The 230,686-nt window shown below is 49.7% G+C and carries 199 protein-coding genes, 1 tRNA gene, 3 pseudogenes and 1 riboswitch (2 of these 204 only partly in view); of the genes and pseudogenes, 90 read left to right on the top strand and 113 right to left on the bottom strand.

The window, feature by feature from the left end; all coding sequences use genetic code 11:
* On the top strand, positions 1–289 hold the 3' portion of the coding sequence (locus GmarT_RS20730; protein WP_002643997.1) for a DUF4259 domain-containing protein. 116 nt of this gene lie to the left of the window's left edge; only the last 289 of its 405 coding nucleotides appear in the window; the start codon falls outside the window, past its left edge; it ends in the stop codon at positions 287–289.
* A 28-nt stretch (positions 290–317) separates the two neighbouring features.
* Here GmarT_RS20730 and GmarT_RS20725 read toward each other — a convergent pair whose 3' ends face one another.
* Both GmarT_RS20725 and GmarT_RS20720 read right to left on the bottom strand, forming a co-directional pair.
* A complete protein-coding gene (locus GmarT_RS20725; protein WP_002643998.1) occupies positions 318–938 on the bottom strand; it encodes a hypothetical protein in 621 nt (206 codons plus the stop codon).
* Positions 939–996: 58 nt separating this feature from the next.
* Complete coding sequence (locus tag GmarT_RS20720) at positions 997–1,605, bottom strand: hypothetical protein (protein WP_002643999.1); 609 nt, start codon at positions 1,603–1,605, stop codon at positions 997–999.
* 225 nt (positions 1,606–1,830) lie between these two features.
* Here GmarT_RS20720 and GmarT_RS20715 point away from each other — a divergent pair, with 225 nt between their 5' ends.
* Together GmarT_RS20715 and GmarT_RS20710 are read left to right on the top strand one after the other, a co-directional pair.
* On the top strand, positions 1,831–4,215 hold the full coding sequence (locus GmarT_RS20715) for a DUF3604 domain-containing protein (RefSeq protein ID WP_157158897.1): 2,385 nt from the start codon (positions 1,831–1,833) through the stop codon (positions 4,213–4,215).
* 123 nt (positions 4,216–4,338) lie between these two features.
* Positions 4,339–5,451, top strand: a complete 1,113-nt coding sequence (locus GmarT_RS20710) for a hypothetical protein (protein WP_002644001.1) — start codon at positions 4,339–4,341, stop codon at positions 5,449–5,451.
* Between the two features lie 12 nt (positions 5,452–5,463).
* Here GmarT_RS20710 and GmarT_RS20705 read toward each other — a convergent pair whose 3' ends face one another.
* The 4 genes from GmarT_RS20705 to thrS all read right to left on the bottom strand — a co-directional run bounded on the left by GmarT_RS20705 (position 5,464) and on the right by thrS (position 10,519).
* Complete coding sequence (locus tag GmarT_RS20705) at positions 5,464–5,970, bottom strand: hypothetical protein (protein WP_002644002.1); 507 nt, start codon at positions 5,968–5,970, stop codon at positions 5,464–5,466.
* Between the two features lie 191 nt (positions 5,971–6,161).
* Entirely contained in the window at positions 6,162–6,704 is a 543-nt protein-coding gene (gene mug / locus GmarT_RS20700) for a G/U mismatch-specific DNA glycosylase (RefSeq protein WP_002644003.1), read from the bottom strand.
* Between the two features lie 26 nt (positions 6,705–6,730).
* The gene (locus GmarT_RS20695) at positions 6,731–8,098 is read right to left on the bottom strand and encodes an aspartate aminotransferase family protein (protein WP_002644004.1); all 1,368 of its coding nucleotides are present in this window, start codon (positions 8,096–8,098) and stop codon (positions 6,731–6,733) included.
* Positions 8,099–8,338: 240 nt separating this feature from the next.
* Entirely contained in the window at positions 8,339–10,519 is a 2,181-nt protein-coding gene (gene thrS, locus GmarT_RS20690) for a threonine--tRNA ligase (protein ID WP_002644005.1), read from the bottom strand.
* A 274-nt stretch (positions 10,520–10,793) separates the two neighbouring features.
* Here thrS and GmarT_RS20685 point away from each other — a divergent pair.
* Positions 10,794–10,867: transfer RNA gene (locus tag GmarT_RS20685), tRNA-Val, on the top strand.
* A 185-nt stretch (positions 10,868–11,052) separates the two neighbouring features.
* Here the strand turns inward: GmarT_RS20685 and GmarT_RS20680 are convergent.
* The 3 genes from GmarT_RS20680 to mscL all read right to left on the bottom strand — a co-directional run bounded on the left by GmarT_RS20680 (position 11,053) and on the right by mscL (position 13,161).
* Positions 11,053–11,544, bottom strand: coding sequence for a carboxypeptidase regulatory-like domain-containing protein (locus GmarT_RS20680; RefSeq protein WP_149303177.1), 492 nt, complete (start codon positions 11,542–11,544; stop codon positions 11,053–11,055).
* A 58-nt stretch (positions 11,545–11,602) separates the two neighbouring features.
* Entirely contained in the window at positions 11,603–12,568 is a 966-nt protein-coding gene (locus GmarT_RS20675) for a DUF1559 domain-containing protein (RefSeq protein ID WP_044236154.1), read from the bottom strand.
* A gap of 170 nt (positions 12,569–12,738) precedes the next feature.
* Positions 12,739–13,161: a large-conductance mechanosensitive channel protein MscL gene (gene mscL / locus GmarT_RS20670; RefSeq protein WP_044236260.1), complete on the bottom strand. Its 423-nt coding sequence runs from the start codon at positions 13,159–13,161 to the stop codon at positions 12,739–12,741.
* 345 nt (positions 13,162–13,506) lie between these two features.
* Between mscL and GmarT_RS20665 the strand changes: the two genes are divergently transcribed.
* The 4 genes from GmarT_RS20665 (at position 13,507) to GmarT_RS20650 (ending at position 21,361) form a co-directional block, all read left to right on the top strand.
* Entirely contained in the window at positions 13,507–15,006 is a 1,500-nt protein-coding gene (locus GmarT_RS20665; RefSeq protein ID WP_002644010.1) for a TolC family protein, read from the top strand.
* An 83-nt stretch (positions 15,007–15,089) separates the two neighbouring features.
* A complete protein-coding gene (locus GmarT_RS20660) occupies positions 15,090–15,530 on the top strand; it encodes a hypothetical protein (RefSeq protein ID WP_002644011.1) in 441 nt (146 codons plus the stop codon).
* A 256-nt stretch (positions 15,531–15,786) separates the two neighbouring features.
* The gene (locus GmarT_RS20655; RefSeq protein WP_002644012.1) at positions 15,787–17,880 is read left to right on the top strand and encodes a heavy metal-binding domain-containing protein; all 2,094 of its coding nucleotides are present in this window, start codon (positions 15,787–15,789) and stop codon (positions 17,878–17,880) included.
* 1 nt (position 17,881) lies between these two features.
* A complete protein-coding gene (locus tag GmarT_RS20650) occupies positions 17,882–21,361 on the top strand; it encodes an efflux RND transporter permease subunit (RefSeq protein WP_002644013.1) in 3,480 nt (1,159 codons plus the stop codon).
* Here the strand turns inward: GmarT_RS20650 and GmarT_RS20645 are convergent, their stop codons facing one another.
* The 3 genes from GmarT_RS20645 to GmarT_RS20635 all read right to left on the bottom strand — a co-directional run bounded on the left by GmarT_RS20645 (position 21,362) and on the right by GmarT_RS20635 (position 24,218).
* Entirely contained in the window at positions 21,362–22,468 is a 1,107-nt protein-coding gene (locus GmarT_RS20645; protein WP_002644014.1) for a pentapeptide repeat-containing protein, read from the bottom strand.
* A 130-nt stretch (positions 22,469–22,598) separates the two neighbouring features.
* Positions 22,599–23,675 carry a HEAT repeat domain-containing protein gene (locus tag GmarT_RS20640; protein WP_044236156.1) on the bottom strand — a complete coding sequence of 359 codons (1,077 nt, stop codon included), beginning with the start codon at positions 23,673–23,675 and terminating at the stop codon, positions 22,599–22,601.
* Positions 23,676–23,759: 84 nt separating this feature from the next.
* Entirely contained in the window at positions 23,760–24,218 is a 459-nt protein-coding gene (locus tag GmarT_RS20635) for a hypothetical protein (RefSeq protein ID WP_002644016.1), read from the bottom strand.
* Between the two features lie 253 nt (positions 24,219–24,471).
* Here GmarT_RS20635 and GmarT_RS20630 point away from each other — a divergent pair, with 253 nt between their 5' ends.
* The 5 genes from GmarT_RS20630 to GmarT_RS20610 all read left to right on the top strand — a co-directional run bounded on the left by GmarT_RS20630 (position 24,472) and on the right by GmarT_RS20610 (position 29,006).
* On the top strand, positions 24,472–24,960 hold the full coding sequence (locus GmarT_RS20630; RefSeq protein WP_002644017.1) for a MarR family winged helix-turn-helix transcriptional regulator: 489 nt from the start codon (positions 24,472–24,474) through the stop codon (positions 24,958–24,960).
* 65 nt (positions 24,961–25,025) lie between these two features.
* Positions 25,026–25,724: a pirin family protein gene (locus tag GmarT_RS20625; protein ID WP_002644018.1), complete on the top strand. Its 699-nt coding sequence runs from the start codon at positions 25,026–25,028 to the stop codon at positions 25,722–25,724.
* Positions 25,725–25,770: 46 nt separating this feature from the next.
* The gene (locus GmarT_RS20620; protein ID WP_002644019.1) at positions 25,771–26,217 is read left to right on the top strand and encodes a DoxX family protein; all 447 of its coding nucleotides are present in this window, start codon (positions 25,771–25,773) and stop codon (positions 26,215–26,217) included.
* Positions 26,218–26,289: 72 nt separating this feature from the next.
* Positions 26,290–26,868 (top strand): NADPH-dependent FMN reductase, encoded by a 579-nt coding sequence (locus GmarT_RS20615; protein ID WP_002644020.1) that lies wholly within the window; start codon positions 26,290–26,292, stop codon positions 26,866–26,868.
* 419 nt (positions 26,869–27,287) lie between these two features.
* Positions 27,288–29,006, top strand: a complete 1,719-nt coding sequence (locus tag GmarT_RS20610; RefSeq protein WP_002644021.1) for a putative bifunctional diguanylate cyclase/phosphodiesterase — start codon at positions 27,288–27,290, stop codon at positions 29,004–29,006.
* A 27-nt stretch (positions 29,007–29,033) separates the two neighbouring features.
* On the opposite strand, the gene GmarT_RS20605 is transcribed toward GmarT_RS20610, so the two are convergent.
* Positions 29,034–29,453: a dual specificity protein phosphatase family protein gene (locus GmarT_RS20605; protein ID WP_002644022.1), complete on the bottom strand. Its 420-nt coding sequence runs from the start codon at positions 29,451–29,453 to the stop codon at positions 29,034–29,036.
* A gap of 87 nt (positions 29,454–29,540) precedes the next feature.
* The gene (locus GmarT_RS20600; protein WP_002644023.1) at positions 29,541–29,765 is read right to left on the bottom strand and encodes a hypothetical protein; all 225 of its coding nucleotides are present in this window, start codon (positions 29,763–29,765) and stop codon (positions 29,541–29,543) included.
* Positions 29,766–29,928: 163 nt separating this feature from the next.
* On the opposite strand from GmarT_RS20600, the gene GmarT_RS20595 reads away from it, so the two are divergent.
* Positions 29,929–30,111 (top strand): CPXCG motif-containing cysteine-rich protein, encoded by a 183-nt coding sequence (locus tag GmarT_RS20595; RefSeq protein WP_002644024.1) that lies wholly within the window; start codon positions 29,929–29,931, stop codon positions 30,109–30,111.
* 22 nt (positions 30,112–30,133) lie between these two features.
* On the opposite strand, the gene GmarT_RS20590 is transcribed toward GmarT_RS20595, so the two are convergent.
* The 4 genes from GmarT_RS20590 to GmarT_RS20575 form a co-directional block, all read right to left on the bottom strand.
* Positions 30,134–30,349, bottom strand: coding sequence for a DUF1653 domain-containing protein (locus tag GmarT_RS20590; RefSeq protein WP_002644025.1), 216 nt, complete (start codon positions 30,347–30,349; stop codon positions 30,134–30,136).
* Positions 30,350–30,391: 42 nt separating this feature from the next.
* Positions 30,392–31,423, bottom strand: coding sequence for a class I fructose-bisphosphate aldolase (locus GmarT_RS20585; RefSeq protein ID WP_002644026.1), 1,032 nt, complete (start codon positions 31,421–31,423; stop codon positions 30,392–30,394).
* 147 nt (positions 31,424–31,570) lie between these two features.
* A complete protein-coding gene (locus GmarT_RS20580) occupies positions 31,571–32,245 on the bottom strand; it encodes a DUF2293 domain-containing protein (RefSeq protein ID WP_002644027.1) in 675 nt (224 codons plus the stop codon).
* Between the two features lie 124 nt (positions 32,246–32,369).
* Positions 32,370–33,833, bottom strand: coding sequence for a tetratricopeptide repeat protein (locus GmarT_RS20575; RefSeq protein WP_002644029.1), 1,464 nt, complete (start codon positions 33,831–33,833; stop codon positions 32,370–32,372).
* 232 nt (positions 33,834–34,065) lie between these two features.
* Here GmarT_RS20575 and GmarT_RS20570 point away from each other — a divergent pair, with 232 nt between their 5' ends.
* Positions 34,066–34,479 carry a DUF4345 family protein gene (locus GmarT_RS20570; protein WP_002644030.1) on the top strand — a complete coding sequence of 138 codons (414 nt, stop codon included), beginning with the start codon at positions 34,066–34,068 and terminating at the stop codon, positions 34,477–34,479.
* A 5-nt stretch (positions 34,480–34,484) separates the two neighbouring features.
* A complete protein-coding gene (locus tag GmarT_RS20565; RefSeq protein ID WP_002644031.1) occupies positions 34,485–36,002 on the top strand; it encodes an AAA family ATPase in 1,518 nt (505 codons plus the stop codon).
* 29 nt (positions 36,003–36,031) lie between these two features.
* Here the strand turns inward: GmarT_RS20565 and uvsE are convergent, their stop codons facing one another.
* The gene (gene uvsE / locus GmarT_RS20560; RefSeq protein ID WP_002644032.1) at positions 36,032–36,961 is read right to left on the bottom strand and encodes a UV DNA damage repair endonuclease UvsE; all 930 of its coding nucleotides are present in this window, start codon (positions 36,959–36,961) and stop codon (positions 36,032–36,034) included.
* Between the two features lie 4 nt (positions 36,962–36,965).
* Positions 36,966–37,367: a TspO/MBR family protein gene (locus GmarT_RS20555; RefSeq protein WP_002644033.1), complete on the bottom strand. Its 402-nt coding sequence runs from the start codon at positions 37,365–37,367 to the stop codon at positions 36,966–36,968.
* A 166-nt stretch (positions 37,368–37,533) separates the two neighbouring features.
* Between GmarT_RS20555 and GmarT_RS20550 the strand changes: the two genes are divergently transcribed.
* The 9 genes from GmarT_RS20550 to GmarT_RS20510 all read left to right on the top strand — a co-directional run bounded on the left by GmarT_RS20550 (position 37,534) and on the right by GmarT_RS20510 (position 42,354).
* A complete protein-coding gene (locus GmarT_RS20550) occupies positions 37,534–37,986 on the top strand; it encodes an ArsR/SmtB family transcription factor (RefSeq protein WP_002644034.1) in 453 nt (150 codons plus the stop codon).
* Positions 37,987–38,014: 28 nt separating this feature from the next.
* Entirely contained in the window at positions 38,015–38,383 is a 369-nt protein-coding gene (locus GmarT_RS20545) for a DUF488 domain-containing protein (RefSeq protein WP_002644035.1), read from the top strand.
* A 56-nt stretch (positions 38,384–38,439) separates the two neighbouring features.
* The gene (locus tag GmarT_RS20540; protein ID WP_002644036.1) at positions 38,440–38,760 is read left to right on the top strand and encodes an ArsR/SmtB family transcription factor; all 321 of its coding nucleotides are present in this window, start codon (positions 38,440–38,442) and stop codon (positions 38,758–38,760) included.
* A 77-nt stretch (positions 38,761–38,837) separates the two neighbouring features.
* Entirely contained in the window at positions 38,838–39,230 is a 393-nt protein-coding gene (locus GmarT_RS20535) for a hypothetical protein (RefSeq protein ID WP_002644037.1), read from the top strand.
* 86 nt (positions 39,231–39,316) lie between these two features.
* Positions 39,317–39,781: an arsenate reductase ArsC gene (locus GmarT_RS20530; RefSeq protein WP_002644038.1), complete on the top strand. Its 465-nt coding sequence runs from the start codon at positions 39,317–39,319 to the stop codon at positions 39,779–39,781.
* A gap of 49 nt (positions 39,782–39,830) precedes the next feature.
* Positions 39,831–41,033, top strand: a complete 1,203-nt coding sequence (arsB, locus tag GmarT_RS20525; RefSeq protein WP_002644039.1) for an ACR3 family arsenite efflux transporter — start codon at positions 39,831–39,833, stop codon at positions 41,031–41,033.
* Between the two features lie 7 nt (positions 41,034–41,040).
* The gene (locus GmarT_RS20520) at positions 41,041–41,301 is read left to right on the top strand and encodes a hypothetical protein (RefSeq protein ID WP_002644040.1); all 261 of its coding nucleotides are present in this window, start codon (positions 41,041–41,043) and stop codon (positions 41,299–41,301) included.
* Between the two features lie 118 nt (positions 41,302–41,419).
* Positions 41,420–41,830, top strand: a complete 411-nt coding sequence (locus GmarT_RS20515) for an arsenate reductase ArsC (protein ID WP_002644041.1) — start codon at positions 41,420–41,422, stop codon at positions 41,828–41,830.
* Between the two features lie 26 nt (positions 41,831–41,856).
* On the top strand, positions 41,857–42,354 hold the full coding sequence (locus GmarT_RS20510) for an ArsI/CadI family heavy metal resistance metalloenzyme (protein ID WP_002644042.1): 498 nt from the start codon (positions 41,857–41,859) through the stop codon (positions 42,352–42,354).
* On the opposite strand, the gene GmarT_RS20505 is transcribed toward GmarT_RS20510, so the two are convergent.
* From GmarT_RS20505 to GmarT_RS20460, 10 genes are all read right to left on the bottom strand, one after another.
* Positions 42,341–43,072 carry a LamG domain-containing protein gene (locus tag GmarT_RS20505; protein ID WP_002644043.1) on the bottom strand — a complete coding sequence of 244 codons (732 nt, stop codon included), beginning with the start codon at positions 43,070–43,072 and terminating at the stop codon, positions 42,341–42,343. The genes GmarT_RS20510 and GmarT_RS20505 overlap by 14 nt on opposite strands.
* A 253-nt stretch (positions 43,073–43,325) precedes the next feature.
* Positions 43,326–44,534 carry a hypothetical protein gene (locus GmarT_RS20500; RefSeq protein ID WP_002644045.1) on the bottom strand — a complete coding sequence of 403 codons (1,209 nt, stop codon included), beginning with the start codon at positions 44,532–44,534 and terminating at the stop codon, positions 43,326–43,328.
* Entirely contained in the window at positions 44,535–45,299 is a 765-nt protein-coding gene (locus GmarT_RS20495) for a nucleotidyltransferase domain-containing protein (RefSeq protein ID WP_002644046.1), read from the bottom strand.
* Positions 45,296–45,679, bottom strand: coding sequence for a hypothetical protein (locus tag GmarT_RS20490; RefSeq protein ID WP_002644047.1), 384 nt, complete (start codon positions 45,677–45,679; stop codon positions 45,296–45,298). Before GmarT_RS20490 ends, GmarT_RS20495 begins: the two co-directional genes overlap by 4 nt.
* Entirely contained in the window at positions 45,676–46,626 is a 951-nt protein-coding gene (locus GmarT_RS20485; RefSeq protein WP_002644048.1) for a nucleotidyltransferase domain-containing protein, read from the bottom strand. The genes GmarT_RS20490 and GmarT_RS20485 overlap by 4 nt, the downstream gene beginning before the upstream one ends.
* A 34-nt stretch (positions 46,627–46,660) precedes the next feature.
* Positions 46,661–47,773 (bottom strand): AAA family ATPase, encoded by a 1,113-nt coding sequence (locus tag GmarT_RS20480; protein ID WP_002644049.1) that lies wholly within the window; start codon positions 47,771–47,773, stop codon positions 46,661–46,663.
* A complete protein-coding gene (locus GmarT_RS20475) occupies positions 47,770–48,510 on the bottom strand; it encodes an RNA ligase family protein (protein ID WP_002644050.1) in 741 nt (246 codons plus the stop codon). Before GmarT_RS20475 ends, GmarT_RS20480 begins: the two co-directional genes overlap by 4 nt.
* Positions 48,511–48,711: 201 nt before the next feature.
* Positions 48,712–48,879: an SEC-C metal-binding domain-containing protein gene (locus tag GmarT_RS20470; protein WP_002644052.1), complete on the bottom strand. Its 168-nt coding sequence runs from the start codon at positions 48,877–48,879 to the stop codon at positions 48,712–48,714.
* 99 nt (positions 48,880–48,978) lie between these two features.
* Positions 48,979–49,770 carry a DUF6193 family natural product biosynthesis protein gene (locus tag GmarT_RS20465; protein ID WP_002644053.1) on the bottom strand — a complete coding sequence of 264 codons (792 nt, stop codon included), beginning with the start codon at positions 49,768–49,770 and terminating at the stop codon, positions 48,979–48,981.
* Between the two features lie 44 nt (positions 49,771–49,814).
* A complete protein-coding gene (locus GmarT_RS20460; protein WP_002644054.1) occupies positions 49,815–50,765 on the bottom strand; it encodes a DUF7638 domain-containing protein in 951 nt (316 codons plus the stop codon).
* Positions 50,766–51,062: 297 nt separating this feature from the next.
* Here GmarT_RS20460 and GmarT_RS20455 point away from each other — a divergent pair, with 297 nt between their 5' ends.
* The 4 genes from GmarT_RS20455 (at position 51,063) to GmarT_RS20440 (ending at position 56,796) form a co-directional block, all read left to right on the top strand.
* Positions 51,063–52,289 carry a PcfJ domain-containing protein gene (locus GmarT_RS20455; RefSeq protein WP_157158898.1) on the top strand — a complete coding sequence of 409 codons (1,227 nt, stop codon included), beginning with the start codon at positions 51,063–51,065 and terminating at the stop codon, positions 52,287–52,289.
* Between the two features lie 226 nt (positions 52,290–52,515).
* Entirely contained in the window at positions 52,516–53,424 is a 909-nt protein-coding gene (locus tag GmarT_RS20450; protein WP_002644056.1) for a hypothetical protein, read from the top strand.
* 27 nt (positions 53,425–53,451) lie between these two features.
* Positions 53,452–53,991, top strand: a complete 540-nt coding sequence (locus GmarT_RS20445; protein WP_002644057.1) for a PcfJ domain-containing protein — start codon at positions 53,452–53,454, stop codon at positions 53,989–53,991.
* 231 nt (positions 53,992–54,222) lie between these two features.
* On the top strand, positions 54,223–56,796 hold the full coding sequence (locus tag GmarT_RS20440) for an inverse autotransporter beta-barrel domain-containing protein (RefSeq protein WP_052301203.1): 2,574 nt from the start codon (positions 54,223–54,225) through the stop codon (positions 56,794–56,796).
* Positions 56,797–56,831: 35 nt separating this feature from the next.
* On the opposite strand, the gene GmarT_RS20435 is transcribed toward GmarT_RS20440, so the two are convergent.
* From GmarT_RS20435 to GmarT_RS20350, 18 genes are all read right to left on the bottom strand, one after another.
* Positions 56,832–57,452 carry a pyridoxamine 5'-phosphate oxidase family protein gene (locus GmarT_RS20435; RefSeq protein ID WP_002644060.1) on the bottom strand — a complete coding sequence of 207 codons (621 nt, stop codon included), beginning with the start codon at positions 57,450–57,452 and terminating at the stop codon, positions 56,832–56,834.
* Positions 57,453–57,523: 71 nt separating this feature from the next.
* Positions 57,524–58,489: an alpha/beta fold hydrolase gene (locus GmarT_RS20430; protein ID WP_002644061.1), complete on the bottom strand. Its 966-nt coding sequence runs from the start codon at positions 58,487–58,489 to the stop codon at positions 57,524–57,526.
* Positions 58,490–58,556: 67 nt separating this feature from the next.
* Entirely contained in the window at positions 58,557–59,123 is a 567-nt protein-coding gene (locus tag GmarT_RS20425; RefSeq protein WP_002644062.1) for a carboxymuconolactone decarboxylase family protein, read from the bottom strand.
* Positions 59,124–59,230: 107 nt separating this feature from the next.
* A complete protein-coding gene (locus GmarT_RS20420) occupies positions 59,231–59,806 on the bottom strand; it encodes a TetR/AcrR family transcriptional regulator (RefSeq protein ID WP_149303175.1) in 576 nt (191 codons plus the stop codon).
* Between the two features lie 42 nt (positions 59,807–59,848).
* Positions 59,849–60,196, bottom strand: coding sequence for a 50S ribosome-binding protein YggL (locus GmarT_RS20415; protein ID WP_002644064.1), 348 nt, complete (start codon positions 60,194–60,196; stop codon positions 59,849–59,851).
* 3 nt (positions 60,197–60,199) lie between these two features.
* Positions 60,200–60,823, bottom strand: coding sequence for a hypothetical protein (locus GmarT_RS20410; RefSeq protein WP_002644065.1), 624 nt, complete (start codon positions 60,821–60,823; stop codon positions 60,200–60,202).
* A 99-nt stretch (positions 60,824–60,922) separates the two neighbouring features.
* Positions 60,923–61,270, bottom strand: a complete 348-nt coding sequence (locus GmarT_RS20405) for a hypothetical protein (RefSeq protein ID WP_002644066.1) — start codon at positions 61,268–61,270, stop codon at positions 60,923–60,925.
* A 20-nt stretch (positions 61,271–61,290) separates the two neighbouring features.
* Positions 61,291–61,710, bottom strand: coding sequence for an SMI1/KNR4 family protein (locus tag GmarT_RS20400; protein WP_002644067.1), 420 nt, complete (start codon positions 61,708–61,710; stop codon positions 61,291–61,293).
* Positions 61,711–62,004: 294 nt separating this feature from the next.
* Positions 62,005–62,385, bottom strand: coding sequence for a hypothetical protein (locus GmarT_RS20395; protein WP_002644068.1), 381 nt, complete (start codon positions 62,383–62,385; stop codon positions 62,005–62,007).
* Positions 62,386–62,447: 62 nt separating this feature from the next.
* Positions 62,448–63,083, bottom strand: a complete 636-nt coding sequence (locus GmarT_RS20390) for an SET domain-containing protein (RefSeq protein ID WP_002644069.1) — start codon at positions 63,081–63,083, stop codon at positions 62,448–62,450.
* A gap of 231 nt (positions 63,084–63,314) precedes the next feature.
* Positions 63,315–63,716, bottom strand: a complete 402-nt coding sequence (locus tag GmarT_RS20385; protein WP_044236279.1) for a DUF805 domain-containing protein — start codon at positions 63,714–63,716, stop codon at positions 63,315–63,317.
* A gap of 124 nt (positions 63,717–63,840) precedes the next feature.
* On the bottom strand, positions 63,841–64,215 hold the full coding sequence (locus GmarT_RS20380) for a DUF805 domain-containing protein (protein ID WP_002644071.1): 375 nt from the start codon (positions 64,213–64,215) through the stop codon (positions 63,841–63,843).
* Between the two features lie 190 nt (positions 64,216–64,405).
* Entirely contained in the window at positions 64,406–65,125 is a 720-nt protein-coding gene (locus tag GmarT_RS20375) for a hypothetical protein (RefSeq protein ID WP_044236161.1), read from the bottom strand.
* An 80-nt stretch (positions 65,126–65,205) separates the two neighbouring features.
* Positions 65,206–65,889, bottom strand: coding sequence for a hypothetical protein (locus GmarT_RS20370; protein ID WP_002644072.1), 684 nt, complete (start codon positions 65,887–65,889; stop codon positions 65,206–65,208).
* Positions 65,890–66,083: 194 nt separating this feature from the next.
* Positions 66,084–66,437 (bottom strand): VOC family protein, encoded by a 354-nt coding sequence (locus GmarT_RS20365; protein WP_002644073.1) that lies wholly within the window; start codon positions 66,435–66,437, stop codon positions 66,084–66,086.
* A 38-nt stretch (positions 66,438–66,475) separates the two neighbouring features.
* Complete coding sequence (locus tag GmarT_RS20360; protein WP_002644074.1) at positions 66,476–66,919, bottom strand: GNAT family N-acetyltransferase; 444 nt, start codon at positions 66,917–66,919, stop codon at positions 66,476–66,478.
* A gap of 269 nt (positions 66,920–67,188) precedes the next feature.
* Complete coding sequence (locus tag GmarT_RS20355) at positions 67,189–67,959, bottom strand: hypothetical protein (RefSeq protein ID WP_002644075.1); 771 nt, start codon at positions 67,957–67,959, stop codon at positions 67,189–67,191.
* Between the two features lie 32 nt (positions 67,960–67,991).
* Positions 67,992–69,107: a DUF3500 domain-containing protein gene (locus tag GmarT_RS20350; protein ID WP_002644076.1), complete on the bottom strand. Its 1,116-nt coding sequence runs from the start codon at positions 69,105–69,107 to the stop codon at positions 67,992–67,994.
* Positions 69,108–69,616: 509 nt separating this feature from the next.
* Here GmarT_RS20350 and GmarT_RS20345 point away from each other — a divergent pair.
* From GmarT_RS20345 to GmarT_RS20300, 10 genes are all read left to right on the top strand, one after another.
* On the top strand, positions 69,617–70,030 hold the full coding sequence (locus tag GmarT_RS20345) for a hypothetical protein (RefSeq protein WP_149303173.1): 414 nt from the start codon (positions 69,617–69,619) through the stop codon (positions 70,028–70,030).
* A 121-nt stretch (positions 70,031–70,151) separates the two neighbouring features.
* The gene (locus GmarT_RS20340; protein WP_044236164.1) at positions 70,152–70,910 is read left to right on the top strand and encodes a dioxygenase family protein; all 759 of its coding nucleotides are present in this window, start codon (positions 70,152–70,154) and stop codon (positions 70,908–70,910) included.
* A 146-nt stretch (positions 70,911–71,056) separates the two neighbouring features.
* Positions 71,057–71,524: a DinB family protein gene (locus tag GmarT_RS20335; RefSeq protein WP_002644079.1), complete on the top strand. Its 468-nt coding sequence runs from the start codon at positions 71,057–71,059 to the stop codon at positions 71,522–71,524.
* An 84-nt stretch (positions 71,525–71,608) separates the two neighbouring features.
* The gene (locus tag GmarT_RS20330) at positions 71,609–71,815 is read left to right on the top strand and encodes a hypothetical protein (protein ID WP_002644080.1); all 207 of its coding nucleotides are present in this window, start codon (positions 71,609–71,611) and stop codon (positions 71,813–71,815) included.
* Positions 71,816–71,989: 174 nt separating this feature from the next.
* Complete coding sequence (locus GmarT_RS20325) at positions 71,990–72,874, top strand: SDR family NAD(P)-dependent oxidoreductase (protein ID WP_002644081.1); 885 nt, start codon at positions 71,990–71,992, stop codon at positions 72,872–72,874.
* A 323-nt stretch (positions 72,875–73,197) separates the two neighbouring features.
* Positions 73,198–73,908 (top strand): GntR family transcriptional regulator, encoded by a 711-nt coding sequence (locus tag GmarT_RS20320; protein ID WP_002644082.1) that lies wholly within the window; start codon positions 73,198–73,200, stop codon positions 73,906–73,908.
* A 129-nt stretch (positions 73,909–74,037) separates the two neighbouring features.
* A complete protein-coding gene (locus GmarT_RS20315) occupies positions 74,038–74,982 on the top strand; it encodes a DUF1559 domain-containing protein (RefSeq protein ID WP_002644083.1) in 945 nt (314 codons plus the stop codon).
* 90 nt (positions 74,983–75,072) lie between these two features.
* The gene (locus GmarT_RS20310) at positions 75,073–75,483 is read left to right on the top strand and encodes a hypothetical protein (protein ID WP_002644084.1); all 411 of its coding nucleotides are present in this window, start codon (positions 75,073–75,075) and stop codon (positions 75,481–75,483) included.
* Positions 75,483–78,206 (top strand): DUF1592 domain-containing protein, encoded by a 2,724-nt coding sequence (locus GmarT_RS20305; protein ID WP_002644085.1) that lies wholly within the window; start codon positions 75,483–75,485, stop codon positions 78,204–78,206. Before GmarT_RS20310 ends, GmarT_RS20305 begins: the two co-directional genes overlap by 1 nt.
* Positions 78,203–79,519 carry a DUF1552 domain-containing protein gene (locus GmarT_RS20300; protein WP_002644086.1) on the top strand — a complete coding sequence of 439 codons (1,317 nt, stop codon included), beginning with the start codon at positions 78,203–78,205 and terminating at the stop codon, positions 79,517–79,519. The genes GmarT_RS20305 and GmarT_RS20300 overlap by 4 nt, the downstream gene beginning before the upstream one ends.
* A 17-nt stretch (positions 79,520–79,536) precedes the next feature.
* Here GmarT_RS20300 and GmarT_RS20295 read toward each other — a convergent pair whose 3' ends face one another.
* From GmarT_RS20295 to GmarT_RS20255, 9 genes are all read right to left on the bottom strand, one after another.
* Positions 79,537–80,448, bottom strand: coding sequence for a transglutaminase family protein (locus GmarT_RS20295; protein ID WP_002644087.1), 912 nt, complete (start codon positions 80,446–80,448; stop codon positions 79,537–79,539).
* Entirely contained in the window at positions 80,445–82,985 is a 2,541-nt protein-coding gene (locus tag GmarT_RS20290) for a circularly permuted type 2 ATP-grasp protein (protein WP_187782312.1), read from the bottom strand. The genes GmarT_RS20295 and GmarT_RS20290 overlap by 4 nt, the downstream gene beginning before the upstream one ends.
* 145 nt (positions 82,986–83,130) lie before the next feature.
* A complete protein-coding gene (locus GmarT_RS20285; RefSeq protein WP_002644089.1) occupies positions 83,131–86,496 on the bottom strand; it encodes a transglutaminase family protein in 3,366 nt (1,121 codons plus the stop codon).
* A gap of 58 nt (positions 86,497–86,554) precedes the next feature.
* Entirely contained in the window at positions 86,555–87,559 is a 1,005-nt protein-coding gene (locus tag GmarT_RS20280) for an alpha-E domain-containing protein (protein WP_002644090.1), read from the bottom strand.
* Complete coding sequence (locus GmarT_RS20275; protein WP_002644091.1) at positions 87,559–89,043, bottom strand: circularly permuted type 2 ATP-grasp protein; 1,485 nt, start codon at positions 89,041–89,043, stop codon at positions 87,559–87,561. The genes GmarT_RS20280 and GmarT_RS20275 overlap by 1 nt, the downstream gene beginning before the upstream one ends.
* Before the next feature lie 406 nt (positions 89,044–89,449).
* The gene (locus GmarT_RS20270) at positions 89,450–89,905 is read right to left on the bottom strand and encodes a peptidase associated/transthyretin-like domain-containing protein (RefSeq protein ID WP_154900436.1); all 456 of its coding nucleotides are present in this window, start codon (positions 89,903–89,905) and stop codon (positions 89,450–89,452) included.
* A gap of 96 nt (positions 89,906–90,001) precedes the next feature.
* Complete coding sequence (locus tag GmarT_RS20265) at positions 90,002–91,003, bottom strand: DUF1559 domain-containing protein (protein WP_002644093.1); 1,002 nt, start codon at positions 91,001–91,003, stop codon at positions 90,002–90,004.
* A 394-nt stretch (positions 91,004–91,397) separates the two neighbouring features.
* The gene (locus tag GmarT_RS20260) at positions 91,398–93,875 is read right to left on the bottom strand and encodes a Lon protease family protein (protein ID WP_002644094.1); all 2,478 of its coding nucleotides are present in this window, start codon (positions 93,873–93,875) and stop codon (positions 91,398–91,400) included.
* A 26-nt stretch (positions 93,876–93,901) separates the two neighbouring features.
* Positions 93,902–94,321, bottom strand: a complete 420-nt coding sequence (locus GmarT_RS20255) for an Hsp20/alpha crystallin family protein (protein WP_002644095.1) — start codon at positions 94,319–94,321, stop codon at positions 93,902–93,904.
* Positions 94,322–94,610: 289 nt separating this feature from the next.
* On the opposite strand from GmarT_RS20255, the gene GmarT_RS20250 reads away from it, so the two are divergent.
* Positions 94,611–95,090 carry a hypothetical protein gene (locus GmarT_RS20250; RefSeq protein WP_002644096.1) on the top strand — a complete coding sequence of 160 codons (480 nt, stop codon included), beginning with the start codon at positions 94,611–94,613 and terminating at the stop codon, positions 95,088–95,090.
* Positions 95,091–95,212: 122 nt separating this feature from the next.
* On the opposite strand, the gene GmarT_RS20245 is transcribed toward GmarT_RS20250, so the two are convergent.
* Positions 95,213–95,728, bottom strand: a complete 516-nt coding sequence (locus GmarT_RS20245; RefSeq protein WP_002644097.1) for a pyridoxamine 5'-phosphate oxidase family protein — start codon at positions 95,726–95,728, stop codon at positions 95,213–95,215.
* A 149-nt stretch (positions 95,729–95,877) separates the two neighbouring features.
* A complete protein-coding gene (locus GmarT_RS20240; RefSeq protein WP_002644098.1) occupies positions 95,878–96,213 on the bottom strand; it encodes a rhodanese-like domain-containing protein in 336 nt (111 codons plus the stop codon).
* Positions 96,214–96,616: 403 nt separating this feature from the next.
* Between GmarT_RS20240 and GmarT_RS20235 the strand changes: the two genes are divergently transcribed.
* Positions 96,617–97,687, top strand: a complete 1,071-nt coding sequence (locus GmarT_RS20235) for a sodium:calcium antiporter (protein ID WP_044236292.1) — start codon at positions 96,617–96,619, stop codon at positions 97,685–97,687.
* Positions 97,688–97,749: 62 nt separating this feature from the next.
* On the opposite strand, the gene GmarT_RS20230 is transcribed toward GmarT_RS20235, so the two are convergent.
* Genes GmarT_RS20230 through GmarT_RS20210 form a run of 5 tightly spaced genes read right to left on the bottom strand, consistent with a single transcriptional unit; the run spans position 97,750 to position 101,483 of the window.
* On the bottom strand, positions 97,750–98,985 hold the full coding sequence (locus GmarT_RS20230) for a Glu/Leu/Phe/Val family dehydrogenase (RefSeq protein WP_002644100.1): 1,236 nt from the start codon (positions 98,983–98,985) through the stop codon (positions 97,750–97,752).
* Between the two features lie 38 nt (positions 98,986–99,023).
* Positions 99,024–99,374 carry an SPW repeat domain-containing protein gene (locus GmarT_RS20225; protein ID WP_002644101.1) on the bottom strand — a complete coding sequence of 117 codons (351 nt, stop codon included), beginning with the start codon at positions 99,372–99,374 and terminating at the stop codon, positions 99,024–99,026.
* Positions 99,374–100,039: a vitamin K epoxide reductase family protein gene (locus GmarT_RS20220; RefSeq protein WP_002644102.1), complete on the bottom strand. Its 666-nt coding sequence runs from the start codon at positions 100,037–100,039 to the stop codon at positions 99,374–99,376. Before GmarT_RS20220 ends, GmarT_RS20225 begins: the two co-directional genes overlap by 1 nt.
* Positions 100,036–101,139 carry an NAD-dependent epimerase/dehydratase family protein gene (locus tag GmarT_RS20215; protein WP_002644103.1) on the bottom strand — a complete coding sequence of 368 codons (1,104 nt, stop codon included), beginning with the start codon at positions 101,137–101,139 and terminating at the stop codon, positions 100,036–100,038. Before GmarT_RS20215 ends, GmarT_RS20220 begins: the two co-directional genes overlap by 4 nt.
* The gene (locus GmarT_RS20210; RefSeq protein ID WP_044236166.1) at positions 101,136–101,483 is read right to left on the bottom strand and encodes a hypothetical protein; all 348 of its coding nucleotides are present in this window, start codon (positions 101,481–101,483) and stop codon (positions 101,136–101,138) included. The genes GmarT_RS20215 and GmarT_RS20210 overlap by 4 nt, the downstream gene beginning before the upstream one ends.
* 74 nt (positions 101,484–101,557) lie before the next feature.
* On the opposite strand from GmarT_RS20210, the gene GmarT_RS20205 reads away from it, so the two are divergent.
* Positions 101,558–102,946 carry a sigma-54-dependent transcriptional regulator gene (locus GmarT_RS20205; protein WP_002644105.1) on the top strand — a complete coding sequence of 463 codons (1,389 nt, stop codon included), beginning with the start codon at positions 101,558–101,560 and terminating at the stop codon, positions 102,944–102,946.
* Positions 102,947–103,072: 126 nt separating this feature from the next.
* Entirely contained in the window at positions 103,073–103,261 is a 189-nt protein-coding gene (locus GmarT_RS20200) for a DUF6435 family protein (protein WP_002644106.1), read from the top strand.
* Positions 103,262–103,276: 15 nt separating this feature from the next.
* Here the strand turns inward: GmarT_RS20200 and GmarT_RS20195 are convergent, their stop codons facing one another.
* The 3 genes from GmarT_RS20195 to GmarT_RS20185 are packed head-to-tail and all read right to left on the bottom strand — an operon-like array spanning position 103,277 to position 106,589.
* A complete protein-coding gene (locus GmarT_RS20195) occupies positions 103,277–104,935 on the bottom strand; it encodes a hypothetical protein (protein ID WP_002644107.1) in 1,659 nt (552 codons plus the stop codon).
* 27 nt (positions 104,936–104,962) lie between these two features.
* Positions 104,963–105,826, bottom strand: a complete 864-nt coding sequence (locus GmarT_RS20190) for an alpha/beta hydrolase family protein (protein WP_002644108.1) — start codon at positions 105,824–105,826, stop codon at positions 104,963–104,965.
* Positions 105,827–105,860: 34 nt separating this feature from the next.
* Positions 105,861–106,589: an RraA family protein gene (locus tag GmarT_RS20185; RefSeq protein WP_002644109.1), complete on the bottom strand. Its 729-nt coding sequence runs from the start codon at positions 106,587–106,589 to the stop codon at positions 105,861–105,863.
* A gap of 112 nt (positions 106,590–106,701) precedes the next feature.
* Here GmarT_RS20185 and GmarT_RS20180 point away from each other — a divergent pair, with 112 nt between their 5' ends.
* Genes GmarT_RS20180 through GmarT_RS20165 form a run of 4 tightly spaced genes read left to right on the top strand, consistent with a single transcriptional unit; the run spans position 106,702 to position 111,496 of the window.
* Complete coding sequence (locus GmarT_RS20180; RefSeq protein ID WP_002644110.1) at positions 106,702–107,397, top strand: FadR/GntR family transcriptional regulator; 696 nt, start codon at positions 106,702–106,704, stop codon at positions 107,395–107,397.
* A 36-nt stretch (positions 107,398–107,433) separates the two neighbouring features.
* Entirely contained in the window at positions 107,434–108,282 is an 849-nt protein-coding gene (locus tag GmarT_RS20175) for an alpha/beta hydrolase family protein (protein WP_002644111.1), read from the top strand.
* A gap of 27 nt (positions 108,283–108,309) precedes the next feature.
* A complete protein-coding gene (locus GmarT_RS20170; protein WP_149303168.1) occupies positions 108,310–109,854 on the top strand; it encodes a right-handed parallel beta-helix repeat-containing protein in 1,545 nt (514 codons plus the stop codon).
* A 28-nt stretch (positions 109,855–109,882) separates the two neighbouring features.
* Positions 109,883–111,496, top strand: coding sequence for a glycoside hydrolase family protein (locus tag GmarT_RS20165; protein WP_149303166.1), 1,614 nt, complete (start codon positions 109,883–109,885; stop codon positions 111,494–111,496).
* 16 nt (positions 111,497–111,512) lie between these two features.
* On the opposite strand, the gene GmarT_RS20160 is transcribed toward GmarT_RS20165, so the two are convergent.
* Entirely contained in the window at positions 111,513–113,900 is a 2,388-nt protein-coding gene (locus GmarT_RS20160) for a dienelactone hydrolase family protein (protein WP_002644114.1), read from the bottom strand.
* A 270-nt stretch (positions 113,901–114,170) separates the two neighbouring features.
* Here GmarT_RS20160 and GmarT_RS20155 point away from each other — a divergent pair, with 270 nt between their 5' ends.
* Positions 114,171–115,589: a mechanosensitive ion channel family protein gene (locus GmarT_RS20155; RefSeq protein ID WP_002644116.1), complete on the top strand. Its 1,419-nt coding sequence runs from the start codon at positions 114,171–114,173 to the stop codon at positions 115,587–115,589.
* Between the two features lie 275 nt (positions 115,590–115,864).
* Complete coding sequence (locus GmarT_RS20150; RefSeq protein ID WP_044236297.1) at positions 115,865–117,301, top strand: DUF1501 domain-containing protein; 1,437 nt, start codon at positions 115,865–115,867, stop codon at positions 117,299–117,301.
* 21 nt (positions 117,302–117,322) lie between these two features.
* Here GmarT_RS20150 and GmarT_RS20145 read toward each other — a convergent pair whose 3' ends face one another.
* Positions 117,323–118,687 (bottom strand): OprO/OprP family phosphate-selective porin, encoded by a 1,365-nt coding sequence (locus GmarT_RS20145; protein ID WP_002644118.1) that lies wholly within the window; start codon positions 118,685–118,687, stop codon positions 117,323–117,325.
* Between the two features lie 19 nt (positions 118,688–118,706).
* Between GmarT_RS20145 and GmarT_RS20140 the strand changes: the two genes are divergently transcribed.
* Complete coding sequence (locus tag GmarT_RS20140; RefSeq protein ID WP_002644119.1) at positions 118,707–118,976, top strand: hypothetical protein; 270 nt, start codon at positions 118,707–118,709, stop codon at positions 118,974–118,976.
* A gap of 167 nt (positions 118,977–119,143) precedes the next feature.
* On the opposite strand, the gene GmarT_RS20135 is transcribed toward GmarT_RS20140, so the two are convergent.
* Entirely contained in the window at positions 119,144–120,373 is a 1,230-nt protein-coding gene (locus tag GmarT_RS20135) for a hypothetical protein (RefSeq protein WP_002644120.1), read from the bottom strand.
* Positions 120,374–120,723: 350 nt separating this feature from the next.
* Between GmarT_RS20135 and GmarT_RS20130 the strand changes: the two genes are divergently transcribed.
* The 3 genes from GmarT_RS20130 to GmarT_RS20120 all read left to right on the top strand — a co-directional run bounded on the left by GmarT_RS20130 (position 120,724) and on the right by GmarT_RS20120 (position 121,675).
* Positions 120,724–120,984 (top strand): hypothetical protein, encoded by a 261-nt coding sequence (locus GmarT_RS20130; protein WP_149303164.1) that lies wholly within the window; start codon positions 120,724–120,726, stop codon positions 120,982–120,984.
* Between the two features lie 55 nt (positions 120,985–121,039).
* The gene (locus GmarT_RS20125; protein ID WP_002644122.1) at positions 121,040–121,345 is read left to right on the top strand and encodes a hypothetical protein; all 306 of its coding nucleotides are present in this window, start codon (positions 121,040–121,042) and stop codon (positions 121,343–121,345) included.
* A gap of 84 nt (positions 121,346–121,429) precedes the next feature.
* Entirely contained in the window at positions 121,430–121,675 is a 246-nt protein-coding gene (locus GmarT_RS20120; RefSeq protein ID WP_002644123.1) for a LexA family protein, read from the top strand.
* A 12-nt stretch (positions 121,676–121,687) separates the two neighbouring features.
* On the opposite strand, the gene GmarT_RS20115 is transcribed toward GmarT_RS20120, so the two are convergent.
* Both GmarT_RS20115 and GmarT_RS20110 read right to left on the bottom strand, forming a co-directional pair.
* Positions 121,688–123,673: a carboxylesterase family protein gene (locus GmarT_RS20115; protein ID WP_149303162.1), complete on the bottom strand. Its 1,986-nt coding sequence runs from the start codon at positions 123,671–123,673 to the stop codon at positions 121,688–121,690.
* A 65-nt stretch (positions 123,674–123,738) separates the two neighbouring features.
* Entirely contained in the window at positions 123,739–125,079 is a 1,341-nt protein-coding gene (locus tag GmarT_RS20110; protein ID WP_002646675.1) for a hypothetical protein, read from the bottom strand.
* Positions 125,080–125,631: 552 nt separating this feature from the next.
* Between GmarT_RS20110 and GmarT_RS20105 the strand changes: the two genes are divergently transcribed.
* The 6 genes from GmarT_RS20105 to tkt all read left to right on the top strand — a co-directional run bounded on the left by GmarT_RS20105 (position 125,632) and on the right by tkt (position 138,028).
* Positions 125,632–130,422, top strand: coding sequence for a glycosyl hydrolase family 8 (locus GmarT_RS20105; protein WP_002646676.1), 4,791 nt, complete (start codon positions 125,632–125,634; stop codon positions 130,420–130,422).
* 939 nt (positions 130,423–131,361) lie between these two features.
* A complete protein-coding gene (locus GmarT_RS20100; protein WP_002646678.1) occupies positions 131,362–131,586 on the top strand; it encodes a hypothetical protein in 225 nt (74 codons plus the stop codon).
* A 158-nt stretch (positions 131,587–131,744) separates the two neighbouring features.
* Complete coding sequence (locus GmarT_RS20095; protein WP_002646679.1) at positions 131,745–132,350, top strand: histidine phosphatase family protein; 606 nt, start codon at positions 131,745–131,747, stop codon at positions 132,348–132,350.
* Between the two features lie 105 nt (positions 132,351–132,455).
* Positions 132,456–134,042, top strand: coding sequence for a 4-alpha-glucanotransferase (gene malQ, locus GmarT_RS20090; RefSeq protein ID WP_002646680.1), 1,587 nt, complete (start codon positions 132,456–132,458; stop codon positions 134,040–134,042).
* A 226-nt stretch (positions 134,043–134,268) separates the two neighbouring features.
* The gene (gene pgi, locus GmarT_RS20085; RefSeq protein ID WP_044238058.1) at positions 134,269–135,909 is read left to right on the top strand and encodes a glucose-6-phosphate isomerase; all 1,641 of its coding nucleotides are present in this window, start codon (positions 134,269–134,271) and stop codon (positions 135,907–135,909) included.
* A gap of 94 nt (positions 135,910–136,003) precedes the next feature.
* Positions 136,004–138,028, top strand: coding sequence for a transketolase (tkt, locus tag GmarT_RS20080; protein ID WP_002646683.1), 2,025 nt, complete (start codon positions 136,004–136,006; stop codon positions 138,026–138,028).
* Between the two features lie 217 nt (positions 138,029–138,245).
* Here the strand turns inward: tkt and GmarT_RS20075 are convergent, their stop codons facing one another.
* Together GmarT_RS20075 and GmarT_RS20070 are read right to left on the bottom strand one after the other, a co-directional pair.
* Positions 138,246–139,349, bottom strand: a complete 1,104-nt coding sequence (locus tag GmarT_RS20075) for a hypothetical protein (RefSeq protein ID WP_002646684.1) — start codon at positions 139,347–139,349, stop codon at positions 138,246–138,248.
* 287 nt (positions 139,350–139,636) lie between these two features.
* Complete coding sequence (locus GmarT_RS20070) at positions 139,637–141,373, bottom strand: hypothetical protein (protein ID WP_002646685.1); 1,737 nt, start codon at positions 141,371–141,373, stop codon at positions 139,637–139,639.
* Between the two features lie 267 nt (positions 141,374–141,640).
* Between GmarT_RS20070 and GmarT_RS20065 the strand changes: the two genes are divergently transcribed.
* The 4 genes from GmarT_RS20065 (at position 141,641) to GmarT_RS20050 (ending at position 144,961) form a co-directional block, all read left to right on the top strand.
* Positions 141,641–142,099 (top strand): hypothetical protein, encoded by a 459-nt coding sequence (locus GmarT_RS20065; protein WP_002646686.1) that lies wholly within the window; start codon positions 141,641–141,643, stop codon positions 142,097–142,099.
* 616 nt (positions 142,100–142,715) lie between these two features.
* On the top strand, positions 142,716–144,194 hold the full coding sequence (locus tag GmarT_RS20060; RefSeq protein WP_002646687.1) for a neutral/alkaline non-lysosomal ceramidase N-terminal domain-containing protein: 1,479 nt from the start codon (positions 142,716–142,718) through the stop codon (positions 144,192–144,194).
* Positions 144,195–144,341: 147 nt separating this feature from the next.
* Entirely contained in the window at positions 144,342–144,575 is a 234-nt protein-coding gene (locus GmarT_RS20055; protein WP_002646688.1) for a recombinase family protein, read from the top strand.
* 62 nt (positions 144,576–144,637) lie between these two features.
* A complete protein-coding gene (locus GmarT_RS20050) occupies positions 144,638–144,961 on the top strand; it encodes a hypothetical protein (protein WP_002646689.1) in 324 nt (107 codons plus the stop codon).
* A gap of 56 nt (positions 144,962–145,017) precedes the next feature.
* On the opposite strand, the gene GmarT_RS20045 is transcribed toward GmarT_RS20050, so the two are convergent.
* The 9 genes from GmarT_RS20045 to GmarT_RS20005 all read right to left on the bottom strand — a co-directional run bounded on the left by GmarT_RS20045 (position 145,018) and on the right by GmarT_RS20005 (position 155,413).
* Positions 145,018–145,434 (bottom strand): carboxypeptidase regulatory-like domain-containing protein, encoded by a 417-nt coding sequence (locus GmarT_RS20045; RefSeq protein ID WP_002646690.1) that lies wholly within the window; start codon positions 145,432–145,434, stop codon positions 145,018–145,020.
* A 3-nt stretch (positions 145,435–145,437) separates the two neighbouring features.
* On the bottom strand, positions 145,438–146,448 hold the full coding sequence (locus tag GmarT_RS20040; protein ID WP_002646691.1) for a DUF1559 domain-containing protein: 1,011 nt from the start codon (positions 146,446–146,448) through the stop codon (positions 145,438–145,440).
* 194 nt (positions 146,449–146,642) lie between these two features.
* Positions 146,643–147,968 (bottom strand): zinc metallochaperone GTPase ZigA, encoded by a 1,326-nt coding sequence (zigA, locus tag GmarT_RS20035; RefSeq protein ID WP_002646692.1) that lies wholly within the window; start codon positions 147,966–147,968, stop codon positions 146,643–146,645.
* 74 nt (positions 147,969–148,042) lie between these two features.
* The gene (locus tag GmarT_RS20030) at positions 148,043–149,581 is read right to left on the bottom strand and encodes a permease (RefSeq protein WP_002646693.1); all 1,539 of its coding nucleotides are present in this window, start codon (positions 149,579–149,581) and stop codon (positions 148,043–148,045) included.
* Positions 149,582–149,635: 54 nt separating this feature from the next.
* Complete coding sequence (locus GmarT_RS20025; protein WP_002646694.1) at positions 149,636–149,998, bottom strand: hypothetical protein; 363 nt, start codon at positions 149,996–149,998, stop codon at positions 149,636–149,638.
* A 162-nt stretch (positions 149,999–150,160) separates the two neighbouring features.
* Entirely contained in the window at positions 150,161–151,141 is a 981-nt protein-coding gene (locus tag GmarT_RS20020; RefSeq protein ID WP_044238024.1) for an AAA family ATPase, read from the bottom strand.
* Between the two features lie 35 nt (positions 151,142–151,176).
* Positions 151,177–153,516: a transglutaminase-like domain-containing protein gene (locus GmarT_RS20015; protein WP_002646696.1), complete on the bottom strand. Its 2,340-nt coding sequence runs from the start codon at positions 153,514–153,516 to the stop codon at positions 151,177–151,179.
* Complete coding sequence (locus tag GmarT_RS20010) at positions 153,506–154,792, bottom strand: DUF58 domain-containing protein (protein WP_002646697.1); 1,287 nt, start codon at positions 154,790–154,792, stop codon at positions 153,506–153,508. Before GmarT_RS20010 ends, GmarT_RS20015 begins: the two co-directional genes overlap by 11 nt.
* A gap of 267 nt (positions 154,793–155,059) precedes the next feature.
* Positions 155,060–155,413 (bottom strand): DUF1559 family PulG-like putative transporter, encoded by a 354-nt coding sequence (locus GmarT_RS20005; protein ID WP_230682462.1) that lies wholly within the window; start codon positions 155,411–155,413, stop codon positions 155,060–155,062.
* Positions 155,414–155,525: 112 nt separating this feature from the next.
* Between GmarT_RS20005 and GmarT_RS20000 the strand changes: the two genes are divergently transcribed.
* The gene (locus GmarT_RS20000; RefSeq protein ID WP_002646699.1) at positions 155,526–155,795 is read left to right on the top strand and encodes a hypothetical protein; all 270 of its coding nucleotides are present in this window, start codon (positions 155,526–155,528) and stop codon (positions 155,793–155,795) included.
* Here the strand turns inward: GmarT_RS20000 and GmarT_RS30435 are convergent.
* From GmarT_RS30435 to GmarT_RS30495, 3 genes and pseudogenes are all read right to left on the bottom strand, one after another.
* On the bottom strand, positions 155,782–156,147 hold the full coding sequence (locus GmarT_RS30435) for a thioredoxin family protein (protein ID WP_002646700.1): 366 nt from the start codon (positions 156,145–156,147) through the stop codon (positions 155,782–155,784). The two genes, GmarT_RS20000 and GmarT_RS30435, sit on opposite strands and share 14 nt — an antisense overlap.
* Before the next feature lie 685 nt (positions 156,148–156,832).
* Positions 156,833–157,108, bottom strand: a complete 276-nt coding sequence (locus GmarT_RS30430) for a transposase (RefSeq protein WP_369010755.1) — start codon at positions 157,106–157,108, stop codon at positions 156,833–156,835.
* Positions 157,109–157,313: 205 nt separating this feature from the next.
* A pseudogene (locus GmarT_RS30495) lies at positions 157,314–157,514 on the bottom strand (hypothetical protein); the annotation flags it as partial.
* A 155-nt stretch (positions 157,515–157,669) separates the two neighbouring features.
* A riboswitch (SAM riboswitch) is annotated at positions 157,670–157,771 on the top strand.
* 122 nt (positions 157,772–157,893) lie between these two features.
* Between GmarT_RS30495 and GmarT_RS19980 the strand changes: the two are divergent.
* The 3 genes from GmarT_RS19980 to GmarT_RS19970 all read left to right on the top strand — a co-directional run bounded on the left by GmarT_RS19980 (position 157,894) and on the right by GmarT_RS19970 (position 159,095).
* A complete protein-coding gene (locus GmarT_RS19980; protein WP_002646703.1) occupies positions 157,894–158,196 on the top strand; it encodes a hypothetical protein in 303 nt (100 codons plus the stop codon).
* Between the two features lie 123 nt (positions 158,197–158,319).
* A complete protein-coding gene (locus GmarT_RS19975) occupies positions 158,320–158,619 on the top strand; it encodes a hypothetical protein (RefSeq protein WP_149303158.1) in 300 nt (99 codons plus the stop codon).
* The gene (locus GmarT_RS19970) at positions 158,616–159,095 is read left to right on the top strand and encodes a hypothetical protein (RefSeq protein ID WP_002646704.1); all 480 of its coding nucleotides are present in this window, start codon (positions 158,616–158,618) and stop codon (positions 159,093–159,095) included. The genes GmarT_RS19975 and GmarT_RS19970 overlap by 4 nt, the downstream gene beginning before the upstream one ends.
* Before the next feature lie 69 nt (positions 159,096–159,164).
* On the opposite strand, the pseudogene GmarT_RS19965 reads toward GmarT_RS19970, so the two are convergent.
* Both GmarT_RS19965 and GmarT_RS19960 read right to left on the bottom strand, forming a co-directional pair.
* Positions 159,165–159,374, bottom strand: a pseudogene (locus tag GmarT_RS19965) (integrase core domain-containing protein); the annotation flags it as partial.
* A 228-nt stretch (positions 159,375–159,602) separates the two neighbouring features.
* Complete coding sequence (locus tag GmarT_RS19960; protein ID WP_157158950.1) at positions 159,603–160,058, bottom strand: class I SAM-dependent methyltransferase; 456 nt, start codon at positions 160,056–160,058, stop codon at positions 159,603–159,605.
* A 515-nt stretch (positions 160,059–160,573) separates the two neighbouring features.
* Here GmarT_RS19960 and GmarT_RS19955 point away from each other — a divergent pair.
* The 3 genes from GmarT_RS19955 to GmarT_RS19945 all read left to right on the top strand — a co-directional run bounded on the left by GmarT_RS19955 (position 160,574) and on the right by GmarT_RS19945 (position 163,455).
* Complete coding sequence (locus GmarT_RS19955; protein WP_081459504.1) at positions 160,574–161,497, top strand: recombinase family protein; 924 nt, start codon at positions 160,574–160,576, stop codon at positions 161,495–161,497.
* A 56-nt stretch (positions 161,498–161,553) separates the two neighbouring features.
* A complete protein-coding gene (locus GmarT_RS19950) occupies positions 161,554–162,294 on the top strand; it encodes a hypothetical protein (protein ID WP_002646709.1) in 741 nt (246 codons plus the stop codon).
* 639 nt (positions 162,295–162,933) lie between these two features.
* Positions 162,934–163,455, top strand: coding sequence for a hypothetical protein (locus GmarT_RS19945; protein ID WP_149303156.1), 522 nt, complete (start codon positions 162,934–162,936; stop codon positions 163,453–163,455).
* 1,036 nt (positions 163,456–164,491) lie between these two features.
* On the opposite strand, the gene GmarT_RS19940 is transcribed toward GmarT_RS19945, so the two are convergent.
* From GmarT_RS19940 to GmarT_RS19910, 7 genes are all read right to left on the bottom strand, one after another.
* On the bottom strand, positions 164,492–164,746 hold the full coding sequence (locus tag GmarT_RS19940) for a hypothetical protein (RefSeq protein ID WP_002646712.1): 255 nt from the start codon (positions 164,744–164,746) through the stop codon (positions 164,492–164,494).
* A 263-nt stretch (positions 164,747–165,009) separates the two neighbouring features.
* Positions 165,010–166,251, bottom strand: a complete 1,242-nt coding sequence (locus GmarT_RS19935; protein ID WP_157158951.1) for a VWA domain-containing protein — start codon at positions 166,249–166,251, stop codon at positions 165,010–165,012.
* Between the two features lie 287 nt (positions 166,252–166,538).
* Positions 166,539–168,935: an AAA family ATPase gene (locus tag GmarT_RS19930; RefSeq protein ID WP_002646714.1), complete on the bottom strand. Its 2,397-nt coding sequence runs from the start codon at positions 168,933–168,935 to the stop codon at positions 166,539–166,541.
* Positions 168,936–169,750: 815 nt separating this feature from the next.
* Positions 169,751–169,957, bottom strand: coding sequence for a hypothetical protein (locus GmarT_RS19925; protein ID WP_002646716.1), 207 nt, complete (start codon positions 169,955–169,957; stop codon positions 169,751–169,753).
* 16 nt (positions 169,958–169,973) lie between these two features.
* On the bottom strand, positions 169,974–170,741 hold the full coding sequence (locus GmarT_RS19920) for a GTPase family protein (protein ID WP_002646717.1): 768 nt from the start codon (positions 170,739–170,741) through the stop codon (positions 169,974–169,976).
* A 591-nt stretch (positions 170,742–171,332) separates the two neighbouring features.
* Positions 171,333–171,728 (bottom strand): hypothetical protein, encoded by a 396-nt coding sequence (locus GmarT_RS19915; RefSeq protein WP_149303154.1) that lies wholly within the window; start codon positions 171,726–171,728, stop codon positions 171,333–171,335.
* Between the two features lie 65 nt (positions 171,729–171,793).
* Positions 171,794–172,222, bottom strand: a complete 429-nt coding sequence (locus GmarT_RS19910; RefSeq protein ID WP_002646720.1) for a hypothetical protein — start codon at positions 172,220–172,222, stop codon at positions 171,794–171,796.
* Positions 172,223–173,439: 1,217 nt separating this feature from the next.
* Here GmarT_RS19910 and GmarT_RS19905 point away from each other — a divergent pair.
* From GmarT_RS19905 to GmarT_RS19845, 13 genes are all read left to right on the top strand, one after another.
* Positions 173,440–174,522: a hypothetical protein gene (locus GmarT_RS19905; RefSeq protein ID WP_002646723.1), complete on the top strand. Its 1,083-nt coding sequence runs from the start codon at positions 173,440–173,442 to the stop codon at positions 174,520–174,522.
* 162 nt (positions 174,523–174,684) lie between these two features.
* Positions 174,685–175,320: a hypothetical protein gene (locus tag GmarT_RS19900; protein WP_149303152.1), complete on the top strand. Its 636-nt coding sequence runs from the start codon at positions 174,685–174,687 to the stop codon at positions 175,318–175,320.
* A gap of 318 nt (positions 175,321–175,638) precedes the next feature.
* On the top strand, positions 175,639–178,062 hold the full coding sequence (locus GmarT_RS19895; RefSeq protein ID WP_002646725.1) for a zinc ribbon domain-containing protein: 2,424 nt from the start codon (positions 175,639–175,641) through the stop codon (positions 178,060–178,062).
* Positions 178,063–178,175: 113 nt separating this feature from the next.
* On the top strand, positions 178,176–179,993 hold the full coding sequence (locus tag GmarT_RS19890) for a hypothetical protein (RefSeq protein ID WP_002646726.1): 1,818 nt from the start codon (positions 178,176–178,178) through the stop codon (positions 179,991–179,993).
* Entirely contained in the window at positions 179,993–181,573 is a 1,581-nt protein-coding gene (locus tag GmarT_RS19885) for a coiled-coil domain-containing protein (protein WP_002646727.1), read from the top strand. The genes GmarT_RS19890 and GmarT_RS19885 overlap by 1 nt, the downstream gene beginning before the upstream one ends.
* 247 nt (positions 181,574–181,820) lie before the next feature.
* On the top strand, positions 181,821–182,615 hold the full coding sequence (grpE, locus tag GmarT_RS19880; RefSeq protein ID WP_002646728.1) for a nucleotide exchange factor GrpE: 795 nt from the start codon (positions 181,821–181,823) through the stop codon (positions 182,613–182,615).
* Positions 182,615–184,288 carry an Hsp70 family protein gene (locus GmarT_RS19875; protein WP_002646729.1) on the top strand — a complete coding sequence of 558 codons (1,674 nt, stop codon included), beginning with the start codon at positions 182,615–182,617 and terminating at the stop codon, positions 184,286–184,288. Before grpE ends, GmarT_RS19875 begins: the two co-directional genes overlap by 1 nt.
* Before the next feature lie 13 nt (positions 184,289–184,301).
* On the top strand, positions 184,302–186,449 hold the full coding sequence (locus GmarT_RS19870) for an Hsp70 family protein (RefSeq protein ID WP_002646730.1): 2,148 nt from the start codon (positions 184,302–184,304) through the stop codon (positions 186,447–186,449).
* 271 nt (positions 186,450–186,720) lie between these two features.
* Complete coding sequence (locus tag GmarT_RS19865; protein WP_149303150.1) at positions 186,721–189,732, top strand: FmdB family zinc ribbon protein; 3,012 nt, start codon at positions 186,721–186,723, stop codon at positions 189,730–189,732.
* 7 nt (positions 189,733–189,739) lie between these two features.
* Positions 189,740–190,924 (top strand): TRAFAC clade GTPase domain-containing protein, encoded by a 1,185-nt coding sequence (locus tag GmarT_RS19860; protein ID WP_002646733.1) that lies wholly within the window; start codon positions 189,740–189,742, stop codon positions 190,922–190,924.
* A gap of 16 nt (positions 190,925–190,940) precedes the next feature.
* Complete coding sequence (locus GmarT_RS19855) at positions 190,941–193,517, top strand: GAP1-N2 domain-containing protein (RefSeq protein ID WP_002646734.1); 2,577 nt, start codon at positions 190,941–190,943, stop codon at positions 193,515–193,517.
* A 3-nt stretch (positions 193,518–193,520) separates the two neighbouring features.
* Complete coding sequence (locus GmarT_RS19850) at positions 193,521–193,718, top strand: hypothetical protein (protein ID WP_002646735.1); 198 nt, start codon at positions 193,521–193,523, stop codon at positions 193,716–193,718.
* A 5-nt stretch (positions 193,719–193,723) separates the two neighbouring features.
* Positions 193,724–195,151, top strand: coding sequence for a TRAFAC clade GTPase domain-containing protein (locus tag GmarT_RS19845; RefSeq protein ID WP_002646736.1), 1,428 nt, complete (start codon positions 193,724–193,726; stop codon positions 195,149–195,151).
* Between the two features lie 613 nt (positions 195,152–195,764).
* On the opposite strand, the pseudogene GmarT_RS19840 reads toward GmarT_RS19845, so the two are convergent.
* Positions 195,765–196,860 (bottom strand): annotated as a pseudogene (locus GmarT_RS19840) (IS3 family transposase).
* A gap of 889 nt (positions 196,861–197,749) precedes the next feature.
* On the opposite strand from GmarT_RS19840, the gene GmarT_RS30425 reads away from it, so the two are divergent.
* From GmarT_RS30425 to GmarT_RS19820, 4 genes are all read left to right on the top strand, one after another.
* Entirely contained in the window at positions 197,750–198,037 is a 288-nt protein-coding gene (locus GmarT_RS30425) for a SprT-like domain-containing protein (protein WP_081459506.1), read from the top strand.
* A gap of 620 nt (positions 198,038–198,657) precedes the next feature.
* Positions 198,658–199,065: a GTPase gene (locus GmarT_RS19830; RefSeq protein ID WP_002646741.1), complete on the top strand. Its 408-nt coding sequence runs from the start codon at positions 198,658–198,660 to the stop codon at positions 199,063–199,065.
* A gap of 97 nt (positions 199,066–199,162) precedes the next feature.
* A complete protein-coding gene (locus tag GmarT_RS19825) occupies positions 199,163–199,621 on the top strand; it encodes a YbjN domain-containing protein (RefSeq protein WP_002646742.1) in 459 nt (152 codons plus the stop codon).
* Between the two features lie 930 nt (positions 199,622–200,551).
* Complete coding sequence (locus tag GmarT_RS19820; RefSeq protein ID WP_002646744.1) at positions 200,552–202,753, top strand: hypothetical protein; 2,202 nt, start codon at positions 200,552–200,554, stop codon at positions 202,751–202,753.
* 1,335 nt (positions 202,754–204,088) lie between these two features.
* Here GmarT_RS19820 and GmarT_RS19815 read toward each other — a convergent pair.
* The 13 genes from GmarT_RS19815 to GmarT_RS19755 all read right to left on the bottom strand — a co-directional run bounded on the left by GmarT_RS19815 (position 204,089) and on the right by GmarT_RS19755 (position 220,034).
* Complete coding sequence (locus tag GmarT_RS19815; protein WP_002646747.1) at positions 204,089–204,304, bottom strand: transposase; 216 nt, start codon at positions 204,302–204,304, stop codon at positions 204,089–204,091.
* A gap of 30 nt (positions 204,305–204,334) precedes the next feature.
* Complete coding sequence (locus tag GmarT_RS30420; protein WP_369010754.1) at positions 204,335–204,808, bottom strand: helix-turn-helix domain-containing protein; 474 nt, start codon at positions 204,806–204,808, stop codon at positions 204,335–204,337.
* Positions 204,809–205,657 carry an ISL3 family transposase gene (locus GmarT_RS19805; RefSeq protein WP_002646749.1) on the bottom strand — a complete coding sequence of 283 codons (849 nt, stop codon included), beginning with the start codon at positions 205,655–205,657 and terminating at the stop codon, positions 204,809–204,811.
* A gap of 482 nt (positions 205,658–206,139) precedes the next feature.
* A complete protein-coding gene (locus tag GmarT_RS19800) occupies positions 206,140–206,694 on the bottom strand; it encodes a hypothetical protein (RefSeq protein WP_002646751.1) in 555 nt (184 codons plus the stop codon).
* 352 nt (positions 206,695–207,046) lie between these two features.
* Positions 207,047–209,134 carry a vWA domain-containing protein gene (locus GmarT_RS19795; RefSeq protein WP_002646752.1) on the bottom strand — a complete coding sequence of 696 codons (2,088 nt, stop codon included), beginning with the start codon at positions 209,132–209,134 and terminating at the stop codon, positions 207,047–207,049.
* A 12-nt stretch (positions 209,135–209,146) separates the two neighbouring features.
* Complete coding sequence (locus tag GmarT_RS19790) at positions 209,147–210,565, bottom strand: AAA family ATPase (RefSeq protein WP_002646753.1); 1,419 nt, start codon at positions 210,563–210,565, stop codon at positions 209,147–209,149.
* A 507-nt stretch (positions 210,566–211,072) separates the two neighbouring features.
* On the bottom strand, positions 211,073–215,482 hold the full coding sequence (locus GmarT_RS19785; protein ID WP_002646754.1) for a CHAT domain-containing protein: 4,410 nt from the start codon (positions 215,480–215,482) through the stop codon (positions 211,073–211,075).
* A 78-nt stretch (positions 215,483–215,560) separates the two neighbouring features.
* A complete protein-coding gene (locus GmarT_RS19780) occupies positions 215,561–216,472 on the bottom strand; it encodes a hypothetical protein (RefSeq protein ID WP_002646755.1) in 912 nt (303 codons plus the stop codon).
* 25 nt (positions 216,473–216,497) lie between these two features.
* Positions 216,498–217,652, bottom strand: coding sequence for an RNA polymerase sigma factor (locus tag GmarT_RS19775; RefSeq protein ID WP_002646756.1), 1,155 nt, complete (start codon positions 217,650–217,652; stop codon positions 216,498–216,500).
* A 158-nt stretch (positions 217,653–217,810) separates the two neighbouring features.
* Complete coding sequence (locus GmarT_RS19770) at positions 217,811–218,773, bottom strand: ATP-binding protein (RefSeq protein ID WP_002646757.1); 963 nt, start codon at positions 218,771–218,773, stop codon at positions 217,811–217,813.
* Between the two features lie 54 nt (positions 218,774–218,827).
* Positions 218,828–219,136, bottom strand: coding sequence for a hypothetical protein (locus tag GmarT_RS19765; protein WP_002646758.1), 309 nt, complete (start codon positions 219,134–219,136; stop codon positions 218,828–218,830).
* Positions 219,137–219,206: 70 nt separating this feature from the next.
* On the bottom strand, positions 219,207–219,512 hold the full coding sequence (locus GmarT_RS19760) for a hypothetical protein (protein ID WP_002646759.1): 306 nt from the start codon (positions 219,510–219,512) through the stop codon (positions 219,207–219,209).
* A gap of 120 nt (positions 219,513–219,632) precedes the next feature.
* The gene (locus GmarT_RS19755; RefSeq protein ID WP_002646760.1) at positions 219,633–220,034 is read right to left on the bottom strand and encodes a hypothetical protein; all 402 of its coding nucleotides are present in this window, start codon (positions 220,032–220,034) and stop codon (positions 219,633–219,635) included.
* 537 nt (positions 220,035–220,571) lie between these two features.
* Here GmarT_RS19755 and GmarT_RS19750 point away from each other — a divergent pair.
* The 3 genes from GmarT_RS19750 (at position 220,572) to GmarT_RS19740 (ending at position 222,681) form a co-directional block, all read left to right on the top strand.
* Complete coding sequence (locus tag GmarT_RS19750; protein ID WP_002646762.1) at positions 220,572–220,751, top strand: hypothetical protein; 180 nt, start codon at positions 220,572–220,574, stop codon at positions 220,749–220,751.
* 724 nt (positions 220,752–221,475) lie between these two features.
* Positions 221,476–221,904, top strand: coding sequence for a hypothetical protein (locus GmarT_RS19745; RefSeq protein ID WP_002646763.1), 429 nt, complete (start codon positions 221,476–221,478; stop codon positions 221,902–221,904).
* A 117-nt stretch (positions 221,905–222,021) separates the two neighbouring features.
* Positions 222,022–222,681, top strand: coding sequence for a tetratricopeptide repeat protein (locus GmarT_RS19740; protein ID WP_187782311.1), 660 nt, complete (start codon positions 222,022–222,024; stop codon positions 222,679–222,681).
* A 623-nt stretch (positions 222,682–223,304) separates the two neighbouring features.
* Here GmarT_RS19740 and GmarT_RS19735 read toward each other — a convergent pair.
* The 4 genes from GmarT_RS19735 to GmarT_RS19720 form a co-directional block, all read right to left on the bottom strand.
* Positions 223,305–225,410: a DEAD/DEAH box helicase gene (locus GmarT_RS19735; RefSeq protein ID WP_044238083.1), complete on the bottom strand. Its 2,106-nt coding sequence runs from the start codon at positions 225,408–225,410 to the stop codon at positions 223,305–223,307.
* Between the two features lie 69 nt (positions 225,411–225,479).
* The gene (gene brxD, locus GmarT_RS19730; RefSeq protein ID WP_002646766.1) at positions 225,480–226,796 is read right to left on the bottom strand and encodes a BREX system ATP-binding protein BrxD; all 1,317 of its coding nucleotides are present in this window, start codon (positions 226,794–226,796) and stop codon (positions 225,480–225,482) included.
* A 6-nt stretch (positions 226,797–226,802) separates the two neighbouring features.
* Complete coding sequence (pglZ, locus tag GmarT_RS19725; RefSeq protein WP_002646767.1) at positions 226,803–229,508, bottom strand: BREX-2 system phosphatase PglZ; 2,706 nt, start codon at positions 229,506–229,508, stop codon at positions 226,803–226,805.
* A protein-coding gene (locus tag GmarT_RS19720; protein ID WP_002646768.1) for a DUF6079 family protein crosses the window boundary here: on the bottom strand, positions 229,505–230,686 show its final stretch. The gene runs 2,523 nt beyond the window's last position; the window shows 1,182 of its 3,705 coding nt (coding positions 2,524–3,705); its start codon lies beyond the right edge, outside the window — the gene reads right to left on this strand; it ends in the stop codon at positions 229,505–229,507. The genes pglZ and GmarT_RS19720 overlap by 4 nt, the downstream gene beginning before the upstream one ends.

Below are 230,686 nucleotides of genomic sequence, written 5' to 3'. Positions count from 1 at the left end.
AACCGATGACTACCTGGAGTATGATGATTGCTGTTCGATTCTGGGAGCCGCGGAAACCGTGTATTCGCTTTTGTATGAAGTCAGAGACAACCCGCCTCTCGAATATCAGGAATGGGTCCAGAACCATCGGGGTCTGGATGTAACCGACTTAAAGCCAGTCTGTGTACTAGCGTTGAATCGAGTGCTTTCGAAGAATTCGGAATTGAATGAACTCTGGTCAGAAAACAGTACAGACTACCCCGAATGGAAAGGTAATATTGAGGGCATGATTCATGCGTTTAATGCCTGAGCAGGCGATTTATCTATTTGAGTGACTATTAATAAATTTGAACTTGTGTTTCCGGTAATCCCTGTTGCAGTGTTGTCGCGGCATTCAGTGGAAAAAATCGGCTGCGGTTTATCGTCAGATAGGTCAGCTTCTTCATCTGCAACAGGTAAGGGATGGAGTGATCCGTGATCAAGCCATAATTAATTGCTATACCAGAGATAGAATTCATTTTAGATATGTGCCCGACTCCCTGGTCTCCGAGACTGGTTCCATTCAGAGAAAACTGTTCGAGTTCTGGCAGCTTTTGCAACTGGGACAGATCATTATCATCGAAGACCACCATTTCCAGAGTGATCTTTTTAAGCTGCTTCTGAGTACTCACCCACTCAAATAATGCTCTGTTGATTCGCGACGTCTGATAAAAGGGGGGACTGATCATAGTCCCGTCTCCCAGTATCCTTAAGGCTGTGCGATTCTCATGAAGTCCGATGGTTAAACCAGCTGACGGATACTCGAAAACGAGGTCTTTTTTAACAGCCGACGAATTCTGCTGTGGAGCGGGGAGCACGGTCTCCTGTGTATCCTTTCCCTGCTGTGCAGGGAAGTCAGCCTGCATGGCACTGGTTAAGAAAAAGATCAAAACGGCTGCTATAATGATGTTCGGTTTCATCTTATTATCTCACTGACAGGGGGCTGTTGCTTTCCGTTTGAAAAATCTTGAATACAAATTAAATAAATTTCTCAATTTTCGTATCGGGTAAAAGATCTTTGAGGATCTGATAGGACTTCCAGGGCAGGAAGCGATTTTCTTTCAGTGAGAGTGAGTCCAGACCTGTCATTTGTGAAAAAAGAAATACCGACTGGTCAGTAATGTTACCATTTTGAATCGACAGTCGTTTCAATGATTTGATTTTGAGGAGATGGGAAACAGTCTGGTCACCCGCATTGGTATTTTTAAGCGTGATTTCCTCCAGTTCCGACAATTGCTCCAGGAGTGCCATATCTGCGTCATTCAAATACACGATTTCAAAATGCAGTTTGCGTGGGTTCTGTTTCAAAATCCACTCAAATACCTCTCGGCTGGTACGCGATGTCTGAATGATGGATTGCCCCTGTTTGGTTTCCTTGCCGGTGATTCTCAGGATCTCCCCCGTTTTGTCAAAACCAGCGCGGAGGCTCGGGAATATCGGGTTCCCTGATTTCTGCTGTTTCGAATTTGAATGAGACTGTGAATTCTCACCAGATCGCTGTCCTGAATTAGAATTCCAAAGTATCGTACCGGCAGAGATCAGGATGCCGGAACAGAGTACTGTCGCTAGAATCAGTTTCTGTTTCATGGGTTCGTCTCCAGATAATAATAAAGAGAATGAAAGCATTAATTATATCACAGGTGATTTATCAACCATAATGAAATCTTGTTACAATCAACGGCAGCATCAGACGGGAACTACAGACTCAAAGGTCCGAACCACCCACGTTACCAGTAGAGAGCCCACATTGTGAACACTCAATCTGTATTATCGATGGTTGTATTTTTAAGCTTGATAAGCACTGCACGGGAATTGTCTACAGCAGAACCATCGTCTGTTGATCTCTCTAAACTGTCTGCCGATGCCGTTATCAATACGGAGAGCAGCACCTACGATTCACATCCCTCTGCGATCACTTTGTCCGATGGTACAACGTGCGTTGCCTGGACGGCTTTCAAAGAGAGTCGCGATCAGATCCTGCTGCGAGTCATCGCCGCCAATGGCACTCCCGGACCACTGCAGACGGTCAGTCAGGAAGGCAGTGTGCACGGGCATCCGACGGTGGTCTCTTTGAATGAAACAGATCTGTGGGTGATCTGGTCTGCCAAACGTCCCGAAGGCTGGAGAATATTAGGGCGTCTCTGTCGCTCCGGGGTCTGGCAGAAAACCGTTCCCATTTCCGGTAAGCAGTACCAGGCAATTCATCCCACAGCGATACGTGTTTCCGAGCATGTCATGACGGTCGCCTGGAGCGGCCTGCAGCAGTCCCGGTTTCGGATTCAGACCCGCTCGCTGCAGGGAATTCGCTGGCTGCCGCCCCGGACCGAATCGGATACGGAGGGAAATGCGTTTCGGCCCGCACTGGCGTTCAAACCGGATGGGAATCTCTGGTTGGTCTGGGATCAATATGAGCAGAATTATTATCGTGTAGTCGGCCGCAATCTGATTGGCGGACAAGGCCCGATTGAAGCGATCTCGCCGACTGACATGCATTGCCTGCAACCCACACTGTTATACACCGATCAGGGGCTCTACGCGGCATGGTTACAGAAGCAGGACGTGATTGGCGGGCCGGGAGTTGTCAGTCAATGGCATACGCTGCACGTCGCAAAACGGACTAAGGACGGCTGGCGCCAGATTCCTGGCGCAGCAGGAAACACAGTCGCCGCTGAACTGACGCAGGGGCTGGTGGCTCAAATCGAACCGCAGCCCGTCGCCACCAGTGGTTATCTGGGCCGACGCACAACACCAATGCTGCTTGCCGATGAATCAGGGGTTTGGCTGCTCTGGGAACGGAAGTCAGATCATCGTGGTTCAACAGCCCAACCGCGCGGAGATCTGGTCGGTCGTCAGATCCTGCAGGATCAGCTCCAGCCAACCGTAGTGCTCGCCCAGGGGAAGGTTGACTATCATCTGGCGCATCCTGCCCAGGTCTCCGAGGGGAAATTTATCACTCTGGCTTCCAACGTCTATCCGGGGGGACGACGCCTCTATCATCGTCTGCTTTGTGATGTGAATCAGCATACGCCTTTCGAACAGGCCGAATGGCGGGGCTGGCGACCAGCCGAACTTCCCGTTCAGGAAGAACTCACCGAGCGCCAGCAGATTCAGGTGGTCGAAAAGACCTATCAGCTGTATTGGGCGGACATGCATTGTCACAACAATCTCTCGTCCGACGCGGAAGGTGAACCGGATGAATTAAATTATTATGCCCGCGACCGGGGTGCCCTGGATGTGGTTGTCTTTACGAATAATGATTTTTATATCGTGCCATTAATCCAGTACGAATACGAGCTGGGTAACTTTTTCGCGAATGCGTTTACCAGACCGAAACAGTTTCTCTCGCTGCCCGGTTACGAGTGGACTTCCCGTATTCCCGGCGTGAAGACCGCGCCGTTATCCGACCCCGGGAACTGGACACACCCTTACAAAAACCGATCTTACCCCAATCATCGGAGTGTGATTTATCCGCCAGCCGGCGGTCCGGTCATTCGATTCATGGAGGTCGAAAATGATATTAACCGCCTGAATTACGAAGTCGAAAAAGCGGGAGGCGTTACACTGACTCAGCACCCGGCTTTCAAACCCTCGGGGCATCCGGTGGAAGTCGGAATGGAACTCACGTCCGGCTGGGGAAACTATATGCAACAGGTTCCCCAGCTGTTTCATGGGATCCTCAATCAAGGCGGCAAGCTGGCATTTGTTGCCTGTGGAGATTCGCATCGTCGCGCACCGGGACTCAGCGGCGCATTGACAGGTATCTATGCAGAAGAACTGACTGCGGAATCGATCCTGGAAGCATTAAGAAAACGACGCTGTTTTGCCACGAATGGTTCTCGTGTTTTCGTTGATACCCGGGCGAACGGCTCCCTGATGGGAGAAGCGATTACCACAGAAACAGGAGACGTGGAACTGACCCTGCAGGCCACCGGCACACGTCCAATTGTCAGAACGACCCTGATTCATAACGGTAAAGAGATCAAAACATTCGAAGGCAAAGGCACAAAAGAATTCAAGACCGCGCATCAGATCGAAAATCTTCCCGCAGGGCAGCACTGGTTCTACTGGCGGATCGTTCAGGATAAAGATGCACCCGCGTTTCCCGGGAATCTGATGGTCGCCCATGGCCATCTTGCCTGGTCTACTCCTCATTATGTGGCTGTTTCCGGCAGCGAGAGTCCGTCGAAATCAGATTGAATGAGAGGGGCGGGATACGTTTATCACCCAGATTGGTCTCATCAGGGCAGATCCGGTCTGTTATACTCAGTCACTGTGATAATTATTCAGTCCGTCCGATTTTCATCGACCAGAACAAAGAATATGAAACAACCAATCCCCTTTTTTTGTCTGCTGGTATTGCTCACACTTCTCTTCGCTGGATATGCGGATGTGTCAGCGCAACTCACTTTTCCGAAGCAGGAAAAATATGAAGGGGCGCCGATCAAAACGACAGTGACTGTCACCCTGTTGATGGAAGACAACAGCGCGGCTCTGTTTGCCCAGCAGTGGGGGCAGACTTTTCGTGATCTGGGAATCTCGATTCGGACACGTCGCTCTGTTTTAGATGATAAACCGGCGATTGAACAGGACCTCCGGGGCACCTTACGTGAAGTCCGCCTGACTGGTACGCTCAATCGAAACGGGGAGATCCAGTTTCCCGGTCATCGCTTTGCCCGCAGTGATCTGGGACGACTCAAAGAATGGCTCAATGAACTGAAAACATTCGGCGCGCAGGGCTCACCCGAAAGCAAACCACTGTGGGGTTTGTCAAATGCGCAATTCAAAACGGTTTTTGCTGCACTTTCGCAGGAATCTCCTGCCAACATACAGGAGCTCTCGCTGAAAGCGGGCATCGATAAACTCGATTTACCCGATTCACTGACGATACGCTTCGACATTGATGCACAGAAACGCCTGGCGGAGTCGGCTCCGGATCTCACCATCAAAGCCGATCTGGAGAAACTGTCCAAAGGGACGGCACTGGCGATTGCCCTCAAACAGTATGGCCTTGCATTCTATCCACTGCGGACGCCCACCGGTTCGCTGGAACTGCGGGTGACTCCCTGGGAAGCGACGGACTCTCCCTGGCCGATTGGCTGGGATCTGAAACTCTCGCGCCAGAAAACAGCGCCCCGTTATTTCGAACTGATTCCGGTGGAACTCAATAACGTTCCACTGCGAGATGTCTTAATGGCGGCTTCCAAAGCATCGGGCATTCCGATGATCGCCGATGAATACGCGATTGAGAAGAAAGAGGTTGACCTGGATCAGATCAAAGTCACTGTCTCCAAAAAACGGACTACCTGGGGGATTCTGATCCGCAACGCCATCGGCCGTGATGGACTTACCCGTAAACTGGTGATTGATGAACGCGGGCAACCATTTATCTGGATTACAGTCTATACGCCACGCGTCTCGCCTGTCACTCGCTAACTGGTTTGAATATTAGGGAACCGGCGGAGCAGGGGGAGGCGGAATGGTCTCGATTGTGAAACGGGCATTCTTTTTGATCGGGGCTTTCGTTGGCTGCGGTTTCTGAGGCAACATGGTTCCCTGTGGCGTATCGACACTCATGCTGCTGTTGGCGGCACCGAGCGGAATGGGTTGCATGTCCGTCGGATAGGATTCCGTTTCGGCGCTCACATTCATCACCGCATCATAGGGAGCCGTGGATGCCATATTTCCACCGACCAGATCAGGGCGGACGTATTTCACGTTGCGGCCCGGTGTGACGCCATACTGCCAGTGAAATAAAGCCACCTGATGGGCCTTATATGGTAAATGTTCCCGTTTCTCAAAGAAGATGGCAGGCGCTCGCAGCGTGTTGTAATCCATCCACATACTCGACAGGCTGTACTTCTTCCGATGTACGCAACCCTGCTGACTCAGCAGCGCCACGGTGAGCAGCAGCAGCATGATTCGAGACGAGTAAATGCGGGACTGACGAAACATGAATCAACCTGAACGAAAGTGATGTCGTACAAAGGCTTCAAAGAAAACAGACGCTTGCTGCGCAGTATCTCTCTGTGCCTGAAATTATCATCGTCGAGACAATTCAGCGGGATTCAATCAATTCCCGATGAAAGAAAGCTTCCGCGGGGAAAAAATAACTGTCGCGTAAAACAGGTAAGATAGGTTGAGTATTACCGCCACATCCTGGCAAAGATTTTCCCGAGTTCCGGGATCTGGTAATGGGCATTCAGACCACTGGGATTGGGGAGCACCCAGACGTCCGCTGTTCCGATCTGTTCTTTCTGCAGTCCCAGCTGGGCTTTATTTCTGCCAAACGCTTTGCGGTAGGAAGTGATTCCGAGAAAGACGACTTTCTGCGGTCGGAATTTGAGCACCTTTTCAGTCAGGATTTCTGCCCCTTCATCGAGTTCTGCTTTCGAAAGTTCGTCCGCCCGTTTCGAAGCGCGGCTGACGATGTTGGTTAACCCGCCCCCCCGCTTGAGCAGCTTATAATCTTCGAACGGAGAATAGAGACGCTCGGTAATCTTTCCACGATGCATGGCCGGCCAGAAGCGATTGCCGGGGCGGGCAAAGTGATGCCCTACCGCGGCAGAGTACAACCCAGGATTCGTTCCGACAAACAGTGCTTTCAAGCCCGGTTCAATCAGGTCGGGAAGCTGTTTATGAATGGCCTGTTCCAACTGCTCTGGCGTTGGTTTCCAGATTTCTTCCACGCGCTTCAGGCTCCCGCATCTGATTCTTACTCAATAAACCCGTCATTACGTAACGCGTCGATGGCACGTTCGAAGGCATTGACCGTAAAGTTGATTTCTTCATCGGAGTGTGCCGCAGTGGTCATGGCGCCCCAGCCAAACCAGTCGACACCGTTCAACAGCAGTGCACAGCGGAAGGCGTGTCCCAGCTGGGCATCATGCTTGCGGTCCAGACGGTCGAAGTCATTCTCATAAGGGACGAAAGAATCATCGGTCGGTCGCGGTCCGTCGTAACCGGGGAAGACTTTGATGATCGAGAATTGGCCGTAGACCACCCAGTTCACATTTTTGCGGGTCAGGACATCATTCATACCCATTCGCAGTTTCGCGGCACTTTCGTTTGCCTGACGACAGGGCTCTCCGTCGGCGATCTGCTTTAAGACGGCGATACCGGCTGCTGCGGAAAGTGGATTGGCATTATAAGTTCCCGGATGTTTCATCTTCTGGCCAAATGGATTATCAAAGGCAATCGCCTGCATCAGATCGGCACGACCCGCCAGACAGCCACCAGGCAGACCGCCGGCAACGATTTTTGCCAGTGAGGTCAGGTCGGGGACGATACCTCGCACTTCCTGCATCCCGCCGGGAGCAACACGGAATCCACTGATGACTTCGTCCATAATCATCAGCACACCTTTTTCTTCTGTCAGCTTTCTCAGCCCCTGCAGGAAGCCTTCTGCCAGTGGAACGACGCCCCAGCGACTTCCGGTAGCTTCGATAATCAGGCAGGCCGGGTCATGCTCGGCAATCGCACGTTCAACCAGATCCAGATCATTAGGACGCAGGATGATCAGTTCCTCGGAAACGCCATTGGTCACACCGGGCATGGCGTAGGTTTTATCGTCGTGTGGTGGTTCTGAAGCCTGGGTCAGCAGATCATGCCAGCCGTGAAAGTGACCGGCGAATTTGATGACTTTGGTTTTTCCGGTTGCTATGCGCGCGACGCGCAGTGCCATCATCGTTGCTTCGGTACCGCTGCTGGTGAACCGCAGCATTTCACAGGAGGGAACCAGTTGACGGACCAGTTCGCCCCATTCCAGTTCGAGTTCGTGACAGGCACCGAAGTGGGTGCCTTTCGCAACCTGTTCCTGAACCGCTTTGACCATCGCAGGATGACTGTGTCCCAGAATCAATGAACCGTGACCACTCCAGTAGTCTATGATGTCATTGCCGTCCACATCGTACTTATGTGCACCCAGAGCATGATCGACATAAATCGGAAACGGCTTCATATAACGGCCATCGTGCGTCACACCACTGGGGAACAGGGTGCACGCCTGCTGGTACATCTTTGCCGATGTGGGGAATTTCGCAAAAAAGTCGGCTTCAATCTGCTGTCCTACGGCCTGGCTCATGGCATGGAACTCACTTTAAAAGTAAGAAATGGTTCTGAATCAATTCAGAAATCGGAGTGCAAACAGAACGGTGAACCTGCAGGCAGGAACCAGTCCCGTGTGATCTATTTATATCGCAAACAGGGTCAAAGATCAAAGTGATCAGAGTTAGAATGCGAAGCAGGTGAGACAACTTTCACTGGACAAAACCAGAAACACAGACAACCCCGGATCAGACCCGGGGCTGCCCTGCATCGTGTGTTAGTACTCGTTGGCTTTCTCCGTCTGTCCTTCGACACCGGCAAACGTATTTTCTGCCACCTGTCGCACGAGCCTTTCGTCGGCTTCCTGCTTGAGTTTGGCAATCGCATCTGCGAGTGGCATTGGTCCCAGATCGCCGTCGATCCGGTCACGTACGGCAACCGCGGTCTGTTCGGCTTCTTTGGGGCCGACAATGAACATGTACGGAATCAGTTCCAACTGGGCATCACGAATCTTCGCGTTGACCTTTGAACTGCGGGTATCGATGGAAACCCGAAATCCGTTCTTGCGGAGTTGAGCCACCACTTCGTTCGCGTAATCCAGTGTTTTATCACTGACGGGCAGTACCCGAATCTGTTCCGGCGCGAGCCACAGTGGGAAGGCACCTGCGAAGTGTTCAATCAACATGCCTGTGAAGCGTTCCATCGAACCGAAGGGGGCACGATGGATCATCACGGGACGATGTGGCTGGTTGTCCGAGCCGGTGTATTCCAGTTTGAAGCGTTCCGGCAGGTTGTAATCCAGCTGGACGGTTCCCAGTTGCCATTCCCGGCCGATACAGTCAGAGACCATGAAGTCGGCTTTGGGACCGTAAAACGCGGCTTCCCCTTCGCATTCGCTGTAGGACATGCCCGAGGCTTCGAGCACTTTCCGCAGACTGTTTTCGGCATGCTGCCAGTTCTCTTCGCTGCCGACATACTTGTCGCTGCCAGGCTCGCGGAGGGAGAGCTGTACGCGGAAGTTATCGAGGCCAACTGAGGCCAGCACGAACTTGACCAGTTCCAGAGTCGCGCGGAATTCTTCTTCGACCTGCTCGGGAGTACAGAAAATATGTGCGTCATCCTGTGTCAGTCCTCGTACGCGTAACATACCGTTCAATTCACCGGTCTGTTCGTGGCGATACACGGTGCCGAACTCAGCCAGACGTACGGGCAGGTCCCGATAGCTGCGCGGCATCGATTTATACATCTCTGCATGGTGCGGGCAGTTCATCGGCTTCAGCAGATAGCGTTCGTGTTTGTGTTCCCAGGCTTTGAGGATTTTGAGCTTTTCTTCTCGACTGGCACCCGGAGGAAATTCAAAGTCGCAATTCATTACCCGGGATGACTTGAAGAAGAGTTCTTCGTCCTCTGCCGACAGGCTGTCTTCTTCCAGCTTTCGAACCCAGAAATCGACCAGCTGGCCGGCATCGTGGCCAAACAGGGGCGCAAACTGGGAATCCCGGTAGTAGGGGAAGTGACCGCTGGTTTCATAGAGTTCAACCCGTCCAATGTGAGGCGAGTAGACCGGCTGATAACCGAGGCGTGTCAGCTCGACTTTAATGAAGTCTTCCAGCACCGCGCGGATGGTCGCCCCTTTCGGCAGCCAGAGACAGAGCCCCTGACCGACTTCAGGATTGATCGAGAACAGTCCCAGTTTTTTCCCCAGCACGCGATGATCGCGGCGTTTGGCTTCTTCGACCTGTTCCAGGTACTGCTTCATATCTTTTTTGCTGAACCAGGCAGTACCATACAGACGCTGCAGCGGTTTATTCCCCGCGTCCCCTTTCCAGTACGAACCGGCGATCGACAGCAGCTTAAACGCTTTGACTTTGCCTGCGTTGGGAATATGGGGACCGCGACAGAGATCGACAAATTCTCCCTGGCGATAGAAGCTGAGCTTTCCGTGATCGGCGAGGCCGGTCTGGATGTGTTCGGCTTTGGAATGCTGATCCATTTCGTTGACGAAGGAGACGGCTTCGTCCCGGTCGAGAGAGAACCGTTCAAATGGCTCTTCTTCTTTGATGATCTTCTTCATCTCTTCTTCGATTTTGGGGAAGTCATCTTCGCTGATGGTATGTTCCAGGCCAAAATCGTAATAGAAGCCGTGAGGCAGAGTCGGGCCGAAGGCGAGTTGAATGCCCGGCCACAGACGCATGACGGCCCGTGCCATGATGTGAGCACAGGAGTGCCGCATCACGCCGAGTGCTTCGGCATCGCGTTCGGTCAGCAGGCGGAGCGAGATTTCCTCGGAATCAGTGATGTCTTTCAGCGGACGGAACGCATCACAAACGGTTCCATCCACTTCAGCAGCAACGACGGCATTGGCCAGGCGTTCGCCGATGGACTGGGCGACATCTAAAGCAGAACTGTCATCGGCATACTCTTTTACGGTTCCATCGGGTAATTTGATTTGAATCATTTGATATTCTGAACTTCGTCTAAAGTCGGAACCACCACAGTCGCCGTTACAAAGGGCTCACTGCTCAGGCAGTTCGAAGGAGGTACGGTCTTTATATTCGACAGTCGATGCCGACGTCAATGTTCGGTCTCATGTAATAAAATGCGGTGAAACCATTGAAATTGATATGATCGGCCACACAGGTCAAAAGACTGTGCCTTTCAGCAGTTTTTTTTACAGAAAGTGTTCTGGAACTTGACGATATCTTCATGGATGCTTACCCTGCTTAACCTCAGGACGATTAGCTCAGTTGGTTAGAGCGCCACGTTGACATCGTGGAGGTCACCGGTTCGAATCCAGTATCGTCCACTTGTTTTGGAATTAAAAAACGCCATAAGTTACTTTTTGAAAGTGGCTTATGGCGTTTTTGTTTACGCAGAACCGTGTCCATAATTGAGTATGGTCACAGACGTCTATTTTATCTTGCCTGGACGATTCTGAAAATAAAAATCCCCCCCTTGGCTTCAAACAAGGGGGGAGAATCATCAGGCAACTCATTTCACCATGTCGAACTCAAAGTGATTTGCTCCGCTTTTCACTTCTGCTGTCAGACCACTTGTTTCACCAGAGCGATATTTCTCTGGAATCTCTTTAAACTCTTTTGGTTTAGATTCTGCTGGCGACAAACCTGGGGGCTCCTCTACATAAGGAGGCGTTATCGTGATGGTATAAGTACCAATTTCGATTCCGTCTGGGATCGAAAATGTGCCTTCACTATCAAGTTTGGCTCCCGCAGCAATCCCTGTTTTGCCAGAGAAGAAATTGACGGTTCCATCCGTGACTGGTGTTTCTTGAAACGTGACCTTTCCCGAAATGTCGCCACGGGGAGTTTCACTGACCCCGGAGCCACAACCGGTCGTTGTAATCGCGCTTAATACGGTCATAAGTAAAATACAGTTCAAGGGAGTGTATCTAATCTGGCAGTATCGATGCACACATGAACTGAGTTCGGAAGTCAACAAAAAATTACGATCGCTGGATTTCATAATGAATTTAAACCTGGTTATTCAGATGGTAGTTTTGGATATCAAGTGCAGAAACGATTTAAAACTCGCCAATAACGAGTCCATCGTTTCTGGCGCCGAGTTTCTGCAGGGTTCCCAGGTCAATACTATTGCCGAGGAATCGAACTGCCCCATCACCGAGTAAAACATGAATTCCACCTGTATGAAATGAATTCAGAATCGTATTGTAATGCCAGCTGGATGCCGAACCGTTGGGAGGACTCGTTGTATCCAGGTTAAGAGCGTAGCGGATTGTTGAGACGGCTGCACCGAAATGAGAGCTTGAAGTGATCTGTGAGGGGCGTTGCGTTGTGTTGTAAAAACCACTCCAGCCACCATGATAGTTCGCCCGCAGGTCTCGGTTACCCACCATTCCCGACTGCTCACTGATATAAATTGTATTTGACGTACCATCGGTAACATCACGAATTTGAGTGTGCCCGTTAAAGAACAGAATCCCATTTTCACACGCGCTTCCCCGGCCACTGATGTCAGGAGAACACCCCGTTCCAGGATAAGACCCCATGATCCCCACATAATCGTGAGTCTGACCTAACTGGTCGTTGTAGTTAGAAGGATTATTATTGCTGGAAAGTGCACTTGAGGGACAATTATAAACGGGAATTGTCAAGCCTTCCAGAATGCCAAAATTGGTGCCGTAATACCCAACACTCCACCCACCTGAAAATCCATCCGCTGAAGTGGGATGTGTTTTAGTCAGCTGTGCATAAAGGGGGCCCTGATCGATATAAGGAAGTAAGCTGAATCGCCAGTTGCCTTTATAGTAGGGGTATTGTGCTCCGATTGGGAAGGTGCGATGTGTGTCATGGTAGTTGTGCATCGCAAGCCCCAGTTGTTTCATGTTATTTTTACAGGTGCTTCTGCGTGCTGCCTCTCGCGCCTGCTGAACTGCAGGAAGTAATAAAGCGATTAAAATGGCAATAATGGCAATCACAACCAATAGTTCAATTAGTGTGAATCCGTCTTTTTGACTCTTTCTTTTCATCTTCATCTCATTGTTATCTAAAGTTTAGAAAAAAAGGCGCGAGATGATTATAAAAGGTCAATTCAGGCAATGGCAATGTAAACTCTGCTAAAAATAACAAGACAGACCGTCTAATTAAATCTTTATGTACAAGAGGTTACACTTAGATGTACTAAGCTGGAAGAATGGCGTCATTTAACCTGTTCTACCAGTTCTGAAGTACACTGGGGGCAGCGGGTCGCTGTGAGATCGATGGTCGATTTGCAGAACGGGCAGGCTTTGGTTGTCTCCGGTTTGGGTTCTTCCTGGCGTTTCATTTTGTTCATCTGCCGAATCACCAGGAAGATCACAAACGCGACGATCACAAAATCGATGACGGAATTGATGAAGATACCGTAGTTGATGGTAACGGCTTCGGCGGTGTCGGTTTTCTCACGAAGAACAATGGAAAGCTGAGAGAAGTCGACTTTGCCCAGTAACATTCCGATAGGGGGCATCACGACATCTTTGACCAGCGAAGAGACGATTTTACTGAACGCCGCCCCAATGATAATTCCCACGGCCATGTCGACGACATTGCCCCGCACCGCGAACTCTTTGAATTCTTTGAGCATTCCCATTGATCACACGCGCTTTCTGTTCTGTGGTAAAGTGCCTGGTCAAACCGTCAAATTCTATCCAGTTTCCTCAAATTCAGTTTTCCCCATGTTCTGCATTTGATGGTTGTAGACGGAAACATCAGGTTCTTCAAGTTCTTTTTGACTGACCGCCTCGTTCCATATAACCCGTACGATCACTGTGAATATTCCGATAGGGCCTTTGAATCCGGTAATACTCGCACAGCCGGACCATCCATCGCGTCGATCATTTTCTCTGGACCGTGCCATTTTTTCAGACCACTGATGATTAGTTCCCGAAATTCGGGAATTCGATCTTATGGATTTCAGTAAGGTTTCAGGATGAAGGATCATCCCCTGTATTTCAGCCGCGGTTTCGGTCTAATTCTGTTGACTGTTTTCGTCGCAGGCTGTGCCTCGCATACCACAACTGTTCAAAAGTCGTCCACCGCGAACGCAGAGGCCGTTGCGCGTACGTCGATTGGATTTGACGAACCGGCTGAGGAGCTACATGAATCTCCGTCGGTGATCGTGCAGACTGGTGCTGAAGCAGTCGATGGTATATTTGCGGATGGAACCCAGTCAGAACTGGTCATTCAGCAGCCTCCCCTTTCGCAGTCTCTGGTGGAACTGGAGATGTTGGCCGTCGATCAGAATCCGCGACTGGTGAAACTCTATCGCGAATACAATGCCGCCTCTTCGCGCAGTCGTTATGTGAATAAACTGCCGGACCCCAAAGTGGGGACGAATGTATTTGGGGCGCCGATTCAGACTGCCTCCGGTTCACAACGTGCCGTCCTGAGTGCCAGCCAGGCGATTCCGTGGCTGGGGAAATTAGATGCGGAAGAGCAGCGGGCCTGCTTCGAAGCATTTGCGGTGCGTGCTGATTATCTGGCGGAACGCCTGCGGGTGCTTGCTGCGGTGCGTACGGGCTGGTATCGGCTGTATGTGATTGATCAGCAGATTGAAACGGCGAAGGCCAATCAGGAACTGCTGCAGTCGCTGATTGACGTGGCGAATGCTCAGATCGCAACCGGAACTGCTACCCAGGGTGATGTGCTGCTGGGAACACTGGAACTCAGTAAACTGGAAGAACGCCTGTTGACGTATCGAAAATTGCGGGTCGCAGTGCAGGCGGAAGTCAATCGTCTGGTGGCCCGCGATGCCGATCTGCCCATTGCGGTTCCCGCGGAACTGCAAGTTGCGTTGCCCGCTTTATCAGCGCGTGAGATTTATGAGACCACACTGCGATCACAGCCGGAAATCCAGGCAGCGCAATTGCGGACACAGGCATCGCGCTGGGGAATTGAAGTGGCTCATTTAAGTCGTCGTCCGGAACTGACCGTTTCTGCGAATTACTTTTTCACCGATAACAATCGACCCCCTTCCGCTCTATACCAGGTCGGACAGGATCCCTGGTCGCTTGGTGCGCAGGTCAGCATTCCGCTCTGGCGTGACAAATATGATGCCCTCGAAGACGAAGCGACCTGGAAGCATCTCGCTTCGACTGATAACGAAGCCGAACTCCGCGATCGTTATGATGCGCTGGTTACTGAATTACTGGCGGAAGCCCGCCGTGCAGATGAAACCGCAAAACTGTATAAGAACACGATCCTGCCGCAGGCGCGTCAGACGCTGCGAGCCGATCAGGAATCGTATTCGCGCGGTGCTGTGGAATTTGATCGGGTGATCCGAGACTACCGGAACCTGCTCACACTGGAACTCGGATATCATTCTGCTGTTGGTGAACTGGCTGTCTCGCTGGCACAGTTGAGCCGTGTGGCAGGACAGGACGTCAAACTTACACCTGTGACAGCACTTCCGGGATTACCACAAGAGTAGCCGAAGAGATCAGTCTGGACTTCCGATATCTCGCACGGTATATTTCCTGTAGGTCTGTTACTTTATTCTACAGGTATATTATCATGTTCAGGCAGTCTCGCGTTTTGATGATCTGGATGACAGCGTTCATGCTGTGTGCTCAGACTGTCTTTCCGGCAAGCCTGTCGACCTGTCGCTGTGGAATGAATGGTGAATCTGATCAGCCGGAACGTGTCTGCTGTCGATCACATGCTGCGAAACCCGTTCAGAAAGCCTGTTGCCATCTGACTCAGCGCCAGACTGAAAACAGGAACGATGAATTCCACACCGCCGGATGTTCCTGCAGCCAGGATGAGCAGCCCGCTTTACCAGATCGGTCCCAGTCTGCACAGGAATCACTGCTGCAGCACTTCGCTCTGCAGCCTTCTTTTTTATTGGGGATTTCTCCAGCTGCGCAAACGACACGTCTTCTTAGTGACACGACTGTCGCTGCTCATCACTCTCAAAAATACGCCCAGGTTCTGTACTGCGTCTCTTTGATCTAAACAGACATCAATCCCTGTGGTATTCCGACTGCGATCGCATTACGTCCGAGAGTCTCTTTTTCCTGATGAGATAGCCCCCGTATCGACTCTGTCTCGAATCAGGACTGACTTTATGGATTGATCCTTGATGATAGCGAATTCACTGCGAATTTATTGAATCAGATTTGAGTGGCCGGTCAGTTTTTTCCGGCACGGTCCAATGCTGGTAAAGTGTTACTGGCTGGCTACTCATTTCAAAAAAAACAGAGGGGGAACGATGAGTTCTTCTAAAAATGAATCAGCGCTCCAATCCAGCAATCCACCCCCACCGCCTGATGCCAGGTCGGGACGCTGGTGGTTGCGTAAATTATTACCCGCAGGATTGTTCCTGGCGGTGGGATTGCTGTTGATTGTGCTGACTGGTGTGGCCCAGCGTCTAGGCTGGATTCAGGCCGGCACATCGGCTGGTGTCACGTCATCTGATGAGGGCAAACAGGCGACTTATACCTGTCCCATGCATCCCCAGATTCGACAACCCACACCAGGACGGTGCCCCATCTGTGGTATGGCGCTGGTCCCTGCTGCAAAATCCGCAGGGAACGTGGATCAACTGGCAATCAATATTGAACCGACCCAGCGCAGACTGGCTAACATACAGACCGAGGAAGTGAAAGCAGAGCCGGTCAATTCGATCATCGAAACGATAGGCTCGATCGAAATCGACGAGAGCCGGCATGCAACGATCGCAGCTTATATTGATGGCAGAATAGAAAAACTGTTTGCTGATTACACCGGTGTCGAAGTTGAGAAAGGCGATCACCTTGCTGTAGTCTACAGTCCGGAACTTTATTCCGCACAGATCGAATTACTGGAAGCACGCAATGCATTAAAAAAGATGAACTCCGGATCACTGGCTGTTGTGCGTGAAGTGCAGGAAAAACTGGTGACGAATTCACGTCAGAAACTGGTCGAACTGGGAATGACAGACGAGCAGATCAATCAACTGCTGACCAGCGGCAAAGCCGAATCGAGGCTCACCATCTATGCTCCCATCGGCGGAACCGTCACGCAGAAACTGGCTGAAGAAGGAAAGTATATCAAAGCGGGTGAACCGATCTACCGGATTGCGAATCTGAGTACCGTGTGGCTGATGCTGGAGTTGTACCCGGAAAATGCATCCCGCATCCGCTTTGGACAGGTCGTCGAGGCCGAATTACAGTCACTGCCCGGCAAGACGCTGAAAGGACGGGTGGTCTTCATCGACCCCACGGTCAACAAGACGCGCCGCACGGTCGGTGTCCGTGTCGAGTTCAGTAATGAGCACGGTCAGTTGCGACCTGGTGATTATGCCAAAGCACAGATCACCGTTCCCATTGGTCCCCAGGGGAAAGTGTATGATTCTGAACTGGCGGGGAAATGGATCAGTCCCATGCATCCCCAGGTAATCCGGGACCAACCGGGTGACTGTCCGATTTGTGGTATGAAGCTGGTACCGACTTCTCGTTATGGTTATTCAGAACAACCGGTCATCCAGAATGCCGCCATTACCGTTCCACGTTCAGCCGTTCTTCTGGCCGGTGATCACAGTGTGGTCTATGTGGAAACAGAGCCCGGGCGTTTCGAACTCAGGAATGTAACGCTTGGCCCGATGTTGAGAGATCGAGCCGTGATTCTGGACGGAGTCAAACAGGGGGAACAGGTAGCGACAGCAGGCAACTTTCTGATCGATTCACAAATGCAACTCTCGGGAAAACCCAGTCTGATTGACCCGACAAAATATTCGCGAGACAAAAAGAAAAAGCCAGCTTATCGCAATGAGCCGTTGCAGTTTGAGTCCATCAGAATTGAAAAGCTCTCTGGCAAGCCGGGGCAGAGTCTGGAGAACCTGTATTCTGTTTATTTCGCGATTCAGAAACAGTTTGCCTCAGATCAAAAAATCTCAGAACAACAGGCGACAACACTGAACAGGCTGGCGTCAGAACTGGCTCAGGATTCCCAACTCGACCATACAATCAGGTCGGAGTTAAAGCAGGTGGCGGCGAACGCAGTGCATCTGCATCATCTCTCTCTGGAAGAAGCCCGAAAAAAGTTCAAGCCGATCAGCCATGCCATGGTAAAGCTGGCAACTCAAGTACGCGGTGATGCTGCGAAACAACCCTATTATCAGTTTTTCTGTCCGATGGTTTCGCAAGGGGAAGGGGACTGGCTGCAGCAGGATGACAAACTGCTCAATCCCTATTTTGGCAGCAAAATGCTGCATTGCGGGAAGCTGGTGAGTACCTTTGCACCGGTGGCATCAACCAGACGTAAAACCGATCAGAAATCAGGCAACACGAACAACAAAACCTTATCAAGGCCCAAAGGAGAATAATATGTTGCGTGCCTTGATCTCTTTCAGTATCCGGGAACCGCTGATCATGCTTTGCGCAACGGCGCTGCTGATCGGGTTCGGGTGGTTCAGTGTTCGCGAAGTTCCCATCGATGCCATCCCCAATATCGGCGAGAATCAGGTGATCATCTTCACTGCCTGGCCGGGACGTTCTCCCAAGGATGTGGAAGACCAGGTAACCTATCCTCTCTCGGTTTCGATGCTGGCCGTACCGGATGCAGAATCGGTCCGAGGAAAAAGTCTGTTCGGTTACAGTTTTGTGCAGGTGACCTTTAAAGACAGCACCGACTTTTACTGGGCCCGTTCCCGCGTTGCCGAGCAACTGGGGACAGCGGCTGCGTTGCTGCCGGAAGGCGTTGTTCCCACCCTCGGACCGGACGCTACGGGATTAGGTCAGGTGCTCTATTATGTGCTCGAGCCGCCCCCGGAGATGAATCTGGCTGAGATACGCAGCCTGCAGGATTTCGTCGTGAAATATGAACTGCAGGCAGTGCCCGGCGTGAGTGAAGTGGCCAGCGTCGGCGGTTACGTGAGGCAGTACCAGATTGAAATCGACCCGGATAAACTTCGCTTTCACGATATTCCCCTTGATCAGGTCACGGATGCGGTTCGAAAATCAAATATCGATGTCGGTGCTAAAACCGTTGAATCAGGTGGCATGGAATATATTATCCGTGGTCGTGGCTTTATCGGGGCTGATCAGGATACCAGTCAGGCCGTCAGTGATATTGAACAGACTGTGATACGCTCCCGCGAAGGGGTACCTATACGCATCCGTGATCTGGGAAGTGTGCAGCTTGGTCCGGAGTTTCGGCGTGGTGCCATTGATTTAAATGGTGCAGAAGCTGTCGGCGGCGTGGTGGTGATGCGGTTTGGCGAGAATCCTCGCAAAGTGATAGACCGGATCAAACTGAAAATGTCGCAGATTGAGCCCAGTCTCAAAGGAGTCAAATTTGATCTGATCTACGACCGCACGGGGCTGATCAATGAGACGATCGGTACATTGACCACGGCACTCACACAGGAAGTCATCATAACAGCAGTTGTGATCCTGCTGTTTCTGCTGCATCTGCGTGCGAGCCTGGTCGTCGCTATTACCTTACCGATCGCAGTTCTGATGGCATTCATCGCCATGAATGTCTTCGGCATTGATGCGAATATCATGTCACTTGCCGGTATAGCGATTGCCATCGGGACCATGGTCGATATGGGGATTGTCGTTTCAGAATCGATCTATGATCAGCTGGCGGAGTGGGAAGCCAAAGGGAAACCGGGAGGTAAAGCAGCTCGATTGTCAGTGATTAATACTGCCGCGGCAGAAGTGGCTCCCGCTGTGGTGACAGCGGTAATGACGACGGTGGTTAGTTTTTTTCCGGTCTTCATGCTCACTGGAAGGGATTATAAGCTCTTCGCTCCGCTGGCCTGGACGAAAACGTTCTCGATCACTGCTGCCCTGATCGTGGCAATCACGCTGGTTCCGCTGTTGAGCCGCCTGTTTCTGGCTTCACATCAAAGAACACACCGTCGAAGGACTCTGATTTCGGTCGTGTTTGCTCTGGTCTGTGGATTGCTGGTCTGGTCTGCAGGAGAGACTCTTGTCAGTCTCACGTCGATCAGTCTGATTGCCTTGACTGCTGGAGCAGTCATTGCCGGGGGAAGCTGCAGCTACTGGATATTGAGCGAACGATTGCGGCCCGTTGATGAAAATCCGATCGGGAAAATGATTCACTTTCTCTACGAACCAACACTGCGCTTCTTTATGCGGTATAAGTTGCTTTTCTTCTCGTTTCCCACTCTCGTTGTTTTACTGGGGATGGGAGCCTGGATCGGCATGCCTGCGGTTCTGAAGCCTTTTGAAAGCGTGGCTCGCTTCCTGGGCGTCGATGCCGATGAAGTGCCCGGCTGGGTAGAAGCCAAACATCTGTTTCCGGGACTGGAATCGAATGACTGGATTGCTCTGGATGAAGGAAGCTGGTTCTATATGCCGACACTGTATCCTGCTGCCAGCTTTACCCAGGCGATGGAAGTTCTGCAGACGCAGGATGCGCTGATTAAAGAGATTCCCGAAGTGGAAAATGTACTCGGGAAAATTGGTCGCATCGATTCAGCACTCGATCCGGCTCCGGCTGCGATGATTGAAACCTACGTAATGCTCAAGCCGGTGGAAGAGTGGCGGGAAGGAACCACTTCGAAAAAGATCTGGGAACAGATCAACGCGGTTGCCACGCTGCCAGGCGTCACGCCGGCGTCTCCGTTGCAGCCGATTGAAGGGCGGGTGATCATGTTGCAGAGCGGAATCAAAGCGCCAATGGCCATTCGTATTTTCGGCGACAGCCTGGATGGGCTTGCGCAAGCTTCGATTGCCGTGGCCGATCATCTGAAACAGATTCCACAGGTGAATGGGGCTACGGTGAACCCGGATATCGTACTGGGAAAACCTTATGTTGAATTTGATGTGAACCGCGAAAACGCAGCCCGGTACGGGATGTCGACTGCGATGGTCAATGAGATTATTGAAACAGCCCTGGGAGGTTCGAATGTCACCCGCACCGTCGAAGGACGCGAACGCTATCCGATTCGTGTGCGCTATGAGCGGAACCTGCGTGAGCAGATTGACGAGTTGAGTCGCCTGCCTGTCGTCACCCATTCAGACGAAATAATTCCTCTATCTCTGCTGGCGGAAATGAAAACGACCTGGGGGCCGGGTGCGATCAACAGTGAAGATGCCCGCCTGGTGGCACATGTCTCGTTTTCTGCTTCGGGGCAGGAAGGCGCGCTGGAGACGGTCGCTGCTGTTGAGCAGAGTCTGCGGGCAGCTCAGGAGGATGGTTCGCTGGATTTACCAGCCGGCTATGCATTGCAGGCAGTGGGTTCCTTCCAGAATCAGGTGGAAGCAAACAACCGCCTGATGTGGGTGGTCCCGCTGGTGATTTTGACGAACCTGTTTATTATCTACCTGCAGTTCCGTAATTTTCCGATCGCACTTGCGGTCTTCTCCGGGATCCCGGTCGCGTTTGCCGGGGGAATGATTCTGCTGGCGGTGAATGATATTCAGATTAATACTGCGGTCTGGGTGGGTTTCATTGCGCTGTTTGGAATTGCCGTCGATGATGGGGTGGTGATGGCGACCTATCTGGATCAGGTCTTCACGCGCAAACGATTAAAGAACGTGACTGATATTCGCAATGCCGTTGTGGAGGCGGGGCTCAAACGAATCCGCCCCTGTCTGATGACTACCTTCACGACGATCATTGCTCTGCTGCCGGTAATCTATTCGACCGGACGAGGGTCAGATGTCGCGAAAGCGATGGCCTGGCCTGTGATTGGCGGTATGACGGTTGCCTTACTGACACTGTTTGTTGTTCCGGTGATCTTTGCCGCGTACAAAGAATTTAAAATGAATCTAGGACTGGATGATCCCCACTGGGCGGGGACGGAAGATGATTTTCAGTCCGTCAGTTAGTCAGTCGGTATCCAGTTCCGGTTTTCTGGCTTGAACAGGTGGATCAATGCCTGTGATGACATAGACAGGATTGCCGTCTGCAGCCTGTTGTTCGACCACAGAATGCCATTCGATGCTGAACGCCCTGTATTCCGGATTGAGGCTGTTATAATCATGAATCCAGTTGATTGAATTGACCAGGGCGCCGTTCAGATAAGCTCCTTTGAAAAACGTCTGAACCAGATAAGTTCGATGCAGACGGGCTCCCGATAATCTTGCTCTCGAGAAAATGGCGCTCTGAAGATTGGCGGCTTCCAGGTTTGCATCGATCAGGTTGCTTCCCAGGAATCGAGTCTGAATCAGTCGGGCCTTTGAAAGATCGGCGCCCTGCAAATCCGTATCAGTGAAATCCGCTTTAAACAGGGATGCAGAACTGAAATTCGCCCCCTGCAATACCCCTTTGACGCCGTGCACTTGAAGATTTTTCTGACTCAGATCCAGTTCATTAAGAAATGCACCGCTCAAGTTGACCGTTCTACCTGCCGCCTGTTCGAGTTGCAGGAACTCCATCACCGTGACCTGTCGCAAGGGTGTCGTTGCTTTGGGAGGCTCGACATCCATGAGTCTGAGTAATACATCAGATTCGGGACGGCTTCCCCGCGGACTGTTCTGATAGAGGATGTTCAATAACGTGCTGCGATACAGTTCCTGATTCAGCTTCTTCACCGCAGGTGGGGTTTGAATATTGATATTTACTTTGGGTTGTATCTTTGATGGCGATAGGTTCTGCATGATATTTGATCGGAAAGGTGGCTTCTCTGATTTATCCGGTGAGATCTGGATCAGCAGAATACCAAATGCAATCCCCACTGCTACCCAGATGTGATCGCCCATCGCATCCAGATAACGGACGGCAAGGCGATGCAGCAACTGTGTGAACTGGTAGAATTCGTGCCTGAAAGGGAGAATCACCAGCCCGATAAAAGCGGCGACAAACAGCTCCAGTTCTGCGAAATCCTGCATCCTGTCCGTGACTCGCTCCAGCCAGTTGGTCGTATGATCAAGAATGGGAATTGCAATACTCAGCAGCAGCAGGCCAGAGATCAGGAGTTTAAATCGGGTCGTCATAAAAACGCAATGACAATAGGGGGGGAAACAGAATTACAGCTCGTATTTTGACAGGTGTGACCCGGGTTTGCAAATCGGGGTATCGGTTAAGCCAGTCTGCCTGACAGGACTGTGGAAAAACGTCTGTTGCTCACTCGACGTCATTAGGTTCTGACTGCTTGAGAATTTGAGACCAGTGCTCCTGCAGAGCGGGAATGTCGAGGTCCCCGTCCCACTGTTGATTCCAGACGATGCCGGTCTGCGTCTGATGATCGGGTCTCAGTCCGAGTAACATGCGATGATAGATGGGGCTCACTTTGAGATCTACCGGACTCTGTCCTTCAGCCAGCGCCTGCAGCGTGAGTCTGATCATGGCTGCAAACCCGCGGTTGGTGAAGGGTTGCTGTAACTGTTTCTGCAATTCATCGACGTGTTTTAAAACGGTCTCTATTGCAGAGAAGTCACCCGTTCGAACCAGCGCGCACAAGGGGATGAACTGCTGTTTTTTATCCGAGCGCTCCAGGAGCGTTTGCAGGACCGGTATGGCACGCGGCCCGGCACAATCGGCATATAGACAGCAGACGGCAGCTTCCCATTTCGTGTTTTCGTTGTCGCTGAGATCAATTTCTTCTGCAACAACCTGCTTCAAAACCGCCTCCGCCTGCGGGCTGCCAATCTCGGAAAGACAGTAGGCGATGCGCGTAGGCAGGAACGGGCTGATATAGTCTCTGTCGAGGGTTTTTTCGAGCGTCTCACTTAACGGATCGACGACCTCGGGGCCACGCTGGATCAGTCGCGACATCACACTGTGAACGGTTCCCGGATAGAAGGGGGAAACGCTTCCCATTGATCTGATCAGTCCCGGAGTGGAATTGGCCTGGGTCGTCGTGACAAAAATCAGAATAAACGAAACCGTCAGCGCCAACGCATTCACGCTGAACGGAATCAGATCCTTCCGGAGGGAATCATCCTTATTAATGAGTATCTGCTGAATTCGATACAACAGAAACATGATCCAGCAGAAGAGGACAGCCAGACCTGCCCCCAGGGGAATGATCAGCAGGAATCCCAGGACGAAGACAGGGACTCCGAAATACAGAAACCGTTTAGTACCAGTAGAGAGCGGCCGATTGAAAATCAGCGTAATCAGCAGCCAGATGAAAAAAACGCCGATCAGTGAGTTCAAAAACGGCGTATGGACATCAGTCACACTGTTCACGCAGTTCATACAGGCTTCTGCCGCATGCGCTGGCAGAACCAAAAAAAGAACGACAGAGAACAGGGCAACTTGTTTCATCAAATCGGTAACAGCCTAGCAGCTAAAGGATCGGAATGAGCTGTTAAGTCGGCGGTCTTTTTCCCATGCTTCCAGGGTAGAGTCTGAATGCGTCAGCAAATAAAATTCTCTCCGCCTGGCTTTGACGGGCGTAAACCGTTTCAGATCTGCGGAAGGAATCACCGTCTGAACGTATTGACTGCCATTCTTGAGGCGATGAACTATCTGGTATTTATCGTCCTGCTTCCAGATTTCAATCGTATTTACGATATCACTGGAAAGCGGAGAAAAGCGATGGAGTACTTCACCTGATTGCTGAGCTATCCGGGGGGACGCGTTTGCGTTGTGCTTTGTCAAAAATTCTGAAATCTGTGAACCGGGCAGGATACCAGTCTGTACCAGAAGGAAACAGCCTCCGATGCAGAGGACTAACAGGCAGATAGATAGAATTGGTTTCGAGAATCCTGTCTTTTTCAGATTGCGAATGGAAATCATGAGTATCACTCCATCAGGAATAAAAGTATGACATGGGAATATTCTTGATTCTAAATTCCACTCTGCTGACTCTCAAGATGAATCAGACTTCAAATCTCAAGTGCGACGTTTCCTGTTAAAGAGGATTTCAGGCATCCATCACTTGCAAGACGGCTGGTAAACACGATCCAAAATTATTTTTGCGGAAAAATTGTAGAAACTATATTGACGTGACGATAGTTTATGTGTAAAGTAATTACGTAAGGAACAAGACATGACACACAAACAACTGCAACAGGAAATCAAGAAGAAGCAGGCCTTCGAGTCCCCTGAGATCGAGGCGGTTCTGAATGTATTGCGTACCAGCGATCAGTATCAGAATCGTCTCGGCAAGTTGTTTCGTATATATGGTTTAACCTGTTCACAGTATAACGTTTTACGGATTTTGCGTGGGGAGGGGCGTCCCCTGCCGAGTCTGGAGATTGCCAGTCGGATGATTCAGGTTGTTCCCGCCATTACCGGGCTGATTGACCGGCTGGAAAAACTGGGGCTGGTCACCCGGAAACGGTGTTCTGCAGACCGCCGCGTTGTTTTTGTCGCATTGACAGAAAAAGCGGTGACGTTATTAAAAGAGATAGATGAGCCGGGACGGGAACTGCATCAACGGCTCATTGGTCACTTGACAAAGTCAGAACTGAAAGAGTTAAGCCGGTTGCTGGTCAAAGCCAGGAAGTCTGGTGCAGTAACGGAAATAGCAGGTTGAAAATTTTTTATCCAAATAGTTTACATGTAAGCTAAAGTTGTACTGTTCAGTAGAGGAGTCTCAAAATGATTCAGGTTCGTAAGTCGAAAGAACGGGGTCACGCTGATCATGGCTGGCTCAAAACGCACCATACCTTTTCCTTTTCTACCTATCAGGATCCGGAACACATGCGATTTCGCGCTCTGCGGGTGATGAATGAAGATGTGGTTCTGCCCGGTCAGGGATTCGGTACACATCCCCATAATGATATGGAAATCGTCACGTATGTTCTGGAAGGAGCACTCGAGCACAAAGATTCAATGGGTAACGGAGAAGTGCTGCACGCGGGCGAATTCCAGCGGATGTCGGCAGGAACGGGAATCACTCACAGTGAATTTAACCCGTCGGACAGTGAAGCGGTGCACCTGTATCAGATCTGGCTGTATCCGGAACAGAAGGGGATTGAACCCGGTTATGAACAGAAACGCTTTCCGGACAGTGAGCAGCAGAATCAGTTAAGGCTGGTTGCTTCACCGCAGGCCGAGCAGGGGGCGTTGAAGATTCACCAGGATGCACAGATATTTCTGTCGAAGCTGGATTCCGGACAGCAAGTGACTCATTCACTTTCGACGGGGCGGCATGCCTGGCTGCAGGTTCTGCGCGGCGCGGTCCGTCTGAATGATGTATCACTGGAAGTGAGTGACGGTGCTGCCGTCAGTGATGAGGAACAGTTATTTATTACCGCGACAGACAATGCCGAGATCATGCTGTTTGATCTGGCCTGAAAAAATAAGAATTCAAATCATCCATACAATTCAAGGAGAGAGAGTGATGTCACAACACCCGATTCAAGGTCTGGCGAGTCTGTTCGGTCGAATCATGCTGGCGACGATATTTTTCATGAGTGCCGTCGGAAATAAAATTCCCAACTTTGACAACATTGCCGGGTACATGGCTTCTGAGGGAGTTCCCCTGCCGAAGATCATGCTGGCGGGAGCGATTGTGTTTCTGATTGCAGGCAGTCTGTCACTGATTGCCGGTTTCAAGGCGCGCCTGGGGGCCGGGTTACTATTTGTCTTTCTGGTATTGGCCACGTATTATTTCCATGACTTCTGGACCATAGAAGACGCACAGGCAAAGCAGGGACAGATGATTCACTTTATGAAGAATCTGGCGTTGATGGGGAGCATGTTATTTGTGATGGCGAATGGAGCGGGTAAAATGAGCCTGGACAATGCACTGGCTTCAAAGTCTCAACCAGATCCCAGAACAGCGTAAGATCTCACTGTGACCAATGCCGGTTGGTTCAGCCTTAAATCAATCTCTCAAAGTCAGAAGGAGTCGATTCAGATGTCTCAATCGAAAATACTCGCATTTGCGGGCAGCACGCGCCGGAATTCTTATAACAGACAGGTCCTGCAGATCGCCGTTGCCGGAGCCCGTGCCGCGGGTGCCGATGTTACCGTCGTCGATCTTAAAGATTACCCCCTCCCCCTGATGAACGAAGATCTGGAACGGGAAGAAGGGACTCCTGAAGCGGCAACACAACTCAAACAGTTGTTCTTTGAAAACGACGGTTTGCTGATTGCTTCGCCGGAGTACAACAGCTCGATTACTCCCCTGTTGAAAAACACAATTGACTGGGTATCACGAAAGGCAGAAGGGGAATCGCCTCTGCAGGCGTATCGAGGCAAAGTTGCTGCTCTGGTGTCCGCTTCTCCGGGAGTACTGGGGGGCCTGCGGGGGCTGGTCCACGTGCGCTCAATTTTGAGCAACATTCAGGTCACAGTCTTACCAACCCAGGTCACGATATCCAATGCTGCCCAGGCATTCGATGACGAAGGCCAGCTCAAGGATACCTCGCTGCAGCAGAACGTCGAGAGTCTCGGTAAAACTCTGGCAGAAACAGTGAGTAAACTGACCAGCTGATCCGAAGTGATTTTGCTGTTGGTTCAGAATAAAGCCCGGAAGACTGCATCCAGAGTCTTCCGGGCTGTTTTTATTGAATCCTCGTTTATTTCAAGTTCACTGGTATGGCTCTGCTGCTGACCGGCTGCGTTACCTGATTGAGTCTTTGCCCCCTCAAAATCGCCTCTGCCAGGCCTTATAACCAGTACGATCCTGTTTAACCGTGTGACCGACAGGGTGATCTCTCTTCTCTTCGGTAAATATTCGTATTGCGTTTTTATTCTGTCCTAGACTTTTAACACGTCACGAGATGGAAAAATATTCACTTGTGACAGATCAGTGAAGCCGAAAGGAAGTAATTCAGAAGACTGAGAGCGAACGACAAGTCAACTGAATGGTGTAACCATTCCGCACGAGCAATTTAAGCCGGGACTACTAACGTGACTGACATTCATTCAGAATTAATCTATCTGCAGGCATTCCGTGATGCCGTTGATGAAGCTGGAATTGTGGCCATCAACGATACAAAAGGAAGAATCCTGGACGTCAATGATAACTTCTGTCAGATCTCAGGTTATACTCGCGAAGAGTTAATTGGTTCCGATCATCGTATTTTGCGTTCCGATCAGCATTCCAACGAATTTTTTAGAGAAATGTATCGCACCATCCGCCGTGGCAAAACATGGCGGGGTGAGATCTGTAACAAAGCCAAAAACGGTCGTTTGTACTGGGTGAATACCACGATCGTTCCCATGTTCAATGATCAGGGGAAAATCGATGGCTATCTGGCACTGCGGATTGATATCAGTGAGCAGAAGCGACTGATGCAGCGCCTGCAGCACCTGGCACACCATGACCCGCTGACGGGACTCCCGAATCGGGTTTCGATACTGGAGTCCATTCAAAAAGTCATTGACCGAAAATCTGGTAAACATTTTGCGTTACTGTTTATGGATTTTGATCGCTTCAAACTGATCAATGACAGTCTGGGACATGATGTCGGAGATAAACTGCTGGAGGCGATCGCAGACCGGTTGCGTAAAACGGTTCGGGCTTCCGATACCATTCAGGCCGCGCGACTGGGAGGCGATGAATTTGTCGTGCTCCTCGAAAATCTACACTCGCCTGATGATGCCATCCTCGTGGGAAATCGTCTGCTGGAGACTTTATCGCGGCCTTATATTCTCGGCGGATATACTATCTATTCCAGCGCGAGTATTGGTATTGTGACCAGCGAACATCGGTCTGAAACGGCCAGCGAAATGCTCAGTGATGCTGACCTTGCCATGTATGAAGCCAAGGCAGCTAAGCAGGACAGACCGATTGTTTTCGATCGGGTATTACGCGATAAAGCACAAAAGCGACTCTACATTGAGAACCAGCTGCGCGATGTCATTTCACGGGACGAATTGAAACTGTTCTATCAACCTATTATTGATCTGGAATCCGGTGAGTTACGAGGCGTCGAAGCTTTGATCCGCTGGTTCCACCCCGAATGTGGCATGATACCTCCTGATGAATTCATATCTGTCGCAGAAGAGATGGACATGATTATTCCCGTCGGTAATTTTGTAGTAGATGAAGCCTGTCGGCAACTGGCAGCCTGGCGTAAAACACTGGGGCCTCAGGCACCTGAGAATCTGCATGTGAATGTGTCTCGAAAACAACTGGAGCATCCGACACTGGTTTCTATCGTGGCAGAAGCGTTGGAAAAACACGAGATTCCGGCAAAGTGCCTGCATCTGGAAGTAACCGAAAGCATCATTATGCATGACCGCGAGGCATCCATTGAAACCTTGAATGACTTGAAGAAACTGGGGGTCAAACTGGATGTCGACGACTTTGGTACCGGTTACTCATCCTTATCGTGCCTGTGTGATTTTCCTATCGATGTATTGAAACTGGATCGGGAGTTTATCAAAAGATCCGATCGAGACCGCGAAGTCCTGCTGATTCACGCTCTGATCATCCTGGCTGAAAAGCTGGGTCTTGAGGTGATCGGGGAGGGCATCGAAAATATCGAACAGTTGCAGCTTCTGCAGGGGCTGGGATGCCGACTGGGGCAGGGCTACTTTTACTCGAAACCAATCTGTGGGGATGAGATTGAAGAGTCGATTCTTGCCAGCAAGTGGCACGCCACTCCCCTGATCAATGTCTGATCAGCGATGTATCATCGTGACGGTTGCTTATACTTCCTTCAGTAATTCCTGCAGTTCGTTCCACAATCCGGGTGCGACATCACTGGGATGATTTACTGCCAGCTGTTTGAACTCCGTTTCAAAATCCGTTCCACGAATCAACGACAGCGCAGCAGCCACGATGGCGGGGGAACGGCTCATTCCGGCACTGCAGGCAACCAGGGTTGGCACTTCTTCCTGAATCAGTCGGGCTACGGTTTCGACTGCCGTTGCTAATACGACAGGCTGGTTTTCCGCACCATCAATTAAAGGGAGTCGACAGTAAATGATTTCCCGTGTCAAACGCACTGGCGGTTCTTCCAGTGCCAGATCGATAACAGCCGCGATACCCAGGTGAAGCACATTTTTGACGTCATGTGAATCCCGGGTATTCCCGATCCATAGCAGGTTGGAGAGAATTTCTCGCATATCGGGCGTCCCGTCTGAATGAACAGCAAGCACGGGCAGAACATCGCTGCTGACTTCACTTTAACTGATGTGTCATGATCGAGAAGCTCAGCCGCCGGTGCGCCGCTGCGTGAATGTGCTTTTCTTACTGGTATTGGCAGGATTCTCTGTTTTGGGCACTGCTGACCGCATCAGTTGCGCACGCTGAGGAATCTTCTTTTGTGATTCCTCAGTTGATTTTTCCTGAGCAGCGCGTGTGGCTTTTTTGGCCAGTTTCTTCTTGGCGACCCGCTTTTCCCGTTCCTTCTTTTTCTGTATTTTATTCTTTGCCATCTGGCAATGCTCCGATAAAGAGATGTTTTTGAGTTAAGATAAACCGTTATTGATCGACAGCGGAGCCTGATTTGACTGATCAGGAGCAGAGGCCGACAAAAGGCGTCCTGTATTATACTCAACTCCGGTCAAATTTGGTAGAATACATTTTCAGGAGGAAATCATGCAGGAAGAAGCCAGTTATATCTGTGATGCCTGTGGCGAGGAAATCGTGATTCCCGTCGATCTGACAGCTGGCGCAGACCAGGAATATGTCGAAGACTGTCCGGTCTGCTGTCATCCCAATGTCATTCATCTTCAGGTGGAGCCCGATGGAGACGTCCGCATCTGGGCCGCCGGTGAGTGACGTAGCTTGAGTGATGAGTTATTTACTCTTCCGCCGGACCCAGGTAAGCAAAGCGGGGCACCAGTTCTCCGTTTACTTCTACAGATTCCAGAAACATGACTTTGGGACGCACCCAGAGTCCCCGTTCGCCGTACTCCGGGCGATAGACGACGAGTTCTTCATCCGTTTCGCTGTGCCGCGCCACGCCGATTACGGTATAACTGTTTCCTTTATAATGGCGATAGTGCCCCGTTTTCATAGTGTGTTTCCAGTTGAGTGTCTGTCTCGTTGTAATGGGAATTCAGGATGCGTCGACAGCATCGATTTGAGGGTCGTATTCCCCCCGGCGTGCTTCGCGGTTGCATTTGGCACGATGATTCAGTGCTTTCTGAGCTGCCTGAGTATTTTCCGCCTTACCTGCCCAGAGTTCCATTGCCGGTTGCTGAATGGCACGCGCAAACGAGAAGGCCAGTGCCCAGGGGACCTGCGATTTATATTTCACGTTCATGGCATTCAGGCGGGCGGAAGCCAGTTCGCTGGACTGGCCACCAGACAGAAAGGCTACTCCTGGAACGGCGGCAGGGACGCTGTGGCGAAAACATTCGATGGTAGCAGCTGCGACCTCTTCGACGGTTTCCTGGATCCGGCAATCGAGCCCCGGCACGATCATGTTCGGTTTGAGAATCATTCCTTCCAGCAGGACACGCTGTTGATACAACTGTTGAAAGACGGCTCGTAACGCTTCCTCGGTGACTGCAAAACAGCGGGACAGACCGTGGTCTCCATCCATCAGCACTTCCGGTTCGACGATTGGTACCAGTCCCGCTTCCTGACACAGGGCAGCATATCGGGCCAGCGCATGGGCATTGGCTGCATAGCAGCCCGGAGTCGGCAATCCGGGGCCGATGGTAATCACCGCCCGCCACTTGGCAAAACGGGCTCCCAGTTGTGCATATTCTGTCAGTCGATCCCGCAATCCGTCCAGGCCTTCGGTTACTTTTTCGCCGGGATGACCTGCCAGAGCTTTGGCACCCGCATCGACTTTAATGCCGGGGATGATCCCGCTGTTCATCAGCACGCTGACAAGGGGAGTGCCATCCGAAGTCTGTTGACGAATGGTTTCGTCATACAGAATCGCACCGCTGATTGATTCACTCAGTCCGGGAGTCGTCGCAATCAGTTCGCGGTAAGCGTAACGATACTCTTCGGTCTGTGGGATCCCCAGTTTTTCAAAGCGTTTGTGACAGGTGGGGGTGCTTTCATCCATTGCCAGCAGACCTTTGTCATCGGCTACCAGAGCATTTGCCGTATCAATTAACTGTTGCCTGTACATTGAAATATCTCCCCTGCGGGTCGTGGACGAAAAAGTCTTGTACTCTGTCTATGATATCGCGCAGAACACCAGTGCTGAAAGGATCGTGGAACGAATGCTTATTGAAAAAAACGATTAATAGAGTTTGGCTCTACCTTAAAACGAAACTCAAATATGCTCGGAAAGCGCCTGTTGAAGAGGACAGTCGGCAGGCGTGGTGGACTCACTGCGATAATGTTTCAGCAGTTCTTTGGAACGTTGTGCCAGCAAACGTCTGACTTCGCGACGTTTCCCTTTGACCCTTGGGATTTTCATCGAATCATAAGCCGTGGTCTGATGTCGCATCCAGGCGATGACAGCGGCTTCCGCCCGCTGTTCCACGGGGATGCGTTTCGTGCGTGCTACGGTGCCACTGCCGACCGGGGTGGCATGCGCAGTGATCGCCTGCGCGAGCTGATTTGCCAGATCTGCATGAGCCGGATGAAACGCCAGAAACTGGAGTACCGATTCATGAAAATCTTCTACATATTCGGCCTGTTGTTTTTCACGTCGCTCTGCAGCAGCAGCCTGCTTTTTTGCGTACGCGGGAGTGGCGCGTTCGGCTTCCAGTTCTTCGCGCAGCCGTTCAATCGACTCCGCCGGAGCCCAGATGCCCTGAGAAAATGTGCGTCGCCCTTTCTTCTCCTGCACGCTCCAGAAGTCACCGGCGGCCTTGACCCGCCGCGTTAAACCGGCATCCCCCGGAGGCAACAGAGACCAGCCGGCAGGGATCGTATGAATGGTGCCATCAGCGGCTTTGACGGTGTCAGGAGTGGGACCGGGAGAAAACGTGTTTGCACTCATGGCGCATGAGCATCCTTGCTGAAATAATACATATGAGAGAATTTGATCAGGGAACCGGCTTCATAGCATTTCTGGAGAGTGATCGCAACTGGTGGAACCAGTCGATGGGCCGGCTGGCGTTGAATCAAGGATCAAGATCGAGATATGGTTCACTACGTTCATAGTGTTCCAGTCGGGTCTGGCAATTGGCTTTCTCGTGTTTCGGTGCGAGTGCCAGTGATTCTTTTGCCAGTCGAACCGCCTCATCAAAACTTCCAGTAGCAGCATGAGCGGCAGCCAACGTTCCCAGGTCATTCCATTCTGGGGTTGTCATCAAATCGCAATTTCGTTTAGCCAGTTCCAGTGACCTACTGCCATCTCGAACTGATTCATCGGGGCAGGTCGCCAATAGCCAGGCCAACCCATTATAAGCATGTGCCGAATCCGGATGATTCTGAATGGCTGTTTCATAATCCTGTTTTGATTTGGTGTATTCGTGCAGTTTAATGTAGGCTGCCCCCCGGAAAGGCAGTAGTTCCGCAGACTGTTCTCCCAGTTTCCAGGCGTGGGTATAGTCCTTGATTGCCTGTTGATAATCTTCAAGGTAAAAATTCAGAAAACCCCGCTCCAGAAAATTGGATGAATTCAAGGGATTCTTATTAATCGCATCTCCATACGCGTTCATAGAGCGTGCTTTCTGGAACTCGGCTTTTGCCAGGGATATTTCACCTGAATTCAGATAGCAGTAACCGCGGCAGACCAGTATCTCGGCTGTTAATTCCGAAGTTTCTTCAAACTTTGAAAAGTCGTTCAACGCCTTTTGATATTGCCCGGCATCGAAATAGAGATTTCCCCGCTGTTGATAACTGGTGATGTCTTCGGGATTTTGTTTGATGGCTGTATCAAAGGGGTTGAGCTCCAGGGCACGTTTATAATCTGCATTTGCCTGTTGTTCTTTTCCGATTTTGGTAAAACAATAGCCACGCCAGGAGTGAAGTTCCCAGGAGTTTTTGATCCATTGGAGTGCCTGCGTGTAGTCCTGAATCGCTTCAGAATATTTCTGGAGAGAGAGAAAACAGTTTCCCCGTTCGCTGTAATAGGAAGACTTGTCAGGTGCCAGCTCAATCAACCTGCTGAAATCCGTCAGTGCCGTTTCAAACTTTCCCGTTCTGGAATATGCATAGGCACGATTCCTCAAGGCGTCTTGCAGGTCTGGCTTGAATTCCAGGCAGCGGGTCATTTCCTCGATGAATTTTTCATCTTCATCCATTATCCCATAGATGGCACCTCGGTTTAAGAAGGCATAGTGATTCTGAGGGGCCAGTTCAGTAATCGTATTGCAGTCATCCAGTGCCTGCTCGAGTAGATTCAACTGAATACAGGCACTCGAACGGTACAGGTAAGCTTCGACATTATCGGGTTGCTCTTCAATCAATTGACTATAAGAGGCGATGGCAGCTTCCAGTTTCCCCTGACGTAAAAACCGATTTCCTTTGGCACTTGGAGAAAAATGGGCTTTCAGCATCCCATACAGTTCTCTGGTCATTACATAGAGAAACATTCCACCAAATAAGAGGCCAATCGTAATAGCAATCAGTTTGTCTTCCATTGCTGGCCTGTCTTGATACTTGATATAAGGTATGAATCGCTGGGGACGTAATCGCTATTGCAGATCAATTTTTTGTCTGATGCCATTATATCAGAACATAAAACTCAGATCACTAATAGAGAGTGTGTCTGGTCAGATAGCCGCCATGAGGCTGGCGGATGTGGACTGTTCGCATCTGGTTGCGTATTCTCATAAGCTGTCAGGCCATTAAACACTGTTTCTGGAGATCTTGATGACTCGAATATTTCTGACTGTTGTAGGCCTGGTCTATCTGCTGCTGGCCCTGTGGTGCAGTGTGGATCCTGCTTCGACCTCGCGTTCAGTCGGTTTTACTCTGCAACCTGGTTCAGGGCAGTCTGAATTTCTGGTCCTTTATGGCGGTCTGGAACTTGCGCTGGGAATCATTTTTCTCTGGCCCCTCTGGCAGCCTGGTGTCACACGTTATTCACTGATCGTCTGCGTGATCGTGCATGGTTGCCTGGTGCTGTTTCGCAGCGGCGGATTTTTCCTGTTCGAGGGGATCGGTTCAACCACCTATTCACTGGCTGTGGGTGAATGGCTGATTTTTCTGATCAGCCTGGGATTTTTAATTAAGTCTTACCGGTTGGATATGCAGGTACAGTTTGAAAGAACTGAAAATGATTGAACTTAATGTTTGATATGTGTATACCTGAACTGGTCGCTCTCAGTCATACAGGACTGGCACTCACGGTGATTCAGATCTTCAGTAAAGGGGGAATGATGGCATATCTTGGCTGGTTACTACTCGGTTTGATTCTGGGGGTGGCGATTTCATTTCCTGTCTTGAAAGCATTCAGACGAAAAACATCTCATCAGGATTCTGTGGTTCCTCTGCTCAAATCACATTTTCATCCCTCACCGATCGGTGCGATCACGATTACTGAGCGTACCTTTCCCATGCGGGTGCGGGCAGATTTGCAGATCGCCATTGATCAGCTGTTTGGCGAGGGGATTACAGTCAGGCATTTTTGTGGCGTGCGTGGAGAATTCAGCCATCATGGGGTCAACCTCTCTGACTGTCTTATTGAAAACCGGCATTCAGCAACAGTGACAATTCCTCCTGAGTATGAAGAAGTCGATGTCGGAGTCGAACAACCGGTGCGTGTGCTTAAAATCGGGCTTTGGCTGCTGGAAAAAGAAGCGATTCGCTTTGCCGCTTTTCTGACACCAGCTGGTCATTATGGACAGGTAACTGGTGTTAAGCTTCAGGTAGGTACTCCGAATACAACCCAGGGGACCAAAATTGCGCAGGAGTATTTCAGCCATCTTGAGAAGGCCATTCAACAGGCCAGATCCTATCGGGGAAAAGTACTTTCCCTGGAACAACAGGAGCATTCCTATTCAGGCGAATCTAAGGGGATCACCGTGCATCAGTTGCGCGAAGTCACACGGGATCAGGTGATTCTGCCTGCAGCGACACTGGAACTTCTGGAACGGAATGTGATTCAGTTTGTCAAACAGCGAGAACGGCTCTCTCAATTCAAACAGTCGACGAAAAAAGGGATTCTGTTTTACGGTCCGCCTGGAACCGGGAAAACTCATACGATTCATTATCTGTCCAGGACACTCCCCGGGCATACCACACTATTGATCTCAGCCGAACAGGTCGGGATGCTGGATGAATACATGACACTGGCCCGACTGCTGCAGCCCAGTATTGTCGTGCTTGAAGATGTCGATCTGATTGCCCGCGACAGGAACCACATGGAGAGTCCCTGTGAAGAAGTTTTGCTCAACAAGCTGCTCAATGAAATGGATGGCTTAAAGCCGGAAGCGGAAATTCTATTCATTCTGACAACGAATCGGCCGGAAACCCTGGAAGCAGCGCTCGCCTCCCGTCCCGGTCGCGTCGACCAGGCGATTGAGTTTCCGCTCCCGGATACAGAAGGACGACGCAAACTGATCCATCTTTATTCAGAAGGTGTGACAGTGGGTGCTGAGGTGATCGACGATGTACTCAGGCGAACGGCAGGCGTTTCCGCGGCGTTCATTAAAGAACTAATGCGACGGGCAGTTCAATTTCATCTCGAACGCGAGGGGACGGGTGAGATTTCCAGCGCCGATGTGACGAATGCCCTGGATGAGATGCTGGTCAGCGGCGGTTCTTTGAATCTGAAACTATTAGGCGCAACCGGTGTCACAGTCTGAATGTGAATCAACACGGCAATCACGATCACTTAAGACGATTGTCGCTGCAGTGATTTTCTCAGTTTCAGCACGGCCTGTTCTTTCGCTTTGGCTTCCACTTCCACTGTCAGTTCAAGCGACTCCCAGCAGCGGGGAAAATCCTGGATATCGATGAAATCGTGATGTCGGTTTGGTCTGGGGCCCTGCCAGCCTTCCAGGGGACTGGAGATGTGAAACAGCGGTTCGCGATTCCAGGTCCGGAGAGCCTGTGCTGTCGCTTCTTCGATGGAGAGTTCATCGCTCAGGCAGCGGTGATGGTGGGCATCGTAAACCAGCGGGATCCCTGTTGCCTGGCACAAGGGGAGCAGGTCACTGGGGGTGTAAGTTTTATCGTCATTCTCGACCGTCAGGCGGCTGCGTACGCGACGGGACAGACGCTTCACATTTTTGGCGAAGCGTTTGAGAGCCGCTGTTTTCTCTCCGTATCCACCGCCGCCATGGATATTGACGACGTCGGCGTCGACCCATTCCGCCACTTCCGACTGATACTCCAACTCGGCGATTGATCGTTCGACGACTTCCTCGCGAGGCGAATTCAAAACGACAAACTGATCAGGATGAAAACAGGTGCGGATGTCATGCTCACGGGCATATTTGCCACACTGTTGAAACAGCTCGACAATCGCTGTTCCTTCTGGCAGGTCGCTCATTGCGTATCCGCATTCCGGATGCGTTTTCAAAGGCAGGATCTGACTGTTAATGCGAAAGCAGCCGATACCATGTGAGGCACAGAATTCGAGCGAGGACTGAAGTGCCAGTGCATTTTCCCTGCAGAGCCGCGCCAGCTTTTCCAGTGCCGCGGTACGTTCCATCTGACTGTTCGCTTTAACGGTGGTATTACGGAATTTGATCGGTTCTTCCAGGAACTGACAGCAGAGTCCCAGCCGAAGCTTTGTTGAGAATTTGGATGAATTCTTCAAGGTATCAGACTTTCCAGTTCATCCATGTGATACTGACCTGGAGCACGGCGGCGATTGAAACCCAGATGAAATACGGGATCTGAGCAAACACTACCCAGCGGGAATATCGCCAGACAGCGATGCTCATCCAGAGAATCGAGGTCCAGACCACGAGGATATCCAGAGTCGCCAGTGGTAAGTTTCTCAGTCCAAATAACAGTGGTGTGAAGCTGAGATTAGCCAGCAGATTAATGGCGAAGGGAATTGAAGTCGTTGACGGGAATTTTCGACGCGCGGTCTGCAGAAAGACATACCCGAATGAGATCAGAATAATCGGATACAGTATCTGCCAGATCAGGCTGATTGTAGACGGTTCCGGAGTCCAGTATGGTTTGGAGAGCGTGTTGTACCAGTCGAGCCAGGTCATTTCGGTTGATTTCTGTTCAAAAATATGAGATCGATTAAATTGATTATGGTGTAGAAATCAGAAAAAGTAAGCCCTCAATCTGGTGATTTTAGAGTGAAGCAAGCCCTGTGGTGTCAGTGCTCTGAAGGGTATCGGGAAAAAATGAGAATTGTGAATCAAAACGAAAATGAAAAAAATCTGGAGCTGTCCAGATGCGGTTTTTCTGCTACAATCTAACCCGAATTCCCCACAGATGCGGATTGCCTGGTCAATTCAGCTCGTCGATGGAACGGGGGAGATCTTTCATTTTGTGGGTGATATTACTATGTCTAAAGATCGGCTCCAGTCCGACCTGTGTGCAGAGAAATTAAAAGCGCTGGGAGAACCTATTCGCCTGCGTATCATTGATCTGCTGCGAGATGGTGAGCGGACCGTCAGTGTGATCGCCGATCAGTTGGAAGAAGAGGTCGTGAATATCTCGCATCATCTGGGAATTCTGTATCATGCGAGTCTGGTGACCAAACGCAAGGAAGGTCGCTTTGTCATCTATAATTTGCATCCCGACGTTTCCGCCGTCAGCAAATCAGGGAAACAGCATCTCGATTTTGGCTGCTGCCGCCTGGAAGTCCCTGATAAATAATCGCTTTCTGGGTACAACTGTTTATCTCATGCCAGCGAAAATTCAAATCAAACGCATTTATGAAGAGCCAGCCAAAAGTGATGGCTGTCGGATTCTCGTAGATCGTCTCTGGCCCCGTGGCGTAAAAAAAACAGAAGCTTGCGTCGATCTCTGGCCTAAAGAACTCGCCCCCTCGAACGAATTGCGAAAATGGTTCCACGCTCATCTGGATCAGTATGCTGATTTTGTCAAAAAGTATCAGAGCGAACTGAAACCCAAGTATAAGCAGGCGAAACAAATGCTGTTGGAAACAGATCAATCTCAGATTACCCTGTTGACCGCTGTGAAAGAACCGGATCAGAGCCATGTTCCGGTCCTGAAGCAGTTTCTGGAAGATCTGCTTTCCAAGGGAACATAAAAAGCAACCGGGCTATTGACAGCTTGGGATGAAATGCATAATATGGCGATATTGCCATGAAGGAAAAGACCCGAGAACAATATGAAGCGCGTGCCAAAATTGCGAAAGCGATGGCGCATCCCAGTCGGCTGCTGATGCTGGATCTGCTGCAGAAGCAGGAGATGTGCGTCAACGATATCTCGGAGAAAGTCGGTGCGGATCAATCTACAGTTTCCAAACATCTATCGATTCTCAAGGAAGTGGGTCTGGTTGGTTCTCGTAAAGAAGGGACGCTCAGTTACTACCGTGTAACCTGTGGCTGCCTGGATGGTTTCTTCTCCTGTATGGAAACAGTGCTCTTGTCCGATCTCGAAGGTCGTAAACTGTCAGTGAAATAATTTTTTTAATTCAAATATGGCGAAATTGCCATTATGGAATATATGAGGTGTGCCGATGAGAAAGGAAGCCCTGATAAATGCGTCGACTCAGCCTTTTGATATTTTCAGTCCTGATTTTGTGCCTGTTGATTTTTCTGATGACCACCGGAGTTCCTCAAAGCAGTTTCAGAAAGGCACTGAACCAGACTTATGAAATAGTGCTTGCACCAGAGGCAAACGCAACGATACCGGAAGTAACTCATACAGAATGGCGTAGAACAGCAGAATGGACCATACAGACAGATCAGACCTGGAAAGAATATCGGGCCTGGTTACTCAAGCAGATCGGTGGCACATATCGCATCCTTTCAGAAGCGAAACATCAGATTAAATTACGAAAAACTTTTCATTCGGAAATACATGATATCAAACTGAGTGCTGACGAAGCGGAAGGGAAGATTCATGTGATTTATTCCGTTTCTCTCTGGTGAGGCTGAGCAGATGCAGTTGGATGACTGGTTTTGTCTCGGTTTTATATTGAAGTCTAACAGGACCCTCTATTTAAAAAGGAACACCAATGGGTAAACCAATGGTTTTGTTTCTCTGTACTGGAAATTCTGCGCGAAGCCAGATGGCAGAAGCGTTTCTGAGACAGCATGCAGGAAATATTTATGATGCACATAGTGCCGGATTGAACCCTCAGGGAGTCCATCCTCTGACGATTCAGGTTATGCAAGAGGTCGGGATTGATATTTCAGAGCACCAGTCAAAATCTCTCACTCAGTATCTCGGAAAAGCAAGTCCCAAATGGGTGATATTTGTCTGTGAAAAGGCGGAGAGTTCCTGTCCTCATGTGTGGCCATTTTCACTTCAATCAGAATCCTGGAGATTTGAAGATCCGGTTGATTCGGTCGGTGACGATCTGGAGCGAATCATGAAATTCCGGTCTGTGAGAGATCAGATAGAAACACGGATACTGGACTGGATCAGTAAAAATAAAATCAGTTCGGAAACCGAAAATCAATTCGAGTTCAGGGAGTAATACGACGATGAGTAGTGCCAGTAATTGTCCGGTAAATGAGACAAAAAGTATGAGTCTCTTTGAACGATATCTGACCCTGTGGGTCGGACTGTGTATCGTGGGGGGGATTGTCTTAGGCAAGGTTGCGCCGGGGATTGCCCAGACCCTGGATGGGATGGCGATCTATGTGAATGATGCGCCCGTCGTTTCCATTCCGATCGCGGTCTGTCTGTTTTTCATGATGTACCCCATTATGGTGAAAATCGACTTTGCCGAAGTTCTCAAGGCCGGTAAGGCAATTCGTCCCGTCGGTCTGACGTTGTTTATCAACTGGGCCATCAAACCATTTACCATGTATGCCATTGCGAGCTTTTTCCTGGGAACCCTGTTTTTGACATTCATCGGACCGGAGGCGGTGGACTATGTCAAAATGCCATTCGGCGCAGATCTCGCTGTCGGTGCTGAATATGGATCCGGGAAAGTCGTGCTCATTGATGGTGTGAAAATGCTCGAAGTGCCTCTCTGGAGAAGTTACCTGGCGGGTTGTATTCTGCTGGGCATCGCTCCCTGTACCGCGATGGTACTGGTCTGGGGATTTCTGGCGAAAGGCAACGATGGACATACGCTGGTCATGGTGGCCATCAACTCATTAACCATGCTGGTACTGTATGGTCTGTTGGGAGGATATCTACTGGGTGTTGGGAAATTACCTGTTCCCTGGCAGGCATTATTGCTGTCCATCGGTGTCTATGTCGCTCTGCCTCTGGTAGCAGGATTCTTTTCGCGTAAATGGCTGATTGCCAGCAAGGGAGAAACATGGTTTCGAGAGAAATTTCTCCACGTATTAACACCGATCACGATTGCCGCTTTGTTAGTAACATTGATACTACTGTTCTCGTTCAAAGGGGAGACGATTCTCAACAATCCCATGACGATACTCTGGATTGCGATTCCTCTGTTGATCCAGACCGTGGTCATTTTTGCACTGGGCTACGTGCTTTCAAAAATGTTCAAACTGACTTATGAAAGTGCTGCTCCTACAGCATTGATTGGCGCTTCGAACCATTTTGAAGTCGCGATTGCGACAGCCACCATGTTATATGGACTCTCTTCAGGAGCAGCACTGGCAACGGTAGTGGGAGTATTAATCGAAGTTCCCTTAATGTTAATGCTGGTGAAATTTTGTGTCCGAACTCAAAACTGGTTTCCACACCAGGCGAACTCCGATCCAGACCCGTTAAAATCAGCGACGACTAATACTGTGAGTGAATGAAATGAATATGAATGAAGAGCACAAAGACTGTTATGGAAGCATGTTTCCCGACACTCTGCATTTGAACGATAACGTCGCTAACACAGGCCAGGTCTTTACTGTCCGAGTGGAAAAACCTGAAGGGGGAGTCCTTCCTGTCTGCACCAGTCGATCCATTGAAGTTGATATTGATCAATGGAAAAAGTGTCAGCTCTGTGCTGATTATGAAAGTTGTTATAAACTGAGCCTGGCTAAAATTGCTTTAGAATCTGCGATAGCCTGTCATTAGAACGCAACACATTTAACCATAGCGTCACCCGAGCTATTATCATGTTTCAATGAGACTTGAAGACGCTGCAGTAAAACTGGACACACTCTAAAATAATCTATGAAAGGATCTTAAAGTAATGAAACGTGTATTAGTATTATGTACGGGTAATTCCTGTCGTTCGCAGATGGCGGAGGAACTGTGGGAAAACCTGGGAGCGGGTGAATGGCAGGCTGAATCCGCTGGTTCCAATCCCTCCGGATATGTGCATCCACTGGCGATTGAAGCCATGAAGGAACTGGACATTGATTTGTCTGAGAACACGAGTAAACACCTCGAACAGTTTACCGATCAGCAATTTGATCTGGTGGTGACAGTCTGTGATAACGCGAAGGAATCGTGTCCCGTTTTTACCGGCGCCACTCAGACACTACACTGGCCTTTCGATGATCCTGCGGATGCAACGGGATCGGATGAAGAAAAAATGAAAATGTTCCGTCGTGTACGGGATGAAATTAAAACCAAAATCCAAAACTATCTGAATAACTGAATTCTTTACAGAAAGGGAGTTATCCAATGAATCAAAAATCAGCCGCCGAGTTTCCCGGCCAGTTTCGTGTGCATATTGCGTTGACCGTTTCAAATCTGGAACAGTCAAAACAGTTCTACAACATTTTGCTGGGGGTAACGCCCAGTAAAGAACGTCCGCGGTACGCCAAATACGAACCTCAGGATCCTTCCGTCAATCTAACCCTCAATGAAACAGAGGAGGCAGTTCAGTTAGAGGGTGGATCGGCCCATTTTGGGATCCAGGTCAAATCAGTAGAAGAAGTCCACGCTGCCATCGAACGGTTCAAAGCTGCGAATATCCAGACTGTTACGGAAGAAGCAACCACCTGCTGTTACGCCGTCCAGGACAAAGTCTGGGCCATCGACCCGGATGGGCACAAGTGGGAAGTCTTTGTGGTGCTCGAAGCCGATGCGAAAGATGAACTTTATGCACAGTCAGGTTGCTGTGGACCGGAAATGGTGACGTTGAAAGACTGTAACAGTTCACAGTCTAATCCTGCTTAAGGTCAACCCACCTGGCATTGTAGATGATACCGTTATTTTTGTTCGGAGAGGCATCAAACAGCATGTCTTTCTCGGGTTTGGCAAAGTCGAACAGTACGACCGTTTCTGCATCTGATTTGAAACGGTCTGCTGGTTCGAATTCTTTGTCATAGCGGGCGACTTTTGAAATGCGAAACATCCGCATGACGCCTTTACCGAACAGGGCTGCTGGTTTTGTCTGCGTGTCTTCCCACTTTTCCTGAGCCCCCAGAAAGAACAGTCGGCTTTCATCAAAGGGGCCAGGAGCGGGAGCAGTCGTTTGATGGATCAGTTTACCATTCAGGTACAAAGACTGTTGGAATTCATCATAAACCATCGCAATATGATCCCAGCCTTCAATCGAATTGGGATCAACGGGAATGGAATGATTCATCCCGTTGTCACTTTCCCAGCCAGTGGAGTGCCCTTTCGCACGAATGGAGATCCAGATGCTGTTTTCGGGGTCTCCCTGTTTTCCCTGGCAGCAGATCCGGCCCGACCAGTCTTTGACCCAGGCTTCAATTGTAAATTCAGGGTACTCTTCCAGTTCGATATGAGGGAAGGTGACGTAACTGTTTTTTCCATCGAACTCTAATCCCTGCGTTTTTTTATCAGTTGCAGCTTGCTCTGGTTCTGCAGCCATCAATGCCAAAGCGAGGCTCAACGAAAATACAGCCATTAAAAATGATTTAAATTTCATACAGAAAGTCCTGTTTTCAGATCAGAGGAAGGGAGATCAGAACATCTTAAAACAGAACTCCGGTGACACAAGAATTTGTCTGAAAAATTCACATTTATCGAAACCTGACAAAATAGTATGTTTAACGTTTTCAGGTTAGGCAAATATCAGGGAGCGTGTGTCTGCATAGGAGTCAAAGCGGCATTCTTCTGCCATCCAGGCAGGAATCGCAGACTGCTCGTGCAGCAGTTGTACCGCTTTATAGCGACAGATTTCACAGGGAGTGAACCGGTAGATGACCATCGCCAGCCGTGAGCGGTCTGCCGTCGGATTTTCTTTTAGCACTTCGATGCACACTGTGTTTTTCCCAGTCATCGTCGGGCAGTGTGAGTGCTGCCAGCAGTCTGTTTTCGTCACCAGCCTGGTAATTTCTGATAAACAGACTGAAGAGACAGACAGGCTGGTTTTCGTTCAACTGCCGGTTGGCAAACTCGCGGATTTCGGAATGGCTAAGATTAGCGAGTGCTACCCAGGCTCTGCGCTGCAATTCCGGATGGGGATACTGGCAGAGATCAATCAAGCGGGAGTCGAATTCGGGGAGTGTCCGGTTGGAAAAGACTTTGATCAGGTTGAGGAGAACGGCTGGCTCCTCGCTGGACTTGAGTGCCCCAAGGACCACATTTAACTCTATCAGGTCAGCCTGCATGCCCCAGCTGCGAAACCAGGAACAGTGTGTCTCTCCTCGTGCGGCCTCGAGAACCATTTCGACGGAAGTCCCTTCGGTTTGCTGGGCCTGTTGTTTTTTATGGTGACGCCGCTTCTGTTGTTTTCGCTCGGCCTTCTCCCGTAACTGCTGTTGCCAGCTCTTAAAAAATCGATTGAGATCCAGGTCAGACGTGGAACTCAGTAATTCGCGGATTCGTGTTTCCCCGATGAGTTCGCCTGCTTCTCTCAGAAATGACTCCTCGGGCCAGTCCCAGTCGAATTTATCGAGTTGTGCTCCCCTGGATTTTGCGGCACATAGAAAGCCGCGTTCTCCCTCCAGAGTCAGCAGTTCCGATTCCCCCAGAAAGTCATAGTCTGCGGCTGCGAGTGGTTTTTGAGTGACGATCTGATACAACAGATCTCGAAATGTGGTATCGCCGCTGGCAGCATAGTGTTGAGCCAGCTTGCATAACTGTCTGGCGTTTTCCGGATCAGACAGATCAGACAGATCAGACAGATCATGCAGAGCATGCAGTAGCGGGACGCGGATCGCGTTGCGAAAGCCGGCGGCGTTGATGATCTCCCACAGCCAGTCGCCCCGCAGGTCTTCGCACATGCGGTCATAACGCAGATCCTGCAGACACGCTTCCCGCAGTGCTGTCTCTGTGAGGCCCCCCTGTTCTGCCCAGAGCCGGGCCCGTCCCAGACCTTTCGCCAGCGCATCGCGCTGTTCGGCAGGTGTGGGGACGGGGGGCGGTGAAACGTCAGAATACTTCAATCAGGCTCCTTTCCGATGAACCAGACGGATTCGGACCAGCAGATCGTTCAACGCTGCACCCGAATTTGGCTGTTCGGGTAGACTGGTGGTTTCCAGCGCCTGTTCCAGTTCGCTTACGAGCCGCTGGTATTCGCGTCTATGGAACTCCATGTCGGCGGCATCCAGCGTGGAGCGTTCCGAACCTTCCAGCTTGCGTTCGATCAGTTCGGGGATGTAGGACAGCCGCGCTTCTTCGTTCAAGTGGATCAGGTTCGGTTCCACTTCACCCGTGCGCATCAGATGCAGTCCGGTGAGCAGTACCCGGTACACGTAGAGCAGGGGCTTGACCCGGGGCGGATCTTCCTTCTGAAACAGCTTCCACTGCGTTGCCGCGAAACCCAGATAATGATACGCGTGATACCTGGTCACACAGCCGGGCGCCAGCGCTTTCAGCTCTTCATACTCGGGAGTGGCCTGCAGGACCAGCGGCGAGAGCAGCTGTTCCAGCACGTAGCCATTCTTTTTAAGCATCAGTTGAAAGAACTTGCTCACATCGTGTGTGACCAGATCGATTTCCAGGCCGTCATCAACGCGCGAACGCTCCACAGTGACCTGGCCTACTTTCAGACCGATTACGGTCTCCAGCGGCAATATATGTACGCCGCGGAGGTCGTAATCGGAATCGGGAGAAGGAAAACCATAGATATGTGATCCACTAATAGTGGCGAACAGCAGAGGATAAGGATGTTCGTTGAGCTGTTTTTCAAGTCGGGGATCGAAGTTCATGATGATTCTTCTTGTGGAACAGGACGAAATTCATGGATGACGTCAATCGTTCCCATGATGTGCTGATTAAATTCTTGCAGGTCCTCTGACGGAATCCAGTATTCTTTCAGATCGCGACCACCTGCTTCCTGAGGCTCGTATCGGCTCAGATAGTCAAATTCGACGTCGAACTGCAGCACATAGCCTACATAGCCCGAATTGGGATCTTTTGTGTTCCAGTCCCGGGCGATCATGATCGCATACTCTTCCGTGAGCACAGGATAAAAAATCGGTTGCCAGTATAGCCGAGGGGGAAACTCTTTCCAGCCGGACGCCTGGATTAAATCGAGTTCCTGTTGCCCGACAGGTCGAAAGAGTGTGACAGTTTGTTTTCCATTCATGGCAGTTTTTCCTGTGTCGCCAGTCGACGTGCTTTGATGAGATAGTGATTCGCAGTTTCATAATCGGGGCGGGCCGGTAGACGGGTCTGTTCCAGCGCCTGCTCAAATTCCTTGTGCAGGCTCTTCCTCCATTTCTCGGTCTCTTCCCAGGGGACTTCACCTCGCTTGATCGCCAGCAACTGTTCCCGGTGTGGTCCCACATCGACGACGACATAGCCTTCGCGCAGGAGCGTGACCCCCGAGATCAACAACCGGATCAGGTGCATCACATGTTTCCATTTGACTTTGCCCTGGTTCTTGATATCGGTCTGCATCTTTTTGAACTGCGACATCACATAACCGTTGTAGGTCTGATAGACGACGCGCGTCAGAAAGATATCCCGCATATCCAGCAGTTCCTGGCCGAGTGGCGTAACGTGTTCGACCAGGGGAGTATAGAGGCACTCCAGGACATTCGGGTTCGCTTTCAAAGCCAGGACCAGAAACTTCTGCAGCTCCCAGTAGGTTTCCTGCGTTTCGTGACAGTCGAGCTGTTCAGGGACGCCGTACAGAGACCACTGCAGATCAGCGGGGGGCAGATAGATGCCTCGATAATCGGTATCGGACTGCTCATCCTCGAGACTGAAGGCCCGGGAGCCAATGATGCACTTGAAGATCACGCGGGAGAACAGGTCACTGCGATTCGCGTTGATCTCGCTGTTGCCGATCTCACCTTCTTTATATTGGGCCAGCAGCGTCAGCTCGTCCGCTTTGAGGGCGACTTCGACACCATCGGGAAATTTAACGCGATACGAGTGATCCAGGTCACGCGGCGCACGCACCACCACACCGACCGATCCCCGCGGATGCTGCGTACGACCGTTCGGCCCGATGATATCCCGGACTGTCACCACCTGTGTGCCATCAGAATAGATCAGGTTCGGCTGATAGTGGACGCGCTTGTTCATGGTTTCACTCTGTCTTTTTTTGATTGATCTTACATCAATTCCTGTTCAACGTCACAGTATGAGCCTCGGTCAGTGTGGGAGGTTCGACTTTTTCTACCAGTTTGTGTATGACTTTTTCCGGGACCGGCTGGGGACGTTGATGATTCTGTTTCAATATCGTTTCCAGCGGCGGTTCCAGGTAGATCAGTTCGATGCGGGCACCGTAGTCGGCAAAGAGCTGTAGCCAGCGTTTTCTGATCTGCCGGGTCAGGTTGGTGGCGTTGAAAGCGAAATCAGATTTTTCGCGCAACAGTTCGCGGCAGCGCTCCCGGGCCAATTGGACGACGGCTCCCTGGTTGTCCGTCGGTTCGACGTCCAGGTCGTCGCGAATGTCATCCAGCGAGACGGTTGGCAGATCCGTACGGTGCCGTGCGAGCCAGGTATCTTTACCCGAGCCCGGCAGGCCGGACAGCATAGTGACCGTGCAACTGAAGTCTTCATGAGGCACATAATGCACGTTCGGTTCGGGCGAGTGATAGAATAGGAATCGGGCCTGATCGTTGGCGAACGGGTAGGGTTGATCGAAGCAGTGCTGTTTCTCGGCGATCATTTTCCAGAACCGCAGATGTTCTTCAGGACGCGACATGCTGTCGGTCGTCCGTCCGCGGGTGTCGGCCAGGGCGAACAGGTAGAGCAGATGATGGTTGACCAGCCAGGAGAGGGAAATCACTTCCTGCTCCGGATTCGGTTTTTCCAGCAGAAACGCAGGACGACCATGATAACGGACCAGGCGGCAGATGGTTTCGCGGGTTTCCAGATCGCAGCCCAGTCCGCGCAGAACATTTCGCGCCAGGTATTCTCCCTTTACGGCATGTTTGGGCGAGCGCAGGCGGCCGGTTTCGGGATCGAGCTGCGTAGTCAGCGGTTTGGCGGCGTCGTGCAGGAGTGCCGTGAAGATCAGAATGGACTGTTCCCGGTTTGATAAGTCAGCCCACTCATCCAGTTGGGGTAACTGGCGACAGACGAGTCGGGTATGCGTCCAGACATCCCCTTCGGCGTGCCACTGGGCATCCTGCGCGCAGTCTGACATCGCCTGGCACCAGGGCTGCGTGGCGGCCCAGTGCAGGATCTCCTCCAGAGTCGATGTTGTCAGTGTCTGCCAGTTCATGACCAGATATCTGCCTGTTTCGAGAGCAGGTTGGGGACCATGGCCTGGTGCTGCCAGTGGCTGCTCTGTTTGATTTTTTCTACAAATTCGGGACGGACAAACTTGGACCTGCCGGTGACGGCTCCACCCGCTTCGGTGCGGAGATAAACGCCTTCCATCAGGTTGTCTGTGCTGCTGGTAAAAGGATTTTCAAAGACGCTGTCAAAGGCGGACTGGCCAATCAGCGTTTCCAGGTCTTTGCGTGCCAGCGGGCCGGTGTGAATCACGGGAACCGTTTCGATACCGGTGTCTGCGAGCAGTTCCAGTCGGCAGGCGAGGCTGAGAAAGACCTGTTGTACTTTATCGTAAATGTCAAATTCAAAGAAGTAGTGCGGCAGACTGCGATAGTGAATCGAGTGCCGGGCATAGACCCATTCGCCGAACAGGATGAACCGGTCTTTCAGCATCTGTTCCAGGACCGGCCGTTTGACCATGGCCCATTGCTTGAACAGATCGTACTGCGGGTGCATGCCTTCGTTAATCAGGTGCCCCCGACACTGCAGAACGAGTTCTCCCGTGGGAGAGAAATGGAGTCCGACGTTGGTGCCGTCAATCTTTTCCTCTACGATGAGAGATGGATCGGCAATGAACTGCAGTGAAGCCTGTTCGCTGAGCCGTTTGTCGTCTGCCGTCCCCGTAGAGCCGAACAGATGAGGTGTTCGCGGATATTTGACAAATTGATCATGGGAACTGCCCATCTGTCCGGACTCTCTTTAACAAAAGTGATGGGGATGTATCAGACACAGCCGTTTCAGCATGCGCAGACTCTCTGTGTCGACTCTCTGTGTCGATTCTGGCAGAAAACGGCTGACGTGAAAACTCAGTGACGGAAAACCGGCACACGGTGAGTCCTGCGCACGGTTGTTATTCTCTGAAAAAAGTGATTGCGGTTCACGCCGTCAAAAGCAGCCCCGCGTGAGGCAGCACTTTTTGAAGCGCTTGCCGGAGCCACAGGGGCATAAATCGTTGCGGCCCAGTTTTTCTTCGAGCAGCTTAACGCCATGCACGATGCGGACGCCCCGTTTGACCTGTGTTTCAGACGGGAAGCCTGTGCGGCGTTTGCTCATCGTTTCAAAATAGGGGCCGTTCGTCGAATTCGGAAAGGTTCATATCACACCTCCGCTGGGTCAGAGAACAGAATGGTTTGAGAAAGAGACACGGCAGCTTCAGTGAGGTTCGCTGAGATCATTGAAAAACGTCTCGGTGCATAACTGAGCCGGGCCGCAGTTGCGCGGCAGATACTGTACGACAATCTGTGCTGCTCTTTCCGCCGGACCTTCTCCCAGATAGCGTTCCCGCAAAAAAACTTCGTAGTATCCTGGTATGACTTCGTGATTTATGAAACTCTGTTTGGGTCTGACGTGCGGACAATCCCGGGTGAACGGATAATGTGTGCAGCGGCTGAAGCAGAAGAACCACATGCTGGTAAAGGGAAAGAGCTGACGCAACTCCGGAGTCACTTTTGCGACCTGATAAAAATCAAACAGGTCCAGGTGCCCGTCAGCCAGATGGTCGTGATATTTGTCCCATTGCGCATTGACAACTTTATGTGCAGCCAGGGGCGGAAAGACCTGCACCGATCCGATGACACGCGCAATTGCCAAATCTGCAGAATCAATTTGTTCCAACACCCAGAGCCGGAACAAATGAGCCACTTCTTCGAGATGAGTTGTCTTTACTTGCGCCTGGGGGATTTCGTATTCGCTGCAATGACAGGTAAATAAACGCCTGTCTGTAGCGCAGGTCAGATAGATCGAGCGTTCTGAATTTTGGAAAGTAACATTCCAATGGGAGTATTGGAACAAAACGCTCTGATCATCGGGGGCGACTGAGGGATTTTGAATGCTTTCCCGGTAAGTAACGACGCGCAGCTTTGTGTCTATCTCCCCCAGTTTCTGACACAGGAGCGAGGCCAGGCTGTCAGTTGTTGTCAGTTCGGGGTAATGCGGATCTGTCATTGTTGCGTTCTCTGGCCTCGATTATGAAGCAGGCAGACAATTTACTAAAAATCGTAATCGGAATCCTGGTCTCCATAGATAATTCTGCGAATCGGTCCATCTTTGGAATCCATATCACCGGCATACATCCGTTTGTGTTCGGGAATGGCTTCATAAGCCTGTTTTAAACGTTCTTTATTTTCGGGGGTTTGATTTTTCTGGTATTCCTGATGAACTAAGAGACAATGATGAATTGAACCAGGAACGCCGTTCAGTTTCAGTATTGAGTCCTCAATTTCTGACATAAAGTCTTCTGATGAGTAGACACAGGGATGGACTCCAGAGACTTCGAATCGACCCAAAGAATCGATTTCAATGGAAGTGTGATCGTCAACCGCATAGCAGAGTTCATTTGATTCCAACATCCTCTGGAGTTCATGGAGATCGACCAGTTTCTCCTCACCAAATATGGGATGAACGTCAATCAAACCATCCGCATAGATGCACAGAGGAACCAGATAAACCTGGCCCTTTTGTCTGATGAAGGCATATCTGGTTTCTCCCAAAGGGCATTTTTCGGATTGATGCTTTCTTTGCGGAGTCGTTCTGATCCAACCATATTTGGCGTATCTGACTCCCTCTTTTATCTCGACATCTTCACCTTCAAAATCAATCAGATCCTGTTGCCCCGGATTCAGGCTCTGTAAATCATTGACTAATCTCTGGTGTAGTGAATTGGAGTCGTGTGACCAGCTTCCAGAAATGACCTTTCCATGAATAAGGCTGTGTGCACTAAAGTTGGCGCCATCTGGAATTCTGGGCGAGATCCAGCCGCTTTGGAATTTACGATCCAGAAAGTCCAGGTCCAGTCCACCCCAGGCATCAAACAGACCATTGGCAAATGCTTTGAGTTCCGTGAAATAAAAATTGCCATTTCTAATCAGCCCGGGAATGGCGATTCCCCGCTTCTCCCAGTCGCGTCGGGCAGCAGGGCGAAGAAGAGCGGAAGTTGTCATGAATTGATTTCCTTAAAAAACGCCGAACTCAAGCTCTAGATTGGTGTCGAACTTGCTGAAAAACGTAGCTGGGATTATATCATCTGCTCCCCAGCAATGACACGAGAACCGGAGACTGGTTCTCCCGTGTGTTTGTCTGAATATTGAACGACGAGGTGTTATTCATGCGAATCCGTACTGGTTTGATCTGACGAATCTGAAGCGAGCATATCCACTGCACTTTGTGCTAACGATATGGCTTTGGGGCGATGTATGCGCATCGCAGGTCTGATTATTCCTTATTTTCAGTACGGTATCATGATATCTCAAAACCGAAAACATTACGCTGCCCGCAGGGTAGATGAACTGGTCACGCAATATGCCCGCTCCTCAGGGAAGGTGCGAAATCAGTACTGGCGTCTGATCGAAGTTATTTGCAGACGAACCAACCTGCTCTCCCCACGCTTTGCTATCCAAAAGGCAGTCTGTCCCATCGATCACGAACAGATTATTAAAGCCTGTTACAGGATAGCGATGTATCGTCGTAACTGGATCAAACATCCAGAAACATGGCAGGTGGCCACGCAGAATCCGTTCCTGCAGATGCAATCTCTGGTTAAACACCTGTTTGATCGTTACCCTGTTCCGGATTACCTGGCGAAAGCATGGTGGTCAACTGAGAGCGATTACCTTTGGGGGATCACTCTTTACAGGTTTCTGGCGCAAGGCAAAAGCATTCGTCAGTTTCATTATCTGAAGAATCTGCATTTGACAAAACGAATGGCGGGATTCTTTATGCACGCCCCGGTTGACCTGTCACCGCAGGCGGCGCTACGGTGGTCTCAGATTCTGGGCATGCAAGGGGACGAGCGACTGGCACGCGTTCTGATCCAGCGGTCTCGCTTAGATGAACTTGTGACTGATGAGCCTTTCTGGGAAACCGTCATTCGATTTCTGATCCAGAATCAACCGATTTCTGCGGATGAGATAGTGCAGATCGTCGAATTTATTTTTCAACAACGCTTTGAACCCGCTGAAAAAATCTGGGGAAAAGGAGCCGGTTCTTGTCCGGTACAACCTGATTTTTCTTTGAAAGGTCGTTCGCTGATGTCGCTTCGGAGGCATATGGTTCACTGGAGATCAGATCTGATTGAAAAAGGAATGATGCCGCCGCCGGAAGTCGACCCACTCGATTTCCCCTGGCGGAGGAGTGCGATTGGTGAATTCAGGTGCGAACTCGAAGGGCAGATCTGGAGTATTGAGGAAGTCCTCACGCCGCGACAATTACAGATTGAAAGCAAGATCATGAATCATTGTGTGGAGACATATCTGAATGAATGTGTCCGCCGGAAAACCACCATCTGGTCGATGAAAGTCAAAGCCGGTCAGCGACGGCGGCGTCAGCTGACGATTGAAGTCCTGCCTCAGAAGAAAGTGATATTCGAGGCGCGGGGAAAAAATAACTGTGAGCCCAATCCGACGGTCCGACAGGTTTTAAACCGCTGGGCGCTCCAGGAGTGTTTGACGTTCAGTAAATCGGTCTGAGGTCTTAGAAATCAATCAACTGCCGACTCCCAGGCAGATCATCATGACAATGATGATCTGTTCTGCAAACTGCCTGAACCCCGAATGCACATTGTGTGTCGTAGATCAAAATTCCAACCAGTTTCTAATCTCGAAAGGAGGAAAACGATGTTATACAGATCGGCTCTGAAACACAGACACAGGTTCAAACAAATAATTTCACATTATACAGAAACGACAGTCAGTCATGTCCTGCAGAAAAGGAACGTCCACAAAACAGTCAGCAGATCCTGAACTGCTCGCGCATCTTCAGAGTCTCAACCTGAAGACGATCGGGGAGTATCGCCAGTGGTGCGTGGAAAATGGATTTCGCACCGGTCTGCGTAAGTCGCGACGACAACGTTGCGAAGAAATGTTATATTTCCGTCGCAGGCTGGCAGTCAAATGTCTACAACAGCGAAAACAGGAACAGCGATCGATGTTCGAGAAACTGGACGCTGTTTGTTCTGCAAACATAAAAACGAAATCCATATCAGATCCATTGCTTCGAAATATTTCTGAACTGTATCAATACCGATCTCCGATCCTTAATCGATCGGAATTAATACGAGATTCTTTTATAAGGTTGACCTCTCAACTCTACTGCAGTAAATCAAAAATCATTGATGCTGTTCAGACTGGTATTCCGTGGGACTGTATCTCCACCGCACTGGTTTTCATTGCCGCTGAAGCGCGTTCCTGGATTCGCCCTGTTGAAAAGTGGCGTCCCCGTGGCAGTAATGTCGATCGACAGCTTGCTTCTCTCTTAAGACACCTGTTTGTCAAATACCGGATGCCACTGTTTTTTGATTCCGTCTGGCTGCTGGATTATTCACCGCATTGCGCGGTCTGGAGGGACTGGTATCTTGAGGTGGGGCAAGGACAGAATATACGTCACTGTGCGCTGCCGATCTCTTACACCAAAAAAATGGCTCATTATTTCATGCGGGCACCTCAGGACCTCTCCCTGTTACAGGCGATTCGCTGGGGGCAGATTCTGGGAATGGGAGGGGATGCAAGATTAGCTCGCATGATCCTCTCAACCAGACTAACCCCAGGCTTCTCGCGCGATGAATTCTGGTCTGCTGTAATTCAATGGCTGATCCTTCATCCGTAACTGGAACTGGACCAGCTCAGGCTGATCGTGGATTATCTGATCTTTCAGCGATATGGAGTATCGCCAGAAGAGTACGATGAAGACTCGTCTCCCATCAATGAATATTCTCTCAAAGGCCGGACGTTTCAGTCTCTGCTGCGCGATGTCAATGAGTGGCACCGTGATCAGGAAAACAAAAAACGGATTCCCGAATATGAATGGGAACCCAGCGGAATTCCCGAGTTTGATTTTCGAGATGAAGAGGACGGGGCTCAATCTGGAAAGCGATGGGTGATTCGAGAGTTGCTTAACAGTTATGAACTCGATACAGAAGGCAATCACATGAATCACTGTGTGGGGACCTATGCTTCCTCTTGTGTGGAAGGCAATTGTTCGATCTGGTCGATGCAGATTGAACTCGAGACGGGATTTAAAAAGGCGATTACGATCGAAGTCAGAAAAGAGCCACATCTGATCTGTGAGGTGCGTGGGAAAGCAAACCGCCTGCCGAATCCAAGAGAGCGGAACGTCTTGCGACGCTGGGCGGAGACAGCGGGGCTTAAGTTTTCGAGTTATTGTTCTTTCTGAGTTTCACGATTCTGAACCTGCTACAGGAGTTTTCATTTCTGCAAAAAATCAGCTCAATTGTGTCAATCGTTACAACCGGTTTATTTTATACAGGCAAATCAGGTTCTGAACAGAAAGTACAGTTTCCCCCGCATGGAATCCCTCCTTGGAACCGAAGAAATTGATGGAGACACCATTTTATCGTTACAAAACTGACTTTATGATCTCGGAAAAGTTCATATTGAGAGTCGAATGCACACCCGCTCATTGAGACGTTTGCTGATTCTGTTACTGCTGACAGGAATGGGATCGTTGTTCTCGTCATTTTCTTACGCCCAGGATCCGGTCCCCGAATATCAGCCGGAATGGTTTCAGGAAGAGGACTATCTGTACCGTGCCTACTTTGATTTCACCGGCCAGGCTGGTGGCGTGAATGATAACGGGCAGGGTCTGCTGTTTATTCCCCTGGCGCAGGATGAAGAAAGCCTGTTCTTCGCGGACCTGCGGGGGAATATCTTTGATGATTCCTCCGCCGAAGGAAACTTCGGTCTGGCCTATCGCCGCATGGTAAACGACCAGTGGATTGCCGGCATGTATGGCTTTTACGATGTCCGTCGCAGTCAGTACAGCAATATCTTTCGACAGGGTAGCTTTGGTTTCGAACTGCTCAGCATTGAGTGGGATTTTCGGGTGAATGGCTATGTTCCCTCTCAGAAACAGCAACGCGTGGACTCGTTGAATACCGCCTATCTGAGCGGTAATAATATCGTCATGCGGGCCGGTGAAGAACGTGCATACTGGGGAACCGATTTTGAAGTCGGGCGGCTCTTGAAATCGTTTCCGGAATCGAATCTGGATGCAGAACTGCGAGGTTACGTAGGCGGATATTACTTTGATAATTCCGCCCCCGGCTTCAAAGAGATGACAGGTCCACGGGCCCGGGTCGAGTACCGGATGTTTGATCTTCCCTGGCTGGGGAATGGTTCCCGTGTAGTGCTGGCCGGTCAGTATCAGTACGACGAAGTACGGGGCTCCCAGGGGACCGGCCTGTTGACCGTGCGAATTCCACTGCCGGGGAATGGTGACAGTCAGAAGCTGAGTCGCTTCCAGCGTCGGATGGTGAATCCGATTGTCCGTGATCTCGATATCGTCTTGAACCAGGTCCGGGGACCGGAAGAGTGTGCGAAGCTGCAACTGACAGGTCAGGATCTGAAAGACCTCACCTTTATCGATGCGGATACGGTGAATGCGGAAACTGTCTTTAATGCCGCGGGAACAGACAGTGTCGTGCTGTTTGACGGTTCCAAAGGAACGATCAATACCAGCACCGGTTTTGTCTTTAATGAGGGGCAACTCGCGTTGGCTGGTGGCAATAGTGTGAATGTGGTCGGATGTGATTCGGGCGCTGTCGCCAGCTTCAGCTATGGCGCGCAACCGACCGTGAATGGTTCGCTGACTTCAATTGATGTCTTCACGATGGCAGATCGTTCCAGCATCGTGGGCATGAATATCACGGGCGGGGAAAATGGAATCTATGGAAATAATCTGAGTGGCTTCACAATCAACCGCAATACTATCAGCGGTGCAGATGAAGATGGCGTGCACCTGGATGGTGATATCAATGGTACGATCACAGATAACTTATTCACCGGAAACGGCGTAACAGGATATAACGACGGGCTGGAGGTGCAGAACTTCACCGGTGGAACCATTTCAGGCAACGTCTCTAGAAATAATGGATATGGTTACTACATTGAAAACGAAATCAGCGGGGGGACGATCAGTAATAATATCGCTGAGAATAACTTATACGATGGTTTCTATATCACAAAAATGAGCGGTGGTTCGATCACGGGTAATACTTCGAAAAATAACGGAGACGATGGATTCTACTTCGACGATGTGATGACGGGGGGCGTTTTTTCAGATAACATCGCCAGTAATAATGACGAATTTGGTTTTAATTTTGACGGTGTCAATGGCGGAACAATCAGTGGTAACCAGGCGCTGGATAATGCCTATGCCGGCTTCGCATTCTATGATGATATCAATGGGGGAACGATCTCAGGAAATATCGCCAAACGAAACGACGATGGATTCTACTTTGATGATGACATCACTGGCGGAACGATTACCGGTAACATAGCCAGCAATAACCGGTATGACGGATTTTATTTCCGTGATGAAATCAGTGGTGGAACCTTTTCAAATAACTCCGCAGTTGGAAACGGGGATGAAGGATTTGATTTTGATGACTTCAGTGGGGGAACCATCAGCAATAATATCGCGACCGGAAATGGTGTGAACGGGATCGCCTTCTTTGGAGAGGTCAGCGGCGGGACGTTTAGTGGAAACACTGCCACTGGCAATCAGGATAACGGAATCAAATTTGGTGATACTGTTTCGGGCGGAACTATTTCGAATAACCTGGCCAGTGGTAACGTTGACGACGGCTTTGACTTTGAAGATATTACGGGTGGGTTCATTACCGGTAACACGGCGACCGGAAATCAGGATGTCGGCTTTGATTTTGACGATATCGTCAGTGGTGGTACGATCAGCAATAATATCGCTACTGGAAACCAAGGCTATGGCTTCGACTTTATTGCCCCGATCCAGGGGGGAACCATCAGTAACAATACCGCCAGCAGCGATTCGAAATCTGGTTATTTCGTGAACATCTTTGGTGGAGGTAACACCGCTTCCTTCACGAACAACTCGGCGATCGATAATGCGTTGAAGGGCTATGACGTCCGGACAGGGGCCCCGCAGAGCGGTGTGGGAACCAATACCGGTTCTGGAAACGCTTCTGACAACAACTACTGATACGAGTGAATTCGTCTGATTCCAGAGGTTATATTTTACGGGCCAGATTTCATTTTCAAATGAAGTCGGGCCTGTTCTTTTTTGAGTTGCTCGTTTTCTGCCTGCAACTGTTGAACGAGTTTCAGGACGTCCGCTTGCGGCAGACGGGGGTGGATATGCTGAGGACAGTTGATGTCCCAGGCGGTAACAGCAAACAGGATGGCACGCTCGACCCGAGCCGGATAAGTTGGTTCGTGTAATTGTACGAGCAGTTCCGGATCGTCTTCGACAATACGGGCGGTCCCCCAGATCTTCACGCGACGACGGTGGACGTAATCAATCAGAAACAGAAACGCCTGGGAATTTTCGGCGAGGTTACCCAGAGTGATGAACTGCTGGTTGCCGGCAAAGTCAGCAAAACCCAACGTCCTTTCATCGAGGACTTTCAGAAAGCCGGGGCTACCTCCGCGATATTGGATATAAGGTTGGCCGGACTGACTGGCAGTTCCCAGGTAAAACATGTCGAGTTCCGACAGAAAAACTTTTAGTTCTTCCGTCACTTTGGTCTGCCAGCCAGCCCCCTGTTCCATCCGGGCGTACTGCGTGCGTGAACCTTTTTGTGTCTGAACCGCTTTTACGGACTCTGTGAAGGCGATATCGCTGGGGAAAGCGGGCATTTGATTACTCTCGGATCAAAAGAAATTGAAGCCAGGCCCCGTGTCTGACTCAACGGAGCCTGACGGAACAGTCAGCGAGCAGTATCAGTATGTTGACTGAGGAACTTCCGCATCAGCTGGGCGATCGTCGTTCCCTCTTCTTCCAGGGCAAAATGTCCTGTATCGAGCAGATGGAACTCCAGCTTGTTGAGATCCCGTTTGTAGGGATACGCTCCGGCAGCCGGGAAGATCTGGTCGTTCTTGCCCCAGACGATCAGTGTGGGGGGCTGATACTTTCGCAGATACTCCTGCCACTGGGGATAGAGCGGGGGATTGCTGCCATAGCTGTAAAACAGTGCGAGCTGGATTTCCTGGTTGCCGGGTCTGTCGAGCAGGGGTTGCACGTGCCCCCATGTATCAGGGCTGATTGCTTTGACGTCGCGCACACCCGTTGTGTACTGCCATTTGGTTGCATCGAGTGTGAGCAGGGAACGCAGCTGATTTCCGTGTGTGGAAGTCCGCTCTTTCCAATAAACTTTGACAGGTTCCCAGAAAGGATTATCCAGCCCCTCCTCATAGGCGTTTCCATTCTGGATGATGAGTGTTTCGATTCGTTCAGGATGTTGGACTGCCAGGCGAAAGCCGATCGGGGCTCCATAATCCATCAGGTACAGAGAATACTTATTTAATTGTAATTGCCGGGTGAACTTTTCCATGATGCGTGCCAGATTGTCGAAGGTGTAATCAAATTTGTCGACAGGCGGGGCGCTGCTGTAACCAAAGCCCGGGTAGTCGGGGGCGATCACATGATATTTGTCTGATAACGCAGGAATCAGGTTACGAAACATATGCGAAGAGGTGGGAAATCCATGGAGCAATAGCAGTGTGGGGGCATCTGCAGGACCTGCTTCCCGGTAGAAAATATCGAGCCCCTCGATTTGAACGGTCTGATATTTGACCGGATAGGAGTCCGGTTCCGCCGCTCTCGCATGGAACAGGAAGCTGATACTGCTGACGGTAAGGATCAGGATAAAACGAATCTGGTTTCGTACGCTCATCGTAAAGTTCCTTAAGGGAAGAATGGAAAAGGGGGCAGTTCGACCTGGGAACTGCCCCTGTGTGAGATTACTGTGAATTCGCTGCTGCAAGACCCCCGGGCAGAGGTTCGACAGTTGGGAAATCGATTTCCGTCCGGGCGATGTTATTGAAGTAATTGGTAAAGATGTTGAGCGCAACATTAGCGGCGATCTCGGCGAGCTGCTCATCAGTGAACCCTGCGTCGCGGACGTCCTGCAGGTCCTGGTCGGAAATCTGTCCCCGTTGTTCCACGATGGTTCGGGAGAACTTCAACAGAGCAGCCGTTGCGGGATCAGAGTCGACACCAGCCCGGTTTTCCAGGATTTGAACCGGAGACAGACCGGCTCGCTTGCCGAGCGCGGAATGGGCCGAGACACAATACCCACAATGATTCGCTTCCCCGACGGTCAACGAGATCTGTTCGCGATGCTGAGCCGAAAGCGCTCCTGTACTCAGGGTACCACTGAATTTCAGATAAGCATCCAGTACGGCGGGGGAATGGGCCATGGTTCGCATCAGGTTGGGAGTCATTCCGAGTTTGGACTGGACTCCGTCCAATAATGCTTTGGCGGGATCGGTGGCTGTGGCGGGATCGACGGCGGTTAAACGTGGCATCTTTCTTCTCCTTGTGAACATTTTACTCAAAAACAGAAACGCGAAACAAAATATCTTGTAAACAGACAGGTCTGTATTGTATGTGGCAAAAAAAGGGAAATATGTATTTATTGTGTTTGTGAAATCAGGATCTCAGCTGCTTCTTCAGCGATCCCGGCAGCATCGGCATTGCCTTCACTGACGGCGGTGACGATGGCACCTTCGACCAGGACACTGATTGCCGGAGCAACGGATGCGGCCTGAGGTCCAGCAGTTTCGATGATGATTTCGGTGAGCTGCTCCTTAAAACGTTGTTTATGGTCTGAACAAAAATCTGTTGCGGTCGGGTTGGAGTCCGCCAGTTCCGCCAGAGCGTTGAGGAACGAACAGCCCCGGTAGTCAGCACACTCAAACCAGTCCTTTAATGCAGCAAAAAACGCTTTTAAAGGATTCAGTCCCTGCGACTGGTGTTCCAGCATGCGTTGTCTGAGATACAGGTCGAACTGTTCCTCCCGATATTTGAGGACTTCGACCACCAGATCATCTTTGGACTTAAAATGGTTATATAAGGTCATTTTTGCCACCCCGGCTTCGGCGATCACACGATCAATGCCGACGGCGCGGATGCCTTCCGAATAAAACAGCTTCTCAGCTGTCTCGACGATGCGTTTTCGGGCACTGGAGGGGCGTTGTGTTTTGCTCATGCTTTAAATATACAGACCTGTCTGTTGTTGTCAATCCTGAATTTAAAAATTATTTTCCTGGCCATCAGAATCCAGGAATGGACCATTCCAGCCATCAAAGAGAGGGCTAAACTGAAAGTGTAAGACATCAGGGCGATCTTTAAGCCAGTCGGTAATGCGTTCTAAACGTTTTTCGGGCTGCTTTGCTGCGGTTCCGAGTTGAATGATCCCCTCTATTGTCTCATTCATGCCCCCGCCACCGAACGAACAATGATTGCCTTCGATAGCCTGTTCGATCCAGTCGTCCAGAAACGTTTCATAGTCCGAACCGGGTACCAGGTTCACGGTGATGGCGACATCCCAGTCAATGAACTCACCCAGATGTTTCTTTTTGCGGAGACGTTTTCGCATGGATCAACTCTCCTCTGTTTCTTTCTGGCACCAGTCTGCGAAGGGGAAGAATTCCAACCGGTTATCTTTTCTGCGAATATCCCTCAAGATCGGCGTCTCGAACCAGTCGCTGGAGTCAGGAAGTCGTTGAGAAAAATCAAAAAAGATCCAGTCTGCTGCTGGTTCCGGGGCATAGCAGGCGACCCTGGTTTCACTGCTAAAATGCTCACAGGAAGGGGGGCCCAGGCGATCGTATATTTCCGTCTGGGTCCAGTCGCGCTCAAAAAAATCAGCAGAGAGCAGGGATTGCAGCGATTTCCATTCTGCCGGATGCAGAACTCGTTCTGGTTGAAAATATCCCAGTTTGTGCGCTACCTGCGCATAAACAGATGCTATTTCAGCGATGTAGTCTGGAATTTGAAACTGCTGATATTCGAATTGACCCAGCACTCCGCGGCTGCCTCGCAAATCGGTTTCCAGGAAAACGTTCCATTCGTGCTCCCGCTCGTCAATCCAGCAGAGATCCCGCAAAAGCAGGTAGAACCACAAAACGGCTCCGTGGGTATTTCCCCCAAACATGACCGGACGCTTCAACGCCTCAGGCAATGTTTCCAACTGGCGATTTCGGAACGCTTCCATGCTTTGCATTATGGTTGTTCCTTACTTTGATTGTTTCCATTATGGTGATTTGAGTTTGTACCAAGATAGTTTTTACGGTTATTGCCAGTCATGAGATCAAAGCGGGAATCAGTCGGTTTCTTCGGGGTTTATCGATTCTATCAGAACTTCAGTAGGATGAAAGAACCTGCGGTCGAGCATGATCAGGGGGGCGAACAGATAACCCAGTTCATTGCCGCGGCTGACGTATTCTCCTCGCGTGTTTTTGAAACGATACTGGAACCAGCAACCTTTTGGGTTCCAGGTGGAAATGTCCGATACCGCCAGCCCGATACTGTGATAGCGAACTTTACCTGACTGATTGAAGTAATAACCGCCCAGGCAGGACAGAACGAAATAGACGCCGACATAGAAAATGAGACAGATCAGAAAAGCCGAGAGAAAAGCTTTCAACAGTTTTCGATGTGCGGGTGACATATCGTACTACTTTCGATGAATTACTCCAGCAGTTCTAAGCCTTCCAGAAAGTCATCCAGGTTGTTTGCGAGTTTTTCGACGTCGCCACCCTCGTTGGGGTAGAAGCCCCAGACGGCAAAATTATCAGCCGGGTCGACACACAGCAGATCTTCGTTATCGTAGCCGATGGTCAGCCAGGTCCCGATCAGGGAGAAGGGGATTCGATTTCCCTCGTCGTCCATAGTGTGTGAATCGCCGGTGATATCCTGAATCAGTTTCACATAGAGATTGGCCTGATCGATATACGCGACCTCAAAGTCGTCGATCTCCAGCAGTTCCTGAAGCTCTTCACGGCTGGCAATTTCCCACTCCCGTTCTTCGAATTCGGCATAGGCTTCTGCTTCGAGACTGTCCAGCCAGAGCAGGTAGTTGTCCGGTAAATTCAGTTTCTCAGTAGTCATCGCAGAACTCCTTTTAGCATGTATCCAAGTTTACTATTGCGTCTCCAGCTGTTTTGGGGACGAGTATAATAGATTGGGGGACGCCATAATTAAATGCGATGCGCCCTCGTATGTTGAAATTGAGAGAGTATTCTGGATGTCTTCATTACAGGCAGCATACCCGCAAAAATCCTGCTGCAGAGATAAAGCCTGTCTGGTTTGATGGCCCGCTTTCTGCGAGAATCAGGATTATCGTAGCAGTCTGGAAAACCAGAGTTCAAGATGAAAATGAATAAAACGGCTGCGGAAGCAGGACTATCCTTTCCAGGCGTAAATCAGCAGCAGCACTACGGCACTTAGAGTTAATGCGGCCAGAATACAGCCCCAGGGGGTAGGCCTTCTGATTGCTCCCACGGCGGCTTCATAGCGCACCAGATCTGCCAGTTTCTCAGCGTCCAGTGGATGACCACACTCACAAGGCGTGATGATCTCGGAATATCTCAGGCCGGCACATTGGGGGCAGCGGCCACAACAGTCGCAGTACGGTAATTCGCAGTCCGGACAGGTTTTGACTTCGGTCTTGAAACGCCTGCTGCCACACACCGGGCAGCGGCCACATCCGGGGCAGGCAGCCCGTGTCGGATCGAAAACGGTTGATTCACAGCCCAGACAGCGGATGAAGGGGAGATCGCTCATGCCTCAAGTCTGGGGCATGAGCGGGAACGTGTCAATCATTCTCTGGTCGGGAGACGGGAAAACTAAACGGCGGTGTTCTTTTCCTTCTTAGGTTTCCGCTCATCGACTCTGTTTTCGTCGTTGTAATAGTTGTTCAAAATCGATTTCATCTCCTGGTGCCCTTTGGAGACGGCTACGATTTCATTCCACATCTCCTCGGTGAGCAGTTCCTGCAGTGGCTGGGGAAGGTGAGGAATGCGGTTGAAGACCTTGAGCAGTTTCTTGTCCCAGATTTTGTAGTATTTGATCAAATCGTTGGGATATACGATTTTGCGTCGCGTGCCTTCGTCGATGCCGCGAAAAGGGGTGGGGATATTCAGGTAGCCGTAATCGTCGGTCAGCTGTTCTCCGGGGTGAATGTCCCGGATGGCAATTTCAAAGTCGTAGGCTGTGGTCAGGCAGTTGGAGTTGAAGCTGTGGTTGACGTAGCGGCCGTTATCCCAGCAGAGGACCAGATTTCCCTGGTTGTTGCGAAAAGAGTAGGTGTCCAGAATGTTCTGGTAGATGTCTTCCATTGACTGGAATTCGAGAGAACTGAACTCGCGGTCCAGTTTATCCAGGACCCAGGTGATGGATCCGGCAGGGATGAATTCGGTGGCGACGACGCCGTAGCCGATTTCGTTGCTGATAAATTTCAGCTCGGTTTTGGGGTGTATCATATTGGTTCTCTAATACACAAAAGGAAGGAGTGTGGTCGCAGGTTGTGGCTTGTCGGAGCCCCTCGCCCACACGGTGTTTAATTCACATGGCACCTCATGTTGTTGGAAGATGTATTTGCAGGAGGATATATACCCTTGAATCGACCGTTTGCACAGGCCTGATTCATGAAAATTTTCATGAATCGCGAAAGGGAATTTTCCAGCCGGAAAAGGGTGGGGCGACAGTCTCTCTCAGACGGCAGGTTCGGCGGTCGCTTTGGGATCGGGGCCATACTGGTTAGGACCGGCGGTTCCTTCCAGAATCATCATGATAAACATGACGAGCGGGCCGATGCCGGGGATCAGAAAGACCAGCAGCCAGAGTGCGCTGCGGTCGGTATCGTGCAGGCGTCGGACCGTGACCGAGAGCTTGGGCATGAGCACAACCAGCATATAAAGCAGGCAGAGTGCCAGGCCCAGGCCGATGCCCCCCATGGCTTCATCAAGGTTCAAAACGCGCCCCAGCACGGCACCGATGACAAAGGACAGGACTGTGAAGATCATGTCGAACAGGGTAAACATCCAGTATTCCAGCCGACGGGCACGGCCATCGAGAGTGGCAAAATTCTTTAGTGCTTTCAGATACCAGTTCATACGAAATCCGATGCAGTCCACTGTAGCGAAATTGAGTAAAGAGGTGTCACAGGGGAGCGCGAGCTGCTGCAGTAGCTGAGGCACGCACTCTTCCTGGCTGACATAACTTGAGAACGGTCACCTTTTATTGCGGCTCTGGTGCCAGCTTGGGGTTTTCTCCATATGCGTTTGCGTTGGGATCGCTGTCCAGAATCATGAAGATAAACAGGATGATTGCCCCAACAACCGGAACCAGGCTGATCAGGATCCACCAGCCAGAGCGGTTCGTATCATGCAGTCGTCGTACCGTGACTGCCCAACCTGGAATAATGATAAACAAACCATACAGAGTAGAGAGCGATACAGAAATAATCCCGCCAGTTTTACCCACAAACCAACTCAGAATGCCGATAAGACATACCATGAAAAAGTTGACGATCACGAACATCCAGTATTCTTTTCTGCGAGCGCGACCGGAAAATTCAGCGTATTTCTTAATGACCGCCAGATACCAGTTCATGACAATACCTTTCGTTTCACTCTGGTGAGTTCAGGGAAGTGATTGAGTTGTGAGAGACCCCTGTTCCGCGACGACTTCCAGCAAGTCGCGCGTACTTGCTACTGAACAGTAGCTTATGAAATCACATCTTACTAAGTGAGAGGCAATTTTCAAAAGGAATTATCCGGAAACGAATTTTGGGATATAAGGATTATGTGGCCTGCGTGATGTCCCGGACGGGTCGGGCGATGGTTCTGACGGGGGGACGCCACCAGGTAACGAACCACCAGCCGAGCGCAAAAACGACGGCGCTGATCATGAGGGGGAAGTCACGACTGTAGGCGATCTGCAGGACTGCGAGTGTTTTTTCTCCGATACCGCCGGGTAAATCCGCAATCTTCACTCCAAACTTGAAAAAGTGAAAAATGGCCCGCAAAGTGAAAATCACGAAAGTGAGCAAGACGAACAGCAGCGGGGGAACGCCACACCGCCAGAAGGTAAAGGGGGCCTCCCTCTGCTCCCATTTCAAAAAGAGGCGCTGGATATGCAGGATCATTTCATCACGGACTTCGGGGCTGCTGAATCTGACTTTGAACCGTTTTGATTTCTCTTTCTGCTGGTCAAAGTAATACAGTTTGAGCTCCATTGGGCCATCCTGCCACTTACTTCTGGAAGTACTTTCGTACCACTCCAGTGCCTGAATATCCGCGAGTGGGGCTCGCTTCAGCGGATGTTCCATAGGAGAAAAGACTCTGAGGGTTTCTCCAGGATCTTCGCCGTCTGAAAGCAACTGAAGAATATCTTCATGCTTCGTGGCTTTGGTGGTTGCTGCCAGCAGTTCGGTTTCCGTGATCACAACGATTTTGAACCAGGGACCAATAATATAGTAGTCCATTTTTACGATTTCGGGAGTGATTAACTCTTCGGTCATTAAGATGTCATTTCAGGTTTTACAGAGCAGAGAGCATCAAAACAGGTTGACAACTGATAGAATCTGTCGGGTGATGTGAGTTAAGCACCCTGTTGAACAGGCCGGGCGATGGTTCTGACAGGGGGGGTTTTACAGCTGATGTACCACCAGATGAGTAATCCGCTGATGATGGCGCCGCCGATGGCAAGCAGACCAACCGGTCCAATCATATTGTAAAGTCGCGCCAGCAGGCGACCGCGACGGGAGACTTTGTCGACATCAACGGTCCCGGGATCGGCTAAGCCCGTGAATCCGGGAATACCAAACACGAGAAGTGAAATTCCGCTGAGGGTCAGTGGTGTCATGCCGATGTACCAGATGCTGGCAGGCGCATCCCTCTGCTCGCAGGGGCCGATGATTTGTTGTACCACATCGCGAATCGCATCCCGGTTCGGCATACTGCTCAATTTGGCTTCTGCCTTTTTGGATTTTCCATTGACGGTGTAATGCGCCTTCAGGGTGGCGGCATCGCTGTACCACTCGAGGGCATCGATATCGCGTAACGCAAAGATCTTGGGGCCCTGACCGAGGGGGGAATTATTTTTCAGAACGGTGACCGGATCCTCGCCTGCATCCAGGGCAGAGAGAATGGCCTGCTGTTTGCCTGTTTTCGTGGCGGCGATGATCATATCGGAGTCGGTCACTGCAGTGACCTTGTACCATTTATCGTCCACGAAGTGGTCAAGGGCCAGAAGTCGAGCGGAAGCGGGAGCGTTTTCGTTCATGTGTCAGTCGTACCTCGTAGCATGCAGAAGTCAGGTGAGAACTGCGCTGGCAGCAAGCACCCGTTTGAATGTGTTCAGTCTGGAAGAATTGATCCTACTGTCTGCGTGTTCATTTTCAAGCCCTTTCTGCCAGAACTCAAAAATTCACATTCGAGATGAGAAAGTGAGATCGTGCCACAACTTGAAACAGCCGCTTAGTGATCTGACCAGACTGCGAATTCGTTGCCGGAGGGTTCCAGAAACTGAAAGCGTCTGCCGCCGGGAAAGGAGAAAATGGGTTTGCAGATCTGGCCGCCGGCTGCTTCCACTTTGGAGAGCGTTTCTTCCAGTCGCTCACTATAGAATACAATCAACGCGGCGCCGCTCTCCGTGTTCGAAGAGAGTTCTGCCTTGAAGAATCCGCCGTCGAGTCCTTCGTTTGCGAAGGCGGTGTAGTCCGGACCGTAATCGGTGAACGACCAGCCGAAGACAGTCTCGAAGAATGCTTTGGTTGCCGCCAGGTCTCGGGCGGGGAATTCGACGTAATTGATTTTTTCGTGAGCAGGCATGAGTCCACTTCCAGGTTGAAGGTAAGCTGGATCTGATTTTAAGTCACTGCGGTATTAAATTGAAGTCTGAGTAATCGGTTTCCCGTCGGCTCATGTGTCGATTCTGACAGTGGCTGAAAACCATAGCGATCATAAAATTGACGTCCGATCGAATTGGCTTCGAAAACTTCGACCTGCAGATCGCCTCTCAGATCTCGTGCTTTATCCATCAATGCCTTGCCGGCTCCCGTGCCATGAAATTCCGGTTTCACAAAAATCGCACCAACTTCATTTCCCAGTAAGGCAATGAATCCAATCACCTGTATCTCATGTTCGATGACCCAGGTTTCTGCATTGGGCAGATAGAGGTTGGGAATGTTATGGCGTTCCTGTTCCAGGAAGTCTTCCTGTAGAAAAGGATGGGCCAGACGGGTGGCACTCTCCCAGGACGCCAGAACGTCATCGAGGTCTGCTGGCTGATATTCGCGAATGATTCGTTGCATGTGTTTTCCTGTGATTGGGCCAGGGAGAGGGGCTCTTTGTATTTCTGTGATTGAGGTTGATGTGTGTATGCGGACGGTCAGACTGTGTCCAGTTTTACTGTAGCGTCTCCAAGACTATTTGAACCGAGTATACTAGATCGACAGACGCTATGGTTAAATGTGATGAGCTTTAGAAGGTTGAACAGGTTCGCTCAGGAATGGGATTTTTAAAATTTCTCTGAGGTTTTTCATATCTCGGCCGATCTGTTTGACAGACAAATGAAGTCTCTTCAATCTGGCGAGGATGGAGGATTATCTGGATCGGTGGGTTGAACTGGACTCACGAACTCCCCCTCATCGAACGGCCAGGGGGCTTGCATTCCATTGCTTCTCCATTCCCACAATCGTGAAAAGATTTCATCTTGTACTTTCCTTTCAGATGAGCCTTCAGGTTCAAAGTGCGCCAGCTTCAGCAGTAGAGCTCGGGCCTGAGCTGGATCGGGACTTCTTTTATATAATTCTATATGTCTGTATTCACCCAGATACAGCCAACTGAACGGTCCCGAGGCAAGAGAGGGGAGTTGCTGCATCAGGACTACCTGGCCGAAGCAGTTTTTCTGTTGTGAGAAACCGCTGCGGACCCAAACATGTTGATGTACTGGTTCTACATTCGCCTGATACCAGTCACTGGATTCGGTTGGTCGTTCCCATGCTGAAATGAGCCAGCCGAAGACCGTGACTCGTTTTTCGGTATGGTTCATGCCACAGATCGCGCAACGAAAATAGGTTTCACCGATTACCGGAAAGTAAAACAGAAACAGGAGACCCAGTGTGATCAGAATGATGCTACGAATCCAGCGGCCGAACTGACGGGGTTGGGGGGCTGAAGTGTCAGCGGTCGCTCCAGGGATGTTTTCCCTGGAGTCCTGTAGTTGACCGGGATCTCGGGAGATATTGTCCATCCCTGTAAAGTAACTGTTGGAGCGGAACCAGTCTACAAAATATTTGCAGAAGCCTGTTTTCCCTCTGAAAAGAAAACAGGCCCGATGAAAGTTGCTCACCGGGCCTGTTGCTGGTCATCTTGCTTTCAGAATTATTTCTGATGCTGCTTAAAATGCTCTTTGAGCAGGTCGCGACCGAAATCGCCGTCGAATTCGCGGAAGACCGCGTGCACGTGATTGGCGTCGTTCTGGGTGTTGGCGAATTCAATCAGGAAAACCTTAGACTGAATGCGGTAGTAATGGAATTCACCCCGCTTCTGGCCGCCACTCCAGGCGAAGTAAAGGTGGTCGCCATCGCGGAGGTTGCCCAGGTAGCGGGTTCCCTTGAGCAATTCGGGGCGGAAACGACCCAGGTAGGCATTCACCAGACGCAGAAGCATTTTCTGCTGTTTGGGGTCGAGGTCGGCGTACTGAATGCCTTTATGCTGAATCAGACCTTTGTCGACGACGGGATCATCGGTGGTCAGGACTTCCTTGATCACACTTTTCGCCAGCAGTTTTTTATCGACGGCGGCTGTGTCGATTGTGGCGATAGCCAATTGATCGGGGTTAAAGGATTTGACGAGGTTCAGTGCCAACTGCTGTTCTTCCTTGAGGACTTCGACACCTTTCAGCGGCCCCTGCTTGACGGTTGCGGGGTTGGAACCGAAGAAGGATGGAGTGACTGAGAATTTTTTGCCGTCGACAATGGTCACATTCACAGACAGGTGATGTCCTTCAAACCGCCAGCCCCAGGTTCCTTTGGGATCTGGTTTGCCGAAGATTGAGACGTAGTAGAGTTCGGGGTTCCGGTAGTCTTTGCCTTCCAGTTCGAAGAGGACCTGCTCCAGCGCGCGGATGGAGTTCATCTCCAGGAAGCCTCGATGCGAGAGGGCCGTCGCTGGCAGTGTGACTGCGAAAATCTGCTGCTGGGGTGTCATCTGCGTCATGGGCAGGCCGGTCCGTTTATCGTCCTTGATGGCGAAGTCGGGAATGAAGTACCAGCTGTCCCGTTCTTTACTGTCCAGTTTGAAGGTGGCTGCTTTGCGCTGTTCCTCGGGAAGGGAGGCCAGAAAGCGTTTGGCGGCCGATGCCATTTCCCTGCTGGCCCGGTTGATTGCCGCCTGTTGTGCTTTGGTCGGTTCCGCGAATGTCAGATTACTGCTGCCCAGTGAGACAGTCAGGCAGGTCAGCAGTGCCAGGCTTGAGAAGGAGTGATAGGTTTTCAAGGTGCAGTTCCTTATTAGAAGATCAACTTTATGGTGGGTGAATCACGTTTTCTGTTCGAAACGAAAATTCCTCAATCTAAGGTTTGTGGGTTTATATTAACAGAGAGCGGGAAGCGGGTGTAGTTTGCGGGGAATCCGGAAAGCAGGAGATTTCCAAATGAATTGACCTGTCGAATTAGTGGTTTCTACCAGTCCACCCCAGGAGAAAGCAGCAGGTCAGACAGAATTCCGAGAGCAGCTTGGTCAAATTTTCAATTTTCGAGCAATAATATTTGCAAACCAGCGAAGGACATTCTGTACGCTGCAGTTTTCAATTCCAGCGAGTACAGTGACTTACTGCAGATTATTTAAAAAAAGTTAAAACGAGGAACAAAAACTGCAACCAATTACATCCTATAGCTGTCTGACAGATAAGTTCAGAGAAAGCGATTTGTCATCTCTTTCTGAGAAGTAACAATAGAATTTCATGCATGAGCTTTCGCGGGCACCGAAAGCGGGAGTTGGCTCAAGTGAAAGATCTACTCAGTACCGCCTCATCAATCATTATTATTCTGTTTTGTATTTCACTGTTTTTTTTGAGTGAGGGAAATCGATCAGATTCGGGAGGACCGGCACTGTTGAATAAGGACAGTGCAGAAATTCAGGCCGGGAAGCATCCCCGGGCCAAGACCACGCTGTTTTCCCGGGTCCAGTCTGTCAAACTGAAAAAAGGGGTGCTGATGTTTGTGAGCATCGGAGAAGACGGGCTCAGGGAACATTTTTTCCTGATTCGGGATAAGAACGTGGTGCTGGTCAAAAAAAATGCAGGCGATATGCCTGGGAATTCCATCAAATTCGACGATGACGGGCACAATACCCTGCTGGTGACGATCCCCAATACCTTCGATATCGATTTGATGGACGCCATGACGACGTCCTTTTGATTCTGCTGAATCAGTATTTAAAACCTGTATTTCTGCGAAACCATCTTCACTGGCCGTTGTTTAATGATAAAATGGTTTACTGGTAAACCTGTTTTCATTGACCACAGACAGGAATGATGTGATGAGCGGCTCAATATTAGAGATTAGACGACGGAACTTTCTAAAATGGTCGGCCTTCAGTATGGCGGCATTGACCACTCCCGGATTGATGGCGGAAGAACTGATTCGCACACCTGCGATGACCGAAGGCCCCTTTTATCCGGACAAAATGCCGCTGGATACCGATAACGATTTGCTGATTATCAACGATTCTCTCACCCCTGCTGTAGGTGAAATTACCTATCTGAGTGGTAAGGTTCTGGATGCGAAGGGACAGCCGCTGCGGAATGCCTTCGTGGAAATCTGGCAGGTGGATAATAAAGCCTCTTATCTTCACACGCGTGGTGAGAACAAAGATGGCCGTGATGGCAACTTTCAAGGGTATGGTCGCTTTATGACTGACTCGAAAGGGCAGTATTTTTTCCGGACCATCAAGCCGGTTCCCTATCGTGCGGGGCGTGGCTTTCGCACGCCTCACATCCATGTTGCCGTCAGTAAGAACGGAGAGCGGATTTTAACCACACAGCTGTTAATCAACGGTCATGAACTTAACGCAGAGGATGGTGTTTACCGACAGATTAAAAATCCGGAACAGCGCAAATCAATTCTGGTTGATTTCAAACCGCTGCCGGATTCGAAACTGGGTGAACTGGCAGCCAACTTCGATATCGTTCTGGGAAAAACCGCTGAAGAGAATCCCGATGGGACAATCAAAGGGGGTATCGGCAAATCCGAATTGACGAACGGCGGTCGCGGCCCCCGTCCTTCGCGCAACCGGTAAGCGAGTTTTTCTGGTCCCGTTCTGTGAACTATGATCGCCGCTTGAAGTTCCGGTGCTGATGCGGAATAATGAAAACATGGCTCCTGCCTGACTTAAAATAGTCAGGCAGGGTTTTCTACATTCCTCTCTCCTGGCTCGGAGCGATTATGAAAATCTCCACACGCATTGAAGAATATCTGGCAGGTCCGGAATCTCTGCGTCGCGCTATCGAAGGCATGTCTGCTGCCGAACTGGATGCCGCACCGATTCCCGGTAAATGGTCCACGCGACAGGTAATCTGTCACATTGCTGATTTTGAGCCGGTTTACGCCGATCGAATGAAATGGATCATTGCAGAAGATCAACCGCCGCTGCCTGGCGCCGATCACAATCTGTTTGCAGAACGTCTGGCATATGACCAGCGGGATATGGAAGAGGAACTGCAGTTAATTACGGTCGTGCGTCAGAACATGTCCAGAATTCTGAAAACCCTCAATGAAGAACATTTCCAGCGAACGGGACTGCATTCGCATGATGGCGAAGTGAGTGTCGCCAATTTATTGGAGCGAATCACTCACCACATTCCCCATCATATTCAGATGATCCAGGAAAAACGTGATGCTCTGCAGGTCTGATGATTCTCCTGTTTGATTTTGAGCCGGTTCTGTTATGATTTCAGGTGTGACTTTAAGGAACTGCATTTCGATGGATAGCGAGCTATGACGAATCTCGGACTGGAGTCCAGTGTGACAGAATGGGTGATCGAATACCCGGAAGTGCAATGCGTGCTGGATTCTCTGGGAATTGACCAGTCCTGCCAGGGCAAATCGCTTGAATATGTCTGTCGCCAGATGGATCTGGACCCCCATTTTGTGTTGAAACAACTGCACGAAGTGATTGAAGACGATTCGACTCTCAATGAGTAACAGGTCTCAGGTATTCTCAATATGCGGTTTCCGCAATATCGATTGAAATCCCTGTGAGTAGATGACTTACATCTTCTCTGTTTCGCACGGTTTGAATTGTCTTTACCCATCTTACAGGATGTCATACACTCCCTGCGCGGGCAGCCATCAGACCAGTCAGAGGAGTGAGACAAGATGCAGAATTTATTTGGTAAAAAAGGATTAGTCACCGGAGCTGCATCGGGAATCGGTCGTGAAATCGCGCTGCAACTGGCTGCGGAAGGAGTCAACCTCTTTCTTTGGGACATTGATGAAGCCGGTCTGAAGGATACAGCGGAAACAGCTTCGCTGGTAGGAGTGGAAGTCAACTGCCGTATCTGCGATCTGACGGATTCCGAACAGATTTCTACGGAGGTTCAATACCTGATTGATACCTGGGGAACTCTGGATCTGCTGGTCAATAATGCGGGCGTGGCCTTCTACGGGCCGACGCATACGATGTCAGTAGAGCAGTGGGACTGGTTGCTGGCGATTAATTTACATGCGCCCATTCAGATCACACGCGAACTTTTACCTCTATTGCTGAATCGCCCGGAAGCACACATTGTGAATGTTTCCAGTATTTGTGGCCTGGTCGCCGGGGCTCGATTCAGTGCCTATCAGGTCAGTAAATTTGCTCTGCAAGGGTTCAGCGAAGCCCTGCGGGCTGAATACAGTCGCCAGGGGCTGGGAGTTTCTTCCATCTGTCCGGGGCCTGTCACGACACGGTTATTCGCGTCTGCACCCTGTGGTCGTGAAGGGAAAAAGACACCGATCCCTCCCCGCTGGATCTGTACCACTCCCCAACAGGTCGCACAGAGAACTATTAAAGCCATTTATGCTGATCAGGGGTTATGCCTGGTGGGCTGGGTCTCTTATGCTTTGTATTACCTGAAACGGATTGCTCCCTGGTCGCTGGATCTGGCACACCGTTTCGGCCGTCGTAAACGGATGAAGAAAAAACACGCACCGCTGACTTTACAGGTTGAATCTGGGACCGAGAAAACACCGGCTCAAGAGATCCGTTCCAAGGCTGCTTGAAATCTCCTGACGTTTGACTCCCTGTCAGTCCCAGTCGAAGCGACCTCGCTATCGGCTTTTTATTTCATGGTCCCTGTTGCTGAGTTTGCTGCAGAGATCGTTTTCATGGGCTTTTGACTCCCATTTTCTGACTGGAAATGGTGTAGTCAGGGTTCCCTTGCCTTATTCGAGGTCCCCTGGTTCATTTAGTGATTGACAATACTTGTTTAAATATTATATATTATGCATAATGCATTATGCGTCAAAGTGTGAGTGTTTGTGAGGTGATTTAACGCAAATTGCCGATCAGGTGCCTCGCATCATGAATATTCCGGAGACTGTCTATGAACGCGACGACTTCCCTTTCCCGCCAATTGTTACCGGTCAGTTCACTCAGGCTGGATATTTTCAGTCAGATTCTGCTGTCGATATTTACGGGAGAATACCCGGCGGGAACCCGGCTTAAAGTACAGCATCTGGCGAAGCAATATGGTGTGAGCAGTACTCCGGTACGAGAGGCGATTGTCGAACTGACCGGGATCGGCGTGGTAGAGCTGTTTCCCAACCGGGGAGCGGTCGTCGCACCGTTCGGAATTCCGGAAATACGAGAGATGTATCACGTACGTCGTATTCTGGAAGTCGAGTCAGCCCGCTGTGCCTGTGAGTCCAGTAACCTGGAAGAGATCGAACAACTGCTAGCAGAGACACGGACGTTGCAGCAGGCGCCCCGTAATGATCAGTGGACGGTACTCTGTTCCGATATTGATAAAAGAACGCACACTGCAATCGTGAGTGCAGCCGGGATCAAACGTCTGAAGGCAGAACTGAATCGATATGATCGCCTGATGCATATGGTGCGGGTGTTGCTGAAAGATTCCGAATTATACCTCGATCAGATTCTGGAAGAACATCTGCAGGTTCTGAAAGCCTTACTCCGCCGCGACCAGGATGCCGCTGCCGCAGCCATGGCCCGGCATCTGCAGGCGACCTGTGAACGCGCCGTCGAAGGAATCTTTGTCCATGGGATTCCTGAGTCAGAAAACATTCATACTTAAAACTTGAGCAACCTGAATTTTATTTTCGTTTCAAATAGATCATCAATTTCGCTACAGGCAGTTCCTGTATTTTATTCTGTTCATAAGGAATTGCCCGGGTTCATATTCTTTTTTACAAGGGAGTCGCTCATGTTTCGTCGCACGCGAGGGTTTACATTAATTGAACTGCTGGTAGTGATCGCGATTATTGCCATTTTGATTGCCCTGTTACTCCCTGCGGTGCAGCAGGCACGAGAAGCAGCCCGGCGCAGCCAGTGCAAAAACAATCTCAAGCAACTGGGACTGGCGATGCATAATTATCATGAAACATTTCAAGTGTTTCCTTTCGGGATGATAAATCCCACCAATGGTGACTTGCCAGGATCCCCACGGCCGGCGACCGATAATACAGGCTGGTATCCCATGATTCTGCCGTATATCGAACAGGGGTCCCTGTACAACGTTTTTATGGAGGAGCAGAAGAATCCGGCACGAACAGGCGCCATTTACTGGAGCAAAAAAGATGCGGTGGTTCCCATGATGATGTGTCCCAGCGATCCTGCCGGTCCAAAGAATATCACTTATGGACAGACTGATCCTTCCAGTAATGGATCACAGGGGTTTCATGGAAATTATGCGGTCTGTTCGGGATCAACTCATTTCGGGGCTGCAGGAAGTTATACCCAGTTGAATGGTCTGTTTTATTCACGCTCACGAACCAGACTCCGCGACATCACAGATGGTGCGTCGATGACGTTAATGGCCAGTGAGTTGATTTTATCTGCTGATCAATCCAAACATGATGTACGTGGTCGACTGATGAACCCGCGGTGTATGGGAACTTTTTTCACAACATTGGAAACACCGAATCCGAATGTCGGTGATGTATTGATCGCCTGCTCTGATATCGCCCATGCGCCGTGTGGAGCGGACAGTACTGCGAACAGTCGTACTTTTGCGCGGAGCTATCATGTGGGTGGTGTGCACGGTTTACTGGCGGATGGAGCCGTCCGTTTTATCTCAGAAAATATCGATCGTGCTACTTTTCAGTCTTTAGGGACCCGCGCTGGTGGGGAAGTGATCGGAGAATTTTAATCTGGTGACGTTACAGTTCTGTTGTGGACAGCAGCAGTCACTCTGGAGCCCGTCTGGTTAAACTTTCCTCTCAATTCCCGGAGATGAGAAATGAAATTGATTTTTTGTTTTGTATTGTTAGCTCTATCAATAGAGGGATGTTTTCATGGAACTGATTCCAATGAGTCTGAAGTCAGTGGTTTCATTAAGTTAGATGGAAAGCCGCTGCCCGAGGGGACCATTACTTTTATTTCCGCAGATAACACGACTCATTCCGCGCAAGGGAAAATTCAGGATGGTGAGTATGTTGTCACTGTTCCGGTAGGGGAGAAGCGGGTTGAAATTCATGCTTCCCGCTGGACAGGAAAACCATATGAGAAGTACGATATTATGGAGACCGAACAGTATCTGCCTGCGATCTATAACGAACAAAGTCAGCTGACCACTGATGTCAAACCTGCAGAGGATGTACAGTTAAACTTCGAATTGGACTCAAGTGCTCAAAGTCCGGGAAGTGATTGATGGGTTCACGAGTCATTCTGAATAGAAGCCGGAGCGAGGGAATATCGATTTTACATCCATTCCACAAACATCCAGCAAACGATTGTCCTGCCGGAAGGCATGGTCAATTCGTTGTCTGTTTATCGCTACTGTGCCTGTTATTTATCTATTCATCCAAAGCTCTTGCGCAGGGTGTAGAAAGTTCCGCGTCAAACCCGGAACACACGATTCGACAATTACTGCAGAAAACCTGCTTCGACTGTCATAATGATGACCTGGCTGAAGGGCGGCTGAATCTAGAGCAGCTCAGCTGGAAACTGGATAATCAGCGGCTACGCCAGCGCTGGATTCAGGCATACGACCGGATCGCCGCGGGGGAAATGCCGCCCGATCAAAGCGATCTGACTCAGGCGGATCGTGAGATTCTTCTGAAAGCATTGTCTCAGTCACTGCAGACTGCCGATGCCGCTGAGATCGCGCTGCAGGGACGGGGCCCATTGCGTCGGCTGACGCGAGACGAATATGAGCAGAATCTGCGCGATGTGCTGTTGCTGCCGCATCTGGATATTCGCGATTTGTTACCTCAGGATCGTGAGCAGCACCATTGCAATAAAGTCTCCGAAGTGCTGGACATGTCCCGGATTCAGTTGGACGCGTATCTCGATGCGGCAGATCAGGCATTGCGTCAGGCAGTCGCTTCAGGAATACAGCCGCGGAAACAGGAACATCAACGTCTGCCTGCGACGCGGATGTTTCTGACCGCGGGAACCTTTGGTGGTCGTGAGGCGATGTTCTATGCGAAGGATTCCCAGATGGTGCCTTTGTCCGGCGGAGATCTGGCCCGGATGCGGAAAGAGAACAAACACGACCCCGAGATGGAGCTGGCAATATTCCGTTCTGCTTCGTGGCCGTATTACGGTTATCCGGATGTCTTCACAGCCAGGGAACCGGGAGCCTACCACGTTCGTTTTTCAGCACGCGCAGTCAGGCAGTTACGGGACTTCAGCCTTCGACCCGCCTGGAATTCGATTGCGATGAATTTTCGTGCGCGGAAACGTTCCGGTGCAGATGTCTCGGGGGACGTGCGCGCGACGGGCGAGACCTTCGATATCCAGCCACAAGGTGGAATCTATGAAACGACGATCCATCTCAAGCAGAATGAAACGTTCGAATACAGTCTGCTGGGACTGCCGGTTCCGCGGGCCATCAATCCTCCGAATGCGCCTTTATATTATGATTTTCCTCCGATGCCGGATGGCGGGCATCCCGGTGTTGCTTTTCAATGGCTGGAAATTACAGGTCCTCTGGACTCGGCAAGCTGGCCACCTGCTTCGCATCAGCGGTTGTTCGGAACCTTGCCGATTCGGGTTGCCGAAAAAGGGACGCTACTCGTTGAGGTGATATCGACTCAGCCGGAACAGGATGCCAAACAACTGCTGCGACGTTTCATTCGGCTGGTTGAGCGTGAGCCGACGTCTGACGCTGTAATTAAAATCTACGATCAATTAGTCACAGATGAACTTCAGGCAGGTACGCCGCTGGCAGAAGCATTGCTCACCAGTTATACCGCATTTCTGTGTTCGGGGCAGTTTCTGTATCTGCCGGAGCCGCGGGCTGACTCTCCCCGAAGGCAGTATGCGGTCGCTTCACGATTGTCGCATTTTCTGGGGAATACGCGACCCGATGCCGAGTTGAATCAGCTCGCTGAACAGGGACGTCTGCTGGATGGGCAGGTCCTGGATCAACAGACGCGTCGTTTACTGTCGGCTGATTCCGCGGAGAACTTCGTGGTCAATCTGACGGATCACTGGCTTTCACTGAAAGACATTCGCCGTGATGAACCGGACAGTCGCCTGTATCCGGAATATCGGTTTGACGATTATCTGATTGAATCCATGGCGGCTGAAACCCGAGCATTTGTCAAAGCGATGTTTGAGGATAATTTACCTGTCACAGTTCTGGTGGACGCCGACTTTGTCTTTGTGAATGATCGACTGGCCCGTCATTATGGGCTAGAGCCTGTGAGTGGTTCACGAGTGCGGAAAGTTGCTCTACCTGAGAACAGTTTATACGGTGGATTACTGACTCAGGCTGCGATTTTGAAAGTGACCGCCAACGGGACGACGACTTCTCCTGTGATTCGCGGTGCCTGGATCATGGAACGTATTATGGGTGATCCTCCGCCTCCCCCGCCGCCGACTGTTCCCGCTGTCGAACCGGACATCCGTGGCGCCACAACGATCCGCGAGCAACTGGCGCGGCATACAAAGGATCCGGCGTGTGCCGCCTGTCATGCCCGTTTTGACCCGGTGGGTTTTGCGTTGGAAGACTTTGATATCATGGGAGCATTTCGAACCCGCTATCGCAGTCTGGCCAAGGGGGAAAAAGTGACGGGCATTGATCGCGCCGGCCATGATTTTACTTATTATGTCGCCGGACCCACCGATTCTGAAGGTCGATTGCAAGACGGGCGCACGTTTAAAAATATTCGTGAGCTCAAACAACTGCTCGTCTCAGAACCGCGTCAACTGGCACGCAACCTGGTAGAGCAACTGATTGTGTATGCGACGGGGACGCCGGTCCGGTTTTCTGATCGACCTGTAGTGGAAGCGATTTTGAATGAATGCCGGTCCAACGGTTATCGAGCACGAGACCTGCTGGAAGCGGTGGTGCGCAGCCCGATATTTCTGGGAAGAGATCAACCTCAGAACACTTTGACAACCAGAGGTAAAAAACTTCCATGACTAAAAATCAACAATTCAAAACTTCAACATCCGTGTTAACCCGTCGGCACTTTCTGCGCGGCGCGGGAGTCACGCTGGCGTTGCCTGTGCTGGAGTGCAGGGCTCAAATAAAGCCCATTTCTGCTGGCAAAGACAGTGCGCCGCAGCGGATGCTGTTGATCTCCAATAATCTGGGTGTACTTCCTGGACCGTTCTTTCCGAAGACGTCGGGCGCGGATTATCAGCTCTCGCCTTATCTGAAAGAATTGAAAACGTATGCAAACGATTTCACCGTTTTCAGTGGTCTTTCCCATCCAGCGTGTGAAGGCGGCCATTCGACCGAAAACTGTTTTCTGACCGGAGCCCGGCATCCCACGAGCAGCGGGTTTCGCAATACGATTTCACTTGATCAATACGCGGCTGAACACCTGGGACGTCAGACACGGTTTGCTACGTTGAATCTGGGGGTTAATATCGATAAAGCGAACCGGAGTCTGTCGTGGACCCGGGATGGCGTGCTGTTGCCGGCAGAAGACAGTCCCGCGCACCTGTTTCGCAAGATGTTTATTCAGGGCAGCGATGCGAAGGTGAAACAGAGGCTGCAGGCACTGAAACGACGGGAGAGCATCCTCGATGCTGTCAGTGATTCCACGCAGCAGTACAGCAGGGCCCTGGGGCAGAATGATCGCAGGCGACTCGATCAATACTTTACTTCGATCCGGGAACTGGAACAGAGACTGGTGACCTCCGGGGAGTGGGAACAGAATCCGAAGCCGAAGGTAGACCAGCAACTCCCACAGGATATTGTGGATCGGGGTCTGCTGTTTGATAAATTCGAACAGATGCTGATGATGGCGGCGCTCGCGCTGCAGTCGGATTCGACACGGATTGTCACATTAATGGTGGATGCCTTCGCGACCCCTGTCTTTCAACTGCAGGAGGATGAAAAAAGCAGTACGGGTTATCATCCCCTCAGCCATCATGGCATGCGTCCGGATCATCTGGCCCAACTGGAAAAAGCAGATCGGCGGCAGATGAGTCTTCTGCTTCAGTTATTTGAGAGACTGACTGAAGTGCAAGCCGAATCAGGGCGTCTGCTGGACAGTACCATGGTTCTGTATGGCAGCAATATGGGGGATGCCAATACTCATGATAATACCAATCTGCCTGTTCTGCTGGCGGGAGGCGGTTTTCGGCATGGCCAGCATCTGGCGTTCAACCGAGAGCAGAATTCGCCTTTGTGCAATCTGTATGTCAGTATGTTACAGCAACTGGGGGTCGAGTCAGACCAGTTTGGTTCCAGTAGCGGGACATTGACTGGTTTGAAATCCTGAACGACTCCGATTGGGGTTCAGGCACCATTGGCTGCCGGCGGCGCTGGTTGGGGTTCTTCCGGTGCGACATCAACAGAGACCGTCATACGATGCTCGCCTCCTCCGACAATTGTTCCCTGGATGGGGCAGACATCGTAATAGTCTCTGCCCCAGGCAACTGTAATATGGTCGGCGGATGTCTGGACGTTGTTCGTGGGATCGACGTCAATCCAGCCTGCTTTATCTCCACAATACACAGACAGCCAGGCATGGGAGGCATCTGCGCCGACCAGCCGCGGTTTGCCCGGGGGTGGGTTGGTTCTCAGATAGCCGCTGACATAGCGGGCTGCCAGGTTCAAGGCACGCAGGCAGCCGATTTGAAAATGAGCAAAGTCCTGGCAGACCCCATGCCGTTGCTCAAACACTTCACTGATTTCCGTATTCACATTGGTAGCACGTGGATCGTATTTGAATTCTTTATTGATGCGGGCCGTCAAATCCAGAACTGCTTCCAGGATCGGACGATTTTCCGTAAAAGAGACTTTCGCGTAATCTGCTAATTCGGGAAACAGTTTTACTCCCGGCGATTCGAAGGTGTACTGATAAGCGTCGAGTACCCCTGCGGTGTGTTCCTCCTTCAGTTGCCGGACTACGTTTTCCCAGGCAGGAGTTTCTGCGGCTGCGACGGGCGGGGGCTCCATTACAGATACCTGGCTGGTCGCGGTGACACTCAGCCCCATGTGAGCCTGATCGATCGAGAAATAAGAGACATCGTTTCCAAAGTAGTCTTTACGATGTGTGATACTGAAAGGCTCCGGGTGGATCAACAATTGAAATTCTTTGCACATCTGAACGGGTAACGCGCGCGGTGCGAGGTGCACCAGGTTGTGGCAGACGGGAACCGCCTGGGAATATGCGTACTTCGTAGTGTGAGTGATTTTGTATTTCATTGTGGAATGATGTCTGAGAGTTGGTGAGAGGGAACAGCGTGTACCAGGTACCGGTGTGAAATTGCTTCAGACAGTTTCGGCAGCTGATAATCCCAGGTTTCAATCAGTTTTTCCAGTGGTTCGTAGTCTCCCAGGCAGTGTGTATCTGCTGTTTCCTGAATGTCCAGCATGCGAACGGAATGCAGCAGGGTCATCACGAGTCGCTGCTCGGAAGTGTATCCGGGTAACTCGCGATTGCGGGGCAGTCGTTCCACATGTTTGGCCAGTTGCATGAACTGGAATACCAGGGATCGTGGATTGGTTTCGTCTGTCAGTACCAGGTCGAGCACCGCCCCGAGTTGCAGGTTTGACAGGTAACGGGAACGGTAAGTCATCAGGCTGTCGGCAACTTCGAGCACGGTTTCAAAAATCGGGCTGGGAACTTCGGGCATCGGCACAAATGAATTTTTCACCAGGCTGATGATCTGCAGTGAACGCTCCACGCGCCGTCCCAGTTCGAGGAATCGAAACGCCTGGGTACGCGTCATGCTTTCCATCACAATTCCGCTGAAAGCGGCGAGTTCGGTAATCAGGTCGTCGGTGATGGTCAGCACATCAGACAGGTTGGTTGTTCCATAGCGGGGTGGCTGGAAACCTTTATCGATACGGCGGATGATGCGCCAGGTATCAAGTGAAATCCGGTCGCGTACAATGGAACCCAGACGAAACAGTTCATCCACGATTGCACGAAGGGAGGACGATTGTGTTTTATCGAAGACTGCCGTTGGCAGGACATGTTCGATGGGGGGCAGTTGGTTCCGCATTTTATCGATGGCGTAACCCGGTTCAATCTGTCCCTGATCCGCAAGGCAACGCAGGAGCACGGGAACTTCCAGATCACTGGTTGAACGCGTTTCCCCACTGAGTCGATTGACGGCACTGCGTAATAATCGTGCCAGTGCTTCGGCCCGTTCCAGCTGTCGTCCCAGCCAGAAAATATTATCTGCAGCGCGACTCGGTAATTCTGAACCACTCCGTTTGAGTGAGATGGTTCTTCCCTGTTCATTCAGCAGTGTGATATGTTCGACCGGCTGATCTGAAAGAATCCAGGCATCTTTACTGCCTTCCCCTTTACGAATCGAGACTTCGAGCGGATCCAGGTTGGGCGACGTGCGAGCGAGGGCACCCTGCATCACCATGTAAGATTCACCGCTGGAAACCGCATAGGCACGCAATGAGAGATGCGCGGGCTGGATTTGACCCCGCCAGACGGGAACACTGGAGCGGATGACTTTCTCCTGGGCAGCAAAGCCGGAGGGATTAGATTTGATCAGTTCTGTCAGTTTCTTCGGTGACATCTGATTGAGTGACTCAACCGAAGGATTGTCTTTACCGCGGATTCGAAACGCAGGATAAATGGTAAGTTTCTCCAGGTTTTTCAGGACATAGCCCAACTGTTCCTGGTCACCGCACCACCAGGAAGCGACGCCGGGCATCAGCAGTTCTGAACCCAATAACGCTTTACTCAGGCGAGGCATAAAAGCCATGAAGGCGACGGATTCAATCAGTCCACTGCCCAGTGCATTGGCGATGCCTACCTGGCCGGAGCGGGCAGACTGCGTGAGTCCGGAGATGCCGAGTCGGGAGTTCGAAGATTTCATTTCCAGCGGGTCGCAATCCCGGCTGTTCTGACGGCGAAAGATAACATCCACGGGAATCAGGCCGCCGAGCGTCTTCAGCATTACCTGGTTTTTGCGGACGGCAAGGTCTCCCCCTTCTACAAGTGTATAACCCAGATAACGCGCCAGGTAGGCGTCTTCAAAGTAATTGGGGCTGGTCGGGCCGTGACTGAGCAGGACGACTCGCGGGTTTTCCAGACTCTGTGGTGCCAATTTACGGAGTGTTTCCTGGGCTGCGATAAAAAACGGTGCCAGCCGCTCGACATTACATTGATGAAAGAGTTCAGGAAACATACGCGAAGTCAGAATGCGGTTTTCCAGTGCGAAGCCAATCCCGGAAGCAGCTTCCGTCCGGTCTGCTAACACCCACCATTCTCCGTTGGGAGAGCGGGCCAGATCAGCGGCGTAAAAGTGCAGAAAACAGTCGTTGCGCAGCTGTTCCCGATGATAAGAACGCAGAAATCCGGGGTGAGAATATACGAGTTCCGCAGGCAGTACTCCATTTTTTAACAGCGTCTGTTTTCCATACAGGTCTTTCAGAACCAGATTTAACAGTTGCGCCCGTTGACGCAGTGCCGTCGAGATTGTTTTCCATTCGGCAGAGGAAATCAGAAACGGGATCGCATCCAGTTCCCACGGGCGTGGCTGATCTTTGGGGGTCACAACACCGCTATAGGCGAAATCATTGGCCTGTACTGTGCGTTGTGCCTGTTGCCAGCGATGTTCAAATTCTTCCCGACCGATTTTCACAACGGTATCGAGAAAATTTTTCGCATGCTGACGAGGTTGTCCTGTGTCCAGCAGGAACTCATCGTACGCTCCCCCGGGAGGCGTGTAACCCTCAAAAATGTTGTTGACAGAGAGCGGCGGTGTGGACACGGTTGAAGGTAATCCTAATGTGATACGATGAATCATTAATGGGCGTGACTGCACCGAGATCGGATGTAGATGTCAGGCGGGCGGTAAATCCCCGGCAGCGCAGGAATCGGTTCCTCCCTAAACCCAATACTCAGTTGGAGTAATCTTACACAATGCCCCGGTTTCGGCGAAGGTCAAGTGTCAGCGGAAACATGGCATTTTTTTCATCTTCAGGTATAGAACTGGTTCCTCCTGTATGACCCATCTTGAAAAACCGTGCTGCGCGGCGGCTTTCCGCCTCGTAACCATTGACTGGAAACGTTCCCGGATTCAGCCCGCCAGGATGACCCACATGGTACGTACAGCCACCTATTGAACGATTTACCCAGGTGTCCACCAGATCAAATACCAGTGGTTCGTCGACGGGGATCGTCGGATGCAGGCAGCTGGGTGGCTGCCAGGCCCGGTATCTGACGCCGGCGACAAATTCTCCTTCCGTACCTGTGGCATGCAGAGGGATTTTACGACCGTTACACAGCAGAATGTGCCGTCCATTGGACATGCCCTGGACTTTCACCTGTAGACGCTGCACGGAAGAATCCACGAAACGGGCGGTTGCACCACCGGCAGGTTCTTCACCCAGAACATACCATGGCTCGATAGCCGTTCTCAGTTCTACATGAATCCCCCGGTATTGCATTTCGCCGATATGCGGGAAACGAAATTCATAGTGTGGCCCGAACCAGCTGGCGTCCAGGTCGAAACCTGCCTCATTTAATTCGGAAATAATATCTTCAAAATCCTGCTGAATGAAATGCGGGAGCAACCAGCGATCGTGAATGGACGTATTCCAGTCCACGAGATCGACTTTATAGGGTTTGTTCCAGAAATGAGCGACCAGAGCCCGCAACAGCAACTGCTGAGTCAGACTCATCTGCCAGTGCGGAGGCATTTCAAATCCCCGAAATTCCACGAGACCCAGGCGGCCGGTAGCAGAGTCAGGCGAATAGAGTTTGTCGATACAGAACTCGGCGCGGTGTGTATTTCCGGTCAGGTCAACCAGCAGGTGTCGAAATACCCGGTCGACCAGCCACGGAGGGCATTCGCCTTTTTCGGGAATCTGTTCGAATGCGATCTGAAGTTCATAGATCGCATCGCAGCGGCCTTCATCTACACGCGGCGCCTGACTGGTGGGTCCAATGAAGCGGCCTGAGAAGAAGTAGGACAACGAGGGATGGTTATGCCAGTAAGCGAGCAGGCTTTTCAGCAGGTCCGGGCGTCGTAAAAACGGGCTGTCGTGCGGCGTATGGGAGCCCATCACAAAGTGATTGCCTCCCCCGGTCCCATTGTGCGTGCCATCCAGGTCAAACTGTTCTGTTCCGAGTCGCGAGTGACGCGCGTCTTCATAGACTCCGGACGTAATGTCGACCAGCTCCTGCCAGCTTTTGGCGGGATGTACGTTGACTTCGATCACACCAGGGTCAGGAGTGGCTTTGATATGCTGCAGCCGGTAATCATTCGGAGGCAGATAACCTTCCACGATGACCGGGATTTCCAGTTCGGCAGCGGTCTGTTCAATTTCCGCCAGCAGTTCCAGATAGCTTTCCAGATGATCCACAGGGGGCATGAAAATATGCAGTACGCCATCGCGTGCTTCAAAGCACATCGCCGTGCGAATGACTGCTGGTTCCAGCGGTGGCGTTTCGGCTTCGGGTTCCTGTTCCAGGTCGATTGTGTCAAATCCACCCCCCGCGCCGACACGCTGCAGTACCTGGTGCTGTACGTTGCCGGTGACATGTTGCGCGGTCTGATGATAGGCCGACTGCTGACGCAGCTGATCGTATTCGGGGAGATCACTGGTGGCTTCAAACGGGACGACCGGTGTGGGGGCATACTCACCCGGCTGAGGTGCCGGTAGTGAATCCAGGGGCAGTCGCAGACCCATGGGGGAATCGCCGGGAATCAAAAACAGCTGTTCTGAGCGGACAGGCCAGGTGCCGCTCATCCAGCGTGGTTTGGCATTCCACCACTGATGCATCAGCGGCAGCATGCAGCCGACCGGGGCTCCGAGACCGCGTTCAAAGACGCGAGCCAGCCGAATACGCTCTTCTTCATCGACCAGATCGGAATTCAGCACATCGGCATTCACAGCCAGGCGACGTTCCTTCCACATATAGTACATCGCATCTTCATACGCGGTGGCAACATATTCGGGGTTGAGTCCCAGCCGTTTCGCCAGGGTCGTGGCAAACAGCTGCGCATGTTCAATATCGTGTTCATAATTTTCTTCGGGAGCAGCCAGCAGCATGGGGTCATTCCAGATGGGCTGTCCGTCGGTGCGCCACATGCAGGTCAGCGCCCAGCGTGGTAACGATTCGCCGGGATACCATTTCCCCTGTCCGTAATGAATCATTCCCTGCGGTGCAAATCGCTGTCGCAGCAGTTCAATCAGATTTCCTGCGAGCCCGCGTTTTGTAGGGCCGACAGCCGCTGTTTTCCATTCGTCGCCGTCCATATCATCGATGGAAACAAACGTTGGTTCGCCCCCCATGGTCAGGCGGACGTCTCCTGCTTCCAGGGCCTTGTCGACCTGCTGTCCGACACTGTCGATCCGCTCCCAGACTTCATCCGTATAAGGCTTGGTAATACGGGGATCTTCATGGACACGTGAGATCGACATTTCGTGGTGAAAGGTGACTTCACATTTTTCGACAGTACCTGAGATCGGCGCTGCATTCAGTGGCTCGGGAGTACACGCCAGGGGAATGTGTCCTTCGCCTGCAAATAAACCGGATGTCGGATCCAGTCCAATCCAGCCGGCACCGGGCAGAAAGACTTCGGTCCAGGCATGCAGATCGGTAAAATCTTCGGCAGCACCGGAAGGGCCGTCCAGCGATTCAATATCGGGTTTCAGCTGAATCAGATATCCGGAGACAAACCGGGCTGCCAGTCCCAGATGCCGGAATAACTGAACCAGCAGCCAGGCACTGTCACGGCAGGAACCGCTGCCCAGCTGTAAGGTTTCTTCGGGTGTCTGCACACCGTGTTCCATGCGAATGACATAGCGGATCATATTCTGAAGTCGCTGATTCATGCAAACCAGAAAATCGATGGTCTTGATTTCGGAACGGTCGATTGAAGCGAGCAGGGCGGCAAATTCCGGTCCTGGTTCAATCGTATCCAGGAATGGCTGAAGATCTTTTTTCAGGATCTGTTCATAAGTAAATGGATAGTTGCTTGCTTCTGGTTCCAGGAAGAAATCGAACGGATTGATCACCGTCATTTCGGCGACGAGATCGACTTCCACCTGCAGCATGTTGGTCTTTTCCGGGAACACGAGGCGCGCCAGATGGTTGCTGTGTGGATCCTGCAGCCAGTTGACAAAATGCTGGACGGGAGTGACACGCAGCGAATAACTGCGGATCGGAGTCCGGCAGTGTGGTGCAGGGCGAAGGCGAACCAGCTGTGGAGCCAGCTCGACGTAACGATCGTAGTGGTAGACCGACTTATGGTTCAATGCGACACGGATCATGATATTCAATCAATCGTAGAAGAAGGATAAAAGTGCAGGAATGTCTATCGTTGAGTGCTTAACTGGTTTGCGACTGGCTGTTTTCGTTAGCAGTTTGAGCCTGACTCTGACTCTCTGTCTGCTGCGCTATGAAGAAATCTTCATGAATCGCTTCGCCGACTGAGTTCAACTGATTCTGAAAGCCGTCAATATACTGGTGCAATCCCTGCTGAATAATATCCTCGACACTGGTGTAGTCCATCGTGGAACACAACAGGCCCATCCGCTGTTCTGCCAGATTCTGAAAGGTTCCGGCGTGACTTCCCGTGATAGATCGTAACGACTCCTGAGCCTTCCTCAGGCAGAAGTGCATGGCACGGGGAAAGTACGTATCAAGAATCAAAAAATTCGCTACACGTTCAGGTGTGATTTTTCCGTATTGTCTGCGGTACATGGCCAGTGCGCTGGCTGATCTTAACAGCGCAGACCAGCGAACCACATCCAGTGCGCTACCGACATCCCGGGCATCCGGCAGCAGTATGTAATATTGTACGTCGACAATTCGCGAAGTTTTGTCGCCCCGTTCAATCAGCCTTCCCACTCGTGAAAAATGCCAGGCTTCTCCATGTGACATGGTGGCTTCCGTCGCGCCGACCAGCATGTGGCTGGCCAGTCGCACGCGTTCGCAGAACTCCTGAGGCTGATCCAGTGTTACGGGACTTCCTGCGGCTGAACGTACCATAAAATAGAACTGATTAAGTTGTTCCCAGACGACCGTCGGAATGATTTCACGAATGGTTCTGGCATTTTCCCGTGCATAAGAGACACACGAGAGAATGGAATTGGGGTTTTTTTCATCGAATAACAGGAACTTCAGGACGTTATCCCGATTCGGCGCACCATAGCGTTCTTCGTAGGGGATCTGATCGCCGGTGGTATAAACCAGTGGCGCCCACTGGTCTCCGAGTGAATCGGATTCTCCCAGTGTCAGATTGTAATTCACGTCAATAAACCGCGCCACATTCTCAGCACGCTCGACATAACGACTTAACCAGTAAACGGAACTCGCAACGCGACTGAGCATCAAAACTTCTCCAGAACTGCTGTCGCAGGGTTTGTCTCAGAATGAGAGTGACCATTACGCAGGATCCATGTGTCTTTACTGCCCCCCCCTTGTGACGAGTTGACCACCATCGACCCTTTCCGCAGGGCAACACGCGTTAAACCGCCGGGCATGACATAGATATCTTTGCCACAGAGTACAAAAGGTCTGAGGTCAACGTGTCGAGGTTCCAGTTCATCGCCCACCAGGGTGGGGACCGTTGACAGTTTTAACATGGGTTGCGCAATCCACTCGCGCGGGTTGGACTTTATCGCGGCGGCAGTTTTGTCCCGTTCTTCCTGAGTCGCATGTGGTCCCATCAGGATTCCATAACCGCCGGATTCATTGGTTGGTTTCACAACCAGCTTATCGAGATTGGCCAGGACATGCTCACGTTGTTTGGCATCGGAGCATAAATAAGTGGGCACGTTGGGGAGAATGGCATCTTCCCCCAGGTAATATTTGATGATATCGGGAACATAAGCATACACGGCTTTGTCGTCTGCCACTCCCGTACCTGGGGCGTTGGCCAGAGTGACGCGGCCGGCCCGACAGACATCCATCAGGTGATCGACGCCTAACGCGGAGTCCGGACGGAAATTTTTGGGGTCCAGAAAGTCGTCATCGATGCGACGATAGATCACATCAACCCGCCGCAGTCCCTTAGTGGTTTTCATGAAAACATAGCCGTTTTCCACAACCAGGTCGGGACCTTGCACGAGTTCGACGCCCATCTGCTGAGCGAGGAAGGTATGTTCAAAGTAGGCTGAGTTGTAAATGCCCGGTGTGAGTACGACCGCGGTCGGATCATTCACACCCTCCGGTGCACAGTCTAGCAGGGTTTTGAGTAACTGTTCGTTATAGTCTTCGATGGGAGCGACCGACATACCCTGGAAGACCGGGGCAAAGGTGCGTTTCATCAGTTCCCGGTTTTCCAGGACATAGGAAACGCCCGAGGGGCACCGCAGGTTATCCTCAAGGACATAGATCTGACCGTCCTGATCACGAATCAGGTCGACTCCCGTAATGTGACACCAGACTCCCTGGGGAGGATGAAAGCCTTTGCATTGTGCCCGGAGTGTTTTCGAACTCTGAACCAGTTCTGCAGGAACGGCTCCATCTTTGATGATTTTGCAGTCGTTATAGATATCATCGATAAACAGATTCAAGGCGTGGATTCGCTGCTTCAACCCGCTTTCAATGGTCTTCCATTCATAGGCATCGATGATGCGGGGGAGCAGGTCGAAGGGCCAGACTTTTTCGGTACCGGCTTCGTGACCATAGACGTTGAACGTAATCCCCATATTCTGCAGTGAGATTTCAGCTGCTTTCTGACGCTGCTGCAGACTGCCTTCTGTGAGTGTCTGCAGTCGTTCCACAAACTTTTGCCCACTGGGCCGGGGTGTGCCATCCGGGGCAAACATCTCATCGAAAGTTTCACTGTACTGGTAGGGAGCTAACCTCATCAAACGATTCCTCAACGAGCCTTTTAAGACGGAATTGCTGTAAATCTGATGTATGAAATACAAATTAAGCAGATTGCGTGCCGTATTAAGCAAGTAATCGTTGATAACTTGAATCTATGATTAAATTACCATACAACACTTTTCTCTCGTGGAAGTATCGCGCACAAAGACAGCAGATATCTCAGGTGTTTGCCTGATAATTAAGCATGACCTTTCGTTAATACGGAAAGCTTAATTACGTTCAGCATTCTCTGGATCTGTGCAGCAACCGACGATTGAGATCGAGTGAATATCGCTTCGCTTCAGCATAACACAGCGGCGCGCAATTCGTATAGATCAAGTCTCAGGAATCAGGTTCATATCAGGTAAAGATATAGGCTTTCTCCGAATTCAGGGGTCGAACAGATTAGTCCGCCTGTTTGAGGTCAAAGGCGAACTCGTTGGCACCGGATTTGACCTCCAGCTTAAACGGACTGGTCTTTATCTGTCGTACCTTTGAAGGAATGTTTTCGTAGCTTTTCACTTCGGGCGGGGCCTGCCCGGGGATAACCGGTTCCTGAGGAGGCGGATTCACGGTCACGGTGTAAGATCCGAGAGCAACCTGTTCCAGGCTGGCGGTCCCCTCACTGTTTAATGCACCGCCACCCCCTTCACCAGTCTGTTCATTGACCAGGTCAACCTGGCCTTCTGTGACCGGCTCAGTTCCATTCGTGATCTGGATGGTCACCGAACCGCGGGGTTTTTCAGCTCCAGGTGTCCTGCTGCAGCCGGACAGTTCCAGCAGGAAGAGCAGCGCACAACCGCTGATGACCAGTGAGTGGCGGAGGGAGTGTGAGGCAGTTGGGAGGATCGTCGTTTTCATATCTTCAGGTCGAATAATTGTGAAAGTAAATTGAGAAAGCTGTTCCCCGGCAGATTGCACAGGGCAGGATCTGCCAGGGAAAACGGGAAGGCTGGTTTAATACTCGCCGACTACTTTTCCATCATCACGTACGCAGAGCTGTCTGAGAGTTTCCATATCGATGTTCTCGGAAAGAAATCGCACGGAACCGTCAGTCAGGACGGCATGGACTCCGCCTACATGATGAGAGTTGAGGATGGTATTTGCCGAATAGGCACTGGCGCCCTGGGTAGGTGCACCAGATTTCCAGTAAGCATTGGGGGGGTAACGGACCGTAGTAGTTCCCGCTGCATAGTAGTACCCACCTGAAGCCATTGGCAGAGTGGTGCCGGCGTTCCAGGTTGACAGGCTGGCGTTCGCCCAGCCGTGCCAGGCTCCCAGTGCGTTCGCGCTTTTTTGAGTTCCATTCACCAGACCGGACTGTTCTGCCAGGATGATGGTGTTGGAAGTTCCGTCAGTACAGTCACGAAAACGTCTGCTGACATAGGGAATCAACATGCCGGTGTTACAGTTGCTGGAACTGCTGGCCAGTACATCACCGGTACAGACATTGGTACGACCTGCCGGATCCGGAGTGGCGCCGGAAATTCCGACATAATCAATGATCATACTCTGCAGGCTGGCATCGGAATTACTGTCAGACAGACTGAAATCTGTGGTGTTTGTCATACCATTGGGATTCGAAGGGCATTTGTAGACGGGTAACCTGACCGAATACAGCACTGTGTTACCGGGAAATCCTGAATGTGCCCAGTAGCCATCGGCTCTCGTTAATTGCGCATATACATTGGCCTGATCGATGTAAGGCAGAATCGCGACCCGCCAGTTGGGATAGGATCCCGTTTGAGTGCCAATGGGTAATGAGGTGTAAATTTCATTGTAGTTGTGCATGGCCAGTCCCAACTGCTTCATATTGTTTTTGCAGGTGGAACGTCTGGCTGCTTCACGTGCCTGTTGCACGGCAGGCAACAGCAGCGCGATGAGAATGGCGATAATGGCAATGACCACCAGTAATTCAATGAGCGTAAAGCCGCGCTTTCGGGGTTTGTGATTCAACATGGTAGGATTCCTGTGAAGATAATAAAGGAGGGAATTTCAAACATGCTGTTTAGTTTATGCAATTAGGGTGCCATTGTTAACGATTATTAGGAAATAAAGTTAAAATATATAGTTATGGCAGATATCAGACGGAATGACAGGTCAAACTGATACGAGACTCTTCTGCAAACAAAGCACTCTCAAAGTTATAAGATTATCTATATAAAAGGCTTAAGGCATGACGGTAATTGCTTTGTTAAAAATAGGATGCAAATGATTCGATGGGAGAGCAGGACAGTTTTCACGAGTGAGGCTGCTCAGGAAATAATCAATCCCTGCATGGTTTACTGGAAGGGGACGCCTTGATCGAGTGAGTTTGTACTGAGAAAATTCCGATGCATTACAGCGGCAGCGGTTACTGACCTGGCAAAGGAGGGCGTGGATCTGAGGGGAGATCGAGTGGGGTGCCGGGAATCCAGAGCAGACGTCCTGTATCCGTCATTTTCTGTTCCAGCAGGAGTTCAGTGATTTCGGTAAGCCGATCCAGCACCTGCCTGTGAAAACTGTTTTTCTCAGAACCGTCTCCCGCGGGAATTCCGGTAAACAGTTCAATGGCCTGGTTAAGAGTTGAAACGGCCCAGACATGAAACGTTCCCTGCTGAATTGCCTGTACGACGTCGTCGCGCAGCACGAGGTTCTGAACATTGGCGTCAGGGATACAGACGCCTTGTGTGCCCGTTAAGCCATAAGCGTGACAGACATCGTAAAAGCCTTCTATTTTTTCATTCACACCACCGATGGCCTGAACTTCTCCAAATTGATTGATTGATCCTGTAACAGCAATATCCTGACGCAGCGGCACTTCGGCAAGGGCGCTGAGCAGGCAGAGCAATTCCGCGACGGAGGCGCTGTCACCATCAATGCCGCCATAGCTCTGTTCCATGGCGATGCTGGCAGAGAGCGTCAACGGCTGTTCGCCCGCGTATAAATTGCGTAACAGCCCCTCCAGAATCAGCATGGCTTTGTCGTAGGTGCTGCCACTCATGCGGCTTTCTCGTTCGATATTGATAATTCCCGCCGTGCCAACACCTACACTGGCAGTCAGTCGGGAAGGGCGTCCGAAGGTATAGTCACCCAGATCAGCAACTGCCAGCCCGTTAATCTGGCCGATCCGGGTTCCTTCCAGCTGGATCAGCAGTGTGCCGTCTGCGATCAGGCCTCGTATTTTTTCGGCGACCATGTCGGAACGAAAGATGCGTTCCTGTATGGCCTGGCGTACGTAATCTGGTTGGACCACTTTCTTTTTTTCTCTGCTGGCCCAGAAGCTGGCTTCGCGGGCGACGTCTCCGATATGACTGAAGATGGAGGTGACTTTATTCTGATGACTGGCCAGTCGTGATCCAACGCGAATCAGTTCTGCGACCGCGGCTGCATTGAAGGGCAGCAGCCCCTCTTGCTCCGACAACTGGCGTATCAGGCGCCCATAAATCAGCCCGGTCTCCTGATCCCGATCCTGCTCGTCATCGAAGTCTGCTTTCACGCGGAAGATTTCGCGAAAATCTTCATCATGCAGATACAACAGGTGATAGATCAAAGGTTCTCCGAACGCGACCAGACGGACTTTGAGAGGAATTGATTCCGGCTGCAGTGCCGAGAGGGTAAACATGGAAAACTGGTCCTGGACCTGAATTTCCAGTGACTGATTTTTGAGGGTCCGTTTCAGTTCTTTCCAGACGAACGGCTCGATCAACGCATCCATCAGGTTGAGAATCAGATAGCCCCCGTTGGCTTTCAGCAGGCTGCCCGCTTTAATGCGTGAAAAATTGGTTATGACCCGTCCGGCCCGATCGACAACCCGTTCAATCGTCCCAAACAGATTGCGATAGTTGGGTGCATCTTCCACAATGATCGGGGGTTCTTTTAAATGGCTGTTGTCGACCACGACATTCACGCGATAGTCCAGAAATCGCTGTTCGGGATCGATTCCACCTTCACCTGCGAGCATCGTTGCGGCCTGCGGGGGCATATCCGATAGATCACGGAACAGATTCAAATGATTGATCACATGGGTTTTGAAATGCGAGAGCCAGTCTTTGAGCCTGGGGATTGTGAACTTCTGCTGAATTTCATTGATCAGTGGTTCAACAATCTGGACGGCGAAACGGCGGGCGACTTCCCTGACATCACCGGAGAGCTGACGCTGAATTTCCCGCTGTTCCTGCAGGACGCGCCCTGCCATGCCTACGAGTTCGTCCTGGTGGCTTTCCAGTTCCTGCATTTCTTCCGGTGACAGTTGCTCGATTTCCTGTTGTGTCATCGGACGATTATCTTTAAGCGGAATAAACAGGATCTCGCCATTGGGCATCTGCTGCACGGTCAATTCATGCTGACCGGCCAGTTTCTGAAGTTTGTCGAACACTTCTTCGCCACGCTTGCGGTAGATCTGCCGCAGTTTCTCTTTTTCTTTCCCAAAGTCTTCTTCTTTGAACGCCTTCGGCAGAGATTCCTGCAATTGCTCGATCAGTGCTTCCATTTCCGAGCGGAACTGAATTCCCTGACCGGCGGGCAGACTGATGGCCAGCGGGCAATCGGGCTCTTCAAAATTATTGACATAGATCCAGTCATCCGGAATGGAATCATCCAGAATCCGTTCGCGGAGCGCATGAGTGATGAGTTCATTCCGACCGGTGCCGATCAGCCCGGAAAGATAGATATGATAATTCGGATGCCTGATACCAGTGCCCAGTTCCAGCGCTCTGACAACGCGAGGCTGTGCGACAATTTCTGTCAGTGGCTCCAGTTCCTGCGTGGATTTAAAACCGAACGATTTCGGATCCAGTTTTAAAGTTACTTCTTTAGAGGTCAGCTCACGGTATTCCGTCTGTTCGGTCATAAAGTTCTCATCAGTCAGTTCAACGGTTAAACAGGGGGGCTGAGTTTCTGTTTGGGGATTTGCAAACGCAGGATGCCGGCCTGATTTTCCCGTTTGACATGATAGGGGTCGACAGGCTGTTCGAGGGGGATACGGCGAAGAAAGCTTCCCTGCCGACGTTCGATGCAGATTCCCTGGGCCGATTTCTCCACGCAGCCGGATCGTCGCCAGCCGGAAATAGTCAGAGAATGCTCCTCCACTGTGACATGGATCTCATCCGGATCAACGCCAGGGACATCGGCTTCCACCAGGTAAAAATCGGGCGTTTCGAAAATATCAATTTCGGGTTGCCAGTTTCCGCTGGGGGGACATAACCCCCACTGACCATGAATGAGTTCATCAAATGCCTGATCAATCTGCTGTTCGAGATTTCGCAGGCGTATCGGTTTCCACGGTAATTGCGACATCGGGGCTCCTGCAGGAATATTTAATAAGAATAAAGGAAACGACGTCTTGTTCTTTCAGTTTACCCTGATTTCAGGAAGGCGTCCAGAAAAAGCCTGCTCTGCCGTCGGTCAGGTATCACAGAATTCGATATGCCGTTGAGAGATGAACGAGCAGGGCGGATGTTATTCAATCAGTTTCAGGTTGAATTGTCACATGTTCAAGCTCAGAACAGTCACTTACTGCATTTTGGGGTTGTGGCACATGACTTGCAGTTTAATGCAGTATCTCTATACAAAAGGAGGAAAACCAATGGCTTATCATAAAGTACAGGACATTCTGGAGCTTGTGGAGTCTTTTCACAAACAGATGCGCCAGGCTTTGGATCGCGTCTCGCAGGAAGCAGATTCCGACTCTGTAGAATGGTTATCACACCAGTTGCGGCAGCATGAATTACATTGGGAGGCGGCTCTATCCGGTTATGAGAAACGAGTCGCGGAAGGTGTGCTCGATACCTGGTTGCAATATTTTCCTGACGAGGAAGTTCGCAGACAGATTGATGCGATCGAGATTAAACGCGATATGACACTCGATGATCTGATCGATCTGAATGTTCGTTTTCGCCAGGCTTTGATTAACCTGTATGAAACACTGTCTCAGGCATCATCGGCACCGCGGGTGCATGAACTGTTTCAACAACTGCAGGAATATGAGCAGGCTGTGATTGCACAACAAAGCAAGAAGCAGCAGGATTCGGAACTGGTAGAAAACAGATCCCGTAAAAGAGCATGATGTTTTAGATGTCATCAATCACAAAACCCCGCTGGATTTCAAATCAATTGAAGCCAGCGGGGTTTTGCTTTGGATTCAGGAAAACGCGAGACTACAGCTTTTCTGCAGCCAGGCAGAGTCTGTTATAATGCAGCCTCGTCCCACTTCAGTTTATCATGTTTGAGTTCCTGCTCTGTTTCAAAAAAGAGTTCCTGGAAGAGGCCCCTGAGCTGGCTCTGGTTGGCATCCCAATACTCCGCTTCAGAGACATTGACGCAGATCAGTGCCAGGTTGGGATCTGCAAAGCCCTGGGGAAACCACTGCTCCAGCTCCTCTGTCCAGAGTAACTCAATTTTCTGACTGTCGCGCACCAGCTCTGCCTGACCGGTGATCGAGATATAACGATCTCGCTCCGCATCTGCATACGCCAGATTGACTGCGCTTTGCTTTACGATTTCGCTGACTTTCGGATCGTCTGCGTGCGTAAAGAACCAGAGCTGTCCTTCAAACTCATGTTTTGCCGTAATCATAGGGCGGCTCCTTAAGCCACCGTCCTCCGACCGGGTCGTCAGCATCGCAATATGGATATCACGAATCATCTCACGCAGCGCCTCGATCGATTTCTGCCGCTCTCCTGAATCACTTACTTTCTGGTCCATTCTGCTACCTTGCCTTTCTGGAGGTAAGAAACTGACCGGCTGAAGACGGAAATATTTCATCCGCCTGCAAAGGTCAGCTCAACCACTTGAATCATAAATTCTCTCCAGTCCCTGATTCATACTGAATTGAGATCAGTGATTGATTTAAGCTATACACCCGCGACAAGCTGCTCGCCCGCTTCACGCCATGACTCTGCTCCACCTTCATAGTCAAATACATGCGTGAATCCAGCTGCTTCCAGCTTCTGAGCAGCCTGCGTGGAGGAATTACAATGTTCATTCGCGCAATACACGACCACGGTCTGATCTTTACTGCCCGCTGCCTGTTCAACTTGCGAAACAAAATCGTCTTGTTCCTGGGGGATATTAATCGAATTCGGGATATGTTCTTTCTGAAACGATTCCTGTGGTAATGTGTTTACCAAAATGCCTTTTTCATTGCGTTGCATTTTTCCACGTAACTCGGTGGTTGTTATTTGATGCATGATTCATCTCCTTCTTGAAATAATTCCATTACAAATCGGGTACATGAATCAGAGATTGCAAAAGGCATTCCAACAGAGGGCATTCCAATGAGATTCAGGGGCGGGGAAAAAAGTTTGTGTCGTGTGATGCAATTCTAAACCTGATCTGTGCAGCCCACGGATCCTGGACTGGGTGGGGGTTTGTTTCGAAGGGCATTTGGAATCTGAGATGTTGAACGGAAACGCGATAGATATTCTCACACAGAGCATGACAGTTTGACGCTGAGGCAGGACATTCTGACTGACTTCAAGGCGGGCTACTTCTCTCCTAAAGTATATATAAAGCAGAGCAGGATGCTGTTGTTCTCATTTAAACTGAATCGAGGTTCTCTCACCATATTATAAAATGATTGCTGTCCACATCATGTCATTACTTGATCTCTCACAAAATTCGATCTGGCTGAATCTGTTACTCTTTACCCTGTTTGCGGCGGGTGTCTGGTACGCGGGGTCAAAATTGAGTCTCTACGTGGATCTGATTGCCGATCGAACCGGAATTGGTCAAGCGTTTGCAGGTGCACTGCTGCTGGGGGGAGCGACCAGTCTGCCGGAACTGGCAACGACCATTTCCGCCAGTGCATCCGGCGCAGCTGAGTTGGCGGGCAACAACCTGCTGGGGGGAGTCGCTTTGCAGATCGCGGTGCTCGCCGGTATGGATATCGTCTGTCTGCGAAACCGACCGTTGACTTTTTTTTCGCCTAAAGCAGCGTTGTTGCTGCAGGGGGTTTTTCTGATCCTGATGCTGAGCCTGGTCATCATGATTCTGATGACAGGAGAATTAATCACACTGGCAGGGGTCGGGCTGTGGTCGATGATGCTGGTTGTGATCTATGGCTTCGGGCTCTGGTCATTTCATCGGTATGAAGGGGATCCCCGCTGGAAACCAGCGGGGGAACTGGAAGAACCCCCGGAGTCCAATCGGGATCTCAAAGACGCACATCAGGCAGAATACCAGTCGGTATCGACGGGTGCCCTGGTTCTCTGGTTTTCTCTGTCAGCGTGTGGAGTTCTGTTTTCAGGCTATCTGGTGGCGCGAACCGGAGAAGTGTTGTCAGAGCAGACGGGGCTGGGACAGAGCCTGATTGGAGCCACACTGGTGGCATTAGCGACGAGTCTGCCTGAAGTGAGTACGACCTGGTCTGCCATTCGCTTTGGCGCCTACAGTATGGCGGTTGCAAATATTCTGGGAACGAATGTGCTGGAAGTGGTACTCTTCCTGCCAGCGGATATTGCCTATCGTGATGGTTCTCTTATCGATGCCATGGATCCCTCTGCCAGTTTCCTGGCTGCGCTCGGGATCGTACTGACCAGTATTTATCTCTGGGGGATTCTGGAACGCCGCGATCGCACGATTCTGGGAATGGGATATGATTCAGCCCTGGTGCTGTTGTTTTACTTTGGGGGAATGGGTTTGTATTACTCGTTATCACTCTGAGCGATTCGTTCAGACACTATCTCGCTATCTTGTAGCGACTCCATGTCCGTTTGAGCTGGTCATCAAAATCCGCGCAGTTCAATCGCTTCTTTAACGCGTCGCGTGCCGATCGTGTAGGCCGCTTCCCGTCTGCTGCTGCCCGTGGACTCCGCTGATTCAGTCAACTGTTTCCAGGCATTGTGCAACGTTGATTCCAGTTTGTTATTCACTTCGCTTTCTTTCCAACTGTAGCGCTGTCGATTCTGAACCCACTCCAGATAAGAGACGATCACTCCCCCCGCATTCGCCAGCAGATCCGGAATGACAGGGATGCCTCGTTCCTGCAGGGTGGCGTCGGCTTCAGCCGTGACGGGGAGATTGGCTGCTTCTACTATCAATCGAGTGCGAAGTTGATCGACATTGTCCTGATGGATGGTTGCTTCGACAGCAGCGGGAATCAGAATATCAACGTCCAGGGCGAGGAGTTCTTCGTTAGAAATTTCTTCGGCAGAGAAGTCGATCTGCTGTAGTGTAAGATCGTCGTCAGATTCATTTCTCGATTTGATGATACCGGGGATATCCAGTCCGTGACCCTGGTAGAAGCCACTTTGTCGATTACTGATGGCGACCACTTTTGCACCGAAGTCATGTAGAAATTTCGCAGCATGGCTGCCTACATTGCCAAAACCCTGAATGGCGATACGAGCGCCCTGCACTTCGATCCCCAGCTTTTCACAGGCCCAGCAGGTCACCAACGCGACTCCCCGTCCGGTTGCTGCCAGTCGACCGGGGGAGCCTCCCAACTGGATTGGTTTTCCGGTGACAATTCCTGGCTCGTAACCATGATCCTTAGAATGGGCTTCCATGATCCAGGCCATTTCCCGGGGACTGGTTCCCATATCAGGGGCAGGGATATCCCGATCTGGCCCCAGCATTTCATCTAATCGATCCACAAACCGTTTGGTAAGAACTTCCAGCTCAGAACTGTTCAACTCATGAGGGTTGCAATTGATTCCTCCTTTGGCACCGCCGAAGGGAATATCAACCAGCGCACACTTCCAGGTCATCACAGAAGCCAGATCTCGAAAGTGAGCCAGGTCGACATCCGGGTGAAATCGCAGTCCCCCCTTAAAAGGTCCGCGACTGTGATTATGCTGTACGCGAAAACCGGTGTAGAGTTTCAAGCCTCCTTCATGACAGACCAGGGGCAGTCCAAATTTGACCTCGCGATAAGGGGTGATCATCAGGTGCCGCATTTCATCACTGACTCCCAGGCGGTCCAGGGCCTGGTGTAGAAACGGGCTGATAGCTGATTCCATTTTAGTTTCGTCCTTCTTTTTCCTCGAATCGAATGAACTCAGTTGTGCGACTCGCGATACCATACTTGTGGCGGCTGGCTGGCATAATTAGGAATCAGTGCGAACATCAGCAGCAACAGCCCGGTCAGAATGTAGTTCTGCAGTGCCGGAATCACCTGTTCGGGACTGGCAAAACGCCCGTAACAGATCATCAAAATCGCCAGAAAAGCGGTTGCCAGATGGATGTGTCGCAAAGGCTGCCAGTAAGAAAGCAGCGCAAACGAAATGATCAACAATGCGCAGAGCCAGTCCATAAACCAGAGCATGGTTTGTGACTCAGCATGTCCGAAAACAAACGGACTGATCGCCAGCCAGCAACCCAGCATGATTTCCACAACGCGCGACCACATCAGGTGCTCCTTTTTGCTGTTTTCAAAGCAGCGGTTACCATTTCACTGGCGATCTCGTCGGCGATCTCAGAGGGCTTGCCCCACAAAACGGACCAGACCAGTCGTTTGTCGTGTGTTCTTTTCCAGACCCGATACAGCAGCTTGAGAGAAGCAAATACTTCATCATAGGCCATGACCACCAGGATCAGCGAAATCAACGCTGTCAGCAGACAGAGGAAGCACCATTGTCCTACGATGGTTCCCTGGCAGATGACCAGGATGGCGCTGACCACTCCCAGCGGAATCACATCAATCCCAAACAGGATGACCAGCCAGGGGCGATACTGCCAGCGACGCGTCGATCCGGCCAGGCCAAAGATGGCATCACCGAGGTAAGCTAACGCACCCAGTGCTGCATCGGGGATGCCGAACCAGCGATGCATTCTTAACGCCACATCGGATTCCAGAACAAGTCGTGTCTGTTCTCCAAAGACAGGATCCCAGGGGGCATCAATCAAATGCCATTGAAACAACGCCATGTGTGTCGCCATGACAAATGCAATGATGGCGAGAATACAAATCGGAATCCGTTGCGACCAGGCTGACGGGTTATAATCAAACGGGGCAACGGCGACATTCAGGTCTGCCTGCTCCGCCGGAAAACCTTTGAGCGTGAGCTGGCTCATTTCCGAGTCCCCGCTGAATCTTCCTGATTGAGTTCTTCCGGAACGGGTAAGCCGTTAATCTGGTACCAGCGTTCCGGATCTGACTTGAGTCGTTCGGTCATTTCCGGGAGGGAATTGCGTAACTGGTGTTTTGGCTCCCATTCCAGAAATTCACGGGCATGCTGGATGCAGACCGGATAGTTCTGATCCGCCAGATCAATCATCCACGGCTTAATGAACGGGGCATCTTCCTCATTCGAGATCTGATCCTTAACCCAGGCACCCGCTTTGGCGGCCATCTTCGGAATCCGAATCGCGGGCCACTGGTCCCCATGCAGATACAGTCCCAGTTTATCCTGCAGTTCTTCGTAACTCATCAGATCCTCTTCGCCGATGATGAACAGGCTATGCAGAGGCAGATTGATTCTCTTTTCCACGACTGCCTGGAAGCAGGCAACCAGATCATCCAGGTGCAGGAATGACTGTCCGCAGCTCAGATCACCCGGGAAGAAATAACTTTCCAGCTGTTTTTCATAGACACGGGCGATCTGTTGAGAGATGGGGATGGAGTGACAGTCTTCATCATACACGCCCGCCAGACGCAGAATGACGGTAGGAATTCCCTTTGCTTCTTTCTGGATGACTTCTTCCGCAGCCAGTTTGGACTTTGGATAGTCCCACTCGGCATTGAGGGGAGACGTCTCATTGATCGGCTGACCCTTTTCAGAAGAAGCCTGTACCAGCAGTGAACTGGAAAATACAAACTGCTGGACTGTAAAGTTCTGAAGTCCGTGGAGTAATCGCCTGGTCCCTTCCACTGTCAGATCCTCGTAGAGGGGGCTCGGTTCACCAGAAAAGTCATAGTAGGCAGCCAGGTGAATGACACTGGCAATGCGATCACCGTGTCTCTGTTTCAGATTTTCCAGTGCGCGGGAGACGGCGGCATCGTCTGTCAGATCGCAGGGAATCCAGTCCGCCTGATGTTGTTCAGCCGGTAGAGGTTCCAGGTCGAAAGCGACGACATCATATTCTTCAGAAAACGTATTAACCAGTCGAGAACCGATCAGACCTTCGGCACCAGTGATTAATAGCACAGGTTTTTTTTGTATTGATTGATTCATGTTTTGCTCTCTTTCAATTGAGGTGAATAAAGCAAGATCACAGGAAAGTTACGCAACTGGAATGCCAACCATGTATTTTTGATCTGAAAACCTGCTGCAGCTGCAGTGATCAGCAATGCCTTAGCATCACATGGGTCAGGTTTGATATGAACCCGCACAGGTAATGGAAAGTGATCCTCAGCAGAGGAGACGAGACGATGCTCCGCTGGCGTATTTATGATTTTTTGTGCAATGGGGTAACGCAGTGACAGAATATCCGACAGTTTGTCGTATGGGGTGATCTGTGAGCGTTCAGAGTGGTCGTAAAACTGCCACAGTAGATTCGTCGAAAGTGCTGAAATCATTAGCTTTTCGAAATGGCACATGCTTTGCAAAACGTTCAACCCACTATTATCAAACTTTCATGGGGGAGCGGAGCATGTTGAAACAACAGACAATTCTAATCATAGAAAATACAACACCAGGGCGAGCTGTTCTATCTGATTTTTTAACCCAGCATAATTTTCATTCCATTACAGTCAGTCAGGAACAACTGGCTGTTCACCAGATCGAACAGAGTGTGGACCTGGTTCTGATTGATCTCGATCAGGGCGATCAGGATGCTCTGCAACAGCTACGATACTGGAAAAATCATAAACCGGAAACACCCTGTATTCTGGTGTCGAGTTCGGACAATATCGATACCGCAGTCGCAGCGATGAAGCAGGGGGCGGCTGATTATCTTCGTAAGCCGGTAAATTCCCAGAAACTGATCCAATCCGTTATTACCTGTATGCGTTCCACCCGGAATGCTGCGCCTGCTGTGAGTGCCTCCCAGCACAGACCTTCGCAACGTGGTTTTGAAAACATAGTGGGCCAATCCGGGGCGATGCAGGAAATATTTGAGGATGCCCGACGTGTGGCGCAGACAGACAGCACCGTGTTAATAACAGGTGAATCAGGCACAGGAAAAGAACTGATTGCCGAGGCCATTCATCGTAACAGCCCGCGGGCAGCAGAACCGTTTGTGACCGTGAATATGGCCGCCGTTCCGGAACACCTGGTCGAGAGCGAATTGTTCGGTCATACGAAAGGTTCGTTTACCGGCGCGACTGAATCCCGTCGGGGACGTTTTGAAGCAGCCCATCATGGTACTCTGTTTATCGATGAGATCGGTGATTTTAAATTGGAATCGCAGGCCAAGCTGTTGCGGGTTCTGGAAAATCACACGATCACGCCGATCGGCAGTAACCAGGATCGACATGTCAACGTACGAGTGGTCGCTGCAACCAGCCACCATCTGGAAAAGCTGGTTGAAAAAGGACGATTCCGGGAAGACCTGTATTACCGTTTGAATGTGATCAACTTGAAGCTGCCTCCCCTGCGTGAGCGGAACGAAGATATTGCACTACTGGTAGACAGCTTTATGAACCAGATCTGTCAACAGATTCAGCGGGAAAGACCGGAGTTGTCTGCGGAACTGCATCAATACCTGGTAAATCATACCTGGCCGGGAAATGTGAGGCAGCTGCGCAACTGTCTGGAAAGCATGGTGGTTCTCTCAAAATCTGGCCGGTTGACACTGGATGATCTACCTGACATGTTGCGGAATGGAGAGGGAGTCCATGATGGAATCGTCATTCCTGAAGGCATCCGTCTGGAAGAACTGGAACGTACGGCGATTCAGCAGACTTTGAGCCGAAATCATGGCAACCGCACACATTCCGCAAAATCTCTTGGTATGTCTGTCAGAACCCTGCAGAGAAAGCTCAAAGCTTGGGGAATCCGGGAACAAGCCAACTCCTTCGCACGAAATGGCAGCTCTTGATCGAGTCACATTGAATGATTAGAAAGCGAGTCGAGAAATACTGCGGTTGTCAAAATTGCTGTATCATCTATAAATCAGAACAATGGCTCAGATTTCTTTACTCCCATTTCAATCGAAAGCCTGATTATGTTTGGCTGGTTGCGTCGTGATCCGCGGAAAAAACTGGAAACTCAATATGCGCAGAAGCTGGAACAGGCCCGGGATGCCCAGCGTAATGGAAACATTCAGGGCTATGCGCAACTGATGTCGGAAGCGGAAGGAATTCTGCAGCAAATCGACAGTTTACCTGCATCGACCTCGGAAGCAGGCAAATAAAACAGCAGGATCTGTTTAATTTTTTAAGGTCACTGCAAACACCTCGGCGTGATCCAGATGCAGTCGCAGCATATATTTGCCAGCAGGCAGATCCTTCAAGGTCTGCTTTTTCCAGCCAACGGGATGCGTCAGGGAATCACCGGTTAAAGGCTTTGCGTCTGTTTTCGAAAAGCCGGGAACCCGGAAGCCGGCGGCTGTTAACAGTTCCACCTGGATTTTGCCCTTCGTTGCGTCCGCATTTACGGTGATCTCCTGAATGTCTTTCAGGTCCAGTGGCTTGAGTGTGACCTGTCCTATATTTTTCAGCGGTTTTTTTAAGGTGGACTGAGCGCTCAGTTCCACGGGGCGAATTCCCGCAAAGCGGTCCAGAGGCAGCGTTGCCAGTCCCACACCACTCTGCTGGCTGGCATCGGTCAGTTTCGATCCTCCCCCAATCGCACCACTGGTATAGCCTCCAAAATAAAAGCGAATTGAATCCTGCAGGAATACAGGCGTGGCATTCGTGAAAATGCCTCCGCTCGAAAATGGCTGTTGTGGAATGAACGAGAGTTCGCGACAGGGACGGTCCCAGTGGATGCCGTCGCGGCTGATCATCAGTTCGATATGCATTAAATCCGCTTTCGCTCCGACTGCTTCGCCGCGGGCGCGCAGAATCTGATTCAGGCAGAAATAACAATCGTTATAAAAGAAAACCGGCGAGTTATGAAATTCCGTGTTGGCAGCATCTTCGTCATCGGGCGAACAGACAATTTCGGGGGCCGACCAGGAGAGAAAATCCTTGCTGCTGGAACGGGCCATCGCGTGTTTCCAGGCCAGTCCTCCATCCGGTCCGTTCAACCAGCATTTTCCGTAGACGGCGTACTCTTTCTGTTTCGGATCATAAAACACGTCGACCGCATCGGACATCGACAGCGGCAGCAGCCACTGTTTGCGCATGAAGTTTTTACGTTTGTCCCACTGTTCCTTATACGGATCTTCTTCAGTGAAGAGGGGTTGTAGTGTGCGTCCGCCATAGGCGGTCTGGTTGAGCGGATTGCGTGACGATTTTGTCCAGTGGATACCATCGGGAGAAAAGGCGGCATGCCATCCGGGCCATTCCTGCTGATTTTCATCGGGAGAGAAATCGTAATACAGCATCTTATACCGTCGAGCAGGATCTGTTTCACCCGGTTCGTACAGAACTGAATTGCAGTACCGGTCTCCATAGCCTCCCGATGCCAGCAGTATGATATTGGTTTCCGGAAAAGATCCCTCCCAGGGTTTGCGGTCGGTTTTGAAATCGTGCAGTTTCAACATCGGCTTGGTAAAGTGGATGCCATCTTCCGATTCGGCATAGCAGACCACGCAGCGATGCGTTTTGCGCGGGTCGCGTTCACCGGCATACGCCTGGTACCACAACTGGTAGAGACCCGTCTGGGGATTACGATAAATCGAAGACCAGGCGATGGCCAGTTCCCACGGCTGATCTTCCCGTACGACCGGATTTTCTGCATATGCATTCGCATGATGAAAAACGCGCCTGGTCCCCGCGCGATATAATACGTGATGATCATCTACGAGTAACAGTGTTTTCTCACTGGAACCCGGTTCGGCTGCGTGTGAGACGGAGACGGTAATCAGCGGACAGACGAGGAACAGGCTCAGTTGGAAACAAAGTCGTGCGATTTTCAACATCGAGGGGTGTCCTGTATTACAAGAGGATTATTGCATTGCCTTTTCGAAAAAGTCGGCAGCCTGGATCTGCACGCTGCGCATGACTTCATCCGAGTGCGCGAGGTCATCCAGTATGATCAGCTCACATTGAAACTGCTTTTCTGTTAAGCGTTCAGCCAGTTTCTGACTGTGGCGGGGCAGCACGGTGCGGTCTTTGAGTCCATGGATCAGCATCACGGGGATTTTCTGAAATGTATCGACATTCTGAATTGCTGAGCTCACGTGATATGCGTCGGGAACCTGTTGAGGCGAGCCACCATACGCGGCAGAAACTGGCTTGGCATAGCGGGGATTCTCTCTAATCCAGTCAGCGAAATCTGTCATCGGCATCACGGCGCAAACGGAACGGATCAGATCAGGGCGATGCAGGGTGTAAGCGAGAGACGAGCCGCCCCCCATACTGGTGCCCATAATGTGTACGCGGCGCTGAGAAATCTTCTGTGCGGTAAGGACCTGTGCGGTCACGCCATCCAGCGCCTGTTTCGCGGCTGCATTCATGAAGTGCAGTTTTCCCAGTTCGGGGACGACCACGTAAAATCCGCGGCGGGAGAGTTCTTTGCGCAATTTCTGATAAGGTTTGCGTGAATAATTATAGCTCTTGAGTGATCCCCCGGCACCGTGCAGATAGATTAACAGCGAAGTCGGTTGTGAGTCTGATTTCTTAACTGGGTGGTACAGCAGATAAGGAGTGATTTTGCCCGTTTGTGGATCTGAGTACTGATGCCGCGTGATCTTTTCAGTGAAAGTCTCATCCGTTTCAGCAGTGAAGAGTGCGGAAGAACAGAATCCGATCAGAATTGCTGTGGTTGTTGCAATTCGAAACCAAACGGGAATAACGAAATATGGATTCATGCTGAAACTCGTTCGAGAGATTTGGTTGTCGTATTCAGGACTGGATCATCGCTTTCAATTCCACTTTCAGTTCGTTGAGACGGGCGAGCATCTCCTGGATAGCCCGCTGATGACGGTCGAGATCTGCCGACCCTTCCCGCAGGGGATCAAGCACGATCGCTTCATGTTTGAGATACTGTTCGCAGGCATAAGGAACAGCCGCAGCGACTTCAGGTGGAATGATGACCACGCCATTACAGTCGCCGTGCAGTAAATCGCCGGGATGAATGGTGAGTCCACCCACTTCGACAGGGACGCCGGTCGCTTCGAAGTGGCAGTACCCGTGTCCGCTCATAATACCATTGCTGAAACAGGGGAATTCGAGGGCGCGGACATTATCAATATCTCGGGCGGCGCCGGAGGTGATCAGGCCGACCGCGCCAAAAGTTTTATAGGTCAGGCACATCCCGTCGCCGAACGTCGCGCCAGCCGGCTGATCGTCCAGATCCTGGAAGACCACCACCGCGGGACCAGGTAACTCTGCGAAGGAACTAATGAGTCGCGCCGGGATGCCGGGGTCGATCGAACTGTCCACTGGAGCAGACGAACGAAAGGTGGTCGTCGCCGCATAACCGACCATTGGCGGCAGTTCCGGGAAGCAGGCGGCGATTTCCCGATTCATATATCCCACAGCTCGAGATCGGATCTCGAACAGTTCAATTGCGTTGCAGACTGTCGGGGTATCATAACGTCGTAATTCTGCCAGATCGGGGAGGGCAAGCATGATTGTTCTCAAAAATTGATTTGACATTGAAATCAGAATAGATACTATTTAATCATAAAAAAGTCAGTTGTAAATCAAAAAAACAGTCTTTAGTAGAAAATAAATAGTATATATGTCTGCCGAAATCAATTACCAGATTACCCAGTCTGACGATCTGGCAGAACGGATTCGGGAGCGAATTCAGTCCGAACGACTCGCAGACGGGGCGTTTTTCATGACCGAATCCGATCTGGCAGAAGAGTATCAGGTTTCTCGAACTGTCGCCCGGGAAGCAGTCAGCCGACTGACGGCTATTGGCCTGCTGGAAGGTCGCAAACGCATCGGCCTGATTGTACGCCGTCCCGATCCACTGCGGCTGCTGCAACTGGGACTGCCTTCTCTGTTTGATTCGGAACAGGATGTTTCCGAGTTATCGATGCTGCGGTATGTAGTCGAAATGGGAGCCGTAGATCTGGCGATTCGTAATGGCAGTGATGAGCAATGCCAGCAGCTCTGTGAACTGGCAGGTGAACTGGCAGCCGCGATTCGCAGTGATCAGGCGGAACGGATTGCAGAACTGGACATTACCTTTCACTCGCTACTCTTGCAGATGACGTCATCCAAATTGATTGCCGGCATGCAGCGGGTGCTGGTCAATTTCTTTCAATCGGTCTATCAGGAATATCAGTCCGATGAAACCACGGGCGAACGAATGATCTGGGAACACCAGGAGCTGGCAGTCGCGATTCGGGATCGCGATTCCAACCGGGCCCGTACGATGATGCAGATGCAGTCGCGTAACTGGCTGAATCAGAACAAGACTACTTGAAAATAATCCTGCAGATTATGCCTGAGGAATAATTTTATGAAAACGTGCTCGAAGAGACTGTTACTGGCTCTGGGTTTCGTAATGCAGACGGCAACGCTGTCGGCAGCTGAACCCGCTGTCGAACTTCATAAAACGAAAGCAGGAACGGAATTCGCAACCTGGGGACCGTTGCCGGACCAGCCTAAGCCGACATTCTTCATCCTGGCGGGGACAATGGAGAGTACGCTGGGCAGTCCCTATTTTCGACAGTGTGGCAACCAGCTGGCGGATGCCGGTTACCTGCTGGTCTCGGTCGATATTCCCTGTCACGGCAAACAGCATCGACCTCCCGAGCCTACGGGGTTAAGTGGCTGGGCTTATCGTTGTGAGCAGGGGGATGACTTCGTTGCCGATAATAACCGTCGGCTCAGTCAGGTACTTGATGAACTGATTGCCGGCGGTCAGACCAATCCGGACTATGTCGGTGTGTGTGGAACATCGCGGGGCGGTTACCTGGCGTTGCAGTTTGCAGCCCACGATCCCCGGGTGAAAGGAGTTGCCGCGTTTGCACCGGTGACAGACCTGACCGTCTTAAACGAATTCAAATCGCGTTCCAAAAATGAAATGGTGCAGTCGTTGAGTATGATTCGAAATTCGGAAAAACTTGCGGGGCGGCCCGTCTGGATTGTCATTGGCGATCGTGATGTGCGCGTCGGAACAGACGAATGCGTTGATCTGGCCCGCAGTATTACCAAGGCCGGACTGGAGAAAGGGGGGCAGAGCCAGGTCGATTTGCATGTGATTGCAGAGCCAAAAGGGCACACGGTTCCTGCGGGCTCTACTGATCTGGCGGCGAACTGGTTTCTGAAACGAGTGGGTACGCCTGATAACCCGCCAGCGAAATAAATGAATCTTTTCACAAGAGCGTTTTTCATGCGAAGATACTTCCTAAATCTGAATGGAGCTGGCTCCCGTTACCTGTCAGCAGTCCTGGTTCTGCTGGTCAGTAGCACTGCCGCTGCCCGCGACATTCATGTCGACCCGGACAAGGGGAATGACGCAGCGAGTGAAGGACCGCTCAAAACAATTCGGCAGGCAATTCGCATTGCGGAACCTGGTGACACGATTCATCTGCTGCCTACAGTTTATCATGAGTACGCGGGCTTTTATGGCAAGCAGGGAACACCGGAGAAGCCGATCACCCTCGACGGACATGGTGCGACCCTGGAAGGTTCCGATCCGATCGATGTGACACTGTGGGCAGAAGTCAAGCCGGACCTGTATCGCTGTGAGAATCTGATGCCTGCATTGAGCGATGCAATTTTACAGCGCTGGTTTTTTCTCTGGAACGGTAAGATGGTACACATGGGCCGCACATCGAAAGGACCCAGCAAAGATTTCAAAAAGCCTGAAGATCTGCAGCCGGGGGAATGGACGTTTGTGAAACAGACAGCACCAGCCGGGCAGACAGAACCGGCAGAAAAGAGTTCTCAGGTCACCGGTGCCTTTTATTTAAAACTCTCGTCGGGAGCCCAGCTGAGTGAGCAGAATCTTCGTATCCCGGTACGATCCGCCGGCGTGCAGTTTGGTGGTTCGGGAAAGAATCACAACGCGCATCTGGTGATTCGCAATCTGACCTGCACTCATCCCTATAACGACGGATTTAATATTCACGGACATTGTGAAAATGTGCTGTTTGAAAATATCCGCGCGATTGAATGTGGTGATGACGGGATCAGTGCCCACGAAACAGCCGAATACCGCGTCGATGGTTTTGTGTCGATTGGGAACTCGACAGGGATCTGTGACACCGGAGCCAGCCGAACCAGTTACAACCGGGTCTTTATCCGCGACTGTCTGGGCTTCGATCTGTTTTTTCTGGATACGGGCCGCTATACGCTGACCAATTCGGTCATACTTTCTTCGGCGGTACGAACACTGACACTGGTGGGCCGCGATGATCCGGATCAACCCTGTTCGCTGACCATGAAGAATGTCTTCATCCGCCGGGTGGCCGGTAAAAACGAAGTGCGTGTCTCCCGCAACTCTAGATTGGACGCCAGCCATGTGACGCTGATGGGACTGAACTTTCAGGCAACCGGCGGTGAGGTGAGTCTGTTTGATTCGCTGATTGTCAGTGCGGCTGTTCAGCCTGCTTCACACGCGGCGTACGACTATCTGGCGGCAGAGAATAATACAGAAGAACCATTAAAGCCAGAACTGCTGATTTGGAAAGATGTCAAATGGACGGCTGACCGAAACTGCTATGAACTGCAGAGCCTGCGAGTTGATAAAACTTTTTTTACTCCCGCACAGTTTAATCAGTTTCAACGGCTGACCGGACAGGAACAGCAATCAAAGTGGATCAGCAGTGTCACTGCTGAGACCGGATTCGGTGCTGATCTGGCAAAACTGAAACAGTCTACCATCCCAGAAAATGAACTTGAAACTCAACGTGTACGAACTCTCCTTCCCTGATGAACCTGAATAAAACGAAAGAGAAACGATGCCTGCCTCACCATTCTCTACTTTAAAACGATGCATGACAGCCTGTCTGTCAATTGTATTACTCTTGGGAGTATCTGCCGGGCTGTCCGCCCAGACGGTTTCAGTGGACCGCGGTCCGGAAGTGGACGAAGCGGTCTTCTTCCCATTCGATGACCACGCGATTCCCTGGCGAAACAATCTGCAGCTGACACCAGTGACGGCGGAGAAACATCCGGCGAATCCCGTGCTGCGTCGTGGACCGGAAGGCGCCCCCGATCACGGACATGCGATTCTATACGGCAGTGTGATGTACATGGACGGGAAATTTCGCATGTGGTACCTGGGGATGTTCGAGACCGCGATCAAAAGTGGCCAGGCGCCCGGCTGGTGGCGGCCCATGTGTTATGCCGAGAGTGATGACGGGATTCACTGGACGAAACCGAAACTCAATCTGGTGGAATTCAATGGAAATAAACAGAACAATATCTGTCTGATCAAGTCAGAAGTCCCCGCGCTGGTCAAGGTGAATGATTTTCTCAGTGTGATGTATGATGCCAATGACCCTGACCCGAAGCGCCGTTTTAAATGTGTCTATATAGCACATCCCCCGTTTGCCGAGGTGCGTGGCGGGCGGAGTAAAATCGGGCCGAACGAAAGTCGCTGGGGGGCTTTCGTCGCCGCGACCAGTGCCGATGGCTTAACGTGGGATGTTGTTGGTGACCGTCCCATGAATGCCGGAGGCGAACGATTCGAAGTCTCCAGCCTGTATCAGTTCGGAAACTTTTATTATGCCAATGGTCAGCTGCTTTCGCCCTGGACCTGGCGGATGGACGGGTCTGATGTCGGTCGGGTGATGCTGGCTTACCGATCTTCCGATTTCGATCACTGGTCCCGCGCGAAAGCGCTTTCGTTCGCACGGCCGGGCCAGTTGACCGCGAAACCCATTCCCGGTCAGCAGACACACATGGGGGCAGGAATCTGGAATCGGGGGAATGTGCTGGTCGGTCTGTACGGCATGTGGCAGGATGCACCGAAGAAACCACCAAAAGGCGAACATTGGAACAAAGGAGTGACAATTGATCTGGGACTGGTCGTCAGCGATGATGGCATTCACTTCCGGGAGCCTGTACCCGATCATAGTGTCATTGACCGAGGTAAGCAGGGTGAGTGGGATGATATCGCGCTGCTGCAGGGGCATGCATTTGTGAATCGGGGTGATAAAACATTGATGTGGTATTCCCACTGGGATACCGGTGGAAAACTCAAGAGTATGGAGATCGGACTGGCAACACTCAGACGGGACGGTTTTGGTTATCTCTCACCCAGGGTCGAAGACAGCTTAGCACACTTCGTGACGGCTCCCTTTGAAATCAGGGGAGAACTCCAACTGTTTGTGAATGTGGAAGGGGTCTCAACAGAGAATCCCTTAAAAGTGGAGCTGGTCGATGAATTCGACAAACCTCTGCCCGGTTACTCCGGTAAAGATGCTGCCCGCATCACGCAACCGGGAACCCGTACGCCGATTATCTGGTCTGGAAACAATCCGTTACCGGCCGGCAAAAAACTGGCAGCACGGGTTACATTTCCCCATTCCACAGAGACAAAGTTTTATGCATTGTATGCAGGCAAGTAATGCTGTCCGTGAAGTCTCAGTCCGACTCTTTGGGGGCGGGCCAGTTGAGGTGCTTGTGTAAGAAGTCATACGAACCCTGTTCGTGAATGGCATGCGGGCCTTTGATGAATTCGAGTTCCTGACGATCGCCGATGCCCAGTTGAGCCTGGTAGAGAAATCGTACCTTGGCATATTCCTGTGCGACGCGGTCATCAGGTTCGACGCCATCAAAGTGTCCGCGTTCGACCATGAAGGGACGCGGGCAGATAAGGGCGGCCATCTCGGCGTAGTTGAAGGTACTGCCCAGGTTCCATTCGAAGATTTCGTATTCCCCTTTGTTGGCATAACTGTAACGCAGCGAGCGCTGGTCGGTGGCGGCGTTCTTCCAGACCCATTCACCGAAGTCAGCTGAGCAGATCGACAGGGCATAGTTCTTGACCAGCGGAGGAATTCGCATGGCTGATTTTCCGCCATAAGAAATTCCGTAGAAGCCGATTCGTTTTTCATCGACAAACGGCAGTGTCGAAAGCCAGTCGGTGATCTGCTGATGCTGGGGGACTGCGATGGAAAACAGGGTTCGGCCGATGGACTGGGATTTGAACTGCAGTGTGCGAAAGCGATCGAACAGCACATACGGGTTCTGAGGAGCGAAGGTGATGAAACCCCGTTCTGCCAGATGCGTGGCGAACGATTTATAAGCGCGGTATCCTTCTTCTCCGACCGTATGCTGGGGACGTCCTTCCAGTCCATGCTGGCAGACGACGACAGGCCGCTGTTCTGATCCATCCAACTTCATGTCTTTGGGTAAGGTCAGAATGCCATAGGCGGTGACGTCGGGGAAGACATCCATTTCGACTTCGTAGCTGATCGTCTTTGGACCGACCTGGAATTTTCGGCTGCGGGCATTATCGGGCAGCAGTTCCAGGTCAAAAGCACCGATCACGTCATCGCGAAAGATCTTCCGATAGGGTTCCACAGATTTTTCAAAGTTTTCCAGCGAATCGGTTTTAAGGTCCTTCATGAATTCGATGCGGCTTTCGTAGGCCAACTGCAGCAGACGCTGATTATGCCTGAGGATTTCTGCCAGCTGATCGTCGTGTCGTTTGTTTGCCTGTGCGCGTGATTTGAGTTCAAGTGGTTTGGAGACCGCTGCCAGTCTGGCATCAGCGTCCAGGCTCTGAATCAAAGCTGTCAGTGTTTCCTGAGAGACGGGGACCTGCGAATCCACGAGTGTCAGAGTGGGTGCCTGTGGTTTCAACGCAGCGGTGAATTCCCGGGCGCGGGCGACTTCGGTTTTGACTTCGTCTTTATCGGGGACCAGTAACCGTCCCGGCTTGCCTTTCAGGGGGGGATAACCATCCTGCTTGGCTTCGAGTTCGCCCCAGGCTGTTGTGCGAAAACCGTATTCGGGATATTTGCCCGATTCGATGATCAAAGTCCGCGGAGCGACGAGGCTGGCGATTTCCGCATCACCGAATACATTGAGCAGGCCGAAGACATTCCGGTCAGCAGGTTCTTCCCAGAGAAACTGTCGCGAACTGAAATAACCGCAGACAGCCGCGGCATCGATCCGCGGATCCAGGGCTGCCGCATATAATGCCAGCCGTCCCCCTTCACCCCAGCCGATGACTCCGACAGGGCGTTTCTCATCACCACTGGTCTGTTTGAGAATACTCACGCCCGCCATGACTTTCTGAGTTTCATAACCGGCCAGTGTGCGACCCAGTTCGAAAGAAGGCCGGTGCGCCCATTCGCGGTTGCTCATCTTCCATTGATTGGTTTCCCGATTGATCAGCGTGGGAATCAACACGCGAAAACCGGAACGTACCAGTTGCCGCGCATAGGCATCAGCCGGATTTTTCGCATAGACCAGGTCTTCAGGGATCTGCTCGGCTTCGGGGATCGCAACGATGTCGCCACGAATCTTTCCTTTGGGGACCAGCAGCAGGCCTGTACCCTGCATGTCATCCAGTGTCGGCCAACTGACTTCGTACAGAGTGAATTCGTCCGATGGCTGGTCGGAAGAATCGCCAATATAAGAGATGCGTCCGGTAATCAGCGGATCAGTCATGCCGAGCATCGCGGAAAGTTCCGACTGTTTGTCGGCGATCGATTTGGTATAGGCTTCCGGAGAAGAGAGATCCCGGTTCCACAGCTCAGGTCGTTCATTCGCTGCCTGCGCGATCTGTTTGAGCAGAAACTTATCGATGCCGGCAATCATTTTTTCGCTCAGATCGCCTGGAAAGATGAGTGGTTTTGTATGAGGCAGAGGTCGGGGATCGGGGGCTGGCTGCAATACGGCCCAGGGAGGTGTTTCTGTTTTTTCACCTGCAATTGACTGAGAGAGGAAAAGTGTCAACAGGCTGACTGCAAGCGAGGCGAAGGTGACAAGAGTGGTCAATCGAAGTATGCTTATGATTTTCATGGAGATTCCCTGGCTGGATTCAGTTCCGTGTCTCGTGAGGATCCGTATTGGTTGATGATACCCCTGTCACTGCTGCAGGGGCAATCAATTCATCTGTTTTTTTCTGATTTGTAAGATCAGGCAGAATGAAAATCTGCTGCTTATCATCAGATAGAAACGATCTGGTCTGGTATATGCTTTGTCTTACCTGGTCGCACTGTGGCATAATCTTTTGAGATTGAAGTGAAAACTCTTTTTTGTAATGCATGTTTCGGAAGCGGGAGTTAATGAATGATGACAGCAAGCAGGGTGCTGGTTTTTCTACTGGTTACTGGAGTCTGTTCTCTCGTCTGTGTTGCGCAAGAAAAAACGCCTGAAGAGCCTGTCAATCCACCGCCGGCGGAGTCGCTGCCAGCTCCGAAAGCGGTCAATGTGACGCCCGAAGTCGCTGACTCTGAAATCTCAACCCGGTTGACTCGGATTCTCAAAGCCACCGAGTGGTTTGAAGACCCGCTTGTCGAAGTCGATGAGGGAGTCGCCTTTCTAACTGGTTCCACCAATGATGAGAAATACCGCCAATGGGCCGGCGATCTTTCCCGGAATACACAGGATGTGGTCGCTGTCGTCAACCGGATTGAAATCAGGCAGCCGGACCTGTTTGATTTGAGTGCCTCGTATAGTACGGTCAAATCCATCATGCGTAAGACGGTACAGTCCATTCCCATCATCCTGGCGGCGCTGCTGGTGCTGTTGTTTACGTTTCTTGCGATGTATATTTCAGGCCATGTTGCCGATTACACGATTCTCAGCCGGTTTCAAAATAAACTGCTGCGTGGCGTGGTTCGCAAAGGGTTGTTACTGCTGGTCTTTCTGCTGGGAATTTACCTGGTGCTGCAGATTGCCGGTCTGACGCGGCTGGCAGCAACGGTACTGGGGGGAACGGGTTTATTCGGCCTGATTGTCGGGATCGCGTTTCGGGATATTGCGGAGAATTTCCTTGCCAGCATTCTGATCAGCATGCAGAACCCGTTTCGCTATGGTGACCTGATTGAAGTGGAAGGGATTCAGGGGTATGTACAACGTGTGAATACGCGTGGAACCCTGCTGATGTCGCTGGACGGCAATCATATTCAGATCCCGAACTCAATTATCTATAAAAGTAAGATTCTGAATTTTACCTCGAACCCCAAAGTGCGGCTCGATTTTATGGTGGGGGTGGGCTACGACGTTCCCATTAACGAAGCGCAATCGATCGCTAAAGAAATATTGGAATCGCATCCGGCTGTTCTGGACGATCCCGAACCGACGGTGCTGGTCGAGGGACTGGGGTCTTCGACTGTCAATCTGCGTCTGTATTACTGGATCGACGGTCACAAATTCAGTGTCTTGAAAGTCAATTCCTCGATGATGCGACTGGTGAAGACGAAGTTTGAAGAGCGGGGATTCTCCATGCCGGACGACGCACGAGAAGTGATCTTTCCCCAGGGAGTGCCTGTGACAATGGTGTCCGCAGAGGAAGCAGCAGCCGCAAAACAGGCTCCCTCTCAGCAACCGGTTCAACAACCATCCCGCTCACCGGTTGAGATTCAAGATGAGGAGACCGTGACCGATGCGGAAGGCAGCCTGGCAAGTGAATATAATGAGCTGGAGCGACAAAGCCAGCAGTCACGCGATCCTGAAGAAGATTCGACGGATCTACTATCTACATGAGCAGATACTGAGAGGCTCGACTGTGTCCAGTTTTATTGTCGTGTCTCCAGGACCATTTGGGTTGAATATAATAGACCGACTGACGCTATGGTTAAATGCGATGCGCTCTGGTGGAAGGTATGTGATTTGTTTCCGGTCAAGCACAGAAAATAATTGATCTTCTGTTCAGAATTCACTAGACTGAGACCGTACCAATTGCATCCTTCGCAGACAGCGGCTCAAGAAAACTGTCGGGGGTGTCTTCGATTGTCACTGACTCCGGTGGAGCTGAATTTATGCTGACAGTGAATGGATATGCGAAACAGGTTTGTTCTGGTCTGACGCGACGCGAAGCGTTGCAGGCTGGCGGTGCGGGATTGTTCGGATTGAGTCTGCCGGGCGTGCTCGCCGCCGAAGAAGTTGCCGGTGCATTTCAGAACGGGCGGGCGAAGTCGGTAATATTCCTGTTTCTGTTTGGTGGCCCCAGTCAGTTGGAATCATTCGATATGAAGCCGGAAGCCTCCAGTGGCATTCGCGGCCCTTTTCATCCCATCGACAGTCGCACACCGGGTCTGCACATCAGCGAGTATCTGCCTCAAACGGCGAACATATCCGACAAGCTCTGCGTGATCCGCACGATGACGCATCCACATAATGATCATAATGCCTGCCATTATATTCAGACGGGTCACAAGTGGACGCGTTCTGCCGCCGATGGGGGTGATGTCAATGCCCGGGGGACGGACTGGCCGGCGATGGGAAGTGTGGTGGAATACCTGTCCCGCCAGAGTCCTGATGCCCACCAGCGAGCGCTGCCCGATTATGTCTATCTGCCCAATCGACTGGGAGTGCTGCAGGGGCTGGAACGAACCGGGCAGCATGCGGGCTGGCTGGGTTCGGCTTATATCGCGTTCGCCACGGATATTCGCAAACGCAATGCCGCAGACAATCCGTACTTCCGCGACTGCACGGATGCGGAACTGGATTTCCGGATTCGCGGTCTGGCGACGAAAGAAGAGATGACCCTGGATCGACTGAACCGTCGCAGCAGTCTGCTGCAGCAGTTTGACCAGGCTAATCGGGATTTTCACGAAGACCATCAATATAAAAACTATGATCGCATCCAGCAGCGGGCGTTGTCACTGGTGACTTCAGAAAAGATGCGGTCCGCGTTTGATATTCAGCAGGAATCAGCAAAACTGCGTGACCGCTACGGGCGGCATCTGTTTGGTCAGTCGACTTTGATGGGGCGGCGGATGATTGAAGCGGGAGCCCGTTTTGTGACCGTCTGCTGGGATGCCCCCGATGGTTACAGCTGGGACTCGCATCGCAGTGCGCATCATCTGCAGCATCACCTGCTGCCCGGATTTGACCAGGCGTATTCCGCGCTGCTGACCGATCTGGAAGAGCGGGGTCTGCTCGATGAAACGCTGGTGGTTGCCGTGGGCGAAATGGGGCGAACTCCCCAAGGGACTGCGGCGTGGGGTCGCGGGCACTGGTCGCATTGTTTTCCCTGTCTGCTGGCGGGCGCGGGAGTGAAGGGGGGAATTGTGTATGGAACTTCCGATGCAGAGGCCGCGTATCCTGTAGACAACCCGGTCACCCCGGAAGACCTGGCGAAGACAATCTACTGGTCGCTGGGCATCGACCCCGAACTGTTTCTGCCCGACCGCGAAGACAGACCGATTCCCATTATCGAAAGCGGCACACCGCTCAAACAGTTGTTTGGGTAAGCTCGCAGCGGGGCCGTTTCCTTAATAGATGTACTGCAGACGTCCGCCGATGACATCAATGGGAAGATCGTCAGTGGTCGCGTTATTAATGAAGCCGTGAACGTAATCAAATTTGACGCTGAGCTGATCACTCAGGTACCAGTTGAGTACCAGTTCGGCGGAGTTCATGCGTCCGCCCGTCACATTTTTATCGTTCAGATTGAGGAAGGTGCCCCGCGCGGCCAGTTCCCAGGCACCCCAGCCGCCGTCAAAAAAGCTGTGCAGCGGTTTGACGGAATCAAAGACGCCTGCCTTGCGATTGTAGGGTTTGGATTCGCCCGTAAAGAACCAGCCGGCCTGGGCGTATCCGCCGTAAAAGACCAGCGGGGGGCCGCCCATCTGATTGACCAGGGCATAGGTGAGTTCGGCCTGATAATTGAAACGGCCATGCGACCCGGCCAGTTCGAAGTTAAACAGGTTGACGCTTTCTGCGGGGACATTACCCGTGTCAACGAGTTGCGGGGGACCTGACGAATTGATGCCCGGTTCCTGGTTGGTGAAGAAGCTCAACTTGGAATCGTAGCGAACCATCTTATCAAACGGCTGCAGGACGCTGTAATTCAAACCGGTGTGCAGCAGATCGCGGCCGTCGTCTTCGTACCAGTGCAGATACGTGGTGCGAGCAGCGAAGCCCTGGCCGTCGGCGTTGTGATTCAGATCGAAGCCTCCCTTGCCGACGAGGAAGCCGGCGAGTGACCAGGTACCCCGTTCTTCTTCCAGCGTGCCATCTGCCCAGATGCCGACCTGCCGAAACGGGGAGAAGGTAAAAAAGGGAGCCCGTTCGGCAAAGGTGAAGTTTTTGGAACTGGTGAGTGCTTCCATCTGGAAAGGGACTTTCGTGGTCCCGACGATCAGGCGATCGGCGTAGGGACGATCACGGAAATCCAGGTAGACATCGCGAGCCGCGGGAGGGGATGTGGCGAATTCGACATCCATTTTATAGCCGACGTCCGTTGCGAGATCTCCTGTCAGCGCGAGCCGCGCACGACGGACGGCGGTGCGGTTATTAATATCCCCGAACGCTGCCATGGACGCCGGTGACTGTTCGAAAGCCGCGGAGTCGATCTGGATGAAGCCACTCAGTTCGCCGGTCGGGTAATCGCCGTGCTCATCCAGGCCGGTTACACAGGGAATGAGTTCTTCGTCACAGGCAGGGAAGGGACTGACGAACGTTGTATCGGTTGGCAGCGAATCGGTGAGAGGCGGCGGCAGTGCGTCTGCGCCTGGTTCCTGCGCCAACAGAGGATTGATATAGAGCGCGAGACAACATCCCAGCAGCGACAACCAGCGTCGGAATCGAGCGGGGTGCCGGAACACATTTCGCGATTGATCCTGCTGTCGTTCCATCGGGCGGGATTTCGAATCTGTGGCCGTGAATGTTAATATTATTGAAACCGAACTGCTGCTGAGGACCTTCCCTGAATCCGGTCTGTCGCGCGCAGGCGCAGACCGTGTCCGCAGCAGCAGGGCTGCTTATTTTATCGGTTACGGGAATTGGAGCACTGCAGCGACAGGAAACGCAGGCCGAAGTACTTTGCTGAAAAGCGGTCAAAGTGAGAAGGTTGCGTTAAAGACCGCGGAAGCTGTGCGGGTTATTCCGGTTGTACGTGATGATGTCCACGTTCAAACAGAATAAATTTCAATTCAAATGATACATAAATAGAGAGGTAAGTGATTGATGTGAAAATGCGAAGTGAAGTCTGATGATTCTTGACTTGGGATCGGTTACCGGGAATTTTTGATTTGTTTAGACGTACTCGGATAAGCTTATTCACTCTTTAAATAATTTATTGACGACGTAGTCTATCCAATTTCAAAAGCGATATTAACATCATCACTATTTTCAGCAGAACTTTTGAAAGCAGTAATTCCACCGTCTGCGGAAATCTTTATCGCTATACCGAGTCTTGCTAATGAAATCGCGGAAGCTCTCCTAGCCCCACCTCTACTACCAGAGGGAACTTTAACAATTGCCCCAACTGCAAGTACATTACCATCGTGATCAATTATTGTTGCACCATCAATTGCCGCGAGTTCTTGCCTTAAACGCCGATCTATCTCGTGGAAAGGTGAATTCACGATTGTATCTATACAATGCGATTTAGGCCCAATTCTTAATTTTAGTAAGTCGTCATTGTGTACTATTTTATTTAGTTGGTGCTTACAACTACTCTTTACGATTGAAATGCAACCACCGGTGCGACTAAATCCTACATCTAAGCAAGTCTCGTAAACTGACATACGTAATTCAGGACTACCAATTCTACCCATTAATTTAGTAATTGAGTCATGAGTATAATGAACCCATTTGCCACTTCTCTTAGCGAATTCTAGATGTCCATTTCGGAAGACTAGAATCTCTCCTCTTCGATTTAAACAAAAGAGCGACTTAGGACCAATTGACCATTGCGCTAATGCAAGCATTCTGTAAGGTGCTATGGAGTTTATTTCTGAGTATGTAACCGCTTCAAATGATGAAATATGTAGATCTGAGTCTACTACTAAAATTGTATCTACGCTAGACGTTAAAACAGCGCTGAAATCCACAGACCAAATTTCATCAAGTGTTGGGCCTCTGCTATCAGTAATACTAGGATCGAAACCAATAGAAGCACTAATATTCTGACCTTCGTAAGTTTGTGATGCCCAGTTCTCAAGTTGTTGGATAATTTTTACACATGTGCCAACCGGTGAATCAGTATGGCCACTGACGTAGTTTGCAATAGATAGAGGGATTAAGCCTTCTAGAAGTTGATTAAAGAAAGTTCTGTTTTGTAGATCAAATATTCCATTTATTACTCCCATAAAGTGAGACATGAAAACTACGTCTGTATGAGAAAATGGCTGACTACGTTGAATTAGCAAACGATAATCAGCGGTTCTACCAGGCCATAGAATGATTTTATTTGGGGTTTTAAACGAAGCGAGATCGACTCTACGGTTTAGCTCAATTGAGTCTGGAAGTAATTCGGTTCCCGGGAACATTGGAAGCAAGTATTTAGATACAATATATCGCAGTCTAGTTTCATCCATTTACAAGTATCCATTTGATAAAAGTAGCTCAGAAATAAAGATAAATATTCTGATTTAAATAATAAAAACAGATTAGGATTTCGATTTTACAGTGGTTTTTCTACTAAGAAAAATTCTAAAAATAATTGAGACGATTTGGCATAGTTTAATATTAAGTTTTAAGATTCTAGTGATGGATCAAAATTGTCTTTATGTCTATAACTAAGGGTTTTAACTATACTAGAACACAATAAGTTTGGCTTGTATATGTTTAGTGAGCCGAAAATAAATGCCAAATTGAAGTAATATCTGATTGTTTTTTGTATCTGAAAATGCTGGTAAAAGCTGTTCCAAAATGAAGATTAATTAGTTTGCCTTCTAAACCGAACCTGAAGTACCCCATGCTGGTTTATGGTTTTTCAGGTGGCTTCATCGGGGTGGTGGTGGGGTATGTTTTAGCATACACCGTCCCGGCGGTGACTAATGTGCTTACCTCTCTGTTGATCGCAGTGGGGGTGAATCCCCGTTGTGAAGCGCTGCTGGGACTGGCTGTTCTGGGCAGTCTCTTCTTTGCGATTGGTTTTATTTCCGGGACAGTGGTCTCTTGCTTCCAATCCGATAAACCGGTTTGAGAGAGACACTGTTGCGGCTGCCTTCGTCTCTAAGCCACGTTAATGGGAGACCAGGATGGGAATTGACTTACTTGATCTGGTATTTCGGGTTGAAAAACGGTTTGAGATTAAAATTCCCCGGGATAAGGTGCATCGGCTTCTGCATGAGGGGAATACTGCTGATCCGCCGGACAATCTCTGGACGGATATTTGCGTGGGTGATTTTGTCGGATTAATCGAAACTCTGGTCGCGGAACAGTACCCTGAGGCTGCGGTGGATGTCTTTGCCGGCGTCAGGTTGGATATTATGGACTGTCTGCAGGTTGAGGAGCAGGAAGTGACGCCGGACGCCTGGCTGGGACGTGATCTGGGGATGGAGTAGCATTCTGATTCGGTGATGTTATATAATCACGGCGATGGTCGGAGACGATCTGTATTTCAGGTACCATTATTCAGAGACCCTGCGATGAAAAAATTAACCGAGCGACAGAAGCATATTGTCAGTTTTATCCGTGTGTTTACCGCGAAGACGGGTTGTGCGCCGACGGTGCGGGAGATTGGTCAGTCGTTTGGGATTAAATCGACCAATGGGGTCTCGGATCATCTCAAGGCGATTGAAGCCAAAGGCCGACTGAAACGGAATCAGTTTATGCCCCGGGGGCTGGAAGTCGTGGAGAATCTGCGGATCCGGTTCTGCGGCGAAGTGCAATAGTCCTGATAGCGTTCAGGGAAAGATCTGCTGTAGCAGTTCAGCGGAGGTAATTCCGGGGGCTGTCTGCGGATTGATGAGATTCTGTTTGCGCTGACCCAGTTTGATATACAGGTCCATTGGTATGTGGAGTCGGTATTGCTGTTCGTCGATCAGCGTGCCGGGGGTGATTTCAGGAAAGCTCTGCAGCTCCTGTTTTGTGCCCCAGCGATTCCAGATCTCTTTTAATTCTGCACCAGTCACACTGCCTGTCATGGTCTCAAAGAGACGATGTCGGGTGAGGAAGTCTGCTTTGGTATAGAATTCGGGTTGATAGCGTTCGAGGTGATTGAAGTCGGTCCCCCACATGCCTCGATCGGCGGGCCCCCACCAGAGTGCAAAGTCAGCCTGGGATTTTTCCTGCATGAGCTGCAGACAGGTGGTCGCGAGGTTGGCCCGGTCGCTATAACGGGCCGGTATCGGCTGGTCTGCATCCGGGAAGCGGATCCAGTTCCAGTCTTTTCCGTATTGCAATTGTCGTGAAATGAGATGCTGTGGATTTTGCGTGAGCAGGTCTGCCTGACTGATGCGATCAAACCCATTGGAGCCAGCCAGGAATGACGCTGGACTCGCGATAACCTGAGTGAGCCCGGCTGCGTCAGTGAAGGGGGCGAGCAGGTAGACCAGACGCTGTGGATGCTCTGGGTGGGGGGCAAGCAGACTGAGTATCTGATTTTCCAGGGGCAATGGCGTACGTTCCCCGGCCAGCAGATAACCCTCTTGAATTTGAATGGGAAGTTTCGGCAGGATCGTCTGGCTGATACTATTTTCCGCGGGAGTACCGACCAGAATTAAATTAGCGTTCGTCTGCTGAGTTTGCGTCAGCTCTCTGTCAGCAATTACGGGAAACAGGTTGGGGATCCGCTCATTAGTGGGGCCACCATAGGATGCGAGCGTTTGTGCCAGGGTTTTCAACAGCTGCGTGCGATCACCGCGAGTGCCGTACACAATGAGTAACGGCTCGCCCTGATACAGGTTGGCAGCAGCACCCGCTTCGTAAGCTCGGGTTGCTGGTTTCGGCAGAGGGTTTCCCTTGATCCAATGGCCTGACTGAAACCTGTAATGCATGTCTGCTGGCAGCCGGGTCTGATCAATCTGGACTGTCTTTACATTGGGAAATGCAGCCAGGTCTAAGGAAAAAACAGCTATGTTATGAGGATGGACGACGACGGTCCGGTCATTGATGGTAGCTGCTACCGATGCCCGCTGGTGTGGATCGATGAACTCCTGAATGGTGAACCAGTAGGAACGCCCCAGTGATATGCTTTCGCATTCGTGGGTGAGAGACAGCGGGGTCGGATTGCGTTTTTGTTTGAAGAGCCAGTCCAGCAGAGGCGCACGTGGTCCTGGTATGGAATGGCCGGCGTCCGGGTATTCTTTGAGAAACATGGGACTGCCCAGGGCTTGCATTCTGTCTGCCTGCACCCGCGCGTTGCAGATGGAAGAGGTCCAGTCTTTGTCACCATGGTGAAAGGCGACCGGCAGATTTTTGAAATTGACAAGCGGGTAGTTGTTGCCGACGCCTCCTAAGGCCAGGACTGCCGCGAATTGATCGGGAAAGCAGGAGGCCAGATGCATGGCGCCACTTCCACCCGCGGAAAATCCAGTGAGATAAATTCGGTCCGGATCGATCGGGTATTTCTGTATCATACAGTCGATGACCTGCATGACGTCGTAAGTAGAAAGTGAACGGTAGCCCCAGAGGCGTCCGCGTGATGGTAATGTGTAAAAAAACGGATACTGGGTGCTCGGTACTGCGTTGAGGCCGACTTTGAGGTCAATCAGTAATGGGTAGCTCTTTCTGCCTGCGATCTGCGGAGGTGTGCGGACGGAGAACGAAACGAGAGCGCCTTCTGCCTGACTGTGACAGGTCTCTTTGAAGTTTGAGTTCCAGCGGACTTCAGTATCGGCAGCATGTACCAGGGTAACGGAAGAGAACAGAATGCACAGGAATATTTTCAAGGGGAGTTCTCCTGATAAATCAGAATGTGAACTACTGTCAGTGGTCGTTCACATTCTGTTGTGCCTTAATCCTGTATGAGAATATCACGCCGTTTCTTGAGCCTGCCATATTTGTTTTCACCGACCAGCCAGACCTGCATCTTGCCTGTGCTTTGAATTAAATTGGCGGGGATCACTACTGTTCCCTGCTGCCGATCTTCATCGGTAACGAATACGTGATGGTGGTCATAACTGTCTTTATCACTTACCAGAAGTGCCATGATGACTTTCATGTTTTCAGAGTTGAGCTTCAGTTCCCACGGTTCACTTATTGAGGCTGTTTTTGCGGAGATGCTGAAATCAAGGTCACAGACAGAGAATTCGCAGGCTTGACTCTGCGAACCGTCATTCATGATGCAGTGTGCCGTGTAATCGCCGCAGGTGGAAAATGAGAGTTCGATGACGCCTTTCCCAGGCTGATCGATTTCTTTGACGACTTTGTCCCCCCGTTTGACGACCAGGGATTTTACACCTTGGGCGTCTTTGTCCATGATGCTGATTTTTACTTTCTGGTCTTTGAAATAGGGGACCCAGTCACCACGATCGAGTAGTAATACCCGATTGATGATCGGGGTTTTGGCGTCTTCCTCATAGTTGGGGAACAGGAATGACTCTGCTTTGTTCGGGCCGCGCCAGGCGTCCAGATCGGTGATGCGAAACAGTTTTCTGCCTCGCGCTTTGAGATGACTGTTAAAGGTCGAGACGGAGCGGTTGCTGGATTTGGTGGTGAGGGGGCGGCTTTCTTCCACACGGACATGCGTTATTTTCCCCTCCGCGTTCCGGGTAATGCCCGTGACGATTTCCACATGGGAGCCGGGCTGAGGCGGTGTGTAAATGATATCTCCTACCTGTGCTGCCTGTGCTGTCTGGGGCTCGACCAGGCTGACGCCTTCGCGATAGGGTGGGTTGTGCAGGCGGCTGACATACCAGACGCCACACTGTAAGGCATAACTGGTGTAAGAAGAGCAGACTTTACCATAGTAGCACTCTGCATTGGCAACCTTACCATACAGGTTTTCTGTGTATAACACGCTGTGTGGATTTTCGACGGCTGCCAGAAAGGTCTTCAGATAAATATCAAATCCGATATAACGGCCGATATATTTTACACTCGAATAAGGGACGCCCGTGTACTCTTTACCGGGTTCGAAAGTTCCTTTCCTGCGGGGCATTCCCTCGGCAACCGGAGTCCATTTTACCTGTGACATAATCCGCGCATACTCCACTCCTTTTTTCTGCCAGTCTTCCAGTTGAGCTGGTTCTATCTTTTCATCTTTTGGTTCTGCAGCGGTGCAAGTGTTCTGCAGGCAGATCAGACTGACGAGTGAGAAGAGCAGATTCAGGGAGAATCGTGAAGGTAAGTTCATCGAATAAGCCTTTCCGGGTAATATCAATAGGTGATCTGGATTTCCACAGATAAGTAAACATAAACGTAAACGAATTCACATGTGAATTCAATGCGCAGTTTATTTTCTGGACTTCACTGCTGATCGGGTCGTATTGATTATGAGTGATTCGTACGTTCCTCTGATATGCTGACTTGATGAGTGTTCAAGAAATTTCAAATCAGCTCTGGACAGGGGGCGGGTGACTGTGGTTACAATCAAACTGTTCCGGACCGGGATTGGTTTCCGGTTTACTTCCTATCTTTAAATTTCGGAAATTGCTGTTTGATCTGGGCCAAAACAGCTTCCGCGCCAGGACATCCTGGGCGTGTGAGAGCCTGTGGTGGCCTGCCTGTGTTGCGGTCTCTTCTCGCGCCTTTCGATAAACAGTGTTACGGGGAGATCAACGCGTCTCAGCATTTCTACCTTCCGAGACTCGTATCTATTCCTTCATATTCAGGCTGATTCTCAGTTTGAAACGTCGCACTGTTCTGGCAGAGACTGAAAGGGCTCTGCGTTCGCAGAGTTGATGCGATGAAACGACTTTACGCAACACTTCTTGAATGGTTCATTCAACAGCACGGCACTCCCAGGCGATCACGTGCTCAGGCAGCAAGACAGATCGAGGCACTGGAGGTGCGGACGATGCTCGCCGCCCATCCACTGGCGGATGCACCCGATGTACAGTTTGAGGTGGATCAGGACTGGGGCTCCGGTCGGACAGCCAACCTGATTCTGAATAACGATGAAGCGACGGCGTTTACAGACTGGCAGCTGGAGTTTGACTTTAATGGCGAGATTCAGTCACTGTGGAACGCTGAAGTAGAGAACCTGGGGGGAGGCCGTTATCGCATTACGCCTCCCAGCTGGGATGCGACTTTGGATGCAGGTGAGTCGCTGGCGATTGGACTGGTGGCCGTCGGCGCTTACAGCGAGCCCAGCGGATTTTCATTTAACGGGAGTGGTAGTCCCGTTGACCCCGATCCCGATCCGGATCCAGACCCGGATCCCGATCCTGTGGTCAATGCGCCGAATCAGCCGAGCGTCAGTGTGCTGGCAGACCAGGCAGCGGGCGGTTTTCGTGTGACTCTTAATTTGTGGGCAGGGTCAGCAGCGAATCACTGGAAGTTATACGAGAACGGCACTGTCATCCATGAAGCAGATCTGACAGGGACCGCGACCCCGCAAACGGACAGCCTGTTGATTACGAACCGGGACTATGGTGTGCTGCGATACCAGGTTGAAGTCAGTAATGCGAGCGGGACGACCTTGAGCGACGAAGTTGTGTATGTGGCTGGCGGTGCCAGTCAGATCAGTATTGATGGAGTCGATAGTGCCAGTCAGGCATTGCAGGTCACCATTGATCAGGAAACGGTTTACGAATACACGCTGGCCTCCTCGAGTGAGTCGAGTCAGTTCAGCGTAGCAGTCAGTAATTCGCGGGCAGTCACCGCTGAGATTGTGAATGGGAATACATTACGCATTACCGGTCTCGAAGCAGGACGGTCGTCTGTACGGATCACCGATGCCGAGAGCGGCGAAGACCGTTTTATCGGGTTTCGTGTACGTACAGCAGAGGGCGCACTGCCGGGGCTTCCGGATTATCTGACCATCGGTTCGGTGAGTGAAGACACGACCGGTGATCTGGCATTCTGGCAGGATTTTGATGACAGCAATTCCTTGACCGGCAAATATGTTGACTCGCGGTATATCTATCTCAACGGAGGCCCCATTTCCGGCTGGCAGAGCTGGGACCCGGACCGCGTGAGCAGCTATGTGCGCGAAAGTATGAAACTGGGAATGATCCCGCAGTTCGTGTACTACAATATTCCTGATGGTGGCGAAAGCTATACGACCAACCTGGAGCACATCCAGAGTCAGTCGTACATGGAAAGCTATTTTCAAGACCTGAAATTCGCGCTGGATACCATTCGCACCGAAGCAGGGGATGAGCTGGTGCAGATGATTCTGGAACCGGACTTCATCGGTTACCTGATGCAGAATGCCGGCACATCGGCGAACGCAATCTCGGCTGTGACGAGTGCCGCTTACAGCAGCGGTGTTTTGCAGGAAGGCGTTGATCCCCAGTTTGACAATACGGTGACGGGACTGATTGAAGCGATCAATTATACCATCAGTCATTTTGCACCGAATGTGGAGTTTGGCTGGCAGTTTAATCTGTGGGCTTCGCCGGGCATCGAAACTCCGATTCCGGGCACGGGAATTGTGCATTTGACGGATACAATGGGAGTCGCAGCCGGTCAGGCGGCGATTGCACGCGAAGCAGAACTGATTGCCGAGTATTACATGGACGCCGGCATTCTCAGTTATGGGGCGGGGTTCATCTCCCTCGATAAGTATGGACTGGATGCAGGGGCGCAAAACGGGGCAGCCAGTAATCCGGAAGCGAGTACCTGGTTCTGGAACAGCGATCACTGGCAGAATTATCTGTTGATCGTCCAGACCCTCACGGAAACGACCGAGCGAGAAATGGTGCTCTGGCAGTTGCCCGTTGGTCACATCAATGACAGTCAGGCGGTGAATCCGTATGACGAGAATGGTGAGTTTGATCCCCTGACGAATACGACGCGGCAGTATGAAGATTCCGCAGCCTCTTTCTTTCTGGGAGATACGTTTACCGCCAGTGGAAATCGACTGGAGTATTTCTCGACCAATGATCTGGGGGATGCGAAGCTGACCGTTTCCGGCAACACGATCACCTGGGGTTCCCATATGGAAGAAGCACGTGCCGCCGGTATCAGGCAGATTCTGTTTGGCGCCGGTGTTGGCATCAGCACCGATGCAATTGGCAGTGAGCCGACGGACGATTACTGGTGGATTACCAAGGTGCAGGAGTATTATCAGAACCCGGTTCCTCTGGAAGGGAGTATTGTGGACCCGCCCGTGGAAGTGATTCCTGAAGTTCGCATCAGCGGTGCAACTGTCGCGGAAGGTGTCAGCGGTACCGTATCGGCTACCTTGACGATTACCCTGTCTGAGGCTGCGACGCAAACGGTTGTCGTTAACTATCAGACGTCCAATGGGACGGCGACAGCGGGTGAGGATTATGAAGCTTCCAGCGGTCAGGTGACCTTTGCAGTGGGAGAAACCTCAAAGACGATTTCAGTACGCGTCTTTGGCGACAGCCAGGTGGAACCGGACGAGCAGTTTTATGTCACGCTCAGCAGCCCGGTTGGCGCGACGCTGGATGCGAGTTTGTCTTCTGCGACCACAGTTATTGCCAATGACGATGAAGAAGTGGTTTCTGAAAATGAATTGAATGTGACGACGCCTTATGAGACGGCGGTAACAATTTCCGCGGGAAGCTCGGGAGGCGATCCAGATTATGGCAGCCATGCGCAATCGTATGAAGAGGGGACGTTATTCCCCAGCCAGTACGGTCAGACGCAGTTGGATCAGATAGTGAGCAACTACTATGACAGCTGGAAGGCGGACTGGTTGCGTGCAGATCCGGGAGGAAATGGTTACCGGGTGATCATGGATGCGTCAGGGCGAACCACATCAGAAGCCCAGGGATACGGCATGCTGGTCCTGGCGCATATGGATGGATACGATCCTCAAGCCCGGGCGATCTTCGATGGTCTGTTCCAGTATTCGCGGGCCAATCCCAGTGAAGGGAATCCTGATCTGATGGACTGGGCGCAACCGGATGCGTACGGAAACAGTAGCGCCTTCGATGGGGACGCCGATATTGCCTATGCGCTGCTCGTTGCAGATGCTCAATGGGGAAGTGACGGTGCAGTCAACTATCTGCAGGAAGCGATTACGATTATTGATGCGATGTACGCTTCGACCATTGGACCAGACAGTCATCTGCCGATGCTGGGAGACTGGGTGAATCCTTATGGTGGTGGGCGGAATCAGTGGTCTGTACGTACCAGCGATTTCATGTATGGTCACTTCCGCGCCTTTGAAGCCGCAACCGGTACAGGGGCCTGGGATGAAGTGATCGCCGCAACGCAGGCTGTGATGACCAAACTGCAACAGCAGTCGGGGACGGGACTGGTGCCGGACTTTGTGATTGTTGATCCTGTGACCGGGAATGTGTCACCTGCGCCTTCAGGCTTTCTGGAAGTCAACGACCAGCATTACTGGTATAACGCGGGGCGTGTGCCCTGGAGGATTGGTGCCGACGCGGTTTTGAGTGGAGACACGGTCTCGCTGGCGCAGGCGCAGATGCTGTCGGAATTCTTTCAGCAATCGTCAGGCGGAGATCCGGCATTGATTCGAGGTGGCTATGCTTTGGATGGAACTCCGCTCAACAGCTGGAGCGATCCATTTTTCCGAGCGGCGGTCGGAGTGTCGGCAATGACCGGTTCCGATGCGGCTGACCAGGCATGGATGAATTCGGTCTTCGACAGTGTGGCGACGACGCACTCGAATTACTATGCAGACTCGGTTTCGATGTTGAGTATGCTGGTGATGTCGGGCAACTATATCAGTCCTGCATCTGCTCTCGGAGAAGGGGGGACGCTGCAGTCGGTTTCGCAACCCGTGCATGGGGTGGTGGTCAACAATCAGGATGGAACGCTGACTTACACACCAGACGCCGGTTTCTCGGGGACGGACAGCTTCGTGTTCACGACAGTATCTGATACGGGGAGTGTGACCAGTACCACGGTGCATGTCGACGTGGAAGCATTCGTGGTGATTGTCCCGGAAATATCCATCAATGATGTGAATGTGACGGAAGGTGACAGTGGGAGTCAACAGGCAGTGTTTACTGTTTCACTGGATCAACCGACGACTGAACCGGTGACAGTTCAGTTTCATACAGTTGATGGAACGGCGGTCGCTGGTGCGGATTATCAGTCGGTGAATGGCCAGCTGATCTTTCAGCCAGGAGAGCTGACGAAAACGATCATGGTGCCGATCCTGGGTGATGTCGAGACGGAAACGAACGAAGGCTTCCAGATCGTATTAACTCAACCCGTGGGTGGTACGCTGGCGACCGCGGTTGGCACGGGAAGTATTCAGGATAACGATGCCCCGCCTGCCTCAGGTGCTGTGAACTTTGATGTAGTGAATGCCTGGAACAGTGGATTTCAGGGAGCGGTGGAAATCCGGAATGAGAGTGATCAACCCATGGAAGGCTGGCTGCTGCAGTTCACCTTTGATGGCGAGATTACGGATATCTGGAACGCCGAGATCGTTTCGCACGTCGGGAACACCTACGTGATTCGTGGTGCCTCCTGGAACGACGACATTTCCGCTGGTGGCACGGTCTCGTTTGGTTTTATCGGGACGTCAACGGGGCTGACAGAGCCGCTGTCTGACTTCCTGCTGAATGGGAGTCCGGTCTGAACCTGAGCGAACGTAGATAGTCTGAATTTGAGAATGGGGCACTGTTAAGCAGTGCCCTGTTTTCATATCTCGGGTTGGGTGACTTTTCAGTAGGATGGACTTCTACTTTTGGTGGTGTGAATGAGTGCAATATGCACTGTTGGGCAAGCCAACATTGCCGCCCGAGGTGGTCTTTTTCTTAACTGTATGAGGAGTATTCCGCGTACTGTCGGGCGAGCCGACAGTGGCACCCGACAAACTTAATGTGGCATTCGAGTTTGCTACAGAAGCACTCGGCAAGTATTTAGACCGGACACATAGGTAACACACATTCGGACACAGGGGTAACACTGTCGGATTTGGATTATCGATAAAGGCATGCAGGGAGCAAGAGGAGATGAAAAAATTATTGTGGCGATACAGGTTGATACCGGGGCGATCGATTGCGAAGCCGAGACGGTGCCGGGCTGAAGCTCGTCGATGGTGTGGCGACCCGCAGGGTTACATCATGAACGGGTGTGGTTTCAGGCAGTGCAAATCTGGAAAAAACAGGCTCAATTGCAGTGAAGAGGATGAACAACTGGCGTGTGTTTCGGTGCACTGTAAACTGACCACGCGCGCGACTCACTTAGACGCTTATTCTGGCTCAGGTATTGAGCGAATCAAGGGGAATTTATTCAGTGAGAGTATCTCCTGACTGATAGCGATGAGAAGTGGAAATTCAGACAGGAATCACTGGCGTTTGTGTGAACTATTAAAACGGTTACTGACATACAACCATAAAATGTAGCTGATGTGTGAGAAATGGCTTTGATGAATCTACTGGCAGCAGGATTGGGAAGCGAATACTTTCAGGATCACCAGCGATTTTGACTCAATTAACCTTTGAGAACAGCAAGCTGCGGGATAATGTTACCTGTCACAGAGAATCTGAACATATCAACGAGAAACAGGGACCCTATGAATCAATCAAAGCACAAAAAACAGCGGCACAGTGACTCGCACGGGAACGATCATTCTCAAGGCCATCCCTCCTACATAAAACGTGCGCACCGTGACTGGCGTACTTATGTTGCCGTGATTCTGATGCTGTCAGGTATGGTGGTGTATGTGATGACCATGGATTTGTCAGAGCAGCCCGCGGATACACCCTCACTGCCGGCACCAGTTGAAGCTGGAGAATAGCGGAAAGTCTACAGACTTTCAAAAACTCTCGGGAGACCTGTTTGCGAACCTGTTTGATTGAGTCGCAGTCAGAACAGACGACGGCACAGTCGAATTCAAATGGTTTGTCCTGCTGAACTCAGATTGATTATAGAAGTGAAGGGGACGGTGATCCGATTATGAGCGACGAAATTCAACCGCTGCCTCTGATTTACCTTGCTCGACATGGTGAAACAGACTGGAGTATATCACGCCAGCATACCGGCTTGACAGATCTGCCGTTGACCGAACGCGGCGCGCGTAACGCCCGCCGACTTGGAGCACGACTTAAATCTGAGACCTTTGCCCGTGTCATTACCAGTCCGTTACAACGCGCTTCCTCTACTTGTGAATTAGCGGGCTTTGGAAAGGAGGCAGGCGTAGATGATGATCTCGTGGAATGGAACTACGGAGATTACGAAGGAATGACCACGAAAGAAATTGATCTGCAACGGCCCGACTGGGAGCTATTTCGCGACGGTTGCCCGGGTGGCGAGTCGGTTGCAGAAGTGTCTGCCAGGGCTGATCGAGTCATTGATCGAATTCGTGCCTTTGATAGTAATGTCGTGCTTTTTTCCCACGGTCATTTTCTGCTCATGTTCGCTGCCCGCTGGTTGGGCCAGGATGCAGCACTGGGGCGCCATTTTTTTCTGAACACATCCGCGTTAAGTATCCTGGGATATCACCATGGCCGGCACGACCCTGTGATTCGGCTCTGGAACGATTGTCGTCACGTAGATATTTGAGGACGCATTCAGCGATGAGAATACTTCCTTTGGCCGTTCATCAAAAAACTTTTACCAACGTTTCCTGAGTCTGACACGAATTCCGGACACGAGATAAGGAAAAACATGAGCGAACATAGTTTCCAGACGAAATTACCGCCGTTTCCGCCAGGGTACCGGGCTTCCGGCGTGCTGCTGCATGTCACGTCGTTGCCTTCGCCTTACGGTATTGGTGATCTGGGACCGCAGGCGCGAAACTGGATTGACTGTCTTCAGGAAGCAGGCCAGACCTGGTGGCAGATTTTGCCTCTGGGACCAACAGGCTACGGAAGTTCGCCTTATCAACCACTGTCATCGTTCGCCGGCAACTGGCTCCTGGTCAGTCCGGACGATTTAATCGCAGACGGACTGCTGGAGAAAAGTGATACTGCCGGATACACCTTTTCAGAAACGGTCGTTGATTACGACACCATCAACGCGTTCAAACATACGTTACTCGAAACTGCCTGGATTCGCTTTAACAAGGGAGACGGCCATGTTCTGAAGGCCGACTTTGAACAGTTTTGTCTGGCAGAGCAGCATTGGCTGGATGACTATGCTTTATTTCAGGCGCTGCAGGAAATGCACCTGGGCGCGAGTTACCTCAAATGGCCAGCCGAACTGGTTCGACGCGACCCGGCTGCCCTGGAACAGGCGCGGCGTGGACTGTCAAAAGAAATCGATCAGATTCGGCTGGCACAGTTTCTGTTTTTTCGGCAGGCAAGTAATCTGAAGAATTATGCTCACAGCAGGGGTGTGCGTCTGATCGGGGATCTGCCGTTTTTTGTTTCACCTGATTCAAGCGACGTCTGGGCTCATCCGGAACTGTTTCTGCTCGACGAACATTTACGGCCGCGATTTGTTGCCGGTGTCCCTCCCGATTATTTCAGTGAGCAGGGCCAACTCTGGGGCAATCCCGTCTATGACTGGGATGTGTTGCGTCAGTCGGGTTACAGATGGTGCATCGATCGTGTGCGTGCAATACGGACTCATGTCGACCTGATTCGACTGGATCATTTTCGGGGCTTCGCTGCAGCCTGGCATGTAGAGGCTGGGGCTGCCACAGCCTTGTCAGGTGAATGGATACCCGGTCCTGGTCGTGAGTTTTTCAGCTCGGTTCAACAGGATCTGGGCGACCTGCCATTCATTGCAGAGGATCTGGGAATCATTACGCCGGATGTGAGTACACTTCGCGATCAGTTTCAATTGCCGGGAACGCGTGTCCTGCAGTTCGCGTTCGACGGCGCAGCTGATAGCCCCTATCTTCCGCACAACTATGATTCAAACACCGTCGTTTATACCGGCACACATGACAATAACACCACGCTCGGCTGGTACGACACATTGACCGACGATCAACGGCAGATTGTATGTCATTATTTGCAGCGCCCCGAGCTTAATAGCAGCGAAGCCACAGCGGCATTGTTGGAGCTGGCATGGTCTTCCCAAGCGGCGCTGGCAATGGCGCCTCTGCAGGATTTGCTCAATCTGGGAGAGGATGCCCGAATGAACGTCCCTGGCAGCTCCGAAGGAAATTGGCGCTGGCGCTGCACAAACGAGATGCTGTCTCCAGCCTTATTTCAATCGTTGCGGGAATTGACGGCAAACTCCCAGCGATTACCTGCTTTTCATCCAACGCTTGATTCCCTGCCGGATTCTGAGGTAATATCTTGAGAACACTTCTGGAACTCCATGATCTGGAACATATTCTCTGTCTTGGCTATGATTACGCGCGATCTGTGTATCAGTGGCAGATTTCAACGCGAGATTAACGAAATCCAGGTAACAGAGCAGACCTTGAACCCGAAAAATAAGATCTGGCAGCTTGAGCAGAACACTCTTGCGAATGCCGATTTATAAACAAGATAACATAAAAACGAGAAATAAAGGGAATGTCATTATGACGACCGAAGGCCAGCTAATCTCAGAGAGCGCAGCCTGGAAAAGCCTTGAAGCTCATTATGAGAAGGTCAAAGGCCTGCATCTCAAGACACTGTTTGCCGACGATCCGACTCGCGGTGAGCGTTTAACGCTCGATACATTGGGGCTTTATCTCGATTACTCGAAAAATCGAATCACAGATGAGACTATCAAACTCCTCCTGGATCTGGCAGAGGAAACGGGGTTGCGCGAACGGATTGACGCCATGTTTCGGGGAGACAAAATCAATCTCACTGAAAACCGGTCGGTTCTGCATGTGGCTTTGCGGGCGCCGAAAGGGGCAAGTATCCTCGTTGATGGTGAAAACGTGGTTCCCCAGGTTCACGCCGTACTGGACAAGCTGGTTGATTTCTCAAATCGGGTTCGGAGCGGTGCATGGCTGGGGCACACCGGTCAGCGGATCCGTAATATCGTCAATATCGGCATCGGCGGCTCTGATCTCGGGCCGGTGATGGCGTACGAAGCACTTCGCTTCTACAGCGAACGCGATCTCACGTTCCGCTTTGTTTCGAATGTCGATGGTACCGATCTGGCGGAAGCAACTCACGAGCTTGATCCCGCGGAAACACTATTCATCATTTCTTCAAAAACTTTTACCACAGCGGAGACGATGACCAACGCTCACAGCGCGCGAGACTGGTTGCTCGCAGGGCTTGGCGGTGATGCTAAAGCTGTGGCTAAACATTTTGTTGCCGTTTCCACAAATGCTGAGAAAGTGTCTGAGTTCGGTATCGACACCGGAAACATGTTCGAGTTCTGGGACTGGGTCGGCGGACGCTATTCCATGGACTCGGCAATTGGCCTGTCGACGATGCTGGCGATTGGCTCCGAGAATTTCCTGGCGATGCTGGACGGCTTCCATCAGATGGACGAGCACTTCCGCACGGCACCGTTCGTGGAAAACCTGCCGGCGATCTTAGGACTGCTGACCATCTGGAATACCAACTTTTTGAAAACACAGACCGTTGCCATTCTACCCTACGAACAGTATCTGAAACGATTCCCGGCCTATCTGCAGCAATTGACGATGGAGAGCAGCGGCAAACATGTCACACTCAACGGGGCTCACGTGGATTATGATACCGGGCCGATTTACTGGGGTGAACCGGGTACCAACGGCCAGCATTCATTCTACCAGTTGATTCATCAGGGGACCCGCCTCATTCCCTGCGATTTCATCGCGTTCGGCCAGCCACTGAACCCACTCGGGCGACATCACGATATGCTGCTGGCGAATGTCTTCGCTCAAGCTGAGGCGCTGGCCTTTGGTAAGACAGCTGAAGAGGTCAAAGCAGAAGGTACGCCGGACTGGCTTGTGCCTCATCGGGTATTTGAAGGCAATCGCCCGTCAAACACGCTCCTCATTAAACAACTCACGCCGGAAACACTCGGCAAGCTGATCGCACTCTATGAACATTCGGTATTCACCCAGGGCGCTCTCTGGAATATCGACTCGTTCGACCAATGGGGTGTTGAACTCGGAAAAGCGCTGGCTCAGCGTATCACACCAGAACTTGAAAGTCAGACAGAACCAGAACTCACTCATGATTCCTCTACGAATTGCCTCATTCGTCGTTACAGGAAGCTTAAGAAGAACTGAGAGCTTTCTGAATTTGATCAGTCACTGCGCCTGCAATGATTGTGAGAACTGAATATAATTAACCGAAAAACGAACTTTTTAAAGGCAATTACATATGACCCCTTCCGTTACTTCTTCAGTGTCTCTGGACGAGCTTTGTGTTAATACGTTACGTCTGCTGTCAGTCGATATGGTACAGAAAGCAGGATCCGGGCATCCAGGTCTTCCGCTGGGATCTGCCGCCATGGCTTATGCTTTGTGGGACCGTTTTCTCCGTGTCAACCCGGCCGATCCGAACTGGCCCGACCGCGACCGTTTCGTCCTTTCAGCCGGCCACGGTTGTGCTCTGCTCTACTCGCTGCTGCATGTCACGGGATACGACCTGTCTTTGGATGAACTGAAACAGTTTCGACAGTGGGAGAGCAAAACTCCGGGGCATCCAGAGTTTGGTATGACACCCGGCGTGGAGGCGACGACCGGTCCACTGGGGCAGGGATTTGCCAGTGCGGTCGGGATGGCGATTGCAGAGACTCATCTGGCGGCGCGGTTCAACCAGCCCGATCACACCGTTGTAGATCATTTCACATATGTGCTTGCCAGTGACGGCGATTTGATGGAAGGCATTGCTTCCGAGGCAGGTTCCCTGGCAGGGCACCTCGGGCTGGGCAAACTGGTTGTCCTGTATGCCGACAATCATATTACGATTGAAGGAAATACGGATATTGCCTTCACAGAAGATCGCTGTGGCCGCTTCGCTTCCTTCGGCTGGCACGTCCAGCATGTGGCAGACGGAAATGATCTTGAAGCTGTGACAGCAGCGATACAGGCAGCTCGGGAACAGACAGACCAGCCTTCGCTGATTGCCGTCAGAACACACATCGGCTATGGCAGCCCACACAAGCAGGACAGCGCGTCGGCTCACGGTGAACCACTGGGAGTGGATGAAGTTTTATTGACCAAGGAACGCCTCGGCTGGCCCGCGGAACCCGCTTTTCATATTCCCCCGGAAGCCCTGGATCATTTCCGACAGACAGTCACCCGGGGAAAAGAGTGGCAGAACGCATGGGAAGAAAAACTTGAGGCGTATGGAAAAGCGCATCCCGATCTGGCTGCAGAGTTCAAACGGATCATGAGTGGAACACTGCCAGCAGACTGGGACGCGTCTCTGCCGACTTTTACCGCGGAGAGCGGCGCGCTGGCGACCCGTGCCGCGTCGGGAAAATGTATTAACGCAATTGCACCGCGTTTGCCTGAGTTAATGGGTGGCTCTGCAGACCTCGCCCCCAGCACGCAGACGTTTATGGAAGGTGCTGGTACCTTTCAATCGCATGAGCGGGCCGGACGCAACATGCATTTCGGTATCCGCGAGCATTCCATGGGTGCCATTCTTAACGGCATGGCATATCACCAGGGACTGATTCCCTACGGGGCCACTTTTCTGGTTTTCAGTGATTATATGCGTCCGCCAATGCGCCTGGCGGCGATTAACGACCTGCCGGTCGTTTACGTTTTCACTCACGACAGTATCGGCATGGGTGAGGATGGCCCAACGCATCAGCCGATCGAACAACTTCTCTGTCTGCGTTCCGTTCCTAATCTGTTTGTCGTCCGGCCTGCTGACGCGAATGAAACTGTTGCCGCCTGGCGCGTCGCGGTGGAACGTCAGAATGGACCAGTGGCGTTGATCTTGACCAGACAGAAACTTCCGATCCTCGACCTGGAACACTATCCAGGTCTCATGTCCGGGGTCTCGCAGGGGGGGTATGTGTTGTCGGAAGCAGACGGAGACGGCGTACCCGATCTGATTCTTGTGGGAACCGGGTCTGAAGTCCATCTGGCACTGGAATCGCAGAAGCAACTGGCGGCTGAAGGAGTGCGGGCGCGGGTTGTCAGTCTGCCTTGCTGGGAACTGTTTGCGACTCAGTCAAAAGAGTATCGGGAACAGGTTGTCATGCCGGGTGTGCCTCTGCTTGCCATTGAAGCGGGTTCCACATTGGGCTGGGAGACTTATTTCGGTTCGCAGACCGCTACGGTTGGCATCACCGGCTTCGGGGCATCCGCACCGGGAGAGACCGTGATGCGGGAATACGGCTTCACTGTAGAAAACGTCTGTAAGCGGGCTCAGGCCCTGCTACAGTAATCGTAGGAAGAGTGATTAAAATCATTCACATCTGGAAAATATATCTTCTGAGCGGTAACAGAACCTGGATACGGGCTCTGTTACCGCTGACCGCTGTGAATGAAGGGACTCTCCACAGCAAGAAAGCAGAACGATTGGGAGCATAGAAAAGGATCGAAAGCAGTTATTTTCAAAGAACCTGCAGGCTTTTCAAATGTGGCAACGTGAATACAATGGCTTACGAATCAACGTTCGGAACGGAGCCAGCGACGAAGTACCTGCGAACCCAAAGCAGGTATGCCACGAACACGACAAAGCTCACGCCGAACATCAAGGGCATATTCATGCGATCGATGATTCCAGTTTGCTTCATGACTCGCAATTGTTCCTCGGGAAAATTCAGTTCTCGATAGTACTCCATTAAGCCAATGCGTGAAAAAGTGATAATGCTTGACACCCCGAAAGTGATATAAAAAATAAGTGTTGTCCACCAGGCCGCAATCTTCAATCTATATGTTGTCCAGGCCAGATAAGCGAGAAGGAGCGTCATCGTCAGAACCAGCAGGCCGCATGGTACACCTTTCAATAGAATTCCAAAGAACGGAAAAACGAAACCATAGCTCATCGAAAAGATCATTGAAATGGCCCCGAATCCCAGCATCAGGCTCATCGCCAGCACTGGCAGCGGACACTGATCGGTCCAGCGGACATGGGGATCCTGAAAGTCGCACGTCGCTTTCACATGCTTACTTCGATAGAACACGATAAAGATGCCGGGCAGGAAAAAGTAGATGAAGCCCATCGTGCCCAACATCACCACCTGGATGATCATGACCATCTGTGGTGGGATCTGCTGACCCTGGGCTGCAAAGTCGAAAGGGATCAGCCTCAATAGAACCAGCATGAGCAAGGCCGTGCTGCCGACTGCCAGCCACATCCAGGCCAGTACCAGAGTCAACGCTCTCGCCCAGCGTCGGGCAAAAATTGAGCCAACTCCCAGGCAGACTAACAGCACTGCCAACAGAGCGTACATTCCCATAGTTGGAATGAGCGTCTGCACGTTCATCGGGGGACCGGCGGCAGGGCCGACAAATCGAGGCAGCAACATCAAAGGAATCAGTATGGCGCAGAAGAAGCCCATGATGATTTGCAGTATCCCGTAAACGATCAGCCCCGTTTTTCGATCCTTGAACTGTGGTTGACCAGCCGATTGATAACCGACGGTGGAGGAGTCGGCCGCAGTAGTTGACGGCAATGATTGTGCGGGACGTTCGATACCGATGTTCTCGGGATTTGCTGATTCGTCCGCCTGTAAACGGTCATTTGTTTCGTTGTTATTCATGGCTTACCCAGTCGTCAGTACCTTATTCCAAGATCCTGTTCAGATGCAGGCAAATCAGTCCTGCCACACGAGGTTACAAAAGAACAGCGCCAGTTTAGAGCGTATCATATTCTCCGGAACTTTTCAGATATTTCGTGAAAACGGAACCTTAAAATGCATTTCACAATTGTTCGAAGAAGTCCCGTGACTTCGCGGATTCGAGCCTGATTCATAATTTTCTGGACGAGAATCAACGAGATACACAGACTTTGTTTGCATGATTGCCCGTCATTGCTGCAAAAGAATGATTATTCATTTGAAATGGGGAACTGCTTAAACAGGACGCACCAGTTCCAGAGAGGATAAGGTTCCCCTGCACGTGTGCCATAACCCTGGTCGGCAAATTGATAAATAGCTTTTTCGGGATCAGAATCTCGCAGATTTCCAAACGAGAAACCTCGAACTGCTGTGAGTATCTGGCCGGTATCAAAATCTTTTTGCTTACGACGCTCCCGATTCTCAAAGCGGAGTATGGTTTTTCCCTCACTTTCGGTCACGTGACGAATGGGGGCCTGGGCGTAAGCATCGCCGGCCTGCATGTTGGATACGAAAAAGGCACCTTCCGCCATTAGTGGTTTGAGTTGAGGATCGAATTTTTGATTGAGGATCAGTTCGGTTGTCGACTGACCCTCGATGACAGGTCCGGTTCTGATCTCGGTAATTTCTCCGACTTGCCCTGCGTAAGGCAGTCCATAGCTGAGTGTAAAATGTGTGTCTGTTTTGAGCGGAGAGACCAGTTGAATTCGCAGGCGTGAAGGCGATTCCAGTTCAATTGCCTTGATCGCTGAGACAGCACGGGCAGTGCTGTGGACCTGAAATCCATAGAGGGAGTGGTAACCTTCGCCTCTGACCAACTGTTCTCGCGGAAGAAATGTTTCATCCAAAACCAGCGGTGGTCGTGGCACATGAAACTCGACCAGCACACTGGCACGATCCGGCGCAACCCAGGCTTTCAAGGGACGTAACGGCTGCCATGATTCTCCCAGCTTGAGAACACGATTGATTACCTTGGCCACCTGTTCGCCAAACCAGCGTTCGCCATCGGCTGACATATGGATCGGGTCTCCATATCTGCCTGCATAGCGACTGTTCAAGGCACTTGCCACCATATAATGCGGGCCAACCATCGTAATGTGCGGATCCCTGTCCGCAGCCAGCAGTTGTGCCTCACCGGCGGGGCTCAATGTCTGATAGGTAAACAGCGGGATCTCATCGGTTTGCCCGGTAATGTTCTGCAAGTCGTGCGACCATTGTTTCCGGTATTCAATCAGCCGATCCCGATACCAGTGCAATCCTGCGGGACGAGGGATTTCTTTACCCCAGCGACTGGGCTTGATCCCGCCTGTCGGCCCGGCATTGCCTTCCCCCTGCATCCAGATTAATGCCGCGATTCCAAAAGAATCACCCCTGGCTGCCGCTTGTGCTGTGGCACGGCGGGCATCATCCAGACTCGTTTGATAATAGCCGCCGCCGTGCTGCCTGGATTGCGGCGTACGAGGATCAGTCGATTGATCAACGCTGGAAAGTTCATCAATCATCCGTCCCCCCTGACCAGCATAAGTCACTAAAAAATGAGGTGTTTTTTTCTGCCTCGCTTTCAGGTCCTGCTGAGATTCGATGATACTGGACTTCAAATGATCGGCCAGACCGTTGGCGATGGTCTCACCCAATCCGCCGTTGACAGTGGCGGTGAGCGGTACCAGGGAGAACTGTTCTGCAGGTCGTTCGTGTGGCTTGTCACAATACCTGCCATAAGACCAGGTGCGCACGCCACGCTGGAACATATAGTTTCCCCAGTCACCACCGGAGTGCGTGACAATGGGCAGCGACTCGGCACCTTCACATAACGATTGCCCCATTAACCAGAGGCCAACAATATCATGCTGGGTCAGAGGCTGATCCGAAGCGGACTGCGGTCGCTCTGCGGAAAAACAGTTGGTGTCCGACAACACCATAATGGCGACGAAAAGTAAAAGTGGCTTCATTCTGATGAGAATCCTGATTCTGCTGTGTGATGCGAAAAACAAATCCACCGCAGACATAGTCTACCAGAAAAAAGCATTCGCAACAGCAGCGAGGCACACAAGTGCTTCACATCCATTGTTATGCCGGTCTTACACGAATTCATTTTGTGGAAGCAAGCCCTGGTGAATTCCAGTTGACAGCATATAAAATACTGGTAGATTGAAATTGAATCGAATTCATTATATCAACAGGTTTCCGTTTGAGATTGCACGAACGGTGGTTCACACATGCGTTCCAAGAGTCTGCTTCTAATATGGATTCTCGTAAGTGGATGCGGCTCCCATATTATTCACGGCAGTAGCACTGAGTACAAACCCAAGGGCATCCTCTATTTCTTGAGCTATGTCGATCCGAACGATCGCGTCGGTTTCGCATTTGTTTTCCCGGATGCGATTGACCAATTTGCAACCTTTGATGGCTCTGGTTTTGACAGCGTTTCGTCTGGCGAGGCTCTGTGGCGGGTAGATAGGACCGTTCATTTCACTGGTGCAGGAGCAACCAGTCCGATTTCAATCGATTTTGATTATGACGCGAAACGCAACGCTTTGAGTTTTCGCGGCCAATCCTATCCCGTTTCCACTAACCAGATCGCAATCATTCGGTTTGACGCCACTCTGAAGTACAAGGTTGACGTTGTAAAAATGAATGACAGCATTATTGCCGAGGTCACGTCCGAAATGCAGTGAACCGAACTTACTTCGGTCAATGATGCGCTAATAATTCGCGCTAGCGGTTTGTGAGAAATGAGCCACCGGTTCTGAGTATCTGTTCCCGTTGTGACATTTTTGAATGTCGTTCCCCTGGGAAGCTGATTCTTATACGAAACCTTTACCCCCCCGTCATGAGCGAATGTAACCAGGATTCGGATTTTTCCGTGGCGATATTCAATCAAGTCTTTCAAATAGAGTAGTTCAGGCGCCGGGCAGGATGAATCAATCTCCTGAGTCGGTACACATTCACGTTTATGAGCTATCAGTTGTCTGGCGTAATCAGGCCAGTCTTCACCCCCATAGATGTTCTTCATCTATTTACTTAAGAGAACAAAGACAGGTGATTCGCTATGCAGCGATGGTCTCAGCGGTGATATTCGGTCGGCCTGAAAGACGGCTCAGATATCGAAAATCCCACACAAATTAGACTCGGGGAGGTGTTGTGATTATATTATAATCACCGGGAAGGTGGCGAGGCTGGATCGGTTCCAGGTTCTCTCCCAGGGGGAATTTCCGGTGAAGCGATGACAATGAATGTTTTATCCGGTTCGGCCCTCGCATATTCTCAACCATGATGAAAAGAGCAACAGCCATGCGAATCCAACGTCACCTCATCTTCACAAGCCTGTGTCTCGCATTTGTTTTACCTGGATTTGCCAACGCCGCGATGTCGGACGAGCCGACGTTTCAGGCCGGCGCCGCGATGAGCAATATCACACCGCCGATCGGTTCGAATCAAACGGGTCGCTCCAGCAAGAGGCAGGCGACGCACGTGCACGACGAACTACATGCCCGCTGCCTGGTGCTTGACGACGGTCAGTCCAAATTGGCGCTGGTTGTCTGCGACCTGCGGCACATTTCGGCCGAAGTTGTGGTCAACGCCAAACAGATCATCCAGCAGTCGACCGGCATTCCGCCGGAATGTGTGCTCGTCTCAGCGACTCACACGCACACTTCGAGTGGCGCCAAGCTGGAAGACCGTGAGGGGCAACCGTATTACGACTACCGCGCGTTTCTAACCCGGCGGATCGCCGATGGCGTGCAGCGCGCCGTCAATCAACTCCAACCCGCGCGAATTGGCTGGGGAGTCGCTGAGGAACCGACGCAGGTGTTTAATCGTCGGTGGTTCCTGATGCCCAGTCGCGGCACAATCTACGGTGCCCACGACAATATCGAACAGGTCGACACGAATCCCGGATACAGCGGTCTACTGAGGCCTGCCGGTCCTGTCGACCCGCAGATCACGTTCCTTGCGGTACAGTCAACCGCGGGCAAGCCCATTGCGCTGCTGGCTTCCTACGGGTTGCACTACGTCGGCGGCGTGCCGGCGAATACGATTTCAGCCGACTATTTTGCGATCTTTGCCGACCGCGTGGGAGAGCTGCTGGGTGCCGACCGACATCAGGATCCGCCGTTCGTGGGCATCATGGCCAACGGCACCAGCGGCGATGTAAACAACCTTGCGCGCTATTCTGAGGAGGAGTTGAAGAAGCGCGGCCCGCAGCCAAAAAAGCGGTATCAGCCTTTCGAGAAAGCCAGGGAGGTGGCACACCTGTGCGCGGAGAAAGTGATGCAGGAGCATAAGACGCTGAAGTGGCACGATCATGTGAAACTTTCATCGGTACAACGCACGCTGACATTTGAGCGGCGTTATCCAACCGAAGAGGAGGTGACATGGGCGGAAGCGGTTAAGGCCAAGAAGATTAAGCCGATGAGTACCAGTCGATACAGTACTTACCGTACCGTACTCGCCTATGCCTCGCCTGAGATGCCGCCAACCATCGACGTGGTCGTGCAGACGCACCGCATCGGCGATCTGGCCGTGGCCGCGATGCCGTTCGAGGTGTTTGCGGAGATCGGTCTGGAACTCAAGCAGCGCAGCTCGATCCAGCCGCTGATGAATATCTCCATCGCCAATGGATCGCATGGCTATCTGCCAACACCCGGGCAGCACCGGCTCGGCGGCTACGAAACCTGGATCGGCGTCAACAAGGTGCAACTTGATGCCTCGGAGAAGATGGTTGACGCCCTGGTAGAAATGCTCAGCGGTCTGAATGCAAAAGGACAGTGAGCCGCGGGGGATCGCAACTTCGGCGCGATATCGCAATCGTCCTTTATGCCTGTCACTTTTCTATTCTCATCCTGACCACACTAAACCCAAATGGAAACAGAGCAAAGCCAACGACCTTGACAAGAACTCAAGGTGCATCCTGTGAGTATGTCACAAAATATCATGGGAGCATTAGTGCTGCTATTATGGTTTCAACAGGGAATCGAGAAACGTAAACGGGACCTGATTATCTGCGAAGATTCCAGTCGGCTCTTTAGAAGTATCTCCCCGTGTATGAACCTGGTGGGAACCGCTGTCGATAACGAAATTCGGATCATCTGTATTAATGATCAAGTTGATGCCGCAAATGATGATTGGCAACATCGCCTGGAAGATGCATAGAAACACGATGGGCAGGACAATTATCTCACCCGCTATCGCATTAAGCGGACACAGGATGGGCGATGGGGCCGCTTCGCCCGGGATACGAGCGGTATCTGAGTAACCCGGAAGATCAAAAAGATCCCAAGTATGATCGGATTGATCAAAAACGAGTAGAAATAATTCTGGATCCTCTAACTGACTACGCAGAGCGATTACTACTGACCCCTGAGAATATTGAACAACTTAGGACCCCGTTAAACAGACGTCGCACTGAAATCAAGCGGCAACAGAACAACCTGTTGAAGTTGGTGATGGATAATGATGACCCTCCTGAGTTTGTGGCCGAAAAGGCAAGGGAAATTCAGTCTCGACTGGATGATCTGTTCTTCGATGCCGTGGCTTAAAAATATTCTGAGCGCTGCCCAGGTCAGAATTTCGTAAAGGTTCCGCTGAATTGCATTCAGTTGGTTGCAGGGGGTTCTGAGAGAGACAGGATCACTTCATTTTGGGGAATTGCTTGAACTTCAATAGAGAGCGGTGAAGAGTCGTAATCCCCATATAAGGGAGGGACAGCGCGTCCATGATCCCTGGTATGCTTCGTGATTCCATCTGCGATAATAATTTGCACTACGATTGCACGATGTATTCCTGCGGCGGCACCGTCATTCGTAGTATACGTGCCGAGTACGAACGTTCCGTCTTCTTGAATCGTTCCGGTCGCGGATGTCCCGTGTTCTTTCGATTCTAATTCGATGGTGCCAGTCCGAACCGGCTCCCCGTCAGCAAATTGAACACGGCCTGAAACCGGGTAGGTCGGTATCTTATCCGAACCACAACCATAGCTGCAAATCAACAACGTGAGTATGACCCAGCGCATTGCTCAAAATTCTCCAACCGTTTCGCCATCATGACGATTGGCAAGATGACCCAGGAGACGCGTGTTGATGGATGTCGAAATAACGCGCACGCTGCCGTCTACCATGGTGAATTGCACATAGCCCGAGTGTGAACTTCCAAAGGAATACGATCCTGCCCGAGAGTCATTTTGATGATGCCCCAGCGGTACGCCCGGCCCCGCGATGCGAGAAAAGTTCGTTAAATGCCGACCTAAGTAGGCGGGACCATTGAATGGTGTCTTATTTTTCCACGTTCCCAAGACATGATTTTCGCCGATCAGTAAAGTGTTGCTTGCCCCATCAGTCACATCTGCGATGCGAACTTTATCCAGCCAGTTTCGCTCGATGCCAGACTCGTCTCCCATCGGTCGACTGGAAATAATCACTCCTGTCCCGTTGCCGCCCCAATAAAAATCGGTGGGTTGACTGATCGCTCCCGGCGAGAGATCTCCATGGTTGGCGGCATAGTCCGCCACTGCTCCACCAGGAACAGTTTGAGTGCCTGCCGGGCAACCGCAGGGGGCGGTGATCGTTATGGTTTCCTCATCGACCACAGCGGTATCGACAGAGTGTCGCTCTGGGCAGAGGAAAACTGGCAATGCCTGCTGACGAGTCGACTTGGGATTCAAACCGTAGGCAATATATTCGTCCCACTGAGCGTGCAAAGAGGACTGTTCCATAAAGGGGAGGAGTCTCACAAGCCAGGTTGGTTCGTCCAAACCAACCAGCATGCCGCCATTATCAATTGCAGTGCGTGGAACATTCAGTATTAACCTGGCGGGAGGATATGCACCGTGGGTATCGTGAAAGGAATGAGTCGCCAGTCCCAGTTGCTTAAGATTATTCGCACACTGAGTTTTTCTGGCAGCAGCTCGGGCTTGCTGAACCGCTGGCAGCAATAGAGCAATCAGCAAACCGATGATGGCGATTGTAACGAGCAATTCAATAATGGTAAAACCGCTTCGAATGAGCCGCTGTTGATTTTGAACATGCATGATTTTATCTCGAACTGAAAATGCAACTGAACCATATATAAGTAAAACTCAAGAACAAGATCTCCTATATCGTTCAGCCCGGAATCGTTCCAGCCCTGGATTGCCTTAGATTTTAACTGCTGTGGACCCTATGTCTAGCGCGTATTGATATTCACCGCTTACCAGTCTACCGACTATCACGGCATCATATTTATTCATGTCAGTCGTGCCTGTCTCTCAGTATGTTGGGGAATAATCTGGTCGAGAGAACCAGATTCCGAGTCAGTATCTGATACTAATTCCGAAGAGCTATCATCGATATTATCATTAACTTTAAAAGGATCGAAGTAAGCTGACCAGACCTCTGGGCCCTGGAGCCATTCCAGATCCTGAAGCAAACAGTGATCCAATACGGTTCTAATCTGCTTCTCATCCATTTCGGTGCCGATAAAAACGAGTTCCTGACGTCGATCCCCGTAGGGGCCTTCGAATTTAGATCGGATCTCGCGTTCCTGCTCAGCATCGACGTTCCAGTCTTCTGGTGCCACGGTGGACCACCAGTAACCCGACGGGTCAAACCGCATTGAAGTACCGGCGTGTGACCAGAGGTTGGCAATGTTATTTTGTGATGCAACCCAGGCGAAACCTTTACTGCGGAGGACGTTGTTCATCCACGAATCGTCTTCGTCAAGTGCATACCAGAGTCGTTCCGGATGAAAGGGACGCCGGGCCTGGTAAGTGAAACTCCGAATGTTATATTCATCTACCTCAGAATGAAATTCGCCTCGTGGCGTCTCAAGCCAACCAGCATGGGCAGAAGCGGAATTCAGGTCAAACAGCCCCGTTCCCAGAACCTGATTTAAATCAACTTTCCCGAAGGCCGAGTGCAGAACATGCACTTTGGGATTCAGGTGGCGAACGATATCCTCAAGCTGTTTCAACTCCTGAGTGCTGACCAGATCGGCTTTGTTGATCAGAATTACATTCGCAAATTCAATCTGGTCAATCAGCAGGTCCACAATGTTGCGGCAATCTTCATTGCTCAGGCCAATTTCACGATCGACCAGATCGTCACTGGACTTGTAATCACGTAGAAAATTAGCGGCGTCAATGACCGTAACCAGTGTATCAAGCTGCGCATAATCCGAGAGACTGTTACCAGTTTCGTCTTCAAAGGTGAACGTTTCGGCAACAGGCATCGGTTCGGAGATGCCCGTTGATTCGATCAACAGATAATCAAATCGGAGTTCCCGCGCCAGTCGGCTGACTTCTACCATCAGATCTTCTCGGAGCGTGCAGCAGATGCATCCGTTTGACATCTCTACCAGTTTTTCTTCTGTGCGGCTGAGAGTCTGATTACCGTCTTTTACCAGCGCTGCATCAATATTGATTTCGCTCATGTCATTGACAATGACGGCGACTTTAAGACCTGCCCGGTTGGATAAAATATGGTTGAGTAAAGTTGTCTTGCCTGCTCCCAGGAAACCAGACAGAACGGTGACAGGAAGCCTTTGAGGAACACTTTCAGAACTCTGAATCATGGTAACTCCATTTGGGTATTCTAAAATATTATTTGATCGTGTTTTTAATTGTCGAATTACATCACTGTTCGAATTCAGTTTAAATCTCTCAGGTAAGCATCGACCATCCGCCGATGCGTATGGTGAATGTCGGAGACCAACTGCCTGACTTCCTCGTGTTCTTCATCTTCGATTTCGTGAGCCAGCAGTTCCAGTTTTTCCCGTAGAAGCTGAGCCTTCCAATGATGATATTCACTGAGTTTCAGTTTTCTCAAATAGACGCCCACCTCCAGCTTGCGTGTCCAGTCATCGTAGATTTCGATCCAGTATTTTGAATGCGATTTATTTCCAGAGAGTGCTCCGGACAGAGCTTCCGTTTTGGCGATTGTCATCTCTTCACAGATGACTTCCGGCGACGGGTAATAGGAAAAGCAGCCAACACCACTGGCGACGATCAGACCAACAAGAACCAAAAATCCCAGAACCGGTCCTGGAAGCACAATGTCATATTTGCCGGTACGAACCGGTTCTGCTTTTTTCAGCCAGTTTTCGATACGCGAGTTTCGGTCAAAGAATCTGAGAATAAAGCCTGCCAGGATTACGCAGCCCAGAATGCCCGCTGAATAGATTTCATAAGGATCAACGACATGCCCCAGTTTCTCTTTTGCGGTTTTATAGAAGTTGGTCGTTCCCGCACTGAAAGGTTGGCAATAAATATCGAAAGCATGCGTATGGTCCGCGGGCTCGATATGCGACGGGAACAGCGGTTTTTCTACTCCATATGCCAGTCCGACGATGACCAGTAACAGGAGAGAAAACCAGACGATCGTTTTTTTCCAGTTGTAATTTCGGACGATCCAGGCAACCAGTCCCAAATTCACTCCGGCGCCGAGCACCAGCAGTATGAACGCGGCACCCACCGAGTTGGCATGCTGAAACATCGAACCCAGCTGGGACATCGCCAGCATAGGAGTCGCATAAACAGGAATTGCAACCCCGGTCATCAGTAGCGGGGCATACGGGTTGTCGTAATTGACCGAACGCTGCAAACTGCTCTGCGGTAATGCTACGCCCAGGAGTGCGACACCCGCCAGTCCGATCATAATATAGATTAAACTGGTCCCCGATGCTTCTTTAACCGCGCTGACCCCGACCGAGAGCATACGTTTCATTCCGTAAGGAATCACCTGATCGTCAGTGGGATACTCTGGTTTTTCGGGAAAAAGCCTGTCCCAGATGGTCCCCACCAGAGTCACGATCAACAGTGAGAAAAGTGCAAAAGCCAGGATCGTGACCGGTTCAGAAAGGGTCAGTCCGTAAAGTAAGGAGAGCGGGTTGAACAGGGGAGCGGACATTGCAAAGGCGATAATGGTACCTCCCGCCAGTCCTGCTTTTTTCAATTGACGGGCAACAGGAATCACACCCAGTGAGCAGACCGGAAGCAGCATGCCAATGACCCAGGCCCGGAACAGTGCAGCCCTGGTCCCTTCACCAAACAGACGCCTTGTTTCTGCTGCGCCAAAGAAACGCTGAAAGATGGCTGCAATAAACAGTCCGGCGAGAATAAAGGGCGCGGCTTCCAGCAGACACTGTATAAAGCGAAGTGTGAATCCCCAGAGAATGTATTCAATCATGACAGAGTCCCGAAACAGGAATAATAGGGCAATTGAAGGTATGTTTTATAAATTTCAGCCGTTGACTTTATTCATTTCAGAGAGTGCGGAAAATTGTTTTAATTTCACGACCAGCAGAAAGTAGTGCCCGACCAGCGATGAGTCGACATCTGCGAAGTCTATCTGCTGATAAACAGTCATCAGCTCTGTGGAAGACTGCTTGACTTCATCCCAGTCCCGGTGTTTCAACTCACTGTCTGCGGCCAATTCGGGGATCCAGTCGATGATTTCTCCCAGCTCCTGCTGCTTTTCCTGACTGCCTTCCTCTTGTTTATGATTCAGCAACCACCGCATCCGGGTATCCAGTTCTCTGACTGTTGCAGTATATGACTTTGGTTTGTGCCCCGGTATATGATGTTCAAGGTGCTGATCTTCCATGGAAGACTCCGCGGTCTGTGTGCATCCTGTCTGAAATGAAAACAAGAGACCGCATATGCACAAAGCTGTAATGCTCATAAATCGCGTTTTTAAAAAATGTTGAGCTTGCATGTGATAACCATTCAAAACAGGAAAAAGAATGAACCAGTCATGAGAAAAAACTCAGTGAGAAGAAGGTAATGCATAATCAGGCAGTTTTACGGATGTGAGGATCTCATCAATCAGAACCCGGTTTTCTGACTGGTCGATACCCAGTCGGACGCTGAGTACAGGCAACGCGGTTTCCAGAAGGTCGTCTGGTATCACATAGCTCCTCTGGTTTAAAAATGCATGCGCCTGGGCTACTCTCTGCCAGGTCAGTAACCCACGAGGACTTAAGCCGAGCGCAAGATGGGGGTGTTTCCGAGTCGCATTTCCGATCTGCACCAGATAACGTTGAACGGATTCTGCCACCGGTATCGCTGAGATCTTCTGCTGCATTTCCAGCAATTCTTTCTCATTGAAGACCGGTTCCCGTTCCGTTACCGCATCAGAGTCCTGGTCGATGGCCGCGGCCAGCATGCGTATCTCATCAATTTCTTCCGGATATCCGATCGTCAACTTCATCGCAAACCGGTCGAGCTGCGCTTCGGGCAGGGCATATGTTCCGTGCTGATCAATGGGATTCTGGGTGGCGATCACAAAGTAATCCTGCGACAACTGATAACGGACCGCATCCACGGTGACCTGTCTTTCCGCCATCGCTTCCAGCATGGCACTCTGCGTCCGGGGAGTTGCCCTGTTAATTTCATCGGCCAGCATGATGTCAGAAAAGACCGGCCCTTCGCGAAATTCGAATTCATGTGTCTTCTGATTGAAAATATTGAAGCCGGTAATGTCACTGGGAAGCAGGTCGGGCGTGCATTGTACTCGGGCAAACCGGCCTCCAATCAGCGTGGCGAGCGTTTTGGCCAGCATGGTCTTACCGAGGCCCGGGTGGTCCTCCAACAGCAGGTGACCCCGGGAAAGCAGGCAGATTATGACATTGTCTATGACTTCGGATTTCCCTTTCAGAACCTGGTTCAGACAGTCACTTAACTGTTCAATTCGGGAATATTCCTGCTGCAAATCCATTTTGGTATCGTTTTCTAATAGTGTTGACATGGGACCCTGCTTTTATAAATGAATGTATGCGTCTATCAGGGAGATCGTTTTATCCAGCGGGCATCGTTGATGATCCGATTGCAGCAATTGCTGATCTGTTCCGTTCGGGGAGTATGCGTTTTATCAGCGGAACAGGGAGCAAACGCAGCCCAGTTCACGTATTGGGCCAGTTCAGACAGACAGGCTGTATTAATGGCTAAATTGTCTGACTGCAGTTTCAGCCACTGGCTCAGAGACATTGTGACAGGTCTTTTCTGACCCTGACTGCGTACTCTCAATTCAAGCAGCCAGAGTGTTCTGAAAATCAACCGCCGGGTATCGCGAGGACGGTAGAGCTTAAGCCAGCCTGTGACCAGAAAATCGATAACCTGATACCGGAGAATAAAGATACTGATAATGCTTCCGAGCGTGAGTAAACTCAACATCAGGTGTTTACCAAGCCAGTTGGTGACAGCCAGAAACGCTTCAATCGTTTTTTCATATAACGACAGGGGAGGTCCAAGAACGGCATACCCGACTGTGGGCTCGATCGTGCACCAGTCGCTTGCGCTCGGTCCAACTTTTACTTCGACCCAGAAGTGTACATCATCTGCAAGGACGGGAGTGTGGTCTGATTTGATATCATAGTGATCCGGACTGGCGTAAAATCCACTCACCAGCCTGGTGGAATATCCCAGTGATCGGAGCATCAAGGCAGCGGACGAAGCAATCAGGTAGTCCGGACCTGCTTTGTGTTCGAACAGGAAACGATCCAGGGGGAGCGCCTGTTTTCCGTCGTAGGTAATCGAGCGATCGTGCTGGAAATGCTGGCGGTGGTATTGTTCAATCCGTTTGATCTTTTCCCAGTCATTTTCTATTCCAGATACCAGGTCTTCAGCCAGTCTTTTTATTTTTTCCACTACGGGTAATTCCGGCAGGGCAAAGAAGTGTTTTTGCTGATGTGATGTCGACGCGTATTTGACAGCGAGAAAATCAATCAATTTATGATCAGGAAAATGGCTGATCAGGTGCATGGGGACCAGCCTGGGTAACTCCTTGCGGTCGAGTTTGACAATGCTCTCCTGATGCCAGTCGAACAGATCAATCCTGTCGACCAGATCGATATGAATTTCTCTCAAATGCAAGGGGGCGGGGAGCTGGTTCGATTTCAGATGATTGTTGGTGATGACATGCAGTTCATTTCTGCACTCCTGCGACAGGGTATGTGCCTTGCTCTCGACGACAATATAAGGCTTCTCAAAACGTTCTTTGAGTGAGAAAGGTTTCTTGTAGTCACCTTTTAATGGTTCACTGAACCAGTTCACTCCGTCGAAGATATCGTACGTCTCCATGCGGAGGTGCAGGGGAGTTCTACCCGAAACGTGAAGCAGTGCGTCGGAAGAAATACCTTCCGCCGATTGCTCTTCAGCTGTTTTTTGTTGTCTTGCCGTTGAAAAGTGACGGTTGATGTTCTCCGCATCGGGCAGTTCTTTTTCTTCGATCTTCTGATCCTGCATTTTAAGGCCGATGGCACGATCGATGTTTTTCGAGATCTCACCTTCATCTTCGTAGGTATCAGACATGATGTCATACAGGCTGGGATCGTCTGATGACATGAAGGGGGCATTTTCAATGGGAGCAAAGCTGCGAATATCGTACTTGCCGGCTACCAGTAACTCGCCATCCCCGAGTCCGTCCCTGGCGTAGAGATCGCCTCGACTGTCACCGCCGGAACTGGGCATGATTCCCTTAAGGGCATGGACAACCGGATTCCCGCTGGAAAAGGAGATGATCAGAAACAGCACTAAGGCCAGCGAGGAAAGCAGCAGATATTTACCCAGATTCTGTTTCTTGACAGCCGGAAGCAGGGCAATTCGGAGTGTGTTCCAGTAAGAGTAAAACAGCCAGAAAAATCCCAGTATCAGTTCCAGCCCCGCGAGCACGATCATGTCCGGACCTGTATACGTTGTTGCGGCACAGATAATCAGGAAGATGGATCCCCAGGCGGCAAACTGCTGATATTTCTTCCAGCAACCGGCGGCAGCCATCACCAGAAAGGTATTCTTGACAGCGAACATCAGGATCAGTTCAAACGGTCTACCATTTCCGAAGAATGTTCGCTGGATTGGCTCCCAGACCAGACTCCCCAGTATCACAGCCAGTAAAATGAGATTCACGAATGCTTCCGTACCATTCCGTGTTTTGAGGGAAGCAAAATAACGTACGCCCAGGAACGCGACCGTTGTTTCGATCAGAAAATTGACAGCGATCCAGGTACGCGAATATCTGCCATCGGCGTCTGATATCGAAAGCGCCAATGCCCCCGTCAATACCATCGCGATCGTGACAAAATGCAGAACACGACTTTCGTTGATCGTTTTCGGTTCAGCTCGCATAACACGCTTTCTTCCAACTGTCAGCGAATGTTTTATCCCGGCTTTCATCCGGGTGGTTCAACCTCATCCAGGGCGCGCATTGACAGACAGAATCGTGGTCGCTTTCCTGTAATGGTGGATCTTGAACCACAATAGAACGAGAACGATGGGTTAGAGATCCGATTTGCATCTGTTTAAGGTAACCACTGGAATTGGTCACGATGAACTCTGGCAGAGCAGACTTGACAGGCTTGACCTCAGCAGAAGGCAGACCATTTGCCGGGATACAGGCCAGTTCATCCAGTAGTTTATACTGATCTCTCTGGTTCCCTTCACAACGAAACAGCTGGTTCTCGACGAGGCACTCGACGCAGGCATGCTGTTTTAATAGTGAATCACAAATACTGGCAGTGATGCGAATCACCGCTTCCAGAGATTCACTGTTACCGTTTTGATAGTGCGACTGATTGAGGTCGGGAATAACTCGGAGCGCACACACTGCCGCTGCCTGACGTTCCGTGACAATCATCTGCCCCTGCCTGGCAGATTGCGACCAGTGGACTCGTCTCAGAGAATCTCCCAGACGAAATGTTCTGGTGCCGATCACATCGCCATAATCGCCGGCACGATGTGAAGCAAACCGATCTTCGCTGGAACTGACTTCTCTTAATTCAGGCATGAAAGCCAGTTTGGAAATCTCGGGCCAGACAATCAGCACCGAATCCATCGAAAGCGAGATCTGCTTTTTATACAGGCCGAACGGAAACGCTGTCTCAAGAAATGCAGTACTGGTGGAATAGACGCCCCGTTTGCGGGGGATAAAGTTCCAGGTATACTCACTGGTTTTCCAGCCTGGAATACAATCGATGGCGACTTCGCACAAGTGATCGGAATGTTCAGAGAAAGGATGGCGCAGATACACGCCCCAGGCAGGCCAGGGCCAGTTGTTTTTCACAATCAGCCTGGCTCCCACTGGTTCGCCACATTGTGTGCGAACTTTATTGAATGAAAGTTCTGCTGCAAGGCCTTTCACACTGACCCAGGGCCACAGAACCCCGACTGCGATGATCATCGCCAGAGCTGTTGCAATATAAAGAATCGCGGAATTGACCAGTAGGCCGCAAACGAGTGCTGTCAGAATACTGAGAGACAGACACCAGAAGGGATTTTTCATCCAGTAGACCCACTCGTTGATCTGGGGACAGAAGTCATGATGCAGCATCTGATTGAGCGAGTTGAGAACCGAATGATTGCTTTTAAGCTGCTCTTTCGTCTTCAATTCTTCGAAGTCCGGCATGTAGTACCTCAAGCCCAAGAATGGTGGTATTCGGATTGAATCTCCTTGACGCCCAATTATTTCCACTCAATTAAAACAAATCAACATGTAAATGCAAATAAGTTGCAATAAAGATGCAATTACGAATAAGGTCTGGCCGGATGGTCACCTTGTGTGATGGTATGAATGGAAACAGGAATGAGTTGTTTTATATAAATGACAGAGGCGTGAAGAGCCGATTTGAGACCAATCTACTGATCGAGATTTTCATAGGGGTTTCCTTGCCCTTCAGATAGTTGAAAAGCTCCTTCTGTATATCCACATACCGGCACATCCCCCTTCGTAACCGGTTGCGTCTCGGGAAACCAGGTCATCAGCCGTAGCAGAAAATCGACCTCTGCCACTAACACGTTTCATCTGACGATCAGGTGCTAGTAGAGTCGCTGTATCAGGCCCTCTGTTTCCAAACAGGGGTTCTGCCATAAAGATGGTATTTGTGGTTCCGTCTGTAATGTCACCCAGTTGTGAGGATAATCCCCACCAGAACAGACCGTCGTTTTCAGGCATCCAGTATTCGGTATTGAGTCCGGAGTCACTGTTGACCAGGTAGTTAGAACCAGCCCATACTGGACTGATTTTCAAAAACTGATCTAGTTGTTAAGAAGGTTCTTAGCGTCCTTTTGAAGAGGAGAACTTTTGATGAACAAGCGAAGAAAATGACACAACACCGAGCAAATCGTCCGCAAACTGTGTGATGCGAAATGTCGGTAAAGACCAGGCTTCCATGCTACAGACCCTGGAGGTCAGTGAATCCACTTCTCAGCGCTGGCGGAATCAGTACGGCGGCATGAAATCGGAAGAAGCCAAGCGTCTCAAACAACTGGTCGCCGATCTGTCGTATTTGAAGTGGGGAGTCTGGGATTGCATCACGCACGCGTATGTTGACACAGTAATTTCGTTCGCTAACAACTTACTGATGCGTCAAATTCACTACTCAATCGATGATCAAATCAGAACGATGTAGAATCTTCCTCCGATCGATTCTCCGAGGGCGATTGTGAATTGTCAGTCAACTGCTGTGAAACTTTGCTGCTCAATAGCCCCCCCGAAGACGGGTAATTCTGCGCCCACAGTGGTTGACCATTGGAAAAGAGCACATAGCTGGGGCAGACGGTCGCGCCAAGCGAGGCTGCAAGAGTCTGATTGGAATGATAATCCATGCGAACTATCTCCACGCGACCCCGGAGATCATCACGTAACTGCTGCACCTGTGGTCGCATATCATTACAGCGAAAACATCCGGTCATGACGCTGAACTCGACAAGAACAGGTTCTTCTGAGCTCTGCACAAGTTCGTAGAACTCGCTCGCATTCACTACTGGAACCGGCTTTAAATTCACTGCGGATGATTTCGTGGTAGCGTTGCTCCCGTTACAGCCTGATAGCAAAGTCAATCCGCAAACAATCAAAGTGAATATGTATGAATAAGCGCTCACGGAAGTGACTTCTCGGCTCAAGATGGAACATTGAAAAACTGTTATAGATACCTGTATTTCAATCTGAGTGGCGAATAGGGAAGGGACGGTCCCAAAACCGAGAAGGGTATTGAATGAGACTTCCCTATGCCAATCCTTGATCTCATGTTTGCTTGATTATAGAAACGAGATGACTTGAGACAAGTCCTCAATATCATACGATGGGAGGCGATGCCAAATAAGTAGTGATTCTTGAAATGGACAAAGGATCGCTTCGAAAACTATCTGTGCCCGAAGCTGTTTTGCGCGGCGTACTTTCGGGTGAAGTATTGGTATCACAGGCCAACATTGAAGATCTCTCACAACTTATCGACCAGTCGATTATTTTGAGTATGGAAAATCGATTTGATTATTCCAGCATATCGAATTCAGGGGCCGGTTAAGGGGCAAGGTCAGAAGGCCATCTGGCTCCAATCTAAAACTGTTTTGATTTCTAAAATACTGGATCTCTGAAGCGAGAATACTTCCCACTTCCGGACGGATGTAGAGCCTGTTTCCGTTTTATGGTCACAGCTGTAACTTGTATCTAAAAAAACGCTTGTAGAAACGCGTGTTTTAGGAATTTTATGCTCAGACTGAAAATCTCCGTTTCTTCTAAGGCTCTCAATAATCGTTCTAATGCTTGATCGAATAGACCTGACTCCGACCATTCCTTCAAACGATCATGACAGGATGATTTCGGCGGATACTTCTCTGGTAAATCTTTCCAGCGGGCTCCTGTCCGCAGCACCCACATAATGTCATTGAAACAGGCTCTGGGTTTTGCTTTGGGGCCTCCCCCTGGGGTGCCGGTGGTACCCAGGGAATTAAATCCTCAAATAAACTCCAATGTTTATCGGTTAATTCTACAGTTGGGTCCGTCCTGGATCCCGTGTCGACGAGCCGGCTTAGCTCTGTACGCGATCGTGTGGGCATGATAAAGCCTCCTTTCAGAGAACAGAATCATGCAAATCTCAGACCAGACTGTTCACACTTTTCTTAGTTTTCGGATACCCTCCAGCTCGAAGGTCACCGACTGAGTGGTTGTTGTCTTTGGCCTCGGTGACGGCCAGGGAGATGTTGGGCCGGTAGTAGAGAATATAATCGGCTCGTTTGGGTTTTCCCCGTTTAACGGTTTTCCCTTTGACGATGATCTGTCCGTCAGTAAACGAAACCTCTTCGCGCACCTGGGGCTGAACAGTTAGGAATGCTGGCAGGCAACTGAATATTTCCTGCTGGTATTTCCTGCGGATAGAGGATTCGCCGAGGCAGTCGATGCGATGTAACAATACCTGACCAGCTAAAATGATTTAAGGTCTTGATCTTCGATTCATCCCGTCCTACGATTACGACGTGAGTGGAATTGAGACAGTTGATTCCATTTTGAGCATCACGAGCGGTGTTGAGGGAACAGGCCCTTTGAAACGCCCGGCAACCTGGTTCAGCCACCAAGGTGCCACTGCCTTCCGAAAGGAAACGATGCGGCCTGCAGAGGCAAAGAATGGCTCAGAGATTCCAGCGGGGATTCTCCTGAACGCTTTTGTCTGCCCGCCAGTGTTGTCCGTGATGGTTTGACTTCAATCAGACTTTAATGAGGAGACACAGGTAATGTTACTGAGCGGAACACAATATCTACACGCGAAACCAGGGGAGAGAGATGAGCTGAACTGTCCCGTCTGTGAAACAAAATGCGATGTCAAACGAAACTGTTTTGGACCGACCTGCTTTGCCGAATCCGTCGGCGGCCTGGGGCATCTGCACGATCGATTTACCTGTCCCCACCGGGACGAAGACTGGCATCATTACGCCAGTCAGCTGATAGCTCAAAAACACGATTGTGCCAGCCGACGCGTGCGGGAGCTGATTGACCTGGATCTGCAGGAGACACTGGAGAGACGCGTGGTTTTGTAGATGGGAAAGAATCTCTGAGCCAACATCTGAAGTTAAGAGATGATTAAGCACTTCTGGACATACTGAACTCCTCTCAGAGAGTATACACTCTCAGGCAGGCGCCCATTATTCCTGGGGAACTTCATGTTACCAGATGCTGAAGGTGCGGACGCCAATGCGATTACAAAAGGTAAATGCACTTGTTTTGCAAAAAGTTTCTTCGACAATAAATCTAAATGCCAGCAAGCGTCTACACTTATGTGGGAAGCTTCAAGAGTTTCAGGAAATTACGTAGAAACAGATGAAGTAGACGCTTACAATGATGAGCTAGATCGAGTGGCAGGTGAGTTTTCTAGAATTGCTTGTTGTATGGAATGTTGTAATGACCTACCTGCAGAGCTAGGTGCTCCATCAACAAATTCGCCTACTGGATGCTGTCCATGAAAAATAACAAATTTATAATATTTGGATTTTTGGGTTTCGCGGTGGTTTTATTAGGAATTCAACTAAGTAGTCACCCTTTGATAGAGTCGAGGATGTATACATGTGGGGAATGTCGTTTGCATCGTGACTCTCGTCGTATCTTCTCTGTAGTCATATCTAACTCTACGATAGAAACTAAATGTAGCAGTTGGTATAAGAGCCAATATGGAAATGACCATAAACACGTATGGATACTCGCTCCTTTAATACAGTACAAGAATATCAATGGAGATGGAAAGGCATCTATTACCTTATCGAAGGGTGAATCTCTATGGGCACTCTCTAGTGATGAGCAGTTACAGTATCTGAAAAATTCGATCGGTCAAGATCGATCAATCCGATTAGAAATAATCAAAAAGTTATACAAAGCAACTCTTCAAGATGACAAAGAGGCTGCAACGTCTACTTTAATTGAAATTAAGCAAACGTTAAAATGAATTTCCCCTGTAACCAAATCCCAAGTATTGACCTTGCACCAGTTGGAATGTTAGAGACCCAAGGTAAATTCATCCCTGGCGATCCAGGGATGAATTTTTCCCGAACTCTACTGGGGTCTGATTTCCCAGGGAGCTGTGTGGGGGGGCGAAATAGTCCAGCCGCCACCGATCGATTTGTTCCTCGGCATCTGCCAAACTTATAAACCAATGCTGGTTTAAACATTCCTGGCGAACTCGTCCGTTGAACGATTCAATATACGCATTATCTTTAGGCTTTCCCAACAGGTTTTAAACAAGCTTGTTCCTAATTTCCATAAAAAGCATGCTGAAGAGTTAATATGCCTGCCCTAGCATAACCCATTGATCATGGTAGCCCTCGGACATTCCTCCAATTGTGAATTTGAGCTCCAACCAGTCACCTATCATATTGATAATTTCAGCCTCTGTGAAAACCGTTCGTTGGGCGTCTGTGCAGACTTCATTTGGTGGTGAGCGAAACCAGCTGATCTATAAATGGCCTCCTGGTTTTATTATCCTCTGAATTTCAGTGAGATAATGCTGTGCCACTTCAAGCGTTTCCAGATGCGTAAACAGCGACGCGCAAATGACGAGATCAGCGGTATGATCATCGATCGGAAACTGAAATGTTCGGGGTTCGATCTTACCATCCGGATTATACATGTCATTTTTAAGATCCGCATACAGCCAGCGATATTGTGGGTACACTTGAGTGCAAGTTTCAATGGATTCTTGATTTACATCAAAACCGATATAATGAATCGTTGGATCCAGTGACATCGCAGCCGCATACCGTTCTCCACACCCCAGATCAACAACAGTATCTCCTGAATTAAGAGCACCGTACTTCTCCCAGAGTCCCAGCGCCCATTCTGTTGCCCTCAGCTTTGCGGACATGTTCCGCTTGGCATACACAACCTTTAGTTCATCAGGATCTATCTTCATTTTTGCTCCATCAAAAAACAGTTTCCTGAACATTCTCAGACATATTGTTATTGGCTGTCGAAACTGTCATCCGGATCAACGATTAATTGATCATGTCGATTCAGCATTGCTATCGCAGGCTGATTCACATCACTAGCCACGGAGATCCATTTTAACAGCAGGCTGGTCTGTCAGAACCTGGTTTAATCAAAAAGCTGCAATAAGAATTCTCTTCCCCTGTCGTCATTAAGAGATTTTGCAATTGGGGAGCAGCTCCTTTAATTTTGCGATTCCAGCGGGAGTGATTGATGTATTATACAAATTCAAGGTTTCGAGATTCTTCATCGACGCCAGCTTGGGGATGTCCTTGTCGGTATGTGTTGTTTAAAATTCATTTTAAAACTCTTGGTAGGCTTTTCAGGAGCAATGTTATTACTGGCAATATTGCTCAAGGGGGCCACAAATCAGGAGTTTCTTGACAGGGCCAAAAACGGGACAAGTGGGGGGACACAAAAAAACGATGGCTCGCAAACCCCTTGTTTTCAGGTGGTTGCGAGCCATCGTTCATTGGATGCGGAGAGAGGGGGAAACTCGGATCCCTGTTTTTATCTTACTCTAGCATAGTAGCGATTAAGCGTCAAACCCCTATTTTTGTTGCGGGAGCAGTCTTATGGTTGCTTCTGGTTAGTGCTGGTTGTTTTCTGTTATTTGGCAATCGTTTCAGCACACTTTCAGCACAAATTGATTTTAGCCATGTTCCTGCCCCAGCCACCAGCGAATCAGCTGTTGTGTATGCCCGAAAACGACGGCGCGGTAAAAAGAAACAGGAATCCCAGGATGTTCCGGAAGTAGCCGCTGATTATTCTCGCTTCAGTTCCAATAATCAGCGAGATGAAAGTATTGATCAGCAGCAACAAAAGTGCCGAGAACATGCCTCCCGGTTAGGGCATACTATTCTACCTGCTTACGAATTTGAAGATAGGGCCGTCTCGGGTACGAAGCTAGAAAGAGAGGGCTTGAATGAAATGCTGGAGGCAGCAAAGCAGGGCAGGTTCAATGTACTTTATTTGTATAGCCTGAGCCGACTGGCTCGAGAATCCGTGATTACATTACCGATCCTCAAGAAGCTCGTCTATGTCTACGGTGTTCGTTGTATCTGTGTGACTGAAGGTATAGACACTGATACAACTGGCTGGGAAGTTATCGCTGCGATTTTTGCCCTGATCCATGAACAGTTCATCAAAGATTTAAGTGCAGCTGTTATCCGGGGGCAGGAGGGGGCCCTGCTCAGTGGTTATTCTGTGGGAGACTGGTGTTTCGGTTACGGCTCTGAGCCAGTACCGGGATCGGAACAGAATCGCGCAGGCCGTAACAGTAAGCCGCGAAAAATCTATGTGATCAATACGAAAACCGGGTCCCCACGACGATCAGAGAGAAAGAACGGGAGTTATACCAGGTAACTCAAAAGATCGAGCGTCTGGTCGATCAGGTCGAACAGGGGGATCCCCCAGAGGATTTGCAGCGACGTCTCAAATCCAGGAAGGAAGAACAGAAAGAAATCCAGTATGAGCTGAAACAGCTCCGGCTGGAGCGGAACCAGGACCTGGGAACCCCCTCCGAAGCATGGCTGAGGGAACGACTTAAGCAGTTGTTTGATGTTCTGCAGGAATCATCGCCTGCCGCTAATAAGGCCTTGAGTGCCCTTGTCGGTGGGGAAATCATTCTGGAAGAGAACGAGATTCCTCTGAGAAAACGGAATTATTTTCGTGGCAAATTCCGACTCAACGTCAGAGGGGTTTATAACTTTCTTACTGGCACCTCAGCTTTGGTTGAGGGGACTGTGCAAGGTGCGGAAGTCATGATTGACTTCATCCAGCCGGATAAAGCAGATCAGCAGCGCGAGATCGCCAAACGGATGTACGACGCTGAAGAACCAGAATTCAAAATTGCTGAAGCATTAGGAGTCAGCCGGAGTAGGGTTACGAAGCTTATAGATGAAGTCTTTGAACTACGGGGCGAGAAAAAGCCGGATGGACGATCCCGCCGGTCGCGACTTGCTGTGAAACACAAAGAACCGCCTCCCTATCAGGCGATCGCGGAGGAGGTCATGAAACTGTTCCGAGAAAAGAAGGAGTATGGTGAGATCGCTGCAGCTCTGAATATCGACCGGAATACGGTGACCAGCTCAGTCAAATACTGGCATGAGCAACGTGGGTTGCCTGTACCCGACGGGCGTACTCGCAGGAAGTCTCTTTGACAGGCCCTGTTACTTTCCCTTGACAACTCTGTATGCCGACCACCTTTGCGGGGGGGCGGCCATGTCATTTTTTTAGATATCAGGGCATCTGACCGGCTTCATATATGACTACAGAAACAATCTAACTCAAACACCTTGATGATATGGTTGTTTGATTTATTCCAGGCAGCGATTCGTAACCGCGACCACAGGTTCGACAAAGTGGGTTGGCCACTGACCACGCACTCTCTCTTTTTCTAAAATCAAAAAAAACAAAGAATTCGCTCAATTCTCTGCAAGAATCCACCGCAAAGATCCTTATTCATCTGTCCTTAGACTTATTTTCCCGTTAAAACTCTTATCAGATCTTAATCGATTTAATTCCCGGACATGGATGGATGCCGAATTTACGAACCAGGGGCTTTTTCTGAGCACTTGACTGCTGCTATCAGCAGGGGGCAATCTCGAACGGTGACCAAATGAGTGTGAATCTGACTGACTTTTAAGTCCAGGAAATTTCTAAAAGATCGGAATACAACTTCATGTGGCATGTGTCGTTGATTGAATGGGTTGTTAGCCATCAGAAAACACCAAGCATCTTGAACACTCCCGATTCGAACCACTGAGTATCATAGTCCCGAAAATATGGAGAAGTATATCGTGTATAAGATATTGACGATTATGATTTTGGTCATGATGTCTGAAACAGTTGCTCTTTCAGAGGAATATCCTCACAGTTTTTTTCATGAATCAAAGCTGAGAAATAATACAATCGAGACATATTACATCTTTATTTGGCCAAATCGTAAAGCGACCGAGGGTACTATTTTCAAGGCGACTCGGATTAATGGTAAGGAATGGATGCTGGTAGGAGGAGGCTTGAATGCCAGTAGCCTTGATCAGGGTATTGATCAATTTACGATTGAGTGGAATAACGGCGAGAAAAAAGTCGGAAGATACCAATTTGGTAAATACAAAGTTCTATCTCATTCCTCAGATGAATTCGCAGTAGGCACAACACAGAAATGGGAACATCAATCTATCCCCTTGGATCTAAACTTAAAAATGAAAATCTGGATGTCGATTCATGAAGCCAAACCACTGCCCAAAACGAAGTCCAGAAAACGAAAAAGTTTCCAGATTTTGCGTTTGCAAGATCCAAGCGTGAAAAAAAACTTGTAGTCTCGCAGAAATTAAGACTGATATCATTCGTCACATAAAAACTCTACTCATAACGACTCTTGTGTGTTCTGACTTAGTAAGTCATGAAATCAATGAGGCCAACAAAAGTTAATCTCATTCACATTAACTGAAGGAACTCCACAGTTTTCAAACTTTTGATTGGCAGGTTAACTCACTTTCGTCTTCGATATTCAAGGTGAACTACGTCAACTCTATAACTTTGTTGCTGATATGTTATTCCTCAGAAATCGTGGCGCAGGAATTAGGTCCACACTGCCTGCCTCAACATTTTGGGGCGCCAATTACCTAGAGAAATAGGAGTCTTTTTTTACGATTGTAGAACATTTGGAGTTTCACAGAATGAAGTTGAAGTCAGCATAAATTACGCAGTTCAACTTTAAGAAGCCGGAGAAATAGAATTGCCCAACATCTAAGTTTCAAGCAGGTTGAAAGTAAAAAAGCCCCTCCAGAGTTTTCTGCAAAGCATCAAACCCCAGAGGGGTGGGCAGGCACCCTTCGCCCATACTCACTCAATATCAATAGGCCTAGAGCTATTAATGAAATGTTCCCGGATTGAATCACATCACTGTCTGAACCTTCAACACGAAAAGTGTCTGTCGGAATTTCATACTTGTAGTTATCACCACATCAATGAAAACAGCCATGAGTAATTCAGAATTTACTATTATCCGCAGCATCCAAATGTCAAAGTTCTCCTGGTGAATTTGATTTCCGAGTGATGATTCACCCGTGTCACTAAAAGAACGTTTCAACGTTAGAAGAATTTAGTTGTTCATGGTGAGTTTTTCAAAAAATCATCGAGATAGAGAACCATGCCCGAAGTGTGCACGTTTAGGCGATATCGCAGTTCGGATTCAAATCTCCCCATTTTTCAAGACGACGGGGGGATTGACAGTAATGGTTCAAATGATAGAGGTGCTCTTTGGAGAACCAAACCGAATGTCAAATAATGCAATTGGCCAAAAAGTTACCTTGCAGTTTAACGACCATTACACAGGTTGGTTTTCCAATTTTATCAATCAATGCTTGGCGAACCAAAAGCCTCGTTTGACATGCGGTTGATGTCGCTTTGCAACTGGAGTTTTTCCATTTCCATCTCATACCATAACTCCGCAGCTTGCTGATCACGGTTCGCCCGACCTGCGTCGTAAGTACTTGATTTCTGGGAGCTACCCGAACCACATCCGGGAGTGGCCAGGCATGATATGATGGACAGAAAAATCAGTAGAAGATTTCGGCGAATAAGCAATTTTTTCGTGTGATTCATCATGTTTCAATATTTCCTCATATGAGCTAGGTTTTCTTACAAGCAGATGGCAACCGCCTTCATCAAAGGAAGAACACCTCAGCCGTCTAAAAATTTATTTTTTGAGGAAGATTTTCATGAAAAACAGAGAATAACGAAGTGTTGAATTTCGCAGTAAAGCGATACCCGACGGTACATAGGTGCGGTATCGCGATAGGACATTCAGTTTCTTTTGATATATAACTATAACCTTGGAATTCATTCTACTTTATGACATGGATTACACTTTACCAACCATTAACAGAAATCAATGGTTGACAAAGCGAATTCATTGGTCCTGAAGAATAGTTTCCGACGAGCAGGCCAGAAACACGTAGCCCCAGTCTTTTTTTCGCATCATCCAGTGCCGGCTTGAGAGCATCCACTTGAGACTTTGAAAAAGCGCCATCGCTGACCAGCAATATGTCAGCACGTTCCCATTCGGCTGTTCGCAATCGAGCAAGTGCCTTCTCGAAAGGGGTGGAAATATCAGTTCCCCCATCGAAATTCATTGTCAGAAATTCAAGCAGCGATTGCAGGCCATCGGGTGATAAAGATAACTCGTGCTCCACATACTGACCGGAACCGCTGAAGGAAAACAGTAGACAAGGCCGCTGTTCTGCATGAGCAATTCGACAAGCTTCTAAAGTCAACGCTTTGGCAACAGCTTCGGGCCGACCACTCATCGAACCAGAAGTATCAACACAAACGATGATCGGTCCGCGAATCCGTTTTTTCGACTGCGGCTGCTGTTCTTCGACTTCAGTAGAAACACGGTCGACATAGGTTCCGCGCACGCGGTAGGTCAGTAGCCCCCGCTCGGCCAACTTGGCATGCCAGAGCCGTTTCAAACCCGGGCGACGGCGGAGCATCGCTTCGCTGGGAATCATTCGCATGAAGTCGGCTGATCGCTCGATTCCCTGTGCCTGATGCCGGGCCAGCGGATGTTCGACTTCTCGTTGTTCTTCAGTAGTTCGTCTGAGTGAATTGAACGCATCGGCGTACGTGGGATCGTCGTCCATTTCTTCGCTGGCCTGCAATCTGCCCAGTTCTTCGATCATTTGGCGAATTTGTGGAATCCGGTCGATCAAATCCCGGTATTTTTTAAGATCTCCCCAGCCACGATACTTGAAGATCCCTGCTGAGAGGTCCCACCCTGGGCTGAGCAGCCGATCCAGCGGACCAAACATATCTTTTAGCTGTCGCCATATAGAAACCCTTTCTTCCCAAATCTCTTTAATTGGTGATAGAGAGATGTTAACTGATTCATCCTTGACTGATTCACATAAATTCTCGATCACGAAGACATTTATCGCTCGAAATAAATGTAGCCATACTATCAATTCCAATCTAGTAGTTGGAACATACTCGACGGCATTATTTTGCTCTACAAACGACTGCCAAAACTCTTCCCAGAACTGAACATGATACGAATCTATGAGTTCGTTTCTTTTGCTTGTGCACTTCTCCGAAAGGTTGAGAATGTCCAACAATAGCTGCTCGACGAGCTCTTCAGACCCACAGCATAGCTCTAAAATACTATTTCGACTAACCCACTCAGCTAATCGACATTGTATTATTTCAGATGGCCAATCTAACTCGATTGGCCAAGTCCCAGACATGGTATCTCGCCAAATCCTCTGCAAAGAGCATATCCTGTCTTCAAACCTGCCATGTGTATTTGTAACAGCACGACGATACACTGTTAGCGGCAGTCCCAAGCAGTGTTCAACGGTAGGCTTGTCAGGTGAGAACTGGAGCCCCTGATGTGCTTTTGTCACCGTTCAACCTCACAATTAGGTAATGCAGCCTGCAGTGAGTCAACGTCCTCATTTGCGATATTCGGCATATTATTGAGGTTGAGCTTACGAAGACTTGTCAGGTGCACAAGTGGTGAAATATTCTGAGCTGGCGTTCCCGCAAGATCCAACTGTTCCAACAATAACAATCCCTGCAATGGAGCAAGATTATCGACCAACGTATCCGTCAGTACTATTGATTTCATTGAACATAGTTGGGACAAAGGCGAAAGGTCTTTGACTTTTGTATGTGAAAGGATGAGTTCTCGAAGATGCTGAAGTCCGTCGATACCGTCTATGCAATCAAGTTCCTTAGCTTCAGACACGTATAGTCTTTTCAATTCTCGCATGTTGCGAAGTGGTTGCAATGACGGGAGATCAACTTTATTTAATCGAAGTGATTCTAACTGCGTCAGATGGCTGAGCGGCAACCAGCCTTGAACAGGTACTCTTGACAGATTTATTTCTCGGAGCCATGTCATCTTGTGAAATGGGCTAATGTCTGAGAGAGTCGATACCCCTTCCAACGAGAGAATACTTAACGTTCGAATTTGAGCGAGTGGCGAGATGTCCGTGACACGCGTTTCGGTCAACGAAAGTTCTGCAAGTTGAGGCAACTCCGAGACTGCGACCAAGTTGTCAACTGGCGTGTAATCGCAATTCAGATACCTAAGTGACTTGAGTTTGCTAATCGTGCTCAAGTCTTGTACCTGGCTCTTGGAAACGTCTAATCTTTCAATTGAATTGCAAACACGAAGTGCTGATAAATCAGAAACGCTGGATTTCGGCGAATATGTACCACCAAGTGACAGGTCGACTAAGTACTGCGACCGACCGTAGTCGCGCATCAACCGCACTAGATTTACTTCAGTTGCAGGTGGCTTGAATCTGAATCTGTATCGAAGATTCTGAGACATAGGGATCTCCCCGTCCTCTGATGAGGAAATAGTCTGCCATTCACCATTTTGTCCATCTTGGCTCGACCATTCTCCAGGAAGTGAGAGATCAACAGTGTGCACGGTTTCTAGTGACTCCAATTCGCATTGGGTATCTATGGATTTGAGAATTGGTTCCAAGGCTTTTACCACTTCGCTGATGCGATGTACCAATTCAGAACACGAGTCCAAGGCGAAAGCCAAGCTCTTTGCGGCGGCTTGCATTATATCATGTTCCAACCATTGAGTTGTACAATTTTCCAAATTGGAACTTTCACACTGCAGTTTCTTATAGTAATTTTCTATTCGAGAAAGGCACTCGCTGGCATGAGTCAGCAGTTCGTTTGTTTGTCGGTCATTAAACGTGCCATCCAGGACCTGCTCTACTTTCATTTGCCAAGCTTCAACACTAATTTCAAAGAGGCGTATATCCCCGGTTGCATAAGAATTCCAAAGTCGTTCCTGAATCCACGTAGTCAGGGCGTTCCTAATATCGAGAGAAATTCCTACGGAGGTTTTTCGGTCTTCTTCGTCGTCTGTAGTGTCAGTAGTTGCCATGTGATCTTGGCGTGGAGACCAGACACAATGTGGCACGAGCAGGACATCCAGCGGTGATACCTGCTCGCGACCGCTGGTGTGAGCGGCGACTTGGAGCAAGCAGCGGATCTTCAACCAGCGACGATCGGAGACATCCAATTGCAGTTCGCCCATTCGTTGTCGTAACAGAACGAGTAATTCATCAACTTGTTCTGGGACAATGACTTTTTCAGAAGAATCTTGAATCTGCTGTAATTCTTCCGCTGTAAAAGGCAAGCCGTTTTTAACTTGCGGTTCTTTATTGCTGGCAGACTTAAGGAGCGCGTGGAAGTTTTCGACCGGCCCCACTTCACAGCGAATTAAAAACCGATCGTACAGGGCATCCAGTTCCCCTGGAGCCGGGACTTCATTGCTGGCACCGATCAGGCATTTCAGTGGAACAGGCAACGGTTGTGGAGCATCGCCGACACTGTTGCCATTCTCATTCAGCGGCGGAACATTGTGAAACACCCGCTCGTTGAGGATCGCGAGTAAGGCATTCAGGATGCTCGGATTGCTCTTGAAAATTTCGTCCAGGAATCCAACATCTGCATCTGCCAGATAGCCTTCTGTCAGACGTCGATAACGACCGCTGTCAAGGTCCTCCAGTGAATACGGTCCGAACAGGTCTTCGGGGACCGAGAACTGGGTGAGGAGACGTTCAAAGAACTTCGCGTCGCGAAATGCCAGCCGCAACCGCCGCGCAAGCAAACTCTTTGCCGTCCCCGGTGGACCGATCAGCAACACATGTTCCCCCGCCAATGCCGCTAAAAGCATTAGCTTGATGTGTTGCTCTCGCTCAATAAGACCTTGAGAAAGGGTTGTGATCAGGTCCTGGACACGATTACTAAGTTCACGATTCAATTTTAAACCTCATATTTGGGTTTCAGGTTATGGTCAAGAGCCACATCAGTATATATTATTAATGGTCGGTGACAAAACGTCACAGATTTAATAGAACTGAATTATGATTCCCCAGAAATTCGTTTAAGTCTGGACTAATTTCTCGAACTAATTGAGCCTGGGCACGTATTTTTCCCTCACTGTCTTTACAGCGTTTATTTCGTTGGTTCAAAACTACATAAGAAATTTTGTAGAGATCACCATGTCTTTCTCGGACGACTGCGACTTTCACAGGTTCGTCTACAGTAAGCATATTCCGCTTCATCCATTGCTCGATGTCTGAAAGGGACAGTGAGTCAATTACTGTGGGGCTGATGGGGACGTCTTCAGTTTTGACCGAGATGCCGCCCGTCAGGACATTCAAGGTCGATCCGACTGATCGTACAGTACCGGTAAGGAAACCGGCTGTACGTTTCAAAAAGCTCATAATGGATCCTCACTTTCAATTCATTTCTATGGACCTTAAAGCAATCTATACAATAAAGCTGATTCCCAGCGATTATCAATTATTCAACTAGCTTGCTTACTACTTACTTAATCTGCCGGCAGCAAACTTCCTGAATTCTTGCTGACAATTTTGATTCATCTATACGTATGCCTGTGTGACCTGTTGAACTGTGGTTGGGATTGAACTTCTCAACTAACTTTCAAACCTGCTACAGATTTCAGCATAGTATACATTGCTCGTACTTTGTCGCTGTGGAGTGGATAATTCGTAGAATTTATCGAACCGCCCAGATATCAGCTTTGCGATTCGTCAAGTATTATGTTTGGACTCACGACCAGCCAATCATTTTTTTAAATGCCTGCCATGTCGATATGGTCATATTCATGACCATTCTCGCCAAGACGTGCATTCCGATCGCCCGGAGGAACATGGCAAGGCCGCTCTGAGACCGCTGAGTTGCCAGCATTTCACTTTGAACTTCCGCCCGAATAGCGGCTCGCAACTCGTCGAGTTCTAAATCTGAATAATCTGACATTGGGGAATCTCCTTGGTTATTGAGGGTTTGATTGAAGAATTTCGCTACCAAGTTGCTTCAACGCAGCAGCCGGAATAAAATCCTGAAAAGAAAAACCTTTCAGGCCATCGAAGAGGAAGGCACGTTCTTTCGGACACGCCATAATCAGTGCGGTAAAGAGGGATTGTAGTCCGTAACCATGCTGAGCTGAAAATGGAATAAAACTGACCTCACGGTCAAGAACCGCTGAGAATCGGGCGCTTCGGTCTTCGCAGATTTCCGCTATGTGAGCCAACTGTTCTTTACCAGGCTGATTCAATCGATCATTCCAATTACCTGGCACTACAAGATCGATTTGAGATAAACCAAAAACCATACGATTGGAGTGTTCTTTCAAGGCCATCAGGTGCTGTTGTTCGAGGGCCACCGCTCGATTTCGAGCGGCTGACACATGTAGAATGACATCCGCTTCTGGCAGATGCTGACGATAATGATCCAGGTACTTTGATTCCAGGGTAATGTCCTCACCATTACCCGGGCAATCGATTACTCGAAGGTTTACCTGCGTACCGGATGCAACACCACCGTTCATTTGCAGTCCGATGTCAGTTGAAATGAATTCCTTCGTGCAGGCGCGAACATGACTCACCGGTAGCGACGTTTTGAAGAGCCGATTGATAACCGAGCTTTTACCAGCACCGGATACCCCAGTCATCGCGAATGTCGGGGGCTTGCGTCGAGTTTCTTGCAGGATGGCATGCTTCACAGCAGCCATCTCCTTCAGAGTCATTTTTTTATGTGGCATAATTCCTCCTTCGTCAATTTTGTGGAATGAGCAGTCTGTTCATTCATCTTCGTTTCTTTGAATCAGTATTAATATGCTCCCTACAGCCAACGCTGCTATAGGGTCGATGAGTCCCAGGAAGTAGGTACCAATCAAAACGGGGGTCAGTCCTGACATGTCTCGCCCAAAAAGACCACAGAGCACAGCAAGAGCGAGTATGGGCCAGCCGGTTTGCGATGAAACGATCATTGTCCCGATCCACGTTGGTGCCTTGGTGACAGGTGGATTACCTGTCCAATGATTTACACTATCCACTCCCCAACCACACAGAACGTTGATCGCAGCACAAACAATGACTGCCCAGATTACGTTGCCAAATGCAATCAGAGCTGGGTTAAGGTTGTCTGAGTCTGATGAAGGGGGAGACATGGTAATTCCCTCTGGTTCGCTACAAGGCCAATAACACCGTGTCAGGCTTACATGATTCGCAATATCAGTTAATAAACGAACCAGCCGACTCTAAATTGAACCGGCTGGAACATTTTCTTTGTAAAATCTCATAAAAATGGTGACCAAAAATTTTGACCAGGCCGTAGCACACTTGGCTGTCAGCTAGATTTCCGTCCAGATTCGGGCAATCTCCAACTGTGACATGACCTCCAGGTATTCAGCGTTGGACTGGAAAGTGGCAAGTCTCCGCCTGAAAATCTGGGCAATCTCTTCCCGAATCTCTGGAATTGGTTCGGAGCCCAGGGAAACAGCCTTAGCTTCAATTCGCTGGATAGCTAAGACCTCTTCAGCCATCCGGTCGAGCCATCCTGCATTGACGATCAGCTGGTCGTACGTGGCAGAAGAACTGAAATGAGACTCTGCATTCTCGAACCGCGCCAGCGCCTGCGCAAGATCGCGTTCCAGCTTTGAGAAATCGTTACCGGATGCGCCGCAGCCTGAAAGAAACAGTGATAGAATGGAAGCCATAGTAAGGTGAAACGCTAGGGTTTTTCTCATGGGAATATCCTTGTCAAAATAATAGTTAAAAAAACGGGTGACCTGTTCAGCCGGCCCCCTACCGCTTACCACCAGAACTTTTTAAGAAGCTGCTGCTCCCACTTTTGAAGGCAAAAAGAGATTGCGGCATCTCTGCTTTCGAATGTGGAGATGGTTTCCAGCGGTTCACAGCAATACGGAACAACTCGCAGCCCCTCGATTTCCGCACTGCGCACCAATCGGGTTAGTCGGCCGTCTTCGTGGGCAAGCCAGGGGTGCTGATCGAGATCAATTAACAGGAACTGCAGGGAGCCCTTATCAGTTGCATCCAGTATCTGATCCACCCCAATGCGATCGGACGCTTTGGCGACAATCAAATCAGCCGCGGGGAATTCGCCATAGTAGACCGAATACCAGCAACCTGGATCAGAAGGGGGGATCTTTGATGATAAATCGATCCGCTGCAGTCGAGCCTTAGCATTGGATTCCAGTTCATATTCTTTCAGTGTAGTCATGTTTCCTCCTCAGAATTTCCTGCTTCCTGTTGCGAATGCAACTCATCCTTGATGAGACGGGAAAGAGTGCATTTCTATAGAAATGAAACGATGCAATCTCCAAAGCTTTTAGCAATCTGCTTCGAAAAACTGTCATAAACAGGAAAAAGTACCAATGTGTTTCGTTCTGACCTCTAAAGTCATGCTCCAGGCTTCGTTGTTAAAACGGTTCTCAACCCTGCTTTTTCTCTTGGAAATATCTGAAATTTCAAGATTTAGCTGGAACTTTGAATTTCAGGAACTGGTTCCGATTGGAGCGAGAGGACTACACAAGACTGTGAACGGTGAATCTGACAGCGCAAGCGCTTGCGCATGCTCCACTGTGGGATAAGAATTCAGTCTTTCAGTAGTGCTGAGTAATGGCGGCCGCGGAGCACACAGACTGTTGTAACGAACAAGTTTTGATGTCCTCGATTTCTTTGAAGAAATTCCGATAAAAATGACATCAACCACTAAAGAAACAGTGTTCACAAGCGTTTTATCTTGGTGTTGCTTAAGGAGTGGATTGTACTCCGTTTTTTGAGGCGCGAGATACTTCTGACTGGTACTGAGTTGGAGAGAAGGTAATATACAGACATCTTGGAAAAGCAATGATTGCAGGTAAAAGATCTGTTTCCGATTTTAAACCAACCCCAATGGATGCCTTTCGAGAAATTGAGACTATTACACATTCTTAGCTCTTCGCAAGGAAGATCTCATTTGAGTTCCGTCGCTATTTAAGTGTTGTCCCAATAGAGTACTCCTCTGTACGAGAAGGTCTCTGGTTGGGCCAAGTGTTTCTTCTGAGTGTTTATGACTCAATGATGGTTAGGCAGAATATCACATCGATCTCTTTCTTCCACTTTCTGTCTGTGAGAGACAGAGTGAAAGGCAATTCAAAAGAATATGGAATAAGTATGATACAGATAGACTTAAGAAGTTTAGGCACTCAAAAATGCTTCGTGAAGCCGTTTATTTACTTGATGCGGGCTCTGAGTATACTGACAGATCCGAAGTAGATATCGGCCAGTCCATCAGTATAAACTCGAGTGACGAGTATTCTATAAAACAAAAGACGGGGATAAATGGCGGACGGTTATGAATTGGTCCGGATACTTGTTTATGGTGAAATGAAATAGGCATACTTGTCTCGTCCCTCACCTCAATCGGAAATTAGTTGAACTGAGGCATATCCTACTATGTTCAGAATTCTTTTGTTGCTTTTTCAGCCGAGGCGTCTTGTTGGCTTACTGCTGTTGTTCTTTGCGGCATGGTGGCTTTTCAATGGATTATCCATCATCACACGAGACCGAAATACGACCGCCGATACAATCTGCGATAGCTATATGAAACAACATTCAAAGCTCACGGACTTCATTCAAAATCAGCGGAATCAGTTCGGCGAATTTAATACTGCTGTGGCTATCGAGTCTTTACAAGGCAGAACACTCAATCCCGAAACTCGGCGTCGCAACATCGAAGTGCGAACTCGTCTGACTTCGCTATATAGCAAAGCCCCTGTGGCTGACGAATCTATTCTTTGGTCGCACGGCATGGCTTTGGACGCAATGGGAGAACTTCCTGAAGCGACCGAGGACTATTTATCCCAGCTCGAAAAGGCTGGTAAGCACAGTGAATACTGGAGCCTCGTACGTAATGATCCCGTTGCGCTTACGAGCATACTACTCCGAGACGATGAAGTGCTTAGAGATGACTATCGAGTGAATCGGGAGTGGTATATGACAATGATGGAAGTAAAGCAAGATGCAAATTCTCCAGTAAATGGAATCATCCTTGATGATCTCCTTCGAGTGTCGTCTGACGGCAAGCATTATTTAATGCAGATGGTTCCCGAACCCAACAAAACTCCGATTGAAGCGTGTATCTATTATGAAACCTTTCGCCAATTTGGCGAAGTGATCGCGATGACCGCCGTGGAAGGTCTAACACCCAAAGAAACGGCAGAGATTATTATCCTAAATCGCGATGCGTTATTTACTAGTGAAAGAGAAATCAACGGTCATAAAATTGCCAATCCCTCGTTAATTGCTTGGCGTTTGATAGAACTCAATCGCAATCGTCCTGACGTTTGGAAAGCCGCCCAGCGAGATGGCTTCGTTTTACAATTTGATCGGCTGACACCGAGGCTCTCTCAGTCTGTACTAGAAAAGTATCCTGACCTAGGTGCCGCATCTCTCATCGCCACTCAGTATTCAGAGCTGGCGACCCAAGCCGCATCAATCGTCAATGAGTACGGGAAATTGGGCAAGGTCACTTTCTGATCATATTTCGATTTACTGGTTTAGAGTTGGGGGGCAAGGTGAAGTTCCCCAGAAATTGTGGGCGATCTTAAAAGAGTATAAACTATTTCTGGAAAACTTCACTTTAGTCTCTGAAAGACCAAACAAGTCACGACAATAAATTTGAAGAGAGTGAGAATACTCATGAGAGATCGAAAAGAAATTGCAGACATGCTAGTAAAACGTAGAGCGTTTTTATTCCGCGAGGATATCTTCGGAGAGTATGGTCTGTTTTTGAATAACGATCTTCCTTTGTTTTCTGAAGCGAAGGTATCAGTGAATTATCGTCTCAATGTATTTGGCGCCCCAGATATTTGTCCAATCACTAAAGCGAGGATTAAATGTTTTAAACCGTTTGACTTTGTGGTTGATATTCTTGCTTCAGATGAAGTTCAACGCCCAAGCCTGGTCCGTCAAAATCTTGCCTATCTGCACGTGGCAATGTCAGAAAAGTTAGAAGATGCAGCGAGAAAGGAAACCAACCCCCGTAGTACCCGAAAACAGCGTGAAGTGGAAGATTACTACAAGCTGATTGTAAAGCGGATGGGGATGTCGCCAGTTAAAGACGTTATCCGAGATACCTTCCGACTCGAGCCGCTTGACTCACTTACTTTTCGCATCTTGACAGGTACTCGCCTCAGTAAACCCCAAAACCAAGAGGGTCTTGATACTCTCTTGTATTCCTATGTGTTTGAGTATATTCGAACTTGGCACGAGAGAAAAAATATTATGTGGCCTGAGTTATGCAGTTACATTCGCTCATTTCTCGAATCAAAGTGAGCAACATTACTAACTTCAAAAAGAATGAAATATACATTTGGAACTAAATGGCCTAGACCAAAATTCTCAAACGTGCGGCGGCACTTCGATTACTGAGCGCAGGTGTTTGCCGTAGGAGCTATTGGAATCAGAATGTTGCCTCTGGCATGGGGTTTGAATTACTCGTGTTCACAGCCTCAGGTCTGGCAAACTTGAATTGACCAAGAAAAACAGCGGGCAAAGCAGAGATCCATAAAAAATATGCTTGAAGCAGCACGTGTGGTCTTATGTATAATTCTAAAAAACATATTGGAAATTATTGGCGGTTGAATTAATCCCATGTGCGAACGCGAAAATTACTACAAGGTTTTAAAACTTGATCCTGCAGTCGACGATTGGGAGACTATTCGAAAGCGGATTGAAGAACTGACCTCCAAATATAATCGTGTAAAGACTGACTCTCCTAAAAGAACTCAGCGAGAGGCTGACGCTTTCAAAATCATACTTGAAGGCGATCTTAGTAATGTGATGATGAAAGAGACCACACGTCGTCAGGAAGCCTCAGCCCGTCGAGAGCAGATCCGCGAGGCTCAATCAAAACTGACTCCTTACCTGAAAGCACTTAAGACGCGGGGGAACCACTACACTAAAAATAACATCGAGAAGATTGCCAGAGATCTACAGGATCTCGACGAAGACTATATTGAAGATCAGCTTCAGTCTTTTGGGTTGACACTCGGACCACCTGAACTGACTCAGCCTCCCGTTCCTGAAATTCCTGCCTTGAGTCATGCCGAAGCTGAGAGCATCAATTCTGATCTGGCTGGTCTCCCTGGTATCAAGTCGCTGTATCAATTTCTGGGTAAAGGTTACACCTCCCGATCAAGTCTTCAAGAGCTTCAACGTGGCTATGAAAGACACAAAGCAGAACTGCAAAAGCGGGTCAGAGGTTCTGCCTCTCATAAAGTTCGGAACGCGATCCTGGGGCATGTACAGAAGCAGCTGTTAAATGAAGATAACCGGAAGAGGTATGACAACTATCTGGACAATCAGGCTTTCCAAGAGCTGGACACCATCATTGAGCTTGTGGGGGGAGAAGAAAAACTGATCACGGAAACTCGGATAACTGATATTTTGACTTCTGTGACGATCAGTGGTGCTACTCAGCAGGCAGTTCGAGAATACATCATCAATTGGGTTAACAAAAAAAAAGGATGGAACCTATTTCTGGATCAAAAACAGAAAACCGGTCAATTATTAATGTGTGGTTTCTGTGAAGTCCTGGCGGCGGATCCAGATCAAAAGATATGCCGTTCCTGTGGAGAGCCATTGCGGATTGACTGTCCCAATCCGACGTGTCAGGCGTCGCCACCAACACAAGATGCTGCCTGCTCGCAGTGCGGATGCACGATCGGTGATGCGCCACTGGTAGAGCGTTATCTGAGAAGTGCGCGAGGATATCTGGATAAAAGGGAATTTCAGAAAGCCAGAATCGAAGCAGGTAAAGTACTGCAGATATGGCCTGACTACACTGAGGCCCGATCCCTGGTTTCCGAAATCATTGAATATCAGCAGCAAGAGCGAATCGACAGGCACAACGAAATTGAGATTCGAAAAAAAGAACAGGAAATTCTCACAGAACAAATCGCGCAAAAAGAACGCGAAACGCAGGCGGTGCGTGAATCTAACAGGAGAAAGTTGTCACTAATTCGCAGTGTCCATAACGCACTCGAAACTGATCTTTCCCAGTCAGCCTCTTTGATTCAACAGCTTGAACTTGAGTTTCCGGGTGACAACGAAGTCAAAAAGCTGGCAGCAGAAGCGGAAACAATCAAAGAGAAGAACCGACTTGTTGCTGAAATTCAGGCCTTATGTAACTCTCGCCTTTTTTTTCAGGCCAGGACAAAACTGAATTTGCTCGATTTTGACGAGATCCCTGAAATCAGAAAAAAAATTGAGCGTGCCTGCCTGAAGTCTCAGGTTCACGTTCGCAAAGCGAACAAGCTTCTACAGGAAGACAGCAAGTCTGCAGCTGAGGATGAATTTCATGCCGTACTTGCCGAGTGTGCTGATAACCAGCAGGCAAAATTAGGACTTGTGAAATGTAACATTCCTGCTCTCCCAGATACAGAAGTGTTTGTCCTCAATGAAATCAGCCCTGCTGATCAAAAACGAAAGGATCTGGAAAATCGGCTCGTCAGAGTTGCTATCGGCTTCATCTCAATGATCTGTCTACTCCTGCTGATCTTTTTCTGGTACTCCTGGGGTGACTTTTATGAGCTCCAGGCGATTAATCAACTGATCATCAAGGGGGATCCAGAGACAGCACAGATGAAGCTGGATCATTTTGTCGGAACAAATACGGAGCGGCGCAATCAGACGATGAATTATCTGGTCAGTTCAGGAACGCGTTATGTGAGTCACGGCAAGTATCAACTGAAGTCTTATCCAAACCAGCTGCCGCAGGTACAAAAAAGCTTTTTGATAGCCACAGATTTTTATGAACTTGCGGGAAGGTATGGATATTTCCATGCCAGTAAAGCACGCGCTGATTGCACTTATCTTCAGGCTGGCGTCTTAAAACGGGCCGGTAAACTCGAAGCAGCAGCCGGATTGTACAAAGCAGCTGCAGGACTTTATGAAAAGGCAGCTGGCGAATACAGCAAGAACTCAGAGCCAGCAGAGGCACGCAATTGTGAATATAATAAAAATATGTGCCAGGATTTATATGAAAAAAGTGTACGAATAGAACCTCCAGGGTAGAAATAGGTACTCTTCACGATAGAATAATTGTGTAAATGTGAATAGTTTAAGTCTGCGGATTTATGCATTGTTGGGGTTATGATCCCTGATGATCTACACATAAGGACACAGTTATGCCAATTGTCATGATTGTAATTGGGCTGTCATTTTTTATTTTCCAGTTCTATGTCTGGTACCGTGCGCGCACTGAATTACAGGAAATACGGACATTTTGGCCTGATCTGGCCAACGAAAAAGTCAGAGAAGGTCTGGGACGAGAGCAATTATTAAGATGTCTGGACCATCTGATTCTGAACAGTCTCTGGCGACTCCTGTTGAAAAGGCTGGGAGTCATGGCTCCCCTGTTCGGAGTCTTTCTGACTGCGCTGGGATTCCTGGGAAGTGATTTTAATACCGCTGAACCTTCTGAAAATCTTTCTGTTTCGCTGGCGTTTGGCAACATTTTAAGCAAGCTGCTTCCGCTGTATGTCGGTGTTTTGATTGGCGTTTCACTGGCCATTCTCAACCAGTTCCTGCTGCAGCTTGTTGACTACTGGGGAAGAAAACTCCGGGATGAATGCGAGACTCAAATTGTGGTTAGTTCGACGAAGCCGATCAACGAAGCGATCGCGGGCTTCAGCGAAGTGATCAATACAATGATCGATGCTGCCCGCGCGTCTGTTGGGGAGTTTGTTACAGAGTCAGAAACACGCATTAATCAGTATCGCGGAGCCATCGATCAGGGGGGAGACTTCATTGCCTCTATTGCCAGAGACTATGCGGAAAACAGTCGCAACATGAATGCTGCCGCTACCAAATTTCGGGTAGATCTTAAATCCTGTGGAGAAGAACTGGCTGCGGGGGTGCGTGACCTGAAGACGGAGGTGATGTCAATCAGTAAACAGGTCACTTCGACTGGTAAACTTTTTGATCAGTGTGGGGGCTCATTTGATACAGCAACCACGTCGATTTCTACATCTGTAGAACGCTTCAATAGAACTTCTCAATTGCTTTCATCGCAGGTCGATCTCTTCTCCAAATCTGCCAGGAATTTTTCGGACTCTTCCAGTGAAGCAATGAAACAGGCAAGACTGGTTGGTGTTCAACTTCAGAAGACACTGCAACCAACGCTCGAAAACGTCAAAGTTCAACTCAACTCCACAGCTACAGAATGCTCGAAGAGTTCAGGCGCGCTGGCAACGGCCAGTAGCGAACTGAATACTGCTTCGAGCCGTGTCTCCCAGGGAGCGGGCAAGTTACACAATTCGAGCAATCAGGCTTCAGACACGATGCGAGAGATGGCCCAGAATGTAGCGGCACTCACCAATAGTGTGGCTTCGCTTACATCTACTTTGCGGGATCAGGAACAACTGCTTACATCAACACCAGAGCATATTACTTCCCTGTTTCAGTCTTTAGAGTCGACAATCTTGAAGTTTATGGAGCATAGTTCTGCCGTCTGGACCAGCGAATTGCAGGATAATTTCCAGCCCGCTATTCGAGAGACTGGCAAGCAGATTACGCGTGCTGCGGACCAGTATCGTGACAGCAGCGGAGAACTGGTTAATGCTTATGGAACATTAAATGATGGGGTTCAGGCATTTAAATTTGGTTCCAAAGATTTCCTGACGACATCTGAGAGGCTTGCTGCCAATTTCGAGGAATTAAACAAATCGATTGAAGTTCTTGCCACGATTATTCTCAATCAGGATTCAACAATGAAGTCACTGCCTGATGAACTGGCAGGAATACTTCAGTCGGCGGAATTTCATCAGTCAGATGTGCCGCCGGTTAATGGACAGAAATCAAATCGAAAACGATCTTCTTCAAGGCAGAAAAATGCGGGGGCGGAACCCCTGGATGAAGGTCCGGACAATCAAGAGTCTCCGGGAAACGGTCAGAAAGGTAAGCTCTTCGGTCGTGTCTTCTCACTTTGGGGGAGAAAATCCTGATGCAGATGCTGGATATGATGTCTGAAGAAAAAGATTCCATCGGCTGGATTTCAATGGCTGATGTTTTATTGATCACCACGATCCTCCTAGTCGGAGGTGCCTATGGCGTCGCACATTATGCAGGAGGCCAGGATCGCATTATCGATGAATTGCAGAGACGTGTCAGCTTAATCGATTCAGCTGAGGAAAAAATCGCAGACCTGATAAGACAGATTAATATTCTCAAAAACGAAAATCTTATACTGATTCGGGACAAGGATACTTTGGACTCCCAGATCAAGGACCTCGATAAAGAGCTTGCCAGCAAGAAAAATACGTTAGAGACACTGCAATCACTACTTGCTGAAACAAAACAAGTACTGCAGACAAAAGAATCAATGGTGAGGCATCTCGTTTCGAGAATTGAAAGTCTGTATCAGAAACTTACTACAGCCCAGAATGAGTTAATTGTTTTAATCGTAAAAATTGATGCGATTAAGGAACAGCTTGAGAAATCAGAAAAGGAACTTACTGCGAGCAGATTGGAAATCACTTTGCTGAAAAAGAAAGTGGCTTCATTAAAAGAAGCAGATGATCGGATTATCAAACTGAAACAAAAATTGGATGCCGTTCAAAAAGAACTGGTTATAACCAGAAAACAAAACACAATGCTAGAGTCTGAGTTGCAAGAAAAACATAAAGAGCTTGACAAAATGAGCTCGAAAAACGCCTTGCTGAATGAAGAAATTCTGAATTTGCAGCTTTCAAATAAGTCACTCATTGCCCAGTGCGCAGCTATTTTAGAGGCAGAGCAGGTTTCGGAAGAGCTCTGGCAAAAGAAATTTGCTGAACTTCTCAAATTACTGGAAGACACGAACAAAGCGTACTCAGAATCACAGGACACCGTCAAAGAATATGAAGATGAAATTGCAACTTATCAGGAATGGTTTCAACAGCAGAACGACCGAATCATGAAACCCGTTGAAACAGCTCGTGTAGTGATCAGGGTTCGTGCCGAAGATCTTCCGAAGTCTGTCGACCTTGATATCTATGTGCAAGATCCAGAAGACGCTCTCTGCTTTTGGAAACAGCCGCGTGTGCTTACCGAATTTGCTGAAAGAGCCACATTAATTCCGAGTGAAGCATTGCGTTTTGAGAGTGTGAAGAAAAACAGGCCGCCATCTTCAAATATTGAAGAGGAAACGTATTACGCATCGATTCCACTCACTGGTAAACCATACCTGGTTTTCTGCATGTTCCGCGAGAAGTCTAAAAAGACAAAATATCATCCGATTCTACAAAAAATCACTTGGGATATTTCCATAAAAAATGCTGACAGTGAAGCTAAAATCCTGAAAGGGGAACGCATACTGAATTGCAGCACGGGAGGGGTTGAGGTCGATAAGACCGGCGATACAACGACCGAGCTATATCCAGGCCTCGAGCCTCTGACGGGATTTACGGTAAGTGATGCTGATAAACCAGAGGTTACGCTGCTGGACGAGGACGAACTACCGGGATTTTTACGAGGATGGAAAGAGCTGACCGGGGAAGGTACGAGGTATCAAAAACAGTCAGACCAGAATTCGAAGTCCCAATAAACATGGTCAAAAGTAAATATCTGTCAAGAAAACCTTGTTTTGATCAGTAGTTTATCTTTGCTATTATTATGGCTTTGAAAAAGATTTTGTTCAATTTGAAATCCAATTAGTTTTTTTGTAGCGACTTTTTTTATATCAACTTGGGGTGAAGAGGGGCGGAGCCCCGTTGATGATTGAAACAACCGAGACGCGCTAAATATTCCATGGAGCAGGTTTAAGTGCGTCCCCATCTAAGAGGGGGGAACTGATGCCTGATTCAATTCATAACAATGAATTAGCTGATAGGGTGGAAGTAAAAAAAGATGCGACTGATTCGCAGAGAGACTCATCTGATCCAGCCAAACCGTCAGTGGATACCAATCCTGATGCTGAAAGCCAGGGGGAACTGCTCGAATCGATGGGTTCCGATTCGCTGTCACCAGAGCATGATATTGATGAGACTTTGAAAAAAGTGCCCCCCTCTGGTGTTGAGAATGAGGGATCTTCAGCTCTTGCAAGTGAGATTCAGAACCTGAGTGAACTGGTTCAGTCTAGTGAGCAGCGAGTTTTGACTGCATTTGAGAAGAAGCTGGCTTACGACAAATTTAAAGAGGAACAGATTAGTCGGCTTCATGATGAAATGCAGGAATATAAACGAGGTTTGGCAGATTCTCTGATGATGCCCCTGATTAAGCAGTTGATTCGTTATCTCGACCAGATTCCCAGGCATGTTGAAGCCTTGCAGAAAAAGTCTGCTGATGAACTTGGTCCTGATCGTCTCACAAAAGAACTGAATGGAGTTCGTGACGATCTCGAAATGATTCTTGAAAATGTAGGCGTCACGGTGTTTACAGCTGATTGTTCAAAGATAGATCGCAAACTCCAGTTAGCCCGCCTCACCGTAAATACGGATAATCAGGAACAACATGGTGCAGTGATTGAAAGTTTGCTGCCGGGCTATCAGTTTAACGGCAAAATCGTGGAACAGGAACGAGTAAAGGTAAGCGTTTATCGCGAGGTCCCTAAAGATACTACTTCTGAAACGGCAGAGAGGAATTCCTGATGAATGAAAATACGATTTTCGGAATCGATCTGGGCACGACATATTCGTGTATCTCTTATATTGATGAACATGGGCAACCTGTGGTTGTACAAAACAACGAGGGGGATCTGACAACCCCTTCTGTCGTCTTTTTTGAAGACATGGAAAATGTTGTGGTGGGCAAAGCAGCGAAGGACGCGATCCGAACCGACGCCGATCGCGTTGTTTCCAAAGTGAAGAGAGAAATGGGGAATTCCGATTGGCGATTCGATCTCGATGGAAAAGAATACCGCCCCGAAGAGGTTTCGGCTCTGATTCTTAAGAAGATAGTCGACGATGCAACACTGACAACCGGTAAAACGATTTCCGAAGTTGTGATTACCTGCCCCGCCTATTTTGGTTCGCGTCAGAAGGAAGCGACTAAAAAAGCAGGAGAAATCGCCGGACTGAATGTGCGTTATGTAATTCCGGAGCCTACCGCTGCTGCAATTGCTTATGGTGAAGAACAGGAAAACGATGATACCGTTCTGGTCTACGACCTGGGCGGAGGCACATTCGACATTACCCTTGTTGATGTAAAGAAAGGCGCACTGACTGTATTATCAACCGACGGTGATGCCGAACTCGGTGGTTTCAACTGGGATACAGAGCTGGCACAATTTCTGGCACAGAAAGTAGCCGAAGAGACGGGAGAATCAGTAGACGACATCCTGGGTGATGGTGAGTTCTATGCCGATTTACTGCTGATGGCTGAAGAAGCCAAGCGAACTCTGAGTACCCGGGAAACAGCCAAGCAGGTATTGTTGTATGGAGGAGAACGGATTAAAACGGAAGTGACGCGAGATGAATTCAATGATTTGACGCGCCATCTTCTCGATCGAACAATTGAGATCACAAAAACGGTTTTTGAACGCGCTGAGTCTAACACCAGCCTCCCGGTTCCCAAACGAATTCTCCTGGTTGGCGGTTCGACTTATATGCCCCAGGTGAAACAGCGCATTGAGCAGGAATTTCCAGGGCTCGACATTCGACAGCAGGACCCGAATCAAATTGTGGCAAAAGGAGCCGCAATCTTTGGTTTGAAAATGGTTCTGGAAGACAAGGCCATCGAGATATTCAATGAAGGCAGTTCGGAATCACCTACTTCTACTCTGGTAGAAATGGACGAAGACGCCAAAAATGAAGCGCTGGCAGAGGCGGGCAAAATAATAGGTCTGGCACCAACTGCGGCTGTTGATCTGGGAAGTAAACTCATCACCAACGTGACTTCTCGCAGCTTTGGCCTTCGCGCTTACAATGAACTGAATCAGGTCATTGTTTCAAACATGATCCATGTAGACGATCAACTTCCACGTACTGTTCAAAGAGAATTTTACACGATGGAAGAAGGGCAGTCCTCTGTGGAAATTGCGTTGCTGGAGAACGAAATTCGAACGAGCGAAAATGATACCGATGTTGATGAAACCAGTTGTATCGCACTGGAGCAGGCGATTCTTGATCTGGGAGGCCCTTTTCCTAAAGGATCTCCGATTGGTGTAACCTTCAAACTCTCCCCGGATGGAATTCTGCAGGTGATTGCTGAGCATCTTGATACGGGGCGAAGTATACCAATTGAACGTAAAGTGGAAGGTCTGATGTCTGACGATGAAGTGTCGGAAGCAAAGTCGAAAATGACTGGACTGGCTGTCAGTTAACCGGGGGACAGAAATGACTCAAACTATTGGTATCGATCTCGGAACAACAAACTCTGTCGTTGCAACAGTAGGCTGTTCGGAACGGGTTGAGGTTCTTCCAAATGAGCATGGCAAAAGTATCACTCCCTCCGTGGTGCTCTTCGAGAATGGCAGCGTGGTTGTCGGTGATGAAGCCAAGGAATCGCAAAAAATTGGTGATCCCAACGTCGCCTCTTTTTTCAAACGATTGATGGGTGATCGCGAATATCGTTTCGAAACTGCGCAGAAGGAATACAGTGCTATCGAACTGTCCGCATGTGTGCTCAGGTCTTTAAAAGCAGACGCTGAACGGGAATTAGGTCATTCGGTCAGCGACGCTGTAATTACGATACCCGCATACTTTTATGATGCAGAACGTAAAGCGACTATTGAGGCTGGTCGTCAGGCAGGCCTCAATATTCTACAACTGATCAATGAACCAACGGCTGCTGCGATTGCCTATGGGGTCACTGCTCAACCGAAGTCTACGAGCAATGTATTAGTTTACGATCTGGGAGGGGGCACATTTGATGTGACTTTACTCAGAATCACTGAAGATGAGACAAGAGTCCTGACGAGTGAAGGCGATGCAGAACTGGGAGGAAAAGACTGGGATTCTCGAATTGTCGATTTTCTTGCTGCTGAATTTCAGAACGAATATGGATCAAATCCATTAGACGATGTCGTGGCAATCGGTGATCTCTGGGTCGCGGCCGAGGATGCAAAGCGTACACTCACAGATCGCAAATCAGCCACGCTATTTATTGCTCATGATGGAGAAAAAGGGCGCTACGAATTAAGGCGTGAACAGTTCAGCGATTTGTGTCAGGACCTTGTTGAACGCACGCTTGATACCGTTCGCTCCGTTCTGGAAAGCCAGCAAATGCAGCCGACTGATATCAATGAAGTCCTGCTGGTTGGCGGTTCTACAAGAATGCCAATGATTCAGGAAGCCCTCACCAGTTATTTCGGACACCCTCCTTCGCGTGGAGTCAATCCAGACGAGGCTGTGGCTATCGGAGCTGCTATTTGTGCTCATGGACATGCTCAGGCAAAGGGACCTGTTGGACTGGCTGCTATGAAGTCGGGAGAAAAAACCGGCAAGGGGCTGATGCTGGGGAAAACACGAGTCACGGACGTCACTCCGCATAGCCTGGGAATGATCGCCATCAATGAAGATAATTCTGCGTACATTAACTCGATTATTCTTTCTAAGGATCAGCCGGTTCCGAGACGGGAATCCCGACCCTTCCAGCATCGTACGCAGCCGCATGATGATAATCTGCTCGAAGTCTTTATGACTCAGGGTGAACACGACGGCCCATCTCAAGTGACCTATCTGGGACGATACGTGATTCCACATGTACCGCATGATCCCGGCAATTCTGTCGTGATTGAGATTGACTATGCCTATGATCTCAGCGGATCGGTTCAGGTTACCGCGAGACTGGCATCAGATCATACGGAGCTGACAGTTAATGTGGAATCGCTGCCCGAGGATATTCCGGCTCGTTTCATGGAGCCCCCACCGAAACCGGTGATCCCCCACGTAACGGTTTATCTTGCCTTCGATTTGTCGGGCTCGATGTCGGGGGAACCGCTTGCTGAATCCCAGAAGGCTGCTCTTGCTTTTTTAGAGCAAGTTGACCTGACTCACTGTTCAATGGGGGTTATTGCCGTCGCCGATTCAACTCAGACCGTACTCGATGCCTGTCAGAACGCATCAAAGATCGAAAAAGCCGTCAAAAGTTTGAGTATTGGAATGGTCGGATGCGGGAATTCCGCTCAACCATTTGATACCGCAATGAAGAAGCTCAAAAAAGTTGAAGGGCCGCGTTTTGTGATCACACTGGCGGACGGTGTCTGGGCCGACCAGCCCCATGCTGTCAACCGTGCAAAATCGCTGCACTCTGCTGAAATCGACGTGATTGCGATTGGATTCGGAGACGCCGACAAAAATTTTCTCCGCGATATTGCATCCTGTGATGAAGGTAGCTTTTTCACATCCCTGAGCGGATTGAGCGCCACTTTTTCGTCAATTGCTCAAGTCATTACCAAGACTCAAGGGAATCCAGTCAGTTCAACCAAATCAGACGTTGACAGAAAATCAGGATTCTGGGGCTTACTTGCAGGGAAAAAATGAGTGAGATGGACAAGGCGCATCGTCCAAATTACTACAGAGTTCTTGGGCTGGATCCCTCTGTTAAGAGTTGGTCCGAAATTGAGGCGCGTATCAATGAATTGATTCATTATTACTGCCTCTGATCCTGGGGAACATGAGATGGGTAGACTTCTCTGAATCAACGGAGGAATCACTTCAGCAATTGATCTGGGCAATTACAGGACAACATCCGGAGTACTCAACGAATCAGTCGTAGTTTTCATCTCGTATTTATGTAAATTGAGTTTTTGCAATGAAACATCGTTCTAACTACTACAGGCTTTTAAATCTTGCCCCTTCAGTTCAGAACTGGTCAGCGATAGAGACGCGGATTAATGAGTTGATCCGTACTTATAATCGAGTTCGCACCGATGCTCCCAAGTCGATTCAACGCGAGGCGGAAGCATTCAAGATCCTGCTGGATCAGCCAGACGATGGTATCAGAGTTGTGATGAAAGACGAGAAACTTCGCGCCGCTGAATCCAGGGCGCGCCTGAAAGAGCTGAAAGCAGAAGAGAAGCAGCTCGATACTTTTCTGCGCATGATCAAATCAAAAGGGGCTTACTCCAAAAAAGATTTGAAACACATCGCCGGTGAACTGAGCGGCTTTGACGAAGTCGAAATAGAATCACGCATTCGAAAGCTGGGGCTTACCGAAGAAAAGCCGGGGACTGCCAAGCCAAAACGCAAAAGCCCTCCGATGATTCCGGAAGCGGAAGGCAAGAGTATTGAGGCGGATCAGAAGGGACTGCAGTTGTCGTCTCTGTACGATTTTCTGGGTCCCGGGCTGAATCCGCGCTCAAGTCTAACAGCAATCAATGCGGCTTATGAATCTCAAAAGAATGGGGTGGCCAAGCTGGTACGTGGGACTCCCGAGCATAAAGTCCGCAGCGCTTTACTGGGGCACGTTCAGAAACATCTGCTGAGTGAGAGTACTCGGGAGAAGTATCACAACTATCTGGCAAATCGTGAGCTTAGGGCCGTCGATACATTTATCAAGGTCCGTGGTGGCGCCTCCAAAATTATTACACAGGAAGCTCTGGATGAAATTCTACGTGAAGCAAAAATTCCGAATGTGACTGTCCAGCAAATACGCGATTATATCGAAGTCTGGATTGAACGGACCAGTGGCTGGTATCTCGTTGTCACATCAGATGTGCCGGCCCAGCGATTATTGACTTGTGGTCAATGCGGAACACTGGCTGCCGAAGAAGGCCAATCGCATTGTCGAGATTGCGGAAAACCGCTTGAAATTGTGTGTCCCATGAGCGGTTGCAAGCAGTTAGTGCCAACGCAAGACTCCTGTTGCCCGAAATGTGGCTGCAGCACTGGTGACCTTCCACACATTGAACGTCTGATTGCTTCTGCACGAACTTTCTTTCGAGATCGGAGATATCGGAAAGCAGGTCACCTTGTTGATGACATCCTTCAGCTCTGGCCCGGCTATGAAGTGGCGAAGGAACTGCTGGTTCAAATCGAATCCAAGATTTCTAATCATAAGCTGAAAAACCGTGAAGTTCTCGAATTAATTCGTGTTAGCAAGATGCAGGCTGCCCAACAGCTCGTGAATGAACTCGCTGAGGATGGATATGAAGTAAATACGGCCAGCCGCCGGCAGATTGACCAGGGGATAACAGCTGCGCGGAAGGCCTGTGACCAGGCGCGCCGTCTGATTGTTGCGAAAAGGGTGGACGATGCCCTGGAGAAATACATTGAAGCGCTGGCACATTGTGCCGATTACTCAGCTGCCAGTGACGCAATGAAGAAATATCCCCCTTCCTCCCCGCACGACCTACGGGTCAATGTGACTGAGACCCATGTACGACTGACATGGAGATCAAAGTCGAGTCGCCTTAAGACACAGTATATTGTGTGCCGAAAGCAAGGCGGTGTTCCTACAGATGTGGATGATGGAATCAGGCTCGCGACTGTTAAAACAGAGCAGTATGACGATACGAATGCCGAGGACGGAATCGTATGGTACTACGCCATCTTTTCAGCCTGGGGAGAGACAACTTCAATGAAGGCTGCGACGTCCGATGCAGTATTGCGGACTGGAAAGGTTTTTAATCTGAAAGCGACAGCCATTGATGGAAACGCTCATCTCTCATGGGAAAACCCGGTCGGTTCTACGATGGCAGAAGTCAGAATTCTACCAGAAGTGCAGAAAGTACGGCATATTCGAGGAACAGAAGCTGTTTTCAAAGATCTCCAAAATGGACAGGAATACGAAGTGGCAGTCTCGGCCTTGTATTCTGACCCTCTCAGACCTGGCAAACTAATTTGCTCGCCGAGTGAGATCGTCCGAGTCTTATCGACTTCTCGTCCCGATCCGGTCAAAGATCTGACTGCTGAGCTCCGCGGTCGAAATGTGCATTTGAAATGGACACCTGCCAAAATGGGAGAAGTACAAATCAGGGCGGCAGATCGCCCACCCCAGGATGGCTGGGAGGGGACCATCGTCGATCAAAGCCAGGTTCAGTCGATAGGGCGGCTCATCCCCCGGTGTAGTAAAAACAGTGCAGAAGTGGAGTTGCCACCTTCGGGGCAGATGTTTCTGGTCCCCGTAACGATCAATGGCTCCAATGCCGCCATAGGGACATGGTGCCAGGTGGCTCAATTACCTGAAGTCATCGATTTCCGTACGAGACCACTTTCGGATGGAATTCTGGAATTGACGTGGGTCTGGCCTCGTGGAATCAAGACGGTGGGTATTTTTCTCCAGCCTGTAGGAAGTCACAAGACTGTCCGTCAACGTAAGACGACTCCTGTGGTCGAAGTATCAGCAGAAGAATTTCGGGCTAATGGTAATGTCTGGCAAGTCGTCTGCAGTCAGGCACATGCATATGAAATTACCATTGCTGTCAAAGCACCGCGTTGTGACTTTTATTCCAGGGGCGTTAGCTGTACTGAAACGATGGGTAATGAAGCGCGGGTGCGATACCAAGTTTACTCCAGACGATTTAAGTTGTTTAAAAAGAGTCTTCATGGAATTGAATTGCAATCCGAAGATGGCAATTGTACTTCGCTTGATGACGTTGTTGTAGTTGGCTTACCAGACAGATTGCCAACTCGAATTGATGAAGGACAGGTTGTGTGTATGGCAAAGAGGATTCAATTCTCTGGTGGGAGAGCAGAATTACCCATTGAGCTGGAAGAGTTGACGACGTCGCTTTACCTCAAGGTCTTTCTGAAGAATCCTCAAAATCATCCTTGTTTAAAACTTCTTCCGGCCTCGAAAGAACGACTTCTTTACAAGGGGTAATACTTCCATGAAAAACTGGGTGAAAAACCATATTGTGAATCTGGTCTGTCCATATTGTTTCGACCAGTTCAAGCTGAAAAAAGCCCCTTATCGTTGTGGGAATCTGGCATGCTCCGGCCGCACACCAGATCCGGATCTGACCGCTCATTGGCCTCAAATGGCGATAGGGGCACAAGGAAAAGTGCTTGATCCCCACAGCGCCAAGCGTGGCCAGGTGATCTGTGATCAATGCGCAAGAGTGACCGGGGATCGAATCTGTCCCACCTGCCATATGACACTCCCTGCAACATTCGGGCAGTGCGAAAACGCCATTATCTCTGTCATTGGTGCTAAAAACTCAGGTAAAAGTCATTACATTGCAACCCTCGTGGAAGAATTACGCAATCGTGTTGGACCAGCACTCAATTTCACACTCTCTCCACAGGATGACTTGACTATTGAGCGATTTGCCCGCGATTTTCGAGATCCTCTCTATCGGGAAGGGCGAGCGCTGGACACAACAAGATCCGGCCGCACTGACACGAGTGTCCAGATGCCGATGGTTTTTAACCTGCAGATAGGAGGAAAGAATCTGTTCGGACAGCGTAACATCAAGCGCACAGTCACTCTCGTTTTCTTTGATGCGGCTGGTGAAGATCTCCGTTCTGAGGCGACTATGGAGACGGTCAACCGATATATCTATCGTTCCAGTGGAATCATTTTACTACTGGATCCCAGGCAGTTTCCTCAAGTGCTCTGTCAGCTTCCAGATCCTCCCGATCCAGGGGAAGAATCGATCGAGACCCGGGATATTCTTTCTCGGGTTGCGAACGTCGTACGAAAGGGAAAAAATCTGAGCCCTACGCAGATGATTAAGACTCCGATCGCTGCCGCCTTCTCAAAGTTCGATGAGATCGAACCCCTCATTGATCCGACACTTAATGTGCTTTCTTCCCGTTCGATGAAACGTCAATATGATTCAGCAGAAGCCGCTGCTATCAATGACGAAATTGAATCTTTGCTGGCGATGTGGAAACAATCCGGCCTGGTCAATGACATCAAAAGCTGGTTTTCCAAGGTAACATTCTGCGGAATCAGCTCACTAGGCTGTAAAAAGAATCAGGATGGCACAGTCCCCCGGCTTGCACCCAGACGCGTTGAAGATCCATTTCTCTGGCTGATGCATGGTATTGGGTGCTTCAGAGACTCTTAAACAAAGAAGGATTCAGATGCCAATTGAACAGATGATATACACGTCATGTCCCCATGGGCTGGGGGCGGGAGCGGGTTTTCAGACTCAGGCAAAGAGTTCCGGGCTGTCTGAATCCGAGCAATATGAACTCGAGCGAATTGATGCCTACCATTATCCACGCAGTCTGCCTACGAACCCGACACCCGCTGATATCAGGAAATATTGTCCGCCAAATCTGCAATCTGCTGAGTTGACTGGAGGATTCCTGCGTGTTACGAGGTCCGTTTATCTTGGTGTAGATTATTCTGGAAGGCATGGGAATTATCTGGCTCATTCCCTGCTGCTCCCCCCCGGTAGCCGATATTGGGCGATCGACCTCGCAAATTGGAAAGGGTGGCGCGAAATTACTTCGAGCACTCCACCGCAGCTTGAGCCATTACGTGCGTCAGATCTGATGACGGATCGGTTCGAGTTTAAAGATCTGTCAGAATTCGTTCGTAAAGATAAAACTCGCGATTCTCAGCTTCGCATGTTGCTTCACGCCTTGTTGATCTCTCGAGGCACTCATCGACCAGTGCTCATTCGAAATGTAGCTGATGAACTTCCGGTCTGGGTAGCATGTATTTTAAAGTGCATTCCTTGCAGCGTCGAAAAGCCGTTCTCATTTGCAACGTTCGTAAATACCTTAAGTGCAGGCCTGGACCTTCAGTGTACTACCCCTGAGAGTGATTTACGATACACGGATGACGACTGCAATTTTACTGCATACGTATTTGATTATGTGGCTGACCGGTTCAGTGAGGTGGATGTACCAGAGGATTCCTATGCAAATTTCGTAGTGGAATTGCTTTGTAACGACACAGAGAGTTTGAAGGATTTCTATCATTTTGCTCACAGGTTTTCTATTTCAGCGACAGCAGAAAACATGTTGCAACTTATAAATTGCTATCGACTATGTAATGGTGAGCAGCTTCCAGCCAATTTCAATGTCAGTAAAACACTGAGTTTCGCAAATAACAGACTTAAACAAGACGATGGTGCTGAGACACTCATACGATTGATCAACGCAGCAGCTGCTGCACTGAATCAGAATGCAACATCTCAAGATCGACTGGACGTTGCGAAAGAGTTAGAAGCCATTGCCGATCAGAGTAAGAGTGAGGAAGTCAATAGAATCGTATGGGATCATTGTAAAGGGATCTTCTATACAGAATTGTCGGATGGAGGTGACTTTGGACTGCTCCATGACATTTTATTAGAGATCGCGACGAAACAGGGGTTATCAGGAGAGTCACTTAGAAGTGAGATTCTCGATGGAGAGAGTCTATCTGCACTGATAAACCGCATTTCGAATGATTCTGAGGTCTTTGATCGCCTGATGATGCTGATTCAGGAAACTTCGCCATACGACGAAGCAGGAATCTATCTCAAAGATCCGCTTATGAATCAATGCCTCACCCTGGGAGTCGAGCTTGAGGGCGCCCCAACATTCCTCGTGTTATTTCTTTCACGGGTTGGCCGGGATCTATCACCTGCAAAATTCGCGGAACTTTGTGCTCAGCTGACACGCCAGTTTGACTCAATTGAGCATACTCGTGCTATGGGAGAAGCGGTATTCAGTTTGCTGAATTCAAAAACTTCTGCTTTTCGAAAAAAATATCGACAGAGCCTCGCTAAAAATAACGATTGCAGTTTACTCCTTGAAGAAGCTCGCATTCGTATCGTTACAATGACAAATGATATTGAAGCCTTGCGGGCCTATTGCCAGGAACTTGATGGGAATCTCTTTCGCCAGACGCTATCACCGTTCAGAGAAATACTACGGGAAGGGTGGGGAAATTCCAGTGGAGCCAGCCGGTGTATCCTGACTGAGTGGCTCTATGGTCACTCTTCCATTCTTTGCGAAATGGACAAGAACATTCAGAGAGAAGTCGCCTCATCGCTGATTGAAAGTATCTCGTTGGATCCTAACGACAGACAATCCAAACAGCAGATCAAGGTTCTGGAAAGCTTAACGAAGTCTCTGAAAATGGATTTCATTCCAGACAGACTCGTGATCCGCGAAATAATAATGAAGCTGAACCGAAGAAAAATCTCAACGATCAAACAGTTTGAAGAAAAGTGGATGGAGCAGTCGGCGGTGATCGATCTTGAGACGGGACGCGAAATTGTCTCGCTCTCGATGGCAAGGCTGCTGGAATTGTGCCGAACGGAATCTGAACATTATTGGGTGATCGGCTGGTGCAGTTCAACCGCCGGGGAAGAATATGCTTTATATGAATATCAACATTATATCACGGGAAAATCTTCCCGCTATCTTTCGCCGGAAGCCGGTTCAGCGCTAGTCTTAGCGGCTCTCAAAGCAGATAACGAGCAGGGACATGTGCGGCGGATTGCCAAAGTTGCTTTTTATGAGCTTGATGACTGGCTGTACTACTTGAACAAAAGGACTTTCGGCGAACTCTTGCGTCGGGTAGGGGATGGTGCTGGAGGCCTGCCGATTCAACTTCGAACACAATGGGAGAACAAGTACCAGCAATTGGCATTACAACGAAATTCGATGGTAGTTTCGATCAAACGGTTATTTCAAAAAGTAATCTCTGAAAGGGTGTAGGCCATGGCTAGTGATGGAGAGGAAGCATTTGCTATCGTTTTAGGAGGCATCCTGCTGGTTGCTGCAGCGATTATCGTTGCAGCATTGGCTTTGGCTGGAGCGCTGGTGATTGTTTCCGTCGGAGGCATCTTTGGGGGAGGGCACGCACTAAAAAATTATTATGAAGCCCTGCGAGAAAAACTGAAATTTGAACGGGCTTGAATTAAATGCTAAAAAAAGATGAACCTTCAATTCAACATTATTGGTTTGGAAAAGCCTATCGGGATATGTGGGAGGCGATCAGAGACTCTCAGAATCGAAATCTAGATACGGCCCGGGATTACTGGCGAAAAGCAAAGAGTGGAACAGGCAATGCAGCCGAAGTGGCCATTCCTTATCTGTTTTATGGTACGTCTGCGGGAGCAGTTGTTGTTTTTGGTACTCTGGTCTGGTTGATTCTCGTTCCGATCCACATCGTTATTGTAGGAAGCATCGCATTATGTATCGCCGTCACTTTTCTGACACTGGATTTTATTGAACGCGGTTACCTCCTGTTTAAAGGCTGGACTACTGTGTGCCCGCACTGTGGTGAAAAGGTTGCGCTTCCGGCGTTTCAGTGCGCCAATCCAGCTTGTGGTAAATGGCACTATCATCTTCGACCGTCATCGTTTGGTATTTTCAAGCATCAATGTAAATGTGGCCAAAAACTGCCATCCACATTTCTTTCTGATCGACAAAAACTGAAAGCACGTTGTCCCCATGAACTCTGCGAAAAAATATTAGATGCTGAAGTTGCCTTGTGCAGCTCTACCAGCGTCATTTCGATTATTGGCCCTCCTGGAGCCGGAAAAACTGGATTCATGATCGCTGCTATGGAAATCCTGCTTAACAAAATTGCCCCCAAAAACTTTTTGACAGGAAGATTTACCGACCTGGATTCGGAGCACTTTTTTGTAGACGAGATGAAATATATTACGTCGACCGGAAGTACCAGAAAGACCGCCAATCATAAGCCTCCAGCGTTCAATGCCTTGTTTGAATCCAGCAAACGCAACATCAGCCATCAGGTCTATTTGTTCGATGCAGCTGGTGAAATATTTCTTTCTAGCGATAAACTTTCAAATCATCATCAGTTTAAGAATATTACAGGCGGTATCATTATTATAGACCCATTCAGCCTGCCGGCGCTACATCGAAAGTATGACGCCGTACTGAAAAAAGATGGTATCGCAGCTTCGATTTCGAAAGATGATGTGATTGACGTAATCGATCGGTTTGTCATAGGTCTGCAGCGACATTTTGGTTTGAAACATAACCAAAAAATCTCTCAACCCTATGCAGTCATCTTGACCAAGGGAGATTTATTTAATCTACGAAAAATATTCTACTCAGGTTCCGTCGGGTCAGGTATGACACAGCAGGAAGAGCGAAAACGTGTAGATCAAGAAGTACGTCAAAAACTGAATGAATGGGGAGCGGCAGCACTAGTGAATACGATTGACACTCGGTTTTCCAATACAATGTTTTTTTGTGTCGCCCCAATCAATTTACGGAAGAAAAGTATGGGCTATGATGCCGAGCTGTCGTGCGTGGGAATCATGGACCCCCTGATGTGGATTCTGGAAAGCTCGAAGGCACCCATTGTAGAGCGGTAGCACGCTGATTTTATAAAACGGAATTTCAGCAGCCGGTTATCAATAAGACGACTATTAACAGTCCCCCCCCGATTAAAGCCAGTTTCAAGATCATCTCCAGCAATCCACTTCCTCCTCCACCAGGAGTTCGATTGGTACCGGTAAAAACACGCGTCCAAAAGCCTGACCAGAATCCTACCGCAAATCCCTGACTCTTGAGGATCGAATAGAGAAATAGCCCTATGATGAATAGCACGAACATTAGAATGTGACGAAATTCGGTCAAGCCTTAATCCACCAATTAGAGCGACTATTGATACCATCGAAGCAAACTGATTTGCAAAGGTTATAATGTCTGAAACAAGCAACTGATAGCAGAAACTCTCTAGGAAATAAATCTTGACTATCAGGTGTATGATAAACTTATTATAGTGAACTAAATTATACACGAAAAGGGTTGTGCGTTTGAATATGTTCAGATTTAGTGGGGCGGCTCCAAGGCCATTTGCACCGTGTATATCAGACTGAGACTTGACTTAGCCCCCTTGACCGCGTCCACCTGAAATGTGGTAACATTTCAATTTGACCTTGCCCCCGACCTTGTTCCAGTTGGAATGCGAGTGAACAAGGGTTTTCAGACCAGGCATGCCTGGTCTGAAAACTTCGCAAACTCCTGAGGTATCCTGTTGCCCAATGCACTGTGGGGACGACGCTCGTTGTAATCCTTCCGTCAGGAATCCAGTTTTTCCTGGGCGTCTTCCAGTGACAGGAACCAGTGCTGGTTCAGACATTCCTGTCGCAGTCGACCGTTGAAGGATTCAATAAACGCATTGTCGGTCGGTTTTCCCAGTCGACTGAAATCCAGAGTCACGTTGTTGAAGTAAGCCCACCAGTCCAGACTCTTTGAAATGAACTCGGGGCCGTTATCCACACGGATTGACTGGGGACAGCCTCGAGCCGCTTTGACGCGATCCAGAGCTGCCACCACATCATCTCCAGTCAGCCGTGTTCCCACCTGAATGACCAGACTCTCACGACTAAAGTTATCGACTAACGTCAACAGCCGGAACCGCTGCCCGTTAAACAACTGATCGGCCATAAAGTCCATGCTCCACGTTTCATTGGACTGTTGGGCCGGAGAACACTCACGGCGAACGGCACAGCTTTTGTTCCGGCGAGGCGTTTTGAGCCACATCTGCAGGCCTTCTTCACAATAGAGGAGATACACCAGCTTGTGATTCACACACCAGCCTTCCCGCAGTAACAGGATATGCAGCCGCCGATAACCATAGCGCACACGAATGGTGGCCAGTTCGCGCAGTCGCATCCGCAGCTCGGCCCGTTCATCAAGAACACTCTGGTAACGGTGACTGGCTCGCGTAAAGCCAAGCACCTGGCAGGCACGCCGCTCACTGACTTCATAGGAAACCTAAAGTTCCTGCACCAGAGTACGACGACGAGCGGGCCTTACAGCTATTTGAGAACGTCCTGGAGAATGCTCTTGTCCAGGCTCAGGTCAGCCACCAGTTGTTTGAGCTTCCGGTTTTCCTCTTCCAACTGCTTCAGTCTGCGGACTTCAGCTACGCCCAGACCGGCGTATTTCTTCTTACAGGGTAAAAGGTCTCTTCGGTGATCCCTATCTTCCTGACGATCTCCGCCACCGCAGTACCAGACTCATGCTGCCGCAAAGCAAAGGCAATCTGCTCTTCCGAATACCGTTTCCGTTTCATGCTGTCTGATCCTCCTACGAAAAATACAAGATAACAAAATTTCTCGCATTCCGCATGGATCAGGAATCGGGGGAAGGTCACAAATTCATGCGCCATAAAGAATTCTAATTACATTCCCGTCAGTTCCAGAACTCTATGTGTATCTTGCTGCGATTCATGTCTTGCTTGCTTCAAGTGTATTAGATCATCGAACACCTACGACAAGCTGATCGTCAATGATGGCTGGCTTCATCGTATGGCAGAAGAGGTGGTCGCCATCGAGCGAATCGCGGTAAAAGCGGTCTCGATAGGATCGGTTTCGATTCCGGAGATCCGAGAAGAGGTTGCCCGGCGCTTCCGCCGTCGGTATGTGGCCCTGATGTCGGATGCGAAGCACCTGAACGTGATGTCGTAGTTGGAAATTGCCCACATCTGGATAGAGATCTGACCGCCAGCCCGAGTTCCACAGAATACTGGTCGAGTCAGACCACTCCTTGACAGGATTTCGTCTTTCTACCCGAATCGTGACATTGACCGGCTTAAATTCTGGTTTGATTGCACGTTCTTGTTAAGTAATCCGCGATAAGCAGATCAGAATTTTGTGACGGAAAGACGAGCGTCACAGGTGATTCGGCAGTTCTTGAGCAGTCCAGACATGCCAATCGACGAGCGATGAGGCAGACGGCAAATCAGTGTTCCGTACGGAACAACAGAAGTCAGATCAGTGGAGACGAAACCCAGCATACAGACTTACAACGCTCTTCAATCAGCCTACGATCACTTAAATTTCGATTTGTGGGCCGAAGGGCTGCCACAGTGCATCATCCTGTTGCATCGCAAGTGAGGAGCACTCGGATATTTCCATGCCCGTCAGTTCCTCTACAAATACGGCGACGAGAGACTCGACGAAATTGCTCTGAATCCCGAATGGCTGATTAGCAACGAGCGAGACGCAATTTCCACATTAGTTCATGAAATGGCTCACATCTGGCAGCAACATTTCGGTAAGCAATCACGCAAGGGCTACCACAACAAAGAATGGGCTGACGAGATGGAACGAATTGGTCTTAGTCCAAGACACGACGGGACCTTGATGGGAAAACGTACGGGCCAGCGAATGCCCCACTGCATAATTGAAGATGGATTATTCGCTCAAGCGTTTGCCGATTGGCCGGAGGCAGGGCAATCTCGGTCTTAGTCCCATCTGCGGGGCGTGTTTTGACGATGGCCGAGGGATTGTTCGGATGCAGTGCAGTTGAGTAGCCCGTCAATCTTAAAGGCTGAGTAAAGGTGAGACGTTCCACATCGCCGGTCTTTCGGAACTGCCGTCATCATATATCGCAACATATTTCGTTTGAATATGAGTTCCAAGCAATGGTGAGATGAATCGAGACAACAGAAACAAAGCCATGCGTTCAACCAGCTACGATGATTGAAATCCATCAGTAATCGCTTTCAGAAATGCGATCTGGGCCGTTGCAGTTTGTACGGCCACCAACCTGTCATGTGGTTGGGGTGTGGACTGGATTAACGAATGGGTGGGCAAACCTTCCACGAAGCAAGATCCCACTTCGATAGGCTCTTTATATTGTCGGTGGACAAACCAGCTGGCCTGTTGTGGCCATCGAGTCTTTGACCAGGCTGCTCCGCCCTAACATGACCGACCTGACATCAACTCTGATCGCTCCTTCTTCCTGGGACTGATTGATCCGATCGCGGCATTCGTCGTGGGAATCGTAATTGTGCTTATTCAATACACCGAGTAAGAGAGATGCACCGGCTCCAAACGAACCACGAAAGATTAAGTAAATATTATCGATGAAGAAACTAGATTTGACACAAATGGTGGAAGCCATGCTGACGGAAGTCCGCCGAAAATCTCCATCCTTTGCGATGATTGGATTGTCTGGGCCAGGCAAGAGTACAGTGATCAATCGGTTGTTTAAGACGCTCCTTCCAGTGAGCCACATTCGTGCCTGTACCAAGGAGTTTAACTGCAGCGATATCGCGTTGACGATGAAACAGAGAGCGACGTTAGGAGAACCAGTCAGCCTGCAAGTCATTGACTGCCCCGAGCTTGACGAAGCCTTAAACCTTGAAGATCAATATCTCGAACTCTACCGCCGGCACCTAAGAACTGTTACAGGCGGGCAGAAGGATACTGCGGGACGACCGTCAAGGAAAAATTACATTTTACGAATTTTTCATCCGCAACAGCCTAAATAAACTGCTACCTGACACGTTCTAGAAGCGTCGGATTCAGATCGGCACTAAATCTGGTCTGAGCCATCCCTCCCGTACCGAACCCAATAGGAGTGAAACAATGTCCCGCAACTTTCATAACATAGTCAGTTTTCTCGAATCGCACGACCTCAAGTATGATGCGATCCCAGACAAGTCGGTGATCCTCCTTAACATCACAGGCAAGCAAGCCACTTATCAGATGCTAATCAAAGTCGAAGATGGGCGTCATGTCCAGGTCTTCGGCGTGTCGCCCATTTCCGTGCCGGAAGGGGCAAGGAGTGACATCGCAGTTGCTATCGCTGCTGCGAATTACGGTCTAATCATCGGCAAGTTCGAACTCGACATGAGCGACGGTGAAGTCCGGTTTCACGTCGCACTACCGTTTGATGGCGAATTGCCGGGACACGATGTGCTGAGCCGTGTTGTTCTCACGCCGATTGCGATGCTGGACAAGTACATGCCCGCCTTTCTGGCAGTGATCTATGGAAATGAAGTGCCAGCCGAAGCAGTGGCATGTGTCGAAGCATCTGGGGCTTAAGATTATGGAATCAGGTTGCGATCTGACGCCCAGCTAGTTCGGACTGTAAGTGCCGAACAAGACGAATTCTTCGGCATCCACAACTCGGTTCTTTTGTCAATATAGATACTGAGAGTTGAAATCATGAAGCTATACGTCATCAAGAATCACGATCATACTCATGTTTCTGCCCCATCTCATACTAGGGCCAAACATTTTATTCGCGAATTATTAACAAAGCAGTGCGAAGACACTATGTTGCCGTTGAAACTTTTCGAAGATTTCGATGAAATTGATGCCGCAAGGACAGGCTTTCATATCGTGACGGTCACTGCGTTGTCGCTAACTTACTATTCAGGAGTTTGTGAATCTGGATTTGGTATTTCACTAGATGATCAGTATCCTCAGCCCCAGCCCATCCTTGAAAGGCGGGAGACCAGCACGTTTTTTCGAAAGTACAAACTGACAGTCTTACCCTGTCGATACCACACAACACGCATACGCTTTGAAAGCGAATGTGTCTACACAAAAGACGTCGGATATTCGATTGAGGAAGTAAAAACTCACATGAGGGATGCGATTCACGCCGAGCGTGATATCGTCCGAGAGTGATGGGTGCTCTTTAATTTTCGCGATTTCGGCACTGACATGCTTCGCTATCGCGATACTCTGGCGCGATAGCGAAGTACTGAATGTTCGAATCATGACTGGAAGCGCTAATTTAATTCATACGATAACTCAGAGTATGAGGCCGTGAAAGACGAATAACCAAGCAGTGAATCGAAGACTTCGATCGCAATGTTTTTAAAGAGAGCTAGGACGTCAGGTCCAGTCTCGATAATATGTATCGCGCATTTGTGAACAAGGGGTGTAGAAAACAATTCGTGCAAGACCATCAAAAAAACATCTAACTTTTGATAATGTTCAACAAAAAAACAACGAAAGAAACACATGAGTATCTCGACTAAGATTGACCAAATTCTTACAGCACGCAAAACAGCTATTCCTCGAGTCGACCAGCAAATCGAAAGAGCAAAAGCTCAAGAGCGGTGCATCTCGCGAATATGCGAAATGGAAAAAGACTTGCAAATTGTAGGCTTGCCCCATGTAGTCCAACACGCTAAAGAGCTCATTCAACAAATCTCATCTACCCAGTCACTTCTGGTATCACTAAGAGACCGCTTCAGCCGAGATTTTCTGACATTGTTAACATTCGGTCTGGCTGGAACAGGTAAGAGCCGCACATTGGTTACTCTGACGGGCTTACCAGACACTGAGTTAATCTCCCGAAAAGGAGACCACTGCACAGGTACCATTGTAGAAGTCAACCATAACTCCCAGTCAGAACGAACCTATGCGGTCACGACATTTTCCAAAGACGAATTCTTCCGGGAAAGGGTCTTGCCGTATTTTCACTCTTTCTCGATCAACACTCCACCAAAGTCGTTGGAAGAATTTCGGTCGATGGATCTGCCCGATTTGGAAAATGTAGCTGACCTTATCGGAAAAAAGAATGCAGCACAGAAACTTCAGACTGGGCGATATGAGCATCTTCTGCAGATTCATACTTATCTAGACCGTTTTAAAATGCATTTGACGGGAAAAACTTCTCCCATCAGCATCAATGAAGTTCCCGGATGGACAACCTATCCCAATGAGCATGATGGGAATGCAGACTGGCGTTGCATGGCGGTTCGTTCAACGCAACTGAAGACGTTGATTCCACTCGAGGATTTTCAAAAGGTCCGTCTCTACGACACACCGGGATTGGGAAGCCACCGCGTTGGTGAGTTAGAAAGCCTTTCCAAATACATCGATGAACAGGCAGATGCTGTTTTGAGGATAGACCGCCCCGACCCTCTCCGACCGAGGCCAGAGAAGTTTGACAGCGAACTACACGATCATATCGAAAAGCAACTCAGTTCTGGAATTTCATTGTCCCAAATCCTGACCATTGTTCTGAATCGATTAGAGGAGCATGCACCGAATGCAGAGATCTGTAACCTCGAATATCAAAAGGCTCTGAATCGTGGTATTTCTTCAGACACAATTGTGGTTGCTGACTGCAGCAACAGGGGTGAATTGCATGAAACGGTGATTCTTCCATTATTGAAACGGCTAGTTAATAAATGCCCAGATATTGACTCGCGGCGAATTACCATGCTTGCAAGTAGGCTTGACGAAGCTGCCGAGTCCTTTAATCGACTTCTGCATGAGATCGATTCAGTGGTCAACGCTCAGATCACTCAACACGATGTCGAAGAAGTGTTTGCAGAGTGGTTCGAGAAAAGCCAGGAGGAATTTCGTCGGGCATTGTTCAAATTGAAGGAAGAATCCCTTACTCTGCATGATGAACCTGACTCTGACTTTCTTGAAAAGATCGGAAAGGCAACGGAAAAAGCCACTCGCGACGTTCCTGTACCTGCTCCTGAAGAGATCTCCTCGTACCAGATAGGAGCAAGAGATCACGAGTTTGGCGGTACGATCGACCATTTTACACAGCAATTACGATTTCAAATTGGCGAAATCTTTGGCGAAATTAGAGGAGAGTTGGGCCGCGAAGTGATTCGTTCATGGCAGATCCGACTGCGCGACGCCCTGTCAAATACTGGGATACTTGAATTGACGACAACCGATGACCCATCGACGGCATTTTCGGAGTTAGCTACAATTTTCGAATCTGCTGGTAATTGTCCTCGCATAGCAACTGTGTGCCGCATGGTAGCGGACTTCCGAATAGAATTCCCACACTTTCTTTATGCAGTATGGAATGGGCTCGAACCGCTACACCCTGACCATTTCCTTGGCGAACTCGGAGCGCAGAGTTCAACGCAGAACTCCTTATCGGTATCAAGCGAGCGTTGCAAGAAGCTTCAGTCAGTTCTCAAGAGAGAAAAGGAAAAGGCCATCGCTCTCATTCAGAACAAACTCAAGGAAATTGCAGCCTATCCTTCCAATCTTTGTTGGGGCCTCGTGTGGGATATCTATGACCGTCTGATTCTCCCGCCCGAAGTTCAACGTGAATGGCGTCAATTTTTACGCCGCCGCCGGGATTCCCTAATGCCGAAGCGATCCGATGAGGAGCAAGAACTATACGATGCCTTGACGAGACTTTCAACCATTTGTGACGAATTAAGTAGGGGTAGTTGCTGATCTGGCCTACTTTCCATTATTACACTGCCATACATCCGCGATTTAATTTTTAATTGCATATTCAGCATCAACAAAGAGGGAGAACCTGTCATGGGACTTGTCGAGCACGCCACCATTTAGATCGGACTGCACGTCATTCACAAATGGTGGGACAAAAGTGAATACGAGCGGATCTTTGGGGATATCCAGCATCCATTGAGTCGCATTGCAGCAGGGGACAAGTTGTCAATCTTCCATCACCGAAATCTGCTTGAAGCAATACAGCGGCTATGTGCCGTATCTGGAAGAATCCGATCGGTGAGTCCGGGCGAGCATCGGGCTCTCTATCGCCTGCTGGATGAGGTTGAGAATTATAGCCGGGTCTGTGGCCCGACTGACTGTTCTAAATGTTAGGGCTATGGATGCTTCTAGTGTCCGGATTATTATGGTTCGGGGCTCGAGAACGGTGATTCAGTGGCTGTTATACATGTGACAAAAGTGGAGTTGTCGCATGTCCAAAGTGCGACGGCCGAGTAATGAGCTAACCACAGGCCATACTTACAACAGGAGTTGAATTGCATAATGACAATGATAACTCATCAAGCTCATTCCCTGACCACATCCCTTTCCTTCTGGCTCATCGAGCGAGACGAGCACATCAAGCTAATGCTGTTGGCTGCCTTGGCAGTCGAACAGCGATCGGGCCTCTGTTGAAGTCGAAGAGTAGCAACCTCCTCCCAAGAAGCGAATTCGCGACCCGATTATTGTCTGCGTGGACACTTCCGGTTCGATGAGTGGCCGTCCCGAAGCGGTCGCCAAGGTACTGACGCTGGAGGCCTGCCGGATTGCTCACTCTGAACAAAGGTGCGGTTTGTTCTACTTCTTCGGCGGCAGCAACGAGTTCAGGGTACACGAACAATCATTGTCGTCCGTCGGGCTTGTGAAAGTCACTACAGTGTACCTCAATGCTGAAGGTGGGTTGATGGAACCCCTTGTGGTCGAGCACAACAAGTCAGGATTCTCGACCAGGAACTGTCCAAGTTCTACGGCGATCCTTCGATGGTCGTTTTTTAAGTAAATCTCTCGGAATTCTCTTTTAGGAAGCTTCATTTTCGCCACGCTCGAACGTTCATTCAGTGGCGGTGTCCGAATGATGCCGCTGTCACCTACAACCTTACCAATGTGGAGTCCTCAATGTTTGGATTCGGAATTTCAACCCGAATCAGTCTATTAGTTGGAGCTGCCGTAATCTACCAGGCAGTGCTCTCTGTGTACGCACTCTTTAACGGGTTCAAGTCGCGAGCGGCATTAGTTGGAGATGTGCATGTAAATGGGGTTCTCCCGCACTTTTGATGATTAGGCATTATTCAGGAACCGTGCTCTCAGCAAATCAAAACTTGCCCGACCGTACATCTGCCGTTTGAACATTTTCAACCGATTGACCTGGCCTTCTACCTGACCATTGCTCCATTCTGATTCCATCGCTGCCTTCACAGCCTGTCCATCCTGTTTGAGATTCTTTCCGAAACGCCAAATCTCGATGGGAGCATCTTCAGAACAGGACCGCTCCAACCAATCGTTCCAGCCCGTGCTATCTTTCTGCTAAATTAATGCTTGAAATTCACGAATTAGTTGGGGCGTTTGAAAGATCTTTTGTGCCCTTAAGAGTTCCTTCACCAGTTTACGTTTCAATTTATCAATGGGCTTCCAAAGTAACCAGGAAAGATGCCTGGAAGATGGAAGCGGCACCGACCGCACATTGTTTAGCATGCTTTGACAGTTTCCCGAAATCTGCTGTTTCTTTCTCCAGAGTGCGACCTTTCGGCTCACCACAGAGTAAGAACCTGGGAATCCCTGATCTTTCAATCGCCTCCACAAATCCGTTGCCCTGGTCACTCCTGCATCCCACATTGATTGTAGTTCATTCAGGTAAGGATTAAGGCAATTTGTCCCAGAACGCTTTGCCCGTTCTGGAAAAGAGTCTGGGCGTAAATAGCGTCTTACTGTTCTCCGACCGACTTGAAGCGCAGAGGCGATCTTACGAATAGACATCCCACTCTGATGTAGCTTACAAATCTATTCATACATCGTCCGTTTTTTATTGCGGCTGAGATTTTCAGCGTTGAGTCTTGTAGAGGAACCGCTGGTTTGGAAAGAATCGTGTGGCTGATTGGGAGAAAACTGAGATTCATGCCCAGTAACCAGTTTGACACTTTCGCGGACCTGCTTCTGATGTCGGTCAATGACTTTATGTAAAGTTTCACGGGCATTTTTCAACAGATGCCAGCGGTCTGCAATCTGGATCGCCTGTGGAGCACCTTGAACTGCTCCCTTGGCATATTCCCCCCCACGGTCACGGCTAATATTTTCCACGCTGGGATGTGAAGCCAGCCAGTTTGCCAAAGAATCTGATGTACGATCCGGAAGAAGATCGATGACCTGACGTATTTCCAGATCACACAAAATCGTCCCATATCGTTGCCCGCGTCGCCAGGCCCAGTCATCTACTCCCAATACCCGAACAGATGAGTGATCTGGTCGAGAACCGGCATGAGTTCGTCGCAAGAGAGTATCTGCACTGCAGGGCATTCCTAAAAAACGAGAAAGTTGTTTTCCCGGCTCTCCCCCCAGCAGGAAACCGATCTGTCGCTGAACTTTAGAGAGCCGAATGGTTGTTCTGGCATAAGGCTGGACCAGTTCAACAAGACGTTCTGTAAAGATTTTACGTTTACAGCTTTTATTAATGCAGACGAACCGGCGGACCTGGAGAATGAGCTGTGTCTTTTGACCAACGCAGGGAAGGTCACTCGGCGAACGTGTATATCGACTGTGGATACGGCGAGAATTCTGTTGGCATTCAGGGCAACAAGCTTGGGGATTGACCGTACGAAGGTAAATCAGTAAACGATTTTCATATTGGACCATCCGTTAAATTATCAATCCATGAATTTGGGGAACACAATGAAATCAGACATCCATAATACTCCATTATTCAGGAACTAACCCCCGAATTATACGGATTATAAGATTGTCAGATCATCAAAAGTGCGGGAGAACCCCATTTCCATGCACAACTCCATCGGTCAAAGCCTGGCAACCAGAACTTTGATTTCAGGTATAAGGAAAAAGCCTGAGTGGAAGAATATTTCAGTGACTTTTTTGGAAAAGAATGTATTTTGTGAGAGAAAATATGCTTACCAGAAAATCAGCATGACTTTACAGATCTGGAAGGAGGTGGAGAGAGAATAAATCTAATAATATTGATGGGATGATGTATGGAGTGACGTGCCGCAAGGATGACACCAGACGCTTTACCAAAAAGACTCATCGAAAAGTGCGTCCGCCCCCTTAAACAGGAGCAGACACACCAGACAAGTCTTCCTTTTCTCATTCAGGGCAACGCGCATTTAGTCTTTCGTTCTATATTCGGAGCGTTTAATCTCATAATCAGCGGCGATGCTTACGCATTCGTCATATGTTGAATCGATATCATCTAATGCAGCAAATACTTCGCGTTCAAGTTCAGTACGGGACTCTGTACCATGGAGGGCAGAAACCTTGATCCATTCCCTCATCGTCGGGATGACATGTGAATATTCATGTACCGTGCGAAGCACTCTCTGCCACGCGGCAATATGATCGGAGTATGCCTTACGAAATTTTAAGGGGCATTCTGAAATGTCCACGCGTTTCATACCGCCAACAATATACTCGACCATGGCCTGAGTTTTTACATCTTCAGTCAGGTTGAGTTTCGACACAATTTGGTTATCCTCTTTCAGAGCATTCAGAATGGCTGCGGCTTCCGGACTTCGATATTTCAGACTCTCCTTAGTTTCGTCCTTCTCAGGCACTGCGTTGTCTGCAAGGGACACTGATTCATGTCCACAACCGGTAAGGGTTGCCAGGCATAAGAATACGACTAAACTTGCCACAATTTTGATCAGTTCATGTTTTTTCATCTCTTAATTCTCCGACTATTTAGTGTTTCATAAAATGAGCAGTGATCACATTTCACTTGCCACGTTTTAAAATGCGCCAAGTGTCGAATATTTCAGTCAATAATCATTATTTTTCATAAAAACATCTCAAGTTACCAATGTTGAATACTGATTTTTTTGCATGTGCATTGAGCACTTATACGCTGCTGTCATACGCAGGCTGGCGCATCAATCACAAGCAAGCGTACTGACCTTCCGAGGACGGTATCCTGCAGCATCATATCGAGGCTGAGAGCGGCCACGAGTTGTGGCAGCTTGTTGATTTCAGATTCTTACTGCTTCTTTGAGCCGATGGCTTCAAAAATATTTCCCATTAAACTGTTGATCGTAGTAAGGTCTTCACCAGTCGAGCCATTTGTGGTACGAATTCTTCCATGTCAGTGAATTTCAAGACCCATGAGTCACCGAAGATTTGCTCAGACGCGTAGTCTTCAATTGCGACATTCAGTACACGTATCCCGGACTTACGTAATTGAATCACGGCATCCCGAGTTGCCTTAATGGCTGGCTCTCCTTCGTAGTCAACACCGTTTGGTGAACCATCGCTGACGACGATCATCCAGCGTGGCCGTTGAGAACTGGTATTACTGCGGAATAATTCGCCAGCGGTGCGAATCGCCTGATGATCGTAGTTCAATCCCTCAACAGCATCGCCAATACAAGCGAGGTCTCGGTTGCGTCGGCCAAAGCAATATCGAACCAGACAGTCCCGCTCTTCCAAACCACAGGATGAGTGCGTATAAACCTCGAGCTCGATATTCGGAACGGATCCCAATGCATCGACGAAGAGCGCGGCCACCTGTCGAGCCCTGTCGAATCGAGATGGATCTCCCTGAAACATTGACCCTGACTCATCCAAAAGGAGACACAACGCCAGTCCTGACTCAGACTCCTCTTCCATTCGCTGGCAGAAAATGTGTTCGTCAATAAATCCGCGTGAAATCTGTCGCGGATTCACACGTCCACGTGTGCGTCCCGTGAGCAACCGTTGCTGCCGATCTTGAGCTAGACGAATGGTACGACGGAGGGATTCTTTGTGTTGACGCACGGCTGTTCGATCCAGCGTCATCTGTCGCTTCGCTTCTTCCGTTGCCTGGGAGATTTGAATGACCGTCTTGCGTTCTCCGTCCCAGTCCCAAGCGTCATCAGGTTCGAAATTCTCTATGCTATCGGCTTGCTCTTCTTCATCGGCTAATTCTGCGATTGCATCAATTTCCTGGTCGGACAGTGGGCAACTAATGCCATCACGCGTATCCAGAATCTTCATGACTTCAGGAGAACTAAATCGATTTCCTGCTCGATCGTGCCTGCTATCGCCATGCTTCTCAACTTCACATGCATGATCAAGAAGTCGATCTGAAATCGCCAGTAAAGACTCTCGGTCCTCAGTAAATGCGATGCCAGCAGTGCGTTCAAATCGTTCGGCTTCCTTAAGCAAGCGATCGACCACACCGCTACAGTCTTCATCTTCTGTCATTAGCAAGGCCCGATCTCTGGCATCAGCTTCTAATTGAATCATGGTCCGATCGACCATATTATTGTCAAGTTCACCTGCGCGGCGCTTTTCAACGAATTTCTCTGGAATCTCTGGATAAAGTTTACGATATTTCTGCCAAAACGATTCTGATCGAATCGCGAATTCTTCTACATCAGATTCACTCAAAGGCGCTGAAGGAAACATTGACCGAAGTAATTCAAAGGCACAGTCATGATTGATTGCAGTCCACTGCTGCATCTCGGTCGTGAGTAGATGCGGGCAGCGAATAAAAGCAAACACCAGTTTCTCGATCTTGTCCATATCAGGTAAAGGATCCCAAGTCCCGGAAAGTGTTTGTAATGGTCTTTCTATGAGAGCATGCTTGGTTGTCTGTAGGATGGGGGCGTAGCCTGGCGATTCTGCACGGGCCAGTGCCTCGATTCGTTCATCCTCCCATAAGTTGAAATAGACACGCTTGTGTTTCGACGTTCCAGCAGCCAACCTCGAGAATCCCTCTCGAGTATGGAGGATGTGGCTTGCCTCATGGATCCCAAGTCCACAGTACACAGAAAGGACTTCTGAATGATCACAAGATGCTAAAGGAGCTTTATCCAGCAGGATAAAGGGGTCATTAAATGATGTTGGAGCGTCTGTGAACCCCGCACAGCCTGCTGCACTCTCCGATAAATTCGCAAAGTCTAATTTACAGTGTCGAGGCAATCCGTTATTACGAGTAATATTTCTGACGGCATCAAGAATCTTGCGAAACATCTGCGCATCATTTTCATTGCCCGTTATTGTTCCCCAAGCTGACGATATGGTCGATCGGCTACGACGTCTGACATCGAGTTCCAGGTTCAAAGCGCAGGCGCTTGCATACCAATCGAAATCAGATGCGCCTGCTGTGCTGGTTGTTGTGGTCATGGTTACCCCTTCTCAAATACCTGGCATATCAATGAATGGAAAATCACAGATAGAAGAATCGTCCGATTCGTCGACAAATCGAGCGAACAACTGCTGAAGACGGGCTCTCTCACCTACGTCTCCGCCGTCTTCCGGAAAACGATTCAGGATGCAGTACCGAAATGCACGCGAAAGTCTGATGCCACCAGCGACTTGGTGACCTGCTTCAATCAGGGAACGCGTAGAGATGGTCGTCAAAAAATCACCTTCCTGGGCCTGCTGCCGCTGTAGATGTGCAATCTGCAACAGCTGCTCGGCGTCTTCAGTAACCAGACCGGAACATCGTGAGAGCAGGATTGAAAGTTCCTGCTCAAAGGGGGGAAATTCGAGGTGAATAACCACGCTGAATCGATTCGTCAACGCCTGGTCCAGTTCAGATGCACCGGTATATTCCATCCCAATGTTTGCAGTGGCAAAAAAGCAGACATTCTCTGCTCGATGAATAATGGCTGAATCTTCACTTTCGTCCAAAGCCAGATAGCCCTGGCGGTCAAGCAGCGGCAGGAGAATATTGAAGGCTTCGCGTCCAGCACGACTGATCTCATCCAGAAGAACACAAGCATTAGGAGTTTCAATGGCCGAGACAAATCGGGATTTTTGGAAGATGGTTCCTTTCTCCCGATCCAGGTGTGTATTGCCTATTAGTGTAGAACGTGGTTCTGACATCGCACCAAAGTTGAATGGGTCCAGCTGGCGGCCTGCTGCCTCTGCGAAGCGGTAAACGATTTCTGACTTGCCACAACCTGAAGGCCCCACAAGCAATACACTCTTACCACGAGATGCTGTATGGCAGATCTGCTCCCAGATTTCTGGCAAGACGTAGAATTCGGACTCATCAGGCCGAGGCAGACGCCAGTCTGTTGAGTCTGAAGAAGATTCCGCGATTAGTTCATTCTTCTTTGCTGCAGATGAAATAATCGGCTCATTGTCCACTAACGAGTCCTCAAGGTGAGATTGAATCGCGATCATTCTTCGCACACGTTCACGAAGTTCTCGGAGCGATTCGGTTGATAGCGCATCAAGCATTTTGTCTCGGTTCTCTTCGTTTATGACGCGCGCTACGATAGCGGCTTTGGACCATTTAATCGACTCAAGTTGTTCGGAAGACAGTCCAAGCTCACCGACAAAGATTTTCCGGACGCGAATCAGCTCCTGCGCTTTGCGGAGACCGAAAGAACATTCCCCATGGACGAATTCTTCGAATGATTTAAAACCCCAACCTGCCCAATAACGACCATCTTGGACTTCGGTAAGCAATTCGGACACTTTCCCGTCCAGTCGATTGAGCTCTTTTGATGATTCACGCAGTTCATCCCGAACCACGTCCCTTCTTTCGGAAATGGCAGATTCCTCCAGATTGGTGCACGCGGCACCACCGAATTCGGTTTCCATGAGTTTCTCCGTGCAGGTTTTATGATAAAAAAGTCAAATCAATGGCGGCACGGCAGGTAAAGGGGTAACAGCCGTCCGCATTTTTAGAATGGAACGGCAATTAGCTATTCCGCATCGTTCCACAAGAAGAACGGACGACAGCTCAAGATTTTAGTATTGAGGTGCAAAATCAAGAGATTATGACGGAATCAATACTAGAAGGCACAGAAAGAGACCATTAAGCATGCGATCTCACTGAGCGCAGGCGCTTGCACGAAGACATAATTTAGCTCAATCGCAGCGATTTAACATACCAGCACTTCATTGGTGCATGCCAGCGTATGTGCGTATGCTGGCTGGGACCAAAGAGCCAGGACAGGCAATAGACGTAAACCTATATCATATACGTGCACATGTGCTCCTGTCGGATTAAGCGAGAGAAGAGAGCATTTGTGTGATACCAGTGAGTACGGCCTGCCTTACACTCAGAAGTTGAATAACTATTTGCCCCTCTTCTAGATCAATTGTTTAAGCATACCCGAAATAGTCAAAAGCGGCTATTGCATGGTGGCATTTCGCCTTCTCAACTTCCTTTGAAGATAATTGAGAAAGATACCGCTTCCATGCTTTCTTTCTGGCATTATTGAACGCGACTCCAAGAGTCTCATTCCTTCGATTAATTAGAGCGTATTCATCAAGAAACTCAAGCAAGAATGATGCTCCGTAACAATCATCAACATCCCATTTAGCTGCAACGACGTTACCGCCACCATTGGCGAGAATTCGAGTATATAATCCTTGGACATCCGTGATTGAGGAATGCCTCAGCCGACCAACGGAGCAGGACAGCAAAACGATTAGAGAACAATTACTAAAATCCCCTTCCCCCCGCCATAGGCTTGCTGGTGAATGAGATTGCCCGCCAGAAAACTCAATTCCGAACTTGCCATCAACGCCATGACCGGCGAGGATAAAAATATCGCACTTTTTTGAGTGGGTAGCTGAAATCAAATTCTTCGGAGTAAGTAGCGGATCATCACAGCACCCATAACATACTTGCTCATGGCGTCCATTTCCATTTTTTTCAGACCATCTCTGAACGCCACGCCACAGTATTGGAAATCCAAATGATTTACGTTGACCAGGTTGTTCCCAAAGACCACAAAAAACAGAAGGTCGATTCATTTTGGATGTCTCTCTCATTCTCTGATGCCGATGCAATGTGAGAGAAATGGCAACATTTGTCGCATCCGCTTCTTCAAATATCGGTCGTCCACGATAAGATAGCCATGAAAGTGGTACTGAGTGAAGCGGTCCTTCGACTGAGAAGAGCATTTTCAATTGGCTCGTGCTCTCTATATGATTTTCGAGTTCAGACAGATCAAAGAAATAACTGCATACGGCAAGTTGCCTGCTACAGACATTATTCAAAGATTTGTCCTTCCACTGCATTATCGAAGAGTCATCGCCATCCTGTGAAAGGTATTCATAGCATTGCTTCCAGGCAGCATAAAGACGTAATAGACGATTATCTGAATTCCCATTATCTGAGAAAAACTCGTCCCTGATCGCTCTTAATAGATTTAGTATTCGCGGGAAAGGTATTTTAAGGGCCTTGATATCGCCAGGTTTTAAAAAATCTGCATCACTACTGTTTTTGTGATTTAATGCCTCGCTAATACGTTCTTGAATGCTATGCCATTGGGGATCTTGATACGCTGTATCAGGGGGTAGGGACGAAAAACTGCTTTGGGACTTTCGATTTATATTAACCACATGCCAGATAGCTTCTATGCAAGCATCTGTTTCTAGATTCACATCGTTGATTACTTCTTTTGCATCAGTATCACTGATATGAATACCGAGAAACTTAAGTTGATTCTCTCCGGGTGGTTTGAATAATCCCCACCAAAATAGACGACCCGCATTGTCAAAGGCTGCCCGAATCCATGTGCTGTTATCATGAAGTAATGCGGGTATGCTCGACCCACTGGACACAAAAGAAAGCAACTCTGAATAGCGTTCTGTGACCAAGTCGTCTATGTCTACATATTGCTCCTCTATCGCCTCTATCTTCTCTTCTGCTTCTGACTCCTTGCTTTGAATATGGGTAGTCACGGAACCCGATTTCATGGCTGCGTTATCGAATGAATAACCTTTCAAGTTCTCTAACCATCCATCATAAGTATCCTGAGCAGCTTCTAAAACTACACTCCATGCATCATTATCCATCTTTATTGGCAGATCTGTCCAAGTATTTTCCAAGCTTACATGGTTGGAAGTCCGTTTTGTTACCGCTGCGTCTAGTAAAATGGCTTGCTCAAGAATGATACGATTATCTAACTGTTCAAGCCAATAACTGACCTTGCAACAGAGAGCAGGCACAGTGTATGAGATACCAGCACCTGGTTCTTTAATCTCAGAAAGACCTATAGTGAGAGCTGTGGAGCGAAGGCGTTGTAGCTGCTTCCAGAACTCAATTCGGTTTGAGTAGCCTCGAATATCCAACTCAGAGAGTTCCTGTACTTCTTTCACAACTTCGTCACAGATTCGTAACCGATCAGGATCACTTGTCTTTTGAGAAAGCATAAGCCACGTTAACAGATGCTCTATCCTTTCAGGTGTTTGCAATTCACTGAGCCACCAGGTTTGGGGATATTCTTTCAATGAATAGGATTGGTTCAAGTTCATAAACGACTCAAGCAGTTTTGCGGCATCGTCTACCAGCCCCAGCTGCTCAACAACGGTTGCATAAATCTGTGCAAAACGCAGCCAGGGAATATACGAATTCTCATTTACAATTGCCCTGGCAACGAGGGGGAATTGTATAAATCGAATACCCTGGGACGTATCTGATAAGTCTGCGTTCTTATGCTGCAGTAACTGAAGTACATAAAATGCATCATCCGACAAGTCGTCGGCGTGCAAGGATGATGCTACCTCTGTGATCAAATGACAAATTCTTGTAGTTGCTAGTGGACCAAACCAGCGATCACTTTCAAACTCGTAAGAATCCTTGTTCCGAGTTGTTTCTAACCTGGCAAAACGACTATTTGACATAGCCGCCCATCGAAGCGTGTTATCAGCTTGTGACTCAGAACTTTGCCACAATAGATTTAGTTGCATTCGATAAGCATCTTCCAGACGCCCACAATCTCGATAGGCGTTAGCTAATAAATCAAGATGTTTTGCGAATACAGGATGTTGTATTGATTGACCATGAGCATGGTGTTGGGACCTTCTGGAAGTGCCAGGAGTCCTAAGTGAGCCTAAACTCTTTTCAATCATTTCCACGCATTCGCCGGAATTCCCAGTCATAAACTTAGAATGAGCACTCAATCTGACAAAATGAAAATTCAGATAAGGTGACTTTGGGACCTTTAATTCTAAAAGTGTTGAAATTGCCTCTTCCAGAACCAGTCGTGCAGAACCCCTTAAACAGGATGCCTCAAGTGCCATTCGCAGTTGATCAGTGATTACCACGATAAGTTCTGGTGAAATTAGCACTATCTCATCCAGTGATTGTCGAATGCGATCTCGCGGATGTCGTTTCCCCTCAAGGTCGGCCAGACCTAATAAATTAAGCAGGAGCTTCCTGCCTTTTTGATGACCTCTATATCCCTGCAAGATCCCTACGAGGTGTGCACCTAATTTCAGCTGACGCAGGCGATCATTAGAAAAAAGTGTGGCAAGCGCAGCGGAAAATAACTCTGATTCATCAGCCCCTCTGAGCTCGTCTGGAACGTTCTCACTTACCCCTTGTCGAAACAGAGAGCCCGCACACACATCAAGGGCTACTAAGGGCCTCCCCACTGAAATGAATGTTGAGGATAACGCAAAACAAAAGTCAATCCGATCTTCGTCGGATAACGATGGCGGGTCGAGACAAGCTTTCGAGCGCCGCGTAATGTCACCTTTGATTGCAAGTCCCACTTTTTCAAATATATTCTTACTTTTTGTACTGGGGAACATACTATTCCGGACTCCGAGTCTTTTACCTGCGAGAAGCCAATTCGAGCTACTCACATTTCCAGAGTATCGGGTCTTTACTTTTGAGGAAGTTGGGTCTCCTCCTTCATCTGCAAGAATTGCTTCAATCTGAGTTTCGATCGCGTGCATTCCATTAAAGTCACTCGGATAAAGGCCGACAGATGCAAGTAAAAAACGGTTAGCCAAGTCGCCTTGGTTGCATTGTGTCAGGCATTTTGAATACAACACGAGGAACCGAGCCAGGCCATCATTTGGAGCTTGTCCGAAAATGTCACTCAGGTACTGAATTGGATCGTGACCATACAGCCGTTGTTGAAGGGCCTCTTTGGAAAACCCCAGGAATTGTTCAATGCTGACTAACGCATGTTCTGGCTGGAGTGTATCTATTCCGAGTCTACATAGAAGGTAAAGAGACTCGAATCCAGTTGCGAGAGCCACTGCTACAGAATTCTTAACATTGATTTCCACGCGAATACCTGTCTGATCGAGATGGCAACAAGCATCGATAGATTTTCGCAGAAAGTTGAAAGCAATACAGTATTCACCCATGGCTGCCAGAAGCCACGCGCATTCAGTTGCTATCCTCAAGCCTTTCTCAGAGTTCGCTGGCAAAGACATTTCGGGGGATGACAGTGAACAAGCCAAAAGAATAAGGCGAGTTGGAATGTCATCGCATTCGATTGCTTGCCTGATAGCAAAATCAGGAGTAAAAGTATTTTCAGACCACAGGAACGACTGTAAAAAATCGGATTCTTCCGAACAGCTTAGGGCGTAACGGACTTTTGCCGGATTCTCCGAACGATCGATTAGTCTTACAACACAATCATTAAGATGCTCTAAAGCATCTAAATATATATTGTGAATAACTCTACTTTCCTGTGGCAGGCTATCAAGCTGATTGGAAATCCGCTGTTTCCAAAAAACAGGCACAATATTGAGTGTATTCATCGCAAATCCTGCCTGATATTCATAGCGGAATCGGGATAACAGTTATTGTAAATCGAATCGGATATCTCAAGAGACCGTCTATTTACTATTGGGTTTGAATAAAACGAGGAAGCGAGAGGAGCGACTACCTGGTGAAGAGTTATGGCCAAGTTCGAGCCCAATATGCTTTCCTTTGCCGAAAGGGAAGGTCATAGAGATAATAATCTCACCATCGTCATACCCCATTTCGTTAAATGCTGCACCAACATCTCGAAGTCGAGACTCTATTACATCAGGGGGGTCGGTGCTGTTACAAATAACTACTCTGGCAGTGTCACCAGGTTGGGGGGCAAATAGTCCCGATGTAGTGCGCAACTTTAGTTCAAGTAAATCATCGTCTTCCGAGCACCATACATAGATAATGCCGACATCATTTGAAGAGGTAATTGAGTTCTCTGCATAAATAACCAGGCAGGCATCTGATTTCTTGAAAATAAGTTCGGCAAATGAATCATAAACAGCGGCCTTGACCGGTCCCGCCGCTGTCGAATATAGCATCCCAGGGTAGCTCTCTTTCTGTGTTTCATCTGATGGAGACCAGATTTCCAGAAGCTCTTCTCCAATGAGAGTTTGTACTTCTTCCCAAGCTTCGCCATCGGCCCGCCAGACTTCGTCTCTCATACACATCAAGGCAATTGGGTTTGTAGCCAGTTTACTAATTTCATCATCTGACAGAGATTGCAAACCATCATCTAAGATGCCGTTGAGCTGGTCCATTGTGAGTGGGGCCATGTTATCGACATAATCTCCATTTTTCACGATTGCGACCTGTGTAAGGTACCATTCGTAGGTATCAAGGTCCAGAAAAGCAGCCTCCATTGCCCGTGTAAGAACATAACGATTCGGGACTCTGCCATACATAGACTCTCGCAGAAGAGAGCGGATCTCCTTACCATTAATAGGTCGGCCGTTTACTAGTAAACCAAGTTTTTTTGCCAATGATGTGCGCATTAACTAATCGTCCTCTCAGGCAGGTTTAAAGGCGGACTTTCAAATTTAAATCGATGGAATTCCCACTTTGCCGCTCACGGGTATTAGCCTGGTTCTCGCGATATTCATAGACAAGATCTGTTTCTTCTGTTGGACTTCCTGGCGGGATGGTAATATGAAGAGGTATTCCCCAATCTGGTTTTTTCTCTAACTCTCCGTCAATTCTTTTTGCCTTGCTTCCATCGTGTTCCATTGAGCTGACATCTCCTATACGAGAATGCCATTCCAATTTCATACCATGCGGGCGTCCTACCGGTAGTTGTTTATGCTCAATAGAAAACAGGATTGTATCTGCCAAGAACTCAATTTGATTTCCTTTTGAATCCGCACATTTCATTTTTTTTCCTATATACTTGGCAATACGCACACATCCTTCGTCATTTAGGATGTACTTCTCGCCCCCAGTAGTCAAAGAAAAAAAGACCCCCGCTTCTGAGCGAGTCTCGCTATCTTCTATGCAGGGAGGAAATTCCAATATACATAGAACCCTCATCGGCTGATGAAGTAATAAGTAGCCACGCAATTCATCGCGTAACGGGACGCGAATCTGTGAAATCCTGGAGTCTTGAATATTATGTGGTAATTTTGAACGAATTTCTTCCAGAGAAGTAGACGAATCGAGAACCCATTCAATGTTCTCAACAATAAATAATTTATTTTCGAGTGTACCCCGATTATCCGGGTCCTTTAAAGTCAACTCTGACTTAATCTCTTCAGAGCGTTTTTCTTTCCACTCCGCAATGGGGGATAGTAAAAATGATTGGGTTATCCCGAATAGTTTAGCCATACTGAGGCCAGTTGTCGCATCAACATTTTTGTCATAAATGATCTCACGGGCAGCTCCTGGACCTAGAACACCATTATTATCTCTAAGCCTTTGATTCAATCTCTCGTCTCGTTTACGCTTGCGGAGTATGTCCATGCAGCAATGGCGAACAATTCTGGATAGCCAAGCTTTGAACCTAGCCCCTGGATCAAACCCAGTCCCAGGATCAAACTGAGAAACCCGTTGACTTGCTTTCATATAAGCCTTTTGAACAGCATCTTCTGCGTCATTAATATCACGAGAAAACACTCTTGCAACCGCCAGCATATCTTCACGAAGCATTTCTAAATTATTACTCAGAGTCGGTTCATCCATCTTTTTCAGTCATCCAGAGCCAAAGTGAAACAAGTGACATACGCGATATAAACTAAAAACCAGATTACTAAAATCGAGATAAACAGTATTGCGATTGCTGGGGAAGTATAACTCAAGTAGAGAATTATACTTCCATCTTGAAACAAATCCCTTCGAGTTTAAGCCTTGTTTAAACCGTATAGAATATCATCATGAGCTACAGATAATTTCTTGGCTGAAACAGCACGACTTGCAGCAAGTACAATCGCGTTGCGAATGTCTCGCCCGCAGATACCGTCGATCTCTGATAGCGCATCAATATCGACACCATCCAATGGAAGTTTTTCCGGAAGATGATTTTTCCATAATTCGTACCTCATGCCTTTGTCCGGAAGTGGAAAGTCAATTCTTAAAACACGGGTGGTGAATGCATGGTCAATATTGTCCACTAAGTTTGTGGCAAACACAACTACACCGTTGTGTTTTTCCAGCTCAATTAACAATTGGCTTGTCATTGAATTCGCTGCCCGTTCAGAGCCCTGAGTCACCTTCATACGACTTCCGAGCAGAGTGTCTGCCTCATCAATGAAAGCCAGGGCGTTCTGTTCTCGAACAGCTGCAAAAAATGCCGCCACCAGCTTCGGGCCTTCTCCAAGGTATTTACTTTCCAAATCTGCGGTTGTGACACTAAGTATTTTCTGGCCAAGGTGACTTGCCAGGCCATGTGCCGTAGCTGTCTTTCCGGTACCAGGAGGACCATTAAACAATATCGCTGCACGAGCATGAGCTTGAATCTCACTTAAGCCCCATTCCTCAAAGAGCTTTCGCTCGTGCTCAATTGTAGCCACTGAGGAGAGCATTGTTTCGCGGATTTTCTCCGGAAGGCACACCCGTTCAAAAGTGAACTCTGGTTGACAGGCTTGAAGATCGAACTTGAAATCTTCGGTTAGCTTATTTTCCGAGGTATCAGCAACCCCCGATGGCATATGGCCATTACGACGACATGCTCGAACCTCAATATCAGTCATACCCGTTCGATCCTCGAAATCGTCGACCGCCCGGATTATGCGAGCACGCAACATGGCCTGCTCACTTTCCGAGGCTGAAGAAAGACCATTAAATTTTATACGTGAAGCTTTCATGAAAAATTCTCTCCATTGTTTTATATCTGTAGTTGATTCACATAATGACTGATTTTAGACATTCCAAACTGCCAAGCCATCTTCATTGTGTGCTGATAAAAATTGCTGATCAACTTCGCTGGAGTTGACTGTGCGTTGTGACTCATATTCCTGAGTTGAAGTATTAAAGACTCCTTGGACGACCTGGTAGTTACCATGTTCCAGGTTCTGGAGTATTGTCACGGCCAATCGGTCACTGACTTGACGATGTCCTAGCTGCTCACGGAACCAGTCAACAATGGAATCGATACTTAAGACAGTAACTACGATACCTGCAATGATGGCACCTGTTATTAGGGTGCCAACTAAGCTCCAAAAACTCATGTCCTGCTCCTTATGTGTTAGAAAAACAATAGACTGTTGACGTTGGGAAATTGAAATATCCTCTACGATATTACTGATAGACCACCATCTCCTGAGTGCGGTGCAGATTTGCCAATTCGGAATCCATTTGATCGCCAACCATTTTTTGGCCATCCAAAAGTGTGTTAGTACGCTGATTGAAAATGCCCTGATAAAGGGAATAATCGCCGTTATTTAGTTTTTCGCGAATTGTAAATGCGATGTTATCAGCATCACTATTGACGAGAGATGCGCGTGATTTGAACCAGTTGATCACAGCATTGACAGTCAGGACTGCTGCATAGATTACAGCTGCTCCAACGAAAAGACTGATAAGAGTTCCAATCATTCCAAACATGTGAATCTCCATTTGGTAATTAAGAAGGTTAATTTTCGGGTAAATCAACTTGGTGGCAGCCCCTCGAGCGCCTTTGACTTCGTAAGATTTAGTATTGAATAAAGTGACTTCCCATTTATGTCACTCAATGACGATCATGGATTGAGCACCGAAATAATCCGACAGTTCCAGATCAATTTTACGAACTCTTTGGGCACGTCCGCATGGCACTCCTCTGGAGTCCATAATTAGATTGTTCTCGGAATCAAGAAAAGCGGTAACGACTTTGAGAAACTGATCATGTTGTTCCTTCAATAGCACTGCTCGAACGCTCTTCACATTCTGAGGCCCGTTAGTAGTTATCCATTCAATAACCTCACGAAATGAGAGTTCCTCAACAAAACCGTGATCAAGAGGAATGGATTCCGTATGCTCTCGTACGCTGCCATCACATGCAGATGCTAACGAATTGAATGTGACACTAATGGCACGACAAGTGGTGCCTAACACCCGAGAAAGTGGATTAAGAAAATGACTTCGCATGATGATTTTACTTCTCTAAATTTGAGTTTGAATTGTGAGCCGCTTACGTCACATTAAAAACGCATCTTCTGATGAAATATTTAGTATTTTGAGACTGATGCCCCAAAATATATTGTTCAGTAGAAGTCCAATTGCAATAAAACCCGACCAGATTGCTCGCTGAGAAATCAGCCAAATTGAATTTTTCAACGGAAAACTCAGAGATAAACTGCTCAATGATGAGCTCTTCGATTTGTAAAAATGTACTTTCTCTTTGTCTCTCCGTATTTGAGTACGAATGGTATCGGAAACAGATCTTTGATCAGCAGTCTTTGCTCATTCGCGGAGTGCAGTGCTGATTTCCAGGCAAGCATATTTTCCTGCTAAATAAGATATTTCTTCACACATAACGCTCAAGAGATCTTCCCCTTCAGCGTTTTCTTCATATGTGAAGTCAAAGTATTGATTTCCTGATCGTTATCGGATCTGTACTAACACAGTCATTCGATATCTATTTCTTCTCCTTGTTTCCCTCTAAGTCAAGAAGGTTATGTCACCATGCATCTGTCACTTCAGACACCAGAACCAACGGCTGATGTATTCCCAGCCGAACAACAGACCGGTAATAAAAACGAAAGTGCTCTACAAACTGGAACGCCTCATGTTTCTCCCTCAAATAAAACGGAACAAGAAATTGATGTGAGAGAGCAGCAGTACGAATGGTTTTGGTCAATGTAAAGTTTTCGATCTTGGTGTATCCCCCCTATACCCAACCATGAACCAGTTGGAATGCGAATGAACAAGGGGCCCTCAGGCCAGACATGCCTGGTCTGAGGGTGTCCGATTCCAAATTAAAAAAGCATTGGCTTCAAGCCAGCCAAAAGTCTCTCTTTCCTCAAAAAACAGAGTCCAAACCAATCCACTCCTCAAGCAACACCAAGATAAAACGCTTGTGAACACTGTTTCTTTAGTGGTTGATGTCATTTTTATCGGAATTTCTTCAAAGAAATCGAGGACATCAAAACTTGTTCGTTACAACAGTCTGTGTGCTCCGCGGCCGCCATTACTCAGCACTACTGAAAGACTGAATTCTTATCCCACAGTGGAGCATGCGCAAGCGCTTGCGCTGTCAGATTCACCGTTCACAGTCTTGTGTAGTCCTCTCGCTCCAATCGGAACCAGTTCCTGAAATTCAAAGTTCCAGCTAAATCTTGAAATTTCAGATATTTCCAAGAGAAAAAGCAGGGTTGAGAACCGTTTTAACAACGAAGCCTGGAGCATGACTTTAGAGGTCAGAACGAAACACATTGGTACTTTTTCCTGTTTATGACAGTTTTTCGAAGCAGATTGCTAAAAGCTTTGGAGATTGCATCGTTTCATTTCTATAGAAATGCACTCTTTCCCGTCTCATCAAGGATGAGTTGCATTCGCAACAGGAAGCAGGAAATTCTGAGGAGGAAACATGACTACACTGAAAGAATATGAACTGGAATCCAATGCTAAGGCTCGACTGCAGCGGATCGATTTATCATCAAAGATCCCCCCTTCTGATCCAGGTTGCTGGTATTCGGTCTACTATGGCGAATTCCCCGCGGCTGATTTGATTGTCGCCAAAGCGTCCGATCGCATTGGGGTGGATCAGATACTGGATGCAGCTGATAAGGGCTCCCTGCAGTTCCTGTTAATTGATCTCGATCAGCACCCCTGGCTTGCCCACGAAGACGGCCGACTAACCCAATTGGTGCGCAGTGCGGAAATCGAGGGGCTGCGAGTTGTTCCGTATTGCTGTGAACCGCTGGAAACCATCTCCACATTTGAAAGTAGAGATGCCGCAATCGCTTTTTGCCTTCAAAAGTGGGAACTGCAGCTTCTTAAAAAGTTCTGCTGGTAAGCGGTGGGGGCCTGAGTAGTGGAACTCCCGTATTTCAAAGACAGGCATTACAAATAAATAAGACTTCTGACTCAAATAAAAACACGAACAAAAAGAATAGTGATGGAGACATTTGTTATGTCGGAATCAGCAATCGATCGGGTTAATCAGCTAGCTGAGGCTTACTACTTTCAACGGTCGGAAGATGAGATGTCTATTTATGACTGGTTGGATGCCAATTACGCAATGGGGCATAAGTCGTGGAGGCTGTTAGCCAAAACTGAACAACCAAGTTATTACTGGCTTTTAGGGATAGCATGCCAGACTCAAGCTCCTTGGAAGAATAAAGTTCGCGCATATCCAGAGATTTATGTTCCGCCATTAGCGTCGGAAGCAAACGCTGCAAGCAAATCGTTATTCCGATTGGGAGCCGAATCTGGATGTAGATATTCTCAATATGAGTATGCCTGCATATTCTTAAAACGAAAAGATTATTCTTCGGCATTCAATTGGTTTCTTGCATCGGCTAATCAGGAATTCTCACCTGCGATGCATGCCATTGGCATCTTTTTTTTGAATTCATGGAGCTTGCCAAGATCTGATTATAATCAAGCGTTTCATTGGATATCACGTGCTGCTGAAAACGGATTGTGTCACTCGCAACTTACACTTGCCCTATTTTATCGGGATGGTATCGGTGTGCCACAGGATATTGAAGAGGCGAGACGGCGGCTCCATTGTTTAAGATCAACAGGCCATCTTGAAGCAGGGGTGTATTTGCGGAAACTGGATGAATGATCTCACCTAAACTCAAGAGACAGGGGAGGGTACCTGAGTTTCAATAAGATGAGAGTGCAGACCGAACTTACGGCAAACCAGGCGAAACTCTTGTCCGCTGGAGTCAAGTATCTTACCCCAAAAGTTTACTTTCGCTGGATTCACTTAGAGAGCTTTTAGCCATTCCAAATCTGAAGCTTGATAATATTAGGGAACTCAACCAAGAGCAGGCAGAGTTAATTGCATCACATGAGGGATATGTTACTCTGCAAAATATCAATAATGCCCCTGACAACGTACTGTCGACATTAGCAGCTTTCAAAGGCAAAAGTCTGTACCTAAATGGGCTTGGGACTGTTAGTGCAACAGCCTGTCGTGAACTCATGGCTAACCATGCGATTAGTATGCGCTGCATGATCGAATAAAAATACGTTTTGATAGTTAACTGAGTCCAGTCATGGCTATTAATGCGAGAGCATAATTCATCGCGGAAGATTTCTCGGCAACCTTGCTGACACGACCAAGCGGAGATCGCGTCAGCTTTAAACTAAGGGTAAGCATTACATAAAGTTATATCGCACAATGGTTTTTGTTGTGCACACTATCTTATGAACGCGTCCTTAACGTCGATGTTCCTCAAAAATTTACTGCTGAATCACAAACCTGACTGGTTGCTGGAAGAGTTTCTGGGTGGATTCACTGTCTTGCAGTCTGTGCTCCAACATTTCGATTGCTAGCTCCCGCGGGAGGCATTCTGAAAACTTCAGTCCGTCGATCGCTTGCTCTTCAATAGATGGATACATTTCATTAGGATCTCGTTGACAGACCGCTTTGATCGCGACTTCGATGTCCTGCAGTTTCAGTGTCTGGTGAAATGTCAGTGTGAAACTGTCAAACTGGACATCATGTCGAGTCTGTTGAGAGAGCTGCCGCGCCAGAGTTGCATTGACCTGAGAACCTGCATAAGTCCACCACTCGACTTCCTGGCCCCCAGTTTGTATGGCAATCGAAGAAGCTGGGTCCAGCCAGGCGTATTCTTCACGAATATCTGTGAGGTATTGAGTGGCCCGTTGTGACAGGTAATCACGATTTAAATCTGTAGACAGAATCTGTTTCATGGACTGTGCCATTTGAAAGTTCAGTCCCTGTCCTGAGCCTTGCCAGCGTGTTCTTCCCTTTGATTCAGTTGGTTCCACGTAGGCTTTTCGTCTTTGCCAGTCGATGTGATTGACCTGCCATGCCCGCCCACCTAACAGTAAAATTCGTGGCCCTTCCTGTTTGCTGAGAAAGGTCATTTCATCGACATAACCCAGTTCCTGTCTTCCGTACAATACCGAAAAAAGAGGGGGGGAAAGGAACACGGAAAACAGTTCCATGAAATTACGTCGACCGTATGTTTCTTCCCCTGACTGTCCCATTCCTAAAATACCAGAATCTTCCCACAGGATACCGCGTTCCAACATCGATGATACCAGTTGATCAACCTGACTGGGGGATATTGACTGAAATCCTGAAACGCCACTCAGCCAGGAAAACCAGTCTCTTTGACCAATGCCACTCTCCTGCAGGATCAAAGCCATCAATTGTTGAGCTAGAATATGGTAAGGCAGAGATGGTGGCTGTACCGGTTCAACATAACCTGTGGACCAGAGATCGATCAAAGCCGCCGCTTGAATCAGCATTTCTTCCTTAGTTGCCAGAAACAGACAGTTACGCAGTGTCCCTGCGCGACGCCCGGTGCGCCCCATTCTTTGCAGGAAACTGGAGACAGTAGGAGGAGAGTCGATCTGAATTACTCGATCCAGGTTTCCTACATCAATGCCCAGTTCAAGGACACTGGTGGCGACGATCGCGCAGTCATCTCGGGAAGCGAAAGCCTCTTCGGCCTGTTTCCGCTGTTCCTGGCTGAGGGAGCTGTGCGTCACAAAAGTCGTAATTTCCAGACGCCGGAGTTCGGCGGCCAGTTGTTCGGCCCGGGCACGACTGTCGACAAACACCAGTCGCTTCTCACCACGGTGCAGGCGGGAAATGACGACAGCTGCATTGGAGAGTGAGCCGACATAATCCAGTTGGACATCTGCAGCATCTGAACCGGAAGCAAGCGGCAAAAACACGTCGCGCGGCCCCTTGCAGGAACCTGCCAGCCAGTCAACCAGTGTTTCAGGATTGCCTACGGTTGCGGAAAGTCCCAGGCGCTGTAGTTCCCGACCTGCAATTCGTGAAATCCGTTCCAGGACAGAGAGCAGATGCCAACCTCGATCATCTCCGGCGAAGGCATGAATTTCATCAATGATGACAACCTGAAGATTACCAAACAGCCGCTGTGCATCAACATTCGGGGAATCCAGCATCACCTCCAGTGATTCAGGAGTTGTCAACAGACAGTCGGGCGGTTCGCGCAGGATCTTTTTACGTGCTGAAGGCTTCACATCGCCGTGCCATAACGCAGAGCGTCTTCCCAGCAGGCGACAGTAGCCTTCCAGACGGACGTCAAGATTATTGAGCAGCGCCTTAATGGGACAGATATAAAGCACGCTCAGGCCGTTCCATTCTTCCGTGAGCATCCGGGAGACAACCGGAAAAAAGGCGGCTTCCGTTTTTCCTCCTGCTGTGGGCGCGAGGACTATCAGATGTTTGCCTGCCAGGATCTGCGGTATGACTGCTTCCTGAAACGGACGCAGTTCCCGCCAGCCAAGACTGTTAACAATGTGATGCTGCAAAGCTGGATGGAGAAGGTCAAAACTGCTCAATGTCACTCTTTATTTTTCTGAAATCATTTTTAATAATTTATTTATTCGGCTGTTCTTTCAGACCCATTTCTATAACTCGAGTTCGATCTGATCTATATCCGTAGCACCAGCGGCCTGGCGTTCGACGGTGGTTAATTCTGAATCGGTCATCGTCAGCGTGTAATGTTCGTGCGGTTTGAAATCGTCGAACTGGTCGATGCGGTCGAGGATGTCCGCCACCAGCTTTTTCAGAAAGATCCGGGGAGCCACTCCCACTTTTCCACCCAGTTTACCGGCCACTGCCTGGGCCAGTTCCTGCACATAGCTGTCATCACACAACTCTGCAATCCGTTCTGAGGCCTGTGCGTGCTGCTGGTAGATATCTCGAACCTTACATCCTACCAGGCAGAGACGTTCGAGGCTGAAGGCCGGAAGGCGAATTTGTGGGGCGCGGGGATTGTCAAATCGGGCATCGGTCTGGAAGTCGACATGCAAACGTTGGGCCAGCGGTTCCAGTCGTTGAATTCCCTGAGGACCTTCGTAAAAGGCAGGTGTGCCTGTTACCAACAGATAGAGTCCGGGAAAACGACCCGAATCGACTTCGTCAATCAACTGACGCAGTGCATTAAGACTTTTATCCCGTACATCGCTGCGCACACGTTGAATGGTTTCCACTTCATCCAGAATCAACAGCAGTCCCGGATGTCCGGAATCACGCAGAACAGTCAAGACTCCCTGGAGAAAACTCAATGCGCCAAAATGGTCTATATCACCCTTCACGCCACAATACCGTTTGGCCGAGGCAGACACATTCGGTTGCCCGGCCAGCCAGGCCAGAATACCGTCCGCGATTGCTCTTTCGCCTGCCACCTGTGCCCGGCGATAACCTCGCAAGGCTGAGCTGAAAGTCGGCGTGATATCGGTAACCTTGGCCAGTCGCTGTTCCAGCAACTCGTTCGTGCGCTCCAGCAGGGCCTGCTGATCTGCTTCGTCAATCTGTCCTTCAGACAGGACATCTTCCTCAAGTGCATAGAACCAGCCATCGACAATATTTCGCCAGGCACCCTGGGGAGTCCCTGCTGTGGAAAGCCGTTCCATCAGCCTGCGATAGACTGTTTCCAGGCGATGCAGGGGTGTCTCCGTTTCCGAGACCTGGACTTCCGCCGAGGCAAATCCCTGTTTGCGTGCCTGATCTGCGAGCCAGCGTGAGAAGAATGTTTTTCCGCAGCCGTATTCACCTCGGACTGCCTTAAATACTCCGCCTGAGGAAGCAACTTTCTCCAGTTCTTCTTTGAGTGCCGGTTCAAAATGATCGAGACCGACGGCAAATGCATCGAGACTGTTCTGGGGGACGGTACCACGCCTGAGGGCGTCAATAATTTCTTCTCTGCGCCGGGGACTGATCATGGTAGCCTAGTCCTCCAGACCAAATTGTTTGAGTAGCAGATCACGCTGGAGCTCTACGGTATCGGATGTTTCGTCGTAGCGAATGACATCGTAACCGTCTACGTTCAGCACGCGTTCGGTTTTTGCCAGGATACCCCGCATTCGCATTGGAGGTGCTTCGAGTGCGCGCGTCAGTGCTCGCAGTGTCATTGTTCCCTCCCGTCGGTCCAGGGCATGCAGCAGACGGGTAAAGGTGGCATCATCGGGAAGATGTCGTCCACCCAGACGTTTCTGATCTTTAAAAACCGGGCTTTTCAGTAAACTCTGAATCCACGCAGGTACTGCTGGTGCTTCTGCGGGGGCAGATGTTTCCGGTTCGTCTTCGAGGTCATTAAACAGCATTGGCGTTTTGGAGACTGGCTTCCGTTTTGGTTTGGCGGGCGCTGCCGGTTTAATTTCTTCGATCTCAGGTAAAACTTCATCCCACCAGGCCGGTGTATCGATGGGTTGTTCACTCCAGCCCGTCGGGATTTCATCTGTACTGGACAGTACCACGATCGGCACAATCATTTCCTGTGGTGACAGACCGCCATGGTAACCGTTTTTCTTCATGGTGTAGCGGATGCGTTCGCTCCAGGGGGCCACCAGTTTCTGCCCTGCACTTAAGACTCGACTGCCTGAAATCAGTGTCTCGCCCTCTGTCGGTGACACACCTGCCGGTCTCCAGCGTTCGCCTCCCGTGGTTTCATCGGTGCCCGGTCTGTGTTGTGTCTGGCAGTCGAGCACATGACCATGATCGCTGACTAGTACTACCAGGCGGCTGGCATTGCGGGCTTCGTGTAACAGGGTGGGCAGGACCTGGATCTGTTCGCGAGACCAGCGCGTATCAAGCTGTTCCCCTTTGAGTAAATTATCATCCACGGCATTCACTATGACGCCTACCACACTTCGTGAAGAAGCGATTTCTTTTCGCAGGTCTCCCGCCAGATCACTTTGATCAGGTCCCTGCAGCCCTGCTTTATGATACAGCAGCGGAGGCTGTGCATTTTTGTTGCTGCCTGTGAGTTGAGGGTGATTTTGGAATCCCTTTTTTTCTTCGTTTTGACCTCCCTGTTTCAATTTTCCTGTCAGCAGGCTGGTCCGGGAGAATTCGGTCACAGAGGGTATCACTGCCATGGCGGGACGGTTGAAGCGGTGATTCGGTTCTGCCAGTGCTACCCACTCGTGTCGAGTGAGATTACTGAGTAGTTCACGACAGACGGCTACACTCATGCCGTCAATGACGATTAACAACACTGGCTGTTCTGCAGCCAGCGGGGCGACGATCTGTTCCAGGATCTGTTCGACTGGTATGACATCATTTCCCTTCGAACCAGCTGAAGTCCAGTCCGCCAGTAACTGAGAAACATGCTGTGCCTGTCGTTCGCGGACCTGTGTGACCTTCTCAAAAAGTTGCAGATAGGCCTGCGATAAAACTTCTACCGCATCACCGTGCCGCAACTGGAGACGTGCCCAGTCAAGAAAGCCACCCGTTTCCAGCTGGAAGCGGGCAGCCGCTCCCAGTGACTGTGGATCCTTTTGGTGAGACTGGCTCTCTTCGCGCAGCCAGCGTACCAGACGCAATGACATCTCCAGCCGTTCCAGCTGTCGAGGATCCTGGTTCGCCAGATCATGTTTCCGGACAGACTCGCTCAGTTCCTGGAGCACACTGATTTCACTCCAGGAGTTCCGGCTTACCATATCCGACAGGGTTTCGCCAAAGCGAATTAACCGTTGCTCGAAACCGAGCAGGGACGAATGACTCAGATAGGCATACTTCTCTGCAGAGAGTTCTTTCAGGATCTCATCTGAGCGCTGAACAATCTGGCGATGTCGCTTAGGAGCAGCATGCTGCAGTGAACGGACTACCTCACGGGCGGACGAAATCCAGCGCTGCATCAGTTCCGGCTCTGGGGAGTGATTCTTGAAATATCGTCCTTCGAACTTTCCGCACGCTTTCTCCAGTTTGCCTTGGGCCTCTTGATGGAACAGGACAATCATGGCTATTCCGATCGGCAGGGGATCCTGCTGGAATTGCTCCTGCTGCACACATTGCAGAATCAATCGCGCGACGGGACCTGCCTGTTCACTGAGCCACTTGATGGTTGCTTCCTGGAATTCAGGAGTACTGTGACGGAAATGTTGTGTCGCTGTGTGGTCCAGAGTCCATTTCAAAAGTGAGGTCAGGTCAGGCGCTTCCCCCCGCAGTTGAATCTGATGTTCCAGTAAGAACGACCAGGCCGATTCGGCATCGAGAAAACCGCCCCGCGCCGGAGGAAAACCATGGCGGGATCCCAGTTCCAGCAGGGTCTCCGCGAGCCAGGGGTGATGCGTCAGCCGCGTATCCACATTGCGGGCATTGAACTGGGAACAGACCATCTGCCAGGGATCGATATTGAACAGTTTGTGTTTGGCGAGCCGATAGCGTAAATCATCGCCGAGTTCGTTCTCATCCAGGCCAGTGATCAGCACTTTGGTTGTTTTTTTCTCCACCGGTTCCCTGATGGCAATACGGCAGGCCAGGGGGGAATCGCATTGGTAGATCAGGTAGGTCTGGTCGCCGTCCTGAATGCGCGTGTCATCACTCCAGCGTCCTGATGACTGGATACCAATCACGTCGGCCCGGGATGATTTCTGCTGGATTGTCGCGACCTGTGCTTTGATCTGACTGAATGTCGGGGCTGTAAGCGTCATTTCTGACTGCCTCCTTCTTCAATCACCCAGCTGACATTCACGCGCGCCTGCTGGGCTGGTTTCAGTCTAGCTTTGAGTTCTGAAAGTATCTCCTCTGCTGCTGAGAGCGTTAGCCCCTGCTTTGTTCCCTGGTCGATGATCTGAGCCGCTGCGCCAGATGTCGGAAGAGGGGGCGAATCGTTGTCTGTCGGTGTTTCAGCTGTCGTAGTTTCACCTTCGGGGGTGGGCGGAGTTTCAATCGCCTGCGAGACGAGTCGCATGGCACGCGCCTGTGCTGTATTCAAAGCCGGTCCCAGGTCCAGTACATGTTCATCACTCATCATGGTTTCTTTCAGATCCACCAGGATTTGTTTCGAGGCACTATGAAAATTGGGTGGCAGTTTCTGAAGCAATTCAAACGATTCCCAGTTGGTCGCATTCAATTGACCTTCCAGTCGAGCAGCTTTACTGATGCATTCTCCCATGGCGGTTTCGCTGGTGACGATCGTGGCTTCTGCCAGCAATGACACAATTTCTTCCGGTTTGGCAGTACTCAGATTTTCAATCAGGATCTGGCTGGCGACTGCGGTCTGCATCCGATCTGTCGATTCGGCTGTTATCTCCAGATCGGTCATGTGCTGCTTCAGATTCTGGCAATACGATTGACAGGCTTTGCGGGTTTCCACGGCTTTTGACTGGCAGGCTTCGGACAGCGAATTCACGTTTCCGGCACTCAGCAGGGAGGAACCGGAATACCCAAACAGACTGGCGGCCAGTGCCTGGGCCCGCTGCCACTCGTTTTCTGTGGGGAGCGAAATGGGGCGCAGTTCACAGGCATCCGGCAGATTGGCAATAGTTGCCTCAAATGGCGCGCCGTGCAGAAAGGGAGTCCAGCTGGTCTGGGCAGCGTAAATCAGGATCACCAGGTTCTGCGCTTCTTTCGGAAGCCCCATCGGCTTGGGATCGTCGATCCATTTGCGGAGTTGTGTGACTGACTGCTCACTGCCGGTCTCGGCTGATTTTTTTGAAAAGTGAGATTTCCAGTGGTGCCCCAGAACGAAGTGCGTCGCATCGATGCCCATCTCGCCCAGTTGCAGCGGAACGGCGATCTGTCGCAGGAGTGGACGCAGGGTTTTGTCGATGGCGAGTCGACCATCGGTGGTCTGCGTGGCTGGCAGGATCAGTTCATAGACCTTATT

Origin of the sequence: Gimesia maris (assembly GCF_008298035.1) — a bacterium.
GTDB classification, from domain to species: domain Bacteria; phylum Planctomycetota; class Planctomycetia; order Planctomycetales; family Planctomycetaceae; genus Gimesia; species Gimesia maris.
Note: the sequence above shows the minus strand (reverse complement) of the source record. Positions and strands in the feature narration are given on the sequence as shown.

Bases quoted from the DNA above. Each gene is read 5' to 3' on its own strand.
- GmarT_RS20725 (WP_002643998.1), bottom strand. From the start codon at position 938: ATGAAACCGAACATCATTATAGCAGCCGTTTTGATCTTTTTCTTAACC.
- GmarT_RS20720 (WP_002643999.1), bottom strand. From the start codon at position 1,605: ATGAAACAGAAACTGATTCTAGCGACAGTACTCTGTTCCGGCATCCTG.
- GmarT_RS20710 (WP_002644001.1), top strand. From the start codon at position 4,339: ATGAAACAACCAATCCCCTTTTTTTGTCTGCTGGTATTGCTCACACTT.
- GmarT_RS20705 (WP_002644002.1), bottom strand. From the start codon at position 5,970: ATGTTTCGTCAGTCCCGCATTTACTCGTCTCGAATCATGCTGCTGCTG.
- GmarT_RS20695 (WP_002644004.1), bottom strand. From the start codon at position 8,098: ATGAGCCAGGCCGTAGGACAGCAGATTGAAGCCGACTTTTTTGCGAAA.
- thrS (WP_002644005.1), bottom strand. From the start codon at position 10,519: ATGATTCAAATCAAATTACCCGATGGAACCGTAAAAGAGTATGCCGAT.
- GmarT_RS20680 (WP_149303177.1), bottom strand. From the start codon at position 11,544: ATGAAATCCAGCGATCGTAATTTTTTGTTGACTTCCGAACTCAGTTCA.
- GmarT_RS20675 (WP_044236154.1), bottom strand. From the start codon at position 12,568: ATGAAAAGAAAGAGTCAAAAAGACGGATTCACACTAATTGAACTATTG.
- mscL (WP_044236260.1), bottom strand. From the start codon at position 13,161: ATGCTCAAAGAATTCAAAGAGTTCGCGGTGCGGGGCAATGTCGTCGAC.
- GmarT_RS20665 (WP_002644010.1), top strand. From the start codon at position 13,507: ATGAAGGATCATCCCCTGTATTTCAGCCGCGGTTTCGGTCTAATTCTG.
- GmarT_RS20660 (WP_002644011.1), top strand. From the start codon at position 15,090: ATGTTCAGGCAGTCTCGCGTTTTGATGATCTGGATGACAGCGTTCATG.
- GmarT_RS20655 (WP_002644012.1), top strand. From the start codon at position 15,787: ATGAGTTCTTCTAAAAATGAATCAGCGCTCCAATCCAGCAATCCACCC.
- GmarT_RS20650 (WP_002644013.1), top strand. From the start codon at position 17,882: ATGTTGCGTGCCTTGATCTCTTTCAGTATCCGGGAACCGCTGATCATG.
- GmarT_RS20645 (WP_002644014.1), bottom strand. From the start codon at position 22,468: ATGACGACCCGATTTAAACTCCTGATCTCTGGCCTGCTGCTGCTGAGT.
- GmarT_RS20640 (WP_044236156.1), bottom strand. From the start codon at position 23,675: ATGAACTGCGTGAACAGTGTGACTGATGTCCATACGCCGTTTTTGAAC.
- GmarT_RS20635 (WP_002644016.1), bottom strand. From the start codon at position 24,218: ATGATTTCCATTCGCAATCTGAAAAAGACAGGATTCTCGAAACCAATT.
- GmarT_RS20630 (WP_002644017.1), top strand. From the start codon at position 24,472: ATGACACACAAACAACTGCAACAGGAAATCAAGAAGAAGCAGGCCTTC.
- GmarT_RS20625 (WP_002644018.1), top strand. From the start codon at position 25,026: ATGATTCAGGTTCGTAAGTCGAAAGAACGGGGTCACGCTGATCATGGC.
- GmarT_RS20620 (WP_002644019.1), top strand. From the start codon at position 25,771: ATGTCACAACACCCGATTCAAGGTCTGGCGAGTCTGTTCGGTCGAATC.
- GmarT_RS20615 (WP_002644020.1), top strand. From the start codon at position 26,290: ATGTCTCAATCGAAAATACTCGCATTTGCGGGCAGCACGCGCCGGAAT.
- GmarT_RS20605 (WP_002644022.1), bottom strand. From the start codon at position 29,453: ATGCGAGAAATTCTCTCCAACCTGCTATGGATCGGGAATACCCGGGAT.
- GmarT_RS20600 (WP_002644023.1), bottom strand. From the start codon at position 29,765: ATGGCAAAGAATAAAATACAGAAAAAGAAGGAACGGGAAAAGCGGGTC.
- GmarT_RS20595 (WP_002644024.1), top strand. From the start codon at position 29,929: ATGCAGGAAGAAGCCAGTTATATCTGTGATGCCTGTGGCGAGGAAATC.
- GmarT_RS20590 (WP_002644025.1), bottom strand. From the start codon at position 30,349: ATGAAAACGGGGCACTATCGCCATTATAAAGGAAACAGTTATACCGTA.
- GmarT_RS20585 (WP_002644026.1), bottom strand. From the start codon at position 31,423: ATGTACAGGCAACAGTTAATTGATACGGCAAATGCTCTGGTAGCCGAT.
- GmarT_RS20580 (WP_002644027.1), bottom strand. From the start codon at position 32,245: ATGAGTGCAAACACGTTTTCTCCCGGTCCCACTCCTGACACCGTCAAA.
- GmarT_RS20575 (WP_002644029.1), bottom strand. From the start codon at position 33,833: ATGGAAGACAAACTGATTGCTATTACGATTGGCCTCTTATTTGGTGGA.
- GmarT_RS20570 (WP_002644030.1), top strand. From the start codon at position 34,066: ATGACTCGAATATTTCTGACTGTTGTAGGCCTGGTCTATCTGCTGCTG.
- GmarT_RS20565 (WP_002644031.1), top strand. From the start codon at position 34,485: ATGTTTGATATGTGTATACCTGAACTGGTCGCTCTCAGTCATACAGGA.
- GmarT_RS20555 (WP_002644033.1), bottom strand. From the start codon at position 37,367: ATGACCTGGCTCGACTGGTACAACACGCTCTCCAAACCATACTGGACT.
- GmarT_RS20550 (WP_002644034.1), top strand. From the start codon at position 37,534: ATGAAAAAAATCTGGAGCTGTCCAGATGCGGTTTTTCTGCTACAATCT.
- GmarT_RS20545 (WP_002644035.1), top strand. From the start codon at position 38,015: ATGCCAGCGAAAATTCAAATCAAACGCATTTATGAAGAGCCAGCCAAA.
- GmarT_RS20540 (WP_002644036.1), top strand. From the start codon at position 38,440: ATGAAGGAAAAGACCCGAGAACAATATGAAGCGCGTGCCAAAATTGCG.
- GmarT_RS20535 (WP_002644037.1), top strand. From the start codon at position 38,838: ATGCGTCGACTCAGCCTTTTGATATTTTCAGTCCTGATTTTGTGCCTG.
- GmarT_RS20530 (WP_002644038.1), top strand. From the start codon at position 39,317: ATGGGTAAACCAATGGTTTTGTTTCTCTGTACTGGAAATTCTGCGCGA.
- arsB (WP_002644039.1), top strand. From the start codon at position 39,831: ATGAGTCTCTTTGAACGATATCTGACCCTGTGGGTCGGACTGTGTATC.
- GmarT_RS20520 (WP_002644040.1), top strand. From the start codon at position 41,041: ATGAATGAAGAGCACAAAGACTGTTATGGAAGCATGTTTCCCGACACT.
- GmarT_RS20515 (WP_002644041.1), top strand. From the start codon at position 41,420: ATGAAACGTGTATTAGTATTATGTACGGGTAATTCCTGTCGTTCGCAG.
- GmarT_RS20510 (WP_002644042.1), top strand. From the start codon at position 41,857: ATGAATCAAAAATCAGCCGCCGAGTTTCCCGGCCAGTTTCGTGTGCAT.
- GmarT_RS20505 (WP_002644043.1), bottom strand. From the start codon at position 43,072: ATGAAATTTAAATCATTTTTAATGGCTGTATTTTCGTTGAGCCTCGCT.
- GmarT_RS20495 (WP_002644046.1), bottom strand. From the start codon at position 45,299: ATGAACTTCGATCCCCGACTTGAAAAACAGCTCAACGAACATCCTTAT.
- GmarT_RS20490 (WP_002644047.1), bottom strand. From the start codon at position 45,679: ATGAATGGAAAACAAACTGTCACACTCTTTCGACCTGTCGGGCAACAG.
- GmarT_RS20485 (WP_002644048.1), bottom strand. From the start codon at position 46,626: ATGAACAAGCGCGTCCACTATCAGCCGAACCTGATCTATTCTGATGGC.
- GmarT_RS20480 (WP_002644049.1), bottom strand. From the start codon at position 47,773: ATGAACTGGCAGACACTGACAACATCGACTCTGGAGGAGATCCTGCAC.
- GmarT_RS20475 (WP_002644050.1), bottom strand. From the start codon at position 48,510: ATGGGCAGTTCCCATGATCAATTTGTCAAATATCCGCGAACACCTCAT.
- GmarT_RS20470 (WP_002644052.1), bottom strand. From the start codon at position 48,879: ATGAGCAAACGCCGCACAGGCTTCCCGTCTGAAACACAGGTCAAACGG.
- GmarT_RS20465 (WP_002644053.1), bottom strand. From the start codon at position 49,770: ATGACAGATCCGCATTACCCCGAACTGACAACAACTGACAGCCTGGCC.
- GmarT_RS20460 (WP_002644054.1), bottom strand. From the start codon at position 50,765: ATGACAACTTCCGCTCTTCTTCGCCCTGCTGCCCGACGCGACTGGGAG.
- GmarT_RS20455 (WP_157158898.1), top strand. From the start codon at position 51,063: ATGATATCTCAAAACCGAAAACATTACGCTGCCCGCAGGGTAGATGAA.
- GmarT_RS20450 (WP_002644056.1), top strand. From the start codon at position 52,516: ATGTCCTGCAGAAAAGGAACGTCCACAAAACAGTCAGCAGATCCTGAA.
- GmarT_RS20440 (WP_052301203.1), top strand. From the start codon at position 54,223: ATGCACACCCGCTCATTGAGACGTTTGCTGATTCTGTTACTGCTGACA.
- GmarT_RS20435 (WP_002644060.1), bottom strand. From the start codon at position 57,452: ATGCCCGCTTTCCCCAGCGATATCGCCTTCACAGAGTCCGTAAAAGCG.
- GmarT_RS20430 (WP_002644061.1), bottom strand. From the start codon at position 58,489: ATGAGCGTACGAAACCAGATTCGTTTTATCCTGATCCTTACCGTCAGC.
- GmarT_RS20425 (WP_002644062.1), bottom strand. From the start codon at position 59,123: ATGCCACGTTTAACCGCCGTCGATCCCGCCACAGCCACCGATCCCGCC.
- GmarT_RS20420 (WP_149303175.1), bottom strand. From the start codon at position 59,806: ATGAGCAAAACACAACGCCCCTCCAGTGCCCGAAAACGCATCGTCGAG.
- GmarT_RS20415 (WP_002644064.1), bottom strand. From the start codon at position 60,196: ATGCGAAAACGTCTCCGCAAAAAGAAACATCTGGGTGAGTTCATTGAC.
- GmarT_RS20410 (WP_002644065.1), bottom strand. From the start codon at position 60,823: ATGCAAAGCATGGAAGCGTTCCGAAATCGCCAGTTGGAAACATTGCCT.
- GmarT_RS20405 (WP_002644066.1), bottom strand. From the start codon at position 61,270: ATGTCACCCGCACATCGAAAACTGTTGAAAGCTTTTCTCTCGGCTTTT.
- GmarT_RS20400 (WP_002644067.1), bottom strand. From the start codon at position 61,710: ATGACTACTGAGAAACTGAATTTACCGGACAACTACCTGCTCTGGCTG.
- GmarT_RS20395 (WP_002644068.1), bottom strand. From the start codon at position 62,385: ATGAGCGATCTCCCCTTCATCCGCTGTCTGGGCTGTGAATCAACCGTT.
- GmarT_RS20390 (WP_002644069.1), bottom strand. From the start codon at position 63,083: ATGATACACCCCAAAACCGAGCTGAAATTTATCAGCAACGAAATCGGC.
- GmarT_RS20385 (WP_044236279.1), bottom strand. From the start codon at position 63,716: ATGAACTGGTATCTGAAAGCACTAAAGAATTTTGCCACTCTCGATGGC.
- GmarT_RS20380 (WP_002644071.1), bottom strand. From the start codon at position 64,215: ATGAACTGGTATCTGGCGGTCATTAAGAAATACGCTGAATTTTCCGGT.
- GmarT_RS20375 (WP_044236161.1), bottom strand. From the start codon at position 65,125: ATGACCGAAGAGTTAATCACTCCCGAAATCGTAAAAATGGACTACTAT.
- GmarT_RS20370 (WP_002644072.1), bottom strand. From the start codon at position 65,889: ATGAACGAAAACGCTCCCGCTTCCGCTCGACTTCTGGCCCTTGACCAC.
- GmarT_RS20365 (WP_002644073.1), bottom strand. From the start codon at position 66,437: ATGCCTGCTCACGAAAAAATCAATTACGTCGAATTCCCCGCCCGAGAC.
- GmarT_RS20360 (WP_002644074.1), bottom strand. From the start codon at position 66,919: ATGCAACGAATCATTCGCGAATATCAGCCAGCAGACCTCGATGACGTT.
- GmarT_RS20340 (WP_044236164.1), top strand. From the start codon at position 70,152: ATGAGCGGCTCAATATTAGAGATTAGACGACGGAACTTTCTAAAATGG.
- GmarT_RS20335 (WP_002644079.1), top strand. From the start codon at position 71,057: ATGAAAATCTCCACACGCATTGAAGAATATCTGGCAGGTCCGGAATCT.
- GmarT_RS20330 (WP_002644080.1), top strand. From the start codon at position 71,609: ATGACGAATCTCGGACTGGAGTCCAGTGTGACAGAATGGGTGATCGAA.
- GmarT_RS20325 (WP_002644081.1), top strand. From the start codon at position 71,990: ATGCAGAATTTATTTGGTAAAAAAGGATTAGTCACCGGAGCTGCATCG.
- GmarT_RS20320 (WP_002644082.1), top strand. From the start codon at position 73,198: ATGAACGCGACGACTTCCCTTTCCCGCCAATTGTTACCGGTCAGTTCA.
- GmarT_RS20315 (WP_002644083.1), top strand. From the start codon at position 74,038: ATGTTTCGTCGCACGCGAGGGTTTACATTAATTGAACTGCTGGTAGTG.
- GmarT_RS20310 (WP_002644084.1), top strand. From the start codon at position 75,073: ATGAAATTGATTTTTTGTTTTGTATTGTTAGCTCTATCAATAGAGGGA.
- GmarT_RS20305 (WP_002644085.1), top strand. From the start codon at position 75,483: ATGGGTTCACGAGTCATTCTGAATAGAAGCCGGAGCGAGGGAATATCG.
- GmarT_RS20300 (WP_002644086.1), top strand. From the start codon at position 78,203: ATGACTAAAAATCAACAATTCAAAACTTCAACATCCGTGTTAACCCGT.
- GmarT_RS20295 (WP_002644087.1), bottom strand. From the start codon at position 80,448: ATGAAATACAAAATCACTCACACTACGAAGTACGCATATTCCCAGGCG.
- GmarT_RS20285 (WP_002644089.1), bottom strand. From the start codon at position 86,496: ATGATCCGTGTCGCATTGAACCATAAGTCGGTCTACCACTACGATCGT.
- GmarT_RS20280 (WP_002644090.1), bottom strand. From the start codon at position 87,559: ATGCTCAGTCGCGTTGCGAGTTCCGTTTACTGGTTAAGTCGTTATGTC.
- GmarT_RS20275 (WP_002644091.1), bottom strand. From the start codon at position 89,043: ATGAGGTTAGCTCCCTACCAGTACAGTGAAACTTTCGATGAGATGTTT.
- GmarT_RS20270 (WP_154900436.1), bottom strand. From the start codon at position 89,905: ATGAAAACGACGATCCTCCCAACTGCCTCACACTCCCTCCGCCACTCA.
- GmarT_RS20265 (WP_002644093.1), bottom strand. From the start codon at position 91,003: ATGTTGAATCACAAACCCCGAAAGCGCGGCTTTACGCTCATTGAATTA.
- GmarT_RS20260 (WP_002644094.1), bottom strand. From the start codon at position 93,875: ATGACCGAACAGACGGAATACCGTGAGCTGACCTCTAAAGAAGTAACT.
- GmarT_RS20255 (WP_002644095.1), bottom strand. From the start codon at position 94,321: ATGTCGCAATTACCGTGGAAACCGATACGCCTGCGAAATCTCGAACAG.
- GmarT_RS20250 (WP_002644096.1), top strand. From the start codon at position 94,611: ATGGCTTATCATAAAGTACAGGACATTCTGGAGCTTGTGGAGTCTTTT.
- GmarT_RS20245 (WP_002644097.1), bottom strand. From the start codon at position 95,728: ATGGACCAGAAAGTAAGTGATTCAGGAGAGCGGCAGAAATCGATCGAG.
- GmarT_RS20240 (WP_002644098.1), bottom strand. From the start codon at position 96,213: ATGCATCAAATAACAACCACCGAGTTACGTGGAAAAATGCAACGCAAT.
- GmarT_RS20235 (WP_044236292.1), top strand. From the start codon at position 96,617: ATGTCATTACTTGATCTCTCACAAAATTCGATCTGGCTGAATCTGTTA.
- GmarT_RS20230 (WP_002644100.1), bottom strand. From the start codon at position 98,985: ATGGAATCAGCTATCAGCCCGTTTCTACACCAGGCCCTGGACCGCCTG.
- GmarT_RS20225 (WP_002644101.1), bottom strand. From the start codon at position 99,374: ATGTGGTCGCGCGTTGTGGAAATCATGCTGGGTTGCTGGCTGGCGATC.
- GmarT_RS20220 (WP_002644102.1), bottom strand. From the start codon at position 100,039: ATGAGCCAGCTCACGCTCAAAGGTTTTCCGGCGGAGCAGGCAGACCTG.
- GmarT_RS20215 (WP_002644103.1), bottom strand. From the start codon at position 101,139: ATGAATCAATCAATACAAAAAAAACCTGTGCTATTAATCACTGGTGCC.
- GmarT_RS20210 (WP_044236166.1), bottom strand. From the start codon at position 101,483: ATGATTTCAGCACTTTCGACGAATCTACTGTGGCAGTTTTACGACCAC.
- GmarT_RS20205 (WP_002644105.1), top strand. From the start codon at position 101,558: ATGTTGAAACAACAGACAATTCTAATCATAGAAAATACAACACCAGGG.
- GmarT_RS20200 (WP_002644106.1), top strand. From the start codon at position 103,073: ATGTTTGGCTGGTTGCGTCGTGATCCGCGGAAAAAACTGGAAACTCAA.
- GmarT_RS20195 (WP_002644107.1), bottom strand. From the start codon at position 104,935: ATGTTGAAAATCGCACGACTTTGTTTCCAACTGAGCCTGTTCCTCGTC.
- GmarT_RS20190 (WP_002644108.1), bottom strand. From the start codon at position 105,826: ATGAATCCATATTTCGTTATTCCCGTTTGGTTTCGAATTGCAACAACC.
- GmarT_RS20185 (WP_002644109.1), bottom strand. From the start codon at position 106,589: ATGCTTGCCCTCCCCGATCTGGCAGAATTACGACGTTATGATACCCCG.
- GmarT_RS20180 (WP_002644110.1), top strand. From the start codon at position 106,702: ATGTCTGCCGAAATCAATTACCAGATTACCCAGTCTGACGATCTGGCA.
- GmarT_RS20175 (WP_002644111.1), top strand. From the start codon at position 107,434: ATGAAAACGTGCTCGAAGAGACTGTTACTGGCTCTGGGTTTCGTAATG.
- GmarT_RS20170 (WP_149303168.1), top strand. From the start codon at position 108,310: ATGCGAAGATACTTCCTAAATCTGAATGGAGCTGGCTCCCGTTACCTG.
- GmarT_RS20165 (WP_149303166.1), top strand. From the start codon at position 109,883: ATGCCTGCCTCACCATTCTCTACTTTAAAACGATGCATGACAGCCTGT.
- GmarT_RS20160 (WP_002644114.1), bottom strand. From the start codon at position 113,900: ATGAAAATCATAAGCATACTTCGATTGACCACTCTTGTCACCTTCGCC.
- GmarT_RS20155 (WP_002644116.1), top strand. From the start codon at position 114,171: ATGATGACAGCAAGCAGGGTGCTGGTTTTTCTACTGGTTACTGGAGTC.
- GmarT_RS20150 (WP_044236297.1), top strand. From the start codon at position 115,865: ATGCTGACAGTGAATGGATATGCGAAACAGGTTTGTTCTGGTCTGACG.
- GmarT_RS20145 (WP_002644118.1), bottom strand. From the start codon at position 118,687: ATGGAACGACAGCAGGATCAATCGCGAAATGTGTTCCGGCACCCCGCT.
- GmarT_RS20135 (WP_002644120.1), bottom strand. From the start codon at position 120,373: ATGGATGAAACTAGACTGCGATATATTGTATCTAAATACTTGCTTCCA.
- GmarT_RS20125 (WP_002644122.1), top strand. From the start codon at position 121,040: ATGGGAATTGACTTACTTGATCTGGTATTTCGGGTTGAAAAACGGTTT.
- GmarT_RS20120 (WP_002644123.1), top strand. From the start codon at position 121,430: ATGAAAAAATTAACCGAGCGACAGAAGCATATTGTCAGTTTTATCCGT.
- GmarT_RS20110 (WP_002646675.1), bottom strand. From the start codon at position 125,079: ATGAACTTACCTTCACGATTCTCCCTGAATCTGCTCTTCTCACTCGTC.
- GmarT_RS20105 (WP_002646676.1), top strand. From the start codon at position 125,632: ATGAAACGACTTTACGCAACACTTCTTGAATGGTTCATTCAACAGCAC.
- GmarT_RS20100 (WP_002646678.1), top strand. From the start codon at position 131,362: ATGAATCAATCAAAGCACAAAAAACAGCGGCACAGTGACTCGCACGGG.
- GmarT_RS20095 (WP_002646679.1), top strand. From the start codon at position 131,745: ATGAGCGACGAAATTCAACCGCTGCCTCTGATTTACCTTGCTCGACAT.
- malQ (WP_002646680.1), top strand. From the start codon at position 132,456: ATGAGCGAACATAGTTTCCAGACGAAATTACCGCCGTTTCCGCCAGGG.
- pgi (WP_044238058.1), top strand. From the start codon at position 134,269: ATGACGACCGAAGGCCAGCTAATCTCAGAGAGCGCAGCCTGGAAAAGC.
- tkt (WP_002646683.1), top strand. From the start codon at position 136,004: ATGACCCCTTCCGTTACTTCTTCAGTGTCTCTGGACGAGCTTTGTGTT.
- GmarT_RS20075 (WP_002646684.1), bottom strand. From the start codon at position 139,349: ATGAATAACAACGAAACAAATGACCGTTTACAGGCGGACGAATCAGCA.
- GmarT_RS20070 (WP_002646685.1), bottom strand. From the start codon at position 141,373: ATGAAGCCACTTTTACTTTTCGTCGCCATTATGGTGTTGTCGGACACC.
- GmarT_RS20065 (WP_002646686.1), top strand. From the start codon at position 141,641: ATGCGTTCCAAGAGTCTGCTTCTAATATGGATTCTCGTAAGTGGATGC.
- GmarT_RS20060 (WP_002646687.1), top strand. From the start codon at position 142,716: ATGCGAATCCAACGTCACCTCATCTTCACAAGCCTGTGTCTCGCATTT.
- GmarT_RS20055 (WP_002646688.1), top strand. From the start codon at position 144,342: ATGTCACAAAATATCATGGGAGCATTAGTGCTGCTATTATGGTTTCAA.
- GmarT_RS20050 (WP_002646689.1), top strand. From the start codon at position 144,638: ATGGGGCCGCTTCGCCCGGGATACGAGCGGTATCTGAGTAACCCGGAA.
- GmarT_RS20045 (WP_002646690.1), bottom strand. From the start codon at position 145,434: ATGCGCTGGGTCATACTCACGTTGTTGATTTGCAGCTATGGTTGTGGT.
- GmarT_RS20040 (WP_002646691.1), bottom strand. From the start codon at position 146,448: ATGCATGTTCAAAATCAACAGCGGCTCATTCGAAGCGGTTTTACCATT.
- zigA (WP_002646692.1), bottom strand. From the start codon at position 147,968: ATGATTCAGAGTTCTGAAAGTGTTCCTCAAAGGCTTCCTGTCACCGTT.
- GmarT_RS20030 (WP_002646693.1), bottom strand. From the start codon at position 149,581: ATGATTGAATACATTCTCTGGGGATTCACACTTCGCTTTATACAGTGT.
- GmarT_RS20025 (WP_002646694.1), bottom strand. From the start codon at position 149,998: ATGGAAGATCAGCACCTTGAACATCATATACCGGGGCACAAACCAAAG.
- GmarT_RS20020 (WP_044238024.1), bottom strand. From the start codon at position 151,141: ATGTCAACACTATTAGAAAACGATACCAAAATGGATTTGCAGCAGGAA.
- GmarT_RS20015 (WP_002646696.1), bottom strand. From the start codon at position 153,516: ATGCGAGCTGAACCGAAAACGATCAACGAAAGTCGTGTTCTGCATTTT.
- GmarT_RS20010 (WP_002646697.1), bottom strand. From the start codon at position 154,792: ATGCCGGACTTCGAAGAATTGAAGACGAAAGAGCAGCTTAAAAGCAAT.
- GmarT_RS20000 (WP_002646699.1), top strand. From the start codon at position 155,526: ATGCGAAATGTCGGTAAAGACCAGGCTTCCATGCTACAGACCCTGGAG.
- GmarT_RS19980 (WP_002646703.1), top strand. From the start codon at position 157,894: ATGTTACTGAGCGGAACACAATATCTACACGCGAAACCAGGGGAGAGA.
- GmarT_RS19975 (WP_149303158.1), top strand. From the start codon at position 158,320: ATGTTACCAGATGCTGAAGGTGCGGACGCCAATGCGATTACAAAAGGT.
- GmarT_RS19970 (WP_002646704.1), top strand. From the start codon at position 158,616: ATGAAAAATAACAAATTTATAATATTTGGATTTTTGGGTTTCGCGGTG.
- GmarT_RS19960 (WP_157158950.1), bottom strand. From the start codon at position 160,058: ATGAAGATAGATCCTGATGAACTAAAGGTTGTGTATGCCAAGCGGAAC.
- GmarT_RS19940 (WP_002646712.1), bottom strand. From the start codon at position 164,746: ATGATGAATCACACGAAAAAATTGCTTATTCGCCGAAATCTTCTACTG.
- GmarT_RS19925 (WP_002646716.1), bottom strand. From the start codon at position 169,957: ATGTCAGATTATTCAGATTTAGAACTCGACGAGTTGCGAGCCGCTATT.
- GmarT_RS19920 (WP_002646717.1), bottom strand. From the start codon at position 170,741: ATGCCACATAAAAAAATGACTCTGAAGGAGATGGCTGCTGTGAAGCAT.
- GmarT_RS19915 (WP_149303154.1), bottom strand. From the start codon at position 171,728: ATGAGAAAAACCCTAGCGTTTCACCTTACTATGGCTTCCATTCTATCA.
- GmarT_RS19910 (WP_002646720.1), bottom strand. From the start codon at position 172,222: ATGACTACACTGAAAGAATATGAACTGGAATCCAATGCTAAGGCTCGA.
- GmarT_RS19905 (WP_002646723.1), top strand. From the start codon at position 173,440: ATGTTCAGAATTCTTTTGTTGCTTTTTCAGCCGAGGCGTCTTGTTGGC.
- GmarT_RS19900 (WP_149303152.1), top strand. From the start codon at position 174,685: ATGAGAGATCGAAAAGAAATTGCAGACATGCTAGTAAAACGTAGAGCG.
- GmarT_RS19895 (WP_002646725.1), top strand. From the start codon at position 175,639: ATGTGCGAACGCGAAAATTACTACAAGGTTTTAAAACTTGATCCTGCA.
- GmarT_RS19890 (WP_002646726.1), top strand. From the start codon at position 178,176: ATGCCAATTGTCATGATTGTAATTGGGCTGTCATTTTTTATTTTCCAG.
- GmarT_RS19885 (WP_002646727.1), top strand. From the start codon at position 179,993: ATGCAGATGCTGGATATGATGTCTGAAGAAAAAGATTCCATCGGCTGG.
- grpE (WP_002646728.1), top strand. From the start codon at position 181,821: ATGCCTGATTCAATTCATAACAATGAATTAGCTGATAGGGTGGAAGTA.
- GmarT_RS19875 (WP_002646729.1), top strand. From the start codon at position 182,615: ATGAATGAAAATACGATTTTCGGAATCGATCTGGGCACGACATATTCG.
- GmarT_RS19870 (WP_002646730.1), top strand. From the start codon at position 184,302: ATGACTCAAACTATTGGTATCGATCTCGGAACAACAAACTCTGTCGTT.
- GmarT_RS19865 (WP_149303150.1), top strand. From the start codon at position 186,721: ATGAAACATCGTTCTAACTACTACAGGCTTTTAAATCTTGCCCCTTCA.
- GmarT_RS19860 (WP_002646733.1), top strand. From the start codon at position 189,740: ATGAAAAACTGGGTGAAAAACCATATTGTGAATCTGGTCTGTCCATAT.
- GmarT_RS19855 (WP_002646734.1), top strand. From the start codon at position 190,941: ATGCCAATTGAACAGATGATATACACGTCATGTCCCCATGGGCTGGGG.
- GmarT_RS19850 (WP_002646735.1), top strand. From the start codon at position 193,521: ATGGCTAGTGATGGAGAGGAAGCATTTGCTATCGTTTTAGGAGGCATC.
- GmarT_RS19845 (WP_002646736.1), top strand. From the start codon at position 193,724: ATGCTAAAAAAAGATGAACCTTCAATTCAACATTATTGGTTTGGAAAA.
- GmarT_RS19830 (WP_002646741.1), top strand. From the start codon at position 198,658: ATGAAGAAACTAGATTTGACACAAATGGTGGAAGCCATGCTGACGGAA.
- GmarT_RS19825 (WP_002646742.1), top strand. From the start codon at position 199,163: ATGTCCCGCAACTTTCATAACATAGTCAGTTTTCTCGAATCGCACGAC.
- GmarT_RS19820 (WP_002646744.1), top strand. From the start codon at position 200,552: ATGAGTATCTCGACTAAGATTGACCAAATTCTTACAGCACGCAAAACA.
- GmarT_RS19805 (WP_002646749.1), bottom strand. From the start codon at position 205,657: ATGGTCCAATATGAAAATCGTTTACTGATTTACCTTCGTACGGTCAAT.
- GmarT_RS19800 (WP_002646751.1), bottom strand. From the start codon at position 206,694: ATGAAAAAACATGAACTGATCAAAATTGTGGCAAGTTTAGTCGTATTC.
- GmarT_RS19795 (WP_002646752.1), bottom strand. From the start codon at position 209,134: ATGACCACAACAACCAGCACAGCAGGCGCATCTGATTTCGATTGGTAT.
- GmarT_RS19790 (WP_002646753.1), bottom strand. From the start codon at position 210,565: ATGGAAACCGAATTCGGTGGTGCCGCGTGCACCAATCTGGAGGAATCT.
- GmarT_RS19785 (WP_002646754.1), bottom strand. From the start codon at position 215,482: ATGAATACACTCAATATTGTGCCTGTTTTTTGGAAACAGCGGATTTCC.
- GmarT_RS19780 (WP_002646755.1), bottom strand. From the start codon at position 216,472: ATGCGCACATCATTGGCAAAAAAACTTGGTTTACTAGTAAACGGCCGA.
- GmarT_RS19775 (WP_002646756.1), bottom strand. From the start codon at position 217,652: ATGGATGAACCGACTCTGAGTAATAATTTAGAAATGCTTCGTGAAGAT.
- GmarT_RS19770 (WP_002646757.1), bottom strand. From the start codon at position 218,773: ATGAAAGCTTCACGTATAAAATTTAATGGTCTTTCTTCAGCCTCGGAA.
- GmarT_RS19765 (WP_002646758.1), bottom strand. From the start codon at position 219,136: ATGAGTTTTTGGAGCTTAGTTGGCACCCTAATAACAGGTGCCATCATT.
- GmarT_RS19760 (WP_002646759.1), bottom strand. From the start codon at position 219,512: ATGTTTGGAATGATTGGAACTCTTATCAGTCTTTTCGTTGGAGCAGCT.
- GmarT_RS19755 (WP_002646760.1), bottom strand. From the start codon at position 220,034: ATGCGAAGTCATTTTCTTAATCCACTTTCTCGGGTGTTAGGCACCACT.
- GmarT_RS19750 (WP_002646762.1), top strand. From the start codon at position 220,572: ATGCATCTGTCACTTCAGACACCAGAACCAACGGCTGATGTATTCCCA.
- GmarT_RS19745 (WP_002646763.1), top strand. From the start codon at position 221,476: ATGACTACACTGAAAGAATATGAACTGGAATCCAATGCTAAGGCTCGA.
- GmarT_RS19740 (WP_187782311.1), top strand. From the start codon at position 222,022: ATGTCGGAATCAGCAATCGATCGGGTTAATCAGCTAGCTGAGGCTTAC.
- brxD (WP_002646766.1), bottom strand. From the start codon at position 226,796: ATGATCAGTCCCCGGCGCAGAGAAGAAATTATTGACGCCCTCAGGCGT.
- pglZ (WP_002646767.1), bottom strand. From the start codon at position 229,508: ATGACGCTTACAGCCCCGACATTCAGTCAGATCAAAGCACAGGTCGCG.